This window comes from Tamaricihabitans halophyticus (assembly GCF_004340875.1).
GTDB classification, from domain to species: domain Bacteria; phylum Actinomycetota; class Actinomycetes; order Mycobacteriales; family Pseudonocardiaceae; genus Tamaricihabitans; species Tamaricihabitans halophyticus.
In genome coordinates, this window is the sequence record NZ_SLXQ01000011.1 from 1 (window position 1) to 196,179 (window position 196,179).

The following is a 196,179-nucleotide window of genomic DNA, read 5'->3' on the forward strand; positions in this document are numbered from 1 at the left end:
ACCAGCTGATCACCGAACCGGGCACAGTCCTCCTGAAACGACATGATCGCCGCAACCTCTCATCGAGAGTGTTGCGACGATCATGTGAACCCGCCTCTTCCCGGTCGGGCGTTTCGTGTATGTCGCGGTGATCCCGTTCAGCCGGGTACCCGGCTGAACGGGTCTGCCGATCAGAGACCGCCGGAGAGCTTCTCCCGCAGAGCCGCGAGCTGCTCATCGCTGGCCAGCGAACCGCCCGTGCTCTGCGCGGCGTCCGCCACACCGGCACTGGAGGCGTAGTTCTGCTCGCCCTCGCCACCTTCCTCGGCAGCGGACTCGCCCGCCTGCGCGGCAGCCTCGGCGTCCGCCTCGGCCGCCTTGGCAACCTGCTTCATGTGCTGCTCGTAGCGAGCGTGCGCCTCCCCGTACTGGCGCTCCCACTCCTCACGCTGCTTGTCGTAGCCTTCCTGCCACTCCTGCGTGTCGGGGTCGAAGCCCTCGGGGTAGATGTAGTTGCCCTCGTTGTCGTACTCGGCGGCCATCCCGTACTGCGTCGGGTCGAACTCCGAGTCCGGAGTGAAGCCCTCGTTGGCTTGCTTGAGCGAGAGCGAAATCCGCCGACGCTCGAGGTCGATGTCGATGACCTTGACCATGACATCCCCGCCGACCTGGACGACCTGCTCCGGGATCTCCACGTGGCGCTCGGCCAGCTCGGAGATGTGCACCAGACCCTCGATGCCCTCGTCGACCCGAACGAACGCGCCGAACGGCACCAGCTTGGTGACCTTGCCCGGCACGATCTGACCGATCGCGTGGGTGCGGGCGAACTGCCGCCACGGGTCTTCCTGGGTGGCCTTCAGCGACAGCGAGACGCGCTCCCGGTCCATGTCGACCTCGAGCACCTCGACCGTGACTTCCTGGCCAACCTCGACAACCTCGGACGGGTGGTCGATGTGCTTCCAGGACAGCTCGGACACGTGCACCAGACCGTCCACGCCACCGAGGTCCACGAAGGCACCGAAGTTGACGATCGAGGACACGACGCCCTTGCGGACCTGGCCCTTCTGCAGCTGGTTGAGGAACTCGCTGCGCACCTCGGACTGGGTCTGCTCCAGCCAAGCGCGCCGGGAAAGCACCACGTTGTTGCGGTTCTTGTCCAGCTCGATGATCTTGGCCTCGAGCTCGCGGCCGACATACGGCTGCAGATCGCGAACCCTGCGCATTTCGACAAGCGAGGCGGGCAGGAAGCCACGCAGCCCGATGTCCAGGATCAGACCGCCCTTGACGACCTCGATCACGGTCCCGCGGACCGGCTCGTCGGCCTCCTTGAGCGCCTCGATGGTGCCCCAGGCGCGCTCGTACTGAGCACGCTTCTTGGACAGGATCAGGCGGCCTTCTTTGTCCTCCTTCTGCAGAACGAGGGCTTCGACCTCGTCGCCGACTTCGACAACCTCAGCCGGATCCACATCGTGCTTGATCGACAGTTCCCGCGAGGGGATGACACCCTCGGTCTTGTAGCCGATGTCTAGCAGCACTTCGTCGCGATCGACCTTGACGATAGTGCCCTCAACGATATCTCCGTCGTTGAAGTACTTGATGGTCTTGTCGATGGCGGCGAGGAAATCCTCCTCCGTCCCGACGTCATTGATGGCGACCTGTTGGATGGTCTGCGCGGGCGCAGTCGGGACAGCGGTGGTGTCGGTGGGCATTGGGTAGGTGGCTCCGGTACGGATTGGCTTAGTTGGCAGTTGTGTATCTGTGCACCGTGGGTTACCGAGGCCGTCGAGGCTGCCGACACACGCCGACAACGGTGGCGAAAATTCGCGAGGATCGCTGAGATCGCTGCCGATGCCGCCGGTACGCGAGCCGAAACTCTCGGCATTTGGTGAACAAGCCACCAGTATACCGAACCAGGCCGACGCGTAACCCACTGCGCGGGCGGTATCGTACGCGCCCAGGTGATCAGTAGGCAAACCCGGGGTCGTGGTCACGGCCGCATGACGCCCTGCACAGCCAACCCGCCAATCCCAGAACAGTCGAGTACGAAAGACGGTGTCCACCCGACGTGGCTGACCCGCATGCCTCGGATAACCCGCACCACGGCGCCGAACTGCACCTTGGCACGGTCGGCCCGGCCACCCGCGACGTCTCCGCCGCGGAAACCACACGCGCGACGGCCGCGTGGTGGGACGCGGACGCGGATGATTACCAAGCCACCCATGGCGCATTCCTCGGCGCCGCCGACTTCGTCTGGTGCCCGGAGGGACTCACGGAGACGGAGGCCGGGCTGCTCGGCCCGGTCGACGGCAGGGATGTTCTCGAGGTCGGCTGCGGTTCCGGATCCTGTGCCCGATGGTTGGCCGACCATGGCGCCAGAGCCGTCGGACTCGATCTCTCCGCCGGCATGCTCCGACATGCGCACGCCGGCAATATCGAGACTGGACTCGCCGTTCCGCTGATTCGGGCAACCGCCGAGCAGCTGCCATTCGGCACGGACAGCTTCGACCTCGCCTGCTCGGCTTTCGGCGCGATCCCGTTCGTCGCACGGCTGGAGCGGACCTTCGCCGAGATCGCTCGGGTACTGCGTCCCGGCGGGCGCTGGGTTTTCGCGGTCACCCATCCGATGCGCTGGATCTTTCCCGATGATCCAGGACCAACCGGATTGACCGCAGCCGTGTCGTACTTCGACCGCACGCCATACGTCGAGGTGGACGCCGAGGGCAGAGCGACCTACGTGGAACACCACCGAACCCTTGGCGACTACGTCCGCGCCCTGCACGAATCCGGCCTGCGGCTGGTGGACCTCATCGAGCCGGAGTGGCCGGCCGGCCATACCCGGATCTGGGGCCAGTGGAGCCCCCTGCGCGGCAAGCTCTTTCCCGGTACCGCGATTTTCTGCGCTACCGTGCGGTGATGAGCAACGGTGCCAGGGCCCTTCTCGAGGCTCAAGCGCACCGGTTCGCATCCCTGGACGCGCTGTTGCCCGGCGCGCCCGCGCCGCCCGAGGGAGACGTACTCACCGCGGCACTCGACGACGGCCGTCGGGTGGCCGGCTTGTTGCTGCACAGCACCCATGACGAGCATCAGCTCAGCAGCCTGTGGTCGGCGCGCCGGGTCTGGGAGCTGCACCCATTGACTGGCGACACCGGGCGGCGCGGCATGGATGCGTTACTGCGCGCCTGGCGTGGCCGGCTGGACCGGACCCCGGAGACGCAGGGCGATACCGCCTGCGTCATCACCTGGCCGAGCAGGGACATCGCCGCCGCAAGGGCGCTGCTCGACCATGGCATGGTGCCCCTGTCGGTGTTGGCGATCCGGACGGAACCAGCACCGGAGCCCGACCCGTCCCCGGTGACCGTACGCCTGGCCGAACCGGATGACCTTGCCGCCGTCGTCGACCTGACGATGATCGAGCTGCACTACTCCGCGCTGGTCGGGCCGAGCACCGTGCGCGCGAACGCCGCGGAACTCAAACGGGACCATTACCGGCATCGCCTGGAACGTGAGGAGCCAGTGTGGCTGGCCGAACGGGACGGGGTGCCCGTCGGCATCGCTGACTGCACCGTGTCCACTATCGACTTCGAAGCCATCCTGCCAAGGGGACGCTGGGGACACGTCAACACGGTGTCCACTCACCCGGACGTCCGGGGCGGCGGCGTCGGCCGACGACTCATGGCGCAAGCACACATCGATCTGCAACGTCGCGGCGTGCGCGGCAGCTACCTCTATTACAACCTCGCCAATCCATTGTCCTCGGTGTTCTGGCCGCAGCAACACTATCGTCCACTGTGGACAATCTGGGAAGCGCGACCGGCCAGCGCGCTGCGCTAGATCTCGCACTCACTCGATCGAGCGACCTACCTCTCAATCGACTTGCTTGTTCAGCGAACCAGTAGCAGTCTTTAGACTGACTGGTCAGTTCAAGGAGGCGGCGATGCGGATCAGCGTGGAACGGGCGTCCGTACAGGGCGCGCACGGGCCACTGCTTACCGCGACCTCGCTCGAGGTCAGCACGGGCGAGGTGGCGATCGTCAGCGGCGATACCGGCCATACCGCGCTGGGGCTGGTGCTCGCGGGACGACTCTCGCCAGGCAGCGGCGTTGCTGGTTGGCGGGCCACGCCACACGCCGCCCCGGATCACCGAGCGCTGCGTACGCGGGTCGCGCTGATTGACGCGCCCGGTGTCAGTGAACCGGATGACGGGCTGCGACTACGCGATGTCGTCGCTGAAGAGCTGGCACACGCGCGCACCGCCGCCGGACGCCGCGCCGTCACGCGCTGGTTGGTCAACCAGCAGCTGACCGAACATGCCGATACCCGGATGGACAACCTGCCCGCAAGCGTCCGGATCAGTGCGCTCGTTGAGCTTGTCACCGCCCGCGCGAGCACCCGAGTACTCGTACTCGACCAACCTGATCGGCACCTGTCCGAGCCAGCTGGCTGGCTACCGCTGGCACTACGACATGCGCGGCATGGATTCGCGTTCATCGTACTGTGCCGGCCGAACACGGCCGCGCTGCTGCCGTTTCCCGCCGCGCGAATCGGCTCCACCGCGCAACCCGAGCCAACCGACCTGCGGCTCACCGACGCATCCAGGACCACCGCGACGGGCGTTCCAGCTGACGCGGAAAGCGACTCCCGATGAACACTCTCCGACTCGCCCGTAACGAGTTCCGCCGGATTACCGCGGGCAGGTTGCCGAAGCTGGCCGTGCTCGCGCTGATCCTGGTGCCCCTGCTGTACGGCGCGTTGTATCTGTACGCGAACGCGGACCCCTACGACCGACTGGATCGGGTACCCGCGGCACTGGTCGTCGCCGATCGCGGCGCCGACGGCGCTGACGGCGAACACACCAATGCTGGCCAGCGCATCGCCGATCAGCTGATCGAATCCGGCGCTTTCGAATGGCACCGGGTCTCCGAGTCCGAAGCGCAGATCGGGGTACGCGAGGGTCAGTACACGTTCGCGCTGACCGTGCCCCGCGACTTCACCGCGGCCCTGTACTCCTCGGCCGATTTCCAGCCGCGTACCGGAACCCTGCAGTTAACCACCAACGACGCGAATAACTACCTTGCCGGAACGATCGCCGACAAGCTGGGCAGCGAGATCCGCAAATCGGTCGCGAGCGAGGTGGGCACCCAGGCGGCCGACCAGTTTCTTGCTGGTTTCGGCACGATCCACCAACAAGTCAGCAAGGCGAGTCAGGGAGCTGTCGAACTCACCAAGGGCGCGGGAAAACTGAGCCAGGGCACCACCGACTTGCTCGGCGGTAGCGAACGGCTGGCCGGCGGTCTACAGACCCTGCAAGACAAGACGGCCGACCTCCCGGGACAGAGCGAGCGGCTGGCCGAAGGGGCACGCCAGGTAGCCGCTGGCAACGAGCGGGTGGCACAAGCGGGCAATGAACTCGCGGGCACCACCCAGCAACTCGTGAACCGGCTGGACGGGATGCCGGACCGGATCGCGGAGCGGTTGCGCGCGGCCGGAGTCGCCGAGGCCGACGTGCAGCAGGTGCTCACTGAGCTCGGTCAGTTGCACACGCCGATCGCCGAGGCCAACGGGAAGGTGCAGGACACCGCCGGCCAGCTACGCACCCTCGCCAACGGCGCGGAGCAGGTATCCAGCGGCGCCGACCAACTCGCTGGTTCCGCCCCCGAACTCACCAACGGCATCAGTACCGCCAGTTCCGGCGCCGATGAGCTACTTGCCGGCGCCCGCAAGTTGGACACCGGCGCGGGAGACCTGCACGACGGTAGTACCGAGCTACGTAATGGGTTGCGTGACGGCCTCAAGGAGATCCCGAATCCGGATGAGCAAACTCGCGAGGACACCGCGAACACCATCGGTGATCCGGTCGGCGTGCAGACCACCGGTCAAGCCAGCGCCGGCAGTTACGGTGCCGGACTCGCGCCCTTCTTCCTCTCGCTTGCCGCCTGGATCGGCGCGTTCGTGCTTTTCCTCTTACTGCGGCCGCTGTCCAGTCGCGCGCTCGCCGCCGGTCAGCCTGCCTGGCGGGTGGCACTCGCCGGCTGGTTCCCCGCCGCGCTCCTCGGGCTCTGCCAGGTAGTCGTGATGTTCGCGGTGGTCGTCTGGCTCGTCGGCATCACCCCGGCGCATCCCATCCAGGCACTCGGCGTGCTTGCGCTCGCCTCGCTTGCGTTTACCGCGATCCTGCACGCGCTGAATGCCGCACTCGGCGCGGTAGGCAAGTTCCTCGGTCTGCTGATCCTGATCCTGCAGCTGGTCAGCGCCGGCGGCACGTTCCCGTGGCAGACCATCCCCGACGCCCTGCAACCATTGCACCAGGTGTTGCCGATGGGCTACGTCGTACATGGGCTACGGCACACGTTGTACGCGGGGGCGAGCATGGATATTGGCGGCGATATCGCGGTGCTGATCGCCTATCTGATCGGCGCGCTGGCACTGACCACGGCCGCGGCCTACCGCCAACGAGTATGGACACCGAGCAAACTCAAACCGGAACTGGTGCTATGACGACATCGTCCACCGAACGTACCGCCGCAACCAAGCGCAAGCTTTTCGAGGCCACGCTTGACCTGATCGGCACCCGGGGGCTCGGCACGGTCACCGTCGACGAGATCGCCACACGCGCGGGCGTAGCGAAAGGCACCGTCTACTACAACTTCGGCAGCAAGGACGCGCTCATTGAAGCGTTGTTGCGCTATGGCGTCGCGCTACTTGCCGACCGGCTCCGGCACGGCGCGGGGGACGCCGAGCACGCGATTGAGTCCATTGTGGATGCAATGCTTGGCTTTATCGAGGAGTTCCCCAGTTTCGCCCAATTGCTCGTCGGCGAGCTGTGGCGGACACCTGGGCAGTGGCATGCCACCTTGGCATTGCTACGAGCCGATGTCGTGTCGATCATCAAGGATCAGGTCCAGCACAGTGTTCGCCTCGGCCGGATTCCCGACTCGGTTGATCCGGCCACCGCATCCGCCGCCCTGTTCGGCACCGTACTGGTCATCGCCTTGGATTGGCGGGTCTTTCAGCCGGATCGCACGCGGGCAGAGGTACGCGACGGGATCATGGTTCTGATCAGTGGCCTGCGTGGTGCCCTGGCATGACGGCGGCTATCCCCGTGACGTCGCCGTAGGATCACGCCATCGCGGCCGACTGCTGTCGCTCCCCGATCTGATGCACCGAGGAGGGCAGCTCGGCAACTGCCCGCCGCACCGCGGCGGCTACCCCATCGGTCACTTCGGCATGCGTCAGTCCACGAACGGCCGCGCCCTGGGCGGCGAACAACAATTGCACACGTTGGCTGGGACGAGCCGGGAACCACTGCTCGGGGACCGCGTCCGCGGGATCGCCAGAGTCACAGCCATACACTTCCACCACCGGCGCATCGTCTGCGAGTAACGGTGCCACGGCATCCAGGACCGCGTCCCGGTAGATCGCGTGTAACCAGGCGATCAGTAGATCAGCAGGGCCGTCGAGCGCCCTGGCCGCACCATCCGCGAGTCGGCGCGGCTCCGCCCAGCTCGCCTCCACCCACAGGGCTTTGCCCGCCGGCGCGGTCGACTCCCTTGGCCGACTGGGTCGCACCGGAAGGGGACAGTACCGCCTGCTCGGTAGCACAACCCGCCAACCGTCCGCGACGAGCAGCTCCGCGCATCGCGTCAACATTCCGGAACCACTCAGAATCAGCGCACGTTTGGGCATGTGATCCACGTTACTCACCGGTGCAACCGGTGCGCCCCCGCCGATCGATGGCTATTCGCTCGTGGCGCGCTACTCGGCGCCGGGAACGGTGGTCTCCGGGTGGCCAAACCGGTCGTAATGCAGTACCGATTCCACCGGAGTACGGCTACGCCAGCCGTGCCGCTCCAGGTCTGGCTTCTCCTGCAGCTGCGTCACCGGACCAAGGCACAGCCAGGCCACCGGCCGCACCTGGTCTGGTATGCCAAGCAGCTCGCGCAGGAACGCTTCCTCGAAGAAGCTCACCCAGCCAACGCCGAACCCTTCCGCGGTCGCCGCCAACCAGAGATTCTGGATTGCCAGGCATACCGAATAGAGCCCGGTATCGGCGATGGTGTGCCGTCCGAGCACGGCCGGTCCGCCCCTGCTGGCGTCATAGGTCACCACGACTGACAGGCTCGACTCGAGGATTCCCTCGATCTTGACCCGTGCGAAGGTACTCGCCCGCTCCCCTTCGAGCTCGGCCGCGAAGCGCTGCCCACAGGACCGGACATGTTCCCGGAACTCCGACCGCAGACCCCGGTCGCGCACCAGGATGAAGTCCCATGGCTGCGACATGCCCACGCTCGGCGCGGCATGCGCCGCCTCGAGCATTCGGCGCAGCACCGCCCCGTCCACTGGTTCGCCGGTGAACTCGGCACGCACATCGCGCCGCTGGTGCAGCACCTGGTAAAAGGCATCAATGGGGTCCGCCATCAGTGGGCCGCGTCATCCCAGCTACGCCCGAACCCGACGGACACCTCCAACGGCACGGCAAGCTGGTATGCGGAACCCATCTGTTCGCGAACCACCGCCTCCACCGTCTCCCGCTCCCCCTCGGAGACCTCGAGGACGAGTTCGTCGTGTACCTGCAACAGGATCCTGCTGCGCGCGCCGGCCGCCACGAGCTGGCGGTGTACGCCGAGCATGGCCACCTTGATGATGTCCGCGGCGCTGCCCTGAATGGGCGCGTTCAGCGCCATGCGCTCGGCCATTTCCCTGCGCTGCCGGTTGTCACTGGTCAGATCCGGGAGATACCGCCGGCGACCGAAGATCGTGGAGGTGTAGCCGTCCTTACGAGCCTGGTCGACGACCGCGTGCAAGTAGTCCCGGACGGCGCCGAACCGCGCGAAGTAGGCGTCCATCTGCTCCTTGGCCTCGTCATTGGAAATGCGCAGCTGCTGCGCGAGACCGTAGGTGGACAGCCCGTAAGCCAGCCCGTAGGACATCGCCTTGACCCGATGACGCAGTTCGGCGGTCACCTCGTCCGGTGGCACGTTGAACGCCCGCGAGCCCACATAGGTATGCAGGTCCTCGCCGGAGTTGAAGGCTTCGATCAAGCCTTCGTCCCCAGACAGATGGGCCATGATGCGCATCTCGATCTGGCTGTAGTCGGCTGTCATCAGCTCCGTGTAGCCTTCGCCAACCACGAAGGCCTCTCGGATGCGCCGCCCCTCCTCTGTCCGAATCGGAATGTTCTGCAGGTTGGGGTCAGTCGAGGAAAGCCGACCGGTGGCGGCGATGGTCTGGTGCAGTGTGGTGTGCACCCTGCCGTCCGCGGCTACCGATTTGATCAGTCCATCTACTGTGGACTTCAGACGGGTGGCGTCCCGGTGCTCCAGCAGATGCCGCAGGAACGGGTGCTCGGTCTGGCCATACAGCTGCTGCAGGGCCTCCGCGTCGGTGGTGTACCCGGTCTTGGTGCGCTTGGTCTTTGGCATGCCCAGCTCGTCAAAGAGCACCACCTGGAGCTGCTTCGGCGAACCGAGGTTGATCTCCTTGCCGATGACGGCGTAGGCCTCCTGTTCGGCCTGTTTGACTCGCCCGGCATAGTGCGCCTCGAGCGCGCTCAGCTCGTCGACGTCCACCGCGATGCCCGCCGATTCGAGCTCGGCTATTACTTGCAGCAGCGGCAGTTCGATCTCCGCAAGTAGCGCCGCCGAACCGATCTCCTCGAGCGCGGCGGCCAGTGCCTCGGCCAGTTCCGCGATCGCGCGGGCGCGAACCAGTTCGGCGTCCGCGAGCCGTGCCAGCTCGGCCGCTTCGTCTGGTTCGGCGTCCAACAGCGAGAGCTGCCCGTCACCGGATTCCTCGGCTTCCGAGCGCAGCTCCTTGTGTAGGTACCGGACGGCTAGGTCGTCCAACGCGAACGAACGTTGCCCTGGCCGGACGAGGTAGGCGGCGAGCGCGGTATCCATCCGCAGCCCGGCGAACCGCCAACCACGCGCCCGCACCGCGTGCAGACCGAGCTTGAGATCGTGGCCGACCTTTGCCCTAGCCGGGTCGGCCAGCCACTCGGCGAGGGCACGTTCATCCGCTTCGGTCAGCGTGCGCACGGTGATGTGGGTGCCGACCCCCGCCGTGTTGGCCAGCGTGATCGACTCGACGTCGGCGTTGCCGACGACGCCGATACAGCGCAGCGAGATACCGAGCGGTTCCGCGCCGTGTTCGGCCAGCCATGCCCCGAGCTCGCCTGGTTGCAGTGGCCCGCCACTGACCTCGAATCCGCTGTCCGCCTCGGGTTCGGCCGTGCCGAGTGTGGCGAACAGCCGATCGCGCAGCACGCGAAACTCGAGGTCATCGAAGAGCCGGTGAATCGCGTCCCGGTCCCAGTTACGCACCTCGAGCGCGTCCGGCGCGACCTCCAGCGGAACTTCCCTGACCAGCTCGGTCAGCTGACGGTTCAGCATCACGGCATCCAGATGCGCGCGCAGCGCGTCCCCGGTCTTGCCTTTCACCTGATCCACCCGGTCGACCAGCTCGGCGAGTGAGCCGAACTCCCGTACCCACTTCGCCGCCGTCTTCTCTCCAACACCGGGGATGCCGGGCAGGTTGTCCGAGGGATCGCCACGCAGCGCCGCGAAATCGGGGTACTGCGCCGGCGTCAGCCCGTACTTCTCCTGCACCGCGTCCGGGGTGAATCGGGCGAGGTCGGACACGCCCTTCTTGGGGTACAGCACGGTTACGTCGTCGGTGACCAGCTGCAGGGCGTCGCGATCCCCAGTGCAGATGGATACCGCGTAATCGAGTTCGCGCGCCTGCGTGGTCAACGTGGCGATGATGTCATCGGCCTCGTAGTCGTCCTTGCTCAGCGCGGTGATACCAAGCGCGGCTAGGACGTCCTGGATCAGACTCACTTGGCCCTTGAACTCGTCCGGTGTGGTCGACCTGTTCGCCTTGTACTCGGCGTAGGTCGCGCTGCGGAACGTCTTGCGCGACACGTCAAAGGCGACCGCGATATGCGTCGGCTGCTCATCGCGCAGTAAGTTGATCAACATCGAGGTGAAGCCGTACACCGCGTTGGTGACATGCCCCGTGGTGGTGCGGAAGTTCTCCGCGGGCAGCGCGAAGAACGCGCGGTAGGCGAGCGAATGGCCGTCCAGCAGCAGCAACCGATGCTGCCCGCTGGTCTGTTCGGCTGGAGTCGGTGCGGTGGCGTTCACGCCGGCGAGTCTAAGGTGAGGAGCCGACAGTGCCGCATCGGCGTGACCAGTCCGCGACCGAGCGCGGCGACACCGCTACGGAGGTAAGTCGTGACCTCGTCGCAACCGCCAGCCGACATCGGCGGAGCAAACCCGGATGACCTGCCCGGCTTCGCTCCGGATGCGGCCGCCGAGCAGCTAGCCGACCGAATGGGTATCAAGATCACCGACACGACCCCGGATCGGGTGGTTGGCACCATGCCAGTGGCCGGGAACCGTCAGCCGTATGGGCTACTGCATGGCGGCGCGAACGCGGTGCTGGCCGAAACCTTGGGCTCAATGTCGGCCGCGCTATCCGTTGGTCTGGATCGCGCGACGATGGGGCTCGAACTGACCTGCACGCACCACCGGGCGGCACTCGAGGGCGAGGTCACCGGGGTGGCCACGCCCGTGCACGTCGGCCGGTCCACGGCCACGGTGGAAATCGTGATCACCGATTCCGCTGGTCGGCGGACCTGCACTGCCCGGCTGACCTGCATCGTTCGGGATAAGCCGCCGGGCTGAGCAGCGACGTGTCGCGCGCCGCACGGCGCCACCCAGGTTGCGGCTCGATCGCAATTGTGTCCTACATCTCCCACGGTGGAGTGAGGGCATTTACTCTTTGCGATCACATCGGGTAGCACGGGTCGTCCAGGTGATCCTCGGGTCGCGTGGCGTCGGGGACCCGCACCGAGGCCGGGTAACAACCGAACAACCGGAGGCTGGCGTGCGATTCTCCACGGGACTACGAACGGCGGCGACCGTAGCCATTACCGCCCTGATGCTCGCTGCCTGCGGCGGCGACGAGGGCGGTGACGACGGCGGCAACGGCGGGGCGGGGCAACAGGCGGACGCCGCGAAAGGCAATGGCGTCCTCGAGTTTGGCTATGTACTGCCGGAGACCGGTGAGCTGGCTTATCTCGGACCGCCGCAGGTTGAGGCGTTGAATTACGCGGTCAGCCAGATCAATGACGCGGGCGGAGTACTCGAGAAGCCGATTCCGGACGTCGTTGGCCGGGACGAGGCCGCGCAGGAAGCCGTCGCGACACAGTCGGCCGATCAGGTGCTTGGCGCGGGCGTGGACGCGATCATCGGGGCCGCGGCGTCCGGTATGTCGCTGGCGATCATCGACAAGATCACCGGCGCGCAGGTCGCTCAGTGTTCCGGCTCGAACACCGCGCCGACGTTTACCGACTACGACGACGGGGGCTACTACTTCCGGACGGCGCCAAGTGATGTTCTACAGGGACCGGTGTTGGCGAACACCATCATCGGCGACGGTCGCTCGAACGTCGCACTGGTCGCCAGAGCTGACGACTACGGCCGTGGCCTGATGGACGCGACCAAGAAGAGCCTGGAAGACAGCGGGGCCACGGTGGCCCTCGCGGAAACCTACGACCCCAAGTCGACGAACTTCGCCCCGGTAATCCAGAAGATCAGCAACACCAATCCCGACGCTGTCGCGGTGATCGGCTTCGAGGAAGGCACCCAGATCCTGCAGGGCATGCTCGAAGCCGACCTCGGTCCGGACAAGATCGGCGTCTACGGCGCTGACGGACTTCGCAACACCGACCTCGCCTCGCTGGTCTCCAAGGATGATCCTGGCCGGCTGTCCGGGATGAAAGGCACCGCACCGGCCTCTGTGGACAACGAGGAATTCGTCTCGGGTCTGCAAAAGTTCGCACCGGATCTCGCGGAGCTGCAATTCGCGCCGCAGGTGTTCGACTGCGTGAACATCATCGCGCTGGCCGCCGAACAGGCGAAATCCGATGACCCGCGGGAGTTCGCTCCCGAGATCGTGAGCGTCACCAAGGACGGCGAGAAATGCGGTTCGTTCGAGGAATGCAAGCAGTTGATCGCCGATGGCAAGGACATCGACTACGACGGTGTGAGCGGGCCGCTCGACTTCGTGGACGCCGGCGAGCCTGGCCAGGCATCGATTGAGGTCTACACGTACAACGACCAGGGCAAACTCGAAACGGTCGGCACCGAGCAGAGCAAACTGCAGAACTGATCAACCGCAGCCTGAAGAGAATACGACAGTGAGCGAGTCGGTAGCCACGCCCGGTCACCGCACCCTTGAGAGATCTTGCGGTGACTGTGCGTAGCGGTACGGCTGGCTGTCAGCGAACCCGTGCCAGGGTGCCCAGGTAGTATTCGACGACCTTAGGGTCGGCAAGTAGCTGGGCACCCTGGCCGGTGTACGCGTTGCTCCCCTGGTCGAGCACGTAGCCACGATCACAGATCTGCAAGCAGCGTCGGGCATTCTGCTCGACCATCACGATGGACACGCCCGCCGCGTTGATCCGCCGGATCTGCTCGAACACCTGATCCTGAAAAGCCGGCGAGAGTCCAGCCGACGGCTCGTCGAGGAGCAGCACGTCCGGCTCGGCCATCAGCACGCGTCCCATCGCGAGCATCTGCCGCTCACCACCGGACATCGAACCGGCGCGCTGCTTTCGGCGGTCCGCCAGCCTGCCGAACAGCTCGGCGACATGCGCGAACCGTCGGTCGAATTCCTTGGGCCGAAGGTAGGTACCCATGCGCAGGTTTTCCTCGACCGTCAGTGCCGGAAACACGTTGTCGCGCTGCGGAACATAACCAATCCCCTTGGCCACCAGCTTGTGCGCGGCGACGTTGGTGATATCCATACCGCGTAGCTGGACGGTTCCCGACCGGACCCGGACCAGTCCGACCATCGCCTTCACCAGCGTTGATTTTCCCGCGCCGTTCGGCCCGATCACCCCGACCAGCTCGGATTCCGCGAGCCGTAGCCCGCAGGAGTCCAGCACGTTCACCTCCGGCACGTATCCGGCGACGAGCTTGTCGGCGACGAGCAGTGGTGGCGCGGCGGTGGCATCGGCGCTGGAGTCTTCGTGCGGCGTCATGATGGTTGCTCCGGACTCGACGGTTCGTCATGGTGTTTACCGAGATACGCGTCGATCACCGCGGGATTGGCTCCGATGGCACGCGGTGGCCCTTCGGCGATCACCGACCCCTCGGCAAGGCAGACCACCCAGTCGCTTGTCGTCATCACCATGTCCATGTCGTGTTCGACGAAACACACCGTCATCCCCTCGTCGCGCAGTGACGTGATGTGTTCCAGTAGTGATTGCGCGAGCGCGGGGTTGACCCCCGCCATGGGCTCATCGAGCATCAACATCCTGGGACGTGTCATCAGTGCCCTGGCCAGCTCGAGTAGCTTGCGCTGCCCGCCGGACAGGGTTCCGGCGTGCGCCTCGCGCAGATGGTCAAGGCGAAATCGAGCGAGCAGCTCGTCGGCCAGTTCCCGGTAACGGTTCTCCTGGCCACGCCAGAGGGGGCGAACCAGCGAAGCGAACATACCCTCGCCGCGCTGATTCGTGGCGGCGAGCTGAAGATTCTCCAGTACGGTCAGCCGGGCGAGCGCTTTGGTGAGCTGGAAGGTCCGCACCATGCCCAACCGGGCGACGCGATGCGCGGCCATGCCGCGAAGTTCGGTTCCGGCGAAGGACCAGTTACCGGCACTCGGCCGGTCGAATCCGGTCAGCACGTTGAACAGCGTGGTCTTTCCGGCACCGTTTGGGCCGATCAGCGCGGTGATCGCGCCACGCTGTAGCTCGAGATGGTCCACGTCCACGGCGTTGAGTCCGCCAAAGGAGCGGCGCACGCCATCGGCGGCGAGGATCGGATCGGGTTTGCTCGCGCCTGGCTCGGCGGCCACATTGGACAGTGTGGCGGTTGATTCATCGACCATTGAGCACCATCTCTTCCTTGCGGCCGAGAATGCCTTGTGGTCGGAAAACCATCAATAGCAGCAAACCCAACCCCACGAGCGCGAACCGCACCGCGCCGGCCTGCGGAGCGCCGATAATGTCCGAGGATATGTAGCCGGCCGCGATGGCTTGGCGCAGCAGCGCGTCGAAGAACACGACGACGAACCAGAACACGACCGCGCCGAGCAGCGGCCCGGCGATCCGGCCGGCTCCGCCGAGGACGAGCAGGGTGTACACGAAGAAGGTGACTACCGGATCGAAACTGTCCGGGTTGGCGGACTGCGTGTTGATCACCATCACCATGCCGCCGAACGAACCGATGACCCCGCCGAGGATCAGGCTCTGTAACTTGTACACGTACACGTTCTTGCCAAGGCTGCGGGCGGCGTTCTCGTCCTCGCGGATCGATCGGATGACCCGTCCCCACGGGCTGTGGATCAGTAAGTAGACGAACACCGTGGCAAGCGCGACCAGCCCCCAACCAAGCACCATCACCCACAAGTCCCTGTTGCTGAAGGTGATTGACCCGATCCCGTACTCCCCGGCCGGGAACGGGTTCAGTTCGTAGAACTCGTTGGCGAAGCGCTGCAGCCCGAATACCCCGCCGGTCAAGGGTTCCGCGTAACTGGAGCGATAGAACAGGCGAAGTATCTCCCCGGCTGCGATGGTGGCGATGGCCAGGTAGTCCGAACGTAGCCGCAGGGTGGGTGCCCCGAGCAACAGGGCGAGCACGATCGCGCACAGCACTCCGACGAGCACGCCCAACCACAGGGATAGCCCGAAAACCGACACCGAGATCGCCACGCCGTACGCACCGACCAGCATGAAGGCGACCTGGCCGAAGTTGAGCAACCCGGTGTATCCGAAATGGATGTTCAGACCGATCGCGGCCAGGGCGTAGGCCGCCGCCACCGGACCGATCGCTCCGGTGACCGCCGCGGAAAGGATCGCTGCGAAGTCCATGGCTACCCCACCCGTTCCTTGCGGCCGAGAATCCCCTGTGGTCGCACCAGTAGGACCACGATCAGCACCAGCAGGGCCCAGGCGTTCTGCAGCTCGACCGGAAACCACAGGGTGGAAAGGTGCGCGACGATGCCAACCGCGAAACTGCCGACCATGGCGCCATACGCACTACCAAGGCCACCGAGGATGATCGCGGCGAACATCAGCAACAGCAGTTTGAAACCCATATCCCAGGCGACGACCTCAGCCAAGCCGAACAGCACACCGCCGAGTGCGGCAAGCCCTCCGCCGAGGATCCACACGGTGAGCACGACCCTGGAAACGTCGATGCCGGAGGTTTCCGCGAGATCGCGATCGTCCGAGACCGCACGGATCGCCGTGCCGATCCTGGTCCGCTGCAGCATCGTGGCCACGCCGACCAGCGTGAGCAGCGCGATCGCCAGAATGCTCAGATCGCGAGGCGCCGCGGAGAACGGTCCGAATTCGAGCTGTTCCTGGATGTTGTAGTCGGTGTAGGAACCGGGCCGGGAGCCGTGAATGATCAGGATCACGTGCCGCAGCAACAGCGACAAACCGATCGAGATGATGAACAGATTGATCCGACCAGTGCCCCGATGACGCAGTGGACGCCACAGGCCGCGTTCGAGCAAACCTCCGAGCAGCGCCCCGGCAACCACCGCCAGGATCGCCGCGAAGATCAGCTGGATGCCGGGGCCGGCCGCCGCGGCGTTCAGGAAGAAGGCCACCATCGCGCCGATGGTGACCAACTCACCGTGCGCGAAGTTGATCAGCTTGGTTGTGCCGAAAATCAGGGACAGTCCAACGGCGCAGATCGCGATGACCGAGCCGTATTCGATCCCGCTGAGCAGCGCGTCAGCGAACCGCTGCCCGAAGGATGGCCCGGTCTGCTGCGGTGTGGGCGTGCTGCCTTGTTGTTCGTCGCCGTCGCTCTGTTCGTTGGGGTTGACCAGCGGGAAGATCACGATCCGCTGTTGCCCCGGGGTGATCTGGACGTCGGTCAGGCGTTCACCGCCCTGTTCCCTCGGCACCGCGCTGTCCGGAAGGGAGTCCGGATCGATCGCCACGTCGTAGCTGCCCGGCTCCGGTAGCGGGATCTCCCAGGTACCTTCGGCGTCGGTGGTGTCCTCGCCAATGGGTGCACCGTTCTTGGTGACCATGACCTGGATATCGGGGATGGGCTCGGTGTCGGGCCCTCGGATGGTGCCGCCCACCGACTCGGTGTTCTGCTCGCTGTCCTGCGCGGCGGCCGACGTGGCCGGAAGGATGGCGCTGAGCAGGCCGATAGCGAGGAGCAGCAGTAGCCGAATGGCGAGGCGTCGCGAACCAGATCGACCGCTGTCCATTGATCACCCGTAACCCCGTGTCGAGCTCTACCCGTCGCCGGACGGTTCCGTGCTCGCCACCGAGGCGACGAATGCACGGAGATCGTCCGCTGAAAGTAGTCTGCGTCACACAGAGTTGCTAGGCGCTCGGTCCTGCCGTAGCCACATCGTGACGGTGCTGGCGCTCCACTGAGCTCCGCTTACGCCGAATGGCGGCGTGCTGCGTTACTTGTCGAAACTGTCCACTACCGCTTCGGCTACCGCGCGCATGGTGGTGCGGCGGTCCATCGCGGTGCGCTGGATCCACCGGAACGCTTCGGGCTCGGTCAGCTGCTGATTGCTCATCAGCAGGCCTTTGGCACGCTCGACCGCCTTACGGGTGGCCAGCTGCTCCTGCAGGCCAGCGACTTCCTTCTCGAGTGCCTGTGCCTCGGTGAACCGGCTCACCGCGACCTCGACTGCGGGCACCAGGTCGTGCTTCGCGAATGGTTTGACGAGATAGGCCATGGCGCCAGCGTCACGAGCGCGTTCCACCAGTTCCCGCTGGCTGAACGCGGTCAGGATGACGACCGGGGCGATCCGCTCGCCAGCAATGGCGGAGGCAGCCTCGATGCCGTCCAGCTTGGGCATCTTGATGTCGAGAATGACCAGGTCGGGGTTGAGTTCGGTGGCGAGCTGGACGGCCTGCTCGCCGTCGCCGGCCTCCCCGACCACCTCATAGCCTTCTTCACGCAGCATCTCGACCAAGTCGAGCCGGATCAACGCCTCGTCCTCGGCGACGAGCACCCGCTTTCCAGCCGTGGTTGCTTCGAGCGCGGCCTCGGTAGCCTGTTCGGTCACCGGGCTCCTCCTGCCAGATGTCGTATTCGGATGGGTGTTCCAGGCAGCGATCAGCTGGAAACCGCAGCTTACCTGCCCTGGTGGAATCGATGCAGGTGGCGCGCCAGTAGTGTGGCGAGGGTCCCGATCAGTGGCGAAATCGGCATCGCGTACAGTGACGCCGTGCGATCGCGAGTGACGCGATAGCTGCCCCCGTAGCCCAACCGGCAGAGGCAACGGATTCAAAACCCGTCCAGTGTGCGTTCGAATCGCACCGGGGGCACTCGCATCGACCTGGTCCAATCGTCCCCTCGCCAGCGAAAACGCAGCGAAGGACCGATTGGCAGGAGTGCCGCTGTGTGCCGCCGCCACTCGACTTATGCCAGTAGTTGTTCTCTGTTCATTCCCACGGCATGGCTGCGAGTTGAGCGCCTGCTCGATGCGGTGACGGGCGCTGTCCTCTTGCCCAGCAAGAACCTTGGCGTATACCTGGTGCTGCGCGGCAACCGAGTGCCCTGCCCATTCCCGCACCGTGTCGCCCCCCAGCCATGTAGACACGCAGACATGCCGAACGGATATGGTCGAATCTCACTCCATTACCAGCACGACTCCGTTCTTCTTCACGAGTATGCCCAACTCGTGATCGGCAACGACGGCTCCGGGGACAGCTTGGGCGAAGGTGGAGGCGTTACAGCGGTCTAGTTGCAAACGCTCCAGGCCGCCAGAAAGTCCCCGCAATAGCTCCACCACCCGTGTCCACAGGGAATCCTGCCAAGAAGAGCGTTCCGTAAGGCAAGAATCAGTACGTTTCGCGATGAGATCCCCCACGATAGTGGCGACTACATTGTGCATCTGATCCTCGCGGTGCAGTCCTTGGAGAAGAGGAGACTTGCGCTGGTATGGCGTCATTATTTCCAGGACGTCTTGGTAGGACGCAGTAAAAGTAGCCAGACGCCAGAACTTCTCATCTGACTCACGGAGCGACGTACGCGGGGTTTGTCGAAGAAAGGCGGTTGACTGTCCATCCGCCTAGAGCGCTCAACGCCGCCTCGACAACGTCGGAGTGTTTAGCGCTCACCTGGAACGAGTCGTTTTCCCGGACTGTCCGCCACGTCTCGTTTGGTTCGGCGGTCAGAAACGAGAACTCGGTTTCACCATGAGCGAACCAGTCATCAATCGCGCAAACCATATGCCTGCGGCGAAGGGGGTCAGAAGCTAGGTCGATTATATCCGGGACATAAGCGGGGAGAGCGCCTGAGCCCATTCGTCGCCCCAGTTCCCGAAAGCGCCATGCTCACCCAGTACGAACAGCGCCCCTGCCGGGGCAGGTGAGCCGCCGAGTAGCGGCTCTCGGCGTTGCAAGCTCGGTGTCGAACGTTCGAGCGGGTACATGCCCTGGATCGCGTTCATGGGAGGCAATGCTATGCCTCGAGATCCGGGAGCCCTCACGAAACGTACGACGTTGGCGACACCGCGGAGGTTCCGTACGGGCCGCTACATCGGAGGGCAACCCGGCCGAGGTGCCTGCTCATCACCCGCCATGGGAATGCTCATGGCTTCGCCAGCAAGCTGAAGCAGGATGTCCCGTTCGGTGCGCAGCAACACGTTCTCGGCACGAAGCCACACCAGTTCGGCATGCTCGTCACCATCGAACCGGTCGGCCAACCGCTCCGTTTCGCACGGAACACGGTGGTCGTCAGTCATCCCCAACCTCCAGCTACGGACAGTCGTCCACCACCGAGGATGGCGGTGCCGGCGACCGTGCGGCTTGTCGCGGCCGGACAATGCACACCGTCGCCTTTTGTGCGATCCGACCTAGCCGGGCGCCGAGCCCGTAACCGAGTAGGTAACAATCGTCTGACTGGTACGGCCGCGTCAGGTGGGCCAATGGCTGGGGCAACGAGGTAAGGCGCAATGGTCAAACTAGACCGATTGATCAACATTCTCGGCGGCTACGGCGCTCGGCTGATCGGTGCCGCTTCGGCACGCGATATTGAAGTACGCAGCGTGTCCATGCACGATCCCACCGCACCGGCGCCGGCTATCGCCGACGCTTTCCTCGCGGTCGGCGTATCCGAGCTGTCTCATGCGGTTGCACTGGCCGCGCGGGCGCAGTCTGTCGTAGTACTTGTTCGGGACCATGCCGACATACCGGTCAGCGCGGCACCAGAAGGTATCGCGCTCCTGCTTATCGAACCGGGTGTGTCCTGGAGCCACATCGCCGAAGTCGTTTACGGACTGGTCTTCGAAGGTCGGGAGACGGAGGCCGGTCGTGGGCCGAGCGACCTGTTCGCGCTGGCGGACACGGTTGCCGCCGCGCTCGGCGCACCAGTGACCATTGAGGACGCCCGGTCACGGGTACTGGCATACTCCGGTCTACAGCACGAAACTGACACCGCGCGGCAGGACACCATCCTTGGTCGACGGGTACCTGAGCCGGTACGTGAACTGTTCGAACAGCGCGGTGTATTCGCTCATCTCGCCACGTCGGACACGCCACTGTTCGTGGCACCGTCACCGGAAAACGGCCTGCGTGGGCGGATGGCGGTCGCCGTCCGGGCAGGCAGGGAACTACTGGGTTCGCTCTGGATCACCTGTGATGCGCCACTGTCCGAAGCACGCGCCAGAGTCTTGACGGAAAGCGCGGATACCGTAGCCCTGCACCTGCTTCGTTCCCGCGTCAGCGCCGATCTCGAGCGTCAGGTCGAGTCCGAACTGGTCATCCAGCTACTCGAGGGCACTCCCGACGTGACCGCGGTGTTCGGCAAGCTTGGCCTGCCGCCTGGCGAATGCCGGGTCATCGCGCTGCAGGCACACGCCCACGGTGAGCAACACGCCGCGATCCTGCTGGCCTACGAGCGGGCAACGACCGGCTTCGGCTGGTCCCGACCAGGCAGGAGCACGTTGTTCGGCAACACCGTGTACACGGTGCTACCCACGTCGGGTAATCCCGAGCCGGCACAGGAATGGTTACGCGAGATCATCGCCAGCCTTCCCGACCACGTGGTCGTCGCCGCTGGCGTTGGCGGTCCCGCGACGCTCACGCAGTTGCCCAACAGTCGTCAGGAGGCAGACGAGTGCCTCGCCCTACACGCCACCGATCACCGGCAACCGCCGCGCAGCTACGACGAATCGTGGGACGAGATTCTGCTGCAACGACTGCGCACCGCCGCGACGGCGGGGCGCATCCCCACTCGTAGCCCACTGGCGGAGCTCAGCCGTTACGACCAAACAGGCAACACCCGATACCTGACCACCTTGCGAGCTTGGCTCGAAACCCAGGGGGATCTGGTGGCTACCGCCGCACGATTGCGGGTACACCCGAACACGGTGCGCTACCGGATGCGCAAAATGCACGAGATCACCGATTTGCGGCTGGACGATCCCCGCAAACGGCTAGCCATGCTCATTACGCTCGCCATCGACGTCTAGCGTGTACTCAACGCAGCGGATCAAATGGGCGCAGCGCTTCCGGCTGTTTTCCGGTGGTGATCTGTTCGGCCAGCAATCGCCCGGTGCTCGGGCCGAGGGTGAGGCCCCACATGCCGTGCCCGCCGGCCAGGAACACACCCGACGTGCTTGTTTCCCCGATGAGTGGCAGCCCGTCGGGGGTAACCGGCCGGGGGCCAACCCATTCATCGGTACGATCCGCCCAGGACACCCCGTCAAGTAGGGGGCGGGCCGATTCGATGATCGCCTCGATCCGTTTACGGTCGAGGCCAGCGTCCGGAGCACGAAACTCCATCGTGCCGGCGACCCGCAGGGCTCCCTGGTATGGGGTGCAGGCAACCCGCACCGCGGGTAGGTAGATCGGCCCTGGCACGGGTTCGGCCGTGGGGACGGTGAAGGAGTAGCCACGACCAGCGTGAACCGGTACTCGGACGCCCCGGGGTTTCGCGAACTGGCTGACCCAGGAGCCGGTGGCTAGCACCGCGACGTCAGCGCCGACCGTTCGACCAGCGTCAGCCTGCACGGTGACGCCACGCCACTCGCGAAAGAATCGACGAACCGTAAAGTTCCGGTGGATCGTGCCGCCACGTGCCACCACCGAGTCGGCCAGTGCATGCACAAACGCACCGGGATCGATGTAGCGCTGCCCGTCCAGCCGGATACCAACCTCGGCCCGCTCGGACACCTGAGGCAGCGCGCTTCGCAGCTCGGTCCCGTCCAGCACGGTGAAGTCGATGCGTTGGCCGGCCCGGCGAATCATCTGGAACTCGCGAAACAGGTCCTGGATCTGCTCGCGGCGCTCCACGACCGCGGTAATCGGCGCCTCCTGGACTTGCGCGCGGACCCCGTTGTGCACGAGCACGTCGAACGCTTCCAGGCATTCCGCGTTCATTGGCAGATATGCCTGCATGCCCGTGCGCCACTTGGCCAGCGTGCAGTGCCGCGCGAACCGCGCGAGAAACGACCACAGCCGAGGGTCCGGTTTGACCGGGATGTACAACGGCGCCCGCCGATCCAGCAGGGACTGTATGCCGTAGCGCAGCACGCTCGGTTCCGGTAAGGGCACGGTCAAGCCCGGCGACAGCCAACCGGCGTTCCCCCAGGAAGCGCCGGAGGCCACCTCAGCACGGTCAACGACCGTCACATCCACGCCGCGTTCCTGGAGGAACCACGCCGTGGACAGACCGACAATTCCGGCACCAATGACCACCGCCGTGCGCGGATGTGCACTGGCCGCGCCTGCAACCATCTCATCTCCCGTAGTTCGTCTCGGCTACTTTCGAGACTCACCCAGGAGGCGTTCACGGGAGATGTTCGGTTTTGACAAACCAGGACCGCCCGCTTGGCGAAACCGAACAGTCCGGCACCGTTCCGTGTTCGGTTCGGCGTGCTTCGTCAGGCTTTCCCGTCCCGTCGCAGGAGTTGTTCGAAGCTGCCAGCCGGGTTGTCCCGGGTGGGCAGCGCGGCGACGAAGGGAAGTAGCTCGTCTTTCGCCACTTCGTAGACCCGTCGTAGCTCCCGGATCGGCTCCTGATGGTGATCCACGCGCAAGTCGAGGTATGGATATGCCCGACCGTCGTGCACGTAGAGGGCAGCGCTGTCGTCGCCCCGCCGGTCTCCCCCGGCAGCATGCCCGGCTTCGAGTGCGGACAGCAGCCGTTCGGCAAGTGGCTTGTCGTCGGTCTCGACGAATTGGGCTTCCATCGCCAGGACGGTTTCCTTACCGACCAGCATGTTGCCCGCCACCGCGTAACCATCGCCAAGCAGATGCCCGCTCCATGGATGGATCTGCTCTCCGCTGTGCCCGGCGGTGCGCCCGTTCCGGTCCACCATGACCAGTTGGCGCTCGTCGGCGGCTGGGTCGTCCGCCAACAGTCGGGACAGCACGTGACTCGCGGGCTCGTGTACGACCAGTTGTAACCCGTCAACACCCAGCAATGGGTTGATCAGCGCCTGCGTCGCGATCGCGCCCGCGCGGGCGTTCGCGTATACGGATAGGCTGCCGATCGCTGGCATTCCCGAGCTGATCGCCACACCGCAAACGCCCTCGGTCACGTCGTAGGCGACGATCGAGTAGGTGTTCGCGTGACGCATCGGTCCTCCAGATCCCAAGATGGTGGTGGCGATCGGGACTCGCACCCGTAGCCGGATCGGCGGCCTCGATTATTCTGCCTCGCGAACACGGCTCGGCCGGAGGGATGCGGGATGGATTTCGAGGAGTACCGCGGTTACGACGCGACCGGGCTCGCGGAACTGGTCGCGACCAAGCAAGTGAAACCGGCCGAGTTGCTCGCCTTGGCCCGCGAGCGCGCCGCGCAGGTGAACCCGAAGATCAATGCGATCATCGGAGACGTCCCCTGCTCGGCGGAACAGACCCGAACCGGCCCCCTTGCGGGTGTTCCGTTCCTCATCAAGGACTTTGGGATGGACTATGCGGGCTTGCCATCCTCGCAGGGTTCCCGGTCGCTGCGGTCGCGGCCAGCTCCCGAACACGCCACGATCGTACGTCGCTGGCTCGACGCGGGACTGCTGATCTTCGGGAAGACCAACCTTCCCGAGTTCGGTGGCAAGCCGATCACCGAGCCGGATGTCTGGGGACCGGCCCGCAACCCTTGGAACCTGTCCCGCACACCGGGTGGCTCGTCCGGCGGGTCCGCGGCCGCGGTCGCTGCCGGGATCGTTCCGGCGGCCGGCGCGAACGACGGCGGTGGATCGACGCGTATCCCCGCCGGCTGCTGTGGGCTCGTCGGCCTGAAACCCGGACGCGGCATCACGCCAATGGGTCCGGGTATCGGCGAGTTGATGCACGGCGCCGCCGTCCAAGGTGTCGTGACGCGTTCGGTCCGCGACACCGCCGCGATGCTCGATGTGATCGCCGGCGGCGAGCCATGGGGGCCATTCCAACCGCAGGTCGTCGGGCCCTATGCCGCCGCCGTCGGGTTACCTCCTGGAACACTGCGGATCGGCGTCCGGGTGCCAACTGCCTTGACGCCAGAGCCAGATCCCGAGGCCTACGCCGCGGCGGAAACCGCGACGCGCGCGCTGACCGACCTCGGTCATCGGGTCGAGCCCCTGCCCGAGGCCCCGTTTGACGACGCCGCCCTCGCCAGGGAGTTCATGCTCGCCTGGTTCGTCTACATCAGCCACGCCGCCGCCGAAGCCAGGCGAATCAGCGGAGCAGGCAACGAGGGGTTCGAACGAGACACCCTGGTGATGGAGTCGCTGGGAAAGGCTACCGGTGCTCGCGAATACCTGGAGGCGGTACAACGCCGGCACGAGCATGCACGCCGACTCACGACCTACTTCGAAACCTACGACCTCCTGTTGACGCCAACACTGGCGACGAAGCCGCCAATGATCGGCGCCTTCGACCTGTCCCTCCCGCACCGGCTCATCACCGACGCGATGCTCAAAACACGTACCGCGGGTCTGCTCAAGCATGCCTCGACGGTCCAGCACAGGATCCACAGGAGCCTCAGCTGGGTCCCCTACACCCAACTGAGCAACATCACCGGACGGCCCGCGATCTCACTGCCGTTGCACTGGACCGATGATGGCCTCCCCCTCGGCGTGCAGTTCGTCGCGCCGCTCGGCGGCGAACCGCTACTCATCAAACTCGCCGCGCAGCTCGAACAAGCGGTCCCCTGGTTCAACCACGTAGCCCCGATCTGAACGGCACCGTGCCGGGCGTATCGCGGCCGCACCTAGTGACCGCAAGATCCCAAAAGAACGCGGCCTTTGTAACGAACGCGGCCTTTGTACTGGCACTCTGGTCCCTGTGCTGGATTACGAACAGGTTGGGTCGCCGACAAGTTTGCTGATCATCATCAGAGGGCCGAGCGGGTCGGGGAAGTCGTCGGTGGCAAACGCGGTACGTCGGCGGCATGGGCGTGGGATGGCCATACTCAGCCAGGACGTGCTACGCAGAACGGTACTGTGGGAAAAGCGAGACCTTCCGGGCGGCCTGGCACCTAGGTTCATCACGCATTCCGCGGGATTCCTGCTCAACGCGGGCTGGCCGGTGATCATGGAAGGCATTCTCCGCGCGGGCAGCTACGGTCCAGCCCTTCGCGAGCTGTTGGCCGCACACCGTGGCCGGACTCTCGTCTACTTTCTCCAGGTCGAGCTGGCCGAGACATTCGCGCGCCACACCACAAGGCCCGAGGCCGATGAGTTCTCGGCCGCCGAAATGGAGTCATGGTTCGAGCCCGACGATCGACTGCGCCTTCCTGGCGAGGTCGTGCTCCCGCAGACTTCCAGCCTGCACGTTACGGTCGACCGGATCTGCCGCGACGCTAGACCCAGGTCCGATGTAGACTATCAATAGCCGGCCGGCGATCGTCCCCGGCGGTTACGGTTCGGCGAGTGCGGCACGGAAAGCGGCAAGGTTGTCGAGCGGGGCCCGGACGCCAAGGCGATTGACTGCCGCTGGGGAGTACACGAACTGAACGTCCAGCTGTCTTGCGGGAAATCGGAGTGGTAGCTGGACAGTACGCCCCTCGAGCACTGATCGTCTCGCGAGAAGCTCGGGAACGATCGCGACGTAGCCCGCGTGGGCAGCGAGCTCGATCGCCGTGCTGGGCAACCCCGTGGTGTGCACGGGGGTACGGGTGGTTCCCTGGCATTCTGTTCTTGATCCGCGGCCAGGGCCGCCGGCCCGGTGTGGTCAGCGGCAGTCGCCGATCCCGAGCACGCGCCGTTCGCCACCGAGCAGCACGTCTATTCGGTTCGGCCACGGCCTCAGCTAAGCCTCCACATGGTCGACTCGAACACTCAAGCAGCCAGCTGGACCATGTACACGGCTGAGGCCGCCGCCAGAAGGAGGTACAAGCCGGGAAACGCGATGTTGGCGATGACCCGCGCTCGGATGTGCGCGACCACCGCACCGATGAAGAACAGCACCAGGCCAATGCCGGCCGCTACACCGAGCCACGACTCTACGGTCAAGCCAGCGATAAGCCCGACAGCTCCCGCAAGTTTCATCGTCGCGAGGTACGGCAGGGACCAGGAAGGCACGTGGACCTCGGCGGCGTTGTGTAGCACGAATCCCGCCCGGGCGTAGTCGGCGACCGCGATAAGGACGTTCGCCACGATGCAGACCACCGTGGCCACGAACAGCGCGGTCATCCGTGGCGCCCGAGGGAAACGGCGTACATGTACGGCATCGCGGAGTCGCCGCGCCTGCTGGCTGGCCAGTTGTGGGTAGTCGTCGGCCTACTCATCGGCAGGTTCCTCCCTGAGTAACGTCGGAGTTGAGATTCGTTGGTCTCGTCCGTACCGACGTTTCCCACCCGGAAAAGGTGACACCCCGAGTTCAGCCGCCGAACAGGTCGTCCGCGAGATACTTGTAGCCGTTGTCGCACACCACCGTCGTCACGGTCTTGCCTGGCCCGAGCGCCCGCGCGACCTGGATTGCGGCGACCACGTTGGCGCCGGTGGACTTGCCGCCAAAGACACCCTCCTCGCGGGCGAGCCGGCGCGCCATGTCATATGCCTCATCGTCTTCGACCGCCACGATCCGGTCCACCAGGTCACGGCGAAAGAGGGGCCCCGGCGGACCATCACCGAAGCCCTGGATCTTGTGCACGCCACCGTGGGCGCCGGTGAGATGCCGATACCTCGCCGGCTCTACGGCGACGGCGAGTGGGCCGCGAGCCAGCTGGTCCTTCAGCAACGTCGTGACACCCGTGAAGCATCCGCCGGAACCACAGCCCATCACGAACGCGTCAAGCTGCCCGTCCGTCTGCGCCAGGATCTCCCTGCCCAGCTCCTGGTAACCACGAGGATTGTCCGGATTGCGCATCTGATTCGTATAGAACGTGGCGCGCTCGCCCGCCAGCTCCTCGACTCGGCGGATCATCTTCTCGAACAGCCCAGGGTACGTTGAACGCCCGTGTTCCCCGTGAATGATGTCCAGCCGCGCACCAAAGGCGGCTATTGCCTGACGTTTCTGTTCCGGGAACGCGTCAGAGGTGACGATCGTGCAGTCATATCCTTTGACACTGGCGATCATCGCGAGTGCCGTTCCAGTGCCGCCGCCGCTCATTTCGACGACCCGATCTCCGTGCCGCAGCCGGCCCTCTTCCTCGGCGCGCTCAATCATCGATATAGCGCTGCGGTCCTTGGCGCTGCCGGTCGGATTGAGGCTCTCCAGCTTGACGAGAACGCGAGCACCGTCCGTTGGCGCCACCGACGTCAACTCAACGAGCGGCGTGTTCCCGATCGCCGCGAGCACACCTGGTCGCATCACCAACATCAACCTTCCTTCAGAACTTCGGTAAGCGTGTCCGGGTCGCGCGCCGTCAGGCCGCCGTCGACGACCAGATTCGTCCCGGTGACGTAGGACGCATCGTCCGAAGCGAGGAAGAGAATCGCCGAGGCGATTTCCGCTGGACGGGCTGGACGCCGCTGCAGCGCGGCACCGCCGAAGCATGAGACGAACTCTTGCTCGGTCATGCCAAGTGCCGCCGCACGCCGATGATGGAATTCGGTAAAGACCGCCCCCGGCGAGATCGCGTTCACGCGAATGTTGTCCGGGGCGTGGTCGGCGGCCAAGGCACGCGTCAGCCCGATAACCGCGGATTTGGTGGTGTCGTACTCCACCATATTGCCGCCGGCCACGATCGACCGTATCGAAGCGAGATTGACGATCACGCCGCCTCCCGCATCGCGCATCGCGGGCACGGCCGCCTTGGCGCAGAGCGCGAAACCCTTGAGGTTCACGCCGAGGATCTCATCCCAGGTATCGTCCGTGGTCTCCAGCACCGTCGAGTAGTGGCGCACGCCCGCGTTGTTGACGAGAATGTGCGGTGCTCCGGCGTACTCAATGACCGCGTCGATGAAATCCTGACAACCTTGTTCGTGATCGACGCGAGCCTCGACGAACCGTGCCCGCCCGCCCTCTTCGCCGTTGAGCTCTCGTGCCAACGCGCGCCCACGTGTCACGTCGATGTCGGCAAACGCGACCTGAGCGCCTTCCGCGACGAACCGCCGTACCGTGGCCGCGCCGATGCCAGCGGCTCCCCCGGTCACCGCGGCCACCCGATTGTTCAGTCTGCCCATCAAATCCTCACTCAGCGCCGAAAGTCCAGGCAGAGACTACGAACCCGCCTCGAGCGAAACCATGGACGAACGCTGGGAAAGCCAGCCGCGAACTTGCGACATTTGTCGGAAGAACCCTACGCTCGGCGCGTGGCCACCGTGGAGATCCAGGATCAGCTCGATCAGCTTGCTCGGGTTCTTGGCCGTGGCGTGTCCATAGACGACACACGTAGGCGGATGGTGGCCTACAGCAAGCACGTCGGAACCGTCGACCCGGTGCGCACCGCGGGCATACTCACCAGGGAATGCCCGCCAGATGTCGGCGCCTGGCAAGACGAGCACATTCGCGGTGCCCACGGGCCAGTTCGCGTCCCGGCGAACGTCGACCTCGAAATGACCGCCCGCCTCGCTGTCCCGTTGCGACTGTCCGGAAAGCTCTATGGGCACCTGTGGGTTCTTGAAGGCGCCACCCGCCTGACCGAGGCCGAGCAGTCCGCTGCCGCCACGACCGCGGCCGAGATCGCCGAGCTGTTCGACAAAGCCGAACAGGACCGCGACCGTCGCATCCGGCGCGATCAGGCGATGCTTGACACGGTGCTGGACGACAAGCGTCGCGAACCGCCCGACTTCCAGTTCGTCCCCAGTCGGCAACGCGCTATGACCGTGCTGGTCATAGCGCCAGTGACCGGCACCCCGCCCCACCCCTTTGTTCCACCACTTCCGGATGCTGAACTGCTCGGCGCCCTGTCCGCGCTGCCGCACCAGGCGGTACTCACCGGCATCCGGTCGGGCATGGTCACCGCGCTCCTCCCAGTGGAAACCATGCACACCAAAGCGGTTCAGCTACGCGAAGCCACCGCACGGCAGATCACCGCGCACCGCGCGGTAGCGGGCGCCGCGCACCCCGTCCACGACGGCGCAGAACTTCGGTCAGCCGAGCGTCGGGCACGCTACGCCGCCGAGGTCGCCGCCGCAGACCCCACCGGAGGTGATGTCCGGACCTGGTCCGACCTGGGCGCACTGCGGCTGCTTGCCGAACGCGCCCCACTGTTTCCCACCGATGTCGAGGAGCTCTTTCCCGAGGCGACGACGCTGCTCAGCAGCCGGACTGGCGCGACGTTCGCGACCAGCGTCGAGGCATTTCTGGACAACGGCGGCAACATCGGTACGACGGCGAAGCACCTCTGCGTACATCGGGCCACGTTGTACTACCGCTTGGAACGCGCCGCCGCGCTCGTGGATGTCGATCTGTCCGACGGCGCCGCACGCACCGCGCTCCACCTCGGCCTCAAGGCTGCCCGGCTGGCTGGCTTACTGGGCAGCTGAGCGCACGAGTCGGTTGTCAACGCCCAACGGCAGGCTCACCGGAGACCACGTGTGCCTGGAGGTAGTCCTCCCGGATGGTGATCCCCAATCCCGGCCGGTCAGGTATGTCCAGGTACCCGTCCCGCGCAACAAACTCCTCTTCGACGAGGTCGTGCAGCATCGGATGACCGCCAAGGGAGTACTCCAGAATGTACCCACAGTTGCTTGCCGCGGCGATATGCATGCCCGCGGTGAAGCCAGGGGCGCCCGACCAGAGGTGCGGCGCCATCCGCAGATTATGCGCCGAAGCGAGCGCGGCGATCCGCATCCCCTCGGTGATACCGCCACATACCGCGAGATCTGGTTGCAGTACGTCCACAGCGCCCGCGTCGATCATGTCCCGGAAGTCGAACCGGGTGTACTCACTCTCCCCCGCCGCGATCGGGACATGGGTGAACTCACGAAGCCGCGCCATACCAGGCTTATCATCTCCGCTCAGCGGCTCCTCGAGCCAGCCGAGGTCACAATCGCGCACCAGATGGCAGAATCGCTTCGCCTCGGCGAGGGTGAACGCGCCATGCGCGTCCACAAGCAACTCGACATCTGGCCCGATGGCCTCCCTGGCCGCGATCACCCGGCGCGCCGATTCCTGCATCGAGCCGTCCATCGGACCAATCCGCATCTTCACGGCGCCAAACTTGCCGCGGTCCACGTAGTCACGTAACTCCGGGCCGATGTCAGCCGCACTCGCCCATCCGCCGGATCCGTAGGCGGGTAACCGTTCCGCGCGGCGACCACCGAGCAACTGCCATACCGGCGCGTCCAACGTTTTCCCGAGCAGGTCCCACAAGGCGATATCGACCGCGCTGATCGCCGCGACCGACATCCCCCGGCGGCTCATCTCCGGGAAGACGAACCCGCGCGCACTGGCGAAATGCGCGCGTACTCCACTGTAGAGCTCATCCGCGAGCACGCTTGGCGCCAGCGCGTTCTTGCCAATGAGTTTGGGAGCGATCTCCTGGTTCAGCAGCGCGGTCAGCGCGGCATAGGTTCCCGCGCTACCGGGCGCGTTCTTGGCCTCACCCCAACCAACCACGCCGTTCTCCGCGGTGACCCGAACGATTGTCGAGTCGAATGAGCTTACCTGGCCGAAATCACCGAAATGCTGCTGCCGTTCCGGAATCGGCACATGTACCCACCAGGCCTGCAGGTTGGCGATCGGCAGCGGTCGGTTTCCCATCGATGCTCCTTTTCCGCTCAACTGGTCGCGGGTGTTGCCCACGGGGACACGAACCAAGCAACGTCGCCGGTATCGGCGTCATAGCTACGCCGGCGCAGTTCGCCAATATTCGCGCCGTACACGTGGATTCCTACGCACGGCAGATCTCCCGCACAGGACACCGCGTGTACATCGTCGTCTGTCGTGCAGCACACCGTCACCTCACCGGGCGACCAGTCATGCTCACCAAGTCGCTCTGGCACGACCCCGTCTGCTGGTTTCGCATATCGCACCTCGCGTTCCACTCCGGAATAGATGCCGACCACACCCCAGGTTTCGTGCCCGTGCACTGGAGTACGCTGCCCGACATTCCACACCGCGGAGGCGATGGAGAAGGCTCCGTCCGGCGCGACGTAGAGCGGGTACATCACGTAGTGGTCCGGATGTGCCGTGATATGACTCGCGGGCAAGGTGAATGCCTTATCCGCCAACAACTCCGCGAGGGTGTCCGCGATCGAGGCGGTAACGTCCCTTTCGTTCGGATAATGGTCCACCAAAGCTCGTACGGTCAGCGCGAAGTCATGCACCTCGGCGACGCTGGCGCTCAGCATCGCTGCCCCTTTCCTGCTCAGCCCCGAGGCCGCGCAATAAGATCGACGTTCACGATGTGAATCTGGTTGTTGCCGTAACCGAGCCGGTCCAGCGGCGCGGTCCAGTCCTGCGTCTCGCCGGCATCGTCCACGACGCGAGCCGCGATCCGTCGCATGCCGCGCGGCAACCCAGCTGGCAATCGCGCATTCCAGCGCACCCAGGACCATGCTCCTTCGGGGGCCGCGAGTTCCGCCGGAATCCAGTTCGTCCCGTCGTCGGCGGTGATCTCGACCCTCGCGACCTGCCGCGGTCCGGCCCAAGCGACGCCGGAGATCACCGCGTCATCCCCGACTGCCTCTCCTTCCTCTGGCGACAGGACCACCGCGCGTGGCCGCTGTTGCCCGACGACAGCGAGCACCTCGCCGTTGTCGTCCTGGTACGTGTACCGCTCGTGTTGCCAGAACCCGTGGAACTCGGTTGACGTCAGATCAATCCGGGTCGGCCACTTTACCCACCAGATGCCGTACCAGCCGGGCACCACAAGTCGGACAGGGCCACCGTGTTCGACCGGCAGTGGGCCGTCGTTGACTTGCCAGCACAGCATCGTGTCCGGGTGCAGGGCCTTGTCCCGATGCAACCCCTTCGCGAAGTACGCGTGCTTGTCCTCGGGTTGGGTCACGCCGTTGTCCGGTGCGTGCAGCACCGCGTACTCCCAGCCTTCGGTGCCGTCGAACTCGGCAAGTACCGTGCGCAGGCTGGTGCCCACCCACTTGGCCTGCCCGAACATGCCGAGGCCGAACTGGTTTCCCGGAGCGCGACTGTCGCGTAACCCACGGCCGTTTCCGGCACACTCGAGTACCGCGACGATCTCCCTTGTTGGCAGTGCGCGCAGTTCGTCGATCCCCACCGCGACGGTTCTCCCATCCGGCAACACCAGGTCGATCCGGTACTGATCACTCAGCTCTGGCTGCTCGTAGTGGCTGACCAGAAACATATCCGCGATATCGGTGCGTTCACCGCGCTGCGCGTCCAGGCGACCTTCGGCCATCTGCAGCCGACTCTTGCTGTCGTACACCCGTGCACGCAAAGTGCCGTGCTCCGCCATTTGCCCTCACCTCTCTGATTCCCTCACAGGTACCGATGCCGTGGACGCCGATCGGTAGCGGTCGATCCGGTCCCGCAGGCCCGGTTCGGCAACCAACGAACGGACCAGATCGGCGACCACCGCGCCGCCGGCGTCAGGGCCGCGCGCAGCCCGCATGAGCTGGCTCGTCGTGCCGTCGGGCAGTGCGGCCAACTCGGCGACGATTCGGCCGATGCCCTCGGCTATCTCGTCCGCGGGCAACAACTCGGTCAACAATCCATATCGCAGGGCGCTACTCGACCTGCACACCTCGGCGCTCGCGGCTAGTCGAGTAGCGATCGGCACCGAGGTCACCTGCGCCAGCCGGCGTGTCCCGAGTACCGCCCCGAACGCGGCCCCGGGAAACCGGAAACTCGCGTGCTCCGAACCGATCCGGTGATCACAGGCGAGCGCCAGATCGGCTCCCGCGCCCACGGCCGCACCCGTCACCACGGCCACCGTGGCGAACGGTGCCTCGTAGAGGCGTTCAAGTAGGAGTCCGAGCCGGCAGAACCGGTGCAGCAGGGTCGCGTCCGTCTCCTCGGCGAGGTTACCGAGATCGAACCCGGCGCAGAACTGCCGGGCGGTCGAGCGGAAAACGACGGTGCGCGCGGCCGCCTGCTGAGCCTCGTCCAGCCCAGCGTGTAGCTGATCCACCAACTCCGCGCTCAACGCGTTTGCCTTCGTCGGCCGGTCCAAGACGATCTCATGCACACCGCCGGTCATTGGCCCCAGTCCCGCACGACCTCGGCGGTATGTTCACCAAGTACCGGGGCTCCTCGATCAACCCTGCTTGGTAACCCGCTTACCTGGACGGGAAAAACCACGGTCGGCATGCTGCCGATGACCGGCGTGGGCACGGAGCGCACCAGCCCACGCATCTCGACGTGCGGGTCGTCGAGAATATCGGCAAACGAGTTGATTGGTCCACATGGGACACCACGGCGACCGAACTCGGCCACCCAGTGCGCCACCGGTTTCGTGGCGAACTCCTTCGCCAGAATCTCGACGAGCTCGTCCTGGTGCACGGCCCGCGCGGCTTGATCCGTGAACCGTGGATCATCGACCAGCTCGGTTTTCTCGGTTGCCTTGCAGACTTCCTGCCACAGTCGATCGTTGCCGGCGGCGAGGGTGAACGTACCGTCGCTGGCGCGGAATGCCTGATATGGCGCGTTTCGGGGGTGCGCCGAGCCGCGCGCCGTCGGCGCCCTCCCGGTCCCCCAGTACTCACTTGTCTGCAGCGCCGAGGTGGCGAGCAGGCAGTCCAGCATGGCGCAGTCCACATGTCGCGAGACGCCGGTCTCCCGAACCTGTGGCAACAGCGCGGCCGTCGTATAAGCGGCATACAACCCCGCGACGAAATCGCCTACCGGAACACCACTTTTGACCGGGTCACCACCCGGCTCCCCAGTAACGCTCATCAGGCCGCTCATGCCCTGGATCACCACGTCGAAAGCACCGCGTTCGACGTACGGTCCGTGCAGCCCGAACCCGGAGATCGAACAGTAGACGAGGCCGCGATGGCGCGCGGAGACCTCGGCGAAACCCAGTCCTAGGCGATCCAGTACCCCAGGCCGGTAGTTCTCGATCACCACATCGGAGTTACTGATCAGCTCGGCTACCATCGCACGATCGGCATCCTGCTTCAGATCGGCGAGCACGCTGCGCTTGTTACGGTTGACCGAAGCGAAGTTGTAGCTGAACGCGGCGCCGTCGTCGGCCGTATCGCGGGGCGGCCACTGCCGCATACCGTCCCCACTCGGCGACTCGACTTTCACGACATCCGCGCCGAGATCGGCGAGTAGCATCGCGGCGAACGGCCCGGCTGCCACGTGGCATAGTTCCACGACGCGCACGCCGTCCAACGGATATCCCGGACCAGCGGGTGAACTGCTCTGCATCTGGTTACTTCCCCTGAAACTTTGGCGCACGCTTCTCCCGAAACGCGGCAATGCCCTCTTGGCGATCCGCACTGTGCAGAACTTCGGCTAACTGACCGCGTGCGACTCCGGCTACCTCCAGTGGGCTGCGGGAAACCGTGTCCAGCATGAGGCCCTTGAGGGCCTTCACCACCAACGGGGCACTGTCACACAGTGTCCGTGCCATCCGCTCGGCACTGGCGAGCACCTCGTCATCGGCAGTAACCCGATTGAGCATGCCCATCTGCCGCGCCTGTTCCGGCCCGATCCGCTCGCCAAGCAGCGCGAACTCCATCGCGAACTTCAGTGGCATCCTGGACGCGATACCGGTAACCACGCCGCCGGTGAAGCCGACCTGTGCCTCCGGGTACCAGAACTGCGCGCTCTCCCCAGCGATCGCGAGATCGCAGTACAACATCAGTACGCAGCCGCCGCCGACGCAGTAGCCGTTCACCGCGGCGATCACGGGTTTGTCTACCCTTACCCCAACGTTCGGAATCGACTCCCACATCTCGCCGCGAAACGAGCCAAGATCGGCGCCGGCGCAGAAGGCCTTGGCTCCGACGCCAGTCAGGATGGCGCAGCGATCATCGCTCGCGTTGAAGGTATGCCACGCGTTGTGCAGTCCCTCGATGACCGCGTCGTTGATGGTGTTGAGCTGCTTGGGCCGGTTGATCGAGATCGTCGTGATGCCGTTGTTTGAGGACACCAGTACGGCGTCCTGCTCCTGCTCATCCGCCATCGATTGTTCCCTTTCGCTCGCCTGTCCGATGTCACCAGCCTGTTGCGGCCTCGATGCGTGCGCCTGGTCCGCGAACGATCACGCCGTCCGTGGCGAGGCTGGTCAGCTCCTCCTCGTCGATACCCGCGAATTCGCGCAGCACCTGGTCGGTGTGCTCGCCCCAGCGCGGCGCGGGATTGCGCAGTGGCATATGCGATCCGTCGAGCACATAGGGCAATCCGGGGTATGGATGCCGGCCGGTGCTCGGATGCTCGAGTGCCGTGTAGAACCCCGACGAACACAGAAACTCATCGCGCGCGACCATGCCCGAGTCCGCGACGGGCGCGGCCGGCACGCCCGCTTGCTGCAGTTCGCCGACCAGCGCGGAAACCTCGGTGTGCTTCGATGTCCATTCGGACAGCGCCGAGTCCAGTTGTTCCCTCGCCCGCAGCCGCGCCGCGGTGTCAACAAGTTCCGGACTGGCGAAGCTCGCGATTCCGGTGCACCGCACCAGGTTCTGCCATTGCTGGTCAGTGCCTACCCCGATCGCGATATACGCACGCTGATCCGCAAGCGGATAGATACCGTGCGGTGCGGCGGCCGGATGCCGGTTACCACCCCAGCCCGTTGACTCCGTGGCCGCGGAAGCGTCGAGAAACACGTCACCGATCATGGACATGTACGCTTCCACGAGGCTGGTTTCGAGGTACGCTCCTCGACCGGTGCGCCGCGCCTGGTAGTAAGCGGTCGCCACCGCGGTAGCCGAGACCAGCCCACCGACCGGATCACCGAACGCGAACCCGGTAAGCACCGGGCTTTCTCGCGCGCCAATCAGTCGCGGAGCACCGGTTGCCGCCTCGAACTGCGCACCGAAACCGGCCAGCCGCCCACGCGAGCCACCCGCACCGAACGCGGACATCTCGACCACGATGGCGTCCTCACCGCGTAACTCGACATACCGGTCGTAGCCGAGCCCGAGACGATCCATCACTCCAGCCCGAGCGTTCGACACGAGGATCTGGCAGTGCTTCGCCAGCGATTCGATGAGACGCAACCCGCGTGGCTGCTTCACGTCGATCACCACGCCCAGCTTGTCGTGGTTCTGCGTGTTGAACCAGGCGTTGCGATTCTCCGGATCGGGCTCGGGCTCACCGTCCGGAAAGCGCTGCGCGAGATCGCTGCCGAGCGTCCGGAGGCTGTCCGGACGCTGCGGCGACTCCACCTTGATCACCGTCGCGCCGAAGCTGGCCAGCATTCTGGTCGTCATCGGTCCGGCCCACAACTGTGTCATATCGAGTACACAGACACCGTCCAGCGGCAATACCCGGCTGGTCATGGTCGCCTCCCATCAATGAGAAAACCGGGGCGCGGCGCGCGCCCGCGCCGGCCATCCGGCAGCTCGACGCACTCCCACAGATCCCGTGCGGCGAACTCCGCATCGGCCAGGACAGTCGCCGTCTCGGGGATCTCCGCCACGGCCACATTGGTCTGATGTCCGAGATCCATGGCTTCCGCGACGGTCAGCACTCGCACCCTGCGTTCCAGATACCCTTGCAGCAATCGGCTGTTCTGCACCCGCGATCCGTTCGCCACGTAGCGGGTCTCATCGGTTGGCCGGTACTCACCGAGAAAGTCCGCGACATGCCGCCATGGCCCGCCGGCGTAGATCGCGACCCAACCATCGACACAGGCGAGCACGTGCCGGGAACCGGTCTGCCCGATAGGGTCCGTATTGCCGTTGTACTCCCACTGTGTGGTGTGGCACGGCAGCATCGACGCGACCGTTTCCAGCAGGGAGACCGTCACATCCGGTGCGTCCGATACCGCTCGCTGGTTCGCCGCGAGCCGCATGGTGAGTCCGAAATAGAGGTACATTCCAGCAAGAAACTGGAAGCGATGACCAAAACCGTACAGCGGTTGACCATCCGGCGACGTGGTGAAATCCGTCGCGCCGCCAAGGCAGGCAAGAACGAGCTCGTTCACGGACCAGTTCGCCCGTACCCCTGGATCCGGTCCGAACGGCAACACCTCGCCGCGAAGCGAGTAGTGGCTAGGCGACCTAGCCCAGTCGGTCGTATGGTCACCGAGCAGAACCACGGGGCCGGACGCGGCGAGATCGTCCCGTGACGCTCGCTCCTTTCCGTCATCGAGGTAGGCCTCGGTGGCCGGGACACCAGTGGAGCGGCGCTGCCCGGCCAGAATCGACACCGTGGCACCGAACTTCTGGAACAGCCGGCCGCAGTAGCGCAGCGCGGGTTCATCGCCGCATTCCACCACCTGAACATCACCGAGCGGTCGCGATCGCATAGCCGTCACGCGCCTTTCGTTGTCAGTTAGGATTCTTCGCCATCTCGATGATCGCGTCGCGATCGAAATCGTTCATCTGATCAGCCAGCCTCAGGTCAACCACGGTCGAGGTGTCCACCGAGGTCTCGAGTAACCCGCCATCCACGTAGGAATCCGCTGTTGCCTGAACATCTTCTGGGGGCACGTAGCCAAGCTGGCCATCCTCGCCGGGATCACTCATCTCCGCGGCGCGGGCCCGCAGCACCTCGACCGCACGGTCCACATTCTCCTGGTCCGCTTGCTCGGGGAACTGCTTCCAGTGCAATCTGGTGGCTTCTCGCGGATTCTCCTGCGAGAACACAATTCCCTCGTTCACCGCTTTGCCGAAGGCGGCCACCAGCTCCGGGTGCTTCTCCAAATCGTCTCGCCGTACCACGAATCCCGCCGACGCTGGCGATTCCGTCATCTCGGCAGGCAGGTACCGCAGGCCCGATCCCAGGATGTCCCCGACGACCTCCTTCGGCCCAGTATAGGTGGCGTACGCGTCAATCTTCCCGGTCTGCAACGCATCGGCAGCTGTGGCACCACTGCCAACGTTGAGCCAGGACACATCGGACGACGGGTCCATCCCCGCTCGGTCGGTAATCGCCTGCCCGTAGAGATACGCCGCCGCCGCGAGGTCTTGCGCGCCGATCGACTTACCTTTCAGTTCGGTGACGTCCTGATACGGGCTGTCCGAGGGCACGGCGATGCCGTAGCGCTGGCGGTCGGTCACGTAGAAGATCACCAACTGGTCGTCCTGCTGTGCCGCGAACAACAGGGATGTCATGCCGCCGAAGGCCACGAACGCCTCGCCGGTGGACACCGCGATCGCGCACTGGGTCGCGCCCTTGACCGCGAGCACGTCGACGTCCAGCCCTTTCTCGGCATAGAACCCTTTCTGGATGGGCACCGACGCGTACGGAGCGGTGGACGTGGACAGGGCCGGGTCGGCAACGCAGAAGGTCACCGGCGATTGGCCATTCGGGTTCAACGTCGCCGCACTGCTGGCACAACCGGCCGCCAGCATGGTCACCGCGGCAGCGACCGCCAGCCGGAATCGCCGGCGTGGAGCACGTATTGCCATCATCGCAGCACCCGCCTTACCTGCTGAACTTGGTGAATCGGGATTCCACGAACTTCACGATGAAGAACAGTCCGAGACCGATCGCGGCAAGGATGATCAGCACCGCGAACACGCCAGCAATGTCGCCGAGGAAAGCCTTCTGCTGGATGATGTAGCCGAGACCCTCCTGCGCACCAACGAACTCACCGACAATCACGCCAAGCAGCGCGTTGACGGCAGCGACGTTCAGCGCGGGGAAGATATAGGTGACCGCGTTCGGCACGAGCAGGTATCGCAGTTGCTTTCGCCAGCCGGCACGCAACGAGCGCATCAGGTCAAGCTCATCCTTGTCGACCTCGGTGAACCCGGCGACGGTGTTGGTGAAGATCGGGAAGAACGCGAGCAACGCGCCGATCGCGATCTTGGGCGCGAGACCATAGCCGAGCCAGGTGACTAGCAGCGGCGCGATCGCGATCTTGGGGAAGGTCTGGATCGCTATCACGTACGGGTAAAACGTTTTGCGCACCAACGGAAGGAACGCGAACAACGAACCAATCACCAAAGCCGCCACCAGACCGATCGCGAACGCCGCGAGCGTCTCGATCAACGTCACCTGGATATGCGGCCACCACTCGCCACCAAACAGGCCACGGCCCAATGACGCGACAGTGTTACCTGGCGAAGGCAGCACCAAGCGGGAAGCAAACCGCGCCGCGTAGGCGATCTGCCAGACGACGACCACCAGGACAAGTACCGCGGCGGCCAGCACAACGGGCGCCCATCGGCTGCGCGCCCACCATCGATTCCGCTGGTTCGCCCCCACTTTCCCGAGCGCGGCCGTTTCCACCTTCTCTTCCTGCTGTAGACTCATGGCGCCACAACCTCACGCGCGGACGATTCGGAGGCGAGATCGAAAGTTTCCCGAATACGGGCCACAAGGTCGAAGAACTCTTTTGACTTACGCAGTTCAGCGCCACGGGGCCGCGGGAACGGGACAGTGATCTCGTCGATGATCCGGCCGGGCCGCGCTCCCATCACCGCGATCCGGTCCGACATGAACACCGACTCGGCGATGCTGTGCGTAACGAACAGCACTGTCTTTGGTTCGCGTTGCCACAGCTCGATGAACTCCTCGTTCAGTGTCTCCCTGGTGAACTCGTCGAGCGCACCGAATGGCTCATCCATGAGTAGCACATCGGGATGCGAGACCAGTGACCGAGCGATGGCGGCTCGTTGCTGCATGCCACCGGATAGTTCACTGGGGTAGGCGTTGGCGAAGTCTGAGAGTTTCACCAGCGCGAGCAGTTCCTTGGCGTACTCGACCGCCTCCTTCGGCCGCGACCCCGCGACGTCCAGTGGCAGCAGTACGTTGTCCTGGATGCTGCGCCAGCGCAGTAGTGTGGGTTTCTGAAACACGAAGCTGACCGAGTCGCTTGGTTCCACTATCTCGTGACCATCCAACCAGGCGCTGCCACCGCTCGGTGGCAGCAATCCCGCAACGATCTTGAGCAGCGTAGATTTCCCGCACCCGCTCGGGCCGAGCAGGCTGATGAATTCGCCAGGCTCCACCGCCAGGTCTACCGCCGACAGCGCGTCAACGGTCTCCTGTTGCCTCGTTACGAATTTCTTGCTCACGCCACGCAGGTACACGCCCTTTTCCACAGTTTCTCCTTTGAAAAAGCCGGGCTAGTCCATAGTGGACCTGTGGCACGACACATAATCGTGTCTCCGGGGTTTGCCTTCAGTTAACTGATGCGCGGCAGATCACGTTCGGCGAGCTCGTTCCGCAGTGCGCCGAGCAACTTGTCGAAGTTGTCCATAATCCGCTGCACCGGGCCGGAGAAGCCCAGTGCCGCGACAACGTCCTGCAGTGGAGAACACACCGGTATCGCGATACCGCCGACTTGAGCGCGCCATTCGCCGCGGTTTACGGCGTACCCGCGCTCCCGAATATCATCGAGTTCCGCTCGCAGCTTGCCAGGGTCAGTAATCGTGTTTGGACTGAACGCGGCGATCGGGGTTTCGAGGACCCGCTCCCGTTCGGCTTCCGGTTGATAGGCGAGCAACACCTTCCCGGTAGCCACGCAGTAAGCCGGAGCCCTGCCGCCGAGCACCGTGTAGGCCCTGATCGGTTCCGAACCATCTGCCTTATCGATATAGACGACCGATCCAGCCTCGTAGATCGTGAGGTGCACCGTCTCGCCGTAGGTTTCCGCGAGCTTGTTCACGGCCGGAGACAACATATCCCGCAGGTCCGTGATCTCGAATGACTGCGCGGCCAACGCCCACAAGCGCGAGGTTAGCGCGTAGGTGTCGGTCGTGGGATCCCGCTCGGCCCAGCCCGCCTCCACGAGCGTACGCAACAGCCGGTAGGTGGTCTGCCGGTTCAGCCCGACGGCCCCAGCCAGCTCCCGCACTCCCCGCCGCTGACCACTCAGCTCCTCGATTACCCGCAGTCCATTGCTGAACGTGGACAGTACGGGTTGATCGCCGCCGGAGGTCGAGGAAACATAGGACTCGGCCATGTCATCACATTCTGATCAGGGTTAACCATCTTCTGAATAGCCACCTTCGGCCAGGTCCCGGGACTTTGTCAACCCTCGGTTCACTGAACCCGCTCGCGTCCAAGGTGTGGAACAGAAAGCTATCCCAAATGCTCCACAATGGACTATTTGCGCTCGGTGTCACGGCGTCAACACGTCGCACGCGCACGGCGCGACTAGTTCGGCACGGCGCACTCACGACCGGGTAGTCGGATTCTCGATTCCCGCCCGCGCCTCGACGGGTTCAGCATGCTCGCCGGCCTCGACGGAAGCTGCTTTCTCGCCACGCGGGCGAAGCAAGAAGGTCAGCAGAAACCCACAGGCATACACCGCCGCGATAATCCAGAACACGCCAACAACTCCAAGCCCGCCAAGGAACAGCAGCGGGATCAGCGGGCCCACGGCTTGCGCGGCTCCTGCGCCCAGGTTGAGTATGGCGATCGCCGCTGCCTTGTTCTCCTTGGCGAGCAGTGGCACGATCGCGCTCAGGGGCACGAACGCGGCAAGCGTGAATCCGTAGCAGCACACCGCGATGAGCATCACCGGATAACTCGGTCCTGCCCAAAGCGCGGCATACAGGATGAGCAACACGGTGACCGCTGTGCCGCCACACCCGACCCACCGCACCACCCAGACCCGGCCGAACCAATCACCAAGGTAGCCGTTGATCACGTTCCCGATGATGTTGGCCAACTGCATCGTTCCCCAGACATACTGCCAACCGCCGACCGTGAAGCCGACCTGTTCCACCATGTACACCGGGAGAAAAACGGCGAACGCGTACACCGCGACCGAGTTGACCAATCGCACTGCCCCACCTGCGGCCACTCGTGGCCGGTGCACGACAATCGTGATCGCCGTGCACGCCTGGCGAATCTTCTGCCCTGTGCTCCCCGCCGCGCGGGGGACGTCCTTGATCAGCAGGATGGTGAGGCCGCCAGCCACGGCGAAGAACAATGAGGTCCACAGGGTGTTGAGCATGCCGAAGATGGGGATACCGAAGCCGGCCCAGTATGCCCCCAAGACACCCATACCCGCGGAACTGAAGAACCAGTACCAACCGACCGCGCGCCCGAGTCTGCCTTCCGGGGTTGCCAGTGTTACCCAGGTCAGGAAGCCGAACGCGAACAAAGGGTAGGCAAGCCCACGAATCGTGTACGTGATGAGCCCTAGAACGAAATTCGAGAAAATAATCCCGAAGACGATGAACAGCACCTGAAAGGTAATCCATCCGACGATTCCGAACACCATGATCCGGCGCGGCCCCCACCCCGCGCTCAGCGCGCCTGCCAACCAGGCGGCGATCGCGACCGTGACGCCGTACGCGGTCAGTACCGTGCCTACCTCGGGCTGGGAATAGCCGTAACTGATCAGGAGATTCGCCAGATAAGCGTTATCCAGGCCGTCACCGACCATGAACAGCGTCAGACCAAGGAACCCCCACGCGAGCTTCGGTTCGATACCCTGCCTGCTGAGCAGTCCGGCAAGCCGCCCAGTACCGTGATCTGCTGTGCCTCTTTGCACCTCGGCCACCTCCGGGGTCATAGTCGACCCGACTTCGAAATGCGATCCGCGTGGAATGACTGAACTTTTGTGCATTTCGAATTTCGGGGATTAGGTCATGCTATCCAGGTGATCGGCGAAATCAATACGAACATTTGTGCGCGGCCAAGTTCGGCAACTTCAGAAATTAACCCGGGCAAATCGGGACCGTGCTGCTCAGCCGTCGCCTACTTTGCGCCGTAGCGCGTTCTTGTTGACCTTGCCCATTGGGTTCAACGGCAGTCGGCGCATCGTCGCGATGTACTCGGGCTGGTGGGCCCGTCCGAGCCGCTGGACGACGTACTCACGGAGTTGGTCGTGATCGAGGATCGAATCGCGCGCCGCCGGCACGACGAACGCGGCCGGGACCTCGCCGAGGTCGGGGTGTGGCGCGGCCACCACCGCGACCTCGGCGACCATCGGGTGAGTGCTCAATGCTGCCTCGATGGCGCCGGGCGCCAAGTTCTCCCCGCCCCTGAGGATCATCTCTTTCAGGCGTCCGGTGACCGACAGATAGCCATCGCTATCCACCATGCCCAGATCACCGGTATGCAGGACACCGTCCCGAACCGGCGCCGTATCCGAGTGCCCGACGTAGCCGGACATCACGGTGGGCCCGGCGATACAGATCTCGCCCACCTGTCCGGTTGGCATGATCGCACCGGATGCTGGATCTCGGATGGAGATCTGCTGTCCGGCGAGCGGGGTGCCGACCGTCCCCCGTCTGGGGGCCTCGAGCGGATTCATCGTTGACGTGCACGTTGCCTCGGACAGCCCGTAGGACTGAATCAGCGGTACGCCGAACGCGGTCTCGATCTGCTCATGCTGAGCCGTAGTCAGCGGTGCGGACCCGCACCGCAGCAGCCGAAGCGAGGTCAGCCGTTCGCGCCGACCCAGATGCGGCAGTATCCGCAGAAACATCGTCGGCACGCCGGTGATGATCGTCGCACGGTACCGCGCGAGTTGTTCGGTGACTCGGTCGGCGCGGAACCGGTCGATGAGAGCCACCGATGCACCAGCGAGCAACGGAGCGAACAGCTGATTGTTGATCCCATTCGTATGGTGCAACGGCATCAGGTGCAAGAGCCGGTCATCCGGGGTCAGGCAAGTGTGGGCCACGACACCGTCGGCGTTCGCCAGCAGCTGCGTACGGGAGAGCCGGATGGCCTTCGGCCGACCGGTGCTGCCGGAGGTGAACAACATCAAAGCGGCACGTTCGGGCGCGGGACGCGCGGGGCTCGACGCACGCCCGCCGGCGGACCGTACGACTGTCGCCAACCTGGTGACCGGAACCCCAACCGCCGGGGCGAGGTCCGCGTATCGCCGCGACCCAGCCAACACGTGGTCGATGCCGAACTCGGCGATCCTGGCCGCGAGCTCGTCAGTCGGCAGCCGCGGCTCCACAATGCAGGCACAATGCCCGGCACGGAGCGCGGCAAGCAGCGCGACGACCACATCGGCGTGCTTCTCCGCGACGATCACGACGGTAGCGCCGTCCCGTAGCCCCAGGTCTCTCAGTCGCGCGGCCGCACTGGCCACGCGCTCACCCAGCTCCGCATACCCCAGCTGGCCACCGTCACCACGTAGCGCAACCCGCCCCTGCCGACCATGCCGCACCAACGCCGCAGCAAGCGCTACATCGAGGTCCGGAGGGGACGGACCACGTGGTGCGGCACCGGATTCCGGTGCTTCCGAACCACTCACCGCAGCCGCACCGCCGCGTCGTCGGCGAAACGACCACTCGGGTCCAGTACCGCCAGCGCTTCGGCTTCGGCCACCGTCGGTATCGCGGTGGGCCCGGCGCCGTCGTGACACAGCACCTCGAAACCGGTTCGCTCGCGCACCTCCTCGAGGGTCACGTCGGGATGCCAGGACGACAGCCGCAGCTGGACGCCATCGTGGCTGAACACGGCGATGGGGGTGACCAACCCATACATCCCGCCTGCGGCAGTGCGGAAATCCAGAACCTCGACCAATGTCCGTGTGGAATGCTCGGTCCGCCACGTACATGAGCGGCGCGCCGTGGGTAACATGACCGCGCCGCCGCCACCGCCGGGGAGTCGCACTTTCGGCTGTTGCCAGGCACCGATGCACGAAACGTTGGTGTCGCCACGCCCATCGATCTGCGCGGCACCAAGGAAACACAGATCCATTTCGCCACGGGTACAGAGATCGTAGAAGTCCTCGTTGGCGAAAATCGCCCTACTGCCCTCCGCGAGGACCGGATCAGAACTCGAGATCGGCACGGAGGAAGGCAGTGGATCGACGCCGCCAGCGACGTTCAGGTAGGTGAACGGGAAATCGTAAGCACGTTTGGCGAGTAGGCACGCCAACATCGGCAGCGTGGAGTTGACGCCGCTGAAGGTGACCTCGTATGGCCGGATGAAGCGGGCAAGGTTGACAACGAGGTACGAGAACGGTGTCCACTCGGTCATCGAGCCACCTCCGGGGCCGCGGCGAGGTGCTGGTCGAGCGTATGCCCAGTATCGTCTAGATAGTCGCTTGTGGACGCGTAGTCGACGCCATAGTCCGGCCAGCAGGATCCTGGCCAGGCGCCTCGAGGGACGACACATGCGGCTGCCACGAGGAACCCGGGCACCAGGGTCAGCTCGGGCCTGGCAGCGAACTCGTTCTCGTCTACCATTCGCTCGGCCACCACGAGCACGCTGCGCGCCGAGCGTGTCATGATCCGGTCCCAATGGGTCGTGCCGAAAACTCGAGCGTCGCCGGAGCTGGTGATCTCATTCGCGTGCACGACGGCCACGTCCGGCCGGATTGCCGGGATGACGTAGGTACGTTCGCCGGACCCGTATGGATCGACGACTTCAGCCCAGCCGTTGAGCTGCGCCAGGTCCGAGCCCGTCACGCCGCCGATCGGTTGGAACGGAACACCGAAGGCCGCCGCCCGAAGACCAGCGGTCAACGTGGCGCAGGCGTGTTCCTCGAGTTCAACGGCACGAGTCTCGATCGCCTGCCGATACCATGGCGCGAGCCCGAAGTTTCCTTCCAGCGCGACGATGCCGGCACGGACTCGCCGAACGACTCCCGCGCGGCAGAGCAGATCGAGATCGTAACCCGGGGATTGCTTGATGATCTCCAGCTGCGTGCGGCCGGCCCGTACCAGTTCACGAACCAGCGCGAATGGGCCACGGTGCAGAAAACTGCCACCCAGCGCGACCGAGGATCCATCGGGGATGCGCGCCGCGAGTTCGGCGAGCGAAACGATCTTTGCGGGGCGCGAGCGGGTTTCAGCGGTGTTCATCGGAATCCTCCGGTTGGCGTGCTCATCCAGACACCATCGCGACCACTTTGTGATTGACGAACTCGTCGAGTCCGTAGCAGCCGAGTTCACGGCCGAATCCAGACCGTTTGACTCCACCGAAAGGTAGGGCCGGCACGTTCGGACGCCGCCCGTTGATCGCGACCATGCCCACCTCGAGTTGGCGGGCGACGTCCAGCGCCCGCTGCTCGTCAGCGGCATACACGGTCGATCCAAGCCCATACGGCGAGTCGTTGGCGAGTTCGACGGCGGCAGCGTCATCAGCCACCCGGTAGAGCACCGAAGCGGGGCCGAACAGCTCCTCGGTGTACGCACGCATCCCCGGCGTAACGTTGCTCAACACCGTCGGCGCGTAAAATGCACCGGTATCGCCAATTCGGTGTCCACCAGTATGTAATCGCGCGCCCCGGTCAACCGCATCGGTCACTTGGCCATGCAGCAACCGCAGTGCCTGCTCCGACGCCAAGGGGCCGATAATCGTGGTTTCCTCGCGTGGGTCCGCCGGCTGGTGCCGGGACATACCGGCGACGAATCGTTCAGCGAACCGTTCGAAGGCAGATTCGGCCACGATAAACCGTTTGGGCGCAGCACAGGCTTGACCACTGTTGTTCAGCCGGGCCGCGACGGCCGAGTCGGCCACCGAGTCGATGTCGTGGTCATCGAGGACGATGAACGGGTCGCTCCCGCCCAGTTCCAACACGACTTTCTTCAGTGCCGCGCCCGCCACAGCGCCCACCGCCGACCCGGCGCGCTCGGAACCGGTGAGCGAAACGCCTTGTACCTCGGGCCGTCCGATGAGGTCAGCGACCTGCTCGTTCGTGGCGAATACGTTGACATACGAGTCGGGAACTGGCAGTTGCTCGGCCATGAGTTCCTGCCACGCCAGCGCGGAAGTAGGGCACTGCGGCGCGTGTTTCAGCAACACGGTATTGCCGGTGACCAGTACGGGACCGGCGAACCTCGCTACCTGGTAAAAGGGGAAGTTCCACGGCATCACGCCGAGCACCACACCAAGCGGATGCCGCTGCACCCGGGCGCATGCGCCGGTGACACCGTCAACAGGCTCCGGGCGGAGCCGAGCGGGCGCCTGCTCCGCGTTCCAGCGTAGGATCGCCGCGGAGGTTTCGATCTCGGCCCTGGCCGCGGTGATCGGCTTGCCCATTTCGGTGGTAGTCAGCTCGGCGAGTTCGTCCCGCCGCGCGAGCAGACTGTCGGCCACGGCAATGACGGCGGCACAGCGGCTGGCTACCGGAGTGTCCCGCCAGTGAGGAAACGCGCCAGCCGCGCGCCGCAGCGCCGCGTCGGCTTCAGTGTCGGTGGTGGCGTTGAACTCCTGGCTGGTAATACCTGTCGTCGGGTTGGTCACGCGGTACATCGGTTCCTCCGGGCCGGGTACACGGTTTCGCGTCGCACGATGGCACGTCTACTTGTGGTAAAGCCGGTCAAGCGCCTCCGGGGGAAACGTCGCCGCCGTGTCGTTGAGCGTGAGCAGGCGGTAGGTCATCATCGCCGCCTGCTCCAGGTTCAGCGCTCGCCGGTAAGCCATGTCAACGGTAGGACCGATACAGGAACAGCCGTGGTATGCCATGACCACGCAGTTCGCGTCGGCCACGGCCATCGCGGCGGTATCGGCCAGTTCATCGGTGCCGTTGTGGTAGAAGTCGGTTCGATTCACCTTCCGGACATAGTTCGCATGGTCCATGGTCAGTAACCGGATCGGATATCCAAGCGCGTCGACCATCAGCGACATCTGCGGGTGTAGGTGAATAACACAGTTGACATCAGAGCGGGCCTCGTAGGTACGCGTGTGCAGTTTCCACTCGCTGGTCGGTTCTCCGTTCCCACGGTGCACCGTGCCGTGGCCGTCGATCACGCAGAAGTCATCGACGGTGAGCCGATCCAACCAGGTTCCCTTGCATGTCACCAGGTAGCGGTCTGCCTCGAGCCGGACCGAGAGGTTCCCGCCGCTACCCAACACAAGGTCGCGCCGTACGGCGTCCGCGCCAACGTCGATCAGTTCGCGGCAAACGTGCTCAGGGACCACATCGTTGTCGGATGTCGTAGCTGTTGTCACTCGGGATTCCTCACTTTTGGGGACAGGGATAGGAGACTGCGAGCCAGATCCGCATCAAGAGCGAGCGTCGTGATCTGCCCGGCGCGCAAGAGGGCGAACACTGCGCGTGCCTTGCCCCTGCCGGCAACCACCACGAACTTCTTGGGAATCGCGGACACCTCATCGTGCTCGAGTACCAGCAGCTGCGTGTCGAGATCGGACGCGACGGCGGTCGCGTCCTCGTCGTAATATCGCGAGACCAGATCACCGACAGCGCCACCGGCGATCAGCTGTTCCCGTATGCGCGTTGGCATCCCGTCGAGTGCCGTACCGCCCCCGGGATGCATCGAACCGACGCCGACAACGAGATGCCCCGCGCTGGCCGCGATACCGAGGGCGCTGGCAATAGCGGGCTCGCGGCGCAACGCCGCCACATTGGCCGGATCACTATGCAGCGGCGCGGGAATATTGTGCGCCGTCGCGCCAAGTCGCCGGCTCAGGTCGATCGCCAACGCGCTTGCCGTATAGGAGTTGGTTCTGGCGACCGACCCGCTAGCCGCCGATATGATCAGTTCCGGTCGGGAGATCTGGTCGAGCCGAGCGACCATCGCCGAGACCGCCCTGGACATCCCGACGGCCACCACTCCGTGGTACGGCAGGAAATCCTCCATCAGCTCGGCTCCCGCCCTACCAACCGCCGCCAGCGTACGATCCTGGTCATCCAGCGTCGGCGCCACCCGGCAGGCATCCAACTGGTAGCGCTCGATGAGCGACTGCTCCAGATGTTCGAACGGAGCCACCGGATCGTGGATCACGAACTCGACCAGCCCGAGCGCGCGCGCTCGTTGCAGATTGCGCGTCACCTTGATCCGACTCCAGCCCAGCGCTCGGCCAACCTCCGCATGCGTCATGTCGTGCTGGTAGTAGAGGACAGCCGCTTTGGTCAGTTCCCGCTCGTCCGGCACCGCGATCACCCACTTTGGTCTGTCGTCGGCAGCACCGACATCGCCGGCACGACCGATGGACTATGGCGCATACCCGAGACGACCCATCCGATGCACATATGTACATAGTGAAGTAGCAGTTAAAAGAATGCTAGCGTCGATAAGCACCGAGTCAATGGTAAACAATTGTTCGGAGTTGACATGTCCGAGTTGACGCTAGTGGTGGACTCCGGAACGAGCGCCACCAAAGCTGCCGTGGTCGACGAACGACTTCGAGTGGTTTCCTCGGCGCGCGAGCGAACCCCTGTCGCGACTCCGGAACGCGGACACCGGCAGATCGATATGACCGAGCTGGCAAGCTGCACCTTCCGCGTCACTCGCGCGGCACTCGCCAAGGTTGACCGGAACCACGTGGCGGGAATCGCCGTCACCGGCCAGGGCGATGGCGCCTGGTTGCTGAATGGCGCGGGTGAACCGGCCGGTCCGGCAATTCTGTGGAACGACGCACGTTCTGCCGAGGTCTTCGTTCGGATGCAACAGGCAGGGGAAATCGACCGGATTCGACGCACCACACACGGCTCGGTTCACCCTGGCAGCCTGCCGGTCATCGCTCGCTACCTCAGCGAGTACCACCCGAAACTGCTCGCGAGCGTCCATGCGCAGTTGAACTGCAAGGACTGGATTCGCTTTCAGTTCACCGGTTTCCTGGAAACGGATCCAACCGATGCCTGCCGGTCCTACTGGGATGCGCGAACTGAGCGGCGCGATCTGTCCCTTATGGACAGCCTTGGTGATCTTCCCGCCGCCGCCATGCTCCCGCTCAGCATGCCTGGCAACACTCGACCGCTCACGGCCGAAGCGGCCCGCGCGCTTGGCCTCCCGGCCGGAATTCCGGTCGGGACAGGAGCGATGGATGTCGCCTCGACCGGCTACGCGTTCTGTGGGACGCGCACCGAGCAACCGTGGGCTATCGTGGGAACTACCTCATTCGTTGGCGTAGCACGAAGGTCCACGCGGGCCGAAGCGGGAAACCTCGTCGCCTACGGAATTCCAGGGCTCGTGATCAACTCCCTTGCCCCCATGGTCGGCACGCCGCTGCTCGAGTGGCTTCGGGACTTCGTCAACGCCGGCGGACAAAGCTGGGAACAGTTTGAGGCGCGGGCCGCCGAGGCGGGGAAACGGGGCGGCGCGGTTCCGACCGCACTCCCATACTTCTCGCCCTCCGGCGAACGGGCTCCGTTCGCCGACGCCTATGCCCGTGGCTCCGTACATGGCCTCACACACGAAACCTCATCCGCCGAATTCGCGTACGCGGTGTACGCCTCCATCGCCCAGACCTTGCAGGAATGCGCGGAGGATCTGGATATCGCCGGCACCATACGGATCGCTGGAGGTGGCGCGGCGAGCAATCTACTATGTCAGCTGCTGGCCGACTTCAGTGGTCATGTTGTCGAACGCCCCCAGGTCTCGGATGAGGCGGCGATCCTGGGCGAGGCAAGTAGATTGCTCGGCCGGACCGACCCTGCCTGGCAGAGCGAGGGCACCGAGCTTGCCTCGGCGACCTTCGAACCGTCCGCCATTCCCACCCGGCCACCAGTAGAACTCTCAGACCTCCGCAGGCTCCGCGCTGCTGAGCGTCCACTGTGGCCGTTATTCAGAAACGAACGCCCCGCTTCCGAAAGGAGTTCCAGTTGACTCGTCCCATGGTTCTCGCCACGTGTGAGCTGGACAGACCCACCCTCGACGGCTTGGCGGGCAGGTTCGATATCGAGTACGCGATCACCGCCAACCGTCGCCGGTCGCTTGCCGATCAGGGCATCGACCGCGCACTCGCCGAGGCGCGAGTGCTGGTCGCCGAGGTCGATTCCGTCGACAAGGCCACCCTGGCCGCCGCTCCACGACTCGACCTGGTGATCAGCTGTCGCGCATCGCCGGTGAACGTCGATCTCGCGGCCTGCGCGGCACGCGGCGTACCGGTGTGTACGACGCCGGGACGCAATGCCGACACGACCGCGGATCTCACCTTCGCGCTGATCCTTGATGCCTGCCGAAACGTCACGGCGGCGTCGATGTGGCTACGCGCCGGGCAATGGTCGGCAATCGATTCGAACGAGCCTTACCGGATCTTCAAAGGCCCCACCTTGCGTGGCCGCACCCTGGGCATCGTGGGCGGCGGCGCCGTTGGCCGCCGGGTCGCCCGCCGTGCGCTCGGATTTGACATGTCGGTGCTTATCCACGACCCGTACTTGACCGACACGGGGGCGCCACCTGGCGCTACGCTGGCCACTTTGGAGGAACTGCTTTCCGCCAGCGATATCGTTTCGATACACGTACCGCTGACCGCCACCACCATTGGGTTGATCGACGCGCGACGGATCGCACTGATGAACCGGGGGAGCTACCTGGTCAACGCCTCTCGGGCAGCCGTTGTCGACGAGAACGCGCTGATCACCGCGCTGTCCTCGGGCCAGTTGGCCGGCGCGGGGCTGGATGTGTTCAATGAAGAACCGCCACCCACCGATCATCCCCTGCTAGCGATGGAGAACGTGGTGCTCACACCGCATATCGGTGGCGCCTCAAGGGATGTGATCGCGGCACAGACCGAGATGGTCGCCGAGATTCTGACGGCGCATTCCACTGGCGGAGACTTGCCTTACCGCGCCCGCAACGATTTGCTTGACTTCCGCGCGGTCGAGGCGAGCGGGAACTGATTACCGGCGCATCGACGAAGGTGTCAACGCAGGAGGAAGCGATGAAGTACCTGTTCGTGAACGGCCGGCTCGCCATCCAGATTCGCTACTGGGAGGAGCCGGGATTCGCCGATGGTGGCGCCAGAATCGAACTGCGTCACGTGTCCCAGGTTGAGGGCACCCAACACCGAGCGGGTGCCGCTGGCTGCACTGTCAGCCCGGTCAGTCCGGGCGGGCTCTGGCGAGCCGATCTGTTCCTGCACCTCGATAAGCCAGGCAAGGGCTGCTTTCACCACCATCCGAACTTCGCCGCGGATGACGTCGGCCGCCGGGATTTCGACGAGAAGATCGGGCGGGATCCACGCCGTTGGATCGAGGAACGCCTGCGGGATCTGCCAGCCCTGCTCGCCGCCTGCGGTGGAACGGATGTGCTGGAATCGGTCGACCTCGACGAACACCACCGCGCACTGCCCTTGATGCTGACCGCCATCGAGCAGTGCATGGCTCGACTGCCGGCCGAACTGGCCCGCCGCTACGAAGCCACCGGCGGAAAATAGGTTGCGCGGCGGAAAGCGTAGTCGACACTGGCCAAGTGCGCGACGAGATCACATATACCTGGCGGGATCCGCTCACTGACGACGAGATGGTGGACCTCGTCCAATCGCACGGCGGTTACGCGGTCGCCGGTTGGTGGGACCAGATCAGCCAGCACAGTCTCGGTTGGGTCAGCGCTCGAGATCACCGCGGCCTCCTGGTCGGTTTCGTCAACGTGGCATGGGATGGCGGCGACCACGCCTTCCTGATGGACACCAAAACCCGGGGTTCGCACCAACGTCGCGGTATCGCCACGACGGTCGTCGGGTTGGCCGTCGCACGGGCGCGGGCGGCCGGCTGCGCATGGCTGCACGTCGACTTTGCTCCCGAGTTGGGCGCGTTCTACTTCGACGCTTGTGGTTTCCAGCCCACCGACGCGGGGCTCATTGACCTGGAAGCCCCTACCTGAGGGCCCAGCTTGCGGGACAGCCCACTGGGCCAGGCACACGGATGTTGACAAACGGATCCCATCTGGTAATAGTATGCTAGCATCCTATCAAGAGATCGGTGGGAATCCGCATGAACACCACGCGTGCGCCCGGCGCGGTCCTGCTTGCCACCGGAATCGTGCTACTGGAGTTCGCCGCGGCGATCACCAGTTTCGTCACGACGACGCTGTTACCGATCGTTGCCGCGGACCTGCGCGCGTACCACCAGCTGGCATTGCTCATCATCGGCGCCACGCTCGGCCTGTTCGTCGCGCTGCCGCTGGCGTCGCGGGTGATTCACCGGCTGGGGATTCGCCCGACACTCGCCGTCGGCGTGGGCAGCTACCTTTCTGGTGCACTAGTGGCGGCGACCGCGCAGTCACCCTGGATCTTCGCCGCTGGACAGCTCGCGGAAGGATTCGCCAGCGGTCTGCTCGCCGTGTTCGGGATCAGCACGGCGATCAAGCACCTTGATACCGCACTGCGCATCCGGGTGATCGCGATGTCCTCGGCGATGTGGATCGCGCCTGCCCTGGTGGGTCCATCTGCGACACTCGCACTCGAGCACCTGGTTGGCTGGAGATGTGCACTGCTGGCGCCAGTGCCGATCGTCGTCATTGGACGGTTGCTGATCGTCAGGGCGACCGCAAGGCAAGCGCTGGACCGAGACCGGCAAGAACATCCGTTACGGCGGACGATGCTCATCCCGGCCGGGGTCTTCCTGCTGGTCATCGGAACCACCGGCGGAGCCTGGCTGACCGGTACGGTGGGTATCGCCGGCTTCGCCATGGCGATGGTCGGACTCGTCGCGATACTTCCTGCCGGCACCGCCCGGTTGCGACGTGGCGCGCCAGCGGGTCTCGCCGCGATGTTCCTGTTTGGCGCCGGGTATTCCGGTGCGGCCAGCCTGATTACCGTGCTACTCACCGATGGCTACCGTGCTACCGCTGGGCAGGCGGCGATCATGCTCGGCGCCGCGCCGTTCGCTTGGGGACTGACGAGCCTGCTCACCGGCCGTGTGGGGAAAGGTAAGACCCGCTGGACGGGGCCAGCCGCCGGCTTGGCTGCGACCGCCGCCGGTACCGGTGTTCTGACGATGGCGATGCTCCCCTCAGCATTCGGTGTAGCGCTGGTGGCCTGGACCGCCGCGGGTGCGGGTATCGGTTTCGCCTACCCTCGGCTGTACATCCTGTCCACCACACCGGATGCCAGCCTTTCGGCAACCGAGCTCGCCACCGCGGTGGTCACCGCGGAAACCCTTGGTGGGCTGTTCGGCCGGTCCGTGGGTGGCGCCATCATCGGCTTCGATGCCACCCACGGAGGGGCCGGTAGCGGCGGACTGCTCATCACCTACGGACTGTTCGCACTGTTACTGGTGGCCGCCACTCTCGCCGCGACCCGTGCACCGAACCCCGGAGCTAACGCGCGGGTTCCCGGTTGAACAATCGCCGCGACCACAGATACCCGCCCAGCGCGATCACCGCGCACCACCCGAGCGCGGCGATCGCGTTGCCCCCGACCGGAGTATCGAACAGTAGCCCGCGCAACGTCTCCATGATCGGCGTGAAGGGTTGATACTCGGCGAACCAGCGGATCGCCGAGGGCAACGACTCGGTCGGCACGAAACCACTGCCCAGGAACGGCAGGATGATCAGCGGCATAGGTAGGTTACTCGCCGTCTCAACACTTTTGCTGACCTGTCCAAGCGCCACGCACAACCAGGTAAGCGCGAACGCCATCGCAAGCAGCACGCCGCCAACCCCAAGCCAGGCAAGGAAACCCGCGGACGGCCGAAACCCGACGAGCAAGGCGAACCCGATTACGACAAGGACGCTCGCCATCGCCTGCACCAGTGTACCCAGTACATGCCCGGTCAGCACCGATACCCGAGCGATGGCCATCGTGCGAAACCGTGCGATGATTCCCTCGGTCAGGTCCATCGACACCGATACCGCGGCGGTGAGTGCCGCGCCTGCCACGGTCATCACGATGATCGCCGGGGTCACGTAGTTGACGTACTCCGCTCGCCCACTCGCGGCGCCGCTGATCCCCGCGCCAAGGGTGCCACCGAAGACGTAGACGAACAGCAACAGGAAAACGACCGGCATCACGATGATCGTCCCCGTCATCGACGGGTATCGAAGCATATGGCGAAGGTTGCGCCGGAGCATCGTGGCCGAATCGGTCACCGCGATAGTCATGCCGCTCACCTGGTCACCGCCTCGATCGATTCGGCTGGGCGCTCGGCCGGACTTCCGGTGAAAGCCAGGTACACGTCGTCCAGATCTGGTGTGTGCACGGTGAGCTGGTCGACCTCCACCGATGCGTCATCCAGCCGATCCAGCAACCTCCGCAGCGAACCGATGTTCCCGTCATCTGGCACGCGCAGGGTCAACTCATGGTCCGCGCTGATCGTGTGATCCAACACTTTCGCCGCGATCTCGAGGTTGTGCCCATCAGGGAACCGCAACCGCACGTGCCCACCGGGTACCCGACGTTTCAGTTCCTCCGGCGCGCCTTCGGCGACGAGCTTGCCGTGGTCAAGCACGGCGATCCGACCGGCGAGTGCATCAGCTTCCTCGAGATACTGGGTCGTCAACAGGACGGTTACCCCGTCGGCGACAAGCCCCCGCACGATATCCCACATGTTCCGCCGACTACGTGGATCCAGACCGGTGGTCGGCTCGTCCAGGAAGATGACACTCGGTTCGCTGACCAAGGTCATCGCGATGTCCAGTCGTCGGCGCATACCGCCCGAATAGGTGGCCGCGGTCTTGTTTCGCGCCTCGAGTAGATCGAACCGCTCGAGTAGCTGAGCCACCCGCTGCCGTCCAGTAGAGCGCCCGAGATGGTGCAGATCCGCCATCAACCGAAGGTTTTCCTCGCCGGTCAGTAGATTGTCCACCGCGGAGAACTGTCCGGTGACACCGATCGACTTACGGACCGCGTCCGCTTCGGTGGCGACATCGTGGCCACCGACCCAGGCCTGGCCCGAATCTGCTTTGAGCAATGTCGACAGAATATTCACGATTGTCGTCTTACCCGCGCCATTCGGCCCTAGTAGCGCGAGGACGGTTCCCGCGGGAACCCCTAACTCGATCCCGTCGAGCACCAAGTGGTCACCGAATGACTTGCGTAACCCGGTAACTTCGATAGCTTGTCTTCGCATCATGACCCGCGATTCCCTTCTGGACGCTCTTCGTTGAGCAGGACTTGTTGTCGCGCACCAGAAACGGGCACGCGTGACACTTGCTCGGAAATCTAGATACGGCGGATGGTGATATCACCGCAGGATGTATGCGCGCGCACGTCAAGGAAGCCCTCGGCCTCCGGCGGCGCTTGCGCGGACTCGCGCAGGAGATTGTGCAGTCGCCCGTAGCCGGTATGCGCGTCGAGCCACGCCGGCACGCCAGGCGCGATGCCGATCTCGATCTCACCGAATGCCGTGCGCAGCACGGCCGCGCCGCTGGACATCCCGTCGATTCGGATATCCCCATTCGCCGTCTTCGCTTCGACTCGTGAGCCCGAAATATGTTGCACGGCAATACTTCCGTTCGCCGACTGCAACCGGATATCGCCATGCGCGGCGCCAACATCGGTACTTCCGTTGGAATTGCGAACGATCGCATCCCCATCCAGCACGCCGAGGCGCACCGTTCCCGAACCGGTACTCACCTCAGCCGAACCGATGACCTCGCGTACCTCGACGTCTCCAGCAGCGGTACGCAAGCGCAGTTGTCTAGTTTGGTCCAGGTAAACCCGCCCAGTCGAGGTTCGAACCGAACACTCACCAAGTCTGCCCGTACTCCGGAGATCCCCCACCGACGATTCGGCGTGTACTCGCGAACCACTCGGGAGCTCGACCAGCACGTCAACCGAACCAGTTCGACTGAACAGGTCCAGTCCCCGCGACTTGGTCGTTTTCACCAGTAAGGCGCCATTCGAATAGCTGACCCTGGTGCGTTCCACGGCCCGTTTGTCGGCTTCGCTCGAATCATCGCTCGGCCGTACCTCGACCACCGTGTTGTCCCGGTCGGTGGCAGCGATATGCAGGTCTCCGACGATCAGGTCGAACGTGGCCGAGATCGGATCCGGAGTATCGAATGTAGACATTGTCAGCCCCCTCGCCTAGTGAACCCAACCCGTGTAACGCTGCCGCGACCGTGTGCCCGACCGCTCCCCCTGCTGCGCCGGATCAGCCTGGGTCAGCGCGGCCGAGGTGACGCGAACCAGCCACGCGTTCACCGAACGTCCCACCTGGCTGGCCGCTTCCTCGATGGCGATCTTGAGGTGCTCCGGAAGTCGGAAATTGATCCGCGCGGTTACCCCGTCCTCGGCTACCTGCTCGGCCGCGCCGAAACCGCCATCGGCCGGCTGGGAAGACGCTGCGCCATCCTGGCCAGCTTCCGGACTCGCCGGAGGGGTCACCACGAAATGCGGGTCCCTGCCGCGCAACAGCACCTCGACCGAACCGGGCGCGAGATCCTGGGTGATCTCGGCAGCCGCCGAGGACAAGGCCTCGAGCAGGGTCAGCCGGATGGCCGATTCCAGCGGCGCGGACAGCCGCTCGGCAAGTTCTCGCGCTTCTTCTCCGCCAGCCTCCGCTGCCGCCGCGAACTCCCGTCCCAGCTTGTCTACATATGGGGTGAGATCCATGGCGCCACTATGGCGCATCCATGGCGCCATAGTCAACCGGAATGGCGCCAGCGCGACTTCGAGACACAGTAAGGCCAGGTCACGGCGTCTTATTCGCTACGGGAAGCGTGTGCTAGGAGCCTGGTGCCAGCGGAAGCGTGACCGAGGTCCGGGTCAGATCGAGCTCGATCTCCGGTCGCTGGCTCGGCGCGAAGAAGCCCTGGGCGTCCGTCCCACCGAGGACGATCGCCAGCCGGTTGCCCGCCGGCACGACGTGGTCGACGGCGGACAGTCCCATGGACTTCGGATAGAACCGGCCAGGCGTCAACGGCAACTGCTGACCCAAGGTCGCCCAGTTGCCCAGTTCGGCCGCCCCGCTCGCGATGATCTCGTGGTCCACATCGGTCAACGCGATCTCGGTTTCCAGGTAACAAGCGCTGTCCGCAGGCGTACTCGCACCCCAGCACGATCGCTCCGGCAGCGTGCGAATCCCTTGCTCGTCCCCGAGGTAATCGCGAATGGTGGCACGCCCGTAATCCACAATGGCCGCGCCGACCCTTGCGGTGTCGGTCGTGGACGACGCGGTCACCCGCACCGAAGGCGTACCGGACAACCGGATGTCGTGCGGCAGCGGCTCCGTCCGGTAAACGACCCTGGCCGGGGAGGACGCCTCGGGGTCGAGCACCCAGTCGAAACGGCTCAGTTCGGGATCATCGACGAACGAGTCCGTACCCGAAGGCGCTGGCGTCCTGGCCAGACCGCCAGGTCCCGACCCGGCCCCCGCGTTCGGCCAGAGCGTGACCTCCTGGGTATCGGCCGGTGGCCATGCCTGTTCCGGTACCCAGGTATCCGGCTTGCTTTCCCGCAGCACCGGCGGCTCGGTGTCGATGCCGTTGTCGATGTCGTACAGCCAGCGGTCGAACCAGCGGTGCAGCGTCTTGACGAAGGGCCCGCGGCGGAAGTCGAACGGGTCCACGTGCCCCGCTTGACCGAGCCACAGTTTCCGGCCGACACCCTGGTCACCAAGTGCTGTCCACCACCGCTGCAGGTCGCGAGTGGGTGCGTTGAACACGTCACCAAGGCCATGTACGACAAAGACGCTGGCCCGAATACCGTTGGCCTGCGGTGCATGGTCCCGCTGCGCCCAGTACCGGTTCCAGTCAGCCTGCTCGCCCTGCTGCTCGGCCAGTTCGTCATGGAACGGCGCGCACCGCTTCTCCTGCGTAGGGTCCGGGTCCGGCGGCTTCGGTTCGCCCGAACCTGGCGGATACCCGCCAGATGCCCCGTCCGCATTGAAGTGCCGGTAGAGCGAGGTGACGCCGCCAATCGGCACAATCGTGCGTAGGCCTTCGACTCCAGTCGTCGCCACCCCGTTCGCGGCCCAGCCATCCGCGGATTTGCCGATCATGCCGGCCGTTCCGGACGCCCAGTCCGCCGTTACCGGTTTGCCGTGGCGTACCGCGTCATACCCTTGCGCGCGACCCCCGAGCCAGTCCACAACGGCCTTTCCCGCCCCGTTGTCGAGCGGCCCGCCGTTGTCCGAGCAGCCGGTGGAACGGTTGGTGCCCGGCGCGTCGACCAAGGCGACCGCGTAGCCACGCGGCACGAAGTAGTTGTCGTAGAAAAGCGGGAACCGCTCCGGAGTCCCGTCCGGGGCGTAGCCCTTGAGCTGCGCCTCGTTGCCCCGCCCACAGCACGCGTAGTATGGGCTGACCTCGACGATCGTGGAGATCCGCTGGCCGGCCGCCGCCGGCTCGGCAGGACGGATGATGTCCACCGCGACCCTGTCCGGATGCCCGTCCCCATCAACCTCGGTGCCGGTATCAACCCATACGGATTCGCGGACCGCACCGGCGTAGGAGTAGATCGGCTCGGTGACACCACCGGAAAGTGAATACGGCTGCGCTTGCGCTGATTGCGTCGGCTGAGCCGTAGCCGCACCACTGAGGCCAGCGAGCACCACAAGTGCTCCCACCAGAACGCAAGCCAATCTGGTCATCGTACGAGTATGCGCATTTCCCCGCGGTCGGGATATGGCCCGGGCGGGTTACCGATGCCCCGAAACCGCGCGGCGAACCCGATCAGCGCCGACGAGCAAGCGCCCACACACCGAGTGCCGCCATCAGCGAGAGCGCGCCACACAGCACGGCGACCTGGTTCCAGCCGGCGAACTGAGCGCCGGTATCGGACGGCGGTGCCACGGCCACGAGACTCACCACCGTGACGCCAATCGCGGCACCCACATAGCGCGCCGTATTGGTCACCCCGGTACCCAGCGCGGCACGCTCCGGCGGCACGGTCGCGACCGCCTGTCGACCTAGCCCGCCGTTGAGTATCCCGGTAGCGACGCCGGCGACGAGCAAACCAGGCACCAGACGCGGCACGGTCGAGGTAGCGGACAGACCGGTGAGCAGCAGCATCCCTACCCCGGTCGCAGCCAGTCCGATGACCAGCAAGGCGCTGCCGCCGAGCTTCGTCAGCAGCCAGCGGGCGAACAGCGCGGAGAAAGCGCTGGTAGCCGACCAGAGTCCCAGCGCCATCCCGGCCTGCACGCTCGTCATCCCCATACCGCCCGCAAGGAAAGTTCCCGCGAACGACATCAGTGCGATTACGCCAGCCCCGGCACCCGCGGCGGCCAACGTGGCAGCCAGAAAACCACCGCGCCGAAACAGCGCCGGCTCGACCATCGGGGCCTGGCCGCGCAGCTGGCTGACGACGAAGGCGACCAGTGTCGCGGCGGCGAATCCACCCCATGCCAACGCGAAACCGATCTCGCCTTGCCGCGCCGCAACCAGGGCAATCAACACGGCGGTGAGCCCGACCGTGAACAGCGCAGCGCCAACCAGGTCCAGCCTGCGACCGCGGATCACCTCAGTCTCAACGAAGCTGGCACGTGCGGTAGCCGCGATGGCAACGCCGGCCACCGCGAGCAGCCAGTAGGTCGCCTGCCACCAATCGGCCAGATCGAACAGCCCAGTCAGCACCGGACCCATCGCGATGCCCAGCCCCATACTGGCGCCCCACCAGGCGGCCGATCGTGATCCTTGCGCGGAATCCCTCGTCACCGCCGCAACCAGCCCCAGCCCAGTGGCGATGACGCCGGCGGCGCCGACACCCTCGATAACCCGCCCAACGATGAACCACAGCGGCGTACTCGCGACGGCGCACACCACCGAGCCAGCCGCGAGTACCACCGCTCCAGCGATGAACACCCGCCGCCGACCAGACAGATCGGCAACCGCGCCCGCGGTCAGCAGGCTGACGGCGAGCCCGATACTCATGGAACTGAGGATCCACGTCGTGGCGGTCGACGAAGCGGCCAACTTCCCCGCGAGCGTTGGCGCGTTTCCGAGTGGACCGGAGTAGGCGAGCATCGCCACAAAGGTGCTGATCGAGCTGAGCGCGACGGCGGCGGCAAACGACCGGTTCGGCTCCCGCGTCTCCTGGCCGCCTTGAGCAACCGGCAGTCTGTTCACCAGACCATACTTGCACAGCGTTGGTCTGATGAACAGACTGGGTGTGGATAGACTGGGGCCATGTCCTTGGGAACCGGATACGACCAGCAGGGCTGCTATCTCGCCCGTGCCCTCGAGGTAGTCGGCGAACGATGGACCCTGCTGATCGTGCGTGACTGCTTCTACGGCGTACGGCGATTCACCGACCTCCGCGAACATCTGGATATCTCCAGGGCGGTACTCACCGCGCGGCTCGATACGCTGATGACCGCCGGCGTACTGCGCCGCGAGGTGTCCGATGGGCACCCCGAATACGTGCTCACCGAAGCGGGCCGGGCGCTGTGGCCCGTGGTCTACCTACTCACCAAATGGGGCGAGCAGTACACCAGCGGGCCACACCCCGCCCGCGTCTACAGCCACGCGGACTGCGACACCGACGTGGACGACGTCGGCCACTGCGCCAGCTGTGGCTACACGCCCGACCCTGCCGACTTGATTGTCCGGCCAGGCTCCGGACCCAACGCGATGCGCCGCGATGACCGAGTGGCCCGCGCGCTCGCCGAACCACACCGGATTCTCACTCCGCTCGAGATCAGCAGCTGACCGGCGGAAGGCCGATACTCGGACCGACTACCACACCTGGTCGAGTACCCGCAGAATGTTTCCGCCGAGCACCTTGCTGATCTCGTCGTCCGAGTAGTCGTGTTTGACGAGCCAGCCGGTGATGTGGTGGAACTCCTCAGCCGGGTTCTCGATCCCGTCCACAAAGTCGACCTTGCTGAACTCCGGCCCGTCGTGTGCCGCGGAGATCGACAGGTGCTTGGCGAAGGTGTCGTGCAGGCCCACGTGATCGCCGAACAGGGTGTCCGGACCGAACGCGACGTGATCGATACCGACCAGGTCAACGCAATAGGTGAAGTGCTCCATGAACGCGTCCAGATTGTGCGCTGGATGGTTGGGGCTCATCGTGGTGTGCGGAGCCGCCTCGATACCAATCACCCCACCCCGCTCGGCGCAGGCCACGATCACATCGTCGGGCTTCATTCGCTTGGTCGGCCACACCGAACGGGCGCCCGCATGCGTGATGAAGATCGGCTGATCCGAGGCCTTGATGGTGTCCATGCTGGTGCGGTCGCCAGAATGCGAGACATCGATCGCGATGCCCAGCTTGTTCATCCGCTTCACGGCCTTCTCGCCGAAGTAGGTCAGCCCACCGTCGTGCCGCTCGCGCAGGCCGGTACCGAGCGTGTTCGACTCGCTGTAGGCGATGCCTGACTGCCGCACGCCGAACCCATACAACACGTCGATCCGGTCCACTTCGTTCTGGATCGGCGTCGCCGCTTCCAGCGCGGGAACCAGTGCGATCTGGCCGTTGGCGCGGGCCGTGGCGATATCCGCGACACGCTCGGCCCTGATCACGAAGTCCTGCTTGGCGATATCCGAGTACCGCATGCCAAGGTCAACGAGAACGTCTTCCCATTTCCAGCCCATCTGCGAGGTAATGCAGCAGGTGCCGTCCATGAAGTTCTCGAATATCGCGTCGATACCGGAAATGGACAGGCCCTCGTAGCCGGTGTGATTGCGCCCTGTCCGGTTGTAGGCGAAGGTCTCCTCGATGTTTTCCGGAAACACCGCGGTGTGGTCGTGCAGCGAGATGACCGTGTTGTCGGCCATCAACTTGTCCACACGGGAGCGCTGCGCGTCGGTGAGCTCCGGACCTCTCGAGTTGACTCGGCCGATTTCCTTCGCGAGGGTGAACTCGATGTAGTCCTCGCCCGGCTGCAACGCGTCGAACGACCGGTATCCCTGATAGCGGACCGGATCCGCGCCCGATTTCTGGACCATTACTGCGAAACTCCTCTCGTTGACTGCCCGGGTTAGCGGCCGGCGACCGCGCTTGCGGGTGTTCGGGTTGTGCGGTCAGGACCAAAGAAGACCTCGAGCTCAGCCGGCGGTACCGGTCGGCTGAGCAGTGAGCCAGCAATCATGCCGGTGAAGCTGGCCAGGATTCCGGGAACGACCGGTTCCACCGCTGGGCTACCCAACAGGTACCACAGCAGACAGACAGCGAAGCCGGCGAGCATGGAACACATCGCACCAACCTTGGTCGCCCGCTTCCAGTACAGGCCAAGCAGTACCGCCGCGGTGATCGTGCTGGCCAGCAGTGCGGCATAGCTCAGCACCACGAACTGCACGATGTCCAGCTCCTGCAGGGTGAGCAGCAGCGGTAGCACGCCGATCACCACCGTGGCGATCCGGTTGATCCTAGTCCTGGTGCGCTCCGGGGTGTTCGGGCGCAGCAGCGCCGTGTAAATATCGTGCGAGATCGCGGGACCAGCGACAAGCAGCACCGAGTCCACTGTACTCAGTACGGCCATGATCACGGCGGTAAGCAGTAATGCGCCTAGGAAAGGCGGCAACACTTCGGATGCGAGAATCGTCGACGCGGCATCCGAAATGGACAGATTCGGATAGAGGAAACGCATCACCATACCCGCGATAGCAATACAGATTCCGGTCAGCAACACGAACAGCAGAGCCACCCCAGAAGCCCGGCGGCAGGTCTGGTCGTCGGGCATCGAGTAGTACCTGATCAACAGGTACGGTGCGCACAGTGCCGCGAACCCGAAGCCGAGCCAGAATCCGGCGATCTCGGCACCGCCGAAACCCCAGCCGATGAAGTCGACGGAGACCTCGGGCAACGACTGGGTGAGCGTGGACATCCCACCGGCATGGCTGATCAGCAATGGCAGGCCAACGGCGACTCCCACCGCCATGGTGATCTGCTGGAGAAAGTCGGTTCGCACCACGGCGGACATTCCACCGATCACCGTGTAGCCGACGATCACGACCATCAGGATCGCCGCGCCCCACACGAACGGGATACCGAAGACCGTCTCCAGAATGATGCCACCGGCCTGGTACTGCGCCGAGATGAATACCAGATACGACAGCACAAGCAGCACGGATACCACGGCGCGGGGAACCTTGCCACCGAACCGGTCGGCGATGAAATCCGGGAAGGTCAGGGCGTTGCGCTCATGCGCGTACCGCCGCAGCCGCGGCGCGATGACGTACGCGGAGACAAGGAAAGCCACCCAGATCCCCGCCCAACCCCACATGAACGACGCGCCTGTTACGTAGTGGATGCCCACCGTGCCAACGAAAGTACCCGCGCTCATCTGTGTCGCGGCGATGCTGGCACCACCGATCCACGGGCCAACCTTGCGGCCCGCGACGAAGAAATCCTGTTCGCTCTTGTTCGCACGGTAAGACCGCAAACCCTCGTAACAGGTGATCGCCAGGAACACGAACAGAGTCAACAGGAAGACGAGTTCGAAGCTCATCGAGCGTCCTCCTCGGTTGTCTTGGTCCGCTCTGCCCGCTGGGCGGACCGCCGGTCAACGCGTCCAGCGAGCACGATCGCCAGCAAGGACAACAGCAGGCCCGCGAGCACGGCGGTGTCGAATGGAATGCCAAACGGGGTTATGAGGGTGCCGTCCGCAAGAATCATTGTTCGGCCCGTTCCTTCCTTCGGATACCGACAGCCCAAAACACCACGACGATCGCGAGAAAGAGGCCGCTACCGATCGAAACCACGGTGCCGAGCGAGAGCCGGTCCGTCGAGCCGTAGTCAGCGACCACCGTCGAAGGCAGGGAGTTGCCTCGATGTTCGACCGTGACCTGGTCCCCGCCGGAATCGGCCTGCCGGAAGCTGGGCATGCTGTCACCCACGAGCCGTTGACCGGCGGGCAGTGCGACGGAGATGCCTACCCGCGCGGCCCGGTCGGTGGGAATATCCGGAATCACCAGCGGAACCGCCCGCGCCTGCGCGGTGCGATCCAGTTCGTGTTCCACCACATATTCCTGGGTTCCGCTCGCCAGTTCGGTCGTGATCCGGTTGGCGGACCGCGCGGCGAGATCGTGCTCGTCGTCCGGGGTGGTCACCGAGACGATTCGCGCGTCCCGCTGGTGCGGGACCAGTAGCTCGATCGGCGTGGCTTCGGTTGTTGGCCGGGTCAACCGGAACTCGCTGCGTACCACGTCGGCACCAGTGTCCCGCATGGTGACGGTCACCTCGGCAGCTGCCAGAGTGGGCTCCGCTGGCGCGGCCGTGGCAGGCGCGGCGAACACACAACTCAGGACTGCCGTCGCCGCGCCAACACCGATCGACCGCACGAGCATCGCGCGGATCCTCACGCGGTCACCTCCATCGGGCCGTCCGCCTGGTGCGCCAGAACCGCGATCGAGTCGCCATCGGCGAGCTTGGGCGGCCGGTGATAGGCACGTCGGCTGTGCGCGAGCCCCATCCGATGCAGGGCTTCGGCTTGGTGCAACGCGGCGCGTACCGGATTCACCACCGGAGCACCGAGTTCCTCGGTCAGCCGTTCGGCAGCTCCCAGAAAGCCCATGCTCATACAACCGAGCACGATCGTGTCCGTATCGGTGGTATCCAGCAGGCGCGCGCATTCGGCGCGCAATGCGCCGTGGGCGGCCTCATGGTCGTTATTGATCTCGAGCACGGACAACTCGACCGCACGTACCTCGCCGAGCGCACCGAGTACGCCGGTCTCCCAGGCGAGCCGGCGAAGCAGTGGTCGAACACTCGCGGTCACCGTCACCACGGAGAACTGGTGTCCAAGCGTGGCCGCCAGAGCCATCCCTGCCGAAGCCGGGCCCACGACCGGACGGGTAGCGATCTCGCGCAGCCCGTCCAGCCCAGGGTCTCCGAAACAACCGACCACCGTGGCGTCCGCGCCGTTGTTCTCGGCTGAGCGCAGCCGCGCGCCCATCGCGGGAATCGCCAGGTACTCCTCGAATGCCGACTCCACGGACGCTGGCCCACTGTCTACTGCGGATACGGTCACCGTCGTGCCGGCGCTCGCCCATTCCGCGAGCAATCCGGCTCGCCGCCGCATCTCCGCGACGCCGAGCTCCGTCGCATGCATGGGCGCGGGTAGTAAATAGGTTAGCTGCATGTGTACTCCATGCGGTCAGATTTCGAAGGGCCGGTAAGCACGCTTGTGGTTTTCCAGTTCGAGTCCGATCTCGACGGATCGAACGCCGGGCAAACCGCCGAGTACTCCGGTGGTGAAGGAATAGATATCGGCCGGCCGAGCGAGAATGACCTCGCACACCAGATCCGCCGCCCCCGCGGTCGCCGAGACATAGCGAACCTCCGTCCGCTCCGCGAGCAACCGCGCTACCTCGTCCAGCTGGGCGAGATCAACTTTGAGCGAGGCGAACAGTTCGACCTGAAAACCAAGCGCCGCAGGGGAAACCAAGGTGCTGAACACCAGTGCCCTGCTGGCGACGAGGCGCTCGATCCTTCGCCGTACCCCGGTCTCGCCGACCGTCAGACCCTTCGCCAGGTCCCGAAACTGCCGTCGGCCATCGTCGGCGAGCGCGGCGAGCAAGTTGCGGTCGACATCATCGAGCACACACGGCTCGACCGGGTCGGCGAGGGCGTCGGCCGAGCTGGGCACTGCCGTTGGAGCCGCGTCAAGCAGGTCGCGGCTCCAGTCGTGTCGCATCGCGAAGTTCCGGGTAACCAGTGCGGACGAGGTCCGGTGTACACCGGCGAGGCCGCCCACCTCGTCCACCAGCGCTTGGACAAGGACCTGCCGAGAGGGCACGATGATCTCGGTGATGATGTCCCAGTTTCCCGTGCTCAGCGCGAGAAAACGGGTATCCGAGCGGGCGGCGAGTACATCGACCACGCTGCGTACCGCACCAGGCGCGCAGTTGAGCTGAACCAGCACGGGTTGCCCGAGTCCGCAGACCAGAGGGTCCGCTACCCCGACAACCCGTACGGTGCCGTCCTCGAGCAGTTTGCCACCTCGGCGCGCCGCGGTGCTCTCCGTCGTGCCGGCCAGCCTGGCCACCTCTGCCCATGAGCAGCGTCCGTCGAGCTGTAGCGCGGCGACGATCCGCCGGTCCAGCTCGGTGAGTTCTTCCATCGCCTACCTCACAATTACGGATCTCAGCCCAATGACAGGCCAATGTACGTGAAACAGGCTCATAAGCATATATAGATGCGTGAAATTGAAGTAACAAACTCGCAGTGTGGGCGAAGTCGGCCGATCACAGAACGTGTACGTATCGATCAAGGCCGCGTCGGAGCAGGATGGCGCCCCGTGCGGGCGCCACCACCAACGGTTAGTGGAGGATCGCGATCTCGATGGTGTACACCGCTAGCGACACCAGCAGCAGTACCCACGAGCTGTACAGGACCCGCTTCAACGCGGTGGACCTGGCCAGCCCCACCGGCGCGATCATGTTCACTCCGGGGAACGGCCCGTACGTATCGGCCTGCGCCGAGGCAAGCAGCACGACCGACCACGCGGCGATCGGCACGCCGAGCGCGTCCGCGGTCGGTCCGAATATCTGGTCCACCAGGAGCACCTGCGCCGCCGAAGCGCCCTGAATACCGATCCAACCGATCAGTCCAACCAGGACAAGGAAGGTGAAGGTGCCGAGGGCAACAAGATTGCTGCCCCACAGATCGAGCAGGATCTCGTAGGGATTGAGCTCCTCGATGACCGCGAAGAGCGCGGCGAGTAGCCAGAACAGCAGGAAGAAGTTGAACAGCCGCCCGCAACCGTCGTACAGCGCGCGCAGCAGTGCCGTCGGGGAGAGCCGCCCGGCCGCGCCGGCGACGACGGCCATGCCGATCAGGGCAAGTACCGCGAAGGACGTACCGGCACCGGTCAGCACCGCGTAGACGACCATCAGCACGAAGGATCCGAGGAAGGCCACGGTGCTCTGCCTCGCGTAGCGCGGCACTTCGAGTGCTTCGTCGACCTGATCGTCCGCGCCATAGAAATCCTCGGGACTGGTCGGCCTGCGCAGGTTCCACCGCACCAGGAAGAACCCGACGACGAAGCAGGCGATCGCCAGTGGGCCGCCCGCGACCAGAACGAACTCTGGATAGGAGATCCCGGATGAACTGCGGATCGCCACCATGCTGCCAACAAATGGCGCCACGAACATCCCGCAGGTGCCGCCGATGAACATCATCAGGGCGGTGCCGGATCTGGTGAATCCCAGCCGCGCGGCGATCGGAATAACCAGCGGTGCAGCCAACGCGAACGCGCCGATGAGCGTACCGAGCGCGATCACCAGTACCCCGGTGGCCAACATGATGCCGAGTTGCGCACGCAGCGCCGAGTCGATGCCCATGCGCTGCACGATCAGCCGGACCAGATCCGTGGCCGCGCCGGTTTTCATCAGCACCTCGCCGAGGCCGGATCCAAGCACGATCACCAGACCGATCACCACCACGTCGGAGGCGAGCGAGTCGGCGAGATAGTCGGCCGCGTCAATCGGTCCAGCGCCGAGCACGAGCAGCCCGGAGAGCAAGCCCACCGTGGTGGCCAGCACGATGTCCAGGTCCGCAAGCAGCAGCACGGCGTAGAGCGCCAACGGCAGAAATCCCCATAACGTCGGTGAGGAAGTCAACGGACCGAGGACGGCGCTCAGTACCAGCCCGGCGACCGCGATCGCCGTCTGCACTCCACGACGCAGTGGCGTCACGGTGCCGGCGACCTCGCCAACCGGCTGCTCCTTATCGGATGACGGGGCAGGTTGGTTGGTACTCATAGGATTCTCCACCTCGATGGCTGCGCGGATCCGAGAACTATAGACAACTTTTCATGCATAATCACCACTTGACGCAAGTTGTGTTGCACCGACATGCTGATCAATCAACGGTTGGCGCGCCTTGCGGTGATCGTTGCCCGGTTTGGCGAGCAGAAGGGCGATAGCGGAGATGACGGCTGAGACGATAGGTCGACTGTTGATCCGCGGCGGCCATGTCGTGGACCCGAGCGCCAATATCGACCACGTCTGCGATATCGCGGTAGTCGATGGCCGCATCGCGGAGATCGGCACGAGCTTGTCGACCAGCGCCGGGACCCAGGTTATCGACGCCGAAGGCGCGTACGTCCTTCCCGGCGTGGTGGACAGTCATGTGCACCTGACTGACCTGTCCCATGAGTCCACCGCGACCAGTACCAACGCGTACGAGCGACTCGCCATGGCCGGGGTCACCACCGCCGTCGAGTTCTTCGATTTCGGCCGAGCGCTCGACCAGTGGCACACGTCGACGACCGGACTGACGATGCTCGGCCTCCAGGGCATCCGCTCCTACTCCGGCACGGCCGCACGGCCCACCCTTCGCGACGCGGTCGCCGACAGTCTGACCGCCGGCGCGATTGGCGTGAAGCTACTCGGCGGGCACTTTCCCAACACGCCGGAAACCTCAGCCAGGGTCATCGAGCAAGCGGCCGAGCTCGGGGCGTACTGCGCGTTTCATGCTGGCACCACCGAGCACGGCAGCAACCTCGACGGGATGCGCGAGGCGATCCAACTCGCGCAGGGAAACCCACTGCACATCGCGCATACCAACGCTTACCTGCGCGGAGCGACCGACGCGGTGGAACACGAGAACCGGGTAGCCACCGAACTGCTCTGGAACGCGACACGGGTAGTCAGCGAGGCGCACCTGGCTGAGCTCAATCTGTGCCTCGGCGCGGTCGCCGACGGCGCGCTCGAGGACCAGATCGTGTTGAACTGCCTGCGCCAAGGCGGATTCAGCCCTGACGTCGCGGGGCTGGAGCGCGCCTTTGTCGCGGGCTACGCCCATGTACTCGAGGAAACAGCGGAGGGGCCGCGCCACGTGACCGGCGAAGCCGGGCGAGAACTATGGCGCGCCGATCCAGCGAACTCGGCACTCAACTTTCCCGTCAACAACCGACTCTCCGCGCTCGGTCAGGCATGCGTCCGGGTCGACGCGGCGGGCAACCAGCGCTGGGACGGCGCGGGCGAGTTCATTGTGGACGCGATTTCCTCGGACGGCGGAAGCTGGCGAAACGTCATCCTGCGGTACGGGTTGGCGCTCGTCCGGTTCGGCGCGCTGACCATGCGGCAACTCGTGCACAAGGCATGCCGGCAGCCCGCGCTGATGTATGGCCTGACCGCCAAAGGCCATCTCATGCCAGGTGCGGACGGCGATATCGTGTTGGTCGAGCCCAACTCGGGCAGCGTACGGAGCACCATCGCGGGCGGGCGAGTGATCTACGACGGACAACACGTCCGGCACGGTGGCGGAAAGATCCTGACTACCTCGGCGGGGTTGGCCGCTATCCGGTCACGAGGTATTCACGGCGAGGAAATTGACCTGGCCGGGAGCCTCTTCCGCACCCGCGTTTCCCGCGCCCCGAAGCCGGCTACGGATCAGCAACGTGGTGGCCCCGTCGAATCGCGCGCTACCAGTACATGACCGGTCGCTCTCCGGCGCGGCCGCGCCGATGGCGGTTTCAGCGCCAAGGACAGCGCCCGCTCCCCCAGCTCCGCCATCGGTAGCCGAACCGTCGTCAGGCTCGGCGACAGATCCTCCGCGACCGCGACATCGTCGAAGCCCGCCACCGAAATCTCCTCGGGCACCGCGATCCCTTGGGCTCGCAACACCGACAGCGCCCCGATCGCCATGTCATCGTTGAGCGCGAGGATGGCCGTCACGTCGGGAAACTCGTGAAGAATCCGTTCCGTCGCGACCTTGCCGCCCTCGCGGGTGAACGCCACGTCCACAACTGGTAGCTCGGCTATCGACAGGCCGGCCGCCCCCAACGCTTCCGCGGCACCGGACAGCCGGTCAGCCACGGTGGTCAGGGCGAGCGACCCGGCGGCGAAGGCGATCCTGCGGTGGCCCAGCGCGAGCAGGTGTTCCGTCACCGACCGCCCACCGGCCACGTTATCCGGCAGCACGGCGTCCGCCCCGAGATGATGGCGACCGATGACGGTCACCCTGCCGCCCGAGGCTTCGAACGCCCGCAGCTCCTCTTTCGCCGCCACTTGCATGCCCGCGTCCACGAAGCCGGAACCGGCGATAATGATTGCCCGTACGCGATTGGCGATCAGCGCGCGAATCTGTGTCAGCTCGTTGTCCGGGTCCCTCCCGGTATGACAGATCTGCACGGTCAACCCCTGTTGGGCGCCGAGCCGGAGGACCCCGCTGGCGATCTCCGCGAAGTACGGGTCGCCGATCTCATGCACCAGCAGACCGACGCTGGAACTCGCACCGCCGGCCAGACTACGAGCGTGCACATTGGCGACGTAGCCCAGCTTCCCGGCTACCGCACGAACCCGCTGCGTGATGTCCTCGCTCACCCCTGCGGCACCGGAAAGCGCGCGGGACGCCGTCGCGATCGACACGCCAGCTTCCTTGGCGACGTCGATCAGCCGCAGCCTCGAACGCTGGTGGTCCATGCCGTGCCCCCTTCGTCTTCCTAGCCATCCCGCACGCCCGTAGTTACCACTCGGGCAACGTCAGCACGCCGTGACTACACATGATCTCGCGGAGCCACTTGCCAGCACGGGCGGTACTCCATATTCTACCGTAAGCGCTTACGTAAGCGCTTACGCCATGACCCCAACGACGGGTGAATCATGACTACTTCCAAGAACTTTCGAATCGGCGCGCTCGTGGCCGCTGCCGCTCTGACCCTGTCCGGCTGTCTCAGCGGGAGCACTGGTGCGAGCGGGGACGACGGCGAGGGGCCGATCCAGATCGGCATTTCCTTACCATTGACCGGCGATTTCTCCGAACCGGGTAAGGGTGTCCAGCGGGGCTACGAAGCGTGGGCTGCCCACGTCAACCAGAACGGCGGACTCCTTGGCCGGCAAGTAGAGTTGAACATTCTGGACGACCAATCGAATGCCGACCGAGTTGCCACCGACTACGAGAAGCTGATCAACCAGGACGGTGTCGACCTCGTCTTCGGGCCGTTCTCGACCCGACTCGTGGTACCCGCGGCGCAGGTCGCGCAAGACTACGGTTTCCTGTTCGTCGAACCGGCGGGAGCCGCGGAAGAGGTCTTCGAGCAGGGCTTCGACAATCTCTTCTACGCGGCACCAGCCATCGCCGAAGACCATTACAACCACCTCGCCGACGAGATCACCGCGCTGCCGCCGAACCAGCGACCGAAAACCGCCGCCTACGCCGCGATGGACGACCCGTTCGCACAAGGCACCGCCTACGGGCTGAAGAACAAGCTGCAAGACGCTGGTATCCGCACCGTGGTCGACGAGGTATACCCACCCAACACCACGGACTTCGGCTCGATAGCGGCGAAGATCGCGGACTCTCGAGCGGATATCGTGGTCGGTGGTACGCAATACCAGGACGCGGTGAACCTGATCGTCGCACTACGTCAGCTCGGCTACCAGCCGGATATGGCTGCTTTCTCCACCGCACCAACGAATCCGGAGTTCCCCAGGGCAATCGGGCGACAGACCGAAGGCATCCTGTCCCCGACCGGCTACACGCCGGAGGCGAAGTTCCCCACTAACAGGGAATTTGTCGAGTTCTACACGGAACGACACGGTAACGAGCCCAATGAGGATGAAGCCAATGCCTGGACCACCGGACAGGTCGTCGCGGCCGCCGTCGAAGCCGTTGGTTGCGCGAATCCCGATCCGGAATGCCAACAGAAGCTGGTCGATTGGCTGCACAACAACGAAGTCGACACCGTGGTCGGCCCGTTGAGCTGGGACAAGACCGGCAAGCCGCAAGGTGCGCACCTCATCCAGCAGTACGTCGACGGCGAGATCAAGATCGTGCTTCCAGACGAGACGAAGGAAGCCGATTTCATCCACCCGAAACCGAACTGGTGATGCTGGCGTGACCGGATCACTTCTGCTGCAAAGCCTCGTGCTTGGCGTGCTGCTTGGCGGTCTCTACGCCCTGCTCGCCGCCGGGTTGACGCTGTACTTCGGAGTGATGCGCGTGGTCATGATCGCGCATTCCGCGTTCCTGATCCTCGCGGCATACCTCGCGTGGTACTTCAGTCAGCAAACCGGGCTGGATCCCTTGCTCTCACTCGTGTTCACCGTGCCGCTCTTCTTCGGTGTCGGCGTAGTGATGCAACGCCTGCTGATCTCCCGACTGCGCCCGGCAACGCTCACCATGATGTCGGTGCTGCTCACGTTTTCCGTCGCGTTGGTAATCGAAGGGACCCTTGGTTTTCTGTTCGGCGGTACCCATCGCCGGATCCAACTACCGTATGCTGGCACCAGCTTCGAGATCTTTGGGGCGAACATCGCACTGGTCAAGCTGATCGCCTTTGGGCTTGCCGCGATCGCCCTGGCCGGTTTGTACGTACTGCTCAAGTTCACCCCACTCGGGCAGGCGCTCCGTGCCACGATCCAACATCCGGAAGCTGCTCAGCTCGTCGGGATCAACACCGACCGCGTGGCCGGCTACGGTTTCGGTCTCGGTCTCGCCACGGCCGCGATCGGCGGTACGGCTTTGGCGCTGGATTCCACGATCTACCCGTCGTTGCACTGGCACTGGATCGGCCCGCTGATGGCGATCATCGTGGTCGGCGGACTTGGCAGCATCCCCGGCGCCGCGATTGCCGCGATGGCACTCGGCCTCGGACAGAGCCTGCTGCAAATCCCGCTAGGTACCACCTGGGCGCAGACCTTCTTCTACCTTGCGCTGTTCGCCACCCTGATGCTGCATCCCCAGGGATTCTTCGGAGACCGTCTTGCGCAACGATTCTAGCCGCACCGTGGTCGCCAGCAGTGCCGCCGGCTGGCCGAGAGCACGCGTCGCGAAGCTGACCGGGCTGCTCGCGCTCGTCGTCTTCGTCGTCGCCTTCCCCCGTATGGCGGCCGATCCATTCATCCTGTCCGTCGGCGTGATCATCATGAGCTACGCCGTACTGGCTACATCGTGGAACTTCGTCGGCGGGTTCACTGGATACATCTCGCTCGGCCACGCCTCGTACTCCGGCCTCGGCGGCTACGCCACGGTACTGCTGATCCTGCACACCGGCGTCAACCCCTGGCTGGCCATGTTCCTCGGCGGCGTCATCGTCGCGTTGCTGGCCATCCCGATCGGCATAGCCAGTTTGCGCGTTCGGGGCGCCTCATTCGTCATCGTGTCCATCGCGCTGGTACTGATCCTGCTGCTCGTCTTCCAGAGCTGGGGATCATTCACCGGTGGCTCCAACGGACTACGGGTGCCGCGCCCCTTCGGCGACGAGGTACTGCGTCCCGAACAACACGAACGGTTCTTCTACTTACACGCCGTACTGCTCGCGATCGCGGTACTCTGCTGGTGGCTGATCGACCGATCCCGTTTCGGCACTGGCCTCAAAGCGATCCGCGAAGACGAGGACAAAGCGCAGTCCCTGGGCGTACCGACGTTCGCCTACAAGTTGGTGGTCTTTGTCATCTCGGCGTTCTTTACCGCACTCGGCGGCGGTATGTACGCCTTGTGGTTCGGATTCCTCGATCCGATCTTCCAGTTCTCCATCCTCACTGGTTCCTACATGGTGCTGATGAGCCTGCTCGGCGGTATCCGGAATGTGTTCGGTCCGATCCTTGGCGCGGTGATCGTCGGCTACGCGATGGAGTTTTTCAAGGCGCAGTACGGCGACACGCAGATTCATCTGGTCGCGCTCGGAGTATTACTCGGCATCGTGGTGCTCTTCATGCCAGACGGCATCCTTCCCGCATTACGCGGGCTGGTGATCCGCTTCCGTCCACAAGCGACTTCTATCCGTGAGGTAACGCAAGAGGAGCTCACCAGAGACGCCACCGGATCGCGCGAAGAGTCCGCTACGGATCGCGGTACCGGGACAAAGGAGGAGGTCAGCGGATGAGCGACACCGAGATGCAACCGCGAGCCGAACCTCTGGCCGGCAGCCTCGCCACCGTGGGGTTGAGCAAGTCCTTTGGCGGTGTCCGCGCCGTCGATGACGCGACCGTCACGTTCCTGCCAGGCAAGATCAATGCGGTGATCGGACCGAACGGATCCGGCAAAACAACCTACTTCAACTGTGTCACCGGCATGATCAAACCGGATTCCGGGTCGGTGAGCTACCGCGGCAACGACATCACCGGTCGACCGCCGCACCGGATCGCCCAGGCCGGTATCGGACGCAGTTTTCAGCTGTGTCGAATCTTCCCGAGAATGACAGTGCTGGAGAACATGCTGGTATCCGTCCGGTCCGGCACGGTACTGGGCAAGCTGGTTTCCGCCCGCCAGCGCACCGATATCGATCGGGCCCGCGAACTGCTCACCAGGGTTGGCATCGATCATCTCGAGCACGCGGAGGCACGTGACCTGTCCTACGGCCAGCAAAAGCTGCTTGAACTTGCCGGTGTACTGATGGCCGACCCGGAAACGATCATGCTGGATGAACCAGCGGGCGGGGTGAACCCGGCGTTGATCGACCGGATCGGGGGCCTGGTGCGCACCCTCAACTCGGAAGGCAAAACCTTCCTCATCGTCGAGCACAACATGGACATGATCATGAGTTTGTCTGACCACATCGTCGTCTTCGACCGGGGCAGCCCCATCGCTGCCGGGGCGCCCGAGGTCGTCCAGGATGACCCACGCGTGCTGGAGGCCTACCTTGGCGTCTGAACAACAGCCAAGCGGAAACCATCTCCTCGAACTTGTGGACATCGAGGCTGGCTACGGCAGGGCCGCGCTCGTACTCCGTGGCCTGACGGTGCGCGTGCCGCCGGCGCGCGTGGTGTGTCTGGTGGGCCCGAACGGCGCGGGTAAATCAACCGTGCTCAAGGTCGCCAGCGGCATGCTCACACCGCGTTCCGGACGCATTCTGGTGGGTGGACAGGAAGCCACGCGATATACGCCCCGCCGAATGCTGAGCGCTGGCCTGTCGCACGTCCTGCAGGGGCACAGCGTCTTCAAGGAATTGTCCGTCGCGGAGAACGTGCGGCTCGGCGCCTACACGGTCACGAGCAAGGCCGACATCGCCGAGCGCGTCGACTTCGTGAAGAACCTGTTTCCCGTCGTCGCGGAACGGTGGAACTCGCTTGCCGGCGCGCTATCCGGAGGGCAGCAGAAACAGGTCGAGTTCGCCCGCTCGCTCATGGTCAGTCCCCGGGTGGTGCTGCTGGACGAGCCATCGATGGGCCTCGACCCACGGGCGACCGAAACGGTATTCGAGCAGATCGCGAGGATGCGCTCGGCAGGTACGGCGGTATTGCTGGTCGAACAGAACGCGCGCCGCGCCCTGGAGACCGCCGATCTCGGCTGCGTGCTAGATCTCGGCCGGGTGCATATATCCGGGCCAGCCACCGAACTGCTCGCCGACCCCCGGCTGGGCGAGCTGTACCTGGGCAACCGGCGCGCCGCACCACACGCGCCAACCGTCACCGACTGACGCCCTACTCCATCGACACCGTGGCCCGCAACGGTGACCACGCCCGCATCGAACTGGGAGCCAGCCAACGATGACAGAGCACACTTACCGGATCCTGATGAACGGCGTCACCGGCAGGATGGGCTATTACCAGCACCTGCTGCGCTCACTACTCGCTATCCGAAACGAGGGTGGTATCGCGCTCGACGATGGAGATCGCGTCCTTGTCGAACCCGTCCTCGTCGGCCGGAACGCGGCCAAGCTCGACCGCATCGCACAGGAGCTCGACATCCCCGACTGGACGACGGATCTGGATGCCGCGCTAGCCGAGGACCGAGCGCGAATCTACTTCGATACCCAGGCGACCAGCGAACGGAAGAAGGCCATCCTCAAGGCTATCCAGGCCGGCAAACACATCTACACGGAGAAGCCCGTCGCGCGCACCGTCCCGGAAGGGCTCGAGCTCGTCCGCGCCGCGAAGGCCGCCGGTGTGATCAACGGAGTCGTGCACGACAAGATCTACCTGCCAGGCTTGCGCAAGCTCAAAAGGCTGATTGATGCCGGGTTCTTCGGCCGAATCCTGTCGGTACGTGGGGAGTTCGGTTACTGGGTGTTCGAAGGAGATCTGACTCCCGCGCAACGCCCGAGCTGGAACTACCGTGCCGAGGACGGCGGGGGCGTCGTGCTGGATATGTTCTGCCATTGGAACTACGTCCTGGAGAACCTCTTCGGCAGAGTGTGCGCGGTGACGGCCAAGGCCGTCACGCATATTCCGGAACGCTGGGACGAACAAGGCAACAGGTATGACGCCACCGCGGACGATGCCGCATATGCCATCTTCGAGCTGGCCGGTGGCGTGATCGCACAGATCAATTCCTCATGGGCGGTGCGGGTCGAGCGTAAGGAACTTGTCGAGTTCCAGGTGGACGGAACCCACGGTTCCGCGGTAGCCGGCCTGTTTGGCTGTCGAATTCAGCCTCGGGTGCGTACCCCGAAGCCGGTATGGAACCCGGACTTGCCCACCACCGAGAACTTCCGCGAGCAATGGGACGAGGTGCCGGACAATCAGGAGTTTGGCAACGGGTTTCGGGCGCAGTGGGAACGATTCCTGCTCGACGTTCATCACGGCCGCCCCCATCCCTACGATCTCGCCGCAGGGGTCCGCGGCCTACGCCTAGCCGATGCCGGGCTGGCCTCCTCCACGGCGGGACGCCGCGTCGAACTGCCAGCTCAGGACGAAGCATGAAGATCAGCCTACCGACGGCCGATGGCGTCTGGAGCGACGTCGAACTGCGGGCGCCGCGTGGCTGGCGAGAACATCCGCAGCCGTATCGCTCACGAATCGCTTTCGCCGCGGCACACGTCGTCGCCAACCCGCTTGGCGACAACACGCCCGGCGCGCCATCCTCGGTTGACTGGGATTCCACATTGGCGTTCCGGCAGCACCTGTTTCGCTATGGCCTGGGTGTCGCGGAGGCGATGGACACCGCGCAGCGAAACATGGGGCTCGACTGGCCGGCGATCCAGGAACTGGTGCGGCGTAGTGCGGCGCAGGCGCGATCCTGCGGCGCGCGTATCGCATCCGGCGCCGGTACCGACCATCGCGCGGAACTGACCGATCTGGACGCGGTGACCAGTGCCTACGAGGAACAGATTGAGTTCGTGGCTTCCACCGGATCACAGGTCATCATCATGGCATCGCGGCAGCTGGCCGCCCTTGGTCGGTCCGCCGAGGATTACCTGGGCGTATACGACAAGATCCTCAGTCAGGTGAGCGAGCCGGTGATACTGCACTGGCTCGGTGCCGCCTTCGACCCAAACCTCGCCGGCTACTGGGGTTCCTCCGACGAAGCAACCGCAACGGCTACCTTTCTGGATCTGGTGTACCGGCACGCGAGTCGGATCGACGGGGTCAAGGTCTCGCTGCTGTCCGCGACACACGAACGCGCACTCCGCGCCCGCCTACCGTCTGGAGTACGGCTGTATACCGGCGACGATTTCCATTACCCAGAACTGATTCGTGGCGATGGTCAGTATCATTCGGACGCGCTCCTTGGCGCGTTCTCGGCCATCGCGCCTGCCGCGTCGGCCGCACTGCATGCGCTCGACGAGAACGACGTCAGTACCTTCGACGCCGAGTTCGCACCGACGTTGGAGCTATCCCGGCACATCTTCGCTACTCCCACGTTCTACTACAAGACCGGGATCGCGTTCCTCGCCTGGCTGAGCGGACACCAGCCTGGTTTCAGCATGCTCGCTGGCCTGCAGTCGGCGCGTAGCGTCCCTCACCTGGCTCGCGTATTCGACCTGGCAAACGCCGCGCGGCTACTGCCCGACCCGGAACTGGCCGCGTACCGGATGCGGAGTTATCTCGACACGATGGGAGCGCGACGATGACCGGCGGTGTCGACGGTGCCCGCGATGTTCCCACCGGCGCGCCCGCCCGGATCGACACGCCGAGCCCAGGCGACCGCCGCCTCACCCGCCTATCCCTGAACCAACGAACTGTCGCGCACTGGTCCTTGCGGGAGGCGGTTACCGGTTGCGTGGACGCGGGAATCAACGCGATCGGCGTCTGGCGGGAACCCGTGGCCGAAGCCGGGTTACCTACTGCGGCGCGGATGCTCAACGACGCCGGCCTACGGGTGTCCAGTCTCTGCCGGGGTGGTTTTTTCACCGCGGCGGATCCAACCGCCCTGCACAAGGCGCGGCGCGACAATCTGATGGCTCTCGACGAGGCCGCCGAGCTCGGCTGCGACACCCTGGTTCTGGTTCCCGGCGGCCTTCCCGATCGAGATCGCGATCTGACCGGCGCGCGAGAACGGGTGGCCGAGGCTGTTGGCGGGCTCGTCCCGGCCGCACGGGAGCGCGGTGTGCGGCTCGGCCTTGAACCGATGCATCCGATCTTTGCCGCTGACCGTGGAGTCATCTCCACACTCCGTCAAGCGCTCGACATCGCCGAGTGCTTTCCGGCAGCGGAGGTCGGGGTGGTCGTCGACACCTTCCATGTGTGGTGGGATCCCGACGTCATCGCGCAGATCGCCAGGGCGGGTGACCGAGTGGTCAGCTACCAGGTAAGCGAATGGATTACTCCGCTCCCGCCGGATGCGCTACTCAACCGGGGCATGCCTGGAGACGGGCATATCGACTTTGGTGTGTTGACCGAGGCGGTTGCCGCCACTGGATATCAGGGTGACATCGAGGTGGAGATCTTCAACGAGGCCGTCTGGGCCGCGCCCGGTGCTGACGTGCTGGCGACCATCACCCGACGGTACGCGGAGCTCGTCGCGCCACACCTGTGCACGGCGGACCCTGACTGATTTCCGTACCGCGTTTCGTGGCGCTCGACCAAGTACCCAACCCGTCGATGACGAGGAGTGGAGTTCGATGAGGCAGAAACGCACCTGGTGGCTTTCCGCGGTCACCGCGATCGCACTGACCGGAGCACTCGCGGCACCACCAGTGTTGGCCGTGCCCACGACGGCAGAAGGCGCGGCGGAACCGATCACTGATCCGATACCCGAGGACCCGGAACGCGCCAGTCTGGGCCTCGTACTGGAAGAGTACGCCCAGCTCCCGGCTACTGACCCGATTCCGGACCCCACCGACGAACGTCTGATGCGGCACAACCGGATCAACTACATCGGCGAGGTCCCAGATGAATCCGGCCGGCGCTACGTCCCAGACCTGAATGGTCCGCTGTATCTGCTCGACGGCAAGGATCAGCACGTGTACCTGGACTTCGCTTCCCGTTTCGACCGTTTCTTCTCCGGCCGAGGACTCGGCAGCGGGTTCGGGTTCGTTACCTTCCATCCTGAGTTCGCCAAGAACGGCAAGTTCTACACCGTCCACACCGAAGACGAGAAGGCGATCGAAACCGAGGAACCAACGTACCCCAACCAGCCGGACGCCACCGTGCAGAGCGTGGTAACCGAGTGGACGGCCAGTGACCCAGGCGCGAACGAGTTCCACGGAACACACCGGGAGATCTTCCGGTTCGGGTTCACTACCCAGATCCACGCGATACAGCAGATCGATTTCAATCCGACCGCCCGTCCCGCGGACCCGGATTACGGGTTGCTGTACCTCGCGGTCGGCGACGGCGGTATCGGCGTCGGCACTGACGTTCCACAGGACCTGACCAACCCGGCAGGCAAGATCCTGCGAATCGACCCGTCCGGTGACAATGGACCCAACGGTGCCTATGGAATACCGCCGGACAATCCCTTTGTGGGCCAGCAGTCGACGCTCGGCGAGATCTACGCCTACGGGATGCGCGACCCGCATCGTTTCACCTGGGATCCAGCCGGTAGGAACGCGATGTATCTCGGCCACATCGGACAGCACGCGATCGAAGCGGTGTATGAGGTACGTGCCGGTGACAATCTCGGCTGGAGCGAACGCGAAGGCAGGTTCAGGTTCGACCCTGAGCACCAGTGCTACCTCTATCCACTGCCCGACGACGACGCTGAACTTGGCTATACCTATCCAGTCGCGGCCTACGATCACGATCCGCCACTCAACTGGCCATGCAATTCGGACAGCGGGCATGCGATCTCCGGCGGTCAGGTGTATCGCGGTGCCGAGCTGCCGCAGCTACGCGGCAAGTACATTTTCGGAGATCTCGTTGATGGTCAGGTGTTCTACACCGACGTCGCGCGAATGAAGCGCGGAGCGCCACGCGCGCCCATTCATGAGCTGCAACTTTTCGACACTTCCGGAACCCAGCTCAGGATGAGCGATTTCGTCGCGGACGGCCGAGTTGATCTGCGCTTCGGCATGGACACCTCGGACAATCTGTACCTGCTGGCCAAGGCGAACGGAAAGATCTGGCGGGTCGCCGATACTCGGCCAGCGGTACCGTCCGAGGTGACCAAGCAGGTGGCAGGCAATCTGGTCGCACATTACGACTTCGAACGGCCGTTCGCCGCGGACGACACCCAGGAACTCGACCGTGGCGACTCGAACACGCTACTCGAGCTCCTCAATGGCGGTACCGATATGCGAGTGCCCGATGGCGCTTTTCCAGGCAGCAACAACGCCCTGCAACTGCGTCAGGTCGCCCCGGAACAGCCCGGCAACGACGATTGGAAAGCCGGCGTGTGGAGTGACGACGGCGACGGCGTGGAGTCGTTGCGTGCCTTCAACGGTGCCGACGGGATGACGATCATGGGTTGGTTCAAGATGACCGGGGAGAATCCCAGTCCGAACCCCACTGCTCCGGACCCGCGCGACCGGTTCAACGCGGTCGGGTTGGCCGGCGTACTCAGCGGCGATTCGGACGGACACGATGTGCGGGCCCTGCTCGAGTTGATCGAGGTCGACGGTGAGCTCAAACTTGTGGCGCTCGGTCGACGACTCGACGGCGGCGCATCGCAAACCTTCGCAGCGCACAACGACTGGCAGCAGGTTCTGCCGCCTGGCCAATGGGTCCATCTCGCCGCTACCTTCGACTTCACCACTGGAACCATGGCGTTGTACGCCAACGGCAAGCCACTTCCCGGTTCCTATACGGTCGACGGCGATCCCTGGCAGGTCGACGGGACCGGCACAACGGCATCGAACCCGCGTGGAATCAAGATCGGCGGTAGCTTCCCGCAGAACGACAGGGAACGCAATCCGTGCAACTGTCGGGCGGACTCGCTGATGTTCCTCGATACGGCCGCCGACGCCAGTGTGATCAAGCGCCAGTATCAGCGCTTCTTCACTCGGTAGCTGGTCACGGCCGACCGCGAGGCAGGCCGCGGCGCCGGTGCTGGGCACGCCAACGCCACACCACGTGCCCAGCACCGGTGCCGGCGCGGCATGGACGGTGCGCCCAGTTCGGGACGACGCTAGGCACCACGAACTCGATAGCGCAGCAGTACCAGATCTCCGATCGGGAGCGCTTCCAGTAGCCGCATTGGACGGTGCTGGCTTTGCGGGAAGGCCGCCGCCCGCACGAAGCTGGGCGCGTTCGGGTCACCGATGAAAAACGGCGCGTAGACGAGATGCAGCTCGTCGACCAGATCCGCGGTGAGAAACGCCGTGTGCATCTCGCCACCTCCTTCGACGAGTAGGCGCTGAATCCCCCTGCGGGCGAGATCGGCGAGCACCTGATGCACCTCGACCGGATCCCCCGCATCGACCACGGTAGCCGCAGCACCCAACCGGTCCGCGGTGGCGTGTGCGGCCGCGGTACCGACATACACGAGCTTCGCGCATTCGCCAGTGGTGAAGAACCGAGCATCAGGATTCAGCTCACCGCCGTTGGTCACGGTGACCTTGGTCGGCGAAGAGCCACGCCCGGCGGCTTCCCGTTCCCGCCGGTACTGCTCAGATCGGACCAACAGCCGGGGATCGTCCGCCCGAATCGTGTTCGCGCCAACCAGGATCGCATCGGCGTCGGCTCGTATGCGGTCAACCCTGGCGAAGTCTTCCGCGTTGGAGAGCAATAACCGCTCATCGCTCGCATCGTCGATGTAGCCGTCCAACGACGCGGCGACCGAGAGCACGACATACATGGCTCCGCATCCTACGCCGGCCTTGGCGCATCGCCCGCGAACCCGCTGTCCGATGGGCGCGGTGGCTACTGGCTAGCTCGGGCGCCACCCTGGTCAGCGTATTCCTCGGTGAAGTTCACGTCCTTGGTCTCCGGACCGGCAAGCGCCGCCCCGACGATAAAGAGCGCGCCTACCGCGAGCAACACCATGCCCGTGTAGTTGAACGGCATGATCGCGCTCAGCCCAGCCTGGTAGAACGCGTAGAAGGATGGCGCCACCACGGCAAGGCTGTACGCAAGGCCGTATCCGGAGGCACGAATCGAGGTCGGGAACCGCTCGTTGATATAGGCGGTCAGCATACCCCACGGGCCGACCACGAGCTGTACGAGCAGAATGGTGGCGCAGATCGACCACAATGTACTCGTGTGCCCGAAATACACGAGAAGGAAATACAGTGGTACCGCTCCGCATGCCATCATCATGCTTGCCCACAGCAGAAAACGGCGCCGACCGAACCGCTGACTGAGCACGGCGGCAGCGACCTGGGATCCGGCGAGCAACACATAGGAAACGACCAGAAGCAGCGTGGCCAGTTCACTGGAGAGACCAACGCCGTCATCGCCAAGCAAGATCGGCAGGTTCGCGGCTACCGGTTGCAACGACAACCAGAAACCCGTCATCAGGGCAAAGACCTGGAAGAACTTGCCGAGGTTCGCACCGGAGAACAGCTGTTTGAGCGGTGACTCGGTCCGCTCGGTCTTGGTGAACACTTCGGACTCTTCGACGGACCGGTGGAAGTACCACACCAGCACGAATGACAGCACGGCGCCGATGATGAACGGAACTCGCCATCCCCACTGCGCATAGGCCGAGTCCACGCCGCTCGAGGGCAGTACAAGCAGCAGTAGCAAGGTGATCAGCGATACGGACGCATACGCCAGCGGAAACCCGGTATTGATAATTCCACTGTAGAGCCCGCGCTTGTGTCGTGGCGCCGCCTCCATCGCGAGCGGATTGGCCCCGGTGTACTCGCCACCGAGAAAGACGCCGGCAAGCAACCGGAGCAGGATGAACAGAATCACGCTGCCGATGCCGATCTGTTGGTAACCGGGCAATAGCGCGATCAACAGGGTGACCACACCAGCACCGGTGATCGCCACGATCGTCACGCGCTTTCGCCCAACGGTGTCCGCGAGCTTGCCAAAGATCGCGGCGCCGACCGGGCGGCCGATCAATGTAGACGCGAAGATCGCGCCACTGACCACGGCAACGCCCGTGGTGCCAAGATCTGGCGATACGAAGTAGGCGATCGCCGGGGCCAGGGCCACGATCGGCAAGTAGATATCGAACAGATCGACGTAGAAACCAAACCAGGCACCGAGCATCGCCTTGCGGGCACGTCTATTGGTTCCAACGGTGTCCTGAGACGGCGTGGGTACCCCGGCGGCCTCCGGGGACGGAATGTCGTGTGTCGCCATGGACAGCACCTCACGATCGGCGGGGAGGTGAATGAGCACCGGCTCGAGGGCCCGGCCTGCACCCGTGCCCTCGAGCAACGAGGACGGTCACGGGGACTCGATCTGACCATGCTGCGACGTCTTCCCGTTCCGGTCAAGAGGGTGACATCGCTTTTTCACGAAAACGGCTTCGCTTTTGGCGACAACACTATGCCGAGCCGCGCTCCCCAGGAAAGAACAGGCCGTGCCAGGCACGTGTCACGATCATCGCGGCGTCGGAGACAGGCACGGTTTCGCTCGCGTCCCGCAGATCCTCGTGCGCGTACCAGACATAGGCGGACTGTTCCACCATGCACGCGGCGGCTTCCGCCACGTGCCGAGCGGGCAGACCACCGCTTCGACTGATGCCATGCAGCGCCTGGAGCGAGCTAACGAACCGGTCGATGTGCCGATTGCGCATCTTGAACCAGAAATCCCGAAACCGCGCGTCCACATTGGCCGCTTCGATCAGCGCGCGCATCACGTCCCGGTTCGCGTAGTAGTGTTCGAGGTAGCCAAGATTCGCGTCGAACAAGGCGTCGAAAGGCGCGCTGCCGAAGTCGTGCTCGGTGGTACCACTGACACGGTAGAGCTCATCGTGGATATCCCCGATGAGCGACTCGAAGACGTCTTCCTTGTTCGTGAAGTATCGATACAACCCGCCGAGCGAGACCCCCGTCTCCTCGGCGATGGCACTCATCGTCGCGCCAACATAGCCGTCCCTGGCGAAGACTCGCCGCGCCGCACCAAGGATCTGACTCCTCGTACGCTTGCCCTTCGGAGTCGTCGGAACCGCCGTCACCTGGTGCCCTCCCTCGCCCTCTCGAGTTCCCGTCGGGATTCATCGTACGGGCCAGATGAGGCAGAAGCGACTCGCGTATCGAAAAAAAGCGACGTCACTATCTTGACTTGACGGAAGACTAAGCCGACGATGGGAGCACGCCGGACGAGGCTTCGGCGCCCTCCCCCATGGCGAGGAGTCGAGATGTCCCAGATACCGCAAGGCACCGCGACGGACTACTACCGACAACAGGGCTGGTGGCCCAACGAACCCGTTACCGCCAGGTTCGCCCGGCTGGTCTCCGCCGAACCCAGCGTCACCGCCGTGCGCGACGATCAGGGTCAGCGGCTGAATCGCGCCGAGCTGTGGCGATCGGCCGAACACGCAGCGGCCACCCTGGCTAGATACGGCGTCGAGGCCGGCGCCGTCGTGTTGATCTGCCTGCCGAACACCGTGTTCTGGCAAACCGCCTACCTCGGCTGCCTTCGCCTCGGCGCGATTCCCGCGACGATCCCGGTCACCACGGACCCCGAGACGCTCGGCTACGTTGCCGACTTGATCGGTGCCGCGGCCTTGATCGCGGCACCCGACTACCACGGGAACAGCGCCGGAGCCGCCGCGTACGGTGCCGCGGAACGCAGCGGCCGATCACTCGTCCTGTGGCTGTCCAATGCAGATACACCAGTGCGCACGGGTGGGCAGCGCGCCGAGGCAACGCCCCGCGCCGGCCTACCGGATATCGCCCAGTTGATGTTCACCTCGAGCACCACTGGTCCGCCAAAGGCGGTGGCACACACCGAGAACACCTTGTCCGCGGTCAATCTCGGATTCGCGCGACGATTCGACCTCACCGCGAGCGACACCATCTTCATGCCGTCCCCACTGGGGCACAGCGTCGGTTCCTGGCACGGTGCGCGACTGTCCTTGTTCACCGGCGCCGAACTCGTACTCCAGCAGCGATGGGAACCCCGCCACGCTAGGGAGCTCATCAATGCGCACGGCGCTACGTTCACCGCGGCCGCGACACCCTTCCTGAAGGACCTGGTGGACACCGCCGCGGACGGCGACCGTGCCGCGCTCGGCAGTTTGCGTACTTTCCTCTGCGGTGGCGCGCCAGTACCGCCAGCCCTGCTCGAGCAGACCGCGGTATGCGCACCGAACACCTTCGTTTCCGTGCTGTGGGGCATGACCGAGGGCGGCGTGACAACCTGTCTACCAACCGATCCGGCCTCGCTGGTCGCGGCAAGCGCGGGCACCGGCCTACCCGGACTGGAGCTTTGCACGGTGGACGAGCGGGGCCAGCCGGTCGAGCCAGGCACCGAAGGCGAGTTGGCGATGCGCGGTCCTGGCGTCTTCGTCGGCTACATTGGACAACCGGAGCTCTATCACGAACAGCTCACCGAGCACGGTTTCTTCCGTACCGGCGACCTCGCCAGGCTCGACGAGGTCGACGGCGTCGAGTACCTCAAACTCACCGGTCGGTTGAAGGATCTGATCGTGCGAGGAGGGGTCAACATCTCCCCCGTGCCACTGGAAAACGCCCTCGCGGCGCATCCTGCCGTGCGGCGCGTAGCGGTGATCGGCGTGCCCGACGAGCGACTCGGCGAACGCATTTGCGCCGTGGTGGAGCCGAGCAGCACGCTGCCCGAACTGACCACCCTGACCCAATGGCTCGGTCAACGTGGACTTCCTCAGCGTCACTGGCCGGAAAAGCTCTGGGTCATCGATGGCATGCCACAGAACGCGACCGGCAAGATCCGCAAGGTTGACCTGCGCGAGCGCGCGGCGAAGGAGCTGGGATGAACGCCGTACCCACCGCGACCATCACGCTGCGCGATATCGACGTACGGTATCGGGAAGCCGGTTCGGGCCCCGCCGTGGTGCTGGTGCACGGCCTGGCCGAGGATCACCTGAGCTGGCACGTCCAGCAAGAGACGCTTGCCGGATTCCGGACCTACGCCTATGACCTCCGTGGACACGGCGGCACCACGCAGGGCGTTGGCCAAGGCACCCTTGCTCAGCTGCGCGACGACCTCGGCGCTTTTCTACGGGAAGTCAGCGGGCCGGCCTACTGCGTAGGTTTCTCGCTTGGTGGAACAGTGGTGCTCGCCGCGGCGGCCGCGGAGCCGGATCTCGTCACGGGCGCCGTGCTGATCGGCACCTCCACAGTGGTGGGTCGCGCCGCCGCCGAGTTCTACGCCGAACGGATTGGCAGGGTGACCGATCAGGACAGTTCCGCACTGGCCGAAGCTCTGCACGCCGACACCGCCGCCGCCCTGGTCAATCCGGCGAGTGATGTCGACGCGATCACCCAACGCCGGATCGTCGCGGTTGGCGACGGCGGCGGGTACGCGAACGCGGCACGCGCGATGGCGGGGCTACGGTCGGCGCCACTGACCCCGGAACTGGGTTCGGTGCGCTGCCCGGTGTCGGTGATCGGCGCGGAACACGACACGTTCTGCCCACGCAAGGCCGCCGACATCATCCGCGAGGCGCTGCCGCATGCGACATACACCGAGATTGCCGATGCCGGCCACCTGATGAACGTCGAACAACCCGAAGCCGTCACCGCGAGTATCACGACCGCACTGGAAGGGATGAGCTGACAGATGGATCGTTGGGGCCTGTCCATGGGAGTGAGCCCGCGCGAACCGCTGAGTCGAATCAGCGAGCTCGCCACCGCAGCGGAGAACTACGGCTTCGATGCCATGTGGTTCATTGACTTCCAACTCGGTATGAAAGACGTGTACGCGGCGATGAATCTCGCCGCCCTGGCCACCGACCGCATGCACGTCGGCGCGGCCGTCACGAACCTCGTGACTCGTCATCCCACCGTCACCGCGAATGCCACCGCCGCGCTCGACGAACTGTCCGGTGGGCACGCCATGCTCGGGCTGGGCGCCGGCTGGTCCTCGGTATACGGCGCGGGTGGTCAACCGTCCAAACTGGGCGATCTCAGGGCAGGGATCGATGAGTTCCGCGCATTGTTCAGTGGCGCCGAGGTGGACCTGTACGGCAGCCAGATCCAGCTCGCCACGGCAACACGGCAGATTCCGATCTATCTCGCGGTTTCCCAGCCAGGAATGCTCCGGCTTGCCGGGGAGAAGTGCGACGGCGCGATCCTGATGGGCGCCGCCGACCCGGAGTTCTGCCGCTGGCAACTCGACTATCTCAACGAGGGCTTGGCCAATGCCGGTAGGGATCGCGCCGAGGTACTTGTCGATCTGGTCGTGACCATGAGTGTCGCCGACGACACCGAAACCGCACTTGGCGAGGTGCGCGCCTGGGCGACGAGCCAAGCGGCGACCTTTGATGTGTGGCGGCAGATGCCACCGGCATGGGAACGCTTCCGACCCGAGTTCGCCGCCGCGCGACAGGGCTACCACCTTGTAGACCACCTGTCCCTGCGTGCCGACCACAAACAACTCGTCAGTGACGAGTTCGTCCGTTCGGTGGCGCTCGTCGGCAACGAGCGGGAATGCGTCGAACGGTTGCGCGAACTCGCCGCACTGGACATCGACCGGATCACTGTCGCATTGCTCTCCGGTGGACGGATGCGACGCATGGCCCAGCTTGCGGAGCAGATCATTCCCGCGGTCGGCGGCAACTGAAGGAGACCGGAACCATGGACAGTCGTCAGGTAGCCCTCGTCACAGCCGCGGCCGGTGCCGGGATCGGTTCCGCGACGGCACGCAGGCTCGCCACGGACGGTTTCGACGTAGTCATCACGGACGCGCACGAACGCAGGGCGACCGAGCTGGCCGACGCACTAGAGACCGAGCACGGCAGGCCTTTTCTCACCTACCCGCTCGATGTCACCGACCAGTCGGCGGTCGAGCAGGTGGTGGACTCGGTGGTTGCCGCGCGCGGTCGGCTGGATGTGCTTGTCAACAACGCTGGCTGGAGCAAGATCGAGCCGGTCGCGCAGATGTCCGTCGAGACCTGGCAACGGTGTCTCGATGTTGATCTCAATGGGACGTTCTACGCCATGCGGTTCGCCTTACCACGGATGATCGCGCAGGGCCACGGATCGGTCGTGAACATCAGCTCGATCGCGGCATGGGAAACCAGCACCGAACACGGCGCCGCCTATTCCGCCGCCAAGGCGGGTGTGCAGGCATTGACTAGGGTCGCCGCCGCAGAAAACGGCCCGCATGGTATCCGGGTCAACGCGATCGCGCCGGGACTGATCTACAACGAGTTCCTTCGCAAGATCTATCCGGACAGTTTCTTCGAGGGGTATGCGCAGCACCGCTCCATGGTGGGCCGCGTGGGACAGCCGGCGGATGTCGCCGGGCTGGTGTCGTTTCTGGTCGGTCCGGACGCCGGTTACATCACCGGCGAGGTATACGGGATCAGTGGCGGGGTATATCCCCATGGTTGATCCGCTGCTGCTACCCATCCGCGAGCTCACCGCGAGCTTCGCGGCCGGCGAACTGTCCCCAGCGGAGCTGACCGCCGATGTGCTCCGACGGATCGACGAGCTGGACGACCAGCTGCACGCCTACTTGACGGTGACCCCGTCGCTTGCCAGCAGCCAGGCCGAGGCGGCAACTATCGCGTACCGTGCGGACGACCGGCGACCACTGCTCGGAGTGCCGGTCTCCGTCAAGGATGCCTTCGAGGTGCGAGGTACGCGCACCACCTATGGCTCCCTTGTGCACCGTGGCAACACCGCGAGCGCCGATTCCGGCACGGTTCGCCGGCTGCGCGCGGCCGGTGCCGTTTTCGTTGGCAAGACCAATACGGCCGAGTTCGGCCAGTCCGCCACGACCGACAATCTGCTAGGCCCGGACACCCGGAACCCCTGGGATACCGACCGGACCCCAGGCGGTTCGAGCGGTGGTGCCGCCGCGTCCGTGGCCGCCGGGCTTGCCCATACGGCCTTGGGTTCAGACGGTGGTGGCTCGGTGCGGATCCCCGCCGCGTTCTGTGGGCTTGTCGGCGTCAAGCCCACGGTCGGTCTGTGCCCCAACGAGAACGGCCTGCAGGCCATGACGGAGTTCGTCAGCCCTGGGCCGCTCGTGTCCTGTGTGGACGACGCGCGGATCGTACTCGGTGTGCTCGCCGGCCGCGACTATCCCCGGCGCCCCACCGGCGGCTCGCTCCGGATTGCCTGGTGCCCCCGACCCGAAGGTCGCCCCGTACAGCCCGACCTCGCCGACTCGGTAGCCGACGTGGCGAAGCTACTCGCCGAGTCAGGACACCGGGTCACCGAATGCGATCTGCCAGTGCGTGGCTGGCAGGAGATCTTCGGACCGCTGGTACTCGACGACGAGCGGCGCCACCGGGGGGACTTGCTGGACACCGAGGTCGAGCTGACCGACTACCAACAAGCGACGTTGCGGGGTGCGAGGGAACTCGAGCCAGGGACGGTGACCGCGGCGCGCAGGGCGCTGATCACCTACCGAGCGGCCATCGCGGAGTTCTTCGAATCCGTCGACATCGTGCTCACTCCCACCACGGCCGTGCCCGCATTCCCCCTTGGTGAGCGTCCTCAGTCGATCGACGGCCATCCGGTCGGTGCGTTGTGGGGGGCCTTCCCGTTCGCCGCGCCGTTCAACGTGGCCGGTACACCTGCCCTCTCGCTACCCTGCGGCACCGTGGGTGGCCTGCCGGTGGGGGCCCAGCTCGTAGCCGCGCGGCATCGTGAACAGCTCCTGCTCGATCTTGCCGAGGAACTCGAGGTGGCGATCGGCTTCGACCGGACCCCGCTTCATCAAGCCACGGGGCGCGCCTCGTGACCGCCGGGCTCAAGATCACCCAGACCAACGATGTGTTGCGGATCGGCATCTCGGTACCGGACCGACGCAACGCTCTTTCCCGCGCCATGCTGCGGGAGATCCGATCGACTGTCGACCAGTCGCGAGACGCCCACGCTGTGCTGCTCACCGGAAACCACGAGACGTTCAGCGCCGGCGCCGATCTCCATGAGCTCACCGGCACCGCGGCCGATGCCACCTTCGACGACACCCTGACGGCGGCGTGCGAGGCGATCCGCGCCACACCGGTTCCAGTGATCGCCGCGATCGAAGGTGCCTGCATCGGTGCCGCCGTCGAACTCGCACTCAGCTGTGACATGACCATCGGTGGCGAATCGGCATGGCTGCGGGTCCCGGCGATTCGGTTGGGCCTGCTGTACAACCCGCGCGGTATCGAGCGGTTCCACCGGCGCCTCGACCGGGCGACCATCAGTCGGTTGCTGTTGTTCGGCCTACGCTGTACCGCGTCGGAGGCGGTGCGGGCCGGCCTGCTGGCCGAAGTGGTCAGCACCGGTACCGCACTGGCCAGGGCGGAACAGCTGGCCGCTGAGCTCCCACCTGCCCCGCGGCCAGCACTAGCGCACACCAAGGAGCTACTTGCCGCCCTGGATGAAGGGCGATTCGACGAATCGCACTGGCAGGCGATCCGGACCGGGTTACTCGAATCCCCCGAACGAACGAGCGCACTGGCGCAAGCGAGGCAACCATCGGAGGCAGCTGGGCAATGAACGCGACGACGAAGGCGGCTGATCAGCCACCGCGACTGCCCGACCTGGTTGGGCACGACCTGGGCACCCGCACCGCGCGGTACACCGAACGGGACGCGATGCTGTATGCGCTCGCGGTCGGAGCACCAGCCGAGCGACTGGGCCTGGTCTACGAGCGAGACCTTCGGGTGTTGCCCACGTACGGGCTCACGCTTGGTCTCTGGGCCGTCGAGGCGGCTGGTGAGATCGGCAGCTATGACCCGCTTCGTTCACTGCACGCCGCCCAGCGGTTGCGCATGTACCGGGAACTGCCGGCAGCCGGGACGGTCGAGTTGACTGGCCGAATCGCCGCGGTCTGGGACAAGGGCAAGGCGGCCATGGTCGATATCGATGTTGACAGCAGCTATTTCACCGCGACCTACTCGATTTTCCTGCCGGGTATGGGCGGCTGGGGTGGAGATCGCGGCCCCGCGAGTTCTCGTGGCGAACCAGCAACTGGCTGGCGCGCCACGTATCGCCTACCGGACAACCTGGCCGCGCTGTACCGGCTGACCGGCGACCGGCATCCGGTGCATATCGACCCCGAAGTGGCCACCGGATACGGATTCGACCGGCCCATCCTGCATGGGCTGTGCACCCTCGGGATCGCCGCACGCGCGATCGCGGACGCCGCTGACCGGCATCCGTGCGAGCTCACCGAATTGCGCGCCAGGTTTGCCGCGCCGGTTTGTCCCGGCGAAACGTTGGAGATCACGGCGGCGCCCGGCGAAGCCGGCACCGAATTCGCCGTACACGCGGGAGCGACCAGCGTTCTGGACGGCGGCTCGGCACGCTTCGCGTGACGCGAGCTGGCGAGGTCCGCCCAACCGCATTTCTCGAGGATATTGCGGTAAGTAACCGCTATGCGGAGCCGCTGCCGGAAAACAGCGGCTCCGAGCCAGCGGCATCCGGTTCATCGAACAGCCGGTTCGCCGGTCTCGGCAGGCCATAGAGCCCACGCAGGGTGCTCGCCGAATAATCGGTACGGAACAGGCCCTTCTGTTGCAGCAGCGGAACCACCTCCGCCACGAAGTCGGTCAATCCACTTGGCAGCACCGGGGGCATGATATTGAACCCGTCGGCCGCTCCCACGTGGAACCAGTCGGCAATGACATCGGCGATCTGCTCCGGTGTACCGGCGGTGATGTGGTGTCCCCTTGCTCCTGCGAGTGTATGCAACAGACTACGCAAGGTCGGGCGTTCCCTGCGCACCAGCCGAAGGATCAGTTCCGCCCGACTTTGTGCCGCTTGGACGGTACGGGGATCCGGCAGGTCGTCCGCGGACAGTCGCTCGTCAAGGTCCAGATGAGACAGATCGACACCACCGAATCGCGCGGACAGATGCGCTAGCCCGACCTCCGGAACGGTGAGCTCGTTGAGCTCCTGCCACAGCCGTTGAGCCTCGTGCTCCGTGCCACCGATGGCTGGACTTAGTCCCGGCAACACCCGGATACTCTCCGGCGAGCGCCCAGCCTCGACGGCCCGAGCCCGGAGGTCTCGAGCGAACTCAACCGCCGTTGCCTTTTCCAGATGTGCGGTAAACACCGCCTCGGCATGCGTTGCCGCGAACCGCCTACCTTCCGGTGACGAACCAGCCTGTACAAGCAGCGGATATCCCTGCGGTGGTCTTGGGATGTTCAGCGGCCCAGCAACCCGATAATGTTCCCCGGCGTGCGCGACTGCACGTACCCGAGCCGGATCTGCATATATCCCGTACGCGGCGTCATCGATCCGCGCATCATCCGCCCAGCTGTCCCACAGCTTGGTGACCACGTCGAGATACTCGAATGCCCGTGCGTAACGTTCGTCGTGCCCGAGCAATTGCTGGTCACCGTAGTTCGCCGCCGCACTCTGCAGCCAGCTCGTGACGATGTTCCAACCGGCTCGGCCACCGCTGATGTGGTCCACGGACGCGAACTGACGGGCCAGATTATAGGGCTCGGTATAGCTTGTGGAGGCGGTGGCAATCAGTCCGATGTGCTCAGTTGCGACCGCGAGCGCGGCCAGCGTGGTCAACGGTTCGAGGCCGCCGCGCGCGGCATGCGCAATCTCGCTGCCGACGGCGAGATGGTCAGCGAAGAACACCGAGTCGAACTTGCCACTTTCCGCGATCAGCGCGAGGTCAACGTAGTACGCGATATCCGTCAGCGGCGCAGTGCTCGCGCGCGAATGTCGCCAGGCAGCTTCGTGGTGCCCTCTACCGTGGACGAACAGGTTCAGGTGCATTGTCGCTGGCATACGGGTTTTACTCCTCAGGTCAGGAATCGTCGGTTACGCCAAGTGCTTCAAGCAGGTCGGCGCGCACCCGCGGCAGTGCGGGGTCTGCGCGGTCTCGCGGCTGTCCGCCTGGTATCGGCTGGTCGTGGAGCAGGACACCGGAGTCGATGACGAGTACCCGGTCGGCCAGGGCCAGTGCCTCGTCCACGTCGTGGGTGACCAGAAGCACGGCCGGGCGATGCTCGGCCACCAGCCGAAGCAGCAACCTGTGCATCCGCAGCCGGGTGAGCGCGTCCAGCGCGCCAAATGGTTCATCCGCAAGCAACAGATCGGGTTCACCCACCAGCGCTCGGGCCAGCGCGACACGTTGCTGCTCGCCTCCGGAGAGCGCGTTGGGCCATGCGCGTTCCCTGCCGGCGAGGCCAACATCGGCTAGTGCAGCCAGCCCACTCGCGCGCGCGTCCGGCCCTCGAAGCCCCAGGGTGACATTGGCCAGCACACGCTGCCAGGGCAGCAACCGGGAATCCTGGAACAGTACCGACCTATTCTCCGGTACGCCGACGGTACCTGAACCAGCGACGTCCTCGTCCAGCCGAGCCATGGATCGCAACAGCGTGCTTTTCCCGGATCCGCTCCGTCCAATCAGAGCAATGAACTCACCGGGACCGATATCGAGATCCACCCGATCCAGTACAGTCCGTTCACCATAGTGGCGACTCACCGCACGCAGCTGAACCACTGGCGTCACTCGTTCCGAGTCCCTCGACGTCGTGTCCGCGTCGATCATCGTTCGCCGATCGGTCATGATCCGACCGTCCTGCGCCAGGACAGGGATTTGCGCTCGGCAAACCGAACCAAGCCATCGGAGAGCAATCCGAGTACCGCATAGATCACCAGACCGACGACGATGATGTCGGTCTGGCCATAGTCGCGCGCCCTGGTCATGATGTAGCCGATCCCCTCGGTCGCGTTGATCTGTTCAAGTACCACCAACGCGGTCCAGCACATCGTCACCGCGAGCCGCAATCCGGTGAAGAACCCCGGCAGCGCGCCAGGAAGCGCGACCCTGCGGATGAACTCCGCCCTGCTGAGGCCGGTTGTCCGCGCCAGTTCGACATACCGGATATCGATCCCCCGCAGGCCCGCGTGCGTGTTGATGTACACCGGAACGAACACACTGCTGGCGATCACCACGATCTTCATCGTCTCGCCGATACCGAGCCAGAGGATCGCCAACGGAATGAGCGCGAGTGTCGGAATCGCGCGTTTGACCTGAACCAAACCGTCAATGGCGGCTTCACCGACACGGCTAAGCCCGGAAAGCAAAGCGAGCACGGTGCCGCCAAGCACACCAAAAGTCAGCGCGAGGTAAGCACGCTGAGCCGAGGCAGCAAGATGCGGCAACAGTTCACCATCGAGCAACATCTGGTAGCCGGTGCGCAGCGCCACCGAGGGTGCCGCCAACTGCCTCGGCGCCAGCCAGCCCGCTGTAGCGGCCAGTTCCCAGAGCCCAACCAGCGCGAGTGGCCCGATCAGCAGTCCGACCGGGCCGAGCCTGGCCGGGACCAGCCGGCGAGTACTGATCCGCGAGCGGGTCGGGGCTGACCCAACGCGCTGCCTCGATCGCACCTCATCGCGTTCGAGCTGAGAGGTCATCCGGCCGCCACCCGCCGCGCGCCGGCCGCCTCGACCGCTTCGTCGAGCACCTCATCGAACCGGGTGTCGAACTCGTCCTCGGCCGTCAGCCGTTCTGGGATATCGCCGGCATCGTGAATAATGTCAATACTGTCCTGCTGAATCTCGACGAGCTCACCGCGCAAGGGCGGGAACGTGAACGCGCCCTCCGATTCGACGACTGTCCGGCCATCCGCTCGGCTCAGCCGCTGATTGTCCACATGATAGGCGTCAATCCAAGTATCTGGATACTCCCGCGACCAAGTCACGGCGGCAACCCACTTGTACACGAAGTCCCTGATGGCCGCCGCCTTCGCCGGATCGCGGAGCGCCTCGCCGCGCGCGTAGAGATACTGCAGCCCGCTGGCCACGCCGTCGAGTTCCGCCTCGGGCACGGCGCTGGCACCTGCGTCCCGGTAATCCCGCAGATACCGGGTGAAATGCGGTTCGTTGAGCACCGCCACATCGACCTGGCCGGTGCGAATCGCGTCCGGAAAGTCCGCGGCCTGTAACGGAATCAGCTCGACGTCGGTGGGCTGCAGGCCGGCCTTTCGGAGTGCCCGCAACACGAACGGCTGCCGACCAGTCCCCTCTCCATAGGAAATCCGTTTTCCCGCGAGATCAGTGAGCCGGTCGACGGTCACGCCCGGGGCCACGGCAAAGCGATAGTCAGGTTTGGACTGTTTTCTGGCGGCCACGATCGGCACCGATTCACCGGCCGCATGCGCTTGGATCGGCGGAGTATCACCGACCGCCGCGAGATCGACCGAACCTGCGCGAATCGCTTCCAGAATGGCCGGGCCGCCAAGGAAGTTCGCGTACTCGGTGGCTGCGGCGAGTTCGTCGTGCGCCCCAGAAGCGCGCATCAAGGTCTGCACGGCCTCGTTCTGATCGGCTACCACCAGCTTGGTTCCCTGCGGCACATCGGTCGGCAGTGGTTCGTCCGGAGGCGGCACCAACTCCGACTCGGCCGCGGGTGCGCAGCCGGCCAGTAGCATGCCGACGATCGCCACCACGGCCGCCAGCCAGCCAACCGGATTCCCGGTCCGAAGTCGGCATCCAGCTAGCACATGAACCAACCCCTTCGCGGTCATGGACGTTCGCGCCGCACCAACAGGTACGGGCGGCGAGAGATTCGGAAAACACCGGGGGACGTCGATGGCACCTGCATCGACGCGATTCATCGGCGACACTAGGCGGTTTCCCAGTGCTTTGTCATCAGGTCCACGACGCAAACCCAGCAATTACCACACCTCGTGGTCAGCTCCGGCGACGTATCGTCACCACGTGGCGCGTCTTCGATAATTTCACACTGGAATTCTGCCTACCGCGATGCTGGTGCAGCCGGTCTACCGAGATCCAGATTTGTTTCGTGCGAAGTAAAACTCACCACGTAACCTCGGCGACGAAACCCGGGAACACGTCGAAAGCACCCAGAACGGCCTTCCACATCCTGAGACGCAAGGTGGTGCACATTTTGGGATGGCTGGGAAACGGCATGGCGGACGATTAGTCTCGCTTGGTCGAGTTCACAGCCATTGGGAGAGACCGTGTCGGCAATCCGACGTGATGAGCGCGTATCGAAATCCTTCCTGCGGCCCGCGCCGACCTCGGGCAGCACCACCGCGGCCGCCGCGGAGCCGGTACGTCCGGCACCGCTGGCGATCGCCGCTATCCTCGCGATCGGGCTGAGCTGGTATGTCTGGCATACCTACGGCGCGGTGTCCGGCGCACTGCTGATCGTCGGGCTACTGCTTGGCGCGGCGCTGTTTCACTCCCGGTTCGGCTTCACCTCGGCCTGGCGCCAGCTGATCTCGGTGGGAAATGGCGCTGGGCTGCGCGCACATGCGCTACTGCTCGGCACCGCGGCGACACTGATCGCCTTGATCGTGGTCAGTGGCGCTGGCCTGTTCGGATCCACACCACAGGTTTCCGCGGGACCCATCGGTATCGCGCTGTTCGCCGGAGCCGCCCTGTTCGCGATCGGCATGCAGCTGGGCGGCGCATGTGCTTCCGGAACGCTGTTCGCGGTCGGCTCGGGGCAGTCCACGATCGTGCTCACGCTGGGCGGGTTCATTGCCGGGTCGGTGCTCTACACCTGGGCGTTCCCGGTTTTCGATGGTTGGCCGGAAGTACCTGGTTTCCTGCTGTCCGAACATATCGGCTGGTTCGGCTCATGGGCCAGCACGATCGCGGCCCTGCTGCTCATCGTGCTGCTGACGCGGATCGTGCAGGCACGCCGCACACCCCCACCCACCGGATCGGCTCCCACCGCCACCGGACTCGCGCGGATCTGGCGCGGATCCTGGCCCCTGCTGGTCGGCGCGCTAGTGCTCGGGGTACTGGCCGCGGCGGTGGTGCTGGTATCCGGCGGCACCTGGGGCGTCACCTTCGCGTTCGCGCTCTGGGGCAGCAAGCTACTGCAGCTGGTCGGGCTACACCCGGAAGCGTGGAGCTTCTGGCAAGACCCGGACAACGCCCAGGCGCTCGCGAATCCCATCTGGGTAGACAAGACCAGCCTGACCAACATCGGCATCATCCTGGGCGCAGCCATCGCCGCAGCTGCCGCGGGCGCCTGGAAGATCCACACCGAGATCCCGTGGCGAACCGCGGTGGCCGCGATACTTGGCGGCATCCTGATGGGCATCGGCGCCCGGCTCGCCGGCGGCTGCAATATCGGCGCGTACCTCGGCGGCATCTCCACCGGTAGCCTGCACGGCTGGCTCTGGGGCGCGTTCGCGCTCGGCGGGACCTGGCTCGGACTCAAACTTCGGCCCCTGTTCGGTCTCGGTGTGCCGAAACCCACCGACAGCGCGTGCTGACCGTCAATCTAATTCCGTGAAATTAATTGCGGGATAGCCGCATAATCTCATTCGATGGAATCGAAATCGCGCCACCTATGACATATGGCATGCTTATCGCGGGGCCAGGACCACGCCATCAACGATATTTTCAAGGGTGCGTCTTACTATGCGAAATTCCATTGCCAGAGCGGTATCCGCCATCGCCTTGAGTGGCATCACCACCGTTGTTCTAGCGGCTCCCGCGTTCGCACAGGAAAACCCGACGGTCAACGATCCGGACGAGGTCGCCATCGTCGGTGAACCCGATACCAGCGATCTGCACAACGCCTACACCTTCGCCCCGCTGGGCGTTCCCGTGTTCGGCCTGCTTCAGTCCGTCAACGCGGTTCCTGGCAACATCCTGCCGGGAACGTAGCGCCGGTAGGACAATCACGGTGTAGCGAAAGGGGGCACGAAAGCCGCCCGGATACTGCTGATCCCAGTACCGGGCGGCTTTCGTCGTTTCCGAGCGTGGCAGACGTCGATCAGCCCGTTGCCGCGGTGATGACGCCGTACACCGGAGCGAGTACCTCGGTCGGCACTGTCGCCAATGGCGCGGCGAGCGGTCCGATATCGACACCGGGCAGCGCCCAGACCGGCGTGCTGCTCTCAACCGCTTCGGCCGAAGCGGCGCCAGCACCGATACCGAACAACGCCGCGGTACTCGCCATAACGACCAACACACGCGATGTCTTTCGCATCTTTGTATTCACCTCCTCGCTACTGTCGCTGGGCAGACCGCTCGGCGCCGTCGAGGCCGGACCAACGGATTACGGCTCGAGCGGTGCCGTGACGGGAACAACGGTGCCCCCGGAAATCCACAACCCAGCGCCGCCACCGCTCATCGGCATGCCTGGCGCATGTGGCTCCCCTGGATTCATCGGCATCACGTTCACCTGCGCGGTCGAGAAGATCCGCACATCGTCCCGTACATACTGTTGCCTGGCAGCCAACCAACGTTGAAAGCCCGCTGGCGAAGGACTGCTGGCGAAGGCACTCGCCACCTCGACGGTGTACTGCACCGCCATCGGCTCGCGCGGATCGAAGCTCAGTGGAACTCCGGCACCCACAACCTGCTTGACAATCGGCCCATGCAGCAGCCAAGGAGCGAGATACACGCCGTGGGTGTACGCCGGCTCTTCCCGCTGCGCGGCGGAGGCTTCCCGCAAGACCTCGAACGCGGATTCCCAGCCGGACACCACCACCAGCGCGGCGTCCGGTTCGACGCGGTCGGTCAGCCGCAGCCCGTGCCGCGCCGCCGCGGCGCGCACCCGCGCGGCGGCGGCAGCACCACGTGCCGAGTCGTCAGTGTCCAGCCGGATCGCGGTAACATCGCGCGCCGCAAGAAAATCCACGAGCTGGCGCAGGGCGACCACATCAGTCTGGGCCAGCCGATCGGCTGGACACTCGTCGAGTTCGAGAGCTCCGTCATCAAGAACCCCACCGAGCGCGGCCATCGCGCACTCCGGCCCGTCCACACCGGCCGCGGTCGGTAAACCGGCCGCCTGACCGGTATCGACCTCGACGGTGGCATCGGTCGAATCGGTGTGCAACACGAGGCTGCTCCGCCCAGCCGGCAGATCGACCTCCGCCCACCAACCCTGCGCTCCTGGCCGGCGGGTTACCTCGACACGACCACCCTCCGCGTCTTCCACGGAGACGCTCGTACCCGATCCCGTAGGCAGATGCACCAGATTGCGTCCCGGACGGTGCGGGCTGATCAGTACCGGAACCGATCGTTCGTCAAGTTCCGCGTTGGCGAGTACCGGAACGCCGGCAACGGGTAGTGGTGCGGGTGGCGGCATTGCCGCGAAGGTCGTCCACGCCAGAAACCCGATGAGCACCGCGGGCACGGCTCGGCGAAACACCAGGCTGGTGGAATCCGCGGTGTGTCGCGCGTGGACCGCGATCACCGCCAGCGCGAGACCTGGCGCCAACACCACGGTCAGTACGGCCCAACCGGCCACGGTAGCGAACAGCCGCCGATCGAAGGCGAGTCCGGAAAGGAGCAGCTGGATAACCCCGGCCGCGAGCAACAGCATGCCGAGGGTCAGCGCGATCGGCACCGGGCGCAGCGTCGCTCGGTGCCCGTCGTCAGCGGGAACCAGCCAGGTCACGATGGTGACACCGAACCAGCAGGCGGCACTAACCACGTACACGGTGTCCGCGGCGAACTCCACACCGGACCTGCCGAGGGCCGTTTCCACGACGACGAGTACCAGCAGCGCCGCGGACAGCCACCTGGCCAACGACGGCCACCGGGACACGAGCGGGATCGCTAGCGCCAGCACGGCATGCGCCCCCGCGACAAGTACCTGCGCGTCAACGAGCGGGATGGAAACCAGCGCCAGCACCGCGACCGCCCATGAACCCACATACAGCGCGCGGCGCGCACCGCCCGACATCGAGCCGACGAGCGGTCGCCACAACCCAAAGCCAGCGAGTAACGCGCTGCCGAGTAGCAGAAATAGCCGTACCAACAGAACGATACCGTCCACATCGGCGGAACCGGTGGCCGAAGGTGTTTCGTGATGCATGAACTTCTCTCTAACGGGGACCATGGGACGCCGGCCGGGTTGGTCACGACGGCAGAACCGGGTGGGCGCCGGCAAACCGGACGCCTACCCGGTTACCGCACTACTTCACGTCCTCGTCGGCGATGACGAACAGCTCCGAATGCGGTTTGGCGTTCCCAAAGTCACCGTGCGGCCACGACTTCCGGTTGAAGTTGATGCCTACCTCGCCGGTGACCTCATCCCGAAACGTCTCATCGAGCGAAGCCGAGCCGTCCTGGCCAAGGTTCACCATGTTGATCTTGTGATCTCCATCCAAACCGGACCGAGCGACGAAGTAATTGGATACCGCGAGCCGCTTCGGCTGCTCGGTCTCGTGATAGAAACCGTCCGCGGCAAGATCGAAGTTGTCGTAGGCGCCCCAATGTGGTCCAGCGCCAGGAGTTCCAGGGTTGATCGGCACGGCTCCGGCCACCGTGGGGCAGTCGGCGCCGCCGCCCCGCTCGGCCTGCTCTTTCGTGTCGATCGAGCACTCGACATCCTCGCCAGCGTCAAGCAACCGCTGGATGTCCAGCACATAGACACCACCGGTGGTTCCCGGGTCGTTCGGTCCGAGCGTGCCCTGCTGTCTGCCGGTGATCGCCCGGTACAGGAACCGATCGTCCGGACTTGTCTGGATCCAGCCGCCGTTCGAGCTCGCGCCGATACTGTCGTTTCCGGCGTGGATCGCCTTGTTCGCGGCCCCGTCGTCGAATACCTGGCGCCATTGCGGTTCGGCCGCGGTGATATCCGGTGTGTAGAACACCGCGCCACCCTGCATGGTTTGCGCGAACGCGCCCTTGTGCTGCGGCTGGTTGGTCACCGTCGTTTCCATCACCGCGCGGCTTTCCGCGTACAGCGGATCGTAATCCTCCGCGCGCGGGCCGTCTGGCAGGTACGACACCGACTTCAGCTTCGGCGCGTTGCGGTCCGAGATATCCCAGGTGCGCACCGTCGGACGGCGTAGGTATGGCGACGGCTGCTTGACCGGATCGAGAATGATATTCCGTGGTTCGGCGTAGTCGCTGGTTACCAAGGTGTCCAGGTCTTCCCTCGCCTGAATCCCATGTGGATTCGCGCAGGTTGGCTTACCGAGTCGCGGGAGGTTAACGCAGAGTTTCTCGTTGTCGCCTCCGGGCGTCGCTGCCGAGGTCTCGGAGAGCACCTGCGCGTTCTCGTCAAACCGGATGACGGCCCCCGGGCTACCAGCGAACCCGTTGCTCACCACCGTCTGGCCGTTGTCATAGGTATACGGCCCTGGGGCGACCGGACCACCCATGTATGTCCCGTAGGCCGTACCGTCCTCGAGTACCCAGTAGGCGTCCGGCACCGACCCGCCAGGGGTCTGGGTGGGCAGGCTGACCCCCTTCAGCTTCAGTTCGGGGAGCGCGCTGACATCGAACGCGTAGGTTGTCGCCGCGAACAAGCCGCCGGCGAAGATCGTGTCGCCCTTATGCCACACGTACTGCATATGATGCGGTTCGTTCTCGACGAGCGGGCCAACGGTCGCGGTGTTGACCACCTCGCCATAGGTCGCGGAGCCCTCGGTCGCATCGAGCACGGCCAGGAAGTCCGGGCCAGGTAACGCGTCCTTCACTTTGTCCAGCCCGCCACCGAGCGAACCTGGCAGGTTCTGCACGTCATCGACCGCGGTATCAGCGATGTTCTCATCACCGGCCCAGACCAGTAGCCACTTCTTCCGTCCGGTATCGCTGCCATCAGCGCGCGCGGACCCCGCGTTGCCGACGAGGTGGTTTTCTACCCAGTACTCTTTTCCGTCCGCGCCTTGCGTGGTGTCGGTCCGCACCTGGACGTCGGCGTAGGCATACCGCTCCGCCCCCGCAAGGGTGACCGTGCTGACCACCAGCGCGGCCGCAAGCGATCCGACGCCGAACCGCCATGCTGTTCTTTTGTTCATTATGTAATCTCCGGTTCCAGCCGAATACCGAAAGCAACTGGGCGAGTTCCCCGACCAGCGGAAGTTTCTTAGCAACGACCACACGGGAAACTAGCCAAAATAGGCATGCACGGCATGTTCTTGACATCGATAAAAATTGTCAAACATCGCCCGACACCTGGGATTCGCCCGGTTAGGTACTAGCGCTCACGGCATGCCATCCGGTCAAATCTGAATTGTGCAACCGGCGAAATAAACACATCGTCGATCGCCGCCTAAAAACCGCCGCGTGTGCATTCCAAGTCAGTACAACCGAGATATTTCTGAAACGAAGGAAAGAAAGTCCCACGTCCAGCGAATCGGGACGACGTAGGGGACCTGGGGGCGCCAACCGCGTACCGTAATCCCGTGTCCCGCGAGTGGGTGAGCAGCCACGGTTCGACGTTTGGACCGTCGACGTAGGGAGCACCGTGCGAGCTGGCATTCCGCGGCCGAACCCGTTCTGCTGGATGGACATCAAGACACGGGACGTCACGGGTACCGCCGCGTTCTGTACGGCGGTGTTCGGCTGGGACTTCGCCACGGAACCGGACGCGATCCGGCGGGCCACGACGATATCCGTCAGAGGGCACCCGATCGGCAGCGTCAGCGACCTGGCCACGGGCCCCTATCCACCCGAAACGCCCGCACATATCGCGTACTACCTGGCCGTTACCGATGTCGATCGCCGCGCCGCGATCGCCGAGCGCGAGGGCGCCGAGGTTGTGCTGCCGCCCGTCGATATCGGCGCCGAGGGAAGGCTCGCGACACTCGTGGATCCGCTCGGCGCCGCGTTCTCGCTGTGGCAGGCCGGCACGTTCACTGGATGGTCGCTACCCGCGCCGGCCGGCGGAGTTCCGCATCGCTTGGTGCTGAACTGCACTGACCCTGACCTTGCCGAACGTTTCTACCGGAACACGCTGGGTGTGCTTCCGCCGGAAGCCACCTTCCGTGGCGCGACGGCGAGAACAGTCAAGGAACCCCGCTGGGAACTCGCCGTGCTGCTGGACGAGCCGGGAGGGCTCGCCGGAGTCATGGCCAAGCACGACGCGATGCCGCCACATCGCTCCGCCACGCTGGAGAATTCGCTGCGGCTGCATAGCCGGGAAGGATTGGCGTCGTACGTGCTGCCGACCGACTCGACGACGCCGCAACGGTAGGGCACCCGGACGGAAAGACGTGAACCATCGCGCATTGGACAATTAGTTAGTTGTGCATGCTATACATTCAGCAGGATGGCCGCGATTCGTACGGATACGGTCGGCGTAGAGACCGCCGACCGGCCGGCGCGCGGGATGTTCCGGCTGCTCATCGATCCCCTGTTCGGGCTGTTCTTCTGGGGCAAGCTGCTCTCCACTACCGGCGTGTGGATCCATAACATCGTCGCGGCCCTGATCGCGTTCCAGCTCACCGGATCGGCGTTGGTCGTCGGTATGGTCAGCGCGGCGCAGTTCCTGCCGCAACTACTCCTGACCCCGCTGAGCGGCACTATGGCCGACCGCGGTCGGCGGGAGCGGCAGATTATCGTCGGCCGGCTCGTCGGCGCCCTCGGTTCCGGCGGTCTCGCCGCCTGGATCTGGTTGGCTGGCGGGATCGAGGGGTTGCCCGGCGCCGCGCCGATCGTGGCCAGTTCGGCCGTGGTGGGCCTGAGCTTCGTGATCGGCGGCCCCGCGATGCAGTCAATCGTGCCGGCGCTGATTCGCAAGGGTGAGCTCGCTCCCGCGATGGCGTTGAACGGCACGCCGATGATCGCCGCGCGGGTCGCCGGTCCCGCGTTGGGCGCGTTGATCGCGGTGCAGTTGAGCCCGGCGATCGCCTTCGCACTCGCCGCGGCCGGCAACGCGCTGTTCGCGATCTGTGTATCGCTGCTCACCGTGCCGCAACGCCCCCGGCCGGCCCGAGGGACTGATTTCTCGGTACGCGCCGCGCTGCGGTACCTGCGTACCGATCGGCCACTGATCCTGCTGTTGGTCATCGTCGGCGCGGTGGGTATCGGCGCCGAACCATCCGTGACGCTCGGCCCGGCGATCGCGGACAGCCTGGGCGCGGGCAGCGGCTTCGTTGGCTGGCTGACCTCGGCGTTCGGCATCGGAGCCGCGGTCGGGCTGCTGATATTCACTCCACTTCGCCGTGGCCTGGGGCTGGCTCGGTCGACCAACGTGGGGCTAGCCATCCTTGCCATCGGACTGTGCGCGGTATCCGTCGGGCACACTCAGACGCTCACCCTGCTGGCCTTCGGCGTAGCCGGGATCGGCATGACGCTCGCGTTCACCGGCAGCAGCACTCTGTTGCAGGCTCGACTGCCGGAGTCATTGCGCGGCCGCATCATGGCCTTGTGGCTGGTCGCGTTTACTGGCCTGCGGCCGGTTGCCGCGGGGCTGACCGGGTTGCTCGCCGACATCGCGTCGATCGCCATCGCGGTACTCGCTACCGCGATCGTGGTCGCCGTCGCCGCCATGGTGTGCCGACCAAAACTACTGACCGTCCCGGTCCCCCACACGGCGGAACGCGGCTAACGCGTCTTGCCTCGCCACCTCGGTTCCACGGCTTCCCATTCGGCTGCCCAGACGGCGAGCTGGCGACGCAGCAACATCCACCTGATGGCCCAGTAGCAGAGGAAACAAGCCAGGAACCAGCCAAGCGCGACGAACATGCCTGCCATGACCGCTTGATCCTTGGCCTGCCGGGATGTTGGCGGCGGGCTCGTCGGCTGTCCCTGCTGGTCCGTCCACAATGCGACCTTCGCGCCGGCCGGTGTCCCGTACTCGACCGGAATCCGCCCAGTTCGTTCGCTGCGATCCGAAGCGGTCCAGCGTGCTTCGGCGGTCGGTTCACCGCGGGCATGCACCCCTTCGAGGGCCCGCCGGGCTGGCACCGACTCCAGTACGGTCGCGACGACCTCGATCCGGTCAGACCGCTGCGCCGACTCCGCGATCTGGTCAACGGCCAGCTGGTTGACCGCGATCGCCAGCGGCGGCACGGCGAGCGCGGCGACAATGAGTGCGATGAGCAGGCCGGACTCCACCCGGTCGACAGACCGACGAAGCGCGTTGTGACCTATCCCCAGCCGGTGCAACACCATCGACAGTCGAATCGCAAAACGCGTATGCATCGCGTCCTCCACGGGTGCGTGCCGAGAAACCCCATCGTCGCGCCCGTCCTCAGCTACCCGAGCGAGCCAAAAGTCACCAAGCAGGGGGCCCTCGGCACCAATCCGGCACCTACGCCAACGCTTCCCGTCCGCCGTGTCCTGCGGAAACACCGCGAACCCGCTAATCTGTCAAGGTCGTACTCCAGTCTGCGGTGATTGGGTGGACATACTGTGGGCAAGGATTCGGTTCCCAGACAAGAAAAACGATCTACTGACGAAGAAAAGGTCATACCGGACCTCAGTCAGTTGCGCCTGGACACGCTACTGCGGGAATTGGTGGAACGCGCCTCCTACGTCCTTGAATCGCAGCGGCAGGTGCATCAACTGCTGGACGCGGTCGTCTCGGTGGCGAGCAACCTGTCCTTGACCGACGTACTTCGTCGAATCGTGCGGTCGTCGTGTCATCTGGTCGGCGCCGAGTACGGCGCGATGGGCGTACTGAGCACTGACCAGCGGAGCCTGCGCGAGTTCATCTATATCGGGATCGACGACGCACAGCGGGAGCTGATCGGCGATCTGCCGCACGGGAAGGGCATCCTCGGCCTGCTGATCAACCAACCACGGCCGATCAGACTGCGCGAACTCCAGCAACACCCCCAGTCGTATGGATTCCCGCCGAACCACCCACCAATGAAATCGTTCCTCGGCGTACCAGTACGGGTACGCGGCGAGGTTTTCGGCAATCTGTATCTGACCGAGAAGCAGGGTGGTGGCGAGTTCACCGCCGAAGACGAAACGGTTGTTATCGCGCTGGCCGCGGCCGCGGGAATCGCCATTGAGAACGCGCATCTCTACGAGCAGACACGACAGCGCGAATCCTGGCTACGCGGTTCCAACGATCTCACCGAGCGGTTGCTGGCTGGGCAAAGCGCGGCAACCGCACTCCAACTGGTGGCCAACCGAGCGAGAGAGATCTCCGATGCGCCGCTGGTCGCGGTCGCATTACCCAACCTGGAGGCGAATGCGCTGGTATTCGATGTCGTCGTCGAAGAATCCAGCTCTGGCCTTTCTGGGTTCCGCGTGGACATGTCAAATAACGTATTCGGCGAGGTGTTCACCAACGCTCAGCCGCGTATCCGGCCGGCGCCGTCGGGCGATGTCTCTGGCTCCACACCCGGACAGATCGGCGAATTGCCGGCGCAGCTCAAAGAACTGGGCTCGACCGCGGTGGTACCCCTTGCCGCCGGGCAACACGTGCTCGGCGTGCTGGTGATCGCGAAACACCAGACGCAGATCCCGTTCCACGACACCGATCTGCAAATGGTGCAGAACTTCGCCGCGCATGCCGCGCTGGCCATCGAGTTTGCCCGCGCGCAAGAAGACCGGCAACGCCTCGCCGTGTACGAGGACCGCGATCGCATCGCCCGCGATCTGCACGACCTGGTTATCCAACGCCTGTTCGCGGTCGGACTCGGGCTACAAGGCATGGCCCGGATGGTCGAACGTCCGGAACTGGCCGGCAGGGTCAATGGCTATGTCGAGGATCTCGACCAGACTGTCCGGGATATTCGCCGAAGCATCTTTTCCCTGCAGCAACCACCGGATAGCCGCGTTGGCCTGCGCAGTGAGCTGTTGCGGATCGTGCAGGACGCGGCCACCGCGCTCGGATTCGAACCCACCGTCGGGTTGGACGGCCCATTGGATTCCCGCGTGCCGGACGAGATCCGGCCCGATGTCCTCGCTACCTTGCGCGAAGCGCTGACCAACGTAAGCCGGCACGCCACCGCGACCGCGGTCGGCGTCGATGTCACGGTGGACGGCGAGCGCGAGATTCTCCGACTCACGGTGCGCGATGACGGCGTTGGTTTCTCCGGCGAGCCGGACCGCCGCAGCGGCCTTGCCAATATGACCCAGCGTGCACAGCGTTGGGAAGGCGAGTGCTTGATCGAATCGTCCCCTGGCCAGGGGACGAGCATCCTGTGGTCGATCTCGCTGCACGCCAGGTGACGGCACGGCGAACTGGTGACCTATGACCCCTACCTGAGGCCGACCGGCCCTGGTGAAGATCGTCCCGCCAGCGGAAAACTCGGTGCTCGTAGCCCCAGCGAAAGCTGGGCTCGCGACGAGAGGACCGATTGAGATGGCGAGCAGCGGGCGGCGACCGATCGTGGTCGGGGTGGACGGCTCTCGTTCCGCGGTATCCGCCGTGCGGTGGGCCGCGGATGCGGCACGGTTACGGGACGCGCCGTTGGCGATCGTCCATTGCTACACCGTGCCGACCGCCGGCTATCCCGACTTCGTCACGACCCTGCACGAACTTCGCGAGGGGATCCGCGCCCGCGGCGAGCAATGGCTGGCCGAGGCCACGACCACCGCGCGCGAGGTGGGTCCGAACCTGCGGGTACACACCGAGCTGCGGGAGGCGCAGCCGGTCCCCCTGTTACTGGCCATGGCGCACGACGCGCAACTCGTCGTACTCGGCTCACACGGCCTCGGCGGGTTTACCGGGATGCTGCTCGGTTCGACGGCGCAGGCACTCGCCGCGCATGGGAACACACCAGTCGCGGTGATCCGGCACGAGCTGGTGAGCACGCCACCGGCCCCCGGCCCGATCGTCGTCGGCCTCGACGGCTCACCGGCCAGCGAAACGGCCCTTGGCCTGGCGTTCGAGGAAGCCCGGCTCCGCGCCACCGGCCTCACCGCGGTACGTGTCTGGCGCGGCCCGATGCCTGGCGGAAGCGCCGAGTCAGGCTTGCGGGACGCGGAAACCCGCCGAGAACTGGCTCACCAGCTCGACGGTTGGCGGGACAAGTATCCCGAGGTCGCGATTGACCAGGTGACCGTGCGTGGCCGGCCGGCACCCACGCTGTTGCGCTATGCCGAACATGCCCAGCTGGTTGTCGTCGGTTCCCGAGGCAGGGGCGGTTTCCGCGGACTGCTGCTCGGGTCGACGAGCAACAGTCTGCTGCACCATGCCCGCTGCCCGGTACTGGTCGCCAGGGAATCCAGCGCCGGCGCGCCGGCCGCCGAGCACTCCGAGTCGGCGCCGGCCATATCGACCGAGGAGCCGCACGATGTCAAGTGATAAAGCCCCGATCGTCGTCGGGATAGCCGAATCCAACAACCAGGAACTTGCCGTGGCGTGGGCGGTCGCCGAGGCAGCGCGGTGGAAGGCCCCACTACGCCTGGTCCATGCCGTGGTCGCCACCGGGCTCTTCTTTGACAACCCTCCGCCACCTTCCGGTTTGCTCGATGAGCTCATGCGGGCAGGCGAAACCGTGCTGGACGACGCACACGCCAGGATTACCCAGCTGGCCCCCGACCTGGTCGTCCAGCGGGAACTGCGTGCTGCCCATCCGAGCAGCCTGCTGCTCACCCAGGACCCCACGCCACGCACGGTCGTCCTTGGCGCGCCACATACCCACGTCATGGACAGGTTGTTCGTAGGATCGACGACGACCGCCGTCGCGGCGCACGCGCACTGCCCCGTCGCCGTGGTGCGCACCGCGCATCCCGACCAGGGCCTACCAACAGCGGGTCCCGTCGTGCTCGGCCTCGACTTCGGAACGAACAGTGAGATGGCTATCGAGCTCGCATTCCAGCAAGCCGCGCAGCGCGGCACCGAGCTGCTCGTGATGCATGCGACCACCGACAGCGAGACGCAGGTCAGGGTGATCGAATCGTTCGCGGTGAACTGGGAGCCGGTACTCGACGTCCAGCGGCGTCAGCTCGACGACCGACTCGCCCGCTGGCGAGACAAGTATCCCCAGGTACCGACTACCGTGCAGCTCGCGCATGGCCGGCCACGACACGAGCTGATCGAGGCCGGTAAGCGGGCGCAGCTGCTGGTGGTTGGCAGCCGGGGACGCAGTGGTTTCCCTGGGCTGCTGCTCGGCTCGACCAGCCACGCGCTGCTCCACCACGCCCCATGCCCGGTGATCGTCGCCCGCTCGACCTCCGCGGCGAGTTGAGCATGGCCATGGGCGACTCGCTGGGCGATATGCGGACCCTGTTCCGCCTCGTAGGCTGGACACGGCGACCGAACTCCTGTTTCGTCGAACGCAACGTGGTTGCCGAAGGAAGGTAGTCGCTGATGATCCGAGTCTTTCTCGTTGATGATCACGAGATCGTGCGGCGCGGTGTAGCCGATCTGATCGAGTCAGACCCTGAACTGACGGTCACCGGCGAGGCAAGCAGCGCCGCGCAGGCGCTGGCCAGGGTGCCGGCGCTACGTCCCGACGTGGTCATCCTGGATGTCCGGTTACCGGATGGCAACGGTATCGAGCTGTGTCGCGACCTCCGCGCCAAACTGCCCGAACTGGCCGCGCTGATCCTGACTTCCTACACCAACGAGGAAGCCATGCTGGACGCAGTTCTCGCGGGTGCCGGCGGCTATGTGATCAAGGATATCCAGGGTATGCGGCTGCTCTCGGCGATCCACGAAGTAGCCGAGGGCCGGTCGTTGTTGGATACCCGCGCTGCGGCGACCCTGATGGACAAACTTCGGCAGGACAGCGCGCCGTCCGGGCCACTTGCCCAGCTGAGCCAGCGGGAACGGGACCTGCTCGAACTGATCGGCGAAGGGTTGACCAACCGGCAGATCTCCGAGCGGATGTTCCTCGCCGAGAAAACGGTGAAGAACTATGTGTCCAGATTGCTCGGCAAACTGGACATGGAACGTCGCACGCAGGCAGCCGTACTGGCCACCGAATTGCGTAAGGACCGCCAGGACGGCGAGCGCAACTGGTAACCAGCCGTCCCTGTCGGGTCGACCAGCCCGCCGTCAGCTGTCGCTGATCGACAAATTGCGCCACAATCGCTAGCGGAGACCTCGCGCGCGGGTCAACGCCTGGGCGAACCGTGGTCGGCGGACGGCGAGCGGAAGGCGACTGGTGCTCATGCGTAGGCAACTGCCGCGTTGGTCAGAGTTCAAGCCACTGCTGCGACCGCGGCGGATCAGCCTCAAGCCAGTGAACCGGCGACTCGCGGCCGCGCACACCATCGCGGACCTGCGCGCTATCTCGGCACGGCGGATACCGAGAGCGGTGTTCGACTATGTCGACGGCGCGGCTGAGGAGGAAGTCAGCATGCGCCGCGCCAGGGAAGCGTTCGACCAGGTCGAGTTCCGGCCGAACGTCCTCAGGGATGTCGGCACGGTGGATACCGAGGTATCCGTACTCGGCCGCACCTGGCCGGTGCCCTTCGCCTTGGCGCCTACCGGGTTCACCAGGATGCTCCAGCACGAAGGCGAGCGCGCGGTGGCGCGTGCGGCGCAGCGGACCGGCGTGACCTTTGCACTGTCCACAATGGCTAGCACGACGATCGAAACAGCCGCCGCGGAGGCACCAGCGGCGAACCGGTGGTTTCAGCTGTACGTTTGGCGCGATCATGGTTTCGCCAAGGAGCTCATCGAGCGCGCCCACGCTGCCGGCTACCAGGCGCTGATCCTCACCGTGGACACGCCGGTCGGTGGCGCGCGATTGCGCGATGTACGCAACGGGCTGAGCATCCCGCCACAACTGACCGCGCGGACCGTGCTCGATGCGGCGCGGCACCCTAGCTGGTGGTTCAACCTCCTCACCACGGAGCCACCGACGGTGGCCGCGCTTGGCGACCGGCAGGGCACCGCCGCGCAGTTGGTGGACCAGCTGTTCGACCCCTCGATCACCTTCGCGGATCTCGACTGGATTCGCGGGGCCTGGCCGGGACCACTGATCGTGAAGGGAATCCAGACCGTCGCCGATGCCCGCGCGGCCGTCGACCATGGCGCGGACGCACTCGTGGTGTCCAACCACGGCGGCAGGCAACTTGACCGAGCGCCTACCCCGCTGCGGCTGCTGCCTTCCGTTGTCGACGCGGTCGGCGATCGCGCTGAGGTGCTGATGGATTCCGGTCTGCGTAGCGGTAGCGACATCGCCGCGGCGATCGCCATGGGCGCGCGGGCCTGCCTGGTCGGCAGGGCGTTCCTGTACGGCTTGATGGCCGCCGGCGAGTTCGGCGTGCAGCGAGCCATCTCGATCTTGCACACCGAGCTGGCTCGAACCATGCGGCTGCTCGGGGTGTCGGCGGTCAGCGAGCTGAACCGGGAACACGCGATCCTACGCGATTGAACACCCGCGAAAGGAGCACCAATGGAGGTCGTCGAGTTCAGCCCAACCCCGGAGCAGTACGCGTGGACTTTCGGTGGCGTGGCGCCGATCCGGCACGTACGTCCGGGTAGCCTGCTGCGGCTGTGGACCGAGGACGCGTTCTGTGGAAACTTGCGCGATATTACCGATCTGCCAAGCCGCGCGCTCACGATGCCGTTCGTGAACCCACAGACCGGTCCGTTCTATGTGGACGGATCGGAGCCAGGTGACACCCTTGCGCTGCATTTCGTGGATCTCACTCCAGCGCGCGATTGGGCCGCATCCGCGACGATCCCGTTCTTCGGCGGGCTGACCGGCACCGACCGAACCGCGATGCTGCAGCCGGCACTCGACGAACGAACCTGGATCTACCACGTCAACAGTGCCCGGAACTCAGTCGAGTTCGTCGCGCATGCCAGCGATTTTCGCCTCGAGTTGCCGATGTCGCCGATGCTTGGCACGGTTGGGACGGCGCCGGCAGCTGGCGAGGCACGGTCCTCGCTCGTTCCCGATACCTTCGGCGGCAATATGGACACTCCGGAAATGCGCGCCGGGGCGACCTGTTTTCTAGCCGTCAACGTACCTGGCGCGCTGTTTTCGGTTGGCGATGGCCATTACCGGCAGGGTGAGGGCGAAGCCTGCGGCACCGCGGTTGAGGGCGCCATGCATGTCACGATGCTCGTCGATCTGATCAAAGGCGGCGCTCCAGCGTGGCCACGAATCGAAACGGACGACCACCTGGCCTCGGTGGGTTCGAGCCGACCGCTCGAGGACGCATGGCGAGCCGGGCAACGCGACATGATCAGCTGGTTCGGCGAGCTCTACGGTCTGGACCCCCTGGACGGCTACCAGCTGCTCACCCAGATCAGCGAAGCACCATTGGCCAATGTGGTGGATGCCAACTACAGCTCGGTCACGAAGGTGGCGAAACGCCTGTTGCCCACGGCCACGGCCTATCAGGGAATGCACCAGAAGATGCGTCAGCTGGCCGCGACGATCGGCTGACCACCAGCAGCACCTCACCCGGAAGAACAGGAGTTCGGATCCATGGACCTGCAACTGAACGGGCTGCGCGCCCTGGTGACCGGCGGGACCAAGGGAATCGGCCGAGGGATCGTCGAAGCCCTCGTCGCGGAGGGCGCCAAGGTCGGCTTCTGCGCCCGCACCGAGGAGCAGGTCAACGATTTCGCCGCCCAACTAACCGAAGCCGGGCACACCGCTACTGGGTCCGCTGTGGACGTCGCGGACATCGAAGCCGTTCGGTCCTGGGTGGACAACGCCGCGGCAGCACTCGGCGGGCTCGATATCGTCGTCGCCAACGTCAGCGCGCTGGCGATCCCCAACGAGCCATCGAACTGGCGGATCAGCTTCGACGTGGACCTGATGGGCACGGTTGGTCTCGTGGATGCCGCCATGCCGCATCTCGAGCGGAGCACCGCCCCGTCGATCGTGACGATCTCCAGCGTTTCCGGGAGGGAAATCGACTTCGCCGCTGGCCCCTATGGCACCTTCAAAGCCGCCATCATCCATTACACCCAAGGGTTGGCGTATCAGTTGGCGGCACAGGGAATCCGCGCAAACAGTGTCTCGCCCGGCAACACCTATTTCGCCGACGGCGTCTGGCAGACAATGGAGCAGAACAATCCGGAATTCTTCGCCGAGGCACTCGCGCTCAACCCGACGGGCCGGATGGCCACCCCGGCGGAAGTAGCCAGGGGCGTCGCGTTTCTTGCCAGCCCGGCGGCAAGTTTCATCACCGGAACCAATTTGCTGATCGACGGGGCGCTGACCCGCGGCGTGCAGTTCTGATCCGATACCCGCAACGACCACTCGCGTGGAGTCACGCTCCGTACAGTTCACCAAACGCAATACTCCTCCGGGGTTGCCCCCTGGTTCGATACGTTCGCTTGCCTCGCTGCTGACCGCGACGTTACTCGGCCAAACGACCGAAGATTCGTGCACGGTCCGCAAGGGTGCTGCTACCTTCGGCTCATGTCCCGTAAACGATCTTGAGCGCCGCACCCGAACCGAGCCACCGCCGCAGACCAGCCACAACGACCGCCCAGCTAATGCGTTGTCGTGTCATCGCGGAAGCGGTAACCCATTCTCCGGAGGAAGCTCCAGTGGATTCAATTACAGCATTTCTGAAAAAGATTGACTCAACCGCATCGAATCTTGTTTCAGAAATGCTCAGCGATCCGTACGGAAAATACTCCCCATCCATTTATGAAACCGGGCGGGTAACCGCGGTCGCACCGGAGTTCGCCGGACAACAACTCAGATTGCAATTCCTCCTGCGGACCCAATGCGCGGACGGCAGCTGGACCGGACGACCGGGATACTGGATCCTACCTACCCTGAGCGCGACGGAAGCGCTGCTGCGCGCGATGCGAAATCCCCGGCAGGCGACGGCCGCGGGGATCCACGCCGAACACCTCGACCGCGCCGTGAGCGCCGCGCTGCGCGCGCTGCACGACCGGCTCGGCCCGACCGGCGAGGCACTACCCGATACCGTCGCGGTCGAAGCGCTCGTACCGTGGCTGGTGGATGAGGTAAACACGCAGCTCGGCGACGCGGATGACGGTGCGCTGGCCGGCCGTATCCCGGATGAACTGCGCCGACCACTGCGATACCCACCCGGGTGCATACCCGAACTGCTCGCCGAGCTTCGCGAGGCGGTGGCCCAGCGACAACCGATTCCCGACAAACTCCGGCATTCCAGCGAGATGCTGGGCACAGGCATCGCCGAGCTACCGGATTTCCAGCCGGTGACCGGTACTATTGGCTGCTCCCCCGCCGCAACCGCTACCTGGCTTGGCGAACGTCTCGAATACGAATCCGGTCATCCCTCGGCGCGCTACCTGACCGAAGTGCAACGCCGCTATGCGGGTCTCGTGCCGGTCGCCGCGCCGCTACCTACCTTCGAACGCGCCTGGGTCAGCGCCACCATTCTGACCGCCGGCTTCGACGTCACTCCGCCAGCGCGCCTGGTCGCGGACCTTGACCAGGCGCTCGGCCAGGAAGGCGCCCCTGGCGGCGCTGGTCTGCCGCCAGATGTGGACGACACCGCGGCGGTGCTGCACACCCTGGCGCGCCTCGGTAGTCCGCGAGCGCCCACCGCGTTGTGGCATTACCTGGTCGATCCGCATTTCTGCTGCTATCCGAACGAACGCACCCCGTCCACCAGCGCGAACGCGCATGTGCTGCTGGCACTCGGCGCCACGCTGCGGGTTGGCCAGGCCGCGGCGCGACGCCAGGTCGAGATCATGCGCCGGTTGACCCAGTGGCTGTGCGCCCAGCAGCAGCTCGACGGCGCGTGGACGGACAAATGGCATGCCTCGCCCTACTACGCGACCGCGCGATGCGCGCTGAGCCTGCACGAGTACGGCGGCGCTACCGCACACCCCGCGCTGGACAAGGCCGTCTCGTGGGTACTCGCGAACCAACGTCCGGACGGCTCGTGGGGGCACTGGGAAGGCACCTACGAGGAAACGGCCTATGCCATGCAGATCCTGCGGTGTGGTCAGGCACCCAGATCAGCGACCGCCGATGAGGCGCTGGCGCGCGGCTGTGCGTTCCTGCTCGACTGGGATCCGACCGCCGAACATCCGCCGCTGTGGCACGACAAGGACCTCTATACGCCGATCAGAGTGGTGCGGATCGAAGGACTGGCCGCGCTGCGCACCGCGCTGAGCGATCCGCGCGTCACCAGGGCGCTGCGGCCACAGAGCGTGGAACGGATCGGCCAACCAATCGGCCAGCCGTAATCGCATCGGTCAGCGGCGTCCCGCCAGCAGCAACGCGACGGCGGTCAGGGCCATCATCCCGAACGCGGACAGCCACGCGGCGGGCACGCCCTGGGTACTGGCGAGCACGCCAAAAATGATCGGGCCGAGCGCGCCGCCAATGAACACCCCGGTCTGGGTCACCGCGGTCGCCGTGGCGACCCGGTCCGGGAACCGCGCGGCGACCGCGAAGTTGAACACGCCCTGCCACGCCCAGCCGAAGCCAAAGCCGAGCACCAAACCAACCAGGAACAGCACCGGCTGCCCGAAGGCGAGCAACAGGAAACCGATCGAGCCCACGATCACCATCGTGGTGACCATTCGGAGCAGGTTCGGCTTCCTGCGATCGGCGAGGGCACCGGCACCCAGCCGGCTCGCCAGGCCGGCCGCGGAACCGAGCGCGAGCATCAGGCCGGCGTTGCCCTCTTCATAACCGACCTCCACGGCGGTCAACGTCACGAACGCGCCCATCGCGTTCGCCGCGGCTGCCCCGAATCCCGCGGCGATGCTGAGCAGCGTGAGCAACACGCCCGTGGACCCACCGCTGTTCCGAACTCGCGCTTTTGGCCGGGTCCAGCGCAATCGGGGGACGCAGACGGCGCTGAGCAACGCGAGTAGCCCGGCGATCGCGAACACCCACCGCCAGCCAATCGTCAACGCGATCGCCGGCACCGCCAGTCCGGCGGAGAGCGTGGCGGCGGGAATGGCCGCCTGTTTGACGGCGAAGGCAAAACCACGCCGATCCGGCTTGACCCGCCGCATGAGCAGCTCGTTACTCGCGGGTTGGCACAGCGAATTGGTTACCCCGGCGAGGGCGATCACCCCGAGCAGCCAGCCGGCGTTCGGCACCGCGGCCAGTCCGAACAGGCACAGCGCGCTGCCCAGCGCCGCGGACCGCATCGCGATGGTCGGTCCGACCCGCTCGGTTACGGCCGCGAACGGTCGCGCCGAAACCGCGCCAGCGGCGAAGAAGATGGATGCGGCCGCGCCAAGTAGAGCCTCGGTGAGGCCGAGTTCGGCACGAAGCTGCACACCGAGGCCGCCGACCAGGAACACCGGCATGACACACACGGTGACCAGCAGGCCAACGGATAGCAGTACTCCGCCGGTACCTCGCTGGTCCCGACCGGCGTTGATCTGCTCGCTCTCCGCTAACGACATGGCCACTTCGCAAAAGCTTAGCACTGCTATCTAACTAGTTTGGCTTGTCGTTGTGCGGTACTGACCACATGTCGCCGCGCGCCGCGGCGCGCGACTTCGGCCCGTTGGCGCCCGAACCGGCAGAGGGGTGGCCAATTCGGCCACCGGTGCGGGTGGGTTAGCGTTGCGCGGTGTCGTCCCCCGCAACCGGCTCATCTCCTGGGAAAAAGGTGCCTAGCTCGACAGAAGAAGATCAGGACACTGGCGCGACCAAGGCATCCGGGCCAGCCCCAGCTCGGTGGAGATCGCTCGCCGTCCTGTTGGGCCTGATCGCGGCCATCTGCGCGATCGCGGTCCCCTTCCTGCCCGTCACGCAGGACACCGCCAAGATCGCGTGGCCGCACAATGGCGACACATCGCAGGTCAACGCTCCGTTAACGGCGTACTGGGCGCAGGATATGCAGATATCCGTGCCCTGCTCGTCCATCCAGTCGGTCGATGCGCGCCATCAGGACGGGCGCGCGATGCTGATGTCCACGGTGCCCCCGGACCGCACCGGTTTCGGGTCCGGGATGCAGCTACGAGTCGACGGTAATCTGCTCACCGTGGTCAACCGCGGCCAGCAGGTCGCGGAGCAACCACTGCCGCCGCAGGGTTGCGATGTGCGCTACTCCTCGGACGCGCACTCGACGTCGGTCACCGCGGGCGGCGAAACCATCTTCGAGGAAGAGGGCGATATCCGCCCGCGGGTCCTCGGCATCTATTCGGATATCCAGGCCGAACGGGATCCGATTGACGGTCTGGGCGTTTCGATCACGCCGGACACCAGGTACGAATCCTCACCCACCCTCTGGAAGACCGCGATCTCGCTGATCGGTGTGCTCGCGTTGATCGGCTGCCTGATCGCGGTGAGCAAACTGGACGCGACGGGCGCCCGCCGCGCGCCCCGGCTGGTTCCACTCGGCTGGTGGCGGCTGAACCTGCGCGATGTCCTGGTCATCGGCGCACTCGGGATCTGGGTGATCATCGGCCCGGTCACCGCCGACGACGGGTACATCCTCTCGATGGCGAAGGTCCGCGAGGACGTTGGCTATCTCACCAACTACTACCGCTGGTTCGGCGTAGCCGAGGCACCGTTCGGCTGGTTTTACCACGTCTACGAGCTGATGACGCACGTCAGTTCGGCCCCACCCTGGGTTCGACTGCCCTCGTTCCTGCTCGGCGTACTCAGCTGGTTCCTGATCAGCCGCGAGGTGCTGCCTCGGCTGGGCACGGCGGTGCGCAGCAGCCGTGCCGCCGGCTGGGCCGCCGCCGCGGTGTTCCTGATCTGGTGGATGCCGTTCAACAACGGCTTGCGTCCCGAGCCGGTGGCCGCGGCTGGTTCCCTGCTCGCGCTGACCGCGGTCGAACGGGCACTGGTCACCCGCCGGCTGCTACCGCTGTGCCTCGGACTGATCGCGGCCGCATTCACCCTGGCCGCCACGCCAACCGGGATGATCGCGGTCGCACCGTTCCTCGTCTCCGCGCGGCCACTGGCACGACTGCTGCGTAGTCGCGCGAGCGAAGGGGGCTGGCTGCAGCTACTGGCGCCGATCCTTGGCTCCGGATCCATCGTGCTGATCGTGGTGTTCGTCGACCAGACCTTCGCCAGTGTGCTGGAAGCCACCAGGCTGCGGGGCTTGGTTGGTCCCAGCCTCGGCTGGTACGAGGAGTTCGCGCGCTATCGGCTGCTGTTCGACAGTAGCGCGGACGGCTCACTGAGCCGGCGGTTCCCGGTGCTGCTGCTGTTGTTGTGCACCGTTACCTGCCTTGCGGTACTGCTACGCCGCGGCCGGATTCCCGGTGCCGCGCTTGGCCCCACCCGTCGACTACTCGGCACCATCGCGCTGTTCTTCCTGCTGATGGCGCTGACCCCGACCAAGTGGACCCACCACTTCGGCGCGTTCGCCGCGGTTGGCGCCTCGATCGCGGCACTCACCGCACTGACCACGAGCGCGAACGTCCTGCGGTCCAAACGCAACCGGCGCGCGTTCCTCGCCGCGTTGCTCGGTATCTCCGCGCTCGCGGTGACCGGGCCCAACGCCTACTGGTTCGTGTCCAAACTGGGCGTTCCGTGGAACGATATTCCACCCGAGATTCTCGGTATCAGCATCGCGACCCTGCTGGTGCTGGCTGCCTTGGTGATGGCCGCGATCGCGTTCATCGAGAACATCAGGGCCGGTCTGCAGAACACCGACCAGTTCGTTCGCAAACCGGAACGGCCCCGCAGGGCGCTGCTGCTCGGTTCGGTGTCCCTGGTGGCGATCTGTGGCGCGGTCGCCATCGCGGAATTTGGCAGCATGGCCAAGGCGATCCACAAGCAACGAGACAGCTACAGCCTCGGCGCGGCAAACTTCGAGCACCTCTACAAGAGCAGCTGCAACCTCGGCGACTACGTGACAGTGGAGCGCGATCCGATCGCCAGCGTGCTCCAGCCACTGCCGCCGGAACAACAGCGCACGGTGAATCCCAATCCGGCACCACCGGACCCAGGCGTTGAGCTACCACCGCTGGAACGGACCACCGAACGGGTCCAGGTTGGTTTCCACAGCGATCCGGTTGCGCACGATGACCCGATCTCAAAGCCGCCACACGGTTCCAAGACCGAAAATGCTCCAATGTGGAGCAGTTTCCGCAACGAGCAGAGCCCGATCGGTCAGCTGCGCACCAACTGGTACGCCTTGCCGGCGGAGGCTGACGATCAGGAGGTCGCGATCTCCGTCGCCGGTGAGGAAGACAAGGCCGTTGAGATCAGAGCCGAGTTCGGCAAGCACACCCCCAACGGCATCGAGGTGGTTCGGGAAACCACCGTGGAGATGAAGGAGTCCGAATCCAGCACCTGGGCCGATACCCGGTTCGCCGCCAGGGAGTCCGCCGAGGACGAGGTCATGCGCCTGGTCGTGGAGGACAACGACGTCACCGAAGACGGCTGGATAGCGCTGACCAGTCCACGGTTGCCGGAACTCACCACGCTCACTGAACTCGTCGGTGACGAACCGACCTATATGGACTGGCCGGCTGGCTTCGTGTATCCCTGCGTCCAGCTGCCAACCACCCAGGACGGGATCAGCGAGATTCCGAAGTACCGCATCACGGCTTCGCCACTGGCTGGCGACGGGAATGTCTCCTCAGCCAAGGGCGGCGGCCCACTCGGCTGGATCGAAGAGGTCGCCAATCAGCCCGAGGTACCCAGCTACCTGGCCGGGGACCGCGACCAACCGTGGGGCCAGCTACTCAAGGTGGAGCCGTATGAGGACGGTGTCGAACCACACGTGATTCGCGAACAGGAAGTCCGACCAGGTTGGTGGTCGCCGGGGCCAGGGCCGAGCCAAGCGGACGGGAGTACTGAGCCTCGCTAATCAGCTAGGGTCAGCGCGTCAGATGTATTGAGTGGCACTTTCGGACCCAGGCGGATCCCCGTAGCTGCTTGCCGACGGCGGCACGAGGATCCATCGACGGTAGGGAGCTTTGACGTGACCGATGTACGAGAGATGACCATTGGGGTGTTCGGCGGCACCGGCCCACAGGGCAAGGGTCTGGCCGTGCGGTGGGCACGAGCTGGCCTACGGGTGGTGATCGGCTCCCGGGACGCCGAGCGGGCCGGCCAGGCCGCGGCGGAGATCGCCGAATTGGCTGGTTCGGACACCGTGTCCGGCGCGCAGAACGCCGACTGCGCGCGCAGGGCGGATATCGTGCTCGTCGCGGTGCCATGGGACGGGCACGCCAAGACGCTCGAATCGTTGCGTACCGAACTCGCCGGCAAGATCGTCATTGACTGCGTGAACCCGCTGGGCTTCGACAAGCGCGGCCCGTACGCGCTTGTCGTCGATGAAGGCAGCGCCGCGCAGCAGGCGGCGGCACTGCTGCCGGAATCCCGGGTGACAGCGGCTTTCCACCACGTTTCCGCGGTGACCCTCGCGGATGTGTCCATTCCGGAAGTCGATATGGACGTACTCGTGCTCGGGGATGACCGTGCAGCCACCGATGTGGTGCGTGAACTGGCCGACGTGATCCCGGGAGTGCGGGGAATCTACGGCGGCCGACTGCGCAACGCGCACCAGGTCGAGGCGTTTACCGCGAATCTGATCGCGATCAACCGGCGCTACAAGGCACACGCCGGCCTGCGGATCACCGATATCGACAGCTGACCCTCGCGTAGCCAGCATGGCAAAGAAGGTGGGGCGGCTTTTCCTGACCGCCCCACCTTCTTTCGTACGGCTACTCGAAAATCTCGCCGCGCTCCGCCTTGGCCACCAGCGAAGCTGGCGGCGCGAACCGCTCACCGTAGTGGTCGGCCAACTCCTTGGCACGGGCGACGAAACCCGCTACCCCGCCGGCGTAGTTGTTGATGTACTGGATCACACCACCGGTCCATGCCGGGAAGCCGATGCCCATAATGGACCCGATATTCGCGTCCTGGACCGACCGAAGCACGCCCTCGTCGAAGCACTTCACCGTCTCCAGCGCCTCCGCGAACAGCATCCGCTCCTTCATGTCCTCGAAGGGCAGCTCGGTACCCCGCGCGAAGTGCTCCGCGAGCCCTTCCCACAGACCGGCACGTTTGCCGTCCGCGTAGTTGTAGAAACCCGCTCCGGCGGATTTCCCGCCACGTTCGAACTTGTCGACCATCCGGTCGATCACCGAATCCGCCGGATGCGGTGCCCAGGTGCCACCCGCCGCCTCCACCGCGGCCTTGGTCTCCTCCCGAATCTTGCGCGGCAGGGTCAGGGTCAGCTCATCCATTAGCTGCAGTGGCGGCGCGGGATAACCTGCCTGCGAACCAGCCTGTTCCACAGAGGACGGTGCTACGCCCTCGGCGACCATGGCAACGGCTTCGTTGATAAACGTGCCGATCACCCTGCTGGTGAAAAAGCCCCTGCTGTCATTGACCACGATGGGGGTTTTCTTGATTTGCTGCGCGACGTCGATCGCCTTGGCAAGCGTCGCCTCGCTGGTCTTCTCACCACAGATGATCTCGAGCAGCGGCATCTTGTCCACAGGGGAAAAGAAGTGCAACCCGATGAAGTCGTCCTGCCGCTTGACACCTTCGGCGAGGCCGGTGATCGGGAGCGTCGAGGTGTTCGAACCGAGTACCGCGTTCGGTGCGACGATGTCTTCGATCTCCTGGAAGACCTTGTGCTTGAGTTCCTGGCTCTCGAATACCGCTTCGATCACCAGGTCGCAGCCGGCAAGGTCGTTCGGATCGGCGGTCGGGGTGATCCTGGCAAGCGTCTCGTCGGCTTTGTCCTGGGTGAGCTTGCCGCGCGAGACCTGCTTGTCGAACAGCGCTACCGAATAGCCCTTGCCCTTGTCCGCGTTCTCCTGAGAGACATCCTTGAGCATGACCTGCATACCGCCCCGCGCGCAGACGTAGGCGATCGCGGCCCCCATCATGCCGGCCCCCAGCACCGCCACCTTGTTCGCGGTGAACGTCGGATAGCCATCCGGGCGGGAGCCACCCGAGTTGATGTGCTGCAGATCGAAGAAGAAAGCCTTGGTCATGTTCTTCGCGACCGGACCGGTTGCCAGCTCGACGAAGTACCGCGACTCGATCACGAACGCGGTGTCCACATCGACCTGTGTTCCCTCGATCGCAGCCGCCATGATCTTGCGCGGCGCGGGCATGTTCGCGCCCTTGAGCTGCTTACGCAGGTTCGCAGGGAACGCGGGCAGATTGGCCGCAAAGCTCGGATTGCTCGGGGTGCCGCCGGGGATCTTGTACCCCTTGGTGTCCCACGGCTGGGCCGCTTCGGGGTTTGCCTTGATCCAGGCCTTGGCTGCGGGCACCAGCTCATCCACCGAGGACGTCAGCTCATTGACCAGTCCCAACTCGGCAGCCTTCGCCGGCTTGTGTCGCTGGCCCTGCAACAACACGTTCAGCAGGGCGTTCTGAATCCCCAGCAGTCGTACCGTACGCACGATCCCGCCACCGCCCGGCAGCAGACCGAGACTCACCTCGGGCAGGCCGATCTGCGAGCCGCGCACATCGGCCGCGATGCGATAGTGACAGGACAGGGCGATCTCCAGGCCGCCACCGAGCGCGGCGCCGTTGATGGCCGCGACCACAGGCTTGCCAAGCTTTTCCAGCCGGCGCAGCTGTGCCTTGGTTTCGGTGACCTGCTTGAAGACCTCCTCGGCGTGTTCCGGCTGCACCTGGATCAGATCATTGAGGTCGCCACCGGCGAAGAACGTCTTCTTCGCGGACGTGATAACGACACCGGTGATCGAGTCGCGCTCGGCCTCGAGCCGGTCCACGGTAGCGGCCATCGCGGACCGGTACGTCTCGTTCATCGTGTTGGCCGACTGATCCGGGTCGTCCATGGTGAGTACGACGATGCCGTCCGCGTCGGACTCCCAGCGAATCATGTTCTGTTCAGTCATTCGGTGTCTCGATTCCCTTTCGAAGTCCGGCCGTTCAGACGCGCTCGATCAGGGTCGCCAGCCCCATGCCGCCGCCAATGCACAAGGTGATCACGGCGCGGTTGGCCTGCCGCCGTTCCAACTCGTCCACCATCGTGCCCGTGATCATCGCGCCAGTAGCGCCGAGCGGATGGCCCATCGCGATGGCACCACCGTTGACGTTGAGCTTCTCGTCCGGGATACCCAGATCCTTCTGGTACTTCAGCACAACGGAAGCGAACGCCTCGTTCAGCTCGAACAGATCGATATCGGCCACCGAAAGCCCGGTCTTGGCGAGCAGCTTGCGAGTGGCCGGCGTCGGCCCGGTCAGCATGATCGTCGGATCGGCACCGCTGGTGGCGGTCGCCACTACACGGGCCCTCGGGGTCAGGCCGAGTTCGTTGCCGACCTGCTCGCTGCCGATCAGCAGCAGCGCGGCGCCGTCCACGATGCCCGAGGAGTTCGCGGCGGTGTGTACGTGGTTGATCGCCGCTACGGAGTGGTACTTCTGCAGGGCGACCGCGTCGAACCCGCCCATCTCGCCAATGCCCTCGAACGATGGCGAGAGCTTGCCCAACCCGGCAACCGTGGACTCCGGCCGCATATGTTCATCGTGGTCGAGGATGGTGATGCCGTTCTGGTCCTTCACCGGGATCACGGACTTCGAGAAGTAACCGCCGGACCACGCGGCCGCGGCGCGCTCCTGCGAGCGCACGGCATAGCTGTCCACGTCCTCGCGGGAGAAGCCCTCGATCGTGGCGATCAGGTCAGCGCCGATTCCCTGCGGTACGAAGTAGGTCTCGTAGCTCGTCTCCGGGTCCATCGCCATCGCGCCGCCATCAGAGCCCATCGGCACCCTGGACATGGACTCGACGCCACCGGCGAGCAGCAGCTCGTCGAACCCGGCACGTACCTTCTGTGCCGCGGTGTTCACCGCTTCCAGCCCCGAAGCGCAGAACCGGTTGAGCTGTACCCCGGCAACGTGGTCGGGCAGTCCGGCGGCCAGCGCGGCGATACGCGCGATCACCGAACCCTGGTCACTCACCGGCGAGACCACGCCGAGAATGACGTCCTCCAGCCGGTCGGTGTCCAGATTCGGGTGCCGCTTACGCAGTTCGTCGATCAAGCCGACCACCAGTGAGATCGGCTTCACCCCATGCAACGAGCCGGTCGCCTTGCCGCGACCGCGTGGGGTGCGGATCGCGTCGTAAATGAATGCTTCGGTACTCACGCTAGAACCGGTCCTCTCTGACATACCCACGTTCGACGAGACCCATGTTCCGGTTGGGCCCACGCTCGGCTGGCATCCGTCGCGCCGCGCCCGACCCGGCGGTTAGCCCCGAGTCTACGATGCGAATAAGCATTAACTTAGCCGCTACTGTTGTCCACTTGTCAATAGTTCCGCGCGCCACCTAACGTGATGTCGATACGGTGACACGGATGCGCAGCGGAGGCAGCGAGTTGGATGGTTATGACAAGACCCCCCATCCGGCTAACAATGCGGTCGTGACCAGCGCCGTTACCCTTCGGCACGGCCGAGCAGGACACCGCCGAAGTACACCCGGTCGCGGGCAGCTCGCCCATTTGAACGTTGTGACAGGTCACACATCGATACGGCGCCACGCGGGTGTCGCCCGAGCGAGCTCGGACCGCGCTCGTTCCCGCGCCGTTGGCGAGCCACGATGACGGCCGAGGTGAGTGCCGCGCCCCGGCCGCGCGGAACCCGCAAACAGCAGCTCGGCGCGGTCGCGGCGAACCTGTTCCTCGAACACGGCTACCTCGGCGTCGGCGTCAACGACATCGCCACCGCGGCGGGTATCAGCGGGCCCGCGCTGTACCGACACTTCCCTAGCAAACAGGCATTGCTGGCGCATGTACTACTCGAAGGCATCGGACACGTGCAGCACGCGGCCAGCGGGCAGCTGCATTCGATGCGAGCGCCGAGGACCAGGCTGGACGCCTTCGCGACCGCGCTCGCCGAGGTAGCGGTCACCCACCGCGGCGCGGCCGCGTTATGGCGCTGGGAAGGCAGGCACCTCGCCGAACACGACAGGGAACAGGTTCTCGGCACGGCGAACGAGGTCATGACGGACTGGGTCGCGTTGCTGCGCGAAGCCCGGCCCGAACTATCCGCCTCGGCCGCCCAATTGCGCTGCTGGGCCGCGTTGAGCGTGTTCGGCAGTGTCGCCGTACACCGCACAAGCCTGCCCAAACGCCAGTACGTACCGCTGATCGCGCGGCTGGCGATGGCCGTACTCGATGCCCACCTGCCGTCCTCGGTACCGCCACGCCCCGTCTCAATCGAGCCAGACCAACCCTCGACCACCAAACGCGAGGAGCTACTTGCCGCGGCAACCACACTGTTTCGCCGGCACGGTTTCCCCGCGGTCAGCGTCGAGGAGATCGGCCAGTCCGTCGGGCTGGCCGCGGCCAGCGTGTACCGGCACTTCCCCAGCAAGGCGGATATGCTGCTGGCCGCCTGCCACCGGATGGCGGCAACGCTACGAGCCGAAGCCGAGCACGCGGTCATGGCCGCCGACAACCCGGCAGAGGCGCTCGACCGGCTCCTCACCGCCTACGTCGACATCGCCGCGGACAACCGCGATCTGCTGGCCGTCTACAGCACGGACACGCTGCATCTGCCACGAAGCAGGCGGGCCGAGCTGACCAGTCTGCAGCGGGATTACGTGGCGCACTGGGTGGAGCTGGATCGTCGGTTGCGGCCGGCCCGTACCGAGCGGGCGAGTCGGATCGCCGTACACGCGACCCTGACCATCGTGAACGATCTGGTCCGTACCGGGAAGACCTGGCGCCACCCCCAGCCACGGGCGGAGTTGATCGCCATCGGGAGGCAGATTCTGCTCGCCGAACCGGCCGAGCCGCCGTCGAACGATCCAGGGGCGGAGAGCACCAGTATCCGCGCCACGACTGAACCGGAGTTTCGATGACCGCGGCAACAACACCGCGCTGGCGGCGGATGGAACCAGACGAACGCAAGCAACAGATCTTCACCTGCGCGATTCGCCTGTTCAGCGAACATCCCTACGTTGACGTGTCCACAACGGATATCGCACGGGCGGCGGGAGTAGCACGTGGACTGATCAACCACTACTTCGGCACCAAACGCGAGCTGTATCTGGAAGTTATCCGGGTCATGGTCACGATCCCGCACAGCGCGATGACCCAGATCCCGGACGGCTCACTGGACGAGCGGATCGACGCCAGCGTGAACTGGTTCCTGGACACCGTGTCCCGGCACGGCAAGATGTGGATCTCGGCGATCGGCGCGGAGGGGTTTGGGCAGGACCAGGACGTGGAGCGAATCCTCGCCGAAGCCGACGATATCGCGGCCGAACGGGTGCTGGAAGCCGTCGGACTCACCGAGGCGCCTCGGCACCGCTCCGAAATCCGCGCGATGATCCGCGCGTACGGGGGCATGACGAAGACCGCGATGCGGGAATGGCTCAGCCACGGCATCCTGCGCCGCTCGGACGTACATCTGCTGTTGACCGGTACCCTGCGGGCGCTGGTTCGGGATGTCTTCCCCGCGCTACGGGCGAGCGACCAGGCCAGTGAGCACAACCAGGCCAACAAGCACGGTCAGCGCGGCCCCACTGGCTAGCGGCGCCGCTAGACGTTGCGCCGATACTGCCCGCCGACCTCGAAGAACGCCTCGGTGATCTGCCCGAGCGAGCACACTCGCGCGGCGTCCATCAGTTCCGCGAACACGTTCGCTCCTGTCGTGGCCGCCTCCTGTAGCCGCCGCAACGCCTGCCGCGCCTGTTCGTCGTTGCGCTGCTGGAAGTCGGCGAGCCGATCGAGCTGCGAACGTTTCTCGTCCTCGGTGGCCCTTGCCAGCTCGACCTCGACCTCGTCCTCTGCCGGGTTCGGATTCCGGAACGTATTGACCCCGACGATCGGCAGTGAGCCGTCATGCTTGAGCCGCTCGTAGGCCATCGACTCGTCCTGGATCTTACCGCGCTGGTAGCCGGTTTCCATCGCCCCAAGCACTCCGCCGCGCTCGGAGATCCGGTCGAACTCCACCAGCACCGCTTCCTCAACCAGGTCGGTCAGCTCGTCAATGATGAACGATCCCTGCAACGGGTTCTCGTTCTTGGACAGCCCCCATTCCTTGTTGATGATCATCTGGATCGCCATCGCGCGCCGCACCGAGCTCTCCGTGGGTGTCGTGATGGCTTCGTCAAACGCGTTGGTGTGCAAAGAGTTCGCGTTGTCATAAAGGGCGCACAATGCCTGCAGCGTCGTCCGGATATCGTTGAAGCTCATCTCCTGGGCGTGCAATGAACGCCCGGAGGTCTGCACGTGGTACTTGAGCTTCTGCGAGCGCTCGTTCGCCCCGTAGCGTTCTTTCATCGCCACTGCCCAAATCCGGCGGGCCACCCTGCCAATCACGCTGTACTCGGCGTCCATCCCGTTCGAGAAGAAGAAGGACAGGTTCGGCGCGAAATCGTCGATATGCATCCCCCTGGCAAGGTAGGACTCGACATAGGTGAAGCCATTGGCAAGCGTGAAGGCGAGCTGACTGATCGGATTCGCGCCAGCTTCGGCGATGTGGTAGCCGGAGATGGAGACCGAGTAGAAGTTGCGGACCCCGTTCTGGATGAACCATTCCTGGATATCCGACATCATCCGCAGCGAGAACTCGGTGGAGAAGATGCAGGTGTTCTGTCCCTGATCCTCCTTGAGAATGTCGGCCTGGACCGTGCCGCGCACGTTGCGCAGCGCCCAGTCTCGCAGCCGCTCGGCTTCCTGCTCGTCCGGCTCCCGACCGTGCTCGGCGCGGAAGGCATCAAACTGCTGGTCGATCGCCGTGTTCAGGAAGAAGGCCAGGATCGTCGGAGCGGGCCCGTTGATCGTCATGGACACCGAGGTATTCGGCGCGGTGAGGTCGAAACCCGCGTATAGCGCTCGCATGTCCTCGACCGTCGCGATCGAGACACCCGACGTGCCCACCTTGCCGTAGATATCCGGTCGGGTCGCCGGATCGGCGCCATAGAGCGTCACCGAGTCGAAGGCCGTGGACAGTCGGGTGGCCTCGGACCCCTCGGAAAGGTACTTGAAGCGCCGGTTGGTACGGAACGCGTCGCCCTCACCGGCGAACATGCGCGCCGGGTCCTCCCCGTCCCGCTTGAACTGGAAAACACCGGCGGTGTAAGGGAACCGCCCTGGCAGATTCTCGCTGCGTAGGAACCGCAGCAGCTCACTGTCCTCGACGAACCTCGGCAGCGCGACGCGCGGAATCTGGTTGCCGGACAAGGTTTCCCGCCATAGCTGGGTACGTATCTCGGTGTCGCGCACCTGCACGACGAGTTCATCCGCCCGGTACTGTTCCACCGTGGCTGGCCAGTCGGCCAGAAGCGCGTTGATATCGGCGCCAATACCGGCTTCCGCTGCTGTGACCAGCTCGCCGATCGGTGCCGTGTCGGCGCCAGCCTCGTCGAGTGCGTCCCGCGCGGCGGCGAGCTGCCGTTGCTGACGTACGGCAGCGACCTGCTCGGCGGTCCTGCCGTGGTAACCGCGCACGGTATCCGCGATATCGGCGAGGTAGCGCGCCCTGCTCGTCGGGATCACCGTGGCAGCCGAAGTGGACACCTTGCCCGCCACCGGATTCAGCAGTCCGGCTGAAATGGACAGTCCCTTGCCGCCAAGGATCTCCCGAAGGTACTGGTAGAGCGCGGTGACACCATCATCGTTGAAGGTGGCTGCACTGGTGCCGAACACCGGCATGTCCTCCCAGGACACCCCGAACTCCTGGCGGTTGCGCACCAGTTGGCGCGCGACATCCCGCCGCGCGTCCTCGGCTCCCCTGCGCTCGAACTTGTTGATCGCCACGGCTTCCGCGAAGTCCAGCATGTCGATCTTTTCCAGCTGCGATGCGGCCCCGAATTCCGGGGTCATCACGTACAGCGGGATATCCACGTGATCGACGATGCCGGCATCGCCCTGACCAATACCGGGCGTCTCGACGATGACCAGGTCGAAGCCGGCCGCCTTGCAGGCACGTACGCTGTCATCAAGCGCGTGCGGGATCTCCCCGCTTGCCGAGCGCATCGCCATCGAGCGGAAGTACACGGACGATCCCTCGAGTGAGTTCATCCGGATACGATCGCCAAGCAGCGCCCCGCCGCCCCTGCGCCGGGTCGGATCCACGGCGAGTACGGCGATCCGCAGTTTGTCCTCCTGGTCCAGCCGGAACCGCCGGATGAGCTCATCAGTCAGCGAGGATTTACCCGAGCCACCCGTACCGGTGATCCCGAGTACCGGTACCTCGCGCCGTCCGGCCGCATCGGCGATCGCCGTGTGCCATTCGGCCGGCAGCTCATCGGCTTCGAGCTGCGTGATCACCCGCGCCAGACTGCGCGTATCACCATGCAACAGGTCTTCCACCGAGCTGCCAGCCAGGCGTGCGGCCAGATCCTCGTCGCACTCCTTGATCATCGAGTTGATCATCCCGACCAGGCCGAGCTCCTGGCCGTCATCCGGTGAGAAGATCCGCGCGACGCCCCGCGAGTGCAGCAGATCGATCTCCTCTCGGACGATGACCCCGCCACCGCCGCCGTACACCCGAATATGCCCGGCGTCGCGCTCGTTGAGCAGCTCGACCAGATAGCTGAAGTATTCGACGTGCCCGCCCTGATACGCGCTCACCGCGATGCCGTGCGCATCCTCGGCGATCGCCGTGTTGACCACCTCGTTGACGGACCGGTTGTGTCCGAGATGAATCACCTCCGCGCCCTGTGCCTGCAGGATGCGGCGCATGATGTTGATCGAAGCGTCATGCCCGTCGAACAAGCTCGACGACGTGACGAACCGAACGGGATGCACGGGACGGTACAGCTCAGCGCTCATACCATCCAAAATACTTGGACTTCCTACTATTTTGAAGACACGACAGCGTGACGCCGGTCTCGCGGATTGATTCTCGCCAGCGCGCGGCGCACTCCTGGGCCGCGGGCGCGGGTTAACTTGGTGTACCGGACCTCGCGGCGATCCACTGGCGCATCGCGTACTCGACGAGCGTGATGAGCGTCTGCTTCGTCGACTCACGCTCGCGCGCGTCACAGCGCACGATCGGCACCGAAGGATCGATCGACATCGCTTCCCGCACGTCCTCGACGCGGTGCGTCAATACGCCGTCGAAGGTGTTCAGCCCGACGATATAGGGAAGCCCACGGTCTTCGAAGAAATCGACGGGCGAGAACGAATCGGCCAACCGCCGGGTGTCGGCAAGTACCACCGCACCGATCGCGCCTCGCACCAGGTCGTCCCACATGAACCAGAACCGCTGCTGGCCGGGTGTGCCGAACAGATACAGGATCAGGTCGGTGTCCAGCGACACCCTGCCGAAGTCCATCGCCACCGTGGTGGTGGCCTTGTTGGGGGTCGCCGCGAGATCATCCACGCCGGTGCTGGCGTCGGTCATCATCGCTTCGGTGGTCAACGGCACTATCTCGGACACTGAGCCGACGAACGTGGTCTTGCCCGCTCCGAAACCACCGGCCACGACGATCTTCGCCGAGGTCATGGTGGGGGCCGCAGCGGCCTGCTGCGGTGCTCTATAGCCGACGGAGTCCACTCAAAACCCTTTCCATCAACGTCAGTCGTGCCTCAGCACCATCATCAGACACGGTTTGGTGCACATTCACCAGCCCCAGATCGGCCACATCGCTGACGAGTACCCGCGCCACCCCAAGGGGTACTCCCAACAACGCGGCCACCTCCGCGACCGACCGTGGCTGCCGGCAGATATCGACCATAGACCGGTGTTCGACCTGGAGTTGAGACTCGTCCACAAGTGCGCGTTCGGCACAGGACACCAGGGTCTCCAGTTCGAGTGCGTAACTGGCCTTCGTTCGACCACCTGTCCAAGCGTAGGGCCGCACGATAGCGGCCGGTGCATCGGGCTCGTCACCGTCTGGTCGCCAACTCACCTCGTCGGGTGACTCGCCTGGCCAGACCGGCTCTTCCCGTGGCGCTGGCGCTACCCAGCCGGTGTCCGCGGCAGCATGGTCTACCGCCGACTCCGCCCCAGCCGAGTCCTCGGCGGCATGCCGACGTTCGCCGGTTTTGGACCTTTTCTGCTTTTTCTCCTTCTTCGCGCGCCGCCGCTCGCGCCCACTGTCCAGGGTCAAGCTGTTCAGGACGTCAGCGAAGGACGTTTCCGCGTCAGCCGCCGCATCCGTGGCGTGCTCCCGGGAGCCCTGGCCCTCCCGGGACCGCCGGGCCGAGCCGCCTACTCCCGGTTCCTCATGCGGGAAACCGGACTCCGTGCTCATATCACCCTCACACTGGCTCACCGATCAGCGAGTTTCCCGCCCCCTGCAACTGCGCGCGCAGCTCCGGGGTCAGGATCTGCCCAACTCGATCCACGAGCAGGGTCATCTCATAAGCCACCTGTCCAATATCGCAGTTCGGCGCCGCGAGCACAGCAAGACATGAACCGTCACTAATGGACATCAACACCATCATGCCGAGTTCCATCTCAACAACCGTCTCCGTCACGGAGCCGGCCTCGAAACACCGTGCGGCGCCCTGAGTCAAGCTCACCAACCCAGAAGCCACCGCGGCTAGCTGATCCGCGCGATCGAGTGGCAACCGCGCCGACGAGGTCAACAACAGTCCATCGGCCGATACCACCACCGCGTGGGCCACCCCAGGCGTCCGCTCGGCGAACTCGTTGACCAGCCAACCGAATTGGTTCGGTTGAGCTTGTTGCGGACTCATTCAGCCTCCACTTTCGTCGTCTGTTCGTCCAGCTTGCTGGGCGACCTGCGCCCGACCGCGGCGGATTCCCTGCTGGAAACTGCTCAACCGGCCACGTACGTACTGCGCACTCCGATCGCCGCCCGCGACGCGCTGGTCGGATTCGGCGACCGCCGCACCCGGCACCAGGTGCTCACCACGCACTCGACGGGGCAGGCCGGAGGCGGTAAAACTCGCTGGCGCGGTCTCGGCTGCCTGCTGGGCCGCATGCCAGCCCTCGTCGGCGGTAAAGGTCCAGTCGAAATCCGCGGCCGCGGATCGCTCCGGCCCCGACTCGCCCGTTCCATTGACGGTGCCGGATCCGGCTCGATCGACTTCCGTCGGGTCGGCTTCCGTGCTCGCCGGTTGCGCCGGTTCGGGAGCACTAGCCGGTTCGGAAGTATCTGCCGGTTCGGCCGTACCGGCAGCCTCGGCCGCGACGGTGTCCTCCGGGCGCGTCTCGGGCGGCGGCGCGCCATTGGCGGTACGGCCAGCATCCGCCGCTGGCTGCCTCCTGACTGGCTGCGGGTCAGACGTCTCGAGCCCGAACGCGAACGCGCTCGGCTGCTGTTCGGCCGACGCCGCCGAAGCCTCGCCAGCCGGCAGGTTCTCGTCCCTGCCCCTGCGCACACCTCGTTGGAAGCTGCTCAGCCGGCCGTAGACCTCCCGCGCATCCCGGCGCGGCAGCTCCGCGGATCGCGCGACTGACTGTTCGGCCGCCGGTTCAACGGCACCCGGCATCAGCTGCTCGCCCCGTTTGCGGCGAGGCAATCCAGCCTCCGTGAAACTGGACGGTGCCGCCCTCGTCACCGATTCGACGGCCTGCCACCCGGCATCCGCCGCGAAACTCCACTGCCCGGTGCCCGCGGGCTGCGGCGCATCCGGCCGGGGGTCGGCCTGCGCGGTACGGAACCACGCGGAGAGCATCTCGTCGAAAATTGGGGTTGACTCGGGTCGCGCCGCTGGCACGGCTGGCGGGCCGGCCGGCCGTGCGGCCTGTTCGCGGGTGGTGCTCGCCCACCACTCGCTCAGCGTCGAACCGTCTTCCTCGGCCGCCGCCTCGCCCGTGTCTTCGCTCCCGGCTGGCTGTGCGGGTCGATCCGGACCGGCCGCCGCCACGTCCGGACTGAACAGATCAGCGCCGGCAGTGTCATCGACGCCATTGGCGGACCGCGGGTGAGCGGCCTCAACCACTGGATCGGCGGGCTGGTCGCTGGATGCTGATTGACTACCCGACTGACCGGATTGGCCACTACCCGATTGGGCGGTACCAGAGTCGGCAGGATCCGATGTGGCGCTACCGAGCAGCCCGGGAAGCGTCTCGGACCGGGCGGTCCCGTTGACCGGTGGGCGCCTGCGGGGCAGCTCCCCCGGCTGATCCGGCCGTGTCGACTGGCTGGGAATCGGCGGCCGCCCCGGTGCCGATTCCCCGCCGGCAAAAGGAGGCTCGGCTGGCGACGAAGGTCCTCCCGCGGCAAACCGACCCAGTCCACTGGCGGGCCCGAACTGGCTGGTCTTGGTCGTATCCGCGTCCCCAACGGCGGCCGTCACCAGCTCCGCCTGAACGTAAACGGTGGCCCTGACCCCCACGATGTCTTTACCACCGTGCAGTTGAACCCGAATATCATGCCTGCTGGCCAACCGGCCGACCACGAACAGTCCCATCCGCCGGGAACTCATCGTGGTGACCGAACCCGCGGTACTCAGCCGCTCATTGGCGACGGCCACTTCCTCCGCGGTCATCCCGATGCCCTGGTCGAGCACATCGATGGACACCGAACCGTCTTCCGTTACCCGGCTGGCCACGGTGACCTGGGTTTCCGGCGCCGAGAACGCCGTCGCGTTATCCAGCAGTTCGGCGACCAGCCGCAGCAGGTCGCTGGCCGCGTAGCCGACGATCAGCGCTGGCGCGGGGGCCTGAATAGTGACCCGCTGGTACTGCTCGATCTCCGATACCGCCGCGCGTAGCAGGTCGGAAAGCGCCACCGGTTGGCCACCACGACGCGCCGGTTCACTCCCGGAGAGCACCATCAGGTTCTCGTTGTTGCGCCGCATCCGGGTAGCCAGGTGATCCAGCCGGAACAGCGTGGCAAGCTGATCAGCGTCTTCCTCGTCCCGCTCCAACTCTTCGATCAGCTGGAGCTGGCGCTGCACGAGGCTTTGGCTGCGCCGGGACAGGTTCACCAGCACGCCGCTGTAGCCGCTGCGCATGCTTGACTGCTCGATCGCCAGGCGCAGCGCCTGGCGGTGCACCGCGTCGAACGCGCGAGCGACCTGGCCAACCTCATCCTTGGTGTGCACCTTGACCGGCTCGATCTCCTCGCTTGGCCGCTTGCCGGCGTTGAGCTCGTCCACCACCTCGGGCAGCCGCTGCTGCGCTACCTCCATGGCACCCCGACGAAGAGCGCGCAGGGAGCGCAACAGCTGCCGAGTGATGATCACCACGACGGCAATGGCGAGGATGAGCGCGCCGAACAACAACACCGCGACCAGGCCCGTCGTGCTACTCGCATCGTCCCGCAACTGGCTCGCCGTGCTGCTGAGCTGATCACCGACCCGGTTCGTCACCTGACCGGTGAGATCGATCGCCGCCGTGGACGTGGAGTGCCATTCACTGGCCGACATGCCTCGCACCACGGCACCGACGTCGACGCCTTGTTCCGTCAGCAAGGTGCGGACAAGCCGATTTCGGGTCGCTACCTCCGCGCCCGTCACGGTGGCGTCGTAATCGCGCACCAGCTGATCTGATGCCACCGCCCGGAACTCGTCGAGGCGGTCATTCAACCGGACATCCGAGGTACGCAACTCGACGATCTCGCTTGCCGGCATCGTGCTGGTCGCGATCCCCGCGCCGATCCGCGCCTTCTGGACCGCGAGTTCTTCCTTGACTGCCTCGAGGTCGTGCAGAGCGACCACGCTGCCACCAACGGAGCTGTCGTTGGCCCTGGACACCACCGCTTGGTCGAGGTTCAGCAGCGCGCGGGTGATCTCGGAGTACCGCGTGGTCGCCGCGAGCGCGTCGAGCCGATCGGAATCCACCCCGCCACGGATAGCGCCAAGCTGCTCAAAAGCCCCGCGCACGTCGTCGTACCGGTCCTGGATTCGGCCATCGACCTCGACGGCGCGTTGCGTCGAACGATCGAGTGGCCCGACCGCCTGATCAACCGCCGTACGGCGCTCACTGAGCTCGGGGGTGCTGGTCGGCTGGCCCGCGTTGAGCAGCGTAATCACTTCGTCGCGTTCCGCCTGGACAGCGGCGAGCGCCGTCCGCACATCGCTGTTGACGGCAATCAGCCGGTCGATGCGCTCATAACCATTGGCGCGATCCACCTGGCCGCCAAGCGTCGTGGCCCCGAGCACGATGGCCATCAGCAGTGGCACGACCGTGACGGCCGCGAGTTTGGCGGCCAGACTCCAGTCTCGCCAGCGCAACCGCGATCCCGCGGCACCTGCCGACCCGGCCTGCCGTTCGTCCGGCTGCTCTGGGGACTCGGCTTGTCCTGCCAACGTCACGGCGAGGACTCCTTTCCCGGCGTTATGGGTTTCGTGCTCCGGAATCGCATCCGGCCCCCTCCTCGCAGGATCGGCCGACGAGTGATTGAACTGAATGGCTCTCGCCCACGAGTTCGTGACGAAATTCGGCCACGCGCCATGCGCGCTTCCGCTCGATCACTTCGCGTAGGCACCTCCATCCGCGCCGTACATTCCCGCTCGCACCGTGGGGCTACCGGCGCGAGCCAAACCGACTGTGCAGGCACACCGCGACCGCGGTAACCGGTAAACGCGTTCGGTTAACATCTCGATACGGTGTGCCATATAGCAACCTGCGAACTGCATGACTCTTGCCGCAAAACCGGTACCGGCGCAGCGCGAACCCGTAGTTCGGCCAGGAAATCCTACATCAGCGCCCCGATCACGGTTTGATCTCGGCATTGGATATTTGACCTGCGAGAATCCGCGCAAAGCGCCCGCTCAGCCGCACTCATTTGACCATGTTCAGCACATGGATCAATTTTCAACTACAGAGCGAAATCACATTCATAGAAGACACTCACCCGCACGGACCAGATCGGATCGACAATTATCAACAGAACACACATCTGGTAAATCGATCAGACCACCCGCTTGGCCTATTGCCAGGGCTTATCTGGCTGGTCGCCATTGCTTCCCAGTGCGACTCGGGCGAGCCGGTTCCACCATGGACCGGCAACTGAGGTAACCGGCAACACTCCTGGTCCGCGCCCCAATCACGGGGCCAGATGGGCGGCCACCACACCGGCCAGAATCCGCCGGGTAATCGGCGCAGTCAATTACATGTCGTGATGGATCGCCAGGCACGCCAACCTTGATCGCACGATGGGGGATAGAAAATCGGCACTGTGACTGCGAGCAGTTACCAACAAGTTCACCACACCGTGTGAAGCACCTGGCTAGCAGGCATTTCGCTCGCGGCGCCTAGCCGACCTGGGGAAACCGCTTCCGTGTTCCCTCATCAGGGGGAGCGCCAAGCTCTCACCTGGCTGACTAACATGACCAGCCCCGGTGCCCGATCGCCAGCACATCGTCGATGGCCGCAACACCACGATTCGACGATCCCGCTCCGGAAACTCTCAGCGCCCAACCGGCATGACCGAGGCCGAACCACCGGAGTCACACACAATGCCCAACCTCCCCGAGTCCGCCCGCCCGCGCGCCGGCGCGGCCGGCAAGCCCGACCGAGCTCCGACGCTTTTCGACCAGCAGCGCGGGATCCCCCAACCGCGCGATGCGGACAATCGACCAGATTTCCTGCAAATCCAGCAAAGTTCTGAGTTTCGTGAGTTGCGCGGCCGGCTGCGCCGGTTCGTCTTCCCGCTCACGCTTGCCTTCTTTGCCTGGTACTTGACCTACGTACTGCTCGCGGCCTACGCCCACGATTTTATGAGCATCAAGATCCTCGGCGAGATAAACATCGGGATCGTACTTGGAATTCTGCAATTCTTTTCCACGATCGCCATCACGACCTGGTACGTGCGCTTCGCCAAAAAACGTTTGGACCCCCAGGTCGAGCTGATTCGAAAGCAAGCCGGAGCGGGCCCAGAATGACAACATTCCTAGCCGCGGCGGCCGGCGAAAGCAATCCGGTCCTGAATATGAGCGTTTTCGCGCTGTTCGTCGCCATCACGCTGCTCATCGTCTACCGGGTCGGCCACCGTAAGCGCAGCACGTCCGACTATTACGCGGCCAGTGGTAGCTTCACCGGCGCGCAGAACGGCGTCGCGCTGTCCGGAGACTTCCTGTCCGCCGCATCCTTTCTCGGGATCGCTGGCGCCATCGCGATCTACGGCTACGACGGATTCCTGTACTCCATTGGCTTCCTGGTCGCCTGGCTGGTGGACTTGCTCCTCATCGCGGAGCTGCTCCGCAACACCGGCCGGTTCACGATGGGCGACGTACTCAGTTTCCGGATGCGGCAGCGCCCCGTTCGCGCCGCCGCGGCCACGTCCACATTGATCATCTCGTTCTTCTACATGCTCGCTCAGATGGCCGGCGCTGGTGGCCTGGTGGCCCTGTTGCTGAACGTACATGGGAAGGCCGGCCAGGCGATCGTGATCGCGGTAGTTGGCCTGGTGATGGTGCTCTACGTACTCGTCGGCGGGATGAAGGGCACCACCTGGGTGCAGATGATCAAAGCGTCGATCCTGATTCTCAGCGTGGTGCTGATGACGGTGTTCCTGCTCGGGAAGTTCGGCTTCAACTTCTCCTCGCTGCTCTCCACGGCCGCGGATCGAAGCCCGCTTGGTGACCAGCTACTACAGCCGGGTGGTCAGTACGGCGCGACGAATACGTCGAAACTGGACTTCATCTCGCTGTCCGTGGCACTCATCCTCGGGGCCGCGGCACTGCCGCATATCCTGATGCGCTTCTATACCGTGCCCAACGCACGCGAAGCGCGCCGGTCGGTCGTATGGGCGACCAGCAGCATGTTCGTCTTCTATCTGTCCACCTTGGTCATCGGCTTCGGCGCGGCCGCGTTGGTCGGCCCAGAGCGAATTCTGGCAGCGCCCGGCGGGGAGAACTCGGCGGCGCCACTACTCGCGCTGGAGATCGGCGGCACTGTGCTGCTCGGCATCGTCTCCGCGGTGGCATTCGCCACGATCCTCGCGGTGGTGGCGGGTTTGACCATCACCGCATCGGCCTCATTCGCGCATGATGTCTACGCCAACGTGATCAAACACGGTGACACCGACCCGGCCAAAGAGATCAAAGTCGCGAGGATCACCGCGGTCGTGGTGGGAGCCGTTTCGATCGCTGGCGGAATCCTCGCCGCCGGACAGAACGTGGCTTTCCTGGTGGCGCTCGCCTTCGCGGTTGCCGCCTCGGCCAACCTGTCCACCCTGCTGTACTCGCTCTTCTGGAAGCGATTCAATACCGCGGGGACCCTGTGGGGAATCTACAGTGGACTCATTTCCAGCATCGTACTCGTAGCCTGCTCGCCGGTGGTATCCGGAGCGCCCGACGCCATTTTCCCGAATCTCGACTTCGCCTGGTTCCCGCTCAAGAACCCTGGCCTGGTGTCGATTCCCATTTCGTTCCTGTGCGGGTTCCTCGGTGCGATACTCAGCCGCAACCGCGCCAGCCGGCGCAAACACGCGGAAATGGAAGTACGCTCACTTACCGGAATCGGCAGGTGAGCTGTGCTCAGAGTCGAACGCCAGCTTGAACTTTCTGCGCGACCTTGCGCTCGGCCACGAAGGACAGGAACGGGATCGTTCCGGCGAGCAGCACGAAGATCGTGCCCTTCAATGACCACCGTGCCTTCATCGCGAGATCGGCCGCAAGTACCAGATAGACCACGTAAAGGAAACCGTGCACGGGCCCGATAATGCCCATCGGGCCATCAGTATCAGCGGCGTACTTGAGCACCATGGCACCAACCAGCGCGAGCAGGCCGATACCGACCACATACGCGATCACGCGAAACCGCAGGAGGGCACCAGCGGTCGGTGCGGGCGTACGCTGTTCCGTGGACGACACTGGGACGATCCTTTCCTGCCACTCAGGCTGAGCCCTCGTTGGCCCGGCGTCCGAGTTCGGCGAGATAACGGTTGTATTCGGCCAACACCACATCCTCGCTATCCGCGGGATCCGGGGCGATCGGGGTTTGTCGCGCGGCCGTTTGCGTCAATGGCGGGGGCGTACGGTTCAGCCTGCTGGCGAAGCTCTGCCTCGGGGCGGATACCGATGTCGCCGACTTCTCGGAGTGCCCTTCGTCGTCGCTGGTCTCCTCGGCCTGCCGCAACCGGCGCAGCCGCCAGAACATGAATGCGGGGAACAGTCCGAACAGCGGCCAGAGCAGCACGTAGCCGAGGTTCTGGTACGAACCGCCAGCGGACAGGAACCGTTCCAACTGCCACGCCGCAAGGGCACAACACACCAGCACACTCAACACGCTGACGCTGACGATCATCAGCCGGCGCTGGTTGAATCCACTGGCTTGCACATCACCGACGGTAGCACCAGCACTCCGGTTGTCCCCCGCTCAGGGCCCGCAGGTCCAGCGGGGTTACTGACGCCGCTGGTCCACAGCCCGCGCGTAGGAGTCGGCGAGGCCAAACACCTTCTGGCCATATTCCACCGAGCGGTTGTACGACATTAGCCCCGCCCACCAGCCCTCCGCGCTCGACATGTCCCTGCCGTCGGCACAGAGGTAGCGGGCAGCCGCCGCGGCGGCGTCGTCGATCTGGTGCGGATCGGCGCGGCCGTCGCCATTGCCATCGGTTGCCCAGGTCGCCCAAGTAGTCGGAATGAACTGCATCGGTCCCACGGCCCGGTCATACCGCGGATCGCCATCCAACGCGCCGCCGTCGGTGTCCGCGATCGCGCGCACGCCAGGCGAACCGTCCAGCGGCACCCCGATGATCGGCTTCTCCGGGCGACCATCCGCGCCGAGCCGCGTACCGCCGTAGCGGCCGTGGTCGGATTCGATCCGGCCGATTCCTGCCAATGTCGCCCAGGAAAGCCGGCACTGTGGTTGCTCGGCGCGCACCGCGAGTTCGGCGTTCGCGTAGGCCCACAGTGCACGGGAAGGGACCCCCGTCGCGTCCGCGGCTTCGGCCGCCCAGACCGCGAGTGGATCATCACTGGCGCCGCCGGCTTGCGGTTCGGGCTGTTCCTCCGCCACATCGGTGTAGACCGGCACATCCGTACCTGGTCGTACCGGCGCCGGGTCGACCTGCAGGGCCGGAATCTCCGAAGCGGCTGGGCCGTCATCCGGTGTTGCGAGTTCTCCGAAGTACCAGACGGCGGCCCCGGCTACGGCCAGGACCACTCCCGCGATACTGAGCCGCCCAAGGGGGCCCGCGAAGCGGGACTTCGTTGGGCGCGCGGCGGTAGGCGTCGACTCCTGGTCGTGGGCCTGCTCGGTCCCCACACCATCCTCCGTATCGCCCACTCCGCCCCCGCCCAGTAGCAAAACCTCCTGGCCAGGATAACGACTCCGGCCATAGCGGGTTACGGCCTCCCGCGCCTGGTTAGGGCGCCAGTTGGTTAGGGCCAGTCTTCGCGCGAGCCCGAAAGCTGCGGCGCGAACGGAGCCGCTAGGCCGCGCCGTCGCGCCGCTGTCGCGCCAACCTGGCCACGCACCAGGCCGGTGCGCTGCCGCGCCGCAGGTGCTCGAGAACGGTCAGCGGGCCAAGCCGGCGACCGAGGTCCGCGGGGGCCAATCCGGCGGCGCGGTAGTCCAGTGCTCGCTGATCCAGCGGGCTGATACCCGCCTCCCACCACTGCTCGGCCTCAGCAACGTCGCCAACCAGCTGCCACCAGCTGGCCGCCGCGGCGAGCAGATCATCCGGGACGTCGGGCAGCCGCTCGCGCATGGCGGCCACGTACCCGGGGTCCGCCGGCTCGACGGTTGCCCAGCCCGAAGCGGCGCCCGCACTACCACTGCCTCGCTGCCCAGGAATGCCTGGCGGCGCGATCGGCGCCTCCGCGATCCAGTCCGACGTAATGCGGTTGATCTCGTCGTCCTCGGCGTTCTGGGCGCGCTCCGCCGACCACTGGCGAATCAGCGCATCAACCCCGGGGTCTTCGATCATCCCGTGCCTCCTCCATGGCCGATGATCACGCAATGTGAGCACAGTAGGTCGGAGAGTCTCCTTTTCGCCAGCCCCTCGGCCGGGCGAATTTCGTGACCTGCACGTTATATCGGAGAATCCACTCGGATGGCCGAGTATCGGCACCCGCACGGAGGTTTAGTGACGGACGGTCACATGTTCCACCGCGACGATCTCCAGCAGTCGCATCGCCGCTGCGTACAAGGCAGACGGCAGGGATAGCGGGGACGCCAGGCCCCGCCGAAAGCTGGCTCACGCGAACAAGTTCTTCACGAAGGTGATGATGGCTTCGGCACCGTCGCGCAGCCAGCCGAGCACCGTCTGCACGCCGTCAGCCGCCTGCTGTGGCTGACTGATGACGTAGAACAGCACGAGCACAACCACGACAATGACGACGACCTTCTTGGCTTTCACGGCACTACTCCATCCCGCTCATGCCCACCGGCCGACCGCCCGACCCGGTGAACCCACCCGGCACTCGTCCTCATCATCGTCCCTGATTCCACACGACGACGAGGCATAATCACGCTGATGGCCGCCGTGCTGACTCGATGTGCGTACTGAGTCAATCTCACTGTAGAAGCACCTGCCACCCAGCGGCCGCCGAACACGCGGGTACTGACGGTACCCGCTCGTCCGCATGAGGTGATCATGCGATCGAGTGACCGGACAGGCTCACAGCGTCCGCGAGATGATCTCCTTCATGATCTCGTTGGTTCCTCCGAAGATCTTGCTGACCCGCGCATCCGTCCACATCCGGGCGATCGGATACTCGGCCATGTACCCGTAGCCACCGAACAGCTGCAGGCACCGGTCCAGCACTCGATTCGCCCGTTCGGTGGTCCACCACTTGGCCATCGCCGCGCCCGGCACGTCCAGTTCGCCGCGCAGGTGTCGCTCGATGCACTGGTCCAGATACGCCCGGGACACCTCCGCTTCGGTGGCACATTCGGCCAGCTCGAATTTGGTGTTCTGGAACTTGAAGATCTCCCTGCCGAAAGCGCTGCGTTCCTTGGTGTAGCGCACGGTCTCCGCGACCGCCGCATCCATCGCCGCCACCGCCGTGATCGCGATCAGCAACCGCTCCTGCGGGAGCTGCTGCATCAGCTGGACAAACCCCAGTCCCTCAGTCCCGCGGCCCTCGGGCCCGCCGAGCAGATTGGCCACCGGCACCCTGAGGTCATCGAAGAACAGCTCCGAGGTGTCCTGCGCGTGCAGGCCGACCTTGTCCAGCACCCGACCCCGGCGGAATCCCGGCGTATCGGTCTCCACGCAGATCAGCGAGATGCCTTCGGCGCCCTTGGCCGGGTCGGTCTTGGCGACCACGACGACCAGCCCAGCCTGGGCACCGTTGGTGATGAACGTCTTGGCGCCGTTGATCACGTACTCATCGCCCTCACGCACCGCCCTGGTCTGCACGTTCTGCAGGTCAGATCCGGTTCCGGGTTCGGTCATCGCCACCGCGCCGACGAGTTCACCACTGGCCATCTTCGGCAACCAGCGCTGCTTCTGCTCGTCGTTACCGTACGAGTTCAGGTAGTGCGCAACGATTCCGTTGTGCACGCTGACTCCCCACCCTGAGTCGCCACTGCGCGCCTGCTCCTCGTACAACACCGCCTCGTGCGCGAACGTGCCACCGCCCCCGCCGTACTGCTCGGGAATCGACAGGCACAGCAGGCCAACCTCGCCGGCCTTGTGCCACAGCTGCCGGTCGATCTGTTTCTGCTCGGCCCAGCGATCCTGGTGCGGTGCCAGCTCCTTCGCGCAGAAGTCCTGCGCCAGCTCGCGAAATGCCCGCAGGTCCTCGGTCATCCAGCTGCGGTTCGGGGGCGTGGTGGCCATCGCGACTGCCTTTCCTGCTATCTGGCGGATTCGACCCGATACATGGTGACAAAAACAATCCAACATGCATGTAAATTCATCGATGAACGTACCGGCGGTCGGACAGACGTGTAAAGTCCGGCCCCGCCAACCAGCGACGCGGAGGTAACAGGTGGCTTCGTCGGTCGATGCCGGATCATCGGGGACAAGTACCCGTCCGCGTCGAACGCAGCAACAACGCAGGGAGCACACCCGCACGCTGCTGCTGGACGCGACGATCGACTGTCTCGTGGAGCTGGGCCACGCGCGGACCTCGGTCAACGAGATCTGCAAACGCGCCGGCGTCTCGCGCGGGGCCCAACAGCACCACTTCACCACGAAAGCCGAACTGCTCGCCGGGGCGGTGCGGCATCTGGTCGGCAAACTGCATCGAGACGTGCTGGACACCATGACCGCGGCAACGACCGTGCCGGAACGGATCGAGCAGGCCATCGATTCGCTCTGGCACGCCTATTCGGGCACGCTGTCCGCGGCCGCCCTCGAACTCTGGGTCGCCGCGCGCACCGATCCCGAGCTACGCGCCGCGATGCTTCCGGTGGACCGCGCCGTCGGGCGAGCCGCCTTCGAGCTCTACCGCTCGACGGCCGGCGCCGAATTGCCGCAACAGGACAGCGAACGGCTGTTCTGGCTCACCATCAACCTCACGCGAGGGCTCGCGCTCGACGCCGAGATCGGCGGCGACGAGCGGCGCCGGAATGAATTACTCGCGGAATGGAAACGGATCGCGGTTCGCCAGTACCAAACGTGACCCGCCGCTCCGCTGACCGCGGTGGAGGAGACCGCGCCGGGACCCCGCGCTGAGTGGGCCGGCCCGGCCCTCGCCCGAGCCGGCCCACTCACCTAAGTAGAGGGAGTTCCGGCACCACGATGACGCCAAACAAGCAACATTCCTGGCAGCCACGCCGAGCGGATCAACTGCCCGGGCTCAGCCGGCTCCACCGCCGAGCAACCCGCGTTCCGCGGCGATCGCCACCGCCTCCGCTCGCCGGCTCGCCCCGAGCTTCGCCATTGCCCTGGACAGGTGCACGCTGACGGTCTTCTCACTGATGAACAGTTCGGCACCCACCGCGCGATTGGTGTGCCCGCGAGCGACGAGTTCGAGCACCGCGCGCTCCCGCGGCGTGAGTACATCGTCCTCGGCCGCGGACGTGGTCGGCTCGCCTGGCAGGGGCACGCCTGCCCGCCGCGCCAACAGGTGCACCGCCGCACGCAGCGGCGTGGCGGCCAGCCGCTGCGCCGCATGCCAGGCCTTGGCCAACTCCTCCGCCGCGACATCGTTGGCCCCGGTCGCCAGTAGCGCCTCGGCGTAACGCAATCGGCACACCGCCTGCTGATACACCGCGCCGTAGCCGAAGCCACGCACCGCGAGCTCCCAGGCCGCCGGATCGGCGCCGGACAGGCTCGCCTGCTCGGCGGCAAGCTGGCTCAACCACGCTTTCCCTTCCGAGCCAAGCGATCCAGACCTCGGTCGGTACACCTCCGCCTGCCGCCGCGCGTGCCGCGCCAGATCGTGCCCCCTGGCCAGCGCCGCCGCGCGCGCCGTGTCATCGGCGGCGGCCCGCGCCAGCTCGATACTCGCGCGCACCCCGAAGGTCGCCAGCCGAACACCACCGAACTCCGGCTGTGCCAGCGTTTCCAGATGCGACAGGCCTTGTTCCGCCCGCTCGATGGCCGCCTCGAGGTCACCCTGCCACAGCGCGGCCTCGGCCTCGGCATAACTACTGAGCAGCATCGCCTGGGTATCGCTGCCCCAGTATTGCCGCAGCTGCGGTGACAACGCGCCAAGCTGTTCGAACCGGCCCAGCCCGGCAAGCAGTGGCGCATAGGCGGCGCTGAGCCGGGCGGACACCGCATTGGACACCCAGACCCGGTCCACCTCAGGCACGGTCAGCCGGTCCCACTCCCCCGCGGCATAGCGGGCGAGTACCTGCAGGACGCGCAGATCAACGACATACATACCGCGCGCGAGTCCGAATGCCCGCGCGCGCTCCCGCGATTCGGCGATCGTCGCCAGCGCCTCGGGTAACTGGCCATGCTCGTAGTAGGTGACAGCGAGGAACGTCCGGGCGCGCAGCTCGACACTGGGCGCGTCCAGTCGCTCCGCGCGCTGGACCGCGGCCAGCAGGCTCGTCACGGTCTGCTCGATATCGCCACTTCGTTCATTCAGCACGGCAAGGGTGATCAGCGCATCCGCCTCGGCAGCGGCAAGGCCCAGTTCGGCTGCGTCCTTGATCACCTGCTCCGCGGCGACCCGCGCCTCGTCGAGCCGGTTCAGCACCCGAAGCAGCGCGGCGCGATCACCCAGCACCCACACCCGAACCTCGGTCAGCGGCCGGTCCTTGACGAGCTCCCATGCCCGCTGCGAGGCCGTCCACTCCCGGTCCTCCTTGCCGTCGAAGGCGCCCAGCGCGAGAGTCAGCCGCCGCCACACCAAAGCGGCCCGCTCCGGTTCCTCCGTTCCGGTGAGCATGGCGACGGCGGATTCCGCGAAGGCCAACCCGCGCTCCGGCTCACCGGCGATCAACGCGACACCGGCGGCGCCGCGCAGCAACGACAACTGGTCCAGCTCGCCGCGACGCTCCGGTTCGACCGCGTCCCACAGGCTCAGCGCCTTCTCCAGGTGGCGCAGTTCCTCGGTCGGCGCACCGGCGCGTTCCGCCTCCTTGGCCGCGGCGACACAGGCATGCAGGGCGCCGGCCAGGTCATTGCTCGCCAACCGGTGATACGCCAACTGCGCGGCATGCCCCGGCTCCGGCGCGCATTCGGCGAGCCGCGCGGCGTAACTCGCATGTAGCCGCACCCGTTCGCCCGGCAGCAGGTCCTGGTACACCGCCTCGCGCAACAACGAATGCCGGAACGTGTAGTGGCCATGGTCGGTCACCAGCACGTGGTGTTGCACCGCTTCGCGCAGCGCCGTATCCAACTCGCGGTCCGCGTCCAGCTCGCGTTCCACGCCGCCCGCGACCACCGCGAGCTGGGCGTGGCTCACCGAACCGCCCGCGACGGCGGCGACCCGCAATATCGACTGGGTCGGTTGGCTCAGCCGCTCGATCCTCGCGAGCAACGCGTCCGCCAGGCTTGCCTGCAGTCCCGCTGAGCCGGCGCCGTCCCAGCCGAGTAGCTCCTCGGCGAAGAAAGCATTGCCTTCGGAACGCTCGACCACTTGGCACAGCACCGCTTCGTCGAGTGGGCCGTCGGCGAGCGCCAGCACGAACTCCCGAGTTTCCGCCGGATCAAACGGCGGCAGCTCGATCCGATCCACCATCGGCAGCCTGATCAACTCGCCGAGCAGCGGCCGTAGTGGGTGCCTGCGATGCAGCTCCTCCGCCCGGTAGCTGGCCACGACCAGCAGGGACTGCGCGCGCAGCCGGGAAAACAGCATGGCGAGCAGGTTCCTGGTCGAGGAATCCGCCCAGTGCAGGTCCTCGAGCACGAGCAGCACGGTGCGCTCAGCGGCAAGCGATTCGAGTAGCCCGACTACGGCATCGAACAGCTGCAGCTGGCCGATGTCCTGCGCATCGTGTGCTTGGCCGCCCAACATGTCCCGCCGCATGCCGGCAGCGACCGGGGCATCGGGCTCGTACCGCGGCGCCGGATCCGCCGCCAACGCCAGCTCCCGATCCAGCTCCTGGCGTGGCAGTAACCTGCTGATCGCCGGCCACTGCCGGAACAACTCGGCCTCGCTTGCCGCGAGACGGCCAAAGGCCTCGGCGAATGGCAGATAGGGCAGCCCCGCCTCGCTGATATCGAGACACCTCCCGGTCAGCACCAGCGCCCCGTCCCGGTCGGCAGCGGCGGCGAACTCGGTGAGCAGCCGTGTTTTACCCACTCCGGCGTCCCCGGAGACCAGCAGCGCGCCAGCGCTGCCCTGTTGGGCGCGCCGCAATGCCGCGCGCAACTCGCGCAACTGCGCGGTACGCGCCACCAGCGGGATGCCGGAACCGAGTCGGGGCACGAAGGTCATTATCCCGTACCCCGATGCGAACATCCGCGACCTACCGTGCGCGCTGCCGGCGCCGCGTCCCTGCACGTGCCACGCGCCAGATCCGCGAGTACCTGGTTCGCGTGACGTCCCGATGAATGGTCTCGGCACGGTAGTCGATCTCCGCGCGGATCGCCGCCGGCCCCCACACCTGGGTAAGCACGATTCCTCCTGGATTCCGTGATCAATCGAACGGTTTCCAGATTCGTGCTGAGGCCACATCGCCGGCATCGGTAGAACACGCCGCGCTGGACGTAAAAAGCCCTTACCCGCCAGCGCTGAACACGCCGGATCGGGTAAGGGCACGCGTACGCCGTGCGTACTGGGTTCAGCTATCCAGCTGGTCTTCTCGGATGGCGTCCAGGAAACGATGCCAACCGCGTGCCGATGTACACACGGTCCCGTGCCGGGGGCTCTTGGAGTCTCGGACCGCGGCGCCATGATCCGTCAGTGCGACCTCCACGCAGTCATTGCCGGCGCCACTGTAGGTGCTTTTCCGCCAAGTGCCAGCTGACTGGCCATTTGCCCGGTTCGGTGAGGACAAACTGCAACTCCTTTCTAGCCCGCGGTCAGCCCCTTGGCCGCGTCCGAGATCACCTCGAGGGTGTCGTCTGGCTTCAGGGCCGCCGCTCGCAGATGGTCGAACATCAAGGTATACCGATGGACGTCTTCATACTGCTCCAAATAGACGCCGCTTGTCGTATTTTCGACGTAAACCACGTCCGGGTCAGTCTGTTCGGGGAAGCCAAGAATCAGGAAAGGGCCCTCCATACCCGCGTGCGCGCCAGCCGCGAAGGGCAGCATCTGCAGGGTGACGTGGGGCAACTGAGCGACCTCGATCAGCCGGTCGAACTGCTCGCGCATCACCTCTGGCCCACCCACATGCCGGTGCAGTACCGCTTCGTCGATTACCGCCCAGTACTCAGGCGGATTCGGATCGGTGAGCAGCCGTTGACGTTCGACCCGCGCGGACACCCGCCGCTCGATGCTCTCCTCGCTCGAGTCCGGCCGGATCGCCTTGATCACCGCCCTGGTGTAGCGCTCGGCCTGCAACAGGCCGGGCACGAGCAGCGCCTGGAAGGTGCGCAGGGACGCGGCATCAGCCTCGAGACCCACGAAGGCACCGGTGAACACCTCGTTGTAGGCGTGCCACCAGCCCTTCTTGCGGGCCTCTCTGGCCAGCTGAACAAGCGCTTCTACGTTGTCTCCGGTCAGCCCGTACAGCGTCAACAGATCCCGCGCGTCCCGTGGCGTTACGCCGACATGCCCGGTTTCGATTCGACTGATCTTCGACGAGGAGCACTCCAGCCGTTCACCCACCTCGTCAATGGTCAGATCGGCGGCTTCGCGAAGCCTACGTAGCTCGCTGGCTAACCTTCGCCGGCGAACGGTGGGACCGTCACCTCGTGCCATAAGCTGATCACCTTTCACCCGCACACCTTGGGTCAGTTTCGGCGCCACCTACCACTGGACCAAGGTCAACCCCCTGATCGAGTGAGGAAACCTACGTCTATTCGGTGCATTCGCCACCGAAACGCGCTACCCTGAGCAACACGTTCCGCCGCCGCACTTGGCACCAACGCAGTGACCATAGAACCATCGTCGTCACGTGCGGTAGTCCTGGTTGACGAGTTCCGTCACCCGGTACATGGAGCGGCCCGGCGTCCGGGCGGTGCTGAGGTCCGGCTGACGCGCGCCGCCCGGCAGGTAGTGGACCTGGGGATGCTTCCCCCGACCGTCCTCAGGCCCACTACCGCTCACCTACCGGCAGACATAAACCCCTTTCACTGGCTAACCCGTGGTAGTGATTGGCGCGGGCGTCGAGCACGCGACAACGCGTGGGTTAGCTACCGACGATGGCTAACCCATGGCTTGCGTCCCTCAGTCAATGACGCGGAGTAGCCCTTCCTGGACGACGGTGGCCAGTAGCCGACCGTCCTGAGCGAAGAAGTAACCGGTGGCAAGGCCCCTGGCGCCCGAAGCGTTCGGCGACGTGCAGTCGTAGAGAAACCACTCGTCGGCCCGGAACGGGCGATGGAACCACAGCGCGTGATCGAGGCTCGCGCCATGCACCCGATTGGTCGCCCAGGATTTTCCGTGCCAGGCGAGTACCTGGTCCAACAGGCTCAGATCCGACGCGTAGGTCAGCACGCAGACGTGCAGCAGCGGATCGTCAGCAAGCGAACCGTCGGCCCGCATCCACACCTGGTTACGTTCCCGCGGCTCCCCCGGCGCGCCACCGCTCCAGATCGGCTCCGTGACCGGCCGCACCTCGAAGGGTCGGTGAATCGCTGGCCGCTCAATCCGCAACTCGGACTCCGCCGCCCACTCCGCCTGGCTGCGCAGCGAATCCGGCGGCGGGACGTCCGGCATCGCCACCGCGTGTTCGAGACCGGCTTCGGCCAGCTGAAACGACGCGGACAGCGCGAAGATCACCTTGCCGTGCTGTACGGCGGTGACCCGTCGCGTGGTGAAGGACCGCCCGTCGCGCACCCGGTCGACCTGGTAAACGATCGGCACACTGGGGTCGCCGCCACGAATGAAGTAGGCGTGCAGCGAATGCACCTGCCGTTCGGCCGGGACTGTTCGCCCCGCGGCCACCAGGGCCTGGCCGGCGACTTGCCCGCCGAACACCCGCACTGAGGACTCCGGTGGACTCACCCCGCGAAAGATGTCCTCCTCGATCCGTTCCAGATCGAGGAGGGCGACAAGCAGCTCGAGCGGCTGGCGAGCATCGCCGGGGCGGGCACCCGCGGCAGCCGCCGCGGCGTCTCGTGCGGCTTCGGTCATGGTGACGATCCTGCCACCTGGCTACGCGAAGTCAGGCGTGGTCCTCTTCACCGAGTCGGTGGACCCTGATCAGGTTGGTGGACCCGATCGTGCCCGGCGGGGAGCCGGCCACGATGACGACAAGGTCACCGCGCTGATACCGACCGAGCGCAAGCATCGAGGTGTCCACCTGACGCACCATCTGGTCCGTCGAGTCGACCTTGGCCACTTGGAAGGTCTCGGTACCCCAGGTCATCGACAGCTGGCTGCGGACCCGCTCCAACGGAGTGAACGCCAACAGCGGCACCTGTGTATGCAGTCTGGCCAGCCGCCGCACGGTATCGCCGGACTGGGTAAAGGCGACGAGCGCCTTCGCGTTCAGCCGTTCGCCGATATCCTTCGCCGCGTAGGAAATCACCCCGCGTTTGGTCCGCGGTACGTGGGAAAGCGGCGGTACCGCCGGCGAGTCGTTCTCCACGGCCTGAATGATCCGGCTCATCGTCTGCACGGTCTCGATGGGATACCGCCCGACGCTCGTTTCCCCGGAGAGCATCAGGGCGTCCGTGCCGTCCAGTACGGCGTTGGCCACATCGGAGCTCTCCGCACGCGTCGGCCGCGAGTTCCCGATCATCGAATCGAGCATCTGGGTGGCCACGATCACCGGTTTCGCGTTCTCCCTGGCGATTTGAATGGCGCGCTTCTGCACCAGCGGGACCTGCTCGAGTGGCAGCTCCACGCCGAGATCGCCCCTGGCGACCATAACGCCGTCGAAGGCAAGCACGATCGCCTCGAGGTTGTCCACGGCCTCTGGCTTCTCCAGTTTGGCGATCACCGGCAGCCGCCCCTTGCCGACCCGCTCCATCACCTGGTGTACCAGGTCGATATCCGCCGGCGAGCGAACGAAGGACAACGCGATGAAGTCAACGCCGAGCTGCAGCGCGAACTCGAGGTCCTGCACGTCCTTGTCGGAAAGTGCCGGCACGGAGACGTCCATACCGGGCAGCGACACCCCTTTGTGGTTGCTGACCGGGCCGCCTTCGGTCACCTCGCACACCACGTCCGGACCGTCCACCTCGCGGACGACCAGACCAACCTTCCCGTCGTCTACGAGTAGCCGATCACCTGGCTTGGCGTCATTCGCCAGCCCTGCGTAGGTGGTGGATACCCGGTCGTGGGTGCCTTCTACCTCTTCTACCGTGATCCGCACGACGTCGCCGGTGCGCCATTCAGCCTGGCCGCCGGCGAACGTGCCGAGACGGATCTTCGGGCCCTGCAGGTCGGCGAGTACGCCGACCGCCTTGCCGGCGCGCGCGGCCTCGGCGCGCACCAAATCGTAAACCTGCTTGTGGTCACCGTGGCTGCCGTGGCTGAAGTTCAGCCGCGCCACGTCCATACCTGCGTCAACCAGCTCGGCCACGCGCTCGCGGGTCGCGGTCGCTGGGCCGAGGGTACAGACGATCTTCGCTCGTCTACTCACGTCTCAATACCCTAATAGGGATCGCTGGAACGATCCCGAAGTACCAACCAGTAATGTTGGAGGTGTCACGGAGTCGTAATCGTCCGGATGCGCGCTGTTCGACGCGCCCTACCTGGCCGACTCACTGGGCCCGACGTGGTCGGCTGCCCATTCATTGAACGCGCGCAGCTGCCGCCAGGCCCGTTGGACCCGGTCCAGGGTGGCTCGTTCGTGTAGCGCATCGTCCGGTGGCCAGCAAAAGATCGCGTACACCCGCCGGTAGCGCAGCAGGTCCAGCCGCGGATGATCGACCGGATAACCACGCGGCCGGGTGGCCAACCGTTCGCCCGCGATCTCCCAGCCCCGCTCGCGTAGCTCGGCGAGGATCTTGGCCAGCCGCTGCCCATGCCGCTGTTCGTCCACCGCCACCCGGTACCTGCCGAGCTGGTCGCTCGCCAGGTGAAAGCAGCCGCCACCCACCCGCAGCCCGGCGGAGCTGAGCTCGACGTAGTAGGCCCCGCCGCCCCTGGCCCGTTCGATCACTCCACCGCAGTGCGTCTTGTACGGGCTCTTGTCCTTGGCGAAGCGCACATCGCGATTCGGCCGGAACACCTTGGCCGCGCCGAACTCGCCGAACTCCGGTTCCAGTTCGCTGAGCAGCGCTTCCATCGGGGCGCGCACGTCGTCCCGGTAGGTACTCAGGTTGTCCACCCAGTACGCCTTCGAATTGTCCGCGAGCAGGCCATCGTAGAAATCGACCGCATGCTCGCCGAATCCGGCAAAGCCATCGGGCCCAGGGGACACGTTCGACATCCCGGCAGCTTATTCCCCGGCTTCCGGGTATTCCCCAGCTGTCGGTCCACCGGGACACGCGGGCCGCGGTGCGCACCGCCACGATGCGCGATACTCAAGCCGTGATGTATATGTCGTTATACGGACAATAAGGCAGCCTGCGGCAGCGTGTCCATAATGGACAATTACGATAGCGCTAGCAGTGGTCACATTGCGGAAAGAGGGAGGCGGGATGACTGAGCAGGCGGTCGTCGTCGACGGCGATTCGCTGGATTGCGCCACCGTGGCCGCGGTGGCCGCGGGCACCGGCAGCACCGTGCGGCTCGATCCGGACGCCGCGGAACGCGCTGAGCACTCCTGGCGGCTGGCTGAGGAGCTTGCCACCCACCGCGTCGTCTACGGCCGCACGACCGGCGTCGGCGCGAATCGCGAAGCCATGGTGCAGTCCGATAGCGCGGCGGAACACGGTAAGCGGCTGCTGCGTAGCCATGCGGGCGGCAGTGGCCATCGGCTGCCCGATGAACAGGTGCGCGCGATGCTGCTGATCCGGCTGAACCAGCTCGCCGCAGGGCATTCCGGCGCGCATCCCCGGCTGCTCCGCAGCATGGCCGACGCGCTACGCCAGGACGCGCTGCCCGTGGTACACGAGATCGGCGCGATCGGCACCAGCGACCTGACGGCACTGGCCGAAACCGGGTTGGCGCTCGCCGGCGAGGGCCCGTGGAGTCGCGGCACGCTGCCCGCGATCGAGATCGGCTCGGGCGACGCGCTGGCGTTCATGAGCAGCAACGCGGCCACCCTGGCTCAAGCCGCATTGGCCTGTGTGGAACTGGACACGTTACTCAGGGCCAGCCACGCGGTGGCCGCACTGTCCTATATCGCGCTGGACGGTTCCCCCGAGGCGTACGCCACCTCGGTACACCAGGCGCGGGCTCATCCAGGCCAGGTGTACTGCGCCGAAGAACTGCGCCGGCTACTCGGTATGCGGGAGACGCCCCGCCCCGGCCGCCGCGTGCAGGACCCGTTCGGCCTACGTGCCTTCCCACAGGTTCAGGGCCCCGCGTTGGACGCCGTGCGCTATCTCTCCGAGGTGCTGCACATCGAGATGAACACCGGGCCGGAGAATCCCATGGTCTCGGTCGCTGACGGGGAGATCTACCACCACGCGCATTTCCACACGGCGTACCTGTCCAGCGCGCTCGACCACACCAGAGGAACGCTGCACCAGGTAGCCGAACTGTCCGCCGCCCGACTCGGTGACCTGGTGGAGCCCGCCTTCACTGATCTGCCCGCGTTCCTCGCCAGCGGACCGTCCGGCAGCTCCGGCGTGATGATCCTGGAGTACGTCGCGCATGACGCGCTGACGCAGTTGCGGCATGCCGCGCTGCCGGTCACTCTCGGCACCGCGGTGGTCTCGCGCGGTCTTGAGGACCACGCGAGCTTTTCCACCCAGGCGGCGCGGCAGGCCAGGGAGGCCGCCACGGCCTACCGGGTCGTGCTCTCCTGCGAGCTGGTAGCCGCGGTTCGCGCGCTGCGGATGCGCGCGGCGGATCTCGTCGACCTCCCGGTGCGCGAGGCGTATGACGCGGCCGCGTCCATTCTGGACCCGTCGATGGCCGATCGACCGTTAACGGCTGACCTGGCCCGCGCGCAGGATTTGCTTGACTCGCTCGCCGGATGGTGATCTGCAGCCGCAGCCAGGATTCTCGCCCGGCTTGGCCACTCGCACCGACGACCGCGCCCTGGCGGAAACCCGGGCGCGGTCGCTAGCGAGAGATCAGTTGGGCGAGTCGCTCGGCGAGTTCGCCGGGGAGTTCGCCGGCGAATCCGTCTGGTCGTTCGGGGAATCCGCTGGCGAGTTGGCCGGCGAGTCCACTGCGGACTGTGCGGGAGAATCCGCCGACTCCCCAGGCGTGTCCGCTGGCGAGTTCGCCGAGTCGACCGGCGATGCCTGTGGCGAGTCCGCCGACTCCGGCGAATCCGGTTGTGCGGTCGCCGGGCCCTGCTGGGCCGAACCGTCATTCGCGGTCTGCACGATCGGCGCCTGCCGCTGGTCGTTGAGCTGGACGTCATCCGCGTTCGCGGTGAACCCGGCGATACCGAATCCAGCGGCAGCCACCGCGGCCGCACCGGCAAGTACCCAAGGACGCTTCGAAGCCATGATGTGTTCCTCCTGTGTAGTTACCCGGGTTACGGGCGTTGATGTCCGACCGGCCAGTCGCGGCCGGCACACTCGAGCCACCGTTCGGCAAGGCCGATCCGCTGACCTGTCTTGGTTTGCCACTCTGCTTCCTGCACCCGATGTGGTCCCGTGGCAAGGGAAAGCACCACAGCCGCGGCCCGCCGGTCGAGCGCGGCCGGGCACAGCTCCCGCTGGAACCGGGCGCGCAGGCGGGCACAGAGCCGGTCAATGACCGGCGCGTGATCGAGGTGTATCTGGGCGAGCACGGACAGGTGCCCGAGCAGGCAGCCGGCGTCGTCGAGGCGTTCCCCCTTGCCGGCCGTGTCGATATCCAGCAGCCCACTAATGCTGCCCTGGTGGACCAGCAGCTGGCTTTCATAGAAATCGCCGTGCACCGCGACATCCGGCCCTTCGGGCCGATCGTGGTCGACCGCGGTGGCGACCTTCCCCGCCCGGCCCGCGAACTCCGGCACGATCGAGCCGAGTATCGCGGCGTAATGCGCGGCACGCTGTCCCCAGGTCCGACGCCTGCCGAACTCGGCGAGCTCGGCGGGCAGCGTGGCGAGCATCCGAGGGACCTCATCGATATCCAGCTCGCCTGGCTGGCCCGCGGTGAGCACCTGACGCAACGTGTTGCCCGGCATCGCGGCCAGCACCACGAGCCCGTCATCGGTCCAGCCGAGCGATTCCGGCACCGGGCAGCCGGCAGCCCTGGCAAGCCGGTGGCGCTCGTGCAGCGCATGTGCCCGATGTTCGCCCTTGGCAGTACCACGCAGCACCTTGACGAACACCGCGCGCCCACCGCTGCGTACCTCGACCACGGCCCTGCGCCGCGGCCGGTAACTACGCACCCGGGTGGTGACCGGGCCGTCACCGAGCCCCAGGCTGGCTGCCAGCCGCCGCATCCGCTCCGGGTCACACGCCGCGGGCAGCGCCGGCAGCTCCGGGTCATACGGAAACCGCCACATGCCGACCTCGGTCTGGCCGTCGCTCAACCTGGCCACGCCATCCGGCAGTGCCCCGTCGACCGCACCGAGCAGCTCGTCGGTGACCGACTCGTCCGCCCAGCGCACTCGCGCCGCGTAGGTCGCCGTCGTGCCAGCCGCCGGCTGATGGTCGACCTGCCGCACCCGGAAGCTCAGGAGCTCACCACCGACACCGGCAAGCACCGCACCGGCGAGCTCCTCGGCGGTATCGCCATCGGCGATCCCCGGGGTGCTGGCCGTCGCTTCAATCGTCTTCGCGCTCACCTTGACAACGATGGACGCCGGTGGTGATGGTTGCGTGAGCCGAAGATTAAGGGATCTTCATCCAGCTGGAGCCCAGCTCAGGCGTCCGAGCGCGGCCATGTGCCAGTACGTAGGAAGTGGTCGAGCACCATCAGCCGCGGAGCGAGTTCCAGTCCCCGCTCGGCCACCCAGCCCTCGTCATAACAGGTGTGTCGATAACGCTCACCGCCATCGGCAACCACACTATGGATAGTGCCCCCGGTGCCCTCGAGCAACATGGTCGCCGCGAGCTGGCAGGCACCCCACAGGTTCGTCCCGGTTGAGGCGCCGACAAGATGCCCGGTTCGCTCCCGAAACGTCCGCATCGCCGCGATGCTCGCCGCGTCTGGGACCGGGATCACCAGATCGACCGCGCCCCGCAGGAAACCAGGTTCGATCCGCGGTCGTCCGATGCCCTCGATCCGGGAGGGCATACCGGTCGCATAGGCATCGGTGTCCATCACCCACCCGGGAAAGTACGCGGAATGTTCCGGATCGACCACGGCGAGCTGACCGGGCAGCCCGCGATACCGGAGGTAACGGCCAACGCTCGCCGAACTCGCACCGGTACCCGCGCCGAGCACCACCCACCTCGGCGGATCGCACGGGTTGACCAGTTCCGTGGCGAGATCGTTCGCGCCGTGCCAGTCACCGCGGTCGACATGCACGAAATGGTCCAGGTACCAACCGCCGAGCTGATCAGCGAGTCGGCGTGCCTCCGCATAGATGGCCGAAGGTGGCTCGGCAAAGCGGCACCGCCCGCCGAAATGCTCGATCAGCGCTACCTTGTCGGCGCCGGTCTTCGCCGGTAGCACGGTGGTGAACTCGACACCGATGAGATTCGCGAAATAGGCACCGGCCGCCGCGGCGTTGCCGCTCGTCGCCATCACGACCGGGGTGTCCGGCGTCAGCCAGCCACTGGCCAGCGCGTGTAGGAACAAGGCCCGCACATAGCGGTGCTTGATACTTCCGCTCGGTTGCGCCGATTCGTCCAGGAACCGCAACCGGATTCCCCAGTTGGCGGGAAATGGGAACTCCAGCCACCGCGTTTCCATCCGGTCGGCACGGATCTTGGCGATCGAGCTGCCCGCCCACTCCCGTACCCAGGAGGAATAACCGGTTGCCACTCGATCAGGTTAACTGACTGATCGAGTGGCAACGGATCGGCTCGCCCCGGCTATCTGGTTACGTACTGGGAGTAGTCGGGCAGCTGGATCTGTTTCGTGGCCCGCGAGTATCCGGTCGCATCCACCCCGAACCGGGCGGCAAGGGCCGCGGCCCGAAGCATGCCGGAGTACATCAGGTTCTCCATCCTGAACCGCTTGTCATCCTTGGCCGCGGAGGCGAACAGATCGAGACTGGTGTCCACGAAGTCCTGGTTGCCCCGGACGAACTTGGCGACCTTGGACTGGTAGGAGGGCAAGGCAATCGAATGGTCGCCACCCGCGGCCGCAAGTTCACCGGCCAGCACACAGGCGCCCACCAGCGCCGAAGCCGTGCCCGCGCCGGTCATCGGGTCCGGGCAGTAGCCGGCGTCGCCGACCAGCGCGACCCTGCCCTGTACCCACCGATCCATCCGCACCTGCGCGACGCGACCAAAGTAGTAGTCGCTGGCGTCCCACATCTTGTGCAGCATCGTCGGAGCTTCCCAGCCGTCCGCGGCGAACGCGCTGTCCATCAGCTGTTTCTGCGTTTGCTCGTCGCGTGGACCCGGCCCTGGCGGCTCATGGGTACGCACCATGAACAGCAACTCGAGTTCCTCGTTGCCGGGGAACGTGGTCAGCGCGCTCCCCCTGCGGTGCTCCCTGCGTACCGTCAGCAAATCCCGCACGCCCAGGTAGTTGTCGATGGCGGTGAGGAACAGGTACGAGTCCATGTACCGCAGAAATCGGTCCTTGGTCCCGAAAACCAACTCGCGCACCGTTGAATGCAACCCGTCCGCGCCGATCACGAGATCGAACTCGCGTGCCGGAGCATGCTCGAACTCCACCCGCGCCCCACCGGGGCGCTGTTCGATCGCGGTGATGGCGTCCCCGAATATGTACTCCACTGTGTCCTTGGACCGCCGGTAAATGAGTTCGCTGAGGTCACCGCGCCGGATCGCCAAACTGGTGTCGGATGGCGATGCGGGATAGGTCGCGGCCCGGTTGTTCGGCCCACTGATCAACCGCATGCTCACCAGGCCACCGCCAACCGCGCGGGCTTCGGACAGGATGCCAAGACGATTCAACGGCTCCTGCACGATGGCGTCGAGCTGCAGCCGGTAGCCACCGGTTCGGATCTGCGGCGCGCGCTCCACCACGGTCGGCGTGAAGCCGTAGCGATGCAGCCAGTAGGCCAGGGCGGGCCCAGCCACTCCGCAGCCGGAAATCAGGACGTTCTGTACCCGGGACGTCACGCTCGTCTCCATCTCGCTCGTGGTCTTCCTGTCGAGCTCGACGGTAGGCAGCGCGGCTGGCACGGCACTGGCAGCGGACTGACAGCGGTCCGTTACCGGCTGACACCATGGTGCCGCTTGGCCGAAGGTGGCACCTCAGGCTGGCGTGAGCGGAAGCGCGCTGGGAATCACCGGCGCAGGTAGATCCGAGGAACCCATCAGATAGCTGTCCACCGCATGTGCCGCGGAACGCCCTTCGGCGATCGCCCATACCACCAGCGAGGCACCCCGATGCGCGTCCCCGCAGACGAAAACCCCTGGCGCCGCGGTCTGCCAGTCACTGCCACAGGAAAGCGTGCCCCGCGCGGAGGGGCTCAGCCCCAGCTCGTCAAGCAGCGCCATGCGCTCCACCCCGTCGAAGCCGATGGCCAGCAACACCAGGTCCGCGGGCAGTCGCTCGACCCGATCATCGACCGGCATCGGAACGCGCTCGCCCGTCGCCGCGTCGCGCTCCACCCGAACCCGGCGAAGCTGCACCGCCTGTACCCGCCCGTGGCCGTCGTCGATGAACCGCTCGACCGCGACCGCGAACCGTCGCTGGCCAGTTTCCTCGTGCGCGGGGTAGGTGCGCAGCAGCCATGGCCAGCTGGGCCACGGCGTGATCGCATCGTCGCGTTCGGGCGGCGGCATCGGGTAGCGGTCGAGCTGCGTAACCGAGCGCGCGCCCTGCCTGCCGGCCGTGCCGTAACAGTCCGCACCGGTGTCGCCGCCGCCAATGATCACCACATGCTTGCCAGCCGCGTCGACCGATGGGGGCCCATCGCCCTCGCATGCCCTGTTCGCGGCGACCAGATGTTCCATCGCGAGATGAATCCCGGACAGCTCACTTCCCGGGGTACTGGTGTCCGTTCGACCGCGAAGCGCGCCCACCGCCAGCACCACGGCGTCATAGCGCGCACGCAGCCGCTCGACGGCGATATCGCTGCCGACATCACACCCGGCGATGAACTTGGTGCCTTCCGCCCGCAGCTGCGCCAGCCGGCGATCCAGCACGCTCTTCGCCATTTTGAACTCGGGTATGCCGTAGCGCAGCAGCCCGCCGAGCCGATCGTCGCGTTCGTAGACATGCACCTGGTGCCCCGCCCTGGTCAGCTGCTGGGCGGCGGCCAACCCCGCTGGCCCGGAGCCGACCACGGCGACCTGCTTGCCCGAGGCGACCGAGGCCCGCCGCTCGGTGACGCGGCCTGCCTCCCAGGACTCGTCCGCGATGGCCTGCTCGATGCGCTTGATCGTGACCGGCCCACCGGATGCCGGGGAGATCGACAGGACACAGGCCGACTCACAGGGCGCCGGGCACAGCCTGCCGGTGAACTCGGGAAAATTGTTCGTGGCGTGCAGCCGCTCGCTGGCCAACTGCCAGCTCCCCGTACGGACCAGTTCGTTCCATTCCGGAATGAGGTTGCCAAGCGGGCAGCCGGCGCCGGCCGAGTGGCAGAACGGCACTCCGCAGTCCATACATCGATGCGCCTGCTGCCGAACCTGGCTGCCCCGCTCGATGCGATCCTGCGGCGCGTACACCTCATGCCAGTCCGCCAGCCGTTCCTCGACCTCCCGCTTCGGCGCGGTCATCCTTGGATAGTCGAGAAAACCGGTCGGGTCAGCCATGCGAGGCCTCCTCGTCCACATTCGACAAGACCGCGCTGGCCGCCGGCGTCCCCGAGACCGTCGCGCGTGCGGCCGTGTGCAGGGCTCGTTGGTAGTCCCTCGGCATCACCTTGGTGAACGCCCGCGAGCCTCGTGCCCAGTCGGCCAGCAGCGCCTCGGCGACGGTAGATCCGGTGTACTCGCGATGACGGCGCACCACGGTGCGCAGCCAGTCCAGTTCGGACTCCTCGGGGCGCTGTAGTTCCACGGTCGCGCGATTCACCGATTCTGGCGCCAGATCCAGTACGTAGCCGATACCCCCGGACATGCCGGCGGCCAGATTGCGCCCCGTTGGCCCCAGCACCACGGCATGTCCGCCGGTCATGTATTCCAACGCGTGATCGCCCACCGCCTCGGCCACGGCCAGCGCGCCGGAATTGCGCACGCAGAACCGTTCGCCTACCTCGCCGCGCACGAAGATCTCTCCGGATGTCGCGCCATACCCAAGCACGTTGCCGGCGATCACCTGCCGTTCGGCCAGGAACGGCGCCCGCGGATCGGGGCGCAGGATCACCCTGCCGCCGGACAGCCCTTTGGCTACATAGTCATTCGCGTCGCCAACCAGGTCCAGGCTCACCCCGGGCGGCAGGAACGCGCCGAGCGACTGGCCAGCCGAACCGGTCAACGTCAGCCACACGGTGTCGTCCGGCAGCCCCGCGCTGCCGTACCTGCGGGTGATCTCCGCGCCGAGCAGGGTGCCGATCGTCCGGTTCACGTTGCGTACCGGCAGTTCCAGTCGCACCGGCCGGGCATCCTCCAATGCCGCCTCGGACAGCTGGATGATCGTGCGGTCCAAGGCATGGGCAAGACCGTGCTCCTGCTCACGAACCTTGCGCGGCGCGCCTCCGGTCGGCGGGTGCACCCTGGCGAACACCGGGCCAAGGTCGAGACCCCGTGCCTTCCACTGTTCGACGGCGTGGTCGGTGTTCAGCACTTCACTGTGGCCGATCGCCTCGTCCAAGGACCGGAAGCCGAGCTCCGCGAGCAGCCGGCGGACTTCGCCCGCGACGAACCGGAAGTAGTTCACCAGATGCTCGGCCTGACCGGTATAACGCTCGCGCAGCGTCGGATTCTGCGTAGCGACCCCCACCGGACAGGTGTCCAGATGGCAGACCCGCATCATCACGCAGCCAGCCACGACAAGGGGCGCGGTGGCGAATCCGTACTCCTCCGCGCCGAGCAGCGCCGCGACAACCACATCACGGCCGGTTTTCATACCGCCATCGACCTGGACGGTGATCCGGTCCCGCAGCCCGTTCAGCAACAGCGTCTGCTGGGTTTCCGCGAGGCCGATCTCCCACGGTGTGCCGGCATGCTTCAGCGAGTTCAACGGTGCCGCTCCGGTACCCCCGTCGTGCCCGGAGATCAGCACGACGTCCGCATGGGCCTTGGCGACCCCAGCGGCGACCGTGCCAACGCCCAGCTCGCTCACCAGCTTCACGTTGATCCGCGCGAACTCGTTGGCGTTCTTCAGATCATGGATCAGTTGTGCCAGGTCTTCGATCGAGTAGATGTCGTGATGCGGAGGCGGTGAGATCAACCCCACGCCGGGCGTGGAATGCCGGGTTCTGGCGATCCACGGGTAGACCTTGTCCGGTGGCAGCTGGCCGCCTTCCCCCGGTTTCGCGCCCTGCGCCATCTTGATCTGGATGTCGTCGGCGTTGACCAGATACTCGCTGGTTACCCCGAACCGTCCACTCGCGACCTGCTTGATAGCGCTACGGCGTTGCGGGTCGTACAGCCGCTCGACGTCTTCACCACCCTCGCCGGTATTCGACCGACCACCGATGCGGTTCATCGCGATGGCGAGTGTTTCGTGTGCTTCGGCGGAGATCGACCCGTAGGACATCGCACCGGTGTGGAACCGCCGGCAGATCGCCTCGACCGGCTCGACTTCGTCCAGTGGTACCGGCTGCCGGTCGGAATGGAACTGGAACAGCCCACGCAGTGCTCCCCCTGCCCTGTTCAGCCGTTCCACCTCGTCGGTGTATCGCCGGTAGGCCTCGGCATGCCTGTTCCTGCTGGCGTGCTGCAACCAGAACACGGTTTCCGGGGTGAACAGATGCAGCTCGCCGTCCCGACGATAGGCGTACTCACCGCCGACCTCGAGCCGTTGGTGCTCGCGCTCGCTGGGATTCTCCGGATAGGCCCTGCGGTGCCGCTCGGCCACCTCGGCGGCGAGTAGCTCCAGCCCGGCACCGTCGAGTTTCGACTCCGTTCCGGTGAAATGCTCATCGAGCAATCGCTGGGACAGGCCGAAGGCTTCGAAGACCTGCGCGGCGGTGTACGCGCCGACCGTGGATATGCCCATCTTGGACATGATCTTGCGCACTCCGTGCACCACGGCATGCAGGTAGTTGCGGACCGCGAGCCGTGGTCCCACGCGGGTGATCGCGCCTTGCACGATGAGGTCCTCGATCGTCTCCAACGCGAGGTAGGGGTTCACCGCGGCCGCGCCGTAACCGAGGAGCAGCGCGATATGGTGCACTTCGCGGGCGTCTCCCGACTCGACCACCAGGGCAACCCGCAACCGTTCCTTGGTCCGGATCAGATGGTGATGTACCGCGGAAACCAGCAGCAGCGAAGGAATCGGCGCCATCCGGTGATCGGAATCCCGATCGGTCAGCACCAGAGTGCGTGCTCCGGAGGCGATGGCAGCCGAAGCCTGCTGACATACTCGCGAGATCGCGGCGGCCAGCGCCGTTCCCCCACCGTCCACCTCGTAAAGTCCTGATAGGACAGTGCAGGAGAAGCCCGGCTGATCACCATCCCGGTTCACCTGGATGAGCTTGGCCAGCTCATCGTTGTCGATCACCGGATGGGACAGCTGGATATGCCGGCAGGACGCGGGTCCAGGGTCGAGCAGATTGCGCTCGGGGCCCATGATCCGCGCCATCGAGGTGACCAGCTCCTCGCGGATCGCATCCAGCGGCGGATTCGTGACTTGGGCGAAGTTCTGCTTGAAATAGTCGTACAGCAGCCTGGACCGAGCGGACAGCGCCGCCGGCGGCGTATCCGTTCCCATCGAACCGATCGGCTCCGCCGCGTTGACCGCCATCGGGGTGAGCAGTACCCGCAACTCCTCCTCGGTGTAGCCAAAGGCTTGCTGCCTGCGCTGCACCGAAGCGTGCGGCTGCACCACGTGTTCTCGGTCCGGCAGATCAGCGAGCGAGAGGAGTCCGGCGCGCAGCCATTCCGGATAGGGCGCGCGTTCGGCCAGCTCCGTTTTCACTTCGTCGTCGTCGATCAACCGGCCTTGCGCGGTGTCCACCAGGAACATCCGACCAGGGCGCAGCCTGCCCTTCGCGATCACCCGCTCCGGCGGTATGTCCAGCACGCCACTCTCACTGGCCAGTACTACGCGGTCATCGGCGGTGCGCCACCAGCGTCCCGGCCGCAACCCGTTGCGATCGAGTATCGCGCCAACCAGGGAGCCATCGGTGAACGTGACGCATGCCGGTCCGTCCCACGGTTCCATCAGGCTCGCGTGGAACTGGTAGAAAGCACGGCGACGCGGATCCATCGCGGTGTCGTTCTCCCATGCCTCCGGGACCATCATCAACACCGCGTGCGGCAGATCGCGCCCACCAAGATGAAGCAACTCGAGGACTTCGTCAAAGGAGGCCGAATCCGAGCCGTCCGGATCACAGATCGGGTAGAGCCGGCTCAGCTCGCCCGCGATCAGTGGGGATGCCAGCAGCGCTTCCCTTGCGCGCATCCGGTTGCGGTTCCCGCGCACGGTGTTGATCTCACCGTTGTGCGCGACGAACCGGAACGGGTGGGCAAGCGGCCAGGAGGGGAAGGTGTTCGTGGAGAACCGGCTGTGCACGATCGCGATCGAGCTGACCAACCGTGGATCGGTCAAATCGGGATAGAAAACCGGCAGTTGCTCGGCGGTCAGCATTCCCTTGTAGCCAAAGGTTCGCGCGGACAGGGATACGAAGTAGGCCCCGCAGCCCGCCGCTTTGCTTTCCCGCTCCACGCGCTTTCGAAGACAGAAGGCCAGCCGGTCCAGTTCGATACCTGCGGGTCGGTGCCCGGCAGGGCCGGGCTCGCCGCTGACGTACAACGTCGCGAAGTAGGGCATCACCGCCCGCGCCGCCGTGCCAATACCGGCCCGTTCCGGGGCGACCGGCGTCTCCCGCCAGCCGTGCACCACGAGCCCTTCCTCGGCCGCGATCCGCGCCACCAGCCGGTAGGCGGCCTCACGGGCCGAATCGTCCCTCGGCAGGAACGCCATGCCGGCGGCATAGCGCGACTGTCCGGTCACGCTTGGTTGCGGCAGTGTGAAATCCGCTTCCGCGCGCAGGAACGCGTCGGGCAGCCGCAGCAAGATCCCCGCGCCGTCGCCGCTGGTCGGCTCCGCACCCGCGGCGCCCCGATGTCGCAGGTTGACCAGCGCCGTCAACGCATCGGAAACAATGTCATGCCGCGCCCGCCCGCGAATATCGGCGACCGCGGCCACACCACAACCGTCCCGCTCCGTAGCGGGGTCATACAGCGCTTGCTTCTCTGGAACAGCGGAGAAGATCATGACATCGACCCTCCTCGTCGCCCTGCTGGGAAGAATCGGATAAGACGTCGACTCTCTAAGCCCGGGACGACACCGGCCCGCATGTCTGGATGGAACTGTAACAGTCACGTGAACTCTGGGGGACCTGTTGCCCGGATCACTGCGTTCTCGACTTGATAACGATGCGGCCGGCCGCGAGCACACCGCATACCGGACCATGGGCCGTCTAACCTGGTAGCGTGGCTCATCGCCGGTCCACGTGACCGGTGGCGTGAGCGACTGCGAAGTCCGGTGCGAATCCGGCGCTGTCCCGCAACTGTGAGGTTTCCAGGAACCGAGCCAGGTCGCCTGTCGGTCACGCCGACGCCAACCGCCTCCGGTGCAGGGGTGCGGCGTCCGTACTCCCGGCAGGACAGATCTCGGCGATGGGTGCGGAAACCGCCCCCCGGTGCCGGCCGAGAACACGGGATGCCTCATGACCGGGTCCATCCAACGCACCGGGCAAGCAACTCGCCCCTCCCGATTTCGCCGGTGCTTATTGCCGTTGCTGACGCTGGTGCTCGCCACCGCCGTGCTCGCGGGTTGCGCCCAGCGGGAACTGGAGTCCGCGGCTGACCGCTCTGGCGACGGATCCTCATCGGGCAACGGGGCCGGCAACGCCGCTTTCCCGGTCACCGTGACGTCGCCGGGTAACGACCAGTCCATCACGCTGGAAAGCAAACCGACCGAGATCGTGTCGCTGTCCCCACCCGCTACCGAGGTGCTCTACGAACTCGGCGCGGGCGACCAGGTCGCCGCCGTGGATGATCAGTCGAACTATCCGCAAGAGGCCCCGCGCACCAAGCTCTCCGGGCTGAACCCCAACCCCGAGGCCATCGCGGAGTACGACCCGCAGCTGGTGGTCGCCCATGACGACACCGACGACCTGGTCGCCGCACTGGACAAACTAGACATTCCGACGTTGATCCTGCCGGCGGCCGAAACGCTGGACGAGGCCTACGCGCAGTACGAGCTACTGGGCACAGCAACCGGGCACCAGCAGAAGGGCGCCGAGCTCGCCGAACAGACCCGCGACGAGATCGACCAGATCATTCGCGAAACACCCAAACCGGACGATAAGCTGAGCTATTACCATGAGCTCGGTCCGGATCACTTCACCGCGACCTCGGATACCTTCGTTGGCGGGGTCTACCAGCGCTTCGGGCTGCGCAATATCGCCGATGACGTCGACGATCCGGCAGCTGCTGGCTACCCGCAGCTATCCGCCCAGCGGGTATTGCAAGCCAACCCGGATCTGATCTTCCTCGCCGACACCAAATGCTGCGGTATGACCAAGGAGCGGGTCGCCGGCCGGCCCGGCTGGGACACGCTGAACGCGGTCCGCGCGGAGCAGGTGATCGAGTTGAACGACGACACCGCCTCGCGGTGGAGCCCGCGCATCGTCGAGTTCGTGCGCGCCGTTTCGGATGCGGTCAAGTCCGCGGGCAACCAGGAGTAATCGAGAGTGTTGCGCGCACCGCGCGCCGGGAAATCGGCACCGGAGGGCACCTCGCCGGATGGGGATCCACACCCCGTCGCCGGCAAGCGAACCAGGCTCCGCCCGGTCGTTCTACTCCTCGGTCTGCTTGGCCTCGTCGTGGTCTTTCTCGGCGCCGTCCTGATCGGCTCATCCGGGCTCGGTTGGCGGCAGGTCCTCGCCGAGATCGTCGCACAGCTCACCGGTGGCGTTTCCCCACTGTCCGAACGGGACGCGGCGATCATCTGGGAGCTGCGGGTGCCGAGGATCGTGCTCGCCGGCCTTGTCGGCGCGGCACTGGCCAGCGCGGGTGCCTGCTACCAGGCCGTTTTCCGGAATCCGCTCGCGGACCCCTACTTGCTCGGCGCCGCGGCCGGCGCGGGGATGGCCGCCACGATCGTGATGGTCACGGTCCCCGCCGTCCGCGGCTGGCCGGTCGATCCGATTCCGATCGCGGCGTTCGCGGGATCGCTCGGCGGGGTTGGCCTCACCTGGCTACTCGGCAGGTCGGCAAGCGGGCGCGGTTCGTCCGGCACCGGAACCCTGCTGCTCGCTGGCGTCGCGGTGGCCGCGTTCCTCACCGCGGTCCAGACCTTCGTGCAACAGCTCAATGTGGACACCCTGAAGGATGTCTACCTGTGGATGCTCGGCGGCTTCAACCTGGCCGACTGGAACGCGGTATTGCTCGCCTTGCCCTATATCGGACTGGCCGCCGTCGTTCTGGTGTTGTGCGGGCGACTGTTGGACGTGCTCGGACTTGGTGACGCTGAAGCGGCATCGCTCGGGCTGCGCCCAGGCCGGATCCGGTTCCTGGTGCTTGCCGCGGCTTCGCTGGCGACCGCGGCCGCGGTTTCGGTGAGCGGCCTGATCGGCTTCGTGGGCATCGTCGTACCGCATATCGTCCGGCTGCTTGCCGGCTCGAGCTACCGGGTGATCGTGCCGATGTCGCTGATCGCCGGCGCCATCTTTCTGATCGTCGCTGACCAGTTGGCCGGCAACGTGCGCTATCCGGCCGAACTGCCGATCGGCGTGATCACCGCATTCACCGGTGCGCCGTTCTTCGTACTCGTGCTCCGCTCAGCCAGGGGGCGGGTATGACGGTCGGGCTCACCCTGCGGGACCTCTCCGCGGGATACCGCAAACATCCGGTGCTGCACGAGGTTGAGCTGGATGTACCGGCGGGCGGATGGCTCGCGATCATCGGGGCGAACGGTACTGGAAAGTCCACATTGCTCAAGGCGATCGCGGGGTTGGTGCCACATACCGGCGACGTCTGGATCGGCGAGCACAAGGCCAGCGAGTTGGGGCGGCGCGAGCTTGCCAGAAAGCTCGGCTACCTGCCGCAGGGCGCTTCGCTTCCAGACGGGCTGACGGTCACCGACTACGTGCTACTCGGGCGCACACCACATCTTGGCGCCCTCGCCAGGGAGGGGCAATCCGATGTGGACATCGTCACGGCGGTACTCGGTCGCCTTGACTTGTCGCATTTAGCCAGTCGTCAACTACGCACTCTTTCTGGCGGCGAACAGCAACGTGCCGTGCTGGCCCGGGTACTCGCTCAGCACACCGGGGTACTCCTGCTCGACGAGCCGACGACCGGTCTGGACATTGGCCACGCGCAGATCCTGCTCGAACTCGTAGATACCCTGCGCAGGGAAGACGGCACCACCGTCGTGTCCACACTGCACGATCTGACCTTCGCGGCGCAGTACGCGGACCGCATCGTGCTGATCAACTGCGGGCGGGTCGTCGCCACCGGCACTCCGGATGAGGTGCTGACCGCCCAGGCACTCACCGAGTACTACGGAGCGCGCACCACCCTGCTGACCGCACCAGACGGCAGCAGGGTGGTGGCACCACTGCGAGGCAGCTGACTATTTGATTCCTCGGTGGCTCGGGACGCTAGCCTCGCCGGCGGTAGGTACGGCCCTGCTGTTTGCCGACCGCGTCTGGCCGCGCACCACGGTTCGGTGCGGCGAACCCCGCGGGCTGCGTTGACCCGGTCTTCTTGCCGGCCATCCGTCGTTGCCTGCGGTTTGCCGGAGGCTGTTCGACCTGTGGCGGTTCGGCGGCCGCGCTGTCAGCAAGCGCGCCGATCGGTTGCTGGCGAACCGCGTCCATCGGATTGAGTGGGGAATTATCGTGCCTAGCAGGCATACCGGACCTCCTCGCGGAGTTGGCTGCGAACCCGAAACGGGTTGAACGAGCTGTACGCGAACCCAGCGACGGGTCGCGAACGCGGGCTACGGCACGGGAAACTCAACGAACAACGAACGAGGACCCGGCCGCACAGGACACAAAGCATCCGTAGCGGCCCACACCCATGACAACGGGTTAGCCAGCAACGGAGCGCGGCTCACGATGATCCTCAAAGCTTCATGTTGCCAACCGTAGCAGCAATCAGCCGCGCCCGCACAACCTTTTGATCAGTTCTCCGTCGTGTCGGATCGCCTCGGTTCCGAGGGCCCAGACTTCGAGGGCCCAGGCTCCGAGGACTCAGTCTCCGAGGGCTCGCGCTCTGGAGAGTCGGATTCTGGAGAGTCGGGCTCCGGCTCCCCAGCCCCAAGTTCCGATGAGCCAGCGGCCGACGATGCCGTGCCGCCAGCGGCGAGCAGTGCGGCGATATCTTCTCGTGGCCCACGCCGGCGTGCGAGCACCAGGTAGATCACCGCGCCAATGAAGACCAGGATCGCCACCCAGACGTTGATTCGGGTGCCGAATATCTCGGTGGCTTCATCGGTACGCATCATCTCGATCCACGCCCTGCCGAGCGTGTACCCCGCGACATAAAGCGCGAACGCGCGCCCGTGTCCCAACCGGAAACGGCGGTCCGCCCACACGACCAGGGCCGCGACCGCCAGGTTCCACAACAGTTCGTACAGGAAGGTCGGGTGGAACGGGCTGCCGGCGATCTGGTCTTGCGCGGATATCGCCACGCCGTTGAGATTGTCCACCTGGCCGGCGTCGTTGACCCGAACGTAGATCTCCAGACCCCACGGCAGATCGGTGGGCGCGCCGTAGAGCTCCTGGTTGAAGTAGTTGCCGAGCCTGCCGATCGCCTGTGCCACGACAATGCCAGGGGCGATCGCGTCGGCCACCGCGGGCAGCGGGATACCCCGGCGGCGGCAGGCGATCCACGCGCCCACACCACCGAGCGCGATAGCGCCCCAGATACCCAGCCCGCCGTCCCAGATGCGCAGAATTCCCGCCGGATCGCCCTCTGGACCGAAGTACTTATCCGCATCGGTGAGCACGTGGTACAGCCGGCCGCCGATCAGTCCGAACGGGACCGCGAATACGGCGATATCGGTGATCGTGCCGCGCTCCCCGCCCCGCGCGACCCAGCGCCGCTCGCCCCACCAGATCGCCAGCACGATACCGACGATGATCAGTAGCGCGTAGGCGCGCAGCGGGATCGGACCGAGCTGCCATACACCTCGATCCGGGCTCGGGATAGAGGCCAACACGATCTGCTGGGACAGGGTCGCCGATATCACCGGCTCACCGTAACGTGCTGCCGTCTCCTCGGTGAGCCCGGGACACGCCGGATCGACGCCGGACACGGTGGCCGGGCGGCACCCACACCGGGTTCACAACCCTGCCGGAACAGCCGCGTCGTCCGGCCGCCGACTGGCCAGGAAAGCCCCTCCGGCAACCCGAAGCGATCAGGCGGGGCACAACCAATCAGGCGAGCCCGACCGCATCTCGGTGCCGGCGACGGCATCGGCGGGGAAAGTCTCCCGGAAGGTGAACGCGTATGGCGTTGGGCCGTGCGCACGCAGATATCGGACGCGTTGCTCCGCCTCCTCGGTCGTCGGCCGGTGCCCTTCCGGAACCCACCACAGCACCGAGGTCGCTTCGCGTACGTGTTCGAACCATTCCCGACGGCGGCGCAGCACCTCCCGATGCGCGCCGGAGAACACGAAGTCCGCCAGCGCGGACACCGATGTCCAGGTGGACATGTTCACGATAACCCCAGCACTGTCCCCCGCATCCCAGTCGAACGCGCGGATCGCGGTCGCATCGCCGTCCTCGGTCTGCAGTCGCCAAACGAAACCCGGCGCGGTATCGGCAACGGCATTCACCGGTTCCAACGCGGCCACGAAATCCCGTAGTCGTGGCGCGTCGAGCGGAGCTCGCAGTCGAGAAAAGTTCACCTGGGCCAGCTGCATCGCCATATGCGGCAGTCTGCCGAGTCGCCCAGCGCGCTGACAAGAGCCGTACGGTTGACTGGCCGAGAAAGACGGGCCAAGCGCCGGTCCCATCAGGCCGGGTTGCGTACCCCTTCGGCGAGTTCGCTGGCGAGCTCGCGGACCGCGGTGACCCCACCGCGTTCCGCCGCGGCGACGAAGGCCGAACCGACGATCACCGCGTCGGCGAAACCGGCCACTGTGGCCGCCTGCGCCCCGTCCCGGACCCCCAGTCCGACGCCGATTGGCAGCTCGGTATGCGCTCGGGTACGGCGCACCAGGTCAGCGGCATCCACACCGACCGCATCCCGGGCACCGGTCACCCCCATCACCGCGGTGGCGTACACGAAACCCGAAGCGGCTGAGGTGGTCAGCGCCAGCCGCTCTTCGGTCGACGATGGTGCGACAAGAAAGATCCGGTCCATACCGGTATCCCGGGAAGCGGCCAGCCAGTCCGCCGCCTCGTCCGGGATCAGGTCAGGGGTGACGATACCCAGTCCACCCGCGGCGGCCAGGTCCTTGGCGAAGGCGGCCACGCCGTAGTGGTGCACCGGGTTCCAGTAGGTCATCACCACCGCGGGCACCTGCCGCCGGGCCAGCTCGGAAACCACGTCGAACACCTGCCGCACGCGGAAACCGGCGTCGAGCGCGGTGACCGACGCCGCCTGAATGGTGGGACCGTCCATCACCGGATCGGAATACGGAAGTCCAACCTCGACCACATCACAACCGCCGTCGGCCATGGCGCCAAGCAACTCGATGGATTCGGCCACTGTCGGGTATCCGGCCGGCAGATACCCGATCAGCGCCGCGCGCCCCTCGGCGCGGGTTTTCGCGAATACTTCGTCCAGCCGGCTCATCCCAGGTTCTCCTCCGAAACCAGCCCGAACCAGCGGGCGGCCGTATCCACGTCCTTATCGCCCCTGCCGGACAGGTTCACCAGAATCACCGCATCCGGCCCGAGTTCCTGGCCGAGTGTGCGCGCGCCAGCGAGAGCGTGCGCCGATTCGATCGCCGGGATGATGCCCTCGGTCCGGGAAAGCAGCTGGAAAGCCTCCATGGCCTCGGCGTCGGTCGCGGCGCGGTACTCCGCCCTGCCGGTGTCCTTCAACCAGGAGTGCTCCGGGCCCACCCCGGGATAGTCCAGCCCCGCCGAGATCGAGTAGGCCTCGATGGTCTGCCCATCCTCGTCCTGCAGGAGATAGGACAACGCGCCGTGCAGTAGTCCGGGTGTTCCCTCGGACAGCGTCGCGCCATGCTCGCCGCTGTCCAGTCCCTTACCACCCGGCTCGATACCAATCAGCCGAACGTTCGGGTCGTCAAGGAAACCGTGGAAGACACCGATCGCGTTCGAGCCGCCGCCAACACAGGCGACCACCGCGTCCGGCAACCTACCCAGCCGCTCCAGCGTCTGCTGATGGGCCTCTTCGCCGATCACCTTGTGCAGATTGCGCACCATCACGGGAAAGGGGTGCGCCCCGGCCGCTGTCCCGAGCAGATAATGCGAATCCTCGACATTGGCCACCCAGTCCCGTAGCGCCTCGTTGATCGCGTCCTTCAACGTGCGCGAGCCCGTCCGCACCGGAATGACCTCGGCGCCGAGCAACCGCATCCGGGCTACGTTCAGCGCCTGCCGCTCGGTGTCCACCTCCCCCATGTACACCACGCATTCCAGCCCGAGCAGCGCACAGGCCGTCGCGGAGGCGACCCCGTGCTGTCCGGCGCCGGTTTCGGCGATGACCCGCTTCTTGCCCATCCGTTTGGTCAACAACGCTTGCCCGAGCACGTTGTTGATCTTGTGGGAACCGGTGTGGTTGAGGTCTTCCCGCTTCAGCAGGATCGTGGCACCACCGGCGTGTTCGGCGAACCGGGGCGCCTCGGTGAGCAGCGAAGGCCGCCCCGCGTATTCGCGGAGCAGGCGGTCCAGCTCACCGGTGAACTCCGGGTCCAGCCTGGCCTTGTCGTATGCCGTGGACAGTTCATCCAGCGCGGCGATCAACGCCTCGGGCATGAACCGGCCGCCGTAGGGTCCGAATCGGCCGTTTTCGTCCGGATCGTGCCGATTCTTCCCAGATTTCGGCATATCCGATTCCGGCATATCTGATTCGGTCACGGCTTCTCGCTCATCATCGACACGACCCATCATCGACTCGGTCGCGGGCAGGCCGGATGCGAACCCGCGGTCACCAGTTGGACGACGGCCTGCTTGGGGTCATCGCTGGCTACCAAGCCCTCGCCGACGAGTACGGCATCGGCGCCAACCCCGGCGTAGGCCATCAGATCGCGGGGGTCACGGACGCCCGATTCGGCGATCTTCACGACGTCCATCGGCAACCCGGGGGCCAGCCGGCCGAACACGTCCCGGTCCACTTCGAGAGTGTGCAGGTCCCGCGCGTTGATCCCGATCACCTTCGCCCCAGCCTCGAGCGCGCGGTCGGCTTCCTCCGCGGTGTGTACCTCGACCAGCGCGGTCATGCCCAGCGACTCGACCCGGTCGAGCAGCGATACCAGCGCGTTCTGCTCCAGCGCCGCGACGATCAGCAGCACCATGTCCGCGCCGTACAGCCGGGACTCGTGCACCTGGTAGGGACTGACGATGAAATCCTTACGCAGCACCGGGATATCCACGGCCGCGCGAACCGCGGCGAGATCATCCAGGCTGCCCCCGAACCGGCGCTGCTCGGTAAGCACGCTGATCACTCGCGCCCCCGCGTCCGCGTAGTCCGCGGCCAGCGTCGCCGGATCGGGAATCTCCGCGAGCACGCCCTTCGATGGACTGCTCCGTTTGACCTCCGCGATAACGCCGATCGCCGAGGATCGAAGGGCGCTGATGACATCCTTGGGAGCGGCGACGCTCGCCGCCCGCTCTTTCAACTCCTCGAACGGCAGCGCGGCCTGTCGAGTCTCGAGGTCCGCACGGACGCCGGCGATGATTGATTCCAGAACGCTCACGAAATCTCCTCGCCAGCTGGTTGCCTGACGTCGGCTGGAGCGCCACCCGTCAGTGATGGTGACCCGGTCGTCGCCGGGAGTTCGGTAGCCAGCTCGCTCACAGAAACCTTCCCCTTCCCGCACCGCTGATGCTAGCCGTCGACCAGTTGCCGCCACGCGTGGCCCCGCATCTCAATCTCGCGCGGTCGGGTCCTCGCCCTCGGAGAACGCCTGCCACATCGCGCGGTTCGGGTCCTGCTCGCCGCGCCGGGCCCCGGGTGCCTGGTACGCGCCGCCGAGCCGGGCCATCCGCGCGCCGCGCGCGAGCACCAGTAACCCCACCCCGACCAACAGCAGCCCGGCGAGCACGGCAAGCCCCCGGCCCGCGGCGATCTCCAGACGCGGGTAATCATCCGGCCGGTCGCCGAACACCGCGCCGATCCCGTTCAGCGCCAGCCAGCCGGCCGCGACGCCGGCGAGCGCCAGCACGGCGCCAAGCACCCTGCGCAACCAGCCGGTACTGGCCACCACACCAGCGATACCGGCCAGTGCGAGCAGCGCGAGCGGCTGGAGGGCCGGCGCCAGCGTGGCACCGTCATCGACCTGGGGCACCCTGCCGCGTACCGGTAGCTCCCGCACGGTGACCTGCCAGGTCAGGCTCGACGCCCCCCACAGCAGCGCGGCGGCGAGCAACAGCCCTACCGCCACGATCCACAGTGGACGACGGTCTGATCTGGCTGGCGTACCGTGGTCAGCCTCCTGCTCAGACACCAGCTGCTTCGCCCACTTCCCCACGATCCTGGATACCGCTCACCGCCGAGGTCATCGTCTCCGCGGTGGCGATCGCGGTAAGCACCGTGCGCGCCTTGTTCACCGATTCAGTGTCCTCGTATTCCGGTTCGGAATCGGCTACGACGCCGCCGCCTGCCTGCACATAGGCCATTCCGTCGCGCATCAGGGCGGTACGAATCGCGATCGCGGTATCGCCGTCGCCGGCGAAATCCAGGTAGCCGACGACACCGCCGTAGAGCCCGCGCCTGGTCGGTTCGAGTTCTTCGATCAGTTCCATGGCTCGAACCTTGGGCGCGCCGGTCAGGGTGCCCGCGGGGAAACACGCGGTCACCGCGTCAAAGGCGGTGGTCCCGGCGGCCAGCTCACCGGTGACCGTCGACTCGATATGCATGACATGGCTGTAGCGCTCGACGCGGAAGAAATCGGTTACCCGCACCGTGCCTGGTTTACACACCCTGCCCAGATCGTTGCGGCCAAGGTCTACCAGCATCAGATGCTCCGCCCGCTCCTTCACATCGGCGAGCAGATCCTTCTCCAACCACGCGTCTTCCTCCGGATCGGCGCCGCGCCAGCGAGTGCCGGCGATCGGGTGGGTAGTCGCCTTCCCATCTCGCACCGTGACCAACGCCTCCGGGCTGGAACCGACGATGTCGAATCCGTCCAATCGGAGCAGGTACATATACGGGCTGGGATTCGTCACCCGCAGCACGCGGTAGACATCCAACGCATCGGCCTGGGTGACCATTTCGAACCGCTGCGAAGGCACGATCTGGAAGGCTTCGCCCGCGTGGATCGCCTCCACCGCGGCGCGTACCGCCTCGTGGTAATCGTCCGGGGTGCGCCGGCGCTGAAACTCCGGCGCGGGACGGCTGAACACCGAGTCGGTTGGCGCAGCGACGGTGTGCAGCCCCATCGCCATCTCATCCAGCCGCCGCACCGCGTCGGTATAGGCGGCGTCCACCCGTTCCGGACTGTCGTCCCAGTTGACCGCGTTAGCGATCAACGTGATGGTGCTCTGATGGTGGTCAAAGGCCGCAAGGTCAGTGGTCAGCAACATGACCAGTTCAGGCACCCGCAGATCGTTGACCGACAGCTCGGGCAGCCGTTCGAGCCGGCGTACCGCGTCGTAGCCGATGTAGCCGACCATCCCGCCGTGCAGCGGCGGCAGACCGGGAAGCGGATCGGTATGCAGGGCGTTGACCGTTTCCCGGAGCGCGACCAGTGGGTCATCGGTCTCCGGCATCCCCACCGGCGGGGTCCCCGTCCATACCGCCTTGCCGTCCACCGAGGTCAATGCCGCGGGACTGCGTACCCCGATAAACGACCATCGGGACCAGGCGCTGCCGTTTTCCGCGGACTCGAACAAGAAGGTGCCCGGCCGGTCCGCGGCCAGCTTGCGGTACACGCCAACCGGGGTTTCCGCGTCCGCGAGCAGCCGCCGCACCACCGGGATCACGCGGCGCTGCTTGGCTAGCGCACGGAAGGCTTCCCTGCTCGGCGAGATCTCACCTAGTCCCGCTGCCGATACGCTGGCGTTTACCATATGCGACATTGTGCCGAGCCGATCAGCAATGGTCGCGAGCGGGTCGCAATTCAACGGTCGTTGATTTCTGGTTGCCGCTGCGGCAAGATTACGGGTGCCAGCGACATACTCAGCGACACGATGAGGGACGGGACACCAGTCAGTGAGGACGGCATGACTCCGGTCAACGGTCCGCGGGTCGACGCGCGCGATGACGCGGCAGACGACGAGTCCAGCTACGAGGAGGCGGGCACCGGGAAACGCCGGGGACGCCGACCGGGCCGCGAGGACACCCGCGCGGCTTTGCTGACCGCCGCCAGGGAACTCTTCAGCGAACAGGGATACGAAGGCGCCACGGTACGCGCGATCGCCACGCGCGCCGGTGTCGATCCGGCGATGGTCAATCACTGGTTCGGCGGCAAGGAGGGCCTGTTCGCCAAGGCAGTGCTGGAACTGCCGTTCAACCCGCCGGAAGTGCTGGAGACCATCCTGAATGGCGGGCCCATCGACACGCTCGGCGAGCGGATCGTACGTACCTTCGTGACCAGGTGGGACGAGAGCGGCGGCGGGGTCTTCACCGCGCTGGTGCGCAGTATCTCGGCACGCGAGGACGCGGCGAAGGCGCTCCGTGAGCTCATCATGAAGTACTTGCTCGGCAGGATCGCGAGCGAACTGGCCAGCGACCACGCCGAACTACGCGCGAGCCTGTGTGCCTCGCAGATGGTCGGCCTCGGCATGATCCGCTACGTCGCCGCGTTCGAGCCGCTCGCCTCGGCCGACATCCCCACCGTGGTCGCATTGGTCGCCCCGAACCTCCAGCACTACCTCACCGGCGAGCTGAACCTGGAACGAGCCGAGTGACCCGAACCCACGCGCGCTCACCAGCAGCGATCGAGTAGCCCGTGCAGTTCGGCCGCGCTCGCCGAACGCGGTGCGTTCGCGCTCACCGGATCGGCCAGCGCGGTGGCGACCAACGACTCGCGCTGGGCATCCGCGCAGCCGAGCTCGGCAACCGTACGCCGAACGCCGACCCTGTCCACCAGGTCATCAAGGACGTCGGGGAGCGCGTACGCGTCCCGCGCGCCCACCGCGCTGGCCACCCGCGCGTAACCCGGCTCGTCCGCGGCTAGCGAGAAGGCAACCGTTTCGGCGAGCACCGCGGAAAGTGCCAGTCCGTGCACCGCGCCGCAATGCAGGCTGATCGCGTGCGCGAGACCGTGCACCAACCCAAGGCCGCTGCGGGTCAGCGCAAGGCCAGCCAGATGCGCGGCGAGCAGCATGTTCGCCCGTGCCGCGCGGTCGGAACCGTCCGCCACGGCCCTCGGTAACCACTCGGCGGCCAGCTCCACCGCACGGGTGGCGTACAGCTCGGATACCGGATTGCGGCCGCGCGAGGTCAGCGACTCCACGCCGTGCACCAGCGCGTCCACCCCGGTCGCGGCGGTCGCCGCCGCCGGCAGGCCGACGGTCAGCTCGGGATCGAGTATCGCGACGCGCGGCAGTACGGACTCGGCACCGCAGTACACCTTGCGCCGGCCAGACCGGTCCTCGAGTACGCCGAAACCATTGGTCTCCGCGCCAGTGCCGGCGGTCGTCGGTACCGCGAGCAGCGGCAGCCCCGGCGCCGCTGACGCGACCCCGGAACCATCGGCGCGCGCACCGGGATTGGCCGCGAGTAACGCAATGCCCTTCGCCGCGTCCACACTGGACCCACCGCCCACCGCGAGCACTGCGGTCGGCTGCCCCACGGCGAACTCGGCCGCCCGCGTGGCGGCGGTTTCCACGATCTCGGTCGTCGGATTCGCCGGCACCTCGTCGAAAACCCGCACCGCGATCCCGTGCTCCGTCAACGGCTCGAGCACTCGATCGAGCACTCCTGCCGCGCGCAGGCCAGGGTCGGTGACGACGAATACCCGGCGCGCGTCTGCCAGCCGTTCAGGGATCCGCCGGACCGCGCCCATGCCGAACTCGACGCTCGGCCCGGACGGCAGGCTGAAATCCGCGGTCGCTATGTCCATTCCGGTATTGCCCAGCATCACAACGCCAACCATGTCGTCTTGACGGCCGTGTAGTTGTCCAGGGCATGCCGGCTTCGGTCGCGACCATGCCCGGAATCCTTGAATCCACCGAACGGGGTGGTGATCGCGCTCGCGTCGTAGGTGTTGATCCACACCGTACCCGCGCGCAGCATCCCGGCGACCCGGTGTGCCTGGCTGATGTCCGCGGACCACACGCTGGCGGCAAGGCCGTACGGCGTGTCATTGGCGATCCGCACGCCAGTCTCGGTTCCCCGGAACGGTTGCACACACAGCACCGGCCCGAAGATCTCCGCGCGTGCCGCCCGGCTGCTGTTCGGCACGTCGTCCAGCACGGTCGGCGCGAGGTAGTTCGTCGCCGCCTCGGCCGTTGCCGGTGGCACTGGCCGACCTCCGGTCGCCAGGCGCGCGCCGTCGGACTCGGCTTCCACGATGTGCTCGCGAATACGCCGGGCCGCCGCCTCGTCGATGACGGGGCCGAGGACGGTGTCCCAGCGCAGCGGATCGCCCACGGTGAACTCGGCGGTTCTGGCGATGATTCGCTCCACGAGTGGTTCGCGCACCGACTCGTCAACCACCAGACGAGTACCGGCATGGCAGGTCTGCCCAGCGTTGTAGTACACGCCCCAGGTCACCGCCTCCGCGACAGCGTCCAGGTCGCCGGCATCGGCGAGTACCAGCTGGGGTGACTTCCCACCCAACTCCACGCTCACCGATTTTCCGTTGCTTTCCCCGGCATAGCGTTGAAACGCCCTGCCCACCTCCACTGACCCGGTGAACGCCAGTTTGTCCACATCGCCATGCCGGCCGAGCGCCGCACCGGTGACCGGACCGTCACCGGGGATCACGTTGAACACGCCGTCCGGGATGCCTGCCTCGGCGGCGAGCCTGGCGAGCACGAGCGCGGACAGCGGGGACTGCTCGGCCGGTTTGAGCACCACGCTGTTGCCCGTCGCCAGCGCGGGGGCGATCTTCCACGCCGTGATGATCAGCGGGTAGTTCCAGGGCACGACGGCGCCGACGACGCCGAGCGGTTCTCTGCTGATCGTGGCGATGGCATCCGGCCCGGTGGGCGCCACCTCGCCGTAGGTCTTGTCGATCAACTCGGCATACCACCGCACCGCCTGGGCACAGGCCGGAACATCGACGGTGAGCGATTCCCTGATCGGCTTACCGACGTCGAGCGTTTCGACGAGCGCGAGCTCCTCGCGGTGCGCTTCGATCAGCTCCGCGAACCTGAGCAGTACGTGTTTGCGCCACGCGGGCTCGGCCGCTCGCCACCCTCCCTTGTCGAACGCGCGGCGCGCGGCGAGCACCGCCGCGTCCACATCCGCTTCCCCGGCGAAGGCGACCTCGGCGACCACCCTGCCATCGCGGGGCGAATGATCGGCGAATCGCGCGCCCGACCTGGCGGCGACGAATTTCCCATCGATGAACAACTCGGTTTCCGGGCGCAGTGCGGCCGCCCGCGCCGCCCAGTCGATATCCGCGAGTTCGGTCACTGATCGCTCCACTAGTTCCTGTGTCATCGCCGGCACCTGCGTACCTCGGCTTCGTCCAACTCGGCGCCAAGGCCAGGAGCCGATGGCACCTGAAGGCAACCGTGCTCATCCGGCCACAGCGGTTCCGCGAGAAAGAAGTCGCGGCGCTCGGGTGTCCACCCGCCGGCAGGGTCGTAGGGGAACTCCAGATACGGACCCCCGCCAACTCCCGCGGTGAGGTGCAGGTTGGCCAGTACCCCGAGACCGTTTGTCCAGGTATGTGGGGTGAACCCACGGTGCTTCGCGCGAGCCAGCTCGGCGATTGTGCGCGCCCTGCTGATCCCGAGCGCGAGCACCACATCGGTCTGATAGACGTCCAGCGCGTCGGCCTCGAGGAGGCCAAGGGTGTGTCCGAAGGAGTCGAGCATCTCCCCCGCGGCGATCCGCGGCCCGGGATTGTCCGCGCGCAGCCGCTGGTAGCCGGCGATATCGTCGTAGGGCAACGGTTCTTCCACCCAGAAGACATCCAATTCGGACAGCTCGCGGACGACGGAACGCACCCTGGCGAGATCCATGCTGCGAGTCGGGTCGCCGGCCATCCGCCACGCCTGGTTGAGGTCAACCATGATGTCCAGCCGGTCGCCGACCGCTTCCCGGACCGTACGCACGGCGGCGATCCCCTCGGCGAGCGCGGCGGGCCGAATCCGGATCTTCACCGCGCGGAACCGTTGTTCGACAAGCGCGTGCGCGTCGTCGGCCCGCTGCGCCGGTTCGCGGGTGGCGCCCCAGGAGGCATATACCGGAATCCGATCGGTGAGATTGCCGAGCAGAGCACTCACCGGTAGACCGGCGGTCTTACCAAGGATGTCCCACAGTGCCGCTTCCAGTGGCCAGTAGCGACCGGCGTGGAAACCGAGCGATTCGATGACCCGCACCGCCTCCTCGATCCGCAGTGGGTCGGTGCCGAGGAAGTACTGGGCGAACTGGTCGAAGCCGGCCATCGTGTCGCCGGAGCCCACCCCGGTGATCCCCTCGTCGGTGTGCACCCGGACGAGGGTGGCGTCGAAATGGGCCCGCGGCACCGGATCCCATGCGGCGTAAAAGGGCGGATCGAGTGGTGTCCGAAGTGGCTCGATCGTGATGTCGGTGATCTTCACTAACCGTCTCCCGCGTGCTGTCTCGTCGTCCCCGCAGTGAACGCAACCGGCGGCATCCACCGCAACGGGGTATGCGGTGAGCGCAAGAACTAGGGTGTGCCCATGGCGGACGGGCCGGATAACCGGCATACCCCGCGATCCGCGGGGCTACGTAGGGATATGGACCTACTCGGCGCGCTCGCGGAGCGCGGCGGTTCAGCCGGGCTGGGCACCAGTGAGCTCGCCGAGCGGACTGGCAGGCAGCAGAGCCAGGTGTCCAGGGCACTCGCCGCGCTGGCCGACGAGGGGCTGGTGGAACGCGAACCGGGTTCCCGGCGGTACGCGCTCGGCTGGCGGCTCTTCGCGTTGGCCGCCCGCACGGCCGAGGCAAGGTTGGTGGACCGGGCGGCACTGGTGCTGCGCGCGCTGGCCAACGATCTCGGCGAGAACGCGCATCTGTGCCGGCTGCACGGCAGTACGGTGGCCACCCTGTTGACCGCTGAACCCGGCGGCGGCATTCCGGACGTTCACTGGGATATCGCGGATGTGCCCATCGCGATCACGTCGGCTGGCCGGGTGCTGCTCGCCGAGCACACCGCCGACGAGGTCGCGGCGCTGCTGCGCGAAGCCGGCGCGCCGGCCACCCAGCTGACGTCGGTGATGCGGCGCATCGGACAGGCCGCACGCATCGGCTATGCCATTGTGGACAGAGAGTTTTCGGCAACGCTCGCCGGCGCCTCCGCGCCGGTTCGCGACTTCCGGGGGGCCGTGGTTGCGGCGATCAACGTGTCCGGCTCGGCCACCGCGCTGGGCGGCCGACTGGACGGGATAGGCCTCGCCACCGCCACGGCAGCCACGCGGCTGAGTGAGAAATTGGGCTACGGCGGGAACAAAAGCCCGACGCTGTCTTGACAGGCGGTCTGGTCAACTCCACGCTGTCCCGGTCGAGGGAGGATCGGTTTCCATATCTGGAACCCGCAGGTTCGCCGCGACTGAGTTAGCTTCTATCACCCACACATCCGTGACGCCAGAAAAGGCGGAAAGCCATGCATGTCAACGCCGCCGTGCTAACTGAGCACAATGGACCACTAAGGCAGCGCGAGCTGTGGCTGGACGGTCCCGGGCCGCAGGAAGTGCTCGTCAAGATCGCCGCGACCAGTGTCTGCGCGAGCGATACGCATACGCGCAGTGGACGGATCCCTTCGCCGCTACCGGTGGTGCTCGGCCATGAGGGCGCTGGCGTGGTCGCCGCGACCGGACGGGACGTGACCGGGCTGGCGCCCGGTGACCACGTCGCGCTTTCCTGGATGCCCAACTGTGGGCGCTGCCGCTACTGCTCGGCTGGCCGGCCGGTGTTGTGCTCGGCCAGCGCGCCCGCGCTGCTGAACGGAACCCTGCTGGACGGCACGGTTCGGATGCGGGATGGCGAGCAGCCGGTGCACCACTACTCGTTCCTGTCCACCTTCGCCGATCACGCCGTCGTTCCGGCGAGCAGCGCTATCCGGATCCGTCACGACGTACCGCTCGCGGTGGCGGCGTTGGTCGGCTGCGGGGTTCTCACGGGCTACGGCGCGGTGGTGAACCGGGCCAAGGTCGAACCCGGGAGTTCCGTGCTGATCTACGGCGCGGGCGGGGTCGGACTATCCGCCGTGTTCGCCGCGCACAACTCGGGCGCGTTGCGCATCATCGTGGTCGATCCCCGGCAGGACAAACGAGACGGCGCGGCCGCGTTCGGCGCGACGCATGTCCTCGACCCCGAACACGAGGACGTGGCCACCGCGGTCCGCGCGATGACCGACGGGGCCGGCGCGGACGTCACGATCGACGCGGTTGGCAGGGAAGGACTGCTCGCCGAAGCGTTCGACGCGACGGCACCGGGCGGCACGATCGTCTGCGTTGGTGTTCCAGGACCGGAGGCCAGCGCCGCGGTGCCAGGCGCGCGCTTCGTCCGCGAGGAGAAGTACATCACCGGCAGCCTGTACGGTTCGAGCCGACCGGCCCAGGACATTCCCCGGCTGCTTGACCTGTTCGCGGCCGGGCGACTCCCGGTGGACAAACTGATCTCGCGCACCTATTCACTCGCCGGAATCAACGAAGCGTTCACCGACACGGTCGAAGGACATCTGCGTCGGGGTGTCGTGGTCGTCGACGAGGCACTCGCATGGTGAGCCCGGAGCAGCTGGATGTCGGGGAGGTACGGGCGCCAGCCGTCCGGCAGGCCTTTCTGATCCTGGACGCGCTCGCCGATGCGGAACGCGGGCTGCGGTTGACCGAACTCGTGGACCGGGTCGCCTTGCCGAAGAGCACGACCCATCGAATCCTGCATACGTTGTGCCAGCTTGGCGGGGTGGTACGCAGTGAGCGGTCCGGGACCTACCGGCTCGGCGAGCGACTCGCGACCTACTCGGAGTCCATTGTAGGCGTGCACAGTGGACTTCTCGGGGTGTTCTATCCGCTCGCCGAGCGGTTCCGTCAGGAGTACGACGAGACCATCCAGCTCGGCGTGTTGACCGGTACCGACGTCACTTTCATCGGCTACCTGGACTCCGCCCAGCCGGTCCGGCTGGACACCCGGATCGGTCGCCGGCTACCGGCGCACGCCTCGGCAGCGGGCAAAGCGATACTCGCCTTCCGCCCCGGACCGGACCTGGAGCTGGTGCTCGCCACGGGCCTGCCGGCGCGGACCGAGCGAACGGTCACCGAACCACGGCTCCTTCGCCGGCAGCTCGCCGAGGTCCGGGCGAGCGGCCGCGCGCTCGAGGTGGAGGAATCCTCGGCGAATCTGTCCTGTTTCGCCGCGCCGGTACGTGATTCGCGCGGCAGGGCACGCGCCGCGCTCACCGTATGCGTGCCGAACAACGCGGTCCCCGCGGACCGGGCGGGCGCGCTCCTCGACCAGGTCGGATCCCTGGCGGCGGAGATGTCTCGCCGGCTGTATGGCCAGCCAATCGAACAGGAGGAAGCAGGGTGACCGGGACAGACTCGGATATCGACGGACGGTTCGCGCAGGGCTGGGGTGGCAGGGCACCGCACGGCTGCCATGTGAACGTGCTGCTTGCCCGTAGGGGAAGCCCCACGGCCGCGGCGATCACCACGACCTTCACCACGCCGAGCGCGGGTTTCACCCCGATTCTGGTCTCGGTCGGGCCGGACCAGCCGAGTTACGAAACGCTCTACCCGCCGACCGTGATGCTGAACAAGACGGCGGCCACCGACGAGCGCACGTCGACCCTGCTATCCGGCGCGGCGCAACTCGGGATCGCCCAGGGCGTGCTGGACACGGTCGAAGCTGGTCTGCTCACCGCGGATCAGGACACCCTGGTGTTCGTCGCGGTATGGCTGGACCCAGCGGCAACGGAGGAGCAGGCGGTCCGGTTGGCGAGCAGGGAGGCTACCGCGGCGGCGGCAGGCGAGGCGGTTCGCGGGCGCACCGCGGCCGCGGCGAACGCACTGGTGCGCAACCGCGAAGAGCTCAGCCACCCCTTCTACACCGGTGGCTAGCACTCCCCTCCACCGCAATCGTTAGGGATCTTGTGGTGGGGGTAGGAGTACGTCCTCGTCGAAGCAGCTGTGCGCGCCGGTGTGGCAGGCAGGGCCGGTCTGCTCGACGACAAGCAACACCGTGTCCCCGTCACAGTCCAACCGGACCTCGCGCACGTACTGGGTGTGGCCGGACGTCGCGCCCTTAACCCACTGCTGATGACGGCTGCGCGAGAAGTAGGTCGCCTCCCTCGTGGTTAGCGTACGGTGCAGCGCCGCATCATCCATCCAGGCAACCATCAGCACGGTCCCCGTGCCATGTTCGGTCACCACCGCGCAGACCAGCCCGTCCGCGCCACGCTTCAGCCGGCCCGCGATCGCCGGATCGAGTTCGCCGCGCGGGTCCGGGGGCGCATCGCGCTCCGCCATCCGGTTCTCGGCCAACCAGTTCTCCGGCCGCCAGGTCTCAGGCATCCAACCCTCGCAGGTAGTCGCGTGCGGGGCCGGTGTTCACCAGCACGCCCGCGTAGATATAGCCAGCGGCGAGCACGCCGGAGCCAAGCCGCGCGAACCACTGCCCCTGACTGAACACGATCACCAGGTGCAGCAATGCGAAAACCACCACGATGACCACGGTGATACCCCAGACCAGGCGCATCCGGAACAGCAGCCCCACCGCCACCGCGAAGCCGAGCAACGCGGCGGTAGCCGGCGGTTGCAGACTCGCCGGAGTGGCATGCGGATCCACCGCGAGCAGGATCGCGCCCAGCGCCAGGAACACCAGGCCGGCACCGAATACGACCAGTGCCACAACCCGCAGTTCGACTGGCATCCGGGCGATGCGTTCCCTCACCGGACTTCCACCCCTGCGGCCCGCAGCGTGTCCTTCACCTCGCCGATCCGCAACTGGCCGAAGTGGAAGACGCTCGCCGCGAGCACCGCGTCGGCCCCTTCCGCGATGGCCGGCGGGAAATGCGCCAGCTCGCCCGCTCCGCCACTGGCGATCACCGGGATCCGCACCACCGCCCGGACAAGTCGAATGAGCTCCAGGTCGAATCCGACCTTCGTGCCGTCCGCGTCCATCGAGTTCAGCAGGATCTCGCCAACTCCGAGTTCCGCGCCCCGCCGCGCCCAGGCGACCGCGTCGATCCCGGTGCCGCGCCGGCCGCCGTGCGTCGTGACCTCGAAGCCAGACTCCGTCGGCTGACCGGATTCCGGTACCCGCCGCGCGTCCACGGACAGCACCACGCATTGCGAACCGAACCGTTCGGCGGCTTCCCGCAGTAACTCCGGTCGATCGATGGCCGCGGTGTTGATGCTCACCTTGTCCGCGCCGGCACGCAGCAACTTGTCCACATCGGAGACCGCGCGAACCCCGCCACCGACGGTCAGCGGGATGAACACCTGCTCAGCGGTGCGACGCACCATCTCGTAGGTGGTCGCCCGGTCCCCGCTGGAGGCCGTGACGTCAAGAAAGGTCAGTTCATCCGCGCCTTCGGCGTCGTAGGCGCGGGCGAGCTCGACCGGATCGCCCGCATCGCGCAGATCGGTGAAGTTCACGCCTTTGACGACCCTGCCGGCGTCCACGTCGAGACAGGGAATAACCCGAACGGCCACTGACATGACTCGTAGCCTACGTGGCGACGGATACTGGCCCAGTAGGCCGTGGGTGATACCGGGCTCCAGGACGCGGGGCCCAGATACGACGAGGAGCACGAGGATGGCGCAGGCCGGCAGGCGACCTGGCAACAGCAACACCCGTGAAGCAGTGCTGGCCGCGGCGCGTAATCAGTTCAGCGCGAAGGGCTACCAGGGCGCCACGATTCGTGGAATCGCAGCCGAGGCCGGGGTGAACGCCGCCATGGTCCACCACTTCTTCGGCTCCAAGGAGGCGGTGTTCGGCGCCGCGCTGCGGGTGCCGGTGGACCCGCAAAGGGTCGTCGGCACGATCCTGGACGGGCCCCGGGAGCAGATCGGCGAGCGGCTGGCACGGATGTTCCTGGGCTTCTGGCAGGACACCGAAACGCGCGCACCGTTCCTCGCCCTGCTGCGGTCGGTGACCAGCGATGACCGAACGGCCGCACTGTTCAAAGAGTTCGTCGGCGAAGCGGTCTTCAGCCGGGTCTCCGAAGCGCTCGGCGTACCTCGGCTCCGGCTGAATCTCGCGATGACCCAGATGGTCGGCCTCGCGATCGGTCGATTCGTGATTGGTGTCGAACCGCTGCGGGAGGCGGATACCGAGGAGGTCGTCGAGCTGGTCGCGCCGGTGATTCAGTACTACCTCACCGGTACGGGTGTTGACCCCACGATTCACCAGGCGCAGAATTAAACGTATGGATAATTACTCGGCCGTCGTCGTGGAGGGCCTGCGCGTGGACCGCGGCGGTCACCAGGTGCTGCACGATCTGACTTTCGGCATCCCCACTGGCTCGATCACCGGGCTCCTCGGCCCCAGCGGCTGCGGCAAGACGACCCTGATGCGGGCGGTCGTCGGCGTTCAGATCGTGGCCGGCGGCGCCGTCACCGTGCTCGGCAAACCCGCCGGTCACCCCTCGTTGCGGAACAAGATCGGCTACGCGACGCAGAACCCGGCGACCTATGCCGATCTGACCGTCCGGGAATCCCTGCGCTACTTCGCGGCGGTACTCGGCGCGCCGCGCACCGACGTGGACAGGGTGATCACCGAGGTGGGCCTTGGCGACCATGCCGACAAGCTGGTCGGGCGACTGTCCGGCGGGCAGCGGTCACGGGCCAGCCTCGGGGTCGCGTTGCTCGGCGATCCGAAGCTGGTCGTGCTCGATGAACCGACGGTTGGTCTCGACCCGGTGCTGCGCGAAGAACTGTGGACCTTGTTCGACAACCTCGCCAAGCGTGGCGTGACCCTGCTGGTGTCCAGCCATGTGATGGACGAGGCCGCTCGCTGCGAACGGCTGCTGTTGATGCGCGAGGGCCGGATTCTCGCCGACGAGACCCCGGAAGAGCTGCGAAGCCAGACCGGCCAGTACGACCTCGAGCGGGCGTTCCTGCGGTTGATCGCCGATTCGGAGGTACCGGCATGAGCGTCGCCATCACCCTGGCCACCACCAGGCGAATCCTCACCCAACTCAAACACGACAAGCGCACCGTGGTGATGATGCTGGTCGTACCGTCCCTGCTGATGGTGCTGCTGCGGTACATGTTCAACTCCGAACTGGCCTTCTCCCGGGTCGCGCCGGCACTACTCGGAGTCTTTCCTTTCCTGATCATGTTCCTGGTCACCTCGATCACCACGCTGCGGGAACGCACCACGGCGACGCTGGAACGGCTGATGACCATGCCGCTCGGCAAGCTGGACCTGCTGTTCGGCTACGCGATCGCGTTCGGTGCGCTCGCGCTCCTGCAGGTGGCGCTCGCCACCGGTATCTCGGTGGCCTGGCTTGGCCTGGAGATCGCCGGGTCACTGACCCTGCTGCTGGTCATCGCCATGCTGGACGCCCTGCTTGGGGTAGCACTCGGACTGCTGGTCAGTGCGTTCGCCCGCACCGAGTTCCAGGCGGTGCAGTTCATGCCGGTCGTGGTGCTCCCGCAGGCGCTGCTCTGCGGTCTGTTCCTGCCGCGCGAGGAGATGGGCTGGGTGCTGGAATGGTTGTCCAACATCCTGCCGCTGTCGTATGCGGTCGAAGCACTCAACAAGGTCACCGCCACCACGGACGTGGATGGCACGTTGCTCCGCGATCTGGTGATCGTCGCCGGCAGCGCGCTGCTCGCGCTGGTGATCGGCGCGGCGACGCTGCGTCGGCGTACCCCGTAGGTGGTTTGCTGACGTGCCGGCTATGCCGGTAGTGCCATCCGTCGAACCGCTCGGCCAGCTCCTCCCCCAGCGGATTGTCCGCGCCATGGTGCCGTCCACCCCGGTCGAGTGGCGACACACCGGTCCGGCGCCCGAGGCGTGATCGGTGGTTGCCGCTACGAGCGGCCGGCCGCCGCGCTGTCCGCGGCTGCCGGTTCGGCGAGCTCCCCGGCCGCACCCATGCGCCGCTCGAGCCGGCGGACGCCGATGCTGGCCAGGTAGCTGATCGCGAGAAAGAGCGCCGCGGCCATGGTGAGTGGTTCGAGATAGCGGTAGGTCAGCCCACCGATCTGTTTCGCGGTGGTGAGCAGTTCGAACAAGCCGATCGCGCCAACGATCGCGGAGTCCTTGAACATCTGGTTCACGTAGTTGCCGAGTGCCGGGATCACTCGAGGGATCGCCTGCGGCAGGATCACCGCACGCCAGATCCGCCCGGTGGACAGGTTCAGCGCCTTGCCGGCTTCCCACTGGCCCTGTGGCACTCCTTCGATGCCGGCCCGGTAGCACTCCGCGGTATAGGCGCTGTAGTTCAGCCCGAGCACGATGATTCCGGTAGCCAGTACCGGCAGCTGGATGCCGTACTTCGGCAGTACATAGAAGACGAAGAACAGCTGCACCAGAAACGGCGTACCGCGCAGCACCTCGATGATCGCGCCGATCAGCCAGCGCAACGGGGCGAACGGGGTGCGTCGCAGGATGGCCAGCAGCAGACCCAACAACAGCGCGAGTACCGAACCGCCGAGGGTGAGCTGAATGGTGACCCAAAGGCCTTCGAGCAGCGTAGGCACCGATTGCCAGGCGAAATTCCAGTCCCAGTACATCGCCAGATCACTCCTTGCCCGGGGCGTAGGCGAGTCCGGCCGGCATCCGTCGTTCCAGTGTTCGACGCAGCAGCGAGATCGCGTTCGTCAGGATCAGGTAGACCACGACGAGAATCCCGAAAATAATCGTGGTTTCCCCGGTCGTCGCCCTGATCAGCTGGGCCCGGTAGGTCAGGTCGAGCACGGTCACCAGGGACACCAGCGAGGTGTTCTTCATCAGGTCGATCGCCACGTTGCCAAGCGGTGGCAGCATTCCCACAAAGGCCTGCGGCAGTATCACCTTGCGCAGGGTGGTCCCCTTGGGCATGTTCAGCGCGGTAGCGGCCTCCCATTGCGTTCGTGGCACCGACTGCACGGCACCGCGAACCACCTCCGCCGCGTAGCTGCCCTGGTTCAGGCCGAGCACCAACACTCCGGCAAGCAACGGGGAAAGCCTGATGTCCAGGAACAACGGCAGCGCGTAGAAGAACCAGAACAGCTGCACGATCGCTGAGGTGCCTCGAAACACCTCGATGAACACCGCGCATGGCCAGCGAATCAGCCGGACCGGTGACATTCTGCCCAGGCCCGTCAGGAAGGCGACGACCAGGGCAAGCGCGAGGCCAAGCACGAAAATCTGTAGTGTGACCCAGATTCCCTGAAAGAAGTACGGGAGGAAGGCTGCTACCGCGTCCACATTGGCCCCCAACTAGACATACTTACCCGGGCGCCTGGCATAGTTCCTCCGCCGTAGTGTTGATCGCCTCATCGGCTGGGAAGCCCCATGGCTCGATAATCGCCGCGAACTCACCGCTGTCCTTGAGTTCCTGGAACTTCTCGTTGAACAGATCGCGGAAGTACCCGTCGGTCTTGCGGAAGCCGACACCCGATCCGGTCGGGGCGATATCCGGGACTGGCGGGCTGACCTCGATATCACTCGCGTTGTCCGCGACGAGCTCGCGCAACGACAGCGTCGGCAACAGGAACACGTCCACCCTGCCGGCTTGCAGGCCCTCAATCCCGCTACGCCCATCCGGCACGGCCGAGATCTGTCCACGAGGAACCTTTTCAGTCCTAAGTAGACCATCCTCGTATCCGCCGGCGAGCACCGCGATAGTGATCGAACTGTCCGCTTTGACGTCGGCCAAGGTTTCGATCCCCGTTGGATTTCCCTTGCGAAGCGCGAAGGACTCGGTGGAGACGATATCTGGTTCGGAATAGATGATCTCCGCGCAGCGGGATCTGTTCATGTACAACCCAGCGGTGATCAGATCCCACTGGCGGGCGTTCAGGCCCGGGATCATGCCCTCATAGGGGGTGATGATGCCCTGCACGTCATCGATCCCCATCATGCGCAGGACCGCGCGTGCCACCTCCGGCTCCGCCCCGGTGACCGAGCCATCCGTCTTGATCTGGGTGTATGGCGGTTCATTGCCGATGGCCAGCCTTGCCACACCAGCACTGCGTAGCTCGTTCAGCATGGCCTTGCCGGTGTCTCCGGTGGGCAGCTCAGCGCAACCGGTGAGCGAGGAACCCAGTACCAGCCCGCCACCCAAAGCCGCGGCACCACCGAGGAACCTTCGGCGCGTGAACCATCCGTCCGCCATACCGCCCACCCATCGTCGAGATCGACATGAAACTAGGCGGGATGCTCGGCAACGTCAACGAGCGTCACACACTGATCGTGGCAAAACCCTAGAATCGGCTGATGGTCAGTACAGTCCACGAACTCGCCGCGAGCAGATATGTGCTCGCGGCCACATCTCGCGGAGTGCCCAATCCGAACGATCGTGATGATCAGGACACGCGCGAACGCTGAGTGACCACTCTGGACTGACCACTCAGCGCGGCGCCAGTTGACTACTGAACGGCGGCGAGTGCTTCGGGCAGCGTGAAGGCGCCGGCGTACAACGCCTTGCCAATGATCGCGCCCTCCACCCCATCCTCGCTCAACCGCGCCAGTTCGCGTAGATCATCCACGGCGGACACTCCGCCGGAAGCAATCACCGCGGCATCGGTCCGGGCACAGACCTGGCGCAGCAGCTCGATATTCGGACCACGCAGCGTGCCGTCCTTACTCACATCCGTCACCACGTAGCGCGGACAGCCGTCCGCGTCCAGCCGCTCGAGCACCTCCCAGAGGTCCCCACCGTCCCGCGTCCAGCCCCGCGCCACCAGCCGGTGCCCCGCTTCGGTGATCCGGACGTCGAGCCCGACCGCGACCCGTTCACCGTGCTCGGCGACGGCCTTGGCGCACCACTCGGGGTCCTCCAAGGCCGCGGTACCCAGGTTCACCCGCGCGCAACCGGTGTCCAGCGCGGCGCGCAACGACTCGTCGTCTCGGATACCTCCGGAGAGTTCGACCGAGACGTCCAGGGCGCGCACCACATTGGCGAGCAGCTCATGGTTGGTCCCTCGGCCAAAGGCGGCGTCGAGATCAACGAGATGAATCCACTCGGCCCCATCCGTTTGCCAGGCAAGCGCCGCGTCGAGCGGGTCGCCATAGGACGTCTCGGTGCCCGCGGCACCCTGTACCAGACGGACGGCCATACCTTCGGCCACATCGACAGCGGGAAGCAGCGTGAATGTCACCCGCATACCCTAAAACCAGACTGGTCACGCTGGTCTCCGGGGTGCCTAGCCGTTCACCCCGGTCACCCAGTTACGCAGCAGCTCGGCGCCCGCGTCCCCGGACTTCTCCGGGTGGAACTGGGTTGCCGCCAGCGGTCCGTGCTCGACGGCGGCGACGAAATCGTCCCCGTGCGTGGCCCAGGTGACCAGGGCTGGCTGCTGCGGGGGCGCGGCGACCTGAGTCCACTCCCGCGCCGCGTAGCTGTGGACGAAGTAGAACCTCTCGTCGATGTCCAGCCCGGCGAACAGCCGGGAGCCAGCCGGCGAGCGCACGGTGTTCCAGCCCATGTGCGGCAGTACCGGGGCGCGTAGTTGGTCCACCACACCTGGCCATTCACCGCAGCCTTCGGTGTGCTGTCCATGTTCCACGCCGCGCTCGAAAAGGATCTGCATACCCACGCAAATCCCCAACACCGGACGGCCGCCAGCCAACCGGCGGCCGATGATGCGATGTCCGCCGACGGCGCGCAACCCGGCCATACACGCGGCGAACGCGCCCACTCCTGGGACGACGAGACCGTCGCAGTCGAGTGCCGCGTCCGGATCCGCGGTGACCTCGACCTCAGCGCCGGCGCGATGCAACGCACGCTGCGCGGAGCGGAGGTTTCCTGATCCGTAGTCCAGTACGACGACCTTAGGCACGGTCCAAGGCTACGTCACGGCTGTCGTCCCGTTCCGGTGCGGCGGTCCGCCGTACCCGCCTGGCCACCACGACCGCGGGGAGGAGCACGGCGAGCAGCAAACCGGCGGACACGCCAAATGCGGCCACGAATCCGGGGCCGGTGACGATGGCGCCAATCAGCACGGCACCCAGACCGTAGCCGCCGTCGATGGCCACGTTCCAGTTCGCGCTGGCCAGGCCGTAGCGATACGGCGGGACCCGGTGGAACATCACGACGAGCGCGTCGTTCTGGATCACCCCATAGCCAAGGCCGAACAGCGCGCCGGCGAGCACCGCGAGCCAGCCCGAACTCGCCGCGATCGCGAGGGCGATCCCGGCGAGTCCAGCCGCACCGAGCAATACACCTGCGGGAAGCTGCTGGCCAGGGGCCAGCATCCGGTCCGCGACGACACCCGAAGCCCAGCGACCCAGCAGCATCGCGGAACCGACCGCGAGCAACACCAGTACCGATGTCGATATCGACATCGGTACGAACGTGACGACGGCACCGTAGCCAAGTCCCACGGCGAACGCCGCCAACCATGGACCAAGCAGGGCACGTAGTTGCGCGATCGGCCGGCCACCCCCAGGTGGGGTGAGCTGACCGGACAGCCGGGGCAGCAGCAGCGCGGGCACGCAACCGAGTACGGGCACGATGCCGGTGAGCCAGAACACTCCCGGGTAGCTCCAGTTCTCCGCCAGCCACACCCCAGCCGGCAGCCCGACCAGCTGCGGGAGCGTGACCGCGACACCTTGCAGTCCGGAGCCGCGGCCAAGCTCGTGCCGGGGCAGTAGTTCCGCGACAAGCGCGCTCCCGGTGACCGTGGTGAGCCCGAAGCCGATACCGCGAATCGCGGAGAGCACCAGCATCGGTTCCGCGTCGGTGATGAAGCCGAACAGTGGTGCGGGCGCGCCAAGCAGCAAACAGCCGAGGGCCAGGGTGAGCCGGTAACCAAGCTTGCGGCTCAGCCACGGCGTGCCGAGTTGGGCGAGCACCGTGGTGGCCATGAACAGGCCGCTCATAGTGCCGCCGACGAACTCACTCGCCCCGCCCCGGACGGCCCACAGCGGCAGCACCGGCAGCAAGGTGGCGTAGCCAATCGACATACAGACCACCGCGCAGATCAGCAGCAGAAAATTCCTGCTGTACAAAGCGGTGTTCGCGCTGCGGCTCATGAGACATTTCTAGTCGACGCGCCGCATCCGGTCTATGGTCCGCTCGCCACACCCGTACCCGCCATTACGGCGAGACGCGAGAGACCCCCAGGTGGCTGTCACCCGGGGGTCTCATCGGCCGATTGCGGAACGTACTTCGTTAAACGGACACGGTCTCCTGGCGCGTGCGTTCGCGCTTTTCCGCCTGCTTGTCCAGTTCGGCACCCTCCACGTCCACGTTGGGCGTGATCCGGTCCAGCCATCGCGGATACCACCACGCTGCCTTGCCGAACAGCGTCATCAGTGCCGGCACCAGCGTCATCCGCACCACGAACGCGTCGACCGCGACGCCGAAGGCCAGCGCGAAGCCAAGCGACTTGATGATCGGATCAGCGGAGAACACGAAGCCAAGGAACACCGAAGCCATGATCAACGCGGCCGCGGTCACCACTCGCGCGCTGTGCCCGAATCCGTCTACCACGGCCTTACGCGGGTCCGCACCGTGCACATAGGACTCTCGCATACCGGAAACGAGGAACACTTCGTAGTCCATCGCTAGTCCAAAAAGGATACCAACAAGGATGATCGGCAGGAAGCTGATGATCGGCGCGCCCTCGGTGATACCGACCAGATCCTTCAGCCAACCCCACTGGAAGATCGCGACCACGACACCGATCGAGGAAGCCACCGTCAGTAGGAATCCGGCGGTCGCCTTCAGCGGGACGAGCAGCGAGCGGAACATCACCGCGAGCAGGATCAGCGACAGGCCGACGATCACCACCAGGTACACCGGAAGCGCCTCGCTGAGCTTTTCGGACACGTCGATGTTCATCGCCGTCTGGCCGGTCACCGAGATCTCCGCCCCGGTGCTCGCCTGAATCTCGTCGGCCTGGCCGCGCAGCTCGTGCACCAGATCCTTGGTGGCCATATCAGACGGTCCGCTGCTCGGAATCAGCTGCAGCAGTCCGGTTGTGCCATCCGGACTCACCCCGGCCGGCTGTACCGCGGTGACGTCGGGGACTTGCTGCAAGGTACCGGCCAGCTGCTGCAAGCCGGCCTGCGGATTGGCCCCGTTCGGCAGCTCGGCGACCACCAGCAGCGGGCCGGAGAATCCCGAGCCGAAACCTTCCTCAACCATCTCGTGGGCTCGCTGCGGCGCGCTGCCCTCTTGTGCCGTGGAGTCGTCCGGCAGGCCGAGTTCCAGCGAGAAGGCGGGGACCGCCAGCACACCAAGGGACACCAGCACCAGCGCGAAGGTGGCGATCGGTCGCTTGGCCACGCCGCGTGCCCAGCGGAATCCGAAACTCGGCTTGGCCGAGCTGCCGGCTTGCTCCGCGGCCTTCGCGCGCGCCTTCGGCGAGACGATGCGCTCGCCGACCATCCCGAGTACCGCCGGCAGGAAGGTGATTGCCACCAGTACGGCGATGGCCACGGTGGCCGCCGCGGCGATACCCATCACGGACAGGAACGGAATCCCGACCACGGACAACCCGGCGAGCGCGATGATCACCGTCAGCCCAGCGAAGAACACCGCACTGCCGGCCGTGCCGATCGCCCGCGGAATCGACTCCGTCACCGACATCCCGTCCAGCACCTGTCGCCGGTGCCGGTGCACGATGAACAAGGCGTAGTCGATACCGACCGCGAGCCCCAGCATCATCGCCAGAATCGGTGAGGTACTGGACATGTCGATGAATCCGGTAAGCGCGTAGATCCCGCCGATCCCGATACCGACACCGACCAAGGCGCTCAGCAACGGCATGCCGGCCGCGATCAGCGAGCCAAAGGTGATCACCAGAACCATCGCGGCGATCGCCACACCAATGGCCTCCAGCGCACTGATGGCTGGCATCTCACCGGCGATCACCTGGCTGTAGCCGACCTCGACGCCGACCTGCTCCACCTGGTCGACAGCGCTGGTGATCTGATCCTTGGCCTGGTCACTCACCCCTTCCATCGGCACCGAGAACTGCACCTGCGCCATCGCGATGCGCTGGTCCGGCGATACGGTGCCGAACTGGAACGGGTCCACCGCGGCGACGACCTGGTCAGCCTGGCTGACCTCCTGCACCGCGGCACTGATCGCGCCGCGCGCCTCGGCACTGAGCTGCTCACCCTCCGGTGCACCGAAGACCACCCTGCCGGACGCGCCGGCCGCTTCCGGCATCTGCTCCTCGAGGCGGTCCAGCGTTTCCTGCGATTCGGTACCCGGGATGGCGAACTGATTGCTGGTTTGACCAGTGAAGGCCGCCGCGGCGCCACCCGCGATCGCCAGCACCAGTACCCAGACTGTCACCACCAAGCCGCGCTTGCGCCGCGCCGCGTCGGCGAGGCGGTACAACAACGTTGCCATGCAGTCTCCTCAGGAAAATCAGGTGTACGACACCGATCAGCGCCGATCGGCTGGCTGGCGAAAACCGTTACGTAGATAGTCAAAAGCCTCGTCGAGCCGTGCCCGCAGGTCGTCCTGCGAAAGCGGCTGCCCGGTATGGCCGAACTCCAGCGCCGCCTCCGCCGCGGTGACCGCGACGTTCAGCAGCAACCAGGAGTAGAGCGTGTCCTGCAGTTCCGGATGCAGCCTGATGAGGACTTCATGTGCCGATCGGACCATCCGGTCCCGCTGCCCGAGCGCGTAGGGACGTAGCTCCGGGCATCGGTTGGACAGTTCGTGCAACGCCGCCAGCCGCGGCCCCCGCTCCCCCGTCGCGGCGCGGGAGGCCAGCCGGCACACCGAGTCGATCAGTGACTCGTCCGCCGGCTCCTGCTCGAACTCGACAAGCAAGTCCTCGACAAGTATGTCGACGACCGCGACAACCGCCTCCTCCTTGCGGTTGAAGTAGTTGAAGAACGTCCGGCGGGATACGCCGGCGCGTTCGGCGACGTCCTCGATGTGAAACTCATGCAGGCCCCGTTCGGCGGCGAGCTCAAAGGCCGCGTTGGCCAGCGAACGCCACGTCTGCAGCTTCTTGGCCTCGCGATGGCCGAGTTTGGACGTCATGCTCACCACGATAGGTAAGATTTTGCCCTAAGTGCAATTTTTCTCGAAGTGCAAAAATGTGATGGTCGCTACGTTTCGCTCGCCACTAGAAATGATCTTCATCGAGGGGCAACTTCGACCTAACTTGAGGTCACCGGTAGCCTGGCGGGGTGAGCAAGCTTCCCCATCACCTCACGATTGGCCAGGTCTCCGATCGCAGTGGCGTACCGCACACCGCGTTGCGTTTCTACGAAGACAAGGGCCTCGTGACCGCAGAACGCTCCGGCGGCAATCAGCGACGGTATCCGCGCTCGGTGCTCCGCCGGCTGGCGTTCATCCGTGCCGCGCAGCGGGTAGGGCTGAGCCTGGAGGACATCCGGGATGCGCTGAGCATGCTGCCCGCGGATCATGCGCCAACCAAAGCGGACTGGACCAGACTGTCCCGTTCCTGGCAAGCCGAGCTAGACGCGCGAATTGATGCCCTGCAGCGGCTACGCGACCGGCTGACCGGATGCGTCGGCTGCGGCTGCCTGTCACTGCGTAGCTGTTCGCTACAGAACGGCGATGATGAGATGGCCCGGTTTGGCCCAGGTTCGCCGCGTTTGAAGCCAGGTAGCGAAGGCGGTATCTGATCCGCCCGTCGCGGATATGGCCGCGGACGGCCCGCGCGTCAGCTCGATACGAGCCAGGTGATCGCCCCACCAGCGGCCAGCAGAGCAAGCAGGGCGAGCACGATGGCGACCAGCTTGGCCGTCTTCCATGTCGAGTACACGCCGCCGACGAGGAATCCAGCGAGAGCCAGCAAGCCGATCACGATGACTTCGGTAGGCACCCGATCCTCATTTCCTGGCGGCGACAGTGATTCCCGCGCACCATACACCGAACCCGAGCGCAACCAGCGTCTACCCGTACCGAAACGCAGGTACTGAGCGGGCCGGCGGCACCCCTGGCGATCGCAATCTTTAGGTGTATTGATCTGGGAGGTTGGGTACGCGTGTGGTGGGTGGGCCGCCGATGCTGGTGTGGCCGCGGTGGTGATTGTAGTAGTGCAGCCAGGGGGTG

176 protein-coding genes, 1 tRNA gene, 1 pseudogene and 1 riboswitch are annotated in these 196,179 nt (G+C 65.7%); of the genes and pseudogenes, 67 read left to right on the top strand and 111 right to left on the bottom strand.

The window, feature by feature from the left end:
- Positions 1 to 170: 170 nt before the first annotated feature.
- Entirely contained in the window at positions 171 to 1,688 is a 1,518-nt protein-coding gene (gene rpsA, locus EV191_RS21440; protein WP_132878947.1) for a 30S ribosomal protein S1, read from the bottom strand.
- A gap of 356 nt (positions 1,689 to 2,044) precedes the next feature.
- Here rpsA and EV191_RS21445 point away from each other — a divergent pair, with 356 nt between their 5' ends.
- The 5 genes from EV191_RS21445 (at position 2,045) to EV191_RS21465 (ending at position 7,064) form a co-directional block, all read left to right on the top strand.
- Positions 2,045 to 2,893: a class I SAM-dependent methyltransferase gene (locus EV191_RS21445; protein ID WP_132878948.1), complete on the top strand. Its 849-nt coding sequence runs from the start codon at positions 2,045 to 2,047 to the stop codon at positions 2,891 to 2,893.
- Positions 2,893 to 3,810, top strand: a complete 918-nt coding sequence (locus tag EV191_RS21450; RefSeq protein WP_132878949.1) for a GNAT family N-acetyltransferase — start codon at positions 2,893 to 2,895, stop codon at positions 3,808 to 3,810. Before EV191_RS21445 ends, EV191_RS21450 begins: the two co-directional genes overlap by 1 nt.
- A 103-nt stretch (positions 3,811 to 3,913) precedes the next feature.
- The gene (locus EV191_RS21455) at positions 3,914 to 4,624 is read left to right on the top strand and encodes an ABC transporter ATP-binding protein (protein WP_132878950.1); all 711 of its coding nucleotides are present in this window, start codon (positions 3,914 to 3,916) and stop codon (positions 4,622 to 4,624) included.
- Positions 4,621 to 6,474: a YhgE/Pip family protein gene (locus EV191_RS21460; protein ID WP_132878951.1), complete on the top strand. Its 1,854-nt coding sequence runs from the start codon at positions 4,621 to 4,623 to the stop codon at positions 6,472 to 6,474. The genes EV191_RS21455 and EV191_RS21460 overlap by 4 nt, the downstream gene beginning before the upstream one ends.
- A complete protein-coding gene (locus EV191_RS21465) occupies positions 6,471 to 7,064 on the top strand; it encodes a TetR/AcrR family transcriptional regulator (protein ID WP_243659120.1) in 594 nt (197 codons plus the stop codon). Before EV191_RS21460 ends, EV191_RS21465 begins: the two co-directional genes overlap by 4 nt.
- A 31-nt stretch (positions 7,065 to 7,095) precedes the next feature.
- Here the strand turns inward: EV191_RS21465 and EV191_RS21470 are convergent, their stop codons facing one another.
- The 3 genes from EV191_RS21470 to polA all read right to left on the bottom strand — a co-directional run bounded on the left by EV191_RS21470 (position 7,096) and on the right by polA (position 11,120).
- Positions 7,096 to 7,662 carry a Rossmann-fold NAD(P)-binding domain-containing protein gene (locus tag EV191_RS21470; protein ID WP_243659121.1) on the bottom strand — a complete coding sequence of 189 codons (567 nt, stop codon included), beginning with the start codon at positions 7,660 to 7,662 and terminating at the stop codon, positions 7,096 to 7,098.
- 69 nt (positions 7,663 to 7,731) lie between these two features.
- Positions 7,732 to 8,394 (bottom strand): 5,6-dimethylbenzimidazole synthase, encoded by a 663-nt coding sequence (gene bluB / locus EV191_RS21475; RefSeq protein ID WP_132878953.1) that lies wholly within the window; start codon positions 8,392 to 8,394, stop codon positions 7,732 to 7,734.
- Positions 8,394 to 11,120 carry a DNA polymerase I gene (polA, locus tag EV191_RS21480; RefSeq protein WP_132878954.1) on the bottom strand — a complete coding sequence of 909 codons (2,727 nt, stop codon included), beginning with the start codon at positions 11,118 to 11,120 and terminating at the stop codon, positions 8,394 to 8,396. The genes bluB and polA overlap by 1 nt, the downstream gene beginning before the upstream one ends.
- A 117-nt stretch (positions 11,121 to 11,237) precedes the next feature.
- Between polA and EV191_RS21485 the strand changes: the two genes are divergently transcribed.
- Together EV191_RS21485 and EV191_RS21490 are read left to right on the top strand one after the other, a co-directional pair.
- A complete protein-coding gene (locus tag EV191_RS21485) occupies positions 11,238 to 11,663 on the top strand; it encodes a PaaI family thioesterase (protein ID WP_243659139.1) in 426 nt (141 codons plus the stop codon).
- A 202-nt stretch (positions 11,664 to 11,865) separates the two neighbouring features.
- Positions 11,866 to 13,152 (top strand): ABC transporter substrate-binding protein, encoded by a 1,287-nt coding sequence (locus EV191_RS21490; RefSeq protein ID WP_424565490.1) that lies wholly within the window; start codon positions 11,866 to 11,868, stop codon positions 13,150 to 13,152.
- 109 nt (positions 13,153 to 13,261) lie between these two features.
- Here the strand turns inward: EV191_RS21490 and EV191_RS21495 are convergent, their stop codons facing one another.
- The 5 genes from EV191_RS21495 to EV191_RS21515 all read right to left on the bottom strand — a co-directional run bounded on the left by EV191_RS21495 (position 13,262) and on the right by EV191_RS21515 (position 18,039).
- Positions 13,262 to 14,026, bottom strand: coding sequence for an ABC transporter ATP-binding protein (locus tag EV191_RS21495; RefSeq protein WP_132878955.1), 765 nt, complete (start codon positions 14,024 to 14,026; stop codon positions 13,262 to 13,264).
- Complete coding sequence (locus EV191_RS21500) at positions 14,023 to 14,874, bottom strand: ABC transporter ATP-binding protein (RefSeq protein ID WP_132878956.1); 852 nt, start codon at positions 14,872 to 14,874, stop codon at positions 14,023 to 14,025. Before EV191_RS21500 ends, EV191_RS21495 begins: the two co-directional genes overlap by 4 nt.
- On the bottom strand, positions 14,864 to 15,856 hold the full coding sequence (locus EV191_RS21505; protein WP_132878957.1) for a branched-chain amino acid ABC transporter permease: 993 nt from the start codon (positions 15,854 to 15,856) through the stop codon (positions 14,864 to 14,866). Before EV191_RS21505 ends, EV191_RS21500 begins: the two co-directional genes overlap by 11 nt.
- A gap of 2 nt (positions 15,857 to 15,858) precedes the next feature.
- Positions 15,859 to 17,220: a branched-chain amino acid ABC transporter permease gene (locus EV191_RS21510; protein ID WP_243659122.1), complete on the bottom strand. Its 1,362-nt coding sequence runs from the start codon at positions 17,218 to 17,220 to the stop codon at positions 15,859 to 15,861.
- A 204-nt stretch (positions 17,221 to 17,424) separates the two neighbouring features.
- Entirely contained in the window at positions 17,425 to 18,039 is a 615-nt protein-coding gene (locus EV191_RS21515; RefSeq protein ID WP_132878958.1) for an ANTAR domain-containing response regulator, read from the bottom strand.
- Between the two features lie 188 nt (positions 18,040 to 18,227).
- Here EV191_RS21515 and EV191_RS21520 point away from each other — a divergent pair.
- Positions 18,228 to 18,301: transfer RNA gene (locus EV191_RS21520), tRNA-Leu, on the top strand.
- A gap of 941 nt (positions 18,302 to 19,242) precedes the next feature.
- Here EV191_RS21520 and EV191_RS21525 read toward each other — a convergent pair.
- Both EV191_RS21525 and EV191_RS21530 read right to left on the bottom strand, forming a co-directional pair.
- The gene (locus tag EV191_RS21525; protein ID WP_132878959.1) at positions 19,243 to 19,428 is read right to left on the bottom strand and encodes a hypothetical protein; all 186 of its coding nucleotides are present in this window, start codon (positions 19,426 to 19,428) and stop codon (positions 19,243 to 19,245) included.
- Between the two features lie 84 nt (positions 19,429 to 19,512).
- On the bottom strand, positions 19,513 to 19,722 hold the full coding sequence (locus EV191_RS21530; protein ID WP_132878960.1) for a hypothetical protein: 210 nt from the start codon (positions 19,720 to 19,722) through the stop codon (positions 19,513 to 19,515).
- 210 nt (positions 19,723 to 19,932) lie between these two features.
- On the opposite strand from EV191_RS21530, the gene EV191_RS21535 reads away from it, so the two are divergent.
- Entirely contained in the window at positions 19,933 to 21,450 is a 1,518-nt protein-coding gene (locus EV191_RS21535; protein ID WP_132878961.1) for a PucR family transcriptional regulator, read from the top strand.
- A gap of 7 nt (positions 21,451 to 21,457) precedes the next feature.
- On the opposite strand, the gene EV191_RS21540 is transcribed toward EV191_RS21535, so the two are convergent.
- Together EV191_RS21540 and EV191_RS21545 are read right to left on the bottom strand one after the other, a co-directional pair.
- A complete protein-coding gene (locus tag EV191_RS21540) occupies positions 21,458 to 22,717 on the bottom strand; it encodes an NAD(P)/FAD-dependent oxidoreductase (RefSeq protein WP_132878962.1) in 1,260 nt (419 codons plus the stop codon).
- 146 nt (positions 22,718 to 22,863) lie between these two features.
- Complete coding sequence (locus EV191_RS21545) at positions 22,864 to 23,562, bottom strand: DUF1028 domain-containing protein (RefSeq protein WP_132878963.1); 699 nt, start codon at positions 23,560 to 23,562, stop codon at positions 22,864 to 22,866.
- 111 nt (positions 23,563 to 23,673) lie between these two features.
- On the opposite strand from EV191_RS21545, the gene EV191_RS21550 reads away from it, so the two are divergent.
- Both EV191_RS21550 and EV191_RS21555 read left to right on the top strand, forming a co-directional pair.
- Positions 23,674 to 25,140, top strand: a complete 1,467-nt coding sequence (locus tag EV191_RS21550; protein WP_132878964.1) for an amidase — start codon at positions 23,674 to 23,676, stop codon at positions 25,138 to 25,140.
- Between the two features lie 106 nt (positions 25,141 to 25,246).
- Positions 25,247 to 25,795: an AAA family ATPase gene (locus EV191_RS21555; protein WP_165913042.1), complete on the top strand. Its 549-nt coding sequence runs from the start codon at positions 25,247 to 25,249 to the stop codon at positions 25,793 to 25,795.
- Between the two features lie 24 nt (positions 25,796 to 25,819).
- On the opposite strand, the pseudogene EV191_RS21560 reads toward EV191_RS21555, so the two are convergent.
- The 4 genes and pseudogenes from EV191_RS21560 to EV191_RS21575 all read right to left on the bottom strand — a co-directional run.
- Positions 25,820 to 26,083: pseudogene (locus tag EV191_RS21560) on the bottom strand (hypothetical protein); the annotation flags it as partial.
- Between the two features lie 158 nt (positions 26,084 to 26,241).
- Entirely contained in the window at positions 26,242 to 26,595 is a 354-nt protein-coding gene (locus tag EV191_RS21565) for a DoxX family protein (RefSeq protein WP_132878967.1), read from the bottom strand.
- Between the two features lie 187 nt (positions 26,596 to 26,782).
- On the bottom strand, positions 26,783 to 27,724 hold the full coding sequence (locus EV191_RS21570) for a PLP-dependent cysteine synthase family protein (protein ID WP_132878968.1): 942 nt from the start codon (positions 27,722 to 27,724) through the stop codon (positions 26,783 to 26,785).
- Positions 27,724 to 28,530, bottom strand: coding sequence for an SDR family NAD(P)-dependent oxidoreductase (locus EV191_RS21575; RefSeq protein ID WP_132878969.1), 807 nt, complete (start codon positions 28,528 to 28,530; stop codon positions 27,724 to 27,726). The genes EV191_RS21570 and EV191_RS21575 overlap by 1 nt, the downstream gene beginning before the upstream one ends.
- Before the next feature lie 129 nt (positions 28,531 to 28,659).
- On the opposite strand from EV191_RS21575, the gene EV191_RS21580 reads away from it, so the two are divergent.
- Positions 28,660 to 29,835, top strand: a complete 1,176-nt coding sequence (locus EV191_RS21580; RefSeq protein WP_132878970.1) for a PucR family transcriptional regulator — start codon at positions 28,660 to 28,662, stop codon at positions 29,833 to 29,835.
- 16 nt (positions 29,836 to 29,851) lie between these two features.
- Here EV191_RS21580 and EV191_RS21585 read toward each other — a convergent pair whose 3' ends face one another.
- The 19 genes from EV191_RS21585 to EV191_RS21675 form a co-directional block, all read right to left on the bottom strand.
- Complete coding sequence (locus tag EV191_RS21585) at positions 29,852 to 31,054, bottom strand: mandelate racemase/muconate lactonizing enzyme family protein (protein ID WP_207894608.1); 1,203 nt, start codon at positions 31,052 to 31,054, stop codon at positions 29,852 to 29,854.
- Positions 31,055 to 31,071: 17 nt separating this feature from the next.
- Positions 31,072 to 31,644, bottom strand: coding sequence for a cysteine dioxygenase family protein (locus EV191_RS21590; RefSeq protein WP_207894609.1), 573 nt, complete (start codon positions 31,642 to 31,644; stop codon positions 31,072 to 31,074).
- Positions 31,645 to 31,661: 17 nt separating this feature from the next.
- Positions 31,662 to 32,729 (bottom strand): molybdopterin-dependent oxidoreductase, encoded by a 1,068-nt coding sequence (locus EV191_RS21595; RefSeq protein ID WP_132878971.1) that lies wholly within the window; start codon positions 32,727 to 32,729, stop codon positions 31,662 to 31,664.
- A gap of 6 nt (positions 32,730 to 32,735) precedes the next feature.
- A complete protein-coding gene (locus tag EV191_RS21600) occupies positions 32,736 to 33,473 on the bottom strand; it encodes an enoyl-CoA hydratase/isomerase family protein (protein ID WP_132878972.1) in 738 nt (245 codons plus the stop codon).
- The gene (locus EV191_RS21605; protein WP_132878973.1) at positions 33,470 to 34,648 is read right to left on the bottom strand and encodes a CaiB/BaiF CoA transferase family protein; all 1,179 of its coding nucleotides are present in this window, start codon (positions 34,646 to 34,648) and stop codon (positions 33,470 to 33,472) included. Before EV191_RS21605 ends, EV191_RS21600 begins: the two co-directional genes overlap by 4 nt.
- Before the next feature lie 4 nt (positions 34,649 to 34,652).
- Entirely contained in the window at positions 34,653 to 35,408 is a 756-nt protein-coding gene (locus EV191_RS21610) for an enoyl-CoA hydratase/isomerase family protein (RefSeq protein ID WP_132878974.1), read from the bottom strand.
- 31 nt (positions 35,409 to 35,439) lie between these two features.
- Positions 35,440 to 36,723, bottom strand: a complete 1,284-nt coding sequence (locus EV191_RS21615; protein WP_132878975.1) for a CaiB/BaiF CoA transferase family protein — start codon at positions 36,721 to 36,723, stop codon at positions 35,440 to 35,442.
- Positions 36,720 to 37,694 carry a CoA transferase gene (locus EV191_RS21620; protein WP_132878976.1) on the bottom strand — a complete coding sequence of 325 codons (975 nt, stop codon included), beginning with the start codon at positions 37,692 to 37,694 and terminating at the stop codon, positions 36,720 to 36,722. Before EV191_RS21620 ends, EV191_RS21615 begins: the two co-directional genes overlap by 4 nt.
- A 22-nt stretch (positions 37,695 to 37,716) precedes the next feature.
- A complete protein-coding gene (locus EV191_RS21625) occupies positions 37,717 to 38,802 on the bottom strand; it encodes an ABC transporter substrate-binding protein (RefSeq protein ID WP_132878977.1) in 1,086 nt (361 codons plus the stop codon).
- Between the two features lie 13 nt (positions 38,803 to 38,815).
- Positions 38,816 to 39,649, bottom strand: a complete 834-nt coding sequence (locus EV191_RS21630; RefSeq protein WP_132878978.1) for an ABC transporter permease — start codon at positions 39,647 to 39,649, stop codon at positions 38,816 to 38,818.
- Entirely contained in the window at positions 39,646 to 40,440 is a 795-nt protein-coding gene (locus EV191_RS21635) for an ABC transporter ATP-binding protein (RefSeq protein ID WP_132878979.1), read from the bottom strand. The genes EV191_RS21630 and EV191_RS21635 overlap by 4 nt, the downstream gene beginning before the upstream one ends.
- An 83-nt stretch (positions 40,441 to 40,523) precedes the next feature.
- Positions 40,524 to 41,303, bottom strand: coding sequence for an IclR family transcriptional regulator (locus tag EV191_RS21640; protein ID WP_132878980.1), 780 nt, complete (start codon positions 41,301 to 41,303; stop codon positions 40,524 to 40,526).
- Positions 41,304 to 41,516: 213 nt separating this feature from the next.
- Positions 41,517 to 42,845, bottom strand: coding sequence for an MFS transporter (locus tag EV191_RS21645; RefSeq protein WP_165913043.1), 1,329 nt, complete (start codon positions 42,843 to 42,845; stop codon positions 41,517 to 41,519).
- A 195-nt stretch (positions 42,846 to 43,040) separates the two neighbouring features.
- Positions 43,041 to 44,567 carry a class I adenylate-forming enzyme family protein gene (locus EV191_RS21650; protein WP_165913044.1) on the bottom strand — a complete coding sequence of 509 codons (1,527 nt, stop codon included), beginning with the start codon at positions 44,565 to 44,567 and terminating at the stop codon, positions 43,041 to 43,043.
- Positions 44,564 to 45,298 (bottom strand): CoA-transferase subunit beta, encoded by a 735-nt coding sequence (locus tag EV191_RS21655; protein ID WP_132878983.1) that lies wholly within the window; start codon positions 45,296 to 45,298, stop codon positions 44,564 to 44,566. Before EV191_RS21655 ends, EV191_RS21650 begins: the two co-directional genes overlap by 4 nt.
- Positions 45,295 to 46,125 (bottom strand): CoA transferase subunit A, encoded by an 831-nt coding sequence (locus EV191_RS21660; RefSeq protein ID WP_132878984.1) that lies wholly within the window; start codon positions 46,123 to 46,125, stop codon positions 45,295 to 45,297. The genes EV191_RS21655 and EV191_RS21660 overlap by 4 nt, the downstream gene beginning before the upstream one ends.
- 22 nt (positions 46,126 to 46,147) lie before the next feature.
- Complete coding sequence (locus EV191_RS21665) at positions 46,148 to 47,518, bottom strand: aldehyde dehydrogenase family protein (RefSeq protein WP_132878985.1); 1,371 nt, start codon at positions 47,516 to 47,518, stop codon at positions 46,148 to 46,150.
- 48 nt (positions 47,519 to 47,566) lie between these two features.
- Entirely contained in the window at positions 47,567 to 48,217 is a 651-nt protein-coding gene (locus EV191_RS21670) for a class II aldolase/adducin family protein (RefSeq protein WP_243659124.1), read from the bottom strand.
- Positions 48,214 to 49,170, bottom strand: a complete 957-nt coding sequence (locus EV191_RS21675; protein WP_132878986.1) for a sugar-binding transcriptional regulator — start codon at positions 49,168 to 49,170, stop codon at positions 48,214 to 48,216. The genes EV191_RS21670 and EV191_RS21675 overlap by 4 nt, the downstream gene beginning before the upstream one ends.
- Positions 49,171 to 49,341: 171 nt before the next feature.
- Between EV191_RS21675 and EV191_RS21680 the strand changes: the two genes are divergently transcribed.
- From EV191_RS21680 to EV191_RS21700, 5 genes are all read left to right on the top strand, one after another.
- Entirely contained in the window at positions 49,342 to 50,835 is a 1,494-nt protein-coding gene (locus EV191_RS21680; protein WP_132878987.1) for an FGGY family carbohydrate kinase, read from the top strand.
- Positions 50,832 to 51,851, top strand: coding sequence for an NAD(P)-dependent oxidoreductase (locus tag EV191_RS21685; protein ID WP_132878988.1), 1,020 nt, complete (start codon positions 50,832 to 50,834; stop codon positions 51,849 to 51,851). The genes EV191_RS21680 and EV191_RS21685 overlap by 4 nt, the downstream gene beginning before the upstream one ends.
- 41 nt (positions 51,852 to 51,892) lie before the next feature.
- Positions 51,893 to 52,387 carry a hypothetical protein gene (locus EV191_RS21690; RefSeq protein ID WP_132878989.1) on the top strand — a complete coding sequence of 165 codons (495 nt, stop codon included), beginning with the start codon at positions 51,893 to 51,895 and terminating at the stop codon, positions 52,385 to 52,387.
- Positions 52,388 to 52,422: 35 nt separating this feature from the next.
- Entirely contained in the window at positions 52,423 to 52,833 is a 411-nt protein-coding gene (locus EV191_RS21695) for a GNAT family N-acetyltransferase (protein WP_341539633.1), read from the top strand.
- Between the two features lie 110 nt (positions 52,834 to 52,943).
- Positions 52,944 to 54,293 carry an MFS transporter gene (locus EV191_RS21700; protein WP_132878990.1) on the top strand — a complete coding sequence of 450 codons (1,350 nt, stop codon included), beginning with the start codon at positions 52,944 to 52,946 and terminating at the stop codon, positions 54,291 to 54,293.
- Here EV191_RS21700 and EV191_RS21705 read toward each other — a convergent pair.
- The 6 genes from EV191_RS21705 to EV191_RS21730 form a co-directional block, all read right to left on the bottom strand.
- Complete coding sequence (locus EV191_RS21705) at positions 54,271 to 55,053, bottom strand: ABC transporter permease (RefSeq protein WP_132878991.1); 783 nt, start codon at positions 55,051 to 55,053, stop codon at positions 54,271 to 54,273. The genes EV191_RS21700 and EV191_RS21705 overlap by 23 nt on opposite strands.
- Positions 55,054 to 55,058: 5 nt before the next feature.
- Positions 55,059 to 56,021: an ATP-binding cassette domain-containing protein gene (locus tag EV191_RS21710; protein WP_207894615.1), complete on the bottom strand. Its 963-nt coding sequence runs from the start codon at positions 56,019 to 56,021 to the stop codon at positions 55,059 to 55,061.
- A 92-nt stretch (positions 56,022 to 56,113) separates the two neighbouring features.
- Positions 56,114 to 56,965 (bottom strand): DUF4097 family beta strand repeat-containing protein, encoded by an 852-nt coding sequence (locus tag EV191_RS21715; protein WP_132878993.1) that lies wholly within the window; start codon positions 56,963 to 56,965, stop codon positions 56,114 to 56,116.
- 15 nt (positions 56,966 to 56,980) lie between these two features.
- A complete protein-coding gene (locus EV191_RS21720) occupies positions 56,981 to 57,508 on the bottom strand; it encodes a hypothetical protein (RefSeq protein ID WP_132878994.1) in 528 nt (175 codons plus the stop codon).
- Positions 57,509 to 57,620: 112 nt separating this feature from the next.
- The gene (locus EV191_RS21725) at positions 57,621 to 59,486 is read right to left on the bottom strand and encodes a CocE/NonD family hydrolase (RefSeq protein WP_132878995.1); all 1,866 of its coding nucleotides are present in this window, start codon (positions 59,484 to 59,486) and stop codon (positions 57,621 to 57,623) included.
- 82 nt (positions 59,487 to 59,568) lie between these two features.
- Positions 59,569 to 60,963: an MFS transporter gene (locus tag EV191_RS21730; RefSeq protein ID WP_132878996.1), complete on the bottom strand. Its 1,395-nt coding sequence runs from the start codon at positions 60,961 to 60,963 to the stop codon at positions 59,569 to 59,571.
- Between the two features lie 60 nt (positions 60,964 to 61,023).
- Here EV191_RS21730 and EV191_RS21735 point away from each other — a divergent pair, with 60 nt between their 5' ends.
- Complete coding sequence (locus EV191_RS21735) at positions 61,024 to 61,545, top strand: winged helix-turn-helix transcriptional regulator (protein ID WP_132878997.1); 522 nt, start codon at positions 61,024 to 61,026, stop codon at positions 61,543 to 61,545.
- A gap of 27 nt (positions 61,546 to 61,572) precedes the next feature.
- On the opposite strand, the gene EV191_RS21740 is transcribed toward EV191_RS21735, so the two are convergent.
- The 7 genes from EV191_RS21740 to EV191_RS21765 form a co-directional block, all read right to left on the bottom strand.
- Complete coding sequence (locus tag EV191_RS21740) at positions 61,573 to 62,787, bottom strand: dipeptidase (protein ID WP_132878998.1); 1,215 nt, start codon at positions 62,785 to 62,787, stop codon at positions 61,573 to 61,575.
- A 32-nt stretch (positions 62,788 to 62,819) separates the two neighbouring features.
- On the bottom strand, positions 62,820 to 64,289 hold the full coding sequence (locus EV191_RS21745) for a sodium:solute symporter family protein (protein ID WP_132878999.1): 1,470 nt from the start codon (positions 64,287 to 64,289) through the stop codon (positions 62,820 to 62,822).
- Positions 64,286 to 64,456: a hypothetical protein gene (locus EV191_RS30160; RefSeq protein ID WP_165913045.1), complete on the bottom strand. Its 171-nt coding sequence runs from the start codon at positions 64,454 to 64,456 to the stop codon at positions 64,286 to 64,288. Before EV191_RS30160 ends, EV191_RS21745 begins: the two co-directional genes overlap by 4 nt.
- Positions 64,453 to 65,142: a hypothetical protein gene (locus EV191_RS21750; RefSeq protein WP_132879000.1), complete on the bottom strand. Its 690-nt coding sequence runs from the start codon at positions 65,140 to 65,142 to the stop codon at positions 64,453 to 64,455. Before EV191_RS21750 ends, EV191_RS30160 begins: the two co-directional genes overlap by 4 nt.
- Entirely contained in the window at positions 65,139 to 65,921 is a 783-nt protein-coding gene (locus tag EV191_RS21755) for an aspartate/glutamate racemase family protein (protein ID WP_132879001.1), read from the bottom strand. The genes EV191_RS21750 and EV191_RS21755 overlap by 4 nt, the downstream gene beginning before the upstream one ends.
- A gap of 15 nt (positions 65,922 to 65,936) precedes the next feature.
- Complete coding sequence (locus EV191_RS21760; RefSeq protein ID WP_132879002.1) at positions 65,937 to 66,902, bottom strand: Lrp/AsnC family transcriptional regulator; 966 nt, start codon at positions 66,900 to 66,902, stop codon at positions 65,937 to 65,939.
- A gap of 199 nt (positions 66,903 to 67,101) precedes the next feature.
- Positions 67,102 to 68,544 carry a Na+/H+ antiporter NhaC family protein gene (locus tag EV191_RS21765; RefSeq protein WP_132879003.1) on the bottom strand — a complete coding sequence of 481 codons (1,443 nt, stop codon included), beginning with the start codon at positions 68,542 to 68,544 and terminating at the stop codon, positions 67,102 to 67,104.
- Between the two features lie 169 nt (positions 68,545 to 68,713).
- On the opposite strand from EV191_RS21765, the gene EV191_RS21770 reads away from it, so the two are divergent.
- Positions 68,714 to 70,225, top strand: coding sequence for an amidohydrolase family protein (locus tag EV191_RS21770; RefSeq protein WP_132879004.1), 1,512 nt, complete (start codon positions 68,714 to 68,716; stop codon positions 70,223 to 70,225).
- On the opposite strand, the gene EV191_RS21775 is transcribed toward EV191_RS21770, so the two are convergent.
- Positions 70,180 to 71,211, bottom strand: a complete 1,032-nt coding sequence (locus tag EV191_RS21775; protein ID WP_132879005.1) for a LacI family DNA-binding transcriptional regulator — start codon at positions 71,209 to 71,211, stop codon at positions 70,180 to 70,182. The two genes, EV191_RS21770 and EV191_RS21775, sit on opposite strands and share 46 nt — an antisense overlap.
- Before the next feature lie 180 nt (positions 71,212 to 71,391).
- On the opposite strand from EV191_RS21775, the gene EV191_RS21780 reads away from it, so the two are divergent.
- The 9 genes from EV191_RS21780 (at position 71,392) to EV191_RS21820 (ending at position 81,842) form a co-directional block, all read left to right on the top strand.
- The gene (locus EV191_RS21780) at positions 71,392 to 72,618 is read left to right on the top strand and encodes an amino acid ABC transporter substrate-binding protein (protein ID WP_243659125.1); all 1,227 of its coding nucleotides are present in this window, start codon (positions 71,392 to 71,394) and stop codon (positions 72,616 to 72,618) included.
- A 7-nt stretch (positions 72,619 to 72,625) separates the two neighbouring features.
- A complete protein-coding gene (locus EV191_RS21785; protein ID WP_132879006.1) occupies positions 72,626 to 73,510 on the top strand; it encodes a branched-chain amino acid ABC transporter permease in 885 nt (294 codons plus the stop codon).
- Positions 73,494 to 74,615 carry a branched-chain amino acid ABC transporter permease gene (locus EV191_RS21790; protein WP_243659126.1) on the top strand — a complete coding sequence of 374 codons (1,122 nt, stop codon included), beginning with the start codon at positions 73,494 to 73,496 and terminating at the stop codon, positions 74,613 to 74,615. The genes EV191_RS21785 and EV191_RS21790 overlap by 17 nt, the downstream gene beginning before the upstream one ends.
- Positions 74,612 to 75,382: an ABC transporter ATP-binding protein gene (locus EV191_RS21795; RefSeq protein WP_243659127.1), complete on the top strand. Its 771-nt coding sequence runs from the start codon at positions 74,612 to 74,614 to the stop codon at positions 75,380 to 75,382. Before EV191_RS21790 ends, EV191_RS21795 begins: the two co-directional genes overlap by 4 nt.
- Entirely contained in the window at positions 75,372 to 76,148 is a 777-nt protein-coding gene (locus tag EV191_RS21800) for an ABC transporter ATP-binding protein (protein WP_243659128.1), read from the top strand. The genes EV191_RS21795 and EV191_RS21800 overlap by 11 nt, the downstream gene beginning before the upstream one ends.
- 70 nt (positions 76,149 to 76,218) lie before the next feature.
- Complete coding sequence (locus tag EV191_RS21805) at positions 76,219 to 77,373, top strand: Gfo/Idh/MocA family protein (RefSeq protein ID WP_243659129.1); 1,155 nt, start codon at positions 76,219 to 76,221, stop codon at positions 77,371 to 77,373.
- Positions 77,370 to 78,524: a dihydrodipicolinate synthase family protein gene (locus tag EV191_RS21810; protein ID WP_132879008.1), complete on the top strand. Its 1,155-nt coding sequence runs from the start codon at positions 77,370 to 77,372 to the stop codon at positions 78,522 to 78,524. The genes EV191_RS21805 and EV191_RS21810 overlap by 4 nt, the downstream gene beginning before the upstream one ends.
- Positions 78,521 to 79,447, top strand: a complete 927-nt coding sequence (locus EV191_RS21815) for a sugar phosphate isomerase/epimerase family protein (RefSeq protein ID WP_132879009.1) — start codon at positions 78,521 to 78,523, stop codon at positions 79,445 to 79,447. Before EV191_RS21810 ends, EV191_RS21815 begins: the two co-directional genes overlap by 4 nt.
- Positions 79,448 to 79,514: 67 nt before the next feature.
- The gene (locus tag EV191_RS21820; RefSeq protein ID WP_132879010.1) at positions 79,515 to 81,842 is read left to right on the top strand and encodes a PQQ-dependent sugar dehydrogenase; all 2,328 of its coding nucleotides are present in this window, start codon (positions 79,515 to 79,517) and stop codon (positions 81,840 to 81,842) included.
- 119 nt (positions 81,843 to 81,961) lie between these two features.
- On the opposite strand, the gene EV191_RS21825 is transcribed toward EV191_RS21820, so the two are convergent.
- The 3 genes from EV191_RS21825 to EV191_RS21835 form a co-directional block, all read right to left on the bottom strand.
- Positions 81,962 to 82,630: a RibD family protein gene (locus EV191_RS21825; protein WP_132879011.1), complete on the bottom strand. Its 669-nt coding sequence runs from the start codon at positions 82,628 to 82,630 to the stop codon at positions 81,962 to 81,964.
- A 65-nt stretch (positions 82,631 to 82,695) separates the two neighbouring features.
- Entirely contained in the window at positions 82,696 to 84,087 is a 1,392-nt protein-coding gene (locus EV191_RS21830) for an MFS transporter (RefSeq protein WP_132879012.1), read from the bottom strand.
- Between the two features lie 187 nt (positions 84,088 to 84,274).
- Positions 84,275 to 84,907, bottom strand: a complete 633-nt coding sequence (locus EV191_RS21835; RefSeq protein ID WP_132879013.1) for a TetR/AcrR family transcriptional regulator — start codon at positions 84,905 to 84,907, stop codon at positions 84,275 to 84,277.
- A gap of 183 nt (positions 84,908 to 85,090) precedes the next feature.
- Between EV191_RS21835 and EV191_RS21840 the strand changes: the two genes are divergently transcribed.
- The 7 genes from EV191_RS21840 to EV191_RS21870 are packed head-to-tail and all read left to right on the top strand — an operon-like array spanning position 85,091 to position 92,197.
- Complete coding sequence (locus EV191_RS21840) at positions 85,091 to 86,689, top strand: AMP-binding protein (protein WP_165913046.1); 1,599 nt, start codon at positions 85,091 to 85,093, stop codon at positions 86,687 to 86,689.
- Positions 86,686 to 87,492 (top strand): alpha/beta fold hydrolase, encoded by an 807-nt coding sequence (locus tag EV191_RS21845; RefSeq protein WP_132879015.1) that lies wholly within the window; start codon positions 86,686 to 86,688, stop codon positions 87,490 to 87,492. Before EV191_RS21840 ends, EV191_RS21845 begins: the two co-directional genes overlap by 4 nt.
- Positions 87,493 to 87,495: 3 nt before the next feature.
- Positions 87,496 to 88,497, top strand: coding sequence for an LLM class flavin-dependent oxidoreductase (locus EV191_RS21850; RefSeq protein WP_132879016.1), 1,002 nt, complete (start codon positions 87,496 to 87,498; stop codon positions 88,495 to 88,497).
- Between the two features lie 14 nt (positions 88,498 to 88,511).
- Complete coding sequence (locus tag EV191_RS21855; protein WP_165913047.1) at positions 88,512 to 89,270, top strand: SDR family NAD(P)-dependent oxidoreductase; 759 nt, start codon at positions 88,512 to 88,514, stop codon at positions 89,268 to 89,270.
- Complete coding sequence (locus tag EV191_RS21860) at positions 89,263 to 90,630, top strand: amidase (RefSeq protein ID WP_132879018.1); 1,368 nt, start codon at positions 89,263 to 89,265, stop codon at positions 90,628 to 90,630. The genes EV191_RS21855 and EV191_RS21860 overlap by 8 nt, the downstream gene beginning before the upstream one ends.
- Positions 90,627 to 91,376: an enoyl-CoA hydratase/isomerase family protein gene (locus EV191_RS21865; RefSeq protein ID WP_132879019.1), complete on the top strand. Its 750-nt coding sequence runs from the start codon at positions 90,627 to 90,629 to the stop codon at positions 91,374 to 91,376. Before EV191_RS21860 ends, EV191_RS21865 begins: the two co-directional genes overlap by 4 nt.
- Positions 91,373 to 92,197 carry a MaoC/PaaZ C-terminal domain-containing protein gene (locus EV191_RS21870; protein ID WP_132879020.1) on the top strand — a complete coding sequence of 275 codons (825 nt, stop codon included), beginning with the start codon at positions 91,373 to 91,375 and terminating at the stop codon, positions 92,195 to 92,197. Before EV191_RS21865 ends, EV191_RS21870 begins: the two co-directional genes overlap by 4 nt.
- Before the next feature lie 58 nt (positions 92,198 to 92,255).
- Here the strand turns inward: EV191_RS21870 and EV191_RS21875 are convergent, their stop codons facing one another.
- The 4 genes from EV191_RS21875 to EV191_RS21890 are packed head-to-tail and all read right to left on the bottom strand — an operon-like array spanning position 92,256 to position 96,379.
- On the bottom strand, positions 92,256 to 93,632 hold the full coding sequence (locus EV191_RS21875; protein WP_165913048.1) for an LLM class flavin-dependent oxidoreductase: 1,377 nt from the start codon (positions 93,630 to 93,632) through the stop codon (positions 92,256 to 92,258).
- A gap of 19 nt (positions 93,633 to 93,651) precedes the next feature.
- Positions 93,652 to 94,398, bottom strand: a complete 747-nt coding sequence (locus EV191_RS21880) for an ABC transporter ATP-binding protein (protein WP_132879108.1) — start codon at positions 94,396 to 94,398, stop codon at positions 93,652 to 93,654.
- A 14-nt stretch (positions 94,399 to 94,412) separates the two neighbouring features.
- Positions 94,413 to 95,267: an ABC transporter permease gene (locus tag EV191_RS21885; RefSeq protein ID WP_132879021.1), complete on the bottom strand. Its 855-nt coding sequence runs from the start codon at positions 95,265 to 95,267 to the stop codon at positions 94,413 to 94,415.
- Positions 95,264 to 96,379 carry an ABC transporter substrate-binding protein gene (locus EV191_RS21890; protein WP_207894610.1) on the bottom strand — a complete coding sequence of 372 codons (1,116 nt, stop codon included), beginning with the start codon at positions 96,377 to 96,379 and terminating at the stop codon, positions 95,264 to 95,266. The genes EV191_RS21885 and EV191_RS21890 overlap by 4 nt, the downstream gene beginning before the upstream one ends.
- A 498-nt stretch (positions 96,380 to 96,877) precedes the next feature.
- On the opposite strand from EV191_RS21890, the gene EV191_RS21895 reads away from it, so the two are divergent.
- The gene (locus EV191_RS21895) at positions 96,878 to 98,107 is read left to right on the top strand and encodes a YeeE/YedE family protein (RefSeq protein ID WP_243659140.1); all 1,230 of its coding nucleotides are present in this window, start codon (positions 96,878 to 96,880) and stop codon (positions 98,105 to 98,107) included.
- Positions 98,108 to 98,255: 148 nt separating this feature from the next.
- Entirely contained in the window at positions 98,256 to 98,504 is a 249-nt protein-coding gene (locus EV191_RS21900; protein WP_132879023.1) for a hypothetical protein, read from the top strand.
- A 109-nt stretch (positions 98,505 to 98,613) separates the two neighbouring features.
- On the opposite strand, the gene EV191_RS21905 is transcribed toward EV191_RS21900, so the two are convergent.
- The 3 genes from EV191_RS21905 to EV191_RS21915 all read right to left on the bottom strand — a co-directional run bounded on the left by EV191_RS21905 (position 98,614) and on the right by EV191_RS21915 (position 102,598).
- Entirely contained in the window at positions 98,614 to 98,829 is a 216-nt protein-coding gene (locus tag EV191_RS21905; RefSeq protein WP_243659130.1) for a hypothetical protein, read from the bottom strand.
- A 69-nt stretch (positions 98,830 to 98,898) separates the two neighbouring features.
- Entirely contained in the window at positions 98,899 to 100,665 is a 1,767-nt protein-coding gene (locus EV191_RS21910; protein ID WP_132879024.1) for a hypothetical protein, read from the bottom strand.
- Between the two features lie 100 nt (positions 100,666 to 100,765).
- Positions 100,766 to 102,598, bottom strand: a complete 1,833-nt coding sequence (locus EV191_RS21915; protein WP_132879025.1) for a hypothetical protein — start codon at positions 102,596 to 102,598, stop codon at positions 100,766 to 100,768.
- Between the two features lie 449 nt (positions 102,599 to 103,047).
- Between EV191_RS21915 and EV191_RS21920 the strand changes: the two genes are divergently transcribed.
- Positions 103,048 to 103,776 (top strand): VOC family protein, encoded by a 729-nt coding sequence (locus EV191_RS21920; RefSeq protein ID WP_132879026.1) that lies wholly within the window; start codon positions 103,048 to 103,050, stop codon positions 103,774 to 103,776.
- Positions 103,777 to 103,851: 75 nt separating this feature from the next.
- Entirely contained in the window at positions 103,852 to 105,132 is a 1,281-nt protein-coding gene (locus EV191_RS21925) for an MFS transporter (protein ID WP_132879027.1), read from the top strand.
- Here EV191_RS21925 and EV191_RS21930 read toward each other — a convergent pair.
- Positions 105,129 to 105,728 (bottom strand): Rv1733c family protein, encoded by a 600-nt coding sequence (locus EV191_RS21930; protein WP_132879028.1) that lies wholly within the window; start codon positions 105,726 to 105,728, stop codon positions 105,129 to 105,131. The two genes, EV191_RS21925 and EV191_RS21930, sit on opposite strands and share 4 nt — an antisense overlap.
- Before the next feature lie 195 nt (positions 105,729 to 105,923).
- Between EV191_RS21930 and EV191_RS21935 the strand changes: the two genes are divergently transcribed.
- From EV191_RS21935 to EV191_RS21970, 8 genes are all read left to right on the top strand, one after another.
- On the top strand, positions 105,924 to 107,714 hold the full coding sequence (locus EV191_RS21935) for a GAF domain-containing sensor histidine kinase (protein WP_243659131.1): 1,791 nt from the start codon (positions 105,924 to 105,926) through the stop codon (positions 107,712 to 107,714).
- Between the two features lie 133 nt (positions 107,715 to 107,847).
- Positions 107,848 to 108,792 carry a universal stress protein gene (locus tag EV191_RS21940; protein WP_132879029.1) on the top strand — a complete coding sequence of 315 codons (945 nt, stop codon included), beginning with the start codon at positions 107,848 to 107,850 and terminating at the stop codon, positions 108,790 to 108,792.
- Positions 108,782 to 109,678, top strand: coding sequence for a universal stress protein (locus tag EV191_RS21945; RefSeq protein ID WP_165913049.1), 897 nt, complete (start codon positions 108,782 to 108,784; stop codon positions 109,676 to 109,678). Before EV191_RS21940 ends, EV191_RS21945 begins: the two co-directional genes overlap by 11 nt.
- A gap of 122 nt (positions 109,679 to 109,800) precedes the next feature.
- Positions 109,801 to 110,457, top strand: a complete 657-nt coding sequence (locus EV191_RS21950) for a response regulator (protein ID WP_132879031.1) — start codon at positions 109,801 to 109,803, stop codon at positions 110,455 to 110,457.
- A 148-nt stretch (positions 110,458 to 110,605) separates the two neighbouring features.
- On the top strand, positions 110,606 to 111,817 hold the full coding sequence (locus tag EV191_RS21955; RefSeq protein ID WP_165913050.1) for an alpha-hydroxy acid oxidase: 1,212 nt from the start codon (positions 110,606 to 110,608) through the stop codon (positions 111,815 to 111,817).
- Between the two features lie 21 nt (positions 111,818 to 111,838).
- On the top strand, positions 111,839 to 112,840 hold the full coding sequence (locus EV191_RS21960) for an acetamidase/formamidase family protein (protein ID WP_132879033.1): 1,002 nt from the start codon (positions 111,839 to 111,841) through the stop codon (positions 112,838 to 112,840).
- 42 nt (positions 112,841 to 112,882) lie between these two features.
- Positions 112,883 to 113,644, top strand: coding sequence for an SDR family NAD(P)-dependent oxidoreductase (locus tag EV191_RS21965; RefSeq protein ID WP_132879034.1), 762 nt, complete (start codon positions 112,883 to 112,885; stop codon positions 113,642 to 113,644).
- A gap of 377 nt (positions 113,645 to 114,021) precedes the next feature.
- Positions 114,022 to 115,602: a prenyltransferase/squalene oxidase repeat-containing protein gene (locus EV191_RS21970; protein WP_243659132.1), complete on the top strand. Its 1,581-nt coding sequence runs from the start codon at positions 114,022 to 114,024 to the stop codon at positions 115,600 to 115,602.
- A 9-nt stretch (positions 115,603 to 115,611) separates the two neighbouring features.
- On the opposite strand, the gene EV191_RS21975 is transcribed toward EV191_RS21970, so the two are convergent.
- Positions 115,612 to 116,781 carry an MFS transporter gene (locus EV191_RS21975; RefSeq protein WP_132879114.1) on the bottom strand — a complete coding sequence of 390 codons (1,170 nt, stop codon included), beginning with the start codon at positions 116,779 to 116,781 and terminating at the stop codon, positions 115,612 to 115,614.
- A 209-nt stretch (positions 116,782 to 116,990) separates the two neighbouring features.
- On the opposite strand from EV191_RS21975, the gene EV191_RS21980 reads away from it, so the two are divergent.
- Positions 116,991 to 120,158 (top strand): arabinosyltransferase domain-containing protein, encoded by a 3,168-nt coding sequence (locus EV191_RS21980; protein ID WP_132879036.1) that lies wholly within the window; start codon positions 116,991 to 116,993, stop codon positions 120,156 to 120,158.
- 114 nt (positions 120,159 to 120,272) lie between these two features.
- Positions 120,273 to 120,947 (top strand): NADPH-dependent F420 reductase, encoded by a 675-nt coding sequence (npdG, locus tag EV191_RS21985; protein ID WP_243659133.1) that lies wholly within the window; start codon positions 120,273 to 120,275, stop codon positions 120,945 to 120,947.
- A gap of 70 nt (positions 120,948 to 121,017) precedes the next feature.
- On the opposite strand, the gene EV191_RS21990 is transcribed toward npdG, so the two are convergent.
- Together EV191_RS21990 and EV191_RS21995 are read right to left on the bottom strand one after the other, a co-directional pair.
- Positions 121,018 to 123,180, bottom strand: coding sequence for a 3-hydroxyacyl-CoA dehydrogenase NAD-binding domain-containing protein (locus EV191_RS21990; protein ID WP_132879037.1), 2,163 nt, complete (start codon positions 123,178 to 123,180; stop codon positions 121,018 to 121,020).
- A gap of 34 nt (positions 123,181 to 123,214) precedes the next feature.
- Positions 123,215 to 124,429 carry an acetyl-CoA C-acetyltransferase gene (locus EV191_RS21995; protein WP_132879038.1) on the bottom strand — a complete coding sequence of 405 codons (1,215 nt, stop codon included), beginning with the start codon at positions 124,427 to 124,429 and terminating at the stop codon, positions 123,215 to 123,217.
- Positions 124,430 to 124,880: 451 nt separating this feature from the next.
- Here EV191_RS21995 and EV191_RS22000 point away from each other — a divergent pair, with 451 nt between their 5' ends.
- Entirely contained in the window at positions 124,881 to 126,146 is a 1,266-nt protein-coding gene (locus EV191_RS22000; RefSeq protein ID WP_132879039.1) for a TetR/AcrR family transcriptional regulator, read from the top strand.
- Positions 126,143 to 126,820 carry a TetR/AcrR family transcriptional regulator gene (locus EV191_RS22005; RefSeq protein WP_132879040.1) on the top strand — a complete coding sequence of 226 codons (678 nt, stop codon included), beginning with the start codon at positions 126,143 to 126,145 and terminating at the stop codon, positions 126,818 to 126,820. The genes EV191_RS22000 and EV191_RS22005 overlap by 4 nt, the downstream gene beginning before the upstream one ends.
- Positions 126,821 to 126,828: 8 nt before the next feature.
- On the opposite strand, the gene icmF is transcribed toward EV191_RS22005, so the two are convergent.
- The 5 genes from icmF to EV191_RS22030 form a co-directional block, all read right to left on the bottom strand.
- Positions 126,829 to 130,068, bottom strand: a complete 3,240-nt coding sequence (icmF, locus tag EV191_RS22010) for a fused isobutyryl-CoA mutase/GTPase IcmF (protein WP_132879041.1) — start codon at positions 130,066 to 130,068, stop codon at positions 126,829 to 126,831.
- A gap of 112 nt (positions 130,069 to 130,180) precedes the next feature.
- Positions 130,181 to 130,795, bottom strand: coding sequence for a GTP-binding protein (locus tag EV191_RS22015; RefSeq protein ID WP_132879042.1), 615 nt, complete (start codon positions 130,793 to 130,795; stop codon positions 130,181 to 130,183).
- A complete protein-coding gene (locus tag EV191_RS22020; RefSeq protein WP_132879043.1) occupies positions 130,776 to 131,495 on the bottom strand; it encodes a DUF742 domain-containing protein in 720 nt (239 codons plus the stop codon). Before EV191_RS22020 ends, EV191_RS22015 begins: the two co-directional genes overlap by 20 nt.
- A 7-nt stretch (positions 131,496 to 131,502) precedes the next feature.
- A complete protein-coding gene (locus tag EV191_RS22025) occupies positions 131,503 to 131,943 on the bottom strand; it encodes a roadblock/LC7 domain-containing protein (RefSeq protein ID WP_132879044.1) in 441 nt (146 codons plus the stop codon).
- Positions 131,944 to 135,474 carry a sensor histidine kinase gene (locus tag EV191_RS22030; protein ID WP_243659134.1) on the bottom strand — a complete coding sequence of 1,177 codons (3,531 nt, stop codon included), beginning with the start codon at positions 135,472 to 135,474 and terminating at the stop codon, positions 131,944 to 131,946.
- Positions 135,475 to 136,503: 1,029 nt separating this feature from the next.
- Here EV191_RS22030 and EV191_RS22035 point away from each other — a divergent pair.
- Together EV191_RS22035 and EV191_RS22040 are read left to right on the top strand one after the other, a co-directional pair.
- A complete protein-coding gene (locus EV191_RS22035; protein ID WP_243659135.1) occupies positions 136,504 to 137,046 on the top strand; it encodes a DUF485 domain-containing protein in 543 nt (180 codons plus the stop codon).
- Positions 137,043 to 138,635 (top strand): solute symporter family protein, encoded by a 1,593-nt coding sequence (locus EV191_RS22040; RefSeq protein ID WP_132879045.1) that lies wholly within the window; start codon positions 137,043 to 137,045, stop codon positions 138,633 to 138,635. Before EV191_RS22035 ends, EV191_RS22040 begins: the two co-directional genes overlap by 4 nt.
- A gap of 7 nt (positions 138,636 to 138,642) precedes the next feature.
- Here the strand turns inward: EV191_RS22040 and EV191_RS22045 are convergent, their stop codons facing one another.
- From EV191_RS22045 to EV191_RS22065, 6 genes are all read right to left on the bottom strand, one after another.
- Positions 138,643 to 138,987, bottom strand: a complete 345-nt coding sequence (locus EV191_RS22045) for a DUF3817 domain-containing protein (RefSeq protein WP_424565492.1) — start codon at positions 138,985 to 138,987, stop codon at positions 138,643 to 138,645.
- A 13-nt stretch (positions 138,988 to 139,000) separates the two neighbouring features.
- Positions 139,001 to 139,444 (bottom strand): transcriptional regulator, encoded by a 444-nt coding sequence (locus EV191_RS22050; RefSeq protein ID WP_424565491.1) that lies wholly within the window; start codon positions 139,442 to 139,444, stop codon positions 139,001 to 139,003.
- Positions 139,445 to 139,507: 63 nt separating this feature from the next.
- On the bottom strand, positions 139,508 to 140,374 hold the full coding sequence (locus tag EV191_RS22055; RefSeq protein WP_132879047.1) for a lytic transglycosylase domain-containing protein: 867 nt from the start codon (positions 140,372 to 140,374) through the stop codon (positions 139,508 to 139,510).
- Between the two features lie 166 nt (positions 140,375 to 140,540).
- The gene (locus tag EV191_RS22060) at positions 140,541 to 141,038 is read right to left on the bottom strand and encodes a helix-turn-helix transcriptional regulator (protein WP_207894611.1); all 498 of its coding nucleotides are present in this window, start codon (positions 141,036 to 141,038) and stop codon (positions 140,541 to 140,543) included.
- Between the two features lie 270 nt (positions 141,039 to 141,308).
- The gene (locus EV191_RS30165) at positions 141,309 to 141,470 is read right to left on the bottom strand and encodes a hypothetical protein (protein WP_165913051.1); all 162 of its coding nucleotides are present in this window, start codon (positions 141,468 to 141,470) and stop codon (positions 141,309 to 141,311) included.
- 261 nt (positions 141,471 to 141,731) lie between these two features.
- Positions 141,732 to 142,868 carry an acyl-CoA dehydrogenase family protein gene (locus EV191_RS22065; RefSeq protein ID WP_132879123.1) on the bottom strand — a complete coding sequence of 379 codons (1,137 nt, stop codon included), beginning with the start codon at positions 142,866 to 142,868 and terminating at the stop codon, positions 141,732 to 141,734.
- A gap of 181 nt (positions 142,869 to 143,049) precedes the next feature.
- On the opposite strand from EV191_RS22065, the gene EV191_RS22070 reads away from it, so the two are divergent.
- A complete protein-coding gene (locus EV191_RS22070; protein WP_132879048.1) occupies positions 143,050 to 143,685 on the top strand; it encodes a TetR/AcrR family transcriptional regulator in 636 nt (211 codons plus the stop codon).
- Positions 143,686 to 143,862: 177 nt separating this feature from the next.
- On the opposite strand, the gene EV191_RS22075 is transcribed toward EV191_RS22070, so the two are convergent.
- The 7 genes from EV191_RS22075 to EV191_RS22100 all read right to left on the bottom strand — a co-directional run bounded on the left by EV191_RS22075 (position 143,863) and on the right by EV191_RS22100 (position 151,957).
- Complete coding sequence (locus EV191_RS22075; protein ID WP_132879049.1) at positions 143,863 to 146,901, bottom strand: helix-turn-helix transcriptional regulator; 3,039 nt, start codon at positions 146,899 to 146,901, stop codon at positions 143,863 to 143,865.
- A 31-nt stretch (positions 146,902 to 146,932) separates the two neighbouring features.
- Positions 146,933 to 147,082, bottom strand: coding sequence for a hypothetical protein (locus tag EV191_RS30170; RefSeq protein ID WP_165913052.1), 150 nt, complete (start codon positions 147,080 to 147,082; stop codon positions 146,933 to 146,935).
- Between the two features lie 165 nt (positions 147,083 to 147,247).
- Positions 147,248 to 147,382 (bottom strand): DUF397 domain-containing protein, encoded by a 135-nt coding sequence (locus EV191_RS30985; protein WP_424565493.1) that lies wholly within the window; start codon positions 147,380 to 147,382, stop codon positions 147,248 to 147,250.
- Between the two features lie 95 nt (positions 147,383 to 147,477).
- Positions 147,478 to 148,332, bottom strand: coding sequence for a helix-turn-helix domain-containing protein (locus EV191_RS22085; RefSeq protein ID WP_132879051.1), 855 nt, complete (start codon positions 148,330 to 148,332; stop codon positions 147,478 to 147,480).
- 468 nt (positions 148,333 to 148,800) lie between these two features.
- On the bottom strand, positions 148,801 to 149,709 hold the full coding sequence (gene tesB / locus EV191_RS22090; RefSeq protein WP_132879052.1) for an acyl-CoA thioesterase II: 909 nt from the start codon (positions 149,707 to 149,709) through the stop codon (positions 148,801 to 148,803).
- A 31-nt stretch (positions 149,710 to 149,740) separates the two neighbouring features.
- A complete protein-coding gene (pyk, locus tag EV191_RS22095) occupies positions 149,741 to 151,165 on the bottom strand; it encodes a pyruvate kinase (protein ID WP_132879053.1) in 1,425 nt (474 codons plus the stop codon).
- Positions 151,166 to 151,273: 108 nt separating this feature from the next.
- Positions 151,274 to 151,957 carry a DUF2461 domain-containing protein gene (locus EV191_RS22100; protein WP_132879054.1) on the bottom strand — a complete coding sequence of 228 codons (684 nt, stop codon included), beginning with the start codon at positions 151,955 to 151,957 and terminating at the stop codon, positions 151,274 to 151,276.
- A gap of 211 nt (positions 151,958 to 152,168) precedes the next feature.
- Here EV191_RS22100 and EV191_RS22105 point away from each other — a divergent pair, with 211 nt between their 5' ends.
- Entirely contained in the window at positions 152,169 to 153,620 is a 1,452-nt protein-coding gene (locus EV191_RS22105; protein ID WP_132879055.1) for an aromatic amino acid ammonia-lyase, read from the top strand.
- Positions 153,621 to 153,713: 93 nt separating this feature from the next.
- On the opposite strand, the gene EV191_RS22110 is transcribed toward EV191_RS22105, so the two are convergent.
- The 6 genes from EV191_RS22110 to gltB all read right to left on the bottom strand — a co-directional run bounded on the left by EV191_RS22110 (position 153,714) and on the right by gltB (position 164,001).
- Positions 153,714 to 154,097 carry a RodZ family helix-turn-helix domain-containing protein gene (locus EV191_RS22110; protein ID WP_132879056.1) on the bottom strand — a complete coding sequence of 128 codons (384 nt, stop codon included), beginning with the start codon at positions 154,095 to 154,097 and terminating at the stop codon, positions 153,714 to 153,716.
- A gap of 29 nt (positions 154,098 to 154,126) precedes the next feature.
- Positions 154,127 to 155,368 (bottom strand): phosphotransferase family protein, encoded by a 1,242-nt coding sequence (locus EV191_RS22115; RefSeq protein ID WP_132879057.1) that lies wholly within the window; start codon positions 155,366 to 155,368, stop codon positions 154,127 to 154,129.
- A 77-nt stretch (positions 155,369 to 155,445) separates the two neighbouring features.
- A complete protein-coding gene (locus EV191_RS22120) occupies positions 155,446 to 156,513 on the bottom strand; it encodes a PLP-dependent cysteine synthase family protein (RefSeq protein ID WP_243659137.1) in 1,068 nt (355 codons plus the stop codon).
- A gap of 50 nt (positions 156,514 to 156,563) precedes the next feature.
- Complete coding sequence (locus EV191_RS22125; protein ID WP_165913053.1) at positions 156,564 to 157,784, bottom strand: FAD-dependent monooxygenase; 1,221 nt, start codon at positions 157,782 to 157,784, stop codon at positions 156,564 to 156,566.
- A gap of 135 nt (positions 157,785 to 157,919) precedes the next feature.
- Positions 157,920 to 159,428, bottom strand: coding sequence for a glutamate synthase subunit beta (locus EV191_RS22130; protein WP_132879059.1), 1,509 nt, complete (start codon positions 159,426 to 159,428; stop codon positions 157,920 to 157,922).
- On the bottom strand, positions 159,421 to 164,001 hold the full coding sequence (gltB, locus tag EV191_RS22135) for a glutamate synthase large subunit (RefSeq protein WP_132879060.1): 4,581 nt from the start codon (positions 163,999 to 164,001) through the stop codon (positions 159,421 to 159,423). Before gltB ends, EV191_RS22130 begins: the two co-directional genes overlap by 8 nt.
- A gap of 213 nt (positions 164,002 to 164,214) precedes the next feature.
- Positions 164,215 to 164,350, top strand: a riboswitch (cobalamin riboswitch).
- A gap of 105 nt (positions 164,351 to 164,455) precedes the next feature.
- On the opposite strand from gltB, the gene EV191_RS22140 reads away from it, so the two are divergent.
- From EV191_RS22140 to EV191_RS22150, 3 genes are all read left to right on the top strand, one after another.
- Positions 164,456 to 165,478 (top strand): ABC transporter substrate-binding protein, encoded by a 1,023-nt coding sequence (locus EV191_RS22140; protein WP_132879061.1) that lies wholly within the window; start codon positions 164,456 to 164,458, stop codon positions 165,476 to 165,478.
- A gap of 123 nt (positions 165,479 to 165,601) precedes the next feature.
- Complete coding sequence (locus EV191_RS22145) at positions 165,602 to 166,594, top strand: FecCD family ABC transporter permease (RefSeq protein ID WP_243659142.1); 993 nt, start codon at positions 165,602 to 165,604, stop codon at positions 166,592 to 166,594.
- Entirely contained in the window at positions 166,591 to 167,370 is a 780-nt protein-coding gene (locus EV191_RS22150; RefSeq protein ID WP_132879062.1) for an ABC transporter ATP-binding protein, read from the top strand. Before EV191_RS22145 ends, EV191_RS22150 begins: the two co-directional genes overlap by 4 nt.
- A 28-nt stretch (positions 167,371 to 167,398) precedes the next feature.
- Here the strand turns inward: EV191_RS22150 and EV191_RS22155 are convergent, their stop codons facing one another.
- The 8 genes from EV191_RS22155 to EV191_RS22190 all read right to left on the bottom strand — a co-directional run bounded on the left by EV191_RS22155 (position 167,399) and on the right by EV191_RS22190 (position 174,952).
- Entirely contained in the window at positions 167,399 to 167,653 is a 255-nt protein-coding gene (locus EV191_RS22155; RefSeq protein WP_132879063.1) for a hypothetical protein, read from the bottom strand.
- Between the two features lie 269 nt (positions 167,654 to 167,922).
- On the bottom strand, positions 167,923 to 168,993 hold the full coding sequence (gene lgt / locus EV191_RS22160; RefSeq protein ID WP_132879064.1) for a prolipoprotein diacylglyceryl transferase: 1,071 nt from the start codon (positions 168,991 to 168,993) through the stop codon (positions 167,923 to 167,925).
- A gap of 168 nt (positions 168,994 to 169,161) precedes the next feature.
- The gene (locus EV191_RS22165; RefSeq protein ID WP_132879065.1) at positions 169,162 to 169,674 is read right to left on the bottom strand and encodes a DUF3291 domain-containing protein; all 513 of its coding nucleotides are present in this window, start codon (positions 169,672 to 169,674) and stop codon (positions 169,162 to 169,164) included.
- Positions 169,675 to 169,760: 86 nt separating this feature from the next.
- Entirely contained in the window at positions 169,761 to 170,546 is a 786-nt protein-coding gene (gene trpA, locus EV191_RS22170) for a tryptophan synthase subunit alpha (RefSeq protein ID WP_132879066.1), read from the bottom strand.
- Positions 170,543 to 171,784 (bottom strand): tryptophan synthase subunit beta, encoded by a 1,242-nt coding sequence (trpB, locus tag EV191_RS22175; protein WP_132879128.1) that lies wholly within the window; start codon positions 171,782 to 171,784, stop codon positions 170,543 to 170,545. Before trpB ends, trpA begins: the two co-directional genes overlap by 4 nt.
- A 44-nt stretch (positions 171,785 to 171,828) precedes the next feature.
- Complete coding sequence (trpC, locus tag EV191_RS22180; protein ID WP_132879067.1) at positions 171,829 to 172,638, bottom strand: indole-3-glycerol phosphate synthase TrpC; 810 nt, start codon at positions 172,636 to 172,638, stop codon at positions 171,829 to 171,831.
- Between the two features lie 171 nt (positions 172,639 to 172,809).
- On the bottom strand, positions 172,810 to 173,388 hold the full coding sequence (locus EV191_RS22185) for a Trp biosynthesis-associated membrane protein (RefSeq protein WP_243659138.1): 579 nt from the start codon (positions 173,386 to 173,388) through the stop codon (positions 172,810 to 172,812).
- Positions 173,381 to 174,952 carry an anthranilate synthase component I gene (locus tag EV191_RS22190; RefSeq protein WP_132879068.1) on the bottom strand — a complete coding sequence of 524 codons (1,572 nt, stop codon included), beginning with the start codon at positions 174,950 to 174,952 and terminating at the stop codon, positions 173,381 to 173,383. The genes EV191_RS22185 and EV191_RS22190 overlap by 8 nt, the downstream gene beginning before the upstream one ends.
- A gap of 153 nt (positions 174,953 to 175,105) precedes the next feature.
- On the opposite strand from EV191_RS22190, the gene EV191_RS22195 reads away from it, so the two are divergent.
- Positions 175,106 to 175,792: a TetR/AcrR family transcriptional regulator gene (locus EV191_RS22195; RefSeq protein ID WP_132879069.1), complete on the top strand. Its 687-nt coding sequence runs from the start codon at positions 175,106 to 175,108 to the stop codon at positions 175,790 to 175,792.
- 17 nt (positions 175,793 to 175,809) lie between these two features.
- Here EV191_RS22195 and EV191_RS22200 read toward each other — a convergent pair whose 3' ends face one another.
- From EV191_RS22200 to EV191_RS22210, 3 genes are read right to left on the bottom strand one after another with little or no spacing between them, the layout of a single operon-like run.
- Positions 175,810 to 176,967 carry an iron-containing alcohol dehydrogenase family protein gene (locus EV191_RS22200; protein WP_243659143.1) on the bottom strand — a complete coding sequence of 386 codons (1,158 nt, stop codon included), beginning with the start codon at positions 176,965 to 176,967 and terminating at the stop codon, positions 175,810 to 175,812.
- On the bottom strand, positions 176,967 to 178,496 hold the full coding sequence (locus tag EV191_RS22205; RefSeq protein WP_132879070.1) for an aldehyde dehydrogenase family protein: 1,530 nt from the start codon (positions 178,494 to 178,496) through the stop codon (positions 176,967 to 176,969). The genes EV191_RS22200 and EV191_RS22205 overlap by 1 nt, the downstream gene beginning before the upstream one ends.
- Positions 178,493 to 179,605, bottom strand: a complete 1,113-nt coding sequence (locus EV191_RS22210) for a mandelate racemase/muconate lactonizing enzyme family protein (protein ID WP_132879071.1) — start codon at positions 179,603 to 179,605, stop codon at positions 178,493 to 178,495. The genes EV191_RS22205 and EV191_RS22210 overlap by 4 nt, the downstream gene beginning before the upstream one ends.
- 102 nt (positions 179,606 to 179,707) lie before the next feature.
- Between EV191_RS22210 and EV191_RS22215 the strand changes: the two genes are divergently transcribed.
- The 4 genes from EV191_RS22215 to EV191_RS22230 all read left to right on the top strand — a co-directional run bounded on the left by EV191_RS22215 (position 179,708) and on the right by EV191_RS22230 (position 183,085).
- On the top strand, positions 179,708 to 180,496 hold the full coding sequence (locus EV191_RS22215) for an IclR family transcriptional regulator (protein WP_132879072.1): 789 nt from the start codon (positions 179,708 to 179,710) through the stop codon (positions 180,494 to 180,496).
- A 134-nt stretch (positions 180,497 to 180,630) separates the two neighbouring features.
- Positions 180,631 to 181,752 carry a zinc-binding dehydrogenase gene (locus tag EV191_RS22220; RefSeq protein ID WP_132879073.1) on the top strand — a complete coding sequence of 374 codons (1,122 nt, stop codon included), beginning with the start codon at positions 180,631 to 180,633 and terminating at the stop codon, positions 181,750 to 181,752.
- Complete coding sequence (locus tag EV191_RS22225) at positions 181,746 to 182,555, top strand: IclR family transcriptional regulator (protein WP_132879074.1); 810 nt, start codon at positions 181,746 to 181,748, stop codon at positions 182,553 to 182,555. The genes EV191_RS22220 and EV191_RS22225 overlap by 7 nt, the downstream gene beginning before the upstream one ends.
- Positions 182,552 to 183,085 (top strand): formaldehyde-activating enzyme, encoded by a 534-nt coding sequence (locus EV191_RS22230; protein WP_165913055.1) that lies wholly within the window; start codon positions 182,552 to 182,554, stop codon positions 183,083 to 183,085. Before EV191_RS22225 ends, EV191_RS22230 begins: the two co-directional genes overlap by 4 nt.
- 21 nt (positions 183,086 to 183,106) lie before the next feature.
- Here the strand turns inward: EV191_RS22230 and hisI are convergent, their stop codons facing one another.
- Genes hisI through hisF form a run of 3 tightly spaced genes read right to left on the bottom strand, consistent with a single transcriptional unit; the run spans position 183,107 to position 184,687 of the window.
- Positions 183,107 to 183,493: a phosphoribosyl-AMP cyclohydrolase gene (gene hisI / locus EV191_RS22235; RefSeq protein WP_132879133.1), complete on the bottom strand. Its 387-nt coding sequence runs from the start codon at positions 183,491 to 183,493 to the stop codon at positions 183,107 to 183,109.
- A 37-nt stretch (positions 183,494 to 183,530) separates the two neighbouring features.
- On the bottom strand, positions 183,531 to 183,917 hold the full coding sequence (locus tag EV191_RS22240; protein WP_132879076.1) for a hypothetical protein: 387 nt from the start codon (positions 183,915 to 183,917) through the stop codon (positions 183,531 to 183,533).
- A complete protein-coding gene (gene hisF / locus EV191_RS22245; protein WP_132879077.1) occupies positions 183,914 to 184,687 on the bottom strand; it encodes an imidazole glycerol phosphate synthase subunit HisF in 774 nt (257 codons plus the stop codon). The genes EV191_RS22240 and hisF overlap by 4 nt, the downstream gene beginning before the upstream one ends.
- Before the next feature lie 97 nt (positions 184,688 to 184,784).
- On the opposite strand from hisF, the gene EV191_RS22250 reads away from it, so the two are divergent.
- The 3 genes from EV191_RS22250 to EV191_RS22260 are packed head-to-tail and all read left to right on the top strand — an operon-like array spanning position 184,785 to position 186,854.
- Complete coding sequence (locus tag EV191_RS22250) at positions 184,785 to 185,393, top strand: TetR/AcrR family transcriptional regulator (RefSeq protein ID WP_132879078.1); 609 nt, start codon at positions 184,785 to 184,787, stop codon at positions 185,391 to 185,393.
- 4 nt (positions 185,394 to 185,397) lie between these two features.
- Complete coding sequence (locus EV191_RS22255) at positions 185,398 to 186,123, top strand: ABC transporter ATP-binding protein (RefSeq protein WP_132879079.1); 726 nt, start codon at positions 185,398 to 185,400, stop codon at positions 186,121 to 186,123.
- Positions 186,120 to 186,854, top strand: a complete 735-nt coding sequence (locus tag EV191_RS22260) for an ABC transporter permease (RefSeq protein ID WP_132879080.1) — start codon at positions 186,120 to 186,122, stop codon at positions 186,852 to 186,854. Before EV191_RS22255 ends, EV191_RS22260 begins: the two co-directional genes overlap by 4 nt.
- A 155-nt stretch (positions 186,855 to 187,009) precedes the next feature.
- Here EV191_RS22260 and ehuD read toward each other — a convergent pair whose 3' ends face one another.
- The 8 genes from ehuD to EV191_RS22300 form a co-directional block, all read right to left on the bottom strand.
- Complete coding sequence (gene ehuD / locus EV191_RS22265; RefSeq protein WP_207894613.1) at positions 187,010 to 187,714, bottom strand: ectoine/hydroxyectoine ABC transporter permease subunit EhuD; 705 nt, start codon at positions 187,712 to 187,714, stop codon at positions 187,010 to 187,012.
- Positions 187,715 to 187,721: 7 nt separating this feature from the next.
- Positions 187,722 to 188,390, bottom strand: coding sequence for an ectoine/hydroxyectoine ABC transporter permease subunit EhuC (ehuC, locus tag EV191_RS22270; protein ID WP_132879082.1), 669 nt, complete (start codon positions 188,388 to 188,390; stop codon positions 187,722 to 187,724).
- Between the two features lie 22 nt (positions 188,391 to 188,412).
- Positions 188,413 to 189,300: an ectoine/hydroxyectoine ABC transporter substrate-binding protein EhuB gene (ehuB, locus tag EV191_RS22275; protein ID WP_132879083.1), complete on the bottom strand. Its 888-nt coding sequence runs from the start codon at positions 189,298 to 189,300 to the stop codon at positions 188,413 to 188,415.
- Positions 189,301 to 189,553: 253 nt separating this feature from the next.
- Positions 189,554 to 190,285, bottom strand: a complete 732-nt coding sequence (gene priA, locus EV191_RS22280; RefSeq protein ID WP_132879084.1) for a bifunctional 1-(5-phosphoribosyl)-5-((5-phosphoribosylamino)methylideneamino)imidazole-4-carboxamide isomerase/phosphoribosylanthranilate isomerase PriA — start codon at positions 190,283 to 190,285, stop codon at positions 189,554 to 189,556.
- 45 nt (positions 190,286 to 190,330) lie between these two features.
- Positions 190,331 to 190,966, bottom strand: a complete 636-nt coding sequence (hisH, locus tag EV191_RS22285) for an imidazole glycerol phosphate synthase subunit HisH (RefSeq protein WP_132879085.1) — start codon at positions 190,964 to 190,966, stop codon at positions 190,331 to 190,333.
- Positions 190,959 to 192,161, bottom strand: coding sequence for an MFS transporter (locus tag EV191_RS22290; protein WP_132879086.1), 1,203 nt, complete (start codon positions 192,159 to 192,161; stop codon positions 190,959 to 190,961). The genes hisH and EV191_RS22290 overlap by 8 nt, the downstream gene beginning before the upstream one ends.
- A 139-nt stretch (positions 192,162 to 192,300) precedes the next feature.
- Positions 192,301 to 194,493, bottom strand: a complete 2,193-nt coding sequence (locus EV191_RS22295; RefSeq protein ID WP_132879087.1) for an MMPL family transporter — start codon at positions 194,491 to 194,493, stop codon at positions 192,301 to 192,303.
- Between the two features lie 36 nt (positions 194,494 to 194,529).
- Positions 194,530 to 195,138, bottom strand: a complete 609-nt coding sequence (locus tag EV191_RS22300) for a TetR/AcrR family transcriptional regulator (protein ID WP_132879088.1) — start codon at positions 195,136 to 195,138, stop codon at positions 194,530 to 194,532.
- Between the two features lie 149 nt (positions 195,139 to 195,287).
- Here EV191_RS22300 and soxR point away from each other — a divergent pair, with 149 nt between their 5' ends.
- Entirely contained in the window at positions 195,288 to 195,749 is a 462-nt protein-coding gene (gene soxR, locus EV191_RS22305; protein WP_132879089.1) for a redox-sensitive transcriptional activator SoxR, read from the top strand.
- A gap of 38 nt (positions 195,750 to 195,787) precedes the next feature.
- Here soxR and EV191_RS30175 read toward each other — a convergent pair whose 3' ends face one another.
- Positions 195,788 to 195,949: a hypothetical protein gene (locus EV191_RS30175; protein ID WP_165913056.1), complete on the bottom strand. Its 162-nt coding sequence runs from the start codon at positions 195,947 to 195,949 to the stop codon at positions 195,788 to 195,790.
- Between the last annotated feature and the right edge of the window lie 230 nt (positions 195,950 to 196,179).

Coding starts and splice junctions, on each gene's coding strand:
- EV191_RS22155 (WP_132879063.1), bottom strand. CDS start 167,653: ATGCCTGCTAGGCACGATAATTCCCCACTCAATCCGATGGACGCGGTT.
- EV191_RS21845 (WP_132879015.1), top strand. CDS start 86,686: ATGAACGCCGTACCCACCGCGACCATCACGCTGCGCGATATCGACGTA.
- EV191_RS21595 (WP_132878971.1), bottom strand. CDS start 32,729: ATGGCGGAGCACGGCACTTTGCGTGCACGGGTGTACGACAGCAAGAGT.
- EV191_RS22110 (WP_132879056.1), bottom strand. CDS start 154,097: ATGGCTTCGAAGCGTCCTTGGGTACTTGCCGGTGCGGCCGCGGTGGCT.
- EV191_RS22260 (WP_132879080.1), top strand. CDS start 186,120: ATGAGCGTCGCCATCACCCTGGCCACCACCAGGCGAATCCTCACCCAA.
- EV191_RS21545 (WP_132878963.1), bottom strand. CDS start 23,562: ATGCGTCACGCGAACACCTACTCGATCGTCGCCTACGACGTGACCGAG.
- EV191_RS21940 (WP_132879029.1), top strand. CDS start 107,848: ATGGCGAGCAGCGGGCGGCGACCGATCGTGGTCGGGGTGGACGGCTCT.
- EV191_RS21870 (WP_132879020.1), top strand. CDS start 91,373: ATGAACGCGACGACGAAGGCGGCTGATCAGCCACCGCGACTGCCCGAC.
- EV191_RS21470 (WP_243659121.1), bottom strand. CDS start 7,662: ATGCCCAAACGTGCGCTGATTCTGAGTGGTTCCGGAATGTTGACGCGA.
- EV191_RS22190 (WP_132879068.1), bottom strand. CDS start 174,952: ATGGTAAACGCCAGCGTATCGGCAGCGGGACTAGGTGAGATCTCGCCG.
- EV191_RS21915 (WP_132879025.1), bottom strand. CDS start 102,598: ATGAACAAAAGAACAGCATGGCGGTTCGGCGTCGGATCGCTTGCGGCC.
- EV191_RS21875 (WP_165913048.1), bottom strand. CDS start 93,632: ATGCCAGCGACAATGCACCTGAACCTGTTCGTCCACGGTAGAGGGCAC.
- EV191_RS22290 (WP_132879086.1), bottom strand. CDS start 192,161: ATGAGCCGCAGCGCGAACACCGCTTTGTACAGCAGGAATTTTCTGCTG.
- EV191_RS22085 (WP_132879051.1), bottom strand. CDS start 148,332: ATGGCACGAGGTGACGGTCCCACCGTTCGCCGGCGAAGGTTAGCCAGC.
- trpA (WP_132879066.1), bottom strand. CDS start 170,546: ATGAGCCGGCTGGACGAAGTATTCGCGAAAACCCGCGCCGAGGGGCGC.
- EV191_RS21505 (WP_132878957.1), bottom strand. CDS start 15,856: ATGGACTTCGCAGCGATCCTTTCCGCGGCGGTCACCGGAGCGATCGGT.
- EV191_RS21850 (WP_132879016.1), top strand. CDS start 87,496: ATGGATCGTTGGGGCCTGTCCATGGGAGTGAGCCCGCGCGAACCGCTG.
- EV191_RS21840 (WP_165913046.1), top strand. CDS start 85,091: ATGTCCCAGATACCGCAAGGCACCGCGACGGACTACTACCGACAACAG.
- EV191_RS21945 (WP_165913049.1), top strand. CDS start 108,782: ATGTCAAGTGATAAAGCCCCGATCGTCGTCGGGATAGCCGAATCCAAC.
- EV191_RS21795 (WP_243659127.1), top strand. CDS start 74,612: ATGAGCGACACCGAGATGCAACCGCGAGCCGAACCTCTGGCCGGCAGC.
- EV191_RS22025 (WP_132879044.1), bottom strand. CDS start 131,943: ATGAGTCCGCAACAAGCTCAACCGAACCAATTCGGTTGGCTGGTCAAC.
- EV191_RS22065 (WP_132879123.1), bottom strand. CDS start 142,868: ATGACCGAGGACCTGCGGGCATTTCGCGAGCTGGCGCAGGACTTCTGC.
- EV191_RS22225 (WP_132879074.1), top strand. CDS start 181,746: ATGGTGAGCCCGGAGCAGCTGGATGTCGGGGAGGTACGGGCGCCAGCC.
- EV191_RS21900 (WP_132879023.1), top strand. CDS start 98,256: ATGCGAAATTCCATTGCCAGAGCGGTATCCGCCATCGCCTTGAGTGGC.
- EV191_RS21600 (WP_132878972.1), bottom strand. CDS start 33,473: ATGACCGGCGGTGTGCATGAGATCGTCTTGGACCGGCCGACGAAGGCA.
- hisF (WP_132879077.1), bottom strand. CDS start 184,687: ATGTCAGTGGCCGTTCGGGTTATTCCCTGTCTCGACGTGGACGCCGGC.
- trpB (WP_132879128.1), bottom strand. CDS start 171,784: ATGCCGGAATCGGATATGCCGAAATCTGGGAAGAATCGGCACGATCCG.
- EV191_RS22300 (WP_132879088.1), bottom strand. CDS start 195,138: ATGACGTCCAAACTCGGCCATCGCGAGGCCAAGAAGCTGCAGACGTGG.
- EV191_RS21860 (WP_132879018.1), top strand. CDS start 89,263: ATGGTTGATCCGCTGCTGCTACCCATCCGCGAGCTCACCGCGAGCTTC.
- hisI (WP_132879133.1), bottom strand. CDS start 183,493: ATGGCGGAGCGCGATGCGCCCCCGGACCCGCGCGGCGAACTCGATCCG.
- EV191_RS21710 (WP_207894615.1), bottom strand. CDS start 56,021: ATGCGAAGACAAGCTATCGAAGTTACCGGGTTACGCAAGTCATTCGGT.
- EV191_RS22040 (WP_132879045.1), top strand. CDS start 137,043: ATGACAACATTCCTAGCCGCGGCGGCCGGCGAAAGCAATCCGGTCCTG.
- EV191_RS21990 (WP_132879037.1), bottom strand. CDS start 123,180: ATGACTGAACAGAACATGATTCGCTGGGAGTCCGACGCGGACGGCATC.
- EV191_RS21905 (WP_243659130.1), bottom strand. CDS start 98,829: ATGCGAAAGACATCGCGTGTGTTGGTCGTTATGGCGAGTACCGCGGCG.
- EV191_RS22130 (WP_132879059.1), bottom strand. CDS start 159,428: ATGGCTGACCCGACCGGTTTTCTCGACTATCCAAGGATGACCGCGCCG.
- EV191_RS21925 (WP_132879027.1), top strand. CDS start 103,852: ATGGCCGCGATTCGTACGGATACGGTCGGCGTAGAGACCGCCGACCGG.
- EV191_RS21450 (WP_132878949.1), top strand. CDS start 2,893: ATGAGCAACGGTGCCAGGGCCCTTCTCGAGGCTCAAGCGCACCGGTTC.
- EV191_RS22100 (WP_132879054.1), bottom strand. CDS start 151,957: ATGTCGAACGTGTCCCCTGGGCCCGATGGCTTTGCCGGATTCGGCGAG.
- EV191_RS21820 (WP_132879010.1), top strand. CDS start 79,515: ATGAGGCAGAAACGCACCTGGTGGCTTTCCGCGGTCACCGCGATCGCA.
- EV191_RS21815 (WP_132879009.1), top strand. CDS start 78,521: ATGACCGGCGGTGTCGACGGTGCCCGCGATGTTCCCACCGGCGCGCCC.
- EV191_RS22005 (WP_132879040.1), top strand. CDS start 126,143: ATGACCGCGGCAACAACACCGCGCTGGCGGCGGATGGAACCAGACGAA.
- EV191_RS21955 (WP_165913050.1), top strand. CDS start 110,606: ATGCGTAGGCAACTGCCGCGTTGGTCAGAGTTCAAGCCACTGCTGCGA.
- EV191_RS21745 (WP_132878999.1), bottom strand. CDS start 64,289: ATGAGCTTCGAACTCGTCTTCCTGTTGACTCTGTTCGTGTTCCTGGCG.
- EV191_RS21765 (WP_132879003.1), bottom strand. CDS start 68,544: ATGAGTACCAACCAACCTGCCCCGTCATCCGATAAGGAGCAGCCGGTT.
- EV191_RS21465 (WP_243659120.1), top strand. CDS start 6,471: ATGACGACATCGTCCACCGAACGTACCGCCGCAACCAAGCGCAAGCTT.
- EV191_RS21705 (WP_132878991.1), bottom strand. CDS start 55,053: ATGACTATCGCGGTGACCGATTCGGCCACGATGCTCCGGCGCAACCTT.
- EV191_RS21495 (WP_132878955.1), bottom strand. CDS start 14,026: ATGACGCCGCACGAAGACTCCAGCGCCGATGCCACCGCCGCGCCACCA.
- EV191_RS21810 (WP_132879008.1), top strand. CDS start 77,370: ATGAAGATCAGCCTACCGACGGCCGATGGCGTCTGGAGCGACGTCGAA.
- EV191_RS21625 (WP_132878977.1), bottom strand. CDS start 38,802: ATGATGGCAATACGTGCTCCACGCCGGCGATTCCGGCTGGCGGTCGCT.
- EV191_RS21880 (WP_132879108.1), bottom strand. CDS start 94,398: ATGATCGACGCGGACACGACGTCGAGGGACTCGGAACGAGTGACGCCA.
- EV191_RS21755 (WP_132879001.1), bottom strand. CDS start 65,921: ATGCAGCTAACCTATTTACTACCCGCGCCCATGCATGCGACGGAGCTC.
- EV191_RS21775 (WP_132879005.1), bottom strand. CDS start 71,211: ATGGACCACCAGCGTTCGAGGCTGCGGCTGATCGACGTCGCCAAGGAA.
- EV191_RS22075 (WP_132879049.1), bottom strand. CDS start 146,901: ATGACCTTCGTGCCCCGACTCGGTTCCGGCATCCCGCTGGTGGCGCGT.
- EV191_RS21805 (WP_243659129.1), top strand. CDS start 76,219: ATGACAGAGCACACTTACCGGATCCTGATGAACGGCGTCACCGGCAGG.
- EV191_RS21535 (WP_132878961.1), top strand. CDS start 19,933: ATGGTCAAACTAGACCGATTGATCAACATTCTCGGCGGCTACGGCGCT.
- EV191_RS21725 (WP_132878995.1), bottom strand. CDS start 59,486: ATGACCAGATTGGCTTGCGTTCTGGTGGGAGCACTTGTGGTGCTCGCT.
- EV191_RS22295 (WP_132879087.1), bottom strand. CDS start 194,493: ATGGCAACGTTGTTGTACCGCCTCGCCGACGCGGCGCGGCGCAAGCGC.
- EV191_RS30160 (WP_165913045.1), bottom strand. CDS start 64,456: ATGATTCTTGCGGACGGCACCCTCATAACCCCGTTTGGCATTCCATTC.
- EV191_RS21680 (WP_132878987.1), top strand. CDS start 49,342: ATGTCCGAGTTGACGCTAGTGGTGGACTCCGGAACGAGCGCCACCAAA.
- EV191_RS22195 (WP_132879069.1), top strand. CDS start 175,106: ATGACTCCGGTCAACGGTCCGCGGGTCGACGCGCGCGATGACGCGGCA.
- ehuD (WP_207894613.1), bottom strand. CDS start 187,714: ATGTACTGGGACTGGAATTTCGCCTGGCAATCGGTGCCTACGCTGCTC.
- EV191_RS21715 (WP_132878993.1), bottom strand. CDS start 56,965: ATGTCTACATTCGATACTCCGGATCCGATCTCGGCCACGTTCGACCTG.
- EV191_RS21780 (WP_243659125.1), top strand. CDS start 71,392: ATGACTACTTCCAAGAACTTTCGAATCGGCGCGCTCGTGGCCGCTGCC.
- EV191_RS21460 (WP_132878951.1), top strand. CDS start 4,621: ATGAACACTCTCCGACTCGCCCGTAACGAGTTCCGCCGGATTACCGCG.
- EV191_RS21970 (WP_243659132.1), top strand. CDS start 114,022: ATGCTCAGCGATCCGTACGGAAAATACTCCCCATCCATTTATGAAACC.
- EV191_RS21655 (WP_132878983.1), bottom strand. CDS start 45,298: ATGACCGAGTGGACACCGTTCTCGTACCTCGTTGTCAACCTTGCCCGC.
- EV191_RS22205 (WP_132879070.1), bottom strand. CDS start 178,496: ATGACACAGGAACTAGTGGAGCGATCAGTGACCGAACTCGCGGATATC.
- EV191_RS21890 (WP_207894610.1), bottom strand. CDS start 96,379: ATGACCGCGAAGGGGTTGGTTCATGTGCTAGCTGGATGCCGACTTCGG.
- EV191_RS21565 (WP_132878967.1), bottom strand. CDS start 26,595: ATGACCGCGCTGTTCGTGGCCACGGTGGTCTGCATCGTGGCGAACGTC.
- gltB (WP_132879060.1), bottom strand. CDS start 164,001: ATGATCTTCTCCGCTGTTCCAGAGAAGCAAGCGCTGTATGACCCCGCT.
- tesB (WP_132879052.1), bottom strand. CDS start 149,709: ATGACCGAAGCCGCACGAGACGCCGCGGCGGCTGCCGCGGGTGCCCGC.
- EV191_RS21950 (WP_132879031.1), top strand. CDS start 109,801: ATGATCCGAGTCTTTCTCGTTGATGATCACGAGATCGTGCGGCGCGGT.
- EV191_RS21550 (WP_132878964.1), top strand. CDS start 23,674: ATGGATTTCGAGGAGTACCGCGGTTACGACGCGACCGGGCTCGCGGAA.
- EV191_RS21855 (WP_165913047.1), top strand. CDS start 88,512: ATGGACAGTCGTCAGGTAGCCCTCGTCACAGCCGCGGCCGGTGCCGGG.
- EV191_RS22200 (WP_243659143.1), bottom strand. CDS start 176,967: ATGCTGGGCAATACCGGAATGGACATAGCGACCGCGGATTTCAGCCTG.
- EV191_RS21530 (WP_132878960.1), bottom strand. CDS start 19,722: ATGACTGACGACCACCGTGTTCCGTGCGAAACGGAGCGGTTGGCCGAC.
- EV191_RS22000 (WP_132879039.1), top strand. CDS start 124,881: ATGACGGCCGAGGTGAGTGCCGCGCCCCGGCCGCGCGGAACCCGCAAA.
- EV191_RS22105 (WP_132879055.1), top strand. CDS start 152,169: ATGACTGAGCAGGCGGTCGTCGTCGACGGCGATTCGCTGGATTGCGCC.
- EV191_RS22165 (WP_132879065.1), bottom strand. CDS start 169,674: ATGGCGATGCAGCTGGCCCAGGTGAACTTTTCTCGACTGCGAGCTCCG.
- EV191_RS21740 (WP_132878998.1), bottom strand. CDS start 62,787: ATGGTCCAGAAATCGGGCGCGGATCCGGTCCGCTATCAGGGATACCGG.
- EV191_RS21570 (WP_132878968.1), bottom strand. CDS start 27,724: ATGTTGGTGATGCGACCAGGTGTGCTCGCGGCGATCGGGAACACGCCG.
- EV191_RS22250 (WP_132879078.1), top strand. CDS start 184,785: ATGGCGCAGGCCGGCAGGCGACCTGGCAACAGCAACACCCGTGAAGCA.
- EV191_RS21510 (WP_243659122.1), bottom strand. CDS start 17,220: ATGGACAGCGGTCGATCTGGTTCGCGACGCCTCGCCATTCGGCTACTG.
- EV191_RS21660 (WP_132878984.1), bottom strand. CDS start 46,125: ATGAACACCGCTGAAACCCGCTCGCGCCCCGCAAAGATCGTTTCGCTC.
- EV191_RS21575 (WP_132878969.1), bottom strand. CDS start 28,530: ATGGGCAGACTGAACAATCGGGTGGCCGCGGTGACCGGGGGAGCCGCT.
- EV191_RS21720 (WP_132878994.1), bottom strand. CDS start 57,508: ATGGATCTCACCCCATATGTAGACAAGCTGGGACGGGAGTTCGCGGCG.
- EV191_RS22150 (WP_132879062.1), top strand. CDS start 166,591: ATGACGGTCGGGCTCACCCTGCGGGACCTCTCCGCGGGATACCGCAAA.
- EV191_RS21965 (WP_132879034.1), top strand. CDS start 112,883: ATGGACCTGCAACTGAACGGGCTGCGCGCCCTGGTGACCGGCGGGACC.
- bluB (WP_132878953.1), bottom strand. CDS start 8,394: ATGGCGGACCCCATTGATGCCTTTTACCAGGTGCTGCACCAGCGGCGC.
- EV191_RS22020 (WP_132879043.1), bottom strand. CDS start 131,495: ATGAGCACGGAGTCCGGTTTCCCGCATGAGGAACCGGGAGTAGGCGGC.
- EV191_RS21690 (WP_132878989.1), top strand. CDS start 51,893: ATGAAGTACCTGTTCGTGAACGGCCGGCTCGCCATCCAGATTCGCTAC.
- EV191_RS21700 (WP_132878990.1), top strand. CDS start 52,944: ATGAACACCACGCGTGCGCCCGGCGCGGTCCTGCTTGCCACCGGAATC.
- EV191_RS21665 (WP_132878985.1), bottom strand. CDS start 47,518: ATGTACCGCGTGACCAACCCGACGACAGGTATTACCAGCCAGGAGTTC.
- icmF (WP_132879041.1), bottom strand. CDS start 130,068: ATGAGCGCTGAGCTGTACCGTCCCGTGCATCCCGTTCGGTTCGTCACG.
- EV191_RS21610 (WP_132878974.1), bottom strand. CDS start 35,408: ATGGCGGATGAGCAGGAGCAGGACGCCGTACTGGTGTCCTCAAACAAC.
- EV191_RS22220 (WP_132879073.1), top strand. CDS start 180,631: ATGCATGTCAACGCCGCCGTGCTAACTGAGCACAATGGACCACTAAGG.
- EV191_RS21615 (WP_132878975.1), bottom strand. CDS start 36,723: ATGACCAGCCGGGTATTGCCGCTGGACGGTGTCTGTGTACTCGATATG.
- EV191_RS21500 (WP_132878956.1), bottom strand. CDS start 14,874: ATGGTCGATGAATCAACCGCCACACTGTCCAATGTGGCCGCCGAGCCA.
- ehuB (WP_132879083.1), bottom strand. CDS start 189,300: ATGGCGGACGGATGGTTCACGCGCCGAAGGTTCCTCGGTGGTGCCGCG.
- EV191_RS21930 (WP_132879028.1), bottom strand. CDS start 105,728: ATGCATACGCGTTTTGCGATTCGACTGTCGATGGTGTTGCACCGGCTG.
- EV191_RS22140 (WP_132879061.1), top strand. CDS start 164,456: ATGACCGGGTCCATCCAACGCACCGGGCAAGCAACTCGCCCCTCCCGA.
- EV191_RS21975 (WP_132879114.1), bottom strand. CDS start 116,781: ATGTCGTTAGCGGAGAGCGAGCAGATCAACGCCGGTCGGGACCAGCGA.
- EV191_RS21630 (WP_132878978.1), bottom strand. CDS start 39,649: ATGAGTCTACAGCAGGAAGAGAAGGTGGAAACGGCCGCGCTCGGGAAA.
- EV191_RS21960 (WP_132879033.1), top strand. CDS start 111,839: ATGGAGGTCGTCGAGTTCAGCCCAACCCCGGAGCAGTACGCGTGGACT.
- EV191_RS21735 (WP_132878997.1), top strand. CDS start 61,024: ATGTCCTTGGGAACCGGATACGACCAGCAGGGCTGCTATCTCGCCCGT.
- EV191_RS21885 (WP_132879021.1), bottom strand. CDS start 95,267: ATGACCTCTCAGCTCGAACGCGATGAGGTGCGATCGAGGCAGCGCGTT.
- EV191_RS21770 (WP_132879004.1), top strand. CDS start 68,714: ATGACGGCTGAGACGATAGGTCGACTGTTGATCCGCGGCGGCCATGTC.
- EV191_RS22215 (WP_132879072.1), top strand. CDS start 179,708: ATGGCGGACGGGCCGGATAACCGGCATACCCCGCGATCCGCGGGGCTA.
- EV191_RS21620 (WP_132878976.1), bottom strand. CDS start 37,694: ATGCGATCGCGACCGCTCGGTGATGTTCAGGTGGTGGAATGCGGCGAT.
- EV191_RS21540 (WP_132878962.1), bottom strand. CDS start 22,717: ATGGTTGCAGGCGCGGCCAGTGCACATCCGCGCACGGCGGTGGTCATT.
- EV191_RS21455 (WP_132878950.1), top strand. CDS start 3,914: ATGCGGATCAGCGTGGAACGGGCGTCCGTACAGGGCGCGCACGGGCCA.
- EV191_RS21825 (WP_132879011.1), bottom strand. CDS start 82,630: ATGTATGTCGTGCTCTCGGTCGCCGCGTCGTTGGACGGCTACATCGAC.
- EV191_RS21640 (WP_132878980.1), bottom strand. CDS start 41,303: ATGGCCGAGTCCTATGTTTCCTCGACCTCCGGCGGCGATCAACCCGTA.
- EV191_RS22255 (WP_132879079.1), top strand. CDS start 185,398: ATGGATAATTACTCGGCCGTCGTCGTGGAGGGCCTGCGCGTGGACCGC.
- EV191_RS22060 (WP_207894611.1), bottom strand. CDS start 141,038: ATGATCGAAGACCCCGGGGTTGATGCGCTGATTCGCCAGTGGTCGGCG.
- EV191_RS21910 (WP_132879024.1), bottom strand. CDS start 100,665: ATGCATCACGAAACACCTTCGGCCACCGGTTCCGCCGATGTGGACGGT.
- EV191_RS21760 (WP_132879002.1), bottom strand. CDS start 66,902: ATGGAAGAACTCACCGAGCTGGACCGGCGGATCGTCGCCGCGCTACAG.
- EV191_RS21830 (WP_132879012.1), bottom strand. CDS start 84,087: ATGGCGACACACGACATTCCGTCCCCGGAGGCCGCCGGGGTACCCACG.
- EV191_RS21605 (WP_132878973.1), bottom strand. CDS start 34,648: ATGCAGAGCAGTTCACCCGCTGGTCCGGGATATCCGTTGGACGGCGTG.
- rpsA (WP_132878947.1), bottom strand. CDS start 1,688: ATGCCCACCGACACCACCGCTGTCCCGACTGCGCCCGCGCAGACCATC.
- EV191_RS21590 (WP_207894609.1), bottom strand. CDS start 31,644: ATGCTGAGCGCCAGCGTCGCCGAGGTGCATGACTTCGCGCTGACCGTA.
- EV191_RS21525 (WP_132878959.1), bottom strand. CDS start 19,428: ATGAACGCGATCCAGGGCATGTACCCGCTCGAACGTTCGACACCGAGC.
- EV191_RS21585 (WP_207894608.1), bottom strand. CDS start 31,054: ATGGGAAACCGACCGCTGCCGATCGCCAACCTGCAGGCCTGGTGGGTA.